This is a genomic window from Methylocaldum sp. MU1018, assembly GCF_053646775.1.
This window is the reverse complement of the sequence record NZ_CM132195.1, coordinates 2,159,046-2,389,731: the sequence shown is the minus strand read 5'-3', so window position 1 is coordinate 2,389,731 and position 230,686 is coordinate 2,159,046. Positions and strand designations below refer to the sequence as shown.

Here is a 230,686-nt window from a genome sequence, read left to right as displayed (position 1 = left end):
GCGCGTTGTTGATGTTGAGCCGCACGCCATCGACGTCGGACTTATGGGTGATGTCCGGCGACAGAATCTTCAACACGACCGGAAAACCCAGGCATTCGGCTGCCGATAAGGCTTCGTTGGGCGAGTGGGCATTCATCGCGGGGAGCACGGGGATGTCGAAAGCGCGCAACACGGCGCGGGTTTCGAGCGAGGACAAGAGCGTCCGCCGTTCCGCCAGAGCGCCCTCGATGATGAGGCGGGCGCCGGTGAGGTCGGGCGGCTGGTGCGAGGCCAACGGTCCCGGAGCCTGCATCAGCATTTGCTGGCTGCGGTGATATTCCGCCAGATAGCCGAATGCCTCGAGGGCGCTTTCGGGATTCGAGAAGGTGGGGATCTGATGCTTGGTCAACAGATCGCGCCCTTCTTGCACGTGGGTTTTGCCCAGCCAGCAGGTGAGAACCGGTTTGTCGCCGGATTCGGCGGCGCGGACGACCGCCTCGGCGGCGGCGGTGGGGTCGGTCATGGCCTGCGGGGTGAGCAGCACCAGCGCGCCGTCCACGTTCGCGTCCTTCAGACAGCGCTCGACGGCCGCCCGATACCGTTCGGGCGCGGCGTCGCCCAGAATGTCGACGGGATTGTTGTGCGACCAGGCTTTGGGCAGAGTTTCGTTCAGCTCGTCGAACGTCGTCTCGCTCAATTCGGCGAGCCGTACGCCTTGTTCGACGGCCCGGTCGGCCGCCATCACGCCGGGTCCGCCCGCGTTGGTAACGATGACGAGGCGATCGCCTTTGACGCGATGCTGGGTCGCCAGAAGCTGGGCGGCGGCGAAAAGCTGCTCGATGGTGGTTGCCCGGACCGCGCCGGCTCTTTGCAGCGCGGCCTCGAACACATCGTCGGAACCGACCAGAGCGCCGGTGTGGGACAGTGCCGCGCGAGAGCCTTCGGCGTGGCGTCCGGCCTTGATCACGATCACCGGTTTCATGCGCGCGGCGGCCCTAAGGCCGCTCATGAACCGCCTGGCGTTGCGCACGCCTTCCACGTACATCAGGATGCTGCGGGTTTCCGGGTCGAGCGCGAGGTAGTCGAGGATGTCTCCGAAACCGACGTCGGCGCCGGCGCCCAGGGACACCATGGTCGAAAATCCGATGCGGCGCGCGTCGGCCCAGTCGAGGATCGCCGTGCACAGTGCGCCCGATTGGGAGACCAGCGCGAGCGAGCCGGGCTGCGCGACATTGTTGCTGAAGGTGGCGTTGAGGCCGACCGAAGGCCGCATGAGCCCCAGGCAGTTGGGGCCGAGCACCCGAAGTCCGTAATGCCTTGCCTCGTCGAGCAAGGCCCGCTCCAGTTGCCGGCCGGCGCCTTCCTGTTCCCCGAAGCCCGCCGATACCACGACGGCGGCTTTGACGCCCTGTTGGCCGCAGGCGCGGATGATGAGAGGAACGGTTGCGGCCGGCGTGGCGACGACCGCCAAATCGATGTGGCTCTTCACGTCTTCGATCGAGGCGAAACAGACCTGGTCCCGAATCCGCTGGTACTTGGGATTGATCGGATAAATCGGTCCCCGGAAGCCGCCTTCGAGGAGATTTTGGTAGATGCGGGCGCCGACCGAATCGGGCCGTTCGCTGGCCCCGAACACGGCGATGGATTTCGGGCTGAACAGATGTTCGAGATAATGGTGCGCCATATCGGCTTTAGATTCTGGCAAGCAGGATTTCTCCGATTTCGCCGTCGCTCAGTACGACGGGATTGGTCTGCATGCTGGCGCCGCGGGCATTGGCGACGATTTTGGCGATGTGCGCCGACTCTACGCCGAAATGGCCGAGACGGTTCAGGCCGAGCCGTTCGGTCCAATCGCGCAGCCGTTCGACCAGGGCGCCGCAAGCGTCGGCTTCGGTCTCGAAACGGCGCCCGGTCAGGCATTCGGCAACGCCGGCGTACTTCTTCAATGCGGGATTTTCCGGGGCTCTTTCCCGTAAGGCGCGGATATTCACGGCCGTGGCTTCGGCGAGCAGGGTGCCGCAGGCGAGTCCGTGGGGGATCGGATAGAAGGCGCCCAGCGGCGCGGCCAGCCCGTGTACAGAGCCGAGCCCCGCCTGCGCCAGGGTGATGCCCGACATGAGCGAGGCATAGGCGATGGCGCTGCGCCCGGCTCGGGCGGCATCGTCGTCGCCTTCATGGGCCGCGAAGAAGCCGTCGCGAAACGCCTCCATGCCGCTTTTCGCGAGAGCGTCGGTCATCGGATTGGCGCGCGCGGACACGTAGGATTCCAATAGCTGGGTGAAGGCGTCCATGCCGTCGGCGGCGATGAGATCTGGCGGGCAGGTGTCCAGCAGATCGGGATCGACGACCGCGTATTCCGGAACCAAGGCATCGTGCCGGAACGATTTTTTGAAACCGTTCTCGCCGCGTACGCTCAACACGGCGTTCTTGGTCGCCTCGCTGCCGGTGCCGGCGGTGGTGGGCACGGCGATGAAAGGCGTGGCCGGTCCCGCGTACGGAATGTTGCGGCCGACGCCTTCGAGATGATCCATGACCGAATTGCCGTGAGGCAACAATCCGGCGACGGCCTTGGCGGCGTCCAGCACGCTGCCGCCGCCGATCGCGATCACCAGGTCGATGCGCCGGCCGTGAAAGGCGGCTACGGCGTCGTCCACCCGCTGCGGCGTAGGCTCGCCGCTCACGGTCATGTGCTCCAGGCTCATGCCCTGGTCGGCCAGGCGATTGGTCAGCCAGTTCCAGCGCGGCGAGGCGCGGAACGAGCGCGCTCCGGTGACGAGCAGCGCCTTTTGGCCGTAAGCGCTGGCCAGCTTCGGCAGCTCCGCGAATTGGCCGGAACCGAAAAGGATGCGGGGAAGGCGAGAACAGGAAAAGGCGGGAATGTTCATGGTCATGCTCGGCTTCGGGCCTTCCGCCGCTGGATCGCGGCATAAATCCCGATCAGCAGAATGCTGAAGATGGCCACGTCGATGACGGCGTGATGGGAGTAGCGCACGATCAATTCTCGGTTCTCGCCGATAAAGTAGCCGATCCAGGTCAGCACCGACACCCAGGTCGCCGCCCCGAGCAGCGTATATAAGGTGAACTTGAGATGATTCATGTTCGCAAGGCCCGCCGGCAGCGAGATCAGATGCCGCGCTACCGGCAGCAGGCGGCCGACGAAGGTGGATATTTCGCCGTGCGACAGGAAAAATTTCTCCACCCGGTTGAAATGCTCCTCGGTAATCCAGACGTATTTGCCGTATTTGATCAGGAGCGGCCGGCCCAGCCAGCGTGCAACGAAATAGTTGGCGTAAGCCCCGACCAGGCTTCCCAGCGTTCCGCTGAGGATCACCAGTGCCATGTCCATCTTGCCCTGTTGAACCAGATATCCCGCCGGCGGCATGACGATTTCGCTGGGAATGGGAAATACCGAGCTTTCCAGGGCCATCAGCAGAAAAATTCCGGTATAACCCATCGCGCCGATGGTCGCCACCAGCCAATCGATCAATTCATGCATTGGAAAACCCTTAACGTTGTGGATGACCGGTTTTAGAGCAATCCGCCTTGCAGCGGTACGAAGCTGACGGGCTCGACGATTTCCACTTGAAATCCGACTTCCGTGCGCGTGACCCGTTGCAGAAACTGTTCGCGTCCGTCGCCGATGGGTATCACCATGACGCCGCCCCGCGCCATCTGATCCAGCAGCGGCTGGGGCAGCTCCGGCGGTGCGGCGGTCACGATGATGCCGTCGTAGGGCGCATAATCCTCCCAGCCCCAGCCGCCGTCGCTGTGCTTCAGGCGCACGTTGCGCAGGTGCAGGTCTTGAAGACAGCGGCGGGCGCGCTGCTGAAGGGGATAAATGCGCTCCACCGAATGAACCCGCTTCACCAGTTGAGCCAATATGGCGGTCTGATAGCCTGAACCGGTGCCGACTTCGAGCACCTTGTCCAACGGGCCTTTTTCCAGCAGCAGCTCGGTCATGCGAGCCACGATGTAAGGCTGGGAAATCGTCTGGTTGAATCCGATCGGGAGCGCCGTATCCTCGTAGGCGCGGCTGGCGAAAGCCTCTTCGACGAAGATGTGGCGGGGCGTTTCCAGCATGACCGCGAGCACGGCCGGGTTGCCGATTCCTTGTTCCTTCAAACGGCTGACCATGCGTTCCCGTGTTCTGCGGGAGGTCATGCCGATGCCCTGGAGACGGCGGTTCATGGAACGATAACCTCGTGCGGAAGCCAGTCGGCCAATCGCTGAAGACTTTCGTAACGGGTCAAATCGATTTGTAAGGGGGTAACGGACACGTAATTGTTGCGTATGGCGTAAAAATCGGTGCCGGGTCCGGCATCCTGTTCCGGGCCGGCGGCGCCGATCCAGTAGATCTCGCGTCCGCGCGGGTCGATCGTCCGGATCACCGGTTCGGCCTTGTGCCGTTGACCCAGTCGGGTGGATTGGAAGCCGCGGAGTTCGCTCAGCGGAACATCGGGCACGTTGACGTTGAGTATAGTATCGGCCGGCAGCGGATGCTGCTGGATCTGTTGGAGCAACGTGACGGCAACCTGGGCGGCGGTCTCGAAGTATCGGGGATTACTCGACGCCAGAGAGACCGCGACCGCCGGGAGCCCCAAAAAGCGCCCTTCGGTGGCGGCCGCCACGGTGCCGGAGTAGATGACGTCGTCTCCCAGGTTGGAACCGTGGTTGATGCCGGCGAACACCATGTCCGGTTCTTCGTGCAGCAACCCGGTGATGGCTAGATGCACGCAGTCGGTGGGCGTGCCGTCGACCTTGATGAAGCCGCTCTCCGACGGGCTGACGCGCAGAGGTCTGTCCAAGGTCAGCGAATTGCTCGCGCCGCTGCGGTTTCTTTCGGGGGCGACGACCGTCAGTCGCGCCCGCGGCCTCAGCGCGTTTGCCAAGGCGATCAGTCCCTGAGCGGAATAACCGTCGTCGTTGCTCAACAAAATATGCATCAGGCAGGATCTCCCTTTTCCCGATTATTTTACACAAGAACCGCATCCATCGGGGCATTGGCCGATGCTCCGGCGGGTGGGGCGGGACTCCCGATTTCGATGCGTAGCAGGACCTGCCCGAATCCGCCTTGACGGTGGCCGACGAATCTTCGACTATTGCATGATCTTTCGCGTCGTCCAAAGGTCTATCATTCGGCGCCCGTTATATTCGCCCGAACTTACCGCACGAAGGATTCCGCCCGATGAACTCGCAAGATTTGAATAGTCTGGCAGAGAAGCTCCGCGGCAGCGCGCTCTATCAGCGGTACGTTCGCCTGCCGCCGCTGGCCCAGAAGTTGATCCCGGTCAGTTCGATCACCTTTCTGACGACCTCGTTTCTGGTCATCATTTATTTCTTTGTCGATCCGCTCATCGCCAAAGGGGTGCTCGCCAGCATTCTGGCGGGATTGGCCACGGGGGTCGGCGCTTTGCCCGCTTTGCTGTTCAAGGACGTATCCCAAAGAACCTTGTATTTGATGCTGGGCGGGGCTGCCGGCGTGATGTTGTCGGCCACGGCGTTCTCGCTCATCGTGCCGGGCATTCAATACGGCAATCAGCTCTGGCCGGGGTTCGGGGTTTACGTCGTCGCGGCGGGGGTTTTGATCGGCGCGGTTTTTCTCGTGCTGGCGGATAGCTGGCTGCCGTATGAGCGATTTCTCGGCGAGAGCGGAGAAACTTTCGATTCGTTGCGGAAGATCTGGCTCTTTATCGCCGCGATCGTCATGCACAATCTTCCGGAAGGCATGGCCGTGGGCGTCAGCTTCGGTTCCGGCGACTGGCGCAACGGCGCCGCCTTGGCGGTCGCCGTCGGCTTGCAGAACCTCCCGGAAGGTCTGGCGGTGGCGATGCCGCTGGTGGCCTTGGGATACCGGCGGCGGCAGGCGGTCTTTATCGCCACCTTGACGGGCCTGATCGAGCCGGTCGGCGGCTTTCTCGGCGTCGCCGCGGTGACGATGTTTTTGCCGTTGCTGCCGATCGGCATGGCCTTCGCCGCCGGCGCCATGCTGTTCGTCATCAGCGACGACATCATTCCCGAGACCCAATCCCAGGGCAAGGCGCGTTACGCGACCTTCGCGCTGATGTTCGGCTTCATCATCATGATGATTTTGGACAATCTCATTACAAGTTGAGCGTTCGATCCGGTGGCTTGCAATCTGATTAATGACGTAGGCGTGTGGCTGGATCGAAGCCTGCCGGCGATCGACTGGGCGCGGTGGTGGGCATCTTCCGGTACGGCGTTTGCGCTGGTCGCGGCGGCCGAGTTCGGCGACAAAAGCCAATTGGTCTGCATGGCTCTGGCGGCGCGGCACCGGCATTGGCCCATCCTGCTCGGCGCCGTGCTTGCGTTTGCCGTCTTGAATCTGATCGCCGTGTCGTTCGGGGCGGCGGCGGCCCGCTGGCTGCCCGAATCCCTGGTATCGCTGGCGGTGGCCGTCCTGTTTGCGGTCTTCGGCATAAAAGCCCTGCTCTTTAAGGAAGAAGAAGGCGAGGCGATCGAGGAAGAAAGTGGTCGCGGGATCTTTTTGACGACCTTCCTGATGATTTTTTTCGCCGAATTCGGCGATAAAACTCAGTTAGCCGTCGCCGGTTTGGGCGCGGCCGCGCCGCCCGTACCGATCTGGCTCGGCGCGACCGTGGCTTTGGGTGCGACGTCGGCCTTGGGTATTTGGGCAGGCGCCACGTTGCTTAGGAAGATTCCTCCGCGGGCTCTGCATATTGTCAGCGGTTTATTGTTTCTGGGATTCGCGGCTTATGCGGCATCCACGATAGCGCCTTCGGATCTGTGGAACTGGTTTCAAGGCGTTATTTATCGAACGATCTCAGCGGTTCGAGAACCTCTTTCCTAGCAGTCGTGGGATGCGTATCGCATACCTGACTTCTTTTCTTGCATCCGTTTTAGGGTAGCCGGCTTTCTTAAGCCAGAACTGTGGGTTGTAGGGTACGGTGAAGGACGGGTCGCACCGATCGCGAGCGATGCGGTTCCCTTCGGTCACCGCATCCTACCCTTTGTCGGTCACACCGGAGTCGTAGGGTGCGGTGAGGTACGAACCGCACCGATCGCGAATGATCAGGCTTCTTCCGTTCAAAGCGTTTATTAACCCGGCCCCAAAATAACGTTCGCCCTGAGCTACGTCGAAGGACTCAGCCCGAGCGGAATCGATATGAATAGCGGGCAGGGATTCCACCGCAGTCGCATGGGTGTCCGGAATGGACAATTGCAGATAACCGGCGCTTTCGAAAAGCTCGCGCGGCACGAGCGCCGGATACGGGCATATCGCCGCGTCCGAGTTGATGTTTGATGGCGATTTCCCGGAGAGAAGCCACGCCGATATGTATTTCACGGTTTGGAACCAAAATCAGGCGGCGCGCTTTTTCGGTCAGGCGGGGATCATCCGTTATTAATCAGACCCGTAAATACCTTCCTGATATTTACGGGCCTCCGCCCAGGCCGGTACACGCCCGGCCTGGGCTCACGCGACTTGTCGCCGCGTCGGGGCATCCCTGCCCCGGATTAACCCGGCCTCTATTTATAGGCCGGGTTAATAATGCTCGCAGCGCTACCTGGGTATCAAGCAGGAGGCGCATCGTCGGATATCTCGCCGTTGAACAACCGAGCGATCACTTGGTTGCTTTGATCGATGTCCTCGGGGATGGTGAATTCGCCTTTGGCAATTCCAATCCGGCGCGAGGTTTCCACCTCGGCGCCTGTAATACTTCCTGGTAGATCAGGCTTACACAGTCCGTACGACACGCCGCCATCCGGTATTCGGCGGAACCGTTCCGCAGCGCGATGTCCGTTTTGCCGTAGAAAATCGATCCATACCGAAGTATCCACCAAATACGGGCTTAGTTCTGCTCGGCGCGCAGTGTTTTGCAATGGTAGTTCGGGTTGATTTCCACCGTACCGATCAAGTTCCGAACGTCCTTCCGTTTTCGATTGGCCACGAACTCTTGGAGTGCCCGCTCGACCAGTTCCAAGCTTGGTCTTGGAATGCTTGAACGCCTCTCTGACCAGTTCGTCGTCAAGAACGATCGTGTGCATATCGATACACCTCCTGATGTGTATTTTGGCGCCGTGTCGGAGGCGGCAACAAGACAAGGCCGCATATCTCGGCAATGTCAAAGGCTGACAGAAAAACCTTTAAAGTTTCCGCCGCGACGTCCGATAACGTTTCTGAGAGTTGAATGCACAGCGCTGATGCTTCTTGAGCTCGTCGATTTGAAAAATCCTAAAAGTTGAAGGAGACGATCATGTCCCAAGTGATTAACACCAATATTGCCTCGCTTAACGCTCAGCGCCAGTTGCTGAAGTCATCCAACGCGATGCAGACGGCGATGCAGCGCTTGTCGTCCGGTTTGCGCATCAACAGTGCAAAAGACGACGCAGCCGGCCTTGCCATATCTGATCGGATGACCTCCCAGATCAGAGGGTTGAATCAGGCTGTGCGTAATGCAAATGACGGTATTTCTCTAGCTCAGGTTGCGGAAGGTGCGCTATCAGAGTCTACTAATATTCTTCAGCGTATGCGTGAATTGGCTGTCCAGTCAGCCAACGACACGAATAGCGCAGGGGATAGGGCGAGTTTGCAGAAAGAAGTAAACCAACTACAGCAGGAATTGCAGCGTATTGCGACGACGACTCAGTTCAATGGAAAAAATGTACTAGACGGTACGATGTCTGGTGCGCTGTTCCAAATCGGGGCCAATGCCAACCAGAATATCGCTGTCACCGTCGGTAATGCTCAGACCAACGCGATAGGTGTTAACCAAGTGTTGTCAACCAACGCGGCAGGCGGAATTGCCGATGCCGTTACGACTGCGGCTAACGGATACGCCGGCGATACCATTACCATTTCTGGTTCGTCTGGAACTAAAGCGGTCACTCTCGCAGCCGGTGCGAGTGCAAAGAGTATTGCTGCGTCTGTCAATGGTATTGCGGATAGCACGGGAGTTTCTGCTACCGCCGTTACCTACGCTCAGTTAACCGGAGCAGCAGGTAGTGGCAATATCAGCCTCCAGATTACGGGTTCAAGCACAGCCACCGTATCCGCAGCTATTACATCGGGTAATACCAAAGCCTTGGCTGATGCTATCAACTCGGCAGCTGGGCAAACGGGTGTCACTGCAGCGTACGACTCCGCCACACAAAAGATCACCTTGACCAGTTCTACCGGCGAGGATATTTCCATTAAAACGACGGCCATTGATGCCACGGTTACCGCGCTTAACATGGTCGGTCTTCAGGAAGACGGCGTTACGGCGAATGGGGGGAGCGCATCTTTAGCTACGCTGAATAATATCGGAACCGTCGGGGGGCACGTCAGTTTCACTTCCGAAAAATCTTTTTCAATTACAGGTGCGACCGCAGGAGAATTACTTACTAGCGCCGCCAACGCATCGTCGCTAAGTGCCGTATCCGGAGTAAACATTTCCACTCAGATTGGAGCCAACGCTGCGCTAAAAGTTATTGACGGCGCGTTGGCAAGTATATCCAGCAACAGAGCTGATCTTGGAGCTGTGCAGAACCGCTTTTCTTCGACCATCGCTAATCTCCAAAGCGTTTCGGAAAACCTTAGCGCAGCGCGTTCCCGCGTCGTAGATGCGGACTTCGCCGCAGAAACATCGGAGCTCAGCCGGGCACAAATCCTTCAGCAGGCCGGCACGGCCATGTTGGCGCAGGCGAATGCCTCAACCCAAAACGTGCTCTCGCTGCTTCGGGGTTAATTTCCAACTTAGCTAAACCGGAAGGCGGGGACATTAAAGCGTTCCCGCTTTCCTTTTCGAGCAATAGGAGATCGATATGGAAGCCCCGACAGCTCTAAGCAATGTAACGGCTCTGAAGCCGAACATGGTGCGCCGTCCGACGCTGGAAGAGGCAGGTGCCGAATCCCTCCTTGCATCGGGAAGCGACGGGGCGGCAGAGCAGGGTTCTCCCGTCAGGGCGGTTCCCCCGCCTTTGGCCGCAGAGGCGTTTGCCTCCTCGGGAAAGGAAGGAGAGGAGCAAAGGGACGAAATCGCTCATGCCGTGCGCAATTTCAACGAATTTTTTCAAATGGTGCGGCGGACGGTCCAGTTTTCCATTGATGAAGACTCGGGACGGACGATCGTGCAGGTTAAGGACGCCGAGACCGATGAACTCATTCGCCAAATCCCTTCGGAAGAGATCTTGAGACTCGCAAAACAGTTAGATGAGTTCAAAGACGGATTTAAAGGGATGTTGCTGAAGGAAAAAGTCTAGACCCGGATGGTTTGGCAGTTCGCATGATGAGCGGGCCCGGCCGGTATCAATCAGCGTGAAGGCGCACGGATACGCACTTTCGGAAAGGTCGGCAACAAGTAAGGCGGAGGATTTGATGGCAGGTATCACATCGACGGGTATCGGGTCCGGTCTCGATATAACCAGTATGGTCAGCCAGTTGGTACAGGCGGAAAGAGCGCCGGTTTCCGCTCGTCTGGATCGACAAGAGGCCGAGATTCAATCCAGGATTTCCTCGTTCGGAAATTTCAAGAGCGCTTTATCGGCGTTTCGCGATAGCCTCTCGGGGCTGAAAAACCTCAGTCAATTCCAGAAGATCAGCGCGACGTCCAGCGACAGCAGTGCCGTCAGCGCCTCGGCGGAAAGCAACGCCGATCTCGGCAATTACAAGATCGAGGTCAAGCAGCTCGCGCAGAGCCATGCCCTCGCGACCGGTTATTTCGCATCGGCCGATGCCGTGGTCGGGGCCGGGACTTTGACGCTGAAGTTCGGCACCACCGACTATACGCCGCCGGCGGGTGCCGTCCCGGGCAGCTACAACGGATTCATCCAAAATCCGGACAAAGGCACGCTCACCCTCCAGATCGATTCGAGCAATAACACCCTGAGCGGGGTTCGAGACGCCATCAATAACGCCAAGGCCGGGGTGACTGCGGTCATTGTCAATGATAGCGGCGGTTCTCGTCTGGTGCTGAATTCGAGTGACACCGGCGCCGAGAACAGCTTGCAAATCAGCGTCGCCGACGACGATGGAAATTCGACCGACACGACCGGCCTATCGGTTCTGTCTTTTAATGCGACGGCCGCCAATATGCAGCAGACTCAGGCGGCGTTGGACGCGAAAATCGCTATCAACGGGCTCGAGGTTGCCGATGCGAGCAATACCATCAAAGATGCCCTCAAAGGGGTGACGCTGAATCTTCAATCGGCTCAAGCCGGGAAGATCGTCAATGTGTCGATCAGCCAGAGCAACGACGACATCAAAAAGCTTATCGAAGGGTTCGTCAAAAGTTTTAATGAATTGGCAAAGACGGACAAAGCCTTAACCGGCTATGACGCAAACCAGAAAGCGGGTGGGATTTTGCAGGGCGATCCCACGGTTCGCGGCGGTATGGTGCAACTTCGCTCCGAGTTGGGGAGATTCATCCAGGGGCTCGATGGTTCGACGAAGACCTTGGCCGATATCGGAATTCGTACGCAAAGAGATGGGACCCTCAGTCTGGACAGCGCCAAATTAAACGAGGCGTTGAATGCGGACCGGAGCAGCGTAGCCGCTTTGTTCGCGCCTATCGGCCGTCCTACGGATTCCGGAATCGTGTATTCCGGCAGTACCGCCGATACCAAGCCGGGAGCTTACGCCATCAATATCACCCAGACGGCGACGCAAGGCTTTCTGAATGGCAGTACCGTCAATTCGTTGGTAGTGGATGCCGATAACGACACATTCAAGATCAAAGTCGACGGGGTTTTATCGGCAGACATTACCCTGACGCAAGCGACCTACAGCAATCATGCGGCTCTGGCCGCGGAAATTCAGTCTCGCATCAATGGCGATAGCGCGCTAAAGGCGAAAGGGGTTTTGGTCGGCGTGAGTTATGACAATGCCAATAATCGGTTTGTCATTCAATCCAAGAGTTACGGGTCGGACTCTCAAGTCGAGATCACTCAGGCCGATAACAATAGTGAGGCGACCTTGGGACTGAAGCTTGGATCTAGCCTAGCGGACGGCACCGGAGGAAAAGATGTGGCCGGGAGCATCGGAGGTTCGGACGCGACGGGTAAGGGGCAGGAGCTGACTGCGACATCGGGGGATGCGCAGGGGCTGAAGCTTCTTGTTGCGGATGCCAAAGCCGGCGACCGTGGGGTGGTCAGTTTCTCCCGCGGACTGATAGAGAGGCTGGACAAGGTGCTTTCCGGATTGCTGGACAGCAACGGAGCTATAAAGGCGCGTACCGACGGCCTGGAAAAAAGTCTCGAGAAAATTCAGGACAGCCGAGAGCTTTTGGAGAGCCGAATGAGCGATCTCCAAAAACGTCTCTTGGATCGATTCAACAGAATGGATGCGCTCTTGGGTCAGTTTCAGGCGATCAGCAGCTATTTGAGTCAACAGTTGGCCACTTTGCCGCTGGCTAACCAGAATAAGAAATAAGAAGAGAGGTAATATGTCATGAGACCCGCTCGATTTGCATTGAATCAATATCGGCAGACGACGGTGCAGGCGAGTGTCGAATATGCCGATCCGCATACTCTGGTACTTATGCTCTTTAATGGACTGAACGAAAAAATTGCCGTGGCCAAGGGGGCGATGCAAAGGGGGGCTCTCGCCGAAAAAGGCCAGGCCATAGGCCGCGCGATTGAGGTCGTCGGCTATTTGCAAGCCTGTCTGGACTTGGAAAAAGGCGGTGAAATCGCGGTAAATCTGGATCGGCTTTATACCTATATTACGGAGCGCCTGTTTCACGCCAGCGCGAAAAACGATCAGAGTGCGCTGGACGAAGTCGGCGGTTTGATCAAGGAGATCAAGAGCGCATGGGAAGCGATACGAGAGCCGGTTCCGCCGCAGTCCGTCGAAAATCGGTTGGCCGTGGCGAGCCTTTAAGGAAGCTCTAAATCTCCAATTCGGCGGAGCGGCCTGGGCCGCGGATTGATCTAACAGCCCCTCACCCACCCCACTCCCAGAGGGAGAGGACTTTTTCAGAGCTTCCTTAACGTGTGTATTGCGATGGCGGATCTGACGCTTGAAACCGAGAACCTCCTTGCCATTTGCCGTTCCATCCTCTCGGCGGCGGAGGGCATGGAATGGGAGAGGGTAGAGCGGCTGGAGAGGGAACGGATGCCCCTGATGGAGAAGCTCTTTTCTTCAGCCAATCTTGAGAGAGGCGACGCCGGGTTTTGGGCTCGCGTGATCGGGGAGGTGCAGGCCATCGACGGTCTCGTTATGTCTTTGATCGAGGCAGAAAGAAATCAAGCCGCTCAAGAACTTCGCATGCTCAGAAGTTCCCGGCAACGCGAGCATGCCTACCGATCGGCAGAAAATGAGTAAGTACAAAGAGTCGCATTTTCTGCCGAACAGATCAAAGCGGTGGCCGAGATAGCGTTGTCTCGACATAGCGCCCTCACGGAAATTTGTCAAACTGCGGGTAGGAGGTTTGATAATGACGTCAATCACGTTCGACACGCACAAGTTTGTTCGTCGCCTGAAAGAGTCCGGATTTACCGAGGAACAGGCCGAAGCAGTGGCTGATGCCTTCAAGGAGACCCGGGGCGAAGCGGAATTGGCTACTAAGCAGGATCTAAGAGAGCTTGAGTATCGCCTGATTATCAAGCTGGGCGGAATGATGGTTGTCGCGGCGGGCATCGTGGCGACTCTGGACAAAATTTTGTAAATCCGTGCCGGAACCAGCGCCTGCAACGTCAAGCCTGATTCAATATCCATTCCAGCACCATCTTGCTGCCGAAATAGGCCAGCATCAGCGATAGAAACCCTCCCAGCGTCCAACGGATGGCCGTAGTGCCTCGCCAGCCGTAACGAGCTCGTCCGATCAGCAGCACGCCGAACAAGATCCAGGCCAGTATCGACAGTACCGTTTTATGAGCGAGATGCTGCGCGAACATGTCTTCCAGAAAAATGAATCCTGTGAGCAGGGACGCGCTGAGGAGCGCGAATCCGGCTGCGATCAGTTGAAACAGCAGGGATTCCATCGTTTGTAGAGGCGGTAGGGAACGCACCAGGAGATCGGTGTGATGGCTGCGTAGCCGCCAGTCTTGAATCGCCAGCAACGCTGCTTGAATGGCGGCGATATTGAGAAAACTGTAGGCGAGCATGGAGACCACGATATGAACGGTCATCGGCCAGGATTGGTGTTTAACCGTATGAACGCTTTCCGGTACGCTGAGTTGGAGCAGAAGAACCAGCGCGGCCATCGGGAAAACGACCATCCCGAGCTTGTCCACGGGTTTCGTGAGCGCGGTCAAAAGCAGTACGGCTACGATCACCCAGGCCACCAGCGACATTGCGCTTAGAAAACTGAGGTTGAGCGCCTCGACGGTTTCGAACTCGCTGGTGAGCGTAATCGCGTGCAGAGCGGCGGCGAGCCAGCCGAGCGCCAAGGGTTTCATCCGCCGTATCAAGGACGCCTCGCCGGGCGAATAATCGGTCTCTCGCAGCGAACGAATCAGGATCAGAGCGGCGGCGACATAGGTGGCGATCGCCATGGCGCCAAACAGCGTCGAATTCATTGAAATCATGTCCTCCTGGGCTCTCTAGTCTGGCATAATGGCCGATCAAGATGAAGTTAATCTGGGTATTTCCGTAGCCCGCAGGATTTAGAGCCATGTTTGACAACCTTACCGAACGTTTAACCCATTCGCTCAAGAAGATTCGCGGTCAGGGCCGATTGACCGAGAACAATATTCAGGACACCTTGCGAGAGGTGCGCATGGCCCTTTTGGAGGCCGATGTGGCTCTGCCGGTCGTCAAGGATTTCATCGAGCACGTGAAGACGCGGGCCTTGGGGCAGGAAGTTCAGTCCAGCCTGACGCCGGGCCAGGCGCTGGTGAAAATCGTCAATGAAGAATTGATCGCCATCATGGGCAGCGCCCACGAGCGGCTCAGCCTGGCGACCCAGCCTCCGGCGGCGATTCTGATGGCGGGCCTCCAGGGTGCCGGTAAAACCACCACCGTCGCCAAGCTGGCCCGCTGGCTCAAGGAGAACGAGCGCAAGTCCGTGGTGGTCGCCAGCGCCGACGTTTATCGTCCGGCCGCCATCGAGCAGCTGAAAACGCTCGCCGCCGAAGTGGGAGCCGATTTTTTCCCGAGCGATCCCTCGCAGAATCCGGTGGATATCGCTCGAAATGCCGTCGAGTATGCCCGGAAGAAATATAAGGACGTCGTCATCATCGACACCGCCGGTCGTCTCCATATCGACGACGAGATGATGGACGAGATCAAGCAGATTCATTCCGCCATCGATCCGATCGAAACGCTGTTCGTGGTCGACTCGATGACCGGTCAGGACGCCGCCAATACGGCGAAGGCGTTCGGCGACGCGCTGACCCTGACCGGCGTGGTCCTGACCAAAACCGACGGCGATGCCAGAGGCGGCGCCGCGCTGTCGGTTCGCCATATCACCGGCAAGCCCATCAAGTTTTTGGGCGTGGGCGAAAAGACCGCGGCCTTGGAGCGGTTTCACCCCGACCGGATCGCGTCCCGAATCTTGGGTATGGGCGATGTCCTGAGCCTGATCGAGGAAGCCGAACGCAAGATCGATAAGACGAAGGCCGAGAAACTGGTCAAGAAGATTCAGAAAGGCAAGTCCTTCGATTTGAACGATTATCGGGACCAGTTGTTGCAACTGAAGAATCTGGGCGGCATCGGCGCGATGCTCGACAAGCTTCCCGGTATGGCCAACGTGCCGCAGCACGTGAAGGAAAAGGTGAACGACAAGGAGATGGTCCAGCAACTCGCCATCATCAACTCGATGACCAATCAAGAGCGGACCTTTCCGGATGTGATCAACAATTCGCGAAAACAGCGTATTGCCAGAGGCTCGGGTACGGATATGCAGGACATCAACCGTTTGCTCAAACAATACGATCAGATGCAGAAGATGATGAAGAAATTCAAGAAGGGCAATCTGGTGAATATGCTGCGCGGCATGAAAGGCAATTTAGGGCGCGGGATGCCGTTTTAACGCTTCATCCGCACGGGAACCCGTTCCTCTCGAAGAAGGGCCGGGTTCCCGTCGATCATCTCGGCGCGACGAGCGCGCTCGGATGTTTGACCAGGATCGAATAATCGCCGCGGCGGCGCGACACCCAGCCTCTCACCTCGATACGCCGGTGTAGATAGCTCTCCAAGGGAGGGAACAGGTCGAGGTTCTCTCTCGCGATACGGGCTTCGAACCGATCGGAAAACTTCAAACGCAAATAGCGCTTGCTTGCGATGACGGCGGACGGCACGCCCGCCAGCCGCTGCCAGCCGCGCAACGTCGGTTGCGCGATCAGCGCCTCCATCGGTTTCGGCCGGTAATCCTCCATTCCCCAAATGCCGCACTCGGCTTGCTCCGCACGGCTTTCGGCCAGGGCCAGGGCTTGGGCGTATTTGAGATTGGGTGGATGAATGTCGACAAAAGCCAGGCCGGCTTCGACCAAGGCCAGGTTGATATGTTCGCCGCTGTCGGTAAATACGTGGGCCAACAGCCGCTGGTACTTGTCGCGGAGTTCTTCGTCTCGTTCCAGGCGTACCGTCCGTCCTGTCAAGCGCCGCTTGAGCCAAAGCTTCGCCTGTTCGCCGCCCGGCTCGCCGATCTTCCTGGGGCTGTCGATCTCGGGCGTGTTGATCCCGAGCAAGCGGACTTTTTCGCCGTTATCGAGCAAGACGGTGTCTCCGTCGAATACCGTTTTCACGATGTGGACCGTCGGCGCCGTGTCGATGCGAATCCGTTCGGCGCCGTCGACCGGATGGTCGGAATAGTAAGTGCGCCCGTTATCGTCTTTCCAGCGATAGACGTCGCCGCCTTGGGCCGAATCGTAGGGGGTCGCCAGAAAAGCCGTGGCAATGAGGAAGAGGGAGCGAAGGCAACTTGAAAGGGGTTTCTGCATCGGCGCGGCAAATGGGTTCAAGGCTGCGTTTTATTAAAAAGTCGGCTCTGTTCGTTTGTATCTACCGCCGGAGCGGGGATATTCTCCCTGTTGCGCCCGCAAACGGCGGTCGCCATGCCTCGGGAAACGGTCCAAGGGAGAAACGCTATTATGACGATGCAGCGGCTATTTTCCGATCTCAAGAGCAAGACTTTCGACGTGTTGGTTGTCGGCGGCGGCATTTACGGCGCCTGGACCGCGTATGATGCCGCTCTGCGCGGATTTTCGACGGCCTTGATGGACCAGGGCGATTGGGCCGGAGCCACTTCGTCGGCCTCCACCAAGCTGATTCACGGCGGATTGCGTTATCTCGCGCAGGGCCGGTTCGGATTGGTCCGAAAATCCTTGGTCGAGCGGCAACGGCTGATGCGGCTTTGCCCCCATCGGATCGAAGCCCTGCGATTCGGGATTCCGGTCTATCGCGGAAGCCGCCTGGCGTCGTGGCAGCTTCGCCTGGGCCTCTGGATCTACGACTTGCTGGGCAACAATCTCGGTTCCGAGGCGCGGCATGCGCATTTGAGGGCGAAAGCGTTCACGCGGCGTTTTCCATGGGTCCGCTCCGCGGAGCTGGATGACGGATGGATTTACGGCGACGCGCAGACGGACGATGTCCGGTTCGTGTTGGAACTGGTGGATGGAGCGGCGGCTGCCGGCGCCGTGGCAGTCAATTACTGTAAGGCGGTCGCTTACGAGGAACGGCACGGGCGAGCGGTGGGCGTTATCGCCAAGGATTTGGTGACCGGAGAACAGACGCCGGTCCGTGCCCGCTGCATCGTCAATGCCACTGGCGTTTGGGTGAAAGATATGCCGAGTTCCTCAAGCAAAACTTGCCGGCTCTCCAAGGGCGTTCATCTCGTTTTGCCTCCTTTGCCCGGCAAGGATGCGTTATTGCTTTTTTCCGAAACAGACGGGCGAGTCATCTTTTTTGTGCCGTGGTACGGGTTCACGTTGCTGGGAACCACCGACACGGATTATGTCGGCGATCCCGCCGATGTCGCCGTGGAACAGGACGATGTCGATTATCTGCTGCATGCGGCAAATCGCGTGCTCGGCACGGTGCAATGGCATGAGAAAGACATTCTCGGCGGTTTCGCAGGGCTCCGAGCGCTAAAGGGAAATAGCGGCGGTGCGCCGTCCTCTCTGAGCCGCGAGTGGATATTGGAAGAATCGACAAACGGGGTATGGGTTTCGGTCGGCGGCAAGCTGACCTCGGCGCGGCAGGATGCTGCGGCGATCGTCGATCGAGCGTGCCGAAGGCTGGGAATCCGACGGCCCTGCATGACGTCGGATTTGGCGTTTCCCTGGGCTCCCGGCCGGGATTATTCGGGATGGCTCCGGGACGAGACGGCGCGAGGCCGGCGTTTGGGGCTTGCGGACGAAGAGATTCGCTGGCTGGCATTCCGCCACGGCAGGCGGATCGACGAGATTTTCCAATGCATAGAGCGGGATGGCGCTCTCGCTTCGCGTATTCTGCCAGACGTGCCTTTCATCGCCGCCGATCTTTTTCATTGCGCGCGAACTGAAATGATCGTTCATCTGGACGATCTGCTGCGGCGCCGTCTGCCGCTGCTGCTCCTGCATCGCTTTTCCGTCGGCGAACTGGAAGCCGTTGCGGCCGAGGTCGCGCCCGTGTTCGGATGGGACGAGGCGCGCCAAAGACTCGAGATCGATAGATGTCTGGCGGCTTACCCTAAGTTTCGGGGGCGGGCGTAATCCTTCTCTTTTCGATTGTGCCGATTCGCGCGGGTGCTTACCCTCTCCGTCGAAGCCGGCCCAAGGATTGTCCCATGCGGACGATGCTGTCGGCGGTCAACGATTCTTCCCATTCGACCACGTTATTGCCGAACAGGACGATCACAGTGGACCCCATATTGAAGCGCCCCATTTCCTCGCCGCGGGAAAGTACGGGCGGATTTTCCGGATAGTGCCAGGTGCGTACGGACGTGTCGGTCGGCGGGGTGACGATGCCATGCCAGACCGTTTCGATGCTGGCGACGAAGATCGCTCCGACGAGAATCAGAGCCATAGGCCCGACTTCGGTGTCGAACAGCGCGATGACCCGCTCGTTGCGCGCGAACAGGTTCGGGACGTTGGCGGTGGTCGCCGCATTGACGCTGAACAGCTTGCCGGGGACATGGGTCATCTCCCTGAGTGTTCCGCCGAGAGGCATGTGCAGGCGATGATAGTCTCGCGGCGAGAGATAGATCGTCGCGAATCGGCCGTTGGCGAACGGCTTGGCATTTTCCGCGTGCCCGCCGAGCAGCTCGACGACGCTGAAATCTTTTCCCTTGGCCTGGATGATCCGACCCTCGGCAATCGTTCCGATTCGGCTGACCGCGCCGTCTGCCGGACAGACCACGGCGTCGGGCTCGGGAGCGATCGGGTGGGCCTCCGGTTTGAGCGCGCGAGTAAAAAATTCGTTGAAACATCCGTAAGCCGCGGGCTCCGGATTGAGGGCCTGCCCCATGTCGACGCCGTACAGCCTGATGAACGAGCGGATCATCGCATCTTTAAAGACCGCGTTCCGGCAACGGGTTACGGAACCCATCAATCGCGACAGCGCGTGCTGGGGCAGCACGTACTGGCCGAGTGCGAAGAGTTTTTCCGGCGTCGACATATTCGGTTTGCCTGGTTGCTTGCGGAGAAAGAATCAATAACCCCGGTCGGCCAAAACCTTTTGAGCGGCGCTCACGGCCGCTCCGGTCGCGATCGAGGCTTTGGTTTCGGCGAGCACGGCTTCGAGCGCGCTCAAGCATACCAGGACATTCTTCGAGGACGCGCTATATCCCATGAGCCCGATACGCCAGATTTTGCCGGCCAGCGCTCCAAGTCCCGCTCCGATTTCGAGGCCGTAACGGTTGAGCAGAGTCGAGCGGACATAAGCATCGTCCGCGCCCTCCGGAATCGCGACCGCGTTGAGCTGCGGCAAGCGGGCCGCTTCCGGCACGATGAAGCGCAGCCCCATCGCTTCGAGTCCGGCCTTCAGCGCGGTATGCATGTCCTGATGCCGTTGCCAGGCATTCTCCAGACCTTCTTCCTGCAGCAGCACCAGAGCCTCGTGCAGGCCGTACAGCGCATTGATCGGCGCCGTGTGATGATAGGCGCGTTTCGTACCGCCGCCCCAGTAATTCATCACCAGGCTGAGATCCAGGAACCAGCTTTGCACTTTGGTCTTGCGGCCCTTGATGGCATCGACCGCGCGCTGGTTGAAGCTGACCGGCGAAAGACCCGGCGTGCAGGAAAGGCACTTCTGCGAGCCGGAGTAGATGGCATCGACGTTCCATTCGTCCACCTTGAGCGGAGAACCGCCCAGGGACGTCACGGCGTCCACGATCACCAGGCAGCCGTGCTCGTGGGCGAGGCGGGCGAGCGTTTCCACATCCGAGCAGGCGCCAGTGGAGGTTTCGGCCTGAACGAAGGCGACGACCTTGGCTTCGGGGTGCGACTTGAGGGCGTCGGCGACTTTGTTCGGATCGACGGGCATGCCCCATTCGTCTTCCACCAGGACGGCCTTGCCGCCGCAACGTTCTACGTTTTCCTTCATCCGGCCGCCGAAAACGCCGTTCTGGCAGACGATCACCGTGTCGCCCGGTTCCACGAGATTGACGAAGCAGGTTTCCATGCCGGCGGAACCTGGGGCGGAAACCGGCAGAGTCAATTCGTTGCCGGTTTTGAAGGCATAGTGCAGCAACGCCTTCATTTCATCCATCATGCCGACGAAGCGGGGGTCCAGGTGGCCGATCGTCGGCCGCGCCATGGCTTCCAGAATTCTCGGATGGACATCGGACGGGCCTGGACCCATCAAAGTGCGAACAGGGGGATGGAAAGAGCGAATGTTCATGTTGTTTTATTTTATGTGTACCTGAGTGAAGTGATGATGCTCGTCGAGATAAAGCGTGAGATCGGCGCGGCCCGGCATTTCGTCCAGCGTATGCCGGGTCAGGCGTTCGTAATGCATGATGAAGCGACGCAGCGCGGCGGCATCCATCAGGCGGTGCCGGTCGTCCGGAGCGGTCTTTTCGGCCAGTTTCCGCTCTTGCAGGCCGCGCCATTCGAACACGCTGTCCATTCCGGGGACTCTGAGCATGATCAGCCTGTCCAGTTCCCCGAAAAGCACGGCGTAATCGCCTTTGAGACGGTCGTTGACGTAGCGGCGCCAAGCGCCGTCCGGGTCTTCGTTTTTTTCCAGCTCGTTGATCGGCACGTCGAGCGCGTCGTCCGGTTGCGGCTGCGCGCCGACGCACCAGCCTTCGAAAATGACGATATCGGGGCGACCCCGGATTACCGGCCATTCCGCCGCCGGCTTGCGGTCGTCGCGAGCCTTGTCGAAAGCGGGCAGGGGCGTCAGTGTATCCGCTCCGGCCGTTTTCAGGGCGCGGAGAGTGTCGAGTCCCAAATCGGCGTCATGCGTGCCGGGCACGCCGCGGGTCAGCAGGAGCGGGTGAACCTCACGCGCCAGGCGTTCCCGCTCGGCCCGCGTTTTATAGATATCGTCTATGGAAAATCCGGCGACATGAAAACCGTACGTTTCGCTCAGGATCAGCCGGAGAAAGTCGCACAGCGTGGATTTTCCCGAACCCTGGGCGCCGTTGACGCCCAGTATCAGCGTATCGGCCGATTTCTGCCGGCGTATCCAGGCGGCAAGCGGTAGATAAACCGCCGCGAGCGACGCCGTCAGACTTTCGTCGATGCGGTGAGCGCGCATCTGCTCGGTAAAAGCCGGCCGGATGCGCCGCCAAAGCTCGTCGTATTCGACGGGCGCGAGTATCCCGGCGGGCCAGAGCGAGCGCGGTTCGGCGTTGGGCACGGCGTTCAGACCACTGGGTCCCGCGGCGTCTGTCCGGCAAAGAAGGCCATGACGTTTTCGATGACCCGCATGCCCATGGCCTCGCGGGTTTCCAGCGTGGCGCTGCCCAGGTGCGGCAACAGCGCGACGTTGTCCAGTTCGAGAAATCCCTTGTTCAGGTTCGGCTCGCCCTCGAACACGTCGAGGCCGGCGCCCTTGATAGTCTTTTTCTTCAAGGCGTCGATCAAGGCCGCATTGTCGACCACGTCGCCGCGAGCGGTGTTGATGAGATATGCCGTCGGCTTCATCAGCGCGAGGCGTTCGGCGTTGATGAGATGGCGATTTTCCTTGCTGCCGGGACAGTGCAGGGCCACGAAATCGGCGCGGCGCAACACGTCCTCGACGCTGCTGCATGGCTCGGCGCCAAAGGATTTGACGACTTCAGAGGCGGGCGGATACGGATCGAAGAAGATGATCGGCATATCGAAGCCGAAATGTGCCTTTTTCGCCATCGCCCGGGCAATGCGGCCAAAACCGATCAGTCCGAGAGTTTTGCCGGTGACTTTGGTGCCCATCATGTGCGTGGGGTGCCAACCGGCCCATTCGCCGCTGCGAACATGGCGCTCGCCTTCGCCGCCGCGGCGGGCGGTCATCAGCATCAGCAACATGGCGATGTCGGCGGTGCAGTCGGTGAGGACGTCCGGGGTGTTGGTGACGGTAATGCCGCGCGCCTTGGCTGCCTCGATATCGATATGGTTGAAACCTACGCCGAAGTTGCCGAGGATCTTGCAGCGCAAAGGTTCGACGCTCAGCACCTCGGCCGTGATGGGGTCCGTCACCGTCGGCATGACCGCGTCGTAATTGCGGAGAGCGTCTTTCAGCTCCTCTGCGCTCATCGGGTGGTTGTCGGCGTTGAAGGTAACGTCGAACAGCTCCTGAAGCTTGGCTTCGCAGGCCTCGGGCCAGCGGCGCGTGACTAAGGCTTTGGGTTTGCTCATGTTGCAGGTTCCAAATTACATAAGATGGGCGTGGTCCACCTTACTCGGATTTCGTGCCTCTCTCCCGGCGAGCGAGGCGAAGGCCGGTCAGCGCGGTTTGATGGCCGGCGCCGTTTCGCGCCAGTACTCGCAGGCCGCCGCGATGCCGCTGCCCGGCGCGATCTGGATGCCGGTGTCGCGCATGGCCATCTCGGCGCCGGCGATCGCGCTGCACAGCATCAGCTCGTTGAGATCGCCCAGGTGTCCGATGCGGAACACTTTGCCCATGACCTCGCTCAAACCGGCGCCCAGCGAGAGATTGTAGCGGTGATAGGCATAGTGCATCACGTCGCGGGCGTCGTAGCCTTGCGGGACGACGATGGCGGAAACGGTGTTGGAATACCATTTCGGATCACGGGCGCACAATTCCAGTCCCCAGGCCTTGACCGCTCGGCGCACGCCCTCGGCGAGGCGGTAATGGCGGGCGAATACGTTCTGGAGCCCTTCTTCGAGCAGCAAGTCGATGGACTTGCGCAGGCCGTAGAGCAGCGGAATCGACGGCGTATACGGAAAATAACCGCCGGCGTTGTGGGTCATCTGATCTTGAATGTCCAGGAAGCAGCGGCGGCTCTTGGCGGTCTTGCGGGCATCCAGTGCCTTCGGGCTGAAGCAGAGCAGGGCGAGGCCCGCAGGTAGCATGAAGCCTTTTTGCGAACCGGCGAGACCGATGTCGATACCCCATTCGTCCATGCGGAAGTCGATGCTGGCGATCGAACTGACACCGTCCACGTAAAACAGCGCGGGGTGGTCGGCGGCATCCAGGGCCTTGCGTACGCCCGCCAGGTCGTTGGTGACGCCGGTGGCGGTTTCATTGTGACAAATCAGGATGGCCTTGATTTCCTGGTTAGTATCGGCTTTGAGCCGCGCTTCCAGCTGATCGGGCGGTATGCCTTCGCCCCAGGGAATTTCGACATGCTCCACGTCGAAGCCGAGACGGCGCGCCATATCGATCCACAAATGGCTGAACTGGCCGAAGCGATAAGCCAGGACTTTGTCGCCGGGAGACAAGGTGTTGGCCAGGGCGATTTCCCAGCCGGCCGTGCCAGTGGCAGGAAAAATGAAGCATTGCCCGGTTTCGGTCTGGAAGATTTTCTTGAGGTCTTCCAATAACGGTTTGACCAGGTCCGGGAAATCGGGGCGTCGATGATCTTCCATCGGCACGTGCATGGCGCTCAGAATGGAGTCCGGAACGTTGGTAGGGCCGGGTACGTAGAGATGAGTGCGACCTGCCATTGATTTCACCTTGGGCAACGTGTTGCGTTTGAACGGCACGAAAAAGCGCTGGAGCTCATGAGGCCGGTACTGACCGCCGAAACTGCGCCAAAAACAGCCCGTTATCATGCCATAGGGGAGAAGCCGTCTTCAAGTTGAGCCGCATTTTGCCGGGTTCTTTGAACGCCCGTCCGGCGTCCTCCCCCATCGAGCCGGCGATTCGTCATTCGTCCGAAAACCCGCCATGCGCCGCCTCGTTCCACCGATTTTCTTTCGGCGCAAAAGCCGGGCCTCGAAGCTTTTGCAACCGTGGTCGATTTCATCGCGGCATGGCGATTCAGCCGGCGAGCACGGACCAGCCGTAGGCCAGCGCCAGCCCGAGGTAGATCACAAAACTCAACCCCAGCAGCCAGCGTCCGGCATCGGGCGGCCTGGCCCATTGGGGGAGTTGCGGCGAGAGGCGGCGGTAATTGAGCAGGTACAAAGCGATCGGGAACGTGACGGTTCCGGCGAAGCCGATGACGGCGCTGGTGAGGATCAGCGTGCCCGGCGTGTCGAGCAGCATGGTAAACGAGGTGATCAGGGTCAGCAGCGCCAGAAAGATGTAATACCAGGTACGCAGCGCCATCCGTCGGCTTTTCGGGAAAAGCACGTGAACGATGTCCGCCTGCATGCGGCTGACGGCGTCCGCCGTCGCCAGCCAGGTATCGGCCAGGAAAGCGGCGGCCACCACCAGAAACAACAGCCGCCCGATTTCGCCCCAGCCCACTTCGAAAAAGCGGCTCTGCACCACCGCGAGCTCGTAGTCCTGCGGTAACAAGCCTTTGGGAAACAGGAGCGCATAGGCCAAAAGACAGGTCATGAGCGTCGTCAGCAGATTGCCGACGATACCGACCAGCACGTCGGCGCGCAGGAATCGCTGCCATTTTTTCCAATGGCGCTCGTTTTCCGGCAGATCGTCCGGAAGAAAGCCGTCGCTGGTGATGACTTCGGGCTTGCCGGCGATCGGCCCCGTGATTTTGCCCATGTGTGCCGCCATGCCGACCCCCTTGTCGCGCAACCAGTATGAATAGAACAGGATCCAAAAACCTCCGAGTCCGGCGAAAGCGATGGCGGTGAGCAGTTTGGTGGCATCCTGGGGATCCCAGGGGCGGGGTAGCGGCGCAGCGGGGCCCAGCAGACCCCGGAGAAAGCTCGGCACCGCGCCGATGACATCGGTCTGGAGGCAAGCCCAGAGCAGGCCGGCAACGGTGGTGACCGCCACCATTTTCATGAAACGCTCGACCAGAACGTAAACTACTTTGCTGAGCACTATGGCCGTCAGGAATACGGCGATCGAGCAATAGCCCCAAAAAAGCGACTGGCTGCGGGCATCCCAGCCGTCGGGGAAGTGGGTCAACGCGGCCAGCGCCGTACCGCCGGCGGAGGCGAACGCACCGAACCAGAGGAAAGAAACCGACATCAATATCCAGAGCAGAATGCCGAATCCGCGATTGAGCCGGATGAAACCGTGAAAAATGCTCTCGCCGGTCAACAAGGTGTAGCGGCCGATTTCGACGTTGATCGGATACTGAAGCAGACAGGCCGGAATCAAGAGGAAGAGGAACGTCAGACCGTATTTTGCAAGCAGATAAGGCCACCAGATCAGCTCGCCGCTGCCTTGCGCCAGGGCCATCCATACGATCCCGGGGCCGAGCGCGGCCCGCCAGCCGGGGAAGGCGGGCAGCGGTTTTCGGGCGAGATCGGATAGCGCGGAGTTGCAAGACGTCGGGCGATTCATGGCGTTATGGTTATCGGCGATTCGAGCGGCGGAACTAAAAAGCGGATTAGCTTAGCGTTTTGGCGGCCACTCGCAAAATATCGAGAAGATCGAAAACGCGGGCCGCGTAATGATCGCGGACTCGATAATCCGAGCGCTCTTTTCCGCGAAGTTCGTCGCCTATCGCATCGATAAACCGGTTGAGGCGTTTCTCGTGCATGCCGGTCTTGGCCAGCAGAGGATCGACGACGACCCAGGACAGGGCCGCGATCGCGCTGACCGCGGCCATCATCGTGCCGGTGGTCGCGACGATCAATCCGGTCGAAGCGGATGCGGGAAAGAGGCCGTAATACCAGGCTCCGATCGCAGGACCCAGCCAGAAGTTGGCGATCGCCGTGTGCTGGGCGATGGCGGCGGCGGCGGCCATGCCTGTAGAGAGTGCGCCGGGCAGGGCTTTGTTGAAAGCCGCATAGCTGGCGGCGAGCGAAATCAGGCTGCCGGCGAGTTCGGTCACGGCCATGCGGGTTTTGCCATACTCGGCCAGATTGCTTTCCAGTTTTTGACGGAATTCGGGGTTATCGGCCTGGTTTCGAATTTGCGCAAGAAATTGTTCACACAGCCCGGAAATTTCCGAAGTATCGAGAATGGCTTCCATGAGGGCATCCCGGCGGGATGTCCGTTCTCCCTGGACGTACGGCAGTTCCAGCAGTTCGGTATGGATCAGCCACTGCAACTCCCGCTGTAAAGCGGTCGGTATGCCGGCCGGCATCTTATCGAGGACCCGGCTTAATTTGTGCGCGCCCGTTTTTTGAAACAGCGCCGCGGCGCCGCGAACGATGAAGCTGGGCAAACCCCACAGCATGTTCAGCGGGTGTTTGTAGAAATCTTTGCCGAAAGTCTTCTTGTGGAGCGCCAACGCACCGCTAAAAGAGAAATGTTGCTCGATGAATGCGGGAACTTTGGCTTTGCGGGAATCCAAATAGGCTTCAATCCCTTGTGTCACGGCGCGTTCGATCGTCGAGTTCAGGTCGGTGTCCATGGCGGATTGCTCGAGTTGGGAGAATCGTCGGCGCTCGCGAAAATTCGCGCGCCGGGAGCGATGAGCTTTTCGCGGCCGGCGATGCGGAGTTCCTGAAAATGTCGGTCGGGACGGACTCTTTGAGAGTCTGGTAACTGGCGCATTTCGTGCTCATAATAGGCGCCCTTTAAGTTTTGCTTAGAGACAACTATCCATTAGGCACGACTATGAAAAAACTGATGATTGCTTTCTTGGCCACTTTTCTGTTGATCGGCTGTGCGAGCAAGGAGAAGACCACTCTCAGAGAGGCCTTGCTCGCCAAATTCAAAGACGATTCCGATTTGAAAGATTATAAGCTCGATCCCGAGACCATAGCCGACTGTGTGGTGGGGGAGATCAGTAACACTTTGCCGGGTTTCGCAGGCGATCCGCGCCGCGAGCGTTTCTTCGAAGCCTATACCCGTTTCGCGAATGCCAAATCGCCCGGCGATGCGGAAAAAGCCGTCTCGGACTACCAGCAGCTCTTTGGTTCGGTCAAAGAGGCCAGGCATGCCGCGTTGAGCATTACCGACCATGTCATGACCTGCATGGGCAAGGCGGTCGCGACGGCGGGAGGCGATACTTCGGGTGAGTAAACGGCTGCGATCCGCGCCGTCAGCGCCCGGAGCATGTTAGACAACGCTTGATCCGCTTCGCGATCGGCTCGGCCTTTTTTCGATGACGCCGCCATCGATAAAGCCGTGCCGTCCCTGTTTTGGATTGTCACGCTGCCACGCCCCGGCCCGACGTTCGATTTCGGTACCCGTCCGTTCGCCGGCTTTTTCCGTTGCCTGGGCGAAAAAACATGCCTTTAATAACGAATGATTCGAGCGACGTTGGGACGGTTCTACGACTCGATCCGGGAGTGTTTTGCTATTTTTTACCCTTGATGTCGGGTAGTGCGGGTTATGTGATACGGCATTTCGGCGGGTGTCCGGAGACGCCTCGGCCCGGCGCTTTGGCGATTCCCGCTAAAGCGCCGGGTTCTGCAAGTCGAAAGGGTAGTTCGAAGTCGAGGCAAGGCGTGCCGGTTATCGAGGGCAGCCTTCCAGTTTAAAGATAGCGTAGCCGAGGGTTTCGATTTCTTTCTGCATGTCGGCAGGCGCATGCGGCTCGCTATGGCAATAGGCGCAATTCTCGGCATTGACGACGGCATCCTCTTCGCCGATCGACTTGAGCCAATCTCGGGCACATTGCAGTGCTTTAGCCGGATCGTTTTCCGGAAGCACTACATCGAAGTGCATGATTTTTCCGCTTGCGCTTCGTGCATAAGTATCAAAAACATGAATTTGACTCATGGGTTTCTCTCGTTGTTGCAGGGCTTGGGTAAATCGATCGGGCCGCGCACGGATGAGCCGGCCGGCGGCATCGTAGCGTTGCGCTCCGCCGTTATCAGGTTAGCGCACAATTCGGGTCGTGCCTCGGGTTTACATATCAGAACGCATTTTTTAGGGCCGAGAAAGCTTGGGACGGCAGGATGTCCATGGACAGATCACCCGAATGGGCGATCAAACCGATAATCAACAATATTCTATTGATCATGCAAGCGTCCGTATGAAACGGGCAAACCTTGAAAAAGATGGAGTGCGGTTACCATCATCGACAAAAGAGAAGGAAAAAAGATGCTGATCCGCACTCCACGATCAGAGGATCCGTCAGTTCTGATTGATGCCAATAGGTGTTGTGTCGATACTAACTCTAGCGGCATCGCAAAGGTTTTGTCAATATGATGTTGATACGATACTATTAGCCGTATGAATACCGAATCGATTTACGATTATCTGGAGCGTATCGCCAATCTCATCCGGACGGATGTCCGAAAGATGGGAGTTGCGAAAGGGTTGCAGCCGATCCAGTTGGAGGCGCTTCACTATCTGAGTCGGTGCAACCGATACAGCAATACGCCCGTTGCGGTGGCCGATTATTTGGGATTGACCAAGGGCACGGTCTCGCAGACTCTGGGAGTATTGGAGGCCGGCGGCTTCATTGAAAAGCAGGCCGATCTTAATGATCGCCGGGTAGTTCATCTGGCTCTGACAGATGAGGGGGTCCGGATGGTTTCGGAGGCCGTACCGCCCAATATCCTGAAATCCACGGTGAACGGGCTGTCCGAGAACATCCGCGGCGAGATTAAAGCTACATTGAACCGCATTCTGATGGAATTGCAGGCGGCAAACAAATTGAAGACGTTTGGATCCTGCAAAACTTGCAAGCACCATTTGGTTCAGGAAAATGGAAAGCGCCAGTGCGGGCTGACAATGGAGTGGTTAACGGAAGCCGATGCGGAGAAAATATGCCGGGAGCATCAACTGCCCGCTAATGACAGCTAGTGCGGCAGCCCGCGCCGCTCTGACGGACCTAATGGAATCTGCGCCAGACAAGGCCTGACGTGTGCCCCAAATCCCGCGAACTTTGTCCGACCATGATGGGCGACAGTGCACGAGTTCCGGGAAGCAAATAACAGGACGGGCGCAGGTGCCCGTCCCAAAAGATGGAATTAAATCGCCTGCTCGCCGGTTTCGCCGGTCCGAATGCGGATCGCTTGCTCGAGATTGGTGACAAATATTTTTCCATCGCCGATTTTGCCCGTATTGGCGGCTTTAATGATGGAATCAACGGCTTGATCGACCATGCCGTCGGTTACTGCGACTTCGAGTTTCACCTTGGGTAGAAAATCAACGACGTACTCGGCGCCGCGATAGAGTTCCGTATGTCCTTTTTGGCGCCCGAAACCTTTTACTTCCGTAACCGTAATCCCGCTAATGCCTATTTCGGACAACGCTTCTCGAACGTCGTCCAATTTGAAGGGCTTAATTATGGCGGTGATGAGTTTCATGCTTCTCTCCGGTGATGTGAAATGTTTCTAGCCTCGATTGGTCCGGTGTCGGATGATCTCCTCTACTACACCGGGATCCGCCAAGGTGGAAATATCGCCTAGATCGCGGACATCGTCGGCTGCGATTTTCCGAAGCAGGCGCCGGATGATTTTGCCGGATCGGGTTTTGGGCAATGCCGGAGTCCATTGAATGACGTCCGGCACGGCGATCGCTCCGATTTCCTTGCGGACCAGTTGCAGTAATTCCTGCTCGAGCTCGCTGCTGGGCGAAATTCCGGTCACTAAAGTGACATAAGCGTAGATTCCCTGTCCCTTGATATTGTGCGGGTAGCCGACCACGGCGGCTTCGGCCACGCTGTCATGCAGAACCAAGGCGCTTTCGATTTCGGCGGTACCTAGACGATGGCCGGATACGTTGAGTACGTCATCGACCCGTCCGGTGATCCAGTAGTATCCGTCGGCATCGCGTTTAGCGCCGTCTCCGGTGAAATACTTGCCGGGATAAGTTGAAAAATAAGTATCGAAAAAACGTTGGTGGCTGCCGAATACCGTTCGAGCCTGACCAGGCCAGGATCGGGCAATCGTCAGTATGCCCTCGCAAGATCCTTCCAGGATGGTGCCTTGGGGATCGACGATCGCCGGCAAGATACCAAAAAACGGCCGTGCCGCAGATCCTGGTTTAAGGCGGGTGGCGCCGATCAAAGGCGTGATGAGAATTCCACCGGTTTCCGTCTGCCACCAGGTGTCGGCAATAGGGCAGCGCGCGCGGCCTACCACACGGTAATACCATTCCCAGGCTTCCGGATTGATGGGTTCGCCCACCGAGCCCAAAACTCGCAAACTGTCCCGGCGGGTATTATTGACCCAATCATCGCCTTGCGCCATCAAGGCTCGGACGACGGTGGGCGCCGTATAGAAAATGTTGACCCGATGCTTGTCGATCGCTCTCCAAAAACGGTCGGGAGCCGGATAGGTCGGAACGCCTTCGAACATGAGCGTGGTTGCGCCATTGCATAGAGGGCCGTAAACCGCATATGAATGGCCGGTAATCCATCCGATATCGGCGGTACACCAATAGATTTCGCCCGGACGATAATCGAACGCATATTGATGGGTCATCGCCGCATAGACCAAATAGCCTCCGGTCGTATGAAGCACTCCCTTCGGTTTCCCGGTAGATCCCGAGGTGTAGAGGATGAACAGCGGGTCTTCCGCATCCATGGATTCGGGCGGGCAGTCGGGCGAGGCTGCCGACACTGCATCGTGATACCAGACATTACGGCTATCCCAGTCGACAGCCCCGCCGGTATTCCGAACGACAAAAACCGTTTTTACATTCGGACACGCTTGTAGCGCGGCATCCACATTGGCTTTCAGCGGCACTGTTCTTCCGCCCCGCCTTCCTTCATCCGCGCAGATAACGTATTGGCAATCGGCATCGAGGATACGGTCCCTTAATGCGTCGGCGGAGAAGCCGCCGAACACGATCGAGTGGACGGCCCCGATTCGTGTGCAGGCCAGCATGGCTATTGCCGCCTCGGGAATCATCGGAAGATAGATGCAAACCCGATCGCCTTTCCGAACGCCATGCTTTTTGAGGGCGTTACCAAATCGGCAGACTTGCTCGTACAACTCGCGATAGGTCAGTTTCTTGTCGATGTCCGGGGTGTCTCCCTCCCAGATGATCGCGACCCGATCACATTTTTCGGCTAAATGCCGATCGAGGCAGTTGTAGCTGACATTCAGCTTCCCGCCTTTAAACCAGCGGATACGAGCGGTACCGAAGTCGCAATCCTGGACTTTATCCCAAGGCTTGAACCAGTCGACGAAGTGTTCCGCCTGTTGAGCCCAAAAGTTATCCGGATCATTGATGGAGAATTCATACATTTCCCGATAGACGGCTTCGGTGATCTGGGCTCGAGCCGCTATCTCCGGCGGCACATCATAGACTTTTTCAAAAGACATTGGTTTTCCGGTGGTCTTCGATATGGGGGTATGAACGCCCTGACAAGCGCCGATTCTACCGAATTTTCAGACGAGTTTGATCCTGCTTGGCAAGTTTGGCGAATAGCAAGCAAGAATTCGGCTTTTAAGATCAGATCATCACTCGATGGCAACCTGATCGGATCCGATGCCTGAAAGCCGAGTCGTGACGCAAATGGTAAGGGCGTTCTCGCTCCGGGTCCGCTTGGTTTGTAACGTTTGCCTCGAGATCCTATCAAAGGTCGGGCATTTTCGACTTTGTCGAATCGGCTTACGAGTTGCGACGAAGGGGGCGCTATCAGGTCCGAAAATCGTCGGGTATCGAGCGTTCGGGATATCCCGGATTGTCATGCCAGGCGGCCAAGCGGCGGGCGACCGGATGCGCTCCGAGCCGGCCAGACTCAGGCCGTCCGGCTCGAAAGCAGCATCGGCTATGTGAATTGCATATCGGTCGTTTTTCGATATTTCGGCCCCAGGGTTGCTCGATAGTGTTTTAAGATCGAACGGGCATTAGTGAAAGATCGTCTCTGCGGTGTAACCGTCGGTTTCCAGTATGCCGCGGAGGCGGTTGAGGGCTTCCATCTGAATCTGCCGCACTCTTTCCCGGGTAACGCCCATTACTGCTGCAACTTCTTCCAGGGTGGAATGATCATAGCCGCGGAGCCCATATCTGCGGGAAATGACTTCCCGCTGCTTATCCGTGAGCTGATCCAGCCATTCGGAAAGATTGGTGGAAATTTTTTCGTTCTGAAGCGTTTCCGGAAGAGGGAGTTTGTCCTCCTCTGAAATGCATTCCACCAAGGACTTTTCCGAATCTTTTTTGAAAGGGACATCGATCGATACGACCCGCTCATTCAGTTTGAGCATCTTTTCGACCGTCTTGACCGGTTTGTTCATGTATTTTGCCACGTCTTCCGCCCGCGGATCGTGGTGCAGCGTAACCGCCAACTGACGGTAAGCTTTCAGGTAGACATTCATTTCTTTGACCACGTGAATCGGAAGACGGATCGTTCGGGTCTGATTCATCAGGGCCCGTTCGATTGTCTGCCGTATCCACCACGTGGCGTAAGTCGAAAAGCGGAACCCCCGATCGGCTTCGAATTTTTCAACGGCTCTGATCAGCCCGAGATTTCCTTCCTCAATCAAATCCAAGAGCGGCAACCCGCGGTTTAAGTAACGACGGGAAATTTTGACGACCAACCGCAAATTGCTTTCAATCATTTTTTTGCGCGCCGCTTGGTCGCCCTTTTGAGCCAGACGGCCGTAGTATTTTTCTTCGTCTGCGGTTAGGAGCTGGGAGTTTCCCAGTTCCTTGAGATATAAGCGTGTTGCGTCATATTGGTGTTCCGATTCAGAGGTTTCGAATTCCGCCTCGTTCCAGACTGGCGCATCCTCTCCGAGATCTTCGCCCGATTCGAAATCTTCGACGAAGGTGGCCGCATCGTCGTATAACTCCGACTCTCTAAAGGTTTTCAATTCTTCCACGATCTGCTCAGACATACCAATGTCCCCCACGCAATTGATTTATTGTTGATACCTTGAGGTATAAAACAGAACTTCTGCCATCGATAACTTGATCGATCGGAGCCGATATGCCCGTATGAAACCACTTATCGTGCCAATGCTATCCAGAGCCTCCGATTGCTTTGATTTTGTGGATCGCTCGGTATCCCGCTCCGTATTTGATCGCTAGGCGCATCGGAAAAATGACGCTTAACCGCGTATCAAGGAGCAAACGACGGGTTTTTGACGGTTATCTTTTATATCGGCCCATTAAATCTTTTCTTTAGCGGCTTTTTGCGGGGTTTTGTGATCCAGTTCACAAGTTTTAACCAAGATTATTTTTGCAGCTACGCTACGGAAATAGCTTTCGATCCCCGGATGGCCGCAGTCGGAGTTTCCGTCGAGGCTTCGCGCGGGTGACGAGGTCGTCGGCGACCGGAGCCTGGAGCGGCTCGAAGTGCCGACAGCCGGGTTGATGCATTCAGCGCGGCGGCGGATCTCCGTCGACCGCTTTGACGTAATCGTTACCGAGCTTCGGTTCCGGCGTTCTCGGGCAGAGGCGATTCGCCGGTGCGCTGCTCAATCCGGTTGCGCCGGCGCGTAGTTTGGGCTGATGCCCCTTGCGTCTAACCAGAAGACGGCTCCCTGTGGCGATTGAAGATGGCGGGCATCGAAGTCGCTGAGCCGCCCGGATTTCGTGATCATTGCCGCGCCCGCGATCAAAATCTGCCCAGCGGGAGACGTTTCTCGGCAGAGAGGGTGCGAAGCGACTCCGCCCACGACCGCCACGATGTCGACGCAGGAGCAGACTTGTAAACAGGCCTTGTTTTACCCGAGTAGCGATGAACTTCAGCCAAGCGAATTCGCCACTCGGGTCGAGGCCGAGCGAACGCGGCGGCGCGCGCCAGCCGCTGAAGCAGGGTTTTGAGATTGAAACGCCGATTGAATCGGTATTGGAACTCGGCCAAATACCGCTGGGCGTATTTCTCGAATTTGAACGCGTGATAGGCGCCGGAAATGGCGGTCTTCAGGTTGCTCAACATCGTATTTACCCAATGAAATTCCGGATGTTGCGCCGCCTGCGCAGGCTCCGAAACCCGCTCTGGCCATCGGTGAGCGCATAGGTCGACGGGGCCAAGGCGCGGGCCCAGTCTCCTCGATCGCTTTTTGCGTGAACGGCAGGGAATCGACGCGCAGAAGCAGAGGATGCCCATCCATCGTCGCTCGTTTGCACCGCCATCACGAAGGCCAGCTTGTTTTCGGAGCAGCCGCCCCCCGGTTTTTCCCGGGCAGATCATCAACGGCCCCGGGAGACCTATGGGCCGGAGCGATTACAGTCGGATCTGGTCGAGCGCGGGGTTCCAAGTGGGCGTACACCGGATCAAGCGCATCCGGAAGAAGCCGGAGTCCGGTGTAAGCAGAAGCGGATGTTCCAAGCGACCACGGATTTCCAGCCTGGCCTATCGGTGGCCGAGAAAAGGATTGCCGACCTTAATATCTCGATTCCGCGTTCCACAAGAGGCAGAATCTCCGGCTGATCGCCGGACCCAAGACGCTGGGCAAGACGTTGCCGAAGTCATTTCGCCGAGCGGAAAACCGCTTCCGATTCCGCCTTGCGCTCCGGCTGGAGCCGCCGGGTTTTCTTGAGGAAGCGAACCGATACGTAAAACAGAGTTAACGGTATGAATCCGGCGCACAGAAGCCGGATCGCGGTCCGATGGGCTTCGAAGCCGTACACGTAAGCGATTTTCCAGTCCAAAAGCGCCAGGAGGCTGGCCAGGGTGAAAACGAGCGTGTTGTATTCCTTGACCAGCGCCCGCCGCCAGTCGTAGCGGAATTCGGTCAAAGAGCCGCGGATGCCGCACAAGTCGGGCCAAAAGCGGTTGACCTTCGCGGCGTACGCCTCGTAAACCGCCCCGAATTTATCCCGCAGATAAGCTTCCTCGGCCGTGACGATGGCGAGATAGACCCAGGCGAAGAAGGGTATCGCCACGGCGTAGACCCAGGGAGAACCGTAGAGCAGGCTGAGGCCGGCGATGATCAGGAAGTTGCCGACATACATGGGATTCCGGGTATGGGCGTAAAAGCCGCGTGTCACCAGTTCGTTGGCGAAGACTTCCCGGTTTTTGCCGCCGCGTTTGACATAGGCGTATCCGATGACCAGCATGCGGAATGCCTGCCCGGCAAAGGCCATGAGTATTCCGGCCGCCGTCACCCAGGCGTCCAGCTTTGCATGGCCCAGAAACGCGGCCGGTCTGACCAAAAGCAGAAACAGCAGGAAAATCACCGGGAACAGGGCGTTGCGCACGCGGAAGAAGAAGCGTCCGGAAAGCAACAGCGATCGTTGAATCGGGGAATCGGCGTTCATTTCAATGCCACCATGCCGCAGAAGTTGTACCAGCGGAAAAAAACGTCGCAGGCCTTGAAGCCGTTGCGCAGCAACAGTTCTCGGTTTTCTTCGAAATGATAGGGAATCAGGACGTTCTCCAACGCTTCCCGTTTTTGGGAAATTTCGATTTCGCTATAGCCGTTGCGCTTCTTGAAATCGTAATAATGCTTGATGAACAGCCGGTTGATGGTCGAATCTTGGCTGAGCACCTTTTCCACCAGAATGAGACAGCCACCGTCGTTCAATCCGTGGGCGATGCCCGAGATCACGCGGTCGCGGTTGAGCGGGCGGATGAATTGCAGGGTCAAGTTCATGATCGCCACGGAGGCGTTCACGATGGGAACGCCGTCATCCAGATTGAGGCAGATAAGCTCATGAGGGCGCGAAAAGCCGCAGTCGTCCAGCTTTTTCCGAGCCTTTTCCAGCATCTCCGGCGAGGAGTCCACGCCGATGAAGGTCACATCGGCCGGAACGGCCGGATCGAGCCCGACGAACGTCGTTCCGGTCGAGCAGCCCAGATCGTAAAGATTGGTGCCCGGGACGGCGAAGTCTCCCGCAATCTCGCCCATCATGCGCTGAATCTCCGCGTAGAAAGGGACGGAGCGATCCAGCATGTCGTCGAAAACCTCGGCGGTGTCCTTGCCGAAATCGAAATCCATCACGACGGGACGTTTGTCTTTGAATAACTGATCTTTAATCATGGTTTTCAAATGATTTTTTTTGCAGATTCCGCGAATTGATCGGTTCGGTTGCGCAAGGCAGGCGAAATGTTCCGGTTTTTTCGATGTCCTCGAACGCCCTTGAGAGCGATTTGCGCGAAACGTTCCGGCGATAACGAACGATGGGGCGGATGGCCCGGAGGCGCCGACGAGAGTCTTGATAAGGGCAATCGTGGCGTGCAGATGAGTACAAGCTTCATGCCAGCGGTATGTCGCTCGTGGTTACGACGTGTACTCGATGTTTCCATGATCGTTTTTCCTTGTCCTGCTTGGGGCGCTTTCGGCTTTCGGATGCGCGGGACGCGCCCTGTCCCGGCGCCGACTCTGAAACCGCTCGAAAAAAGTGGTGGATTTCAACCGCCGACTGGTGCTTTTGCACCGCGATGGTGGCCGGACGGTGCGACGGACCGGAGGGATCTGCCGGGGTGTCGACGATGATGCGGGATTGCGACGGACAATCCATCCGCTACGGCAAATCCATTCGGCGAACCGTGGCGATTATAGGGTATGGAGTAGGGCGATTGCGTTTGACTTTTGCAATTATCGAAAAATTAACTGTTTACACAATTATCGATAAGCATTCTCAATAACTTTCAGTGTCTATCCATTTGATTAACTATAACTTTTCCACATAGCGCGATTGCCCTGGGGTATGGAGGCTCGCTTGACGACGAAAGCGGATGATGAGCAGCAGAATCAGAACGCTCATCCAGGCCGCCGTGAGGTAACCGATCATCCCGTCGTAAGAGCCTGCCAGAAACGACCAGTACCCGCCTGCGACCCCGTCGGTCGCCGCTTTGGTGGTTTTGATGATGCAAACCCATCCGGCATGTATGCCGATGCAATAGCCCAGGCCCGCCGGAAACGCCGCCCGAATCCAGGCGAGAAACGCTCCCGCGAGGAACAGCGCGAGGAAAGAGGAGGGATCCGGAGCCGAAAGATGGCTCAGGGCGTCGCCCACGATCCGGAAACCCGTATTCCATTCGACTTCGGCCGCTGCGGGTTTCAAGTCGCTATGCAGGAAGTGGAGCAGGGCAAAATAAAAGGAACTGATGACGGCGGCCGCTGCGGTTCCCGCGGTTTTGCGGAGCGCGGCGAACAGGACGCCGCGAAAAACCGTTTCCTCGATGATCGCCACGAGCAATCCGATGCCGAGCGATTTCAAGGCAATCGATCCCAGGCGATGGACATTCGACAGGGCCTCCGCATCGATCTCGCGGACTCCCAGGGCGATCAGCGCCAAGGCGTGAAGGGCGAGCATGGCGGCGCCCAGCGGAATGCCGGCCGCAGCCTGGCGGAACAGTTCCGATGCGCTTCCCGCCCCGATATCCCGGCGGCGCAGGTCGAAGAACTTCGCTGCCGCAAGCGCGCCGAGAAGGAGCAGCAAATGCCCGCTGCGGTTTACCAGCGTATGAAACCCGATGGCGCCGCCCGCGACCCAAAAGACCGGATGGGCCAAAAGCGCTGCGAGCGTGGCGCAAAGAAGCACGACGAGCAAAGGCGTCAGCGCCGCCAAAACAGAGTTTTTCGGAAAAAACATGACCGGGGGCTCGGAAAGTTGATACGCTGAAGTCGACGGCGCGCCGCCGAAAATAACCGAAGTCTATCTCATAAAGGCGCGCAGCGGGTTAAACAGAGGTCATTGAGGGACATGAATGGAGCAGAATAATCATCGGCACGGCACCGTGTTCGTCCTGTTCGGATTTGCCGGCGATCTCGCCTGGCGCCTGATTCTCCCGGCGCTTTATCGGCTTTACTTGAATCAGAGTCTGCCGGAGCGGTTTCTTCTGGTCGGCATCGACAGGGTGGAACTGTCGGACGATGAATTGACCGAGCGCTTCAAAAAATCTCAAGGAAGCGGACGCTTCGCGGACAAATGGCCGGAGTTCGTCCGCTGCATCCGTTATCTGCGCGGCGATCTCGCCGATCCCGCCGTATACGAGAAACTCCAGGAGTCGATCAAGGCTCAGGAGCGCGCGTGGAAGGAGCCGTCCCAGCGGATTTATTACATGGCCACGCCGCCCTTCCTGTTCAGCGTGATCGCCGGAGCGCTGGGCGCGGCCGGCCTGCACCGCTATCCGGAGCGGTCGCGGATCGTCGTCGAAAAACCGATGGGTCGCGACATCGATACGTACCGCGCCATCAATCAGGCGCTTCGGGCGCATTTTCAGGAGAACCAGATATTTCGAATCGATCACTTCCTGGGCAAGGAAACGGTTCAGAACATCCTCGCGCTCCGCTTCGCCAATCCCATTTTCGAACCGATTTGGGACCGGCGCTATATCGATCACGTAGCGATCACGGTGGCCGAAACGCTCGGCGTCGAGCAGCGCGCGGGCTACTACGAGCGCGCCGGGGCGCTGCGCGACATGGTGCAAAACCATCTGATGCAACTGTTCTGCCTGGTGGCCATGGAACCGCCCGCGGCGTACGACGCCGACGATATCCGCAGCCGGAAAATGGACGTGATGCACGCGCTGCGCCCGATTTCCCCGGACCAGGTGTTTCAGCGCGCGATCCGGGGGCAGTACGGACCGGGCTGGATCAAGGGACGCGAAGTCAAGGGCTATCGGGAAGAACCCGGAATCGCGCCGGATTCCAATACCGAGACCTTCGCGGCCTTGAAATTGTACGTGGATAACTGGCGCTGGCAGGACGTGCCGTTTTATCTGCGAACCGGCAAGCGCATGGCGGCGGACGTGTCGGAGATTTCCATACGGTTCCGGCCGGTTCCGCACCGGGCTTTTCCAGCCTCCGCCAGCGAGGATTCGATTCCCGTGAGCCTGGTCTTGCGGCTACAGCCCGAAGAGGAGATCGGCCTGAATTTTTATGTCAAGGAGCCCGGTTCCAGGCGGCGTCTGCGCCCGGTCCGGATGACGTTCAATTATTACGAAACCTTCGAGGTCGCGACCCCGCCGGCCTATGAAACCTTGTTGCGGGACGTGATGGCCGGAGATCCCAGCTTGTTCATGCGCGCCGATCAGGTCGAGGCGTCCTGGCGCTTGCTGATGCCGGTGCTGGATGTCTGGACCGAAAATCGGTCGGCCAATTTCCCGAATTATGCGGCCGGCTCGGCCGGCCCCGAATCCGCCGACACCCTGACGGCGGTGGACGGCCATAGCTGGCTGACGCCGCTCCTCGGCGGGGCGGGCACGGTCTCCGAGCGGCCCGAAATCAAAGGAAGCCCCGAATGAGCCGATTCCGTTCATCCTGAATCCGGCTGTTGGAAACCATCTGAAAAGCCCTAAGCCTAAGCCCTCATCCCCGGTTCTTCTTCCAGAGGGATAAGGATTGGGGAGAGGGCATGCGGCGGCTGACGTGGCCTTGTGGTCATTTCGGAGATTCAACCGCGGTTTTAGGTTTATGGCTTTGGTCCGGGTTCGGTTCGGGAGAGCGCCCGGCACGTTCGCCGCGAACGGAATCCATGCCTGACCGCTGACTCGCCCCCGTCGCGGGCGCTTTTTCTGGAGCGGTGAGTGCGCTTTGCCGCCGGGCGGCGGCACGATTCGGGTGGCGAGAGGCCGACCCGAATCCGGTCGAGGGAAGATCGGAGCGCCTTTGTTCGAACGCGGCGGCGCATCCGCGCGGCCGCAACGCCGGCTATTTGGAGGGATCGGAATGCAAGGAGCGGATCATGTCCGGCGTCGGCCGTACTTCGGTTTGATTCGGCGGTGTCGATGCTGGCTGCCGACCGCCCGCGGCTGGATGGCCCTTTTGCTCGCCTCCACGGGATTGGCGATCATGGCCGGTCGATGGGTTCATCCCTTTCTGTCGCCCAGCGATCCCGTTTTCGGAGGCGATCTCGTCGCGGAAGGATGGATGCCGGATTATGCGATGGCGCAAGTGGTTTCCGAATTCAAACGGAACCGATACGGCAAGCTGTACGTCACCGGTGGTCCGATCGAAAGGGGAACCCTGCTCCAGGCGTACGGGACCTCGGCCGAATCCGGGGCGGCCGTGCTGATCCGGCTGGGATTGGATGCGGATGCGGTGCGGGCGGTTCCGGCGCCGCGGGCCAGCGCGGACCGGACCTACGTCTCGGCGCTGGCTTTGAAGAGCCTGCTTCTCCGGCAACGGGTAACCGCGCCCAAGCTGACCGTCATGTCGCTCGGAGTGCATGCCCGCCGAACCCGCGCCCTGTTCCAGGCGGCGATGGGGCCGTTTACGCGCGTCGGCGTCATTGCCGTCGAGGATCGAAGCTATGATCCCGCGCGCTGGTGGGAATCCAGCGAGGGGTTTCGAACCGTGGTCGACGAGGTGATCGCTTATGCGTACGCGACGCTGCTTTTCGCTCCGGAAAAAGAGATGCTCGGAGCGCGCGGAGTCTTCGCGTTCGAGGGATTCCGCAATCTTGTCGACGACGGCTTGCAGTAGGCGCCGCCGTTCGCGCCCGTTGCGGAAGGATACGGCCGGTTTGGAACAAACTTGACGAGGGAGTGCTATGAACAGAGGGAAGGTTTTTTGGTGCTGTCTGATCGGCAGCATTATGGGCGCGTGCTGCGGCTGCTCTTGGGTCGGAGCCGATGCGCCGCGGCCGGCGAAGCGTCCGGCGGCTCCGCTCTCCGGCGGACCGCGAGGAACCGATTCGTCACCTTTCGATACGCGCTACGTCCGCCCGTTCGGCGCGAACGCGCCGTGGAACAAGCCGGTCGCCGGGCTGCCGCGCCATCCCCAGTCCGCCGCCCTGGCCGATTGTTTGTGGACCCGCGGCACCAAACGGCCAGGCAATTTCAATCTGTCGTTCGACGGTTACACCTACCCGGTGTATCTGGCCACCGACGCCCAGGGTTCCTATCCGGTCCGGGGGCCGTCCTGGAATAAGCTCAACGGTACCAAGATCCCTTGGAATCCGAACTGGAAACCGGCCACCGGCTCCGACGGCCAGGTGATCATCCTCGACCCCGCCAGCGGGCGCGAATGGGATCTCTGGCAGGCGAGCGTCAACGGCTCCGCCATCCGCATCTCGAACGGCAATCTGGTGCCGGGCTCCTACTGGACCAAGGAAGACGGCTTCAAAGGCTCGCGCGGCTGCGGCATTCCCTATCTCGCCATGCTGGTTCGCCCCGAGGAAATCGCCCAGGGCAAGATCGAGCATGCCTTGTCGATGCCGAGCCGGAATACCGCCAGGACGTTCGTCGCTCCCGCCATCAAATCGGACGGCCGCGTGACCCAGAACGGCATACCGATGGGCACCCGGTTTGCGCTGAACATCACCGATGCGGAAATCGACGCCTGGGTGCAATCGCTGCCGAGCCAACTGTCCGACCAGACCCGGCGGGCGGCCCGGATCATCGCCGTGGCGATGCGGGATTACGGCTGGTTCGTCACCGATACGAGCGGCGGCGCCCACTTCCAGTTCGAGGATAACGCCACCGCGCAAAGTAAATGGGCGGCCGTGGGCTTGGCGCCTCGCTCCATTGGCTGGAAAAACTATCCCACCGACCTGCTGGACGGCTTGATCACCAAAGAGCGCATCTACGCGATCGCGCCGGGCGATTAGAGCGTTTTCAACACGGAGGCAGGGACGATGATGTAGGGGCGCGCAGGGGCGACTTCAGTCGCCCGCCCTCCCACGACATGAGACCACACGCGTTGCTCGGTATCGAGCACTCCGCTGATCGGGCTTGCTCGCGTAAGTAGGCTTTCTTAGGTAGTTCTTCGAGTTTTATGCCCGCGGCTTAGCCCGGACAATGCACCGTAGGTATTAGCTTGCGCCGGGGAGGAAACGGTCGAAAAAGCATACGCGCTCATGGCGAACGACCGGATGGCGTGCGCGATGGTTCTTCGCCCCACGGCCGATGCGAAGATGCGCGTCGCAAGCCGGTAAAGCCGAACGAGTCTTTGCCGGAAAAATAAGAAGCGCCGGGCAAATGCCGGAATTGTCCTATGTGGAAAGCCCAAGAACACTAACAGGAGCTAATGGCATGGCACAACTTTATTCGGCTTTGAAAGCGGCTTCGTTATGGGCGATGAGCTATGCGTCCGGAAAATATACGGAATACACGCGATTTGCGCTGATCGGGCATGCGCGTACGGGTTCGAACCTGTTGATGAGCGCATTCAAATCGAGCCCTGAAGTCGAGATGTTCCATGAAATATTCAGCAGCGATAACCGCATTATCGGGCAAGGTTTTAATGAAGGAATATCTCGTTTTTACAATGAATATGCCCGTTGCATTCGTGCCGTCGGGTGCAAGATTTTTTATAACCATTTGACGAATCAGGAATGGTCCGAATTCGCGCGAATGAAGGAATTCAAGATCATCCATTTGATGCGCCGAAATCGTCTGAGGACGCTGGTTTCTCTGGCTATTGCATTCAAGACCGACGTTTGGCTGAAAACCTATTCATGGAAAAGGATTCCGCTGGACCGGAAGAGAATCTATCTCGCGCCTGAAAGCCTCATCGGGCAAATCAATCAAATCGAAATCTGGGAGTTGCAAACCCGCGAGAGATTCTCGGATCGGGACAGGCTGGATATCTATTATGAAGATCTGGTCGAAAACTTCGATGCCATAGTCTCTGAAGCCATAACCTTCGTGGGTGCCAAGCGATGGGACCCAAACAGGATCGCATACAGGAAACAGAATCCCGAGGCGCTCGATCAGCTTATCGGCAACTTCGACGAAGTGAGCCGGGCGTTAAAGAATACGCCGTGGGAAAAATACCTCGAATAGCGTTATTCAATGATGGCGCAAAAAGACAACGGTCTGCCGATGAAAGCTTTCTAAGAGGTTGCCGGCCGGGGCCATGATGAGATTCGATGCGGACCGGAATGAAGGCATCTGCGTCGATCATGGATCGGAGAGCTTTTCGGGCTAATCGCTAACCATTTTTTTGAAGGTCATGCTTCAAAACGATCCGATTTTGATTGTCGATCTGGCGAAATTCTACGGTGGTGTCGACGTACGTGTTACGGCGCTGGCGCGAAGGCTTCACGGAGAGCATCCCTATGCCGTTGCGACTTTGAAAGACTCGATGCTGCACCGGCGGCTCGAATCCAGCGAGTTGGTTTTCTTGCCCGTGCCGTTTTCGCGCGGCGACCCGCGCATCCTGCTTTATTTGTACCGCCTGATTCGAAAAGGCGGCTACAAGGTCGTCGACGCCCATAATCCGCAATCCCAATTTTGGGGCGGATTGGCTGCGATCTGTGCCGGCGCGAGGAGAAAAATCAGCACGGTTCACAGCGCTTACGGGCCCGAGTACGGACATACTCTGAAGGGGCGGCTCTACGAACTGGTTTTGCATTTCAATTATTGGCTTGGATCTCACTTCATTGCAGTATCGGAGTCGGTATACGAATACCTCGGCGAATTGGGTATTCCGGCCACGCGAATTTCGTTGATTCACAACGCGATCGAATATATCGACGAACCGTTACCAAGACGAAATGCACCATTCTTCAAGACGTTGGGATGGGATTCCGAGGCGTTCGTACTGACGGTAGTCGGCCGGCTCGAATCCGTCAAAGGACACGGGTTCCTGTTCGATGCGCTGGGACGTATCGCGAAAGCAAGGCCGCAGCTGCGTTGCCTCGTCGTCGGGGACGGCGGTCTGCGCGCCGAATACGAAGAGCGCGTGAAGAGGGCGGGGCTAGGGCATGTCGTCCATTTCGCCGGTTTCCGTAACGACATTTCCGATTTATTGAGCGGTAGCGACGCCTTTTGCCTGCCGTCGCTCTCCGAAGGGCTGCCTTACGCCGTTCTCGAAGCCTGCAACCATCGTCTCCCCCTGCTTTTGAGCGAAGTGGGCGGTCTCGCCAAACTATTCGAACACGGCGCAACGGCCTTTTTCGTTCCGCCTGCGGACGCGGGTGCGCTGGAGGCCGGGATCTGCTGGCTGATGGATCATCCGGCCGATCGCGCCGCGCTGGGGGAAGCCGCCTTTCGACTCGTGAAGCAAAAATCCGCCGCGGGCGATATGTGCGCGAAGACGCTGGAAATTTACCGATCCGGTATTTGTTCCTGAATAATGGCTATCTTTTATAAGCCGAAAGACCGCCTTTCGACCGTTCTTCGATATCGCCTCTTTCTCCTGCCTGCCCACGGAATGGGTATCCGAAAACGAAAACTGCAAACGCAAAGGATTGAAGGATATGCAGCATGTCGAAAAAAGTGACGATTGAAACGCATCGGGGACTGTCCGGCCTCGAAGAGATTGCCTCGGCATGGAACTTCATCAACAAGGCAATGGAAGCCAAGCGGTTCTTCCATCTCGCGGACTGGTACCGTTGCTATCTTGGCTCCCTGGAAGACAAACCCGACGACATGCTGTTCACGGTGGTCTATCTGGACAACGCCCCGGAAGCCGTTTTCCCGTTAAAGATATCCTCTCGGGGAATACCCCCATTCAGAATGAGAAGCTTGCAGCTTCCAAGCCATCCGCACATGTGCCTCAACGATTTCGTGGTCGCAAACCCCGAACGCGCAAAATCTTATATGCTTCTGGTATTGAAGCACCTAGCCGAACTACCCGGCGTGTCGTGGGATTATATTTATCTGCCGCGCGTCCTCGAAGAATCATCCGCCAGGACCGCGCTAGCCGGACAGCCCGACATTCTGAGCGTCAGGAGACCCTGCGGCGGATGCGATTATCTCACTGTGCGCCCGTATGATCTGATGTTCAGGGGATTCACGACGACCTTCAGAAATAATCTCAGGCGAGCCAGAAAGCGTGCCGACAATTTGGGACGAATAACCTTTACGTCCGTGTCTAAGCGCCCCGATCTCGATAGGGCTTACGAGATTTTTTTGAATGTCGAAGCCTCCGGCTGGAAAGGGCAAAAAGGACTCGGTACGGCCATAACGCTGGACAAAAATCTGGAATCTTTTTATAGACTTTTGATGGAGAACTACTCGGAATCCGGAGGGTGCGATATTCATATCATGTGGCACGACGATAACCCTATAGCAGTGGAGTTCAGCTTGATTACTGACGATACTCTATATACCCTTAAAATAGGCTATGACGAAAGCTATTCGTCCTGTAGTCCGGGCCATCTTCTCCGGGAATATATCGTGAAGTATTGCGAGGAACGTGGCATCAGGACAAATAATTTGATTACCGACGCTCCCTGGCATATTCAATGGAAGCCGCAATCTTACGGAGTATCTCATCAATATTTTTGCAGAAAAACGGTGCGGGGGCGGCTTTTCTATCTGTGGCAACGTTCTCTGCTTCAAGTTCGTCCGTTGTGGGATGTGCTGAAGCCGAGGCTGAAGAGCCTGAATATCATATCGGGGCGTCCTGTTCGCGTGTGAGCGGCGAGCGACGGAGTTGCAGCCGCCGATTTGATTCGGCTAACTGGACAACCCTAAATCAATTGACCAAAAAGTTTTTAAAATTCTTTAACATGGACGATATGAGGGAGTCATACGGTCTTTGATAACGTTTCTTTAAATACCATTGGACAAGGTATCAGGGAATGATGATGTTATCGATATTTTGGTTATGTCTAGGCCTGATTTTCTATGTCTATCTTGGATATCCCATCTTAATTACCGGTCTTGCCTTGATCCGGCGGCGCTGCATCGATGTGGCACCGATTTATCCGGCGGTCAGCTTGATCGTCAGCGCTTATAACGAAGAAGATATCATCGCCAAAAAGATCGAAAATTGCCTGTCTCTGAATTACCCCGAAAACCTTCTGGAGATTATCGTTGTCGATGACGGATCGACGGATGGAACACTGTCCGCGATCCGCGAATATGCGAATCAGCATCGCGTCAAAGTGCTTCATTCTCCTCTGCGGGAGGGGAAAGCCGCCGCCATGAATCGTGCGGCGGCTTCGGCTCGCGGGGAAATCCTGGTTTTTTCGGATGCGCGCGCCATTTATAAATCCGACAGTCTGAAAATACTGGTTCGAAATTTCAACGATGCCGAAGTCGGATGCGTCAACGGCAATAGAACCCTGCACAAGAACAAGTCGCCGATCTTCGGAGCCGAAAATTCCTATTGGAGTTATGAGGCTTATATCAAGATGAAGGAAACCCGGTGCGGATCGACGGTAAGCGTGAGCGGGGCGATGCTCGCGATACGCGCGTCATTGTTCGAACCTATCCCCATCGATACGATTCTGGATGACGCATATCTTGCCATGCGGGTATTGCGTCAAGGGTTCCGTGTCGTCTACGAGCCCGAAGCGATCTGTTTTCAAAGCTCGGCGATGTCGACCCGCGATGAAGTCAAGCGACGGCAGCGCATTACGGCCGGGCGCTTTCAGATGGTTTTCGATGCCGCAAGATTGTGGCCGTGGAATGACAAACTGGTTATTTTTGAGCTGGTATCCCACAAGATCATGCGCCTTTTTCTGCCTTTCTTCAGTGCGGGAATTTTCGTTTCGAGTGCCGGGCTGATGCTGTATTCGGATACTCCGTATATAGTCGAAATATTATTCTCGACCCAGCTCGTATTTTTCTTGTTTGCCCTCGCCGGATGGATTTCCGAGAAATATGGATTTCATATCGGTATGTTAGGCATTTGGTATTACATAGCTAGCGGGAACCTCGCTTCCTTTCGCGGGCTCATAAGATATTCAAAAGGTATGCAGACAGTGCTTTGGGAGAAAGCCCGCCGAACCGAATAAAACCCGGAACGTCTCCGGAAAGGCGCCCGCTTCGAGGAATCGATTATTGTTCCGGCCATTGAAGCCGAAAATCGTTTTTTAACGGCCGGAACAATAACCCGGTTCAAGATTATTCATAAGATCGCAAATATCCTCCCGGTATTTCGGGGCGACGCAAGGTCGATACACGTCCGGCTTGGCTGACTCGGCTTGTCGCTGCACTGTGGCATTCTCGCCTAGAATTATATTTATAGACCAGGCTAATGACGTTCGCCCCGAGTCAAGTCGAAGGGCTCAGTCCGAACGGAATCTGTAGGGTATTCGAGGGCCGAATTGATAGGATGCTCGAATGGGATTAAAAAGTATAGCGTCCACTCTCGTAGGCGCTATGTCAGATCAGAAAATGCGCTAAGAAAAGGGCGCATCGAAAAACCTACCCCGTTCAGGCTTCGACCCGCTCGGCACGAAGTGCGCGGTTTTTCGAGGCGCCCCCTAGAGCATTTTCATCTCGCGTCAGTTAACGGTATTCCGTGCGGAACATTTGTGTCGTATGGTCGTGGGGGGCGACCGAAGCCGCCCCTGTGTCACTTCTCTAAGGCGCCGGAATGCGCGCCAAAACCGGCACGCCGAGTTCTTGTTCGGCACCTTCCGGCGTGGACGAGCGTCGCCGTCTGAGTTCCGCTAAATAGGCCACGCCAACCCCTGCGAAAAGGCCGAAAAGGGCACCAACCGTTATCTTGATCAACTTCGATGCATTCAATTGCTTGGGCGAAATCGTGGGTTCCTGGAAGACGCGGACATTGGTCACTTTCTTGAGATCGAGTTCTTCGGAAATTTTGGTTTCCTCGAGTTTGCTCAGGTAATCCTTATACAGGTTTTCCTTGACCGACAAGCGGGTCTCCAGATCGAGCAGTTCACCTTTATGCATGTTAATCAACGACAATTGGTCATTAATCTGCCTCAAGGTTTGCTCGGCATCTTTTATAGCCGCCTGAGTGCTTGCCAGTTCGGGCTCAAGGTGTGTCGTTTCTAATTCCAACTCCCAGTATTCTGGATTCGGCATGCGACCCAACCGGCCCGATGTTTGTTTTTCGTCCTTGCGCATGATTTCGTTGATGCTGGCGATATCTTTCCGGACCTCGGTCACGGTTCTGCTGTTTTCGTTATATTTTCGCAAGAGATCCTGCTCTTTCAGTTGAAGTTCGAGAAGCTTCTGCTGAGCGAACTCGTTATGTTTCGGCATTTTATTTTTCAAGCTTTGAAGAGAAGCCAGTTTATAAGTCAGTTCTTTCTCCTTGGATTTTGAAAACCGCAAGATTTCATCCACGGCCGCTTGTTTCTGAAGCAGCAACCGTATCTGTTCGTCCGCGTTGATGATACCGTATTGCTGCTTGAAGTCTTGCAGTGAATGCGTGGCTTCGTTCAATCCTGCAGCGTATTCGGAAAGTTTCTGCTCAAAAAACGGAGTACGAGAATCCCCGTAAAGTCTTACGTGTTTATCGATAAAATTGTTCACCATCAGATCGACGACACGTTTTGCGACGGCTGGATCGTTATGCGCGAAATAGACATGGATGACGCCCGAATTCTTGACGCTCTTAACGACGAGGTCTTTGTTGAAATTCAGCAGGGCTTGATCCATTGCGGCCTGATTCTGCGAATCGGCATTTTTCAATCCGGGGTATAAGGTTTTTATGCCAATCGCCGTGATGACTTTCTGGCGCAGATCGGTACTATTCAAAAGTTCAGTTTCGGTATTGATCATCTCCTCCATTCTGAATTCGCGTCTCGAACTGTTATAGGGGCCGCTGAATTCGGGGATGTAAGTATACTCTCGGCCGAGGTTGAACAATAGTGCAGCGTGCCCTTCGTAAACGGGTTTTTCAAGTAGCGCGACAATCGTTCCGGCCGATAAAGAGATCAAGAAAGCAGCTAAAGCCTTATATTTTTGCCTGAGCAGCAGGGTTGTCAGGCCTGAATCTGAAATTTGATGATTAGCGCGTGTCACGGTTATGTCCTTATAACGAGTTATTTAAAGAAAAATTACAACGATAACGAACGTCCGCCGCGTCGAGCGATTTCCCCCTGGGCGGCTTGAGGGAAAGAAAGGGCGATACCCATGAGAAGCCAGAAGTATTTTGGATAAGATTCGTGCAGAAACAGGCTACTGGCCAGGAATCCGAAAAAACCGATGCCGAAGGCCGTTACCAGAGCTCCGTAGTCGTAAAGCTTGGCTTCTTGAAACATATGTCTGGATGATCTCAGGCTTCGGATCATAAACCACAACAGAACGCCGAAAGCCGCCAGACCGACGAGCCCCCGTTCGGCTGCTATCTGAAGATAGAGGCTATGCGCGTTTCGATCCTCGCCGCGATTGATGAGATGCAGGTCCTGGCTATAACGCTGGAAGTTGAAGATATAGTTACCCGCTCCCACGCCAAACAACGGATTATCCGAAAACATACGCAAAGCAACCTGCATTTCGGCCTTGCGTCCGTCCACCGACACATCCGCTGCGCTGGAGTCCGAAGGGTCTTTTTCGCCTGAAAGAGTACCAATCAGATCGTTTACGCGCGTCATATACGCATCGGGAATGAGGGGCAGTGCGCAAAGTATTACCGCCAGCGCCACTCCCCAGGCTTTTGGCGAAACGCGAGCGCGCACCCGTACCAGCGCCAGTCCAAGCATCGCGGCAATTCCGACGAGTGCGCCGCGAGAATAGGTGAGACTGATGGCTAAAAGTACCAACACGAAAGTGACCGCGGCTGCCGGGCGCAGAAAACGTAAAGGCTCGTTGATCAGGCGCTCGATGCATAATGGCAAAACCGGTAGAAGGATAAGAGCGTAAAAGTTCGGATCGGCCAATGGGCCGGATATTCGATAATCGCCCAAATCTTTAGCCAGCATGTCGTATTCGGCATTTGCGAATCCCACAAAATTGAACCAGTAGGCGCCGGTTATAAACTGAAGAAAATTCATGGATACCAGAAGCAATGCCGCAAACATCAATGACCAGATGACGACCCTCAACGTGACGCCGGTTCTTAGTATCAGGAGTATGATGATGCAAATCATGCCTTCCCTGATGTAATTGAAAACGAAATCGCTCGCGTCCCGGTAATAGTCCGAATAGGATAGGGAGGCAAGAATCAGCAGCATGTATCCCAATGTCAGGAAAATCGGTTTTCCGATTCCAACGGGTTTGTCGCCGCGTATCATGCGAAGGATTGCCGCCAATAATACCGTTGCACCATAAAATTTGGTCGGCGAAGGCGCTCCATGCTCGATGGCGATGTCCGAGGCATTTGTATAGATGACGAACGTCAATGCCGCCAGGCCCCAATCGATGCGGAGAAAGGTGAGTACGGCCAGCGGGAGTCCGACAAAGACGATGGCAAACATCAGGGCCAGTTGGAGAGCATCCAACTGGGATACCATCAGGATAGGCACTATTGCGCTCGTGCCCAGGGCCAAAATATCCCATTTTTGTACGGCAATCCATCGTCCAAAATTGGGCGGTTCGGACAGCCAGATCCTTGCTTTAGATAACACCTTTTTCTCCTTGTGCCCGACAAAATTAAACGGGTTTCAATTTTCCTAATAATCGGATATGTATCGTTATGTTTAGCCCGGATTCGGGCGGTTAACAACCAAGTGCCCGCCGCGCCAGAAGTACCCTAAAAGTGCGCAAAAGTATTTCTACATCGAGTCGGAGGCAGGCTCGTTGAATATAGGCGATATCGAGTTGCGACCGCTCGTCGAATTCCGTCGTATTTCTACCTTGAATCTGCCATAAACCCGTTATTCCGGGCATGGCGTCGAGACGCTCGGTTTGCCATAGCCGGTATGTCTCGGGACGGAACGAAGTCGGACGCGGACCTACGAGCGTCATTTGGCCGAACAAAAGATTGAAAATCTGGGGCAGTTCGTCCAGGCTCGTTTTTCGCAATATTTTGCCTACGCGGGTTATCCGCGGATCGTTCTTGATTTTGAAGTCGGGCCATTGCAGCTCATTCAGATGCATGAGTTCGTATTTGAGCGCCTCGGCATTTGGAACCATGGTCCTGAATTTATAGATGCGAAATCGTTGACCGTTCCGCCCGGTTCTTTCCTGCAGGAAGAAAATGGAATCTCTCGGCGATTCCAATTTTATCAGCAACGAAATTATCGAAATCAGAGATAGCCATATCGGCGTCGAAAGTACGACAAAAAGTATGTCGAGAAGCCGCTTGGTCATTAAATAGCCGCGATCGGTCGGTACCGACGGCCTCGACTTGAATCGGCTCAGCCAATCAAGCTCTTTTCCATATCGTTCCTGAAGCGTTGGACTGATCATGCGGCTTTCTCCTCGGTTTCTTCTTCGATGGGCAAAATATTTTTGCCATCGACGCGGTGGGTTTCGGCTGCTTTGATCAAGGCTTCGAGGGTAAATCCGTCGCTCGGGAATGAAGCGGATCCGATCGATACGGGGAGGTCGAATCCCCGAGTGGCGCTGGCTCGAATCCGCCGAATGACCGTATTGCATTCCTCCAGGCTCGTCGACGGGCACATGATCAGCAAGCGCGATTCATATTCCGCACACATCGCGATCATGTCGCTGCGCCTAAAGCCGGCGGCGATGCGGTTTATCAGCCGGGTTTTGAGAAAACGCTTTAGATAGCGTTCGGCGAGATCGCGCAATATGGATTCTTGGTAAACGGAAAGATCGTCCGTGTTCGGAGACTCTTTCATATCCAACAAGATAACGCTAAGAGGATGGCCTGACCGTCGACTCTGATAAAGGTATTTATTGACGTCGTCCAACGAATCGGTGAGCTTGGCGATGGGTTTGCCGACGTCTTTCAGAAGTATGCTTTCCAGTTCCTCCGACACGTAGGAGAACCATCGCGATACCGCATGGGAAAAATAAACCAAAGAGCCGAGTAAAGTGATGGCCAGAATCTCTGAGAGATAGTCGGCAGAGGGTTTCGTATAGAGAATCTCTATTACAAAGCCGGAGCCGGTAACCAGCAAGAGAGGGAGGAATACGGAGTGCCCGGCCCAGAATCTCCAGCCGGCCACGATAATCAATACCGATGCGATGGCCAAAATTTTCGCGGGCGGAGAGATGCCGGAGATCAAGCCGATTTCCGGAGTGGCGATGTCAAGACCGAAAAATACGAAGATGCTTGTCAGCAGGCCAAGCAAGTCCTTTAAAATGGCTTTCATTTGCAAATACTCCTTTCTTGCAAACTACGTTCTCTTCGTCCTTAACAGTCTGGTGAAAAAGTCGACTGCGATACGGTCGGCGGCAGATCCGTTTTGGGGTTGCATACCGCTGACTATAGGTAAATCGCGTTTTTCACGATTCTGCTAACGGGGATACGCTCGCTGCATTGAATCCTTTTGCTGCGATCTGCCGTTATGCTTTCAATACTTCTCGATACCTCCGTTGATGTCAGGTTTCAGGTTTGTCGGTCCGATTTTATCGTTTTTCGATTCGCGCGCACTTTCCGCCGCACTCGGATAGGGTCTGGACGGTGTCGAGAAGGGGACGTCGAAATGCTGCCCCGGCCGGTGGGTGGGCGGATCCCGAACGGGAGCCCGGGTTTGAATGAAACGGAAACGGTGCGCGATCCATCGGCGAACTCCATAGCTCGATCAGCCTCCCTGCCTCGGCCTGAACCCCGGACGGTCCGGCCGGCGCCATCCACTATAGCAAACCCCCGCGCGATCGGGGAAGACAAAATATCAACAATCGCGCCTGCTTTTCGATGCAGGTTCGTTCACAAACGTTTTCAGTTTGCCGGTCCATCGGGCTGCCGTAAAGAGGTTGTGCGGACGATCGGGCCTTTCGGACGGCGCGTGAACGGCCGCCTCGCCCTGCGGAAGAGTTCATCGCATCTCTTGGCGTATCGGCAAGACTTGTATTAGAGTAAGGAGCGCCAGTCGCTTATTAATATCGCGCAAGGACAAGGAGGGGCGGGGCCATAAGGTCCTGCCGGGACGACGCAGCGCTCAGTTCCGGGATCGATGCCGCAACATCGTGGTTTCGGGCTGCAAACGAATCGGAACAAGGGATTGAACCATGAAACATGCTGGCAAAAAGACCGTACATGCCGTGGCGTGGAACTATGCGTCGTTTGCGCTGAGCAAGGGCGTTACGTTGATCACGATGGCGGTGCTTACGCGACTGCTTCCGCCCGAAACCTTCGGGTTGGTGGGCCTTGCGACGGTCGTCATTTCTTATTTTTCCCTGCTTCAAGACCTGGGCCTGGGAAGCGCCCTCATACAGCAGCGCAGCGACGTACAGGAAGCGGCGAACACCGTGTATGCCGCGAATCTCCTCATCGGAATAGCGTTTTTCCTGATCGCTTTCGGCATTGCTCCCGCGGTGGCGATTTTTTTCCGCGAGCCCGCCGTAGATCTGATGTTGCGGATACTCGCTTTGACCTTCGTCATCGATCCGTTCGGGTCGGTGCACACGGCGCTTCTTCAGCGGGACTTGGCGTTTCGCAAGAAACTCATACCGGATCTTGGCCGTTTGATCGTCAAAGCGGCCGTTACCATAGTGCTCGCCGTTAAAGGCTACGGGGCATGGTCGCTGATCATCGGGCAGTTGACCAGTTCGGTTTCCGGCGTGGTATTGGCGCGCATCGCATTGCGGCAGAAACTTCGAATGCGAATCGACAGAGCGCAATTAGACCGTCTCTTGAGGTTCAGCGTGCCCTTCATGGGATTCAACCTGGTCAACGCTTTTATCTCGAATCTCGAATTCATCGTCATCGGGCGGACCCTCGGCGATGCGGCTCTCGGTGTATATGGAATCACTTACCGCATCCTCGACCTCCTGATCATGAATGTGTGGGTGGTCTTGGCGGGGGCCATGTTTCCGGCCCTGGCGACGATGCAACACCAGCCTCAACTGCTGAGGCGAACGTTTCTGTCGGTAACCCGATACGTGCAGGTTTTCATCGTTCCGATATCTCTGGGCCTGATGATAACGGCAGAGCCCATAGTTCTCGTCTTGCTCGGTTCTCAGTGGCTGGATGCGATTCCCATTCTCAGACTGCTGCCGATATCGTTTCTCATCTTGTCGATCGGAACGACCGCGGGCGACGTATATAAAGCGATCGGACGGCCGGAACTGTTGTTGAAAATGGGGATACTGCATACCGCAGTGCTGATTCCGTCTCTTTTGATAGGCGTTCAATATCGGCTCGTCGGCGTGGCGCTCGGACTGATCGTGACCGCATTCGTGGTCAAAATCATCCATTTGTTCGTGGTCATTCGGGTCATAGGCGTCACCGTATTGGAATTGATGCTCGCACTCAGGCCGGCATTCGTCGGAGGGACGGCGCTTACGGCGGTTACCGCTCCATTGGTTTATGGCATCAGCGATTCGCCTCCCCTGATACAACTTCTGATTGCCGGAGCAACGGGAGCCGCGACATATATCGGAACATTATGGCTGTTGGAAAAGGAGGTCGTGATCAAAGGAGCAAATACCATACTCGAAGCCGTTAAGCGTTGAGGCAAGCTTGGCGGCGCAAACACCGAACTCGGGCAAACCCCGGAATGGGCACCTCGAAAAAGCTACCCGTTCAGGCTTCGACCGGCTCGGCACGAACGGAATCGATCGATCCGATGGGAACCGTTCGCACCGAACGGGTCGAAGTGCACGGTTTTTCGAGACGCCCGAATGGCGGCGCCGAGTCGGTTTTTACCGAAAGGGACATGTTCGGCGAATGTCCCGTCGATAAGAGATCGCCGGTGTCGCCGCAGATATCTGCGGCCAATCGATGAGGTGTCCGATCATGGACTGTTTTTTGTAAAACATGGACTTACTTAACGGGCAGGATGTTATGAACGTAGTCAGCAATATTGCGCGACGGCGCAAAGCAATCTCCAGTCGGTTCGCATGGCTCGCCGTGCTGTTAGCGATTGTCGGCAGCCAGGGGTGTGCTGTTAACCGGACCATCGATCCCGGTATCGCACTGGCCGAGGCGGAAAACAGCCAGCAAATTCCGTCCAATTACATCATTCAACCCGGCGATCAACTGGACGTGAAATTTTTTTATACCCCTGAATTCAACGAGTCGGTAGTGGTCCGGCCTGACGGCAAGGTTTCTCTCCAGCTCGTCGATGATGTGCAAGCGGCCGGGCAAACTCCGGCCCAGCTCGACGAGGTTCTGACGAAAGCCTATGCCGGCGAGCTTAAAGATCCGGCTGTCACGGTGCTCGTTCGGACGATTACGGAGCCGAAAGTCTATTTGGCGGGAGATGTCGCAAAACCGGGATTCATTCCCATAAGAACCCAAATCGGGGTCCTTCAGGCCATCGACGAGGCCGGGGGATACCTGGCGTCCGCCGATCTCAGCGACGTCAGCGTCATCCGAAAAGGGCCGAACAACCAACCGATTACGCATCAAGTCGACGTGGAGGACATTCTTGACGGCTCGTTGAGCGATTCGGAATTTCTGCTTCAGCCTACCGATGTGGTTTATGTGCCCAAGCGAGGTGTGGCCGAGGCTGCGAATTTCATGGATGACATTCGAAAGATACTGATGATCAACGGTCTTTTTATTCCGTTATTTTGAGATTCGAGAAGCGCGCCCAGCATCGGGGGCGATCTCGGACAATTCGCATTCACGATCGAACACCATTTTCGTCTCGCGCTGTAGGAATAGGCTCGTGGCGAAATCGTGAAAAAATCGTTTTTCACGCTTCACGCCGATGTGCGGAATATATCCTCGGACCTGAATCGGGTTCGAGGATATATCTATCGAATTCGGCCCTCCGATTTTTTCGGTTCGTCCAAGATCATGGCGGCTCGCGTCGCGCGCTTTACGGGATAGGGTAAAGCTATTACAAGGGATTGAAATCTCGGTTTTAGTGGCGGAGGCATCCGTAATCGTACGGGTTTTGTGGAGCCGGATTACGTCTGCATAATATTGGTTAGCTTGATGTGAAACTTGGGCGATTGAATCGAATTTTCAGTATTCATTGGCCAGCCGATATTCGGTCGGAGTCGACTCGTTTTGTGCGCCGAATCCTTGGCAAGGGCGGCGTGTTTTGGGATGTTCAACAATCTTGGAATTCATATGGATAATATTTCAAGCAAGGCAAACATATCCCGATACGACGTCGAAAAAAAGAAATGGGATGAAAAAGCGGTTCAGACGCTGCAATCTCAGCAGGATTGGCGGCTTGACGGAACGTATGACGAGGTTTTTTCGAAAAACGGAATTCTCAAGCCGGTTCATTCGTTTTTCAGCGGAATCGGCAAGCCTGGAGTCAAGGTTTTGGATTGCGGTTGCGGAAACGGATGGACCGCCTTGTTGTTGGCAACGAAGGCCGAAAGCGTCAGCGCTTTCGACATATCGGAAGGGCGGATTGCCGTTGCCCGGCAGTATATCCATCACAATCGAATCGGCAATCTCACGTGCAGGGTTGCCGATTTTGAGAATCTGCCCTACGAAAGCGAAACGTTCGATTACATATTCGGTAACGCAATCATTCATCACGTAAGATTGGACGAAAGCCTCTCCGAGGTCGCTCGTGTTTTAAAGAAAGGAGGGCGGGCGGCATTCTGCGAGCCTATGGCTCATAACCCGATCATTAATCTATATCGCTACATCAAGCACAATTATATTGAAAAAGAAGTCGGTACCGACAGGCCGTTGACTTATTCGGATATCCGTACGTTCGAAAAGTACTTCTCTCATGTCGAATTCAGGGAAAGCAGTTTTCTGGGAGATAGGTATTCGTGGCTGATACCGCTGGAGCAAATGCTCCTGAAATTCAAATTCCTCAGGCGATATGTGTGCTATGTGACGATTTTGCTGGAAAAGTGAATGCTTTTGGGCATCTCGAAAAACCGTGCACTTCGACCCGCCCGGTGCGAACGGTTCCCACCGGATCGATCGATTTCGTTTGTGCCGAGCCGGCTCGAATCGGCGATCATCCGTGCCGTGAAAACGCCGGCGCCTGAAATAATGTCGAGCTTCGGGGCGAGAAGTGCTGAGCCCGGGTGGTATCGATATTCGCCTCTCGCAAGAGGGTCTTGAAAGAGGCGAAATCTCTCAATGGGCTCGGAACCGTTTCGATGAGGTGAAGCAGACGAGCGGCTTCACCCCGTGAAGCGGAAGCTCAAAGCTTTCTGTGCCCGTTAGTATTGATCGCTGGGCGCGATCGCGTAGATGCGCTCTTTGGTGATCAAGCCGTCCAGCAGGTCGGTGGGATAGTTTTTGTAGTTGATGAATTGGGTTCCCAGGCCGAGCGCTCGCCATTTGCTTTGCGCGGTGGCGTTATCCTCGAACTGGAAGTGGGCGCCGCCGGCCGTATCGGTGACGAACCAGCCGTAATCCCGCATCGCCACGGCGATGACTCGGGCCGCCCGCCGGGTCTGGTCGGACAGTTGGCTCGGCAGCGATTGCACCCAGGCGTCGATTTCCGCGTCGGTGATGTTCAGCGCAAACCGGGTGCCCATCGGCATGCCGTTCTGGGTCACGCGGCCGTCCGATTTGATGGCGGGAGCGACGAATGTCTTGGCGGTATTCCGGCTCGGCATCGACAAGGCATGCTCGATCTTGCCCTGGGCGATTTCCTCGGGGCGAACCAGCATGGCCTGATATTGAATGCCGCAGCCGCGCGAGCCTTTGAAGCCGTCTTCCTTGGTCCAGTAGGAGCCCGGCACCAGATTGCCGTTCGAGATGCGGATGGCGGAGCCGTTGACGCTGACCTGCCAGAGATTCCATTCGCGCCCGCTGGCGGGGTCGAGGATGATCACCTGGCCGTCGGAGCCGGTGGCCGGTTTCCAGTTCGGATTCCAGGGGATCTTGGTGCCGTTGAGGTTACCCATCGAGGCTTGGACGGTGTAAGAACCCTGGGCGTCGGTGGCCAGATACACCGGGTAGGTGTAACCGCTGAAGGACAGGTTGAAGTTGCCCTCTCGAGCCGGCGAATATTTCCAGAGCCGGTCGGACAACACGGCGGACTGGGGATGGCGCGGCAGCCCGGCGACCGGCTTGTTCCACGGCGCGTTCGCGCCGAACGGGCGGACATAGTCGGCTGCTCCGGCTGACTGGCTCATGGCCACGGTGGCCGCTAACGACAGGCCGTAAGCGGCTGTGCGGAGCATTTTGCGGCCGCGGCTGTCGGTGTTTCGGTTTTCGGCGTACTTGGCTGAAGGAAGGTAAGAGTTTACGGATTTCATGTTTTCTCCCGTGGGATTTTTCACGCTATTAATTTCGAGGTCTGGCGGATTTCGGCCGCCAGACCAGGTTATGGAAGCCTTGGCGTCGACGGCTTTTCGAAAGATCCGCCGCCGACTCCCGGCTTTAGCGTCCCTGGGACCAACTCCATCGTTCCTGACAGGTTCAGCGTTGGTCGAACTACCGGCTGTTCAAGCAGTTCCATTTGTTTTCCAAAAGTACGAGCGTCCCCGATGTTGTCGGCTATGGCTGAACCCCTTGTGTCCAGGTACGGCGATTCGAATGGCCCGGTGATGAAAACGGCATCGGCCGCGTTCGATGAAAGGCGAACGTCGATGATATTCATGACTGGGTCGATCGAATGGATCCGAACGCGCCGCTCTATTGGCGGAGCAGTGCTCCGCTCGCGGGCTCGGATATCCGAGATCGCCGATTGTTTAGGGCGCACAAAGGCAAGCATGTTTAACGTTTCAATCTTTCAAGCTAAGGTGAACAAATCGCTTGAAATGAAATCAATTTTGTTGTAGGGCATCGCTCGTCACTTGTGCTGCCGATGTAAGCATATGTCGTGCCAACATCTGCCAAACCTAGAGCCTGCACTGGTATATCGATTTTTGGAGGCTCCTGGGTAGGTAGAATTACGTATTATTCGACGCCGATCTGCGACAGAGGCCCGGTCCTGTACCGAGATCGGCTCTAACCGAAATGACAGCCGTCCGGAGCGAAATCGGGGACACTGGAGGGAGCGGAACGGCGCCGAAAACGCCCCGGAAGAACCATTGAATCGTCGGGTCGCCTGAGAGCGACGAATCAATCCGTGCGCCTTGCACTAGAGGGCGGCGACACAAGAGGTCGGGACAAGTCGTTTTTGAGCGGATTGCGGCTATAAGGGAATCGCCGAACACCCATTCATAAACGGGCAGGGAAGACACATGAGGATATTCGTGGTCGAGCCTACGGGCCAGGGAGGGCTGGTGCATTATGCCTATGAGCTATGCACCGGGCTTGCGAATGCGGGAGCGGACGTCACGTTAGTGACCACGAGCGACTATGAACTCGGCGGCTATCCGCATAATTTCCGTATCCAAAAGAAAATGCGCCTGTGGAAAGGCGTCGGCTCGCGCGGCGTGCCGGAGCCGTCGCCCGGCGGGGCGGCGAAAGCCTGGCGCCGGCTTTCGTGGACCGGCCGAAGAGTGTTGCGGTTTGTCCGGTTGCTGCGTCAGTGGGGGCGCCTGACGAACGAGCTTATCGTCGAAAATCCCGACGTCATTCTTCTCGGAAGGTTTTATTTTCCGGGAGTATCGCTTTTTCTTCGGCGACTCGAGCGTCGCGGACTGGTCCTGGCGGATGTGTGCCATGAATATGAATTTCGCGATCCGAGTTTGTCCCGGCTCAATGCCCTGATCGATCGGGTGACGGATTTTTTCGAAAAGAGGGTATATAAAGCGTTCTCCGCCGTGTTCATTCACGGCGAAATCAACCGGAACCGCTTCCTGGCCGAGCTCAAGATTCCTCCCGAGCGCGTTCATATCATCCGGCACGGGGTTTCCAGCCTGTTCTTCAGCCAGGCGCGGCAGACCGGCGCGGCCGAGCGCTACGGCATCGAGGCTTCCGACCGGGTGGTCCTGTTCTTCGGCAATCTCAGAGTGAGCAAGGGCGTTCCCGATCTGCTCCGCGCCTTTGCCCTGGTCGATGAAAACGACGAGTATCGGGCCAAGCTGGTGATCGCAGGCTATCCCACGCAATCGGTCGACGTGTCCGAATTACGGAGGCTCGCCGTCGACCTCGGCATAGCGCCGCGCGTGATTTTCGACATTCGCTACATTCCCATCCAAGAGGTGAGCGAGCTGATGCGCCTCGCCACGGTTGTGGTCTTTCCTTATCTGAGCGCCACCCAGAGCGGACCACTGATGATTGCCCACGCTTTCGGCCGGCCGATCGTCGCGACCTCGGTCGGCAATTTCCCGGAGGTGGTAAAGGAAGGGGAAACGGGCTTTCTCGTGCCGCCCGCTTCGCCACCGGCGCTGGCGGAAGCCATCGGCAAGATTTTGGCGAACCCGGATCTTGCCGGAGCGATGGGCGACAATGCCAAGGCGATCGCCGAAAAGCTGTACGACTGGAATGCCATAGCCGGGGAAATGCTGACGGTGCTCGAGAAAATCGCCTCGGGGCCGGCCGCGCGCGAAAAACCGGCTTCGCCGGCGGCCAAAGTCGGGACGGCGCTGCGATGATGAATATCGAGATCGTTCGATCCGAAGAGGGGTTTCTTGCGCTGGCGCCGGAGTGGAATGCCCTGCTCGAAGCCTCCGGGCTGGAAAACGTATTTCTCACCTGGGAGTGGATATCGGCATGGTGGGCCCACTTTGGCCGAAGCCGTTTCAAGCCCTGGGTGATGACGGCCCGCAGGGGGAGCGACGGCCGGCTCGTCGGATTGTTGCCGCTGGCCTCGCGCACGCTCAATCTCTACGGCCTGCGCGCGCGGCAATTATCGTTCATGGCGAGCGACCGGGTCATCGATCATCTCGACGCGATCATAGCGCCGGACTGCAACGATACCGTCGTTCCGCGGTTCGTCGACGGCCTGATCGGGATGCCGGCCCGGCACGATTTCGTTCGGCTCGACGCCATGAGCTCGAACTCGGCCTTCATCGAGGCCTTGCTCGGCGAGATCGGGCAACGCTCCGACGCCAGCCACATGGCGGTCGATTCGGTCTGCCCTTATCTTGCTCTCCCCGCGACGTGGGACGGTTATTGGACCTCGATCGGCAAACAAAGCCGATACAATTTCAACCGCAAGGCCAAGCGGCTCCAGGCCCGCGCCAAGGCGCCGGTTGGCTATCGGGCCATCCGGAGCAAGACCGAACTTCCGCATGCCCTGGGCGAACTCGTGCGTCTGCACCAGTCCAGACAACGACAGAAAGGCAATGCCGGTGCTTTCGCGCAAAAACAGGCCGTCGGCTTTCACGCCGAAGTTGCCGAGCGCTTGCTGGAAAAAGGCTGGCTTCGCCTGTATCTGTTGACCGTCGGCGAGCAGACGATTGCCGCCATCTATTGCTACAGGTTCGGCGGCATATTCAGCTTTTACCAGTCGGGCTACGATCCCGCCTGGAGCGATTGCAGCCCGGGCGCCTTGATCATGCTGCACGCGGTGCGGGAGGCGATCGCCGAAGGCGCTCGCGAATTCGACTTTCTTCGCGGCGAGGAATCCTACAAGTCGTTATGGACCTCCACGGCGAGAACGGATCGGCGCTTGTGGATCGCGTCGAGTCTGCTGGGCCGCACGGTGCTCCGGGGGTACGGGCTGGCCCGCAAGGGACGCCGCGCCCTGAAAGCCAATTTGAGCTGGGGAAACGGCCATGCCAAATCCGCATCCTGACCGCGTGTTGTTTCTGATCGATTCTCTCGGCATGGGCGGGGCCGAGAGGATGTTGGTCAATTATCTGCAACATCTCGATCCGAACCGATATGAGCCTCGCGTTTGCGTTTTACGGGTGCGAGACGGAAATCCCATTGCCGCCGAGATCGAGCGGCTGGGTATACCGGTGGATCTGATACCGGCTCCGCGCATCCGCGATGTCGTGGGCATCCTGTCGCTCGTGCGCTATCTGCGACGGCACCGGATCGACCTGGTGCACACGCAACTGGAAACGGTCGCGGTACACGGCGGCATCGCCGCCAGAGTCGTCGGCATCCCGGCGGTGCATACCCTGCATACCTTCGCCTACGCCAACGCCAGTATCCGGGAAGCCCGCAGAGGCCGACTCGTGTGGTTTTCGCTGAGACACTTTCACGACAAGGTCATCGCCGTCTCCGAGGCCGTCGGCAACCATGCCGCGTCGGAGGGGCGCTTGCCTTCGGAAAGGATTTCGATACTTTACAACGGCGTCGATACCCGATCCTTTTGTCCGAGCGACGGCAGCGGCCGGCTTTCCGTGCGCAACAGCCTCGGAATGCCGGACAAAGCGGCCGTGGTCGCGACGGTTGCTGTGCTGCGCCGGGAAAAGGGCATTCAGTACCTGATCGAAGCCTGGCCCGATGTCCTGAAAGCCGTGCCGAACGCCTATTATCTGGTCGTCGGCGCCGGACCCTATGAAAGCGCATTGAAATCGCTCGCCGCCGCCTGCAATGTCGCGGACCGGGTGATCTTTGCCGGCGCCCGCAAAGACATTCCGGAGTTGTTGGGAAGCAGCGATCTTTTCGCGCTTCCGACGCTTGGCGATGTGCTTCCGACGGTGTTGGCGGAAGCGATGGCGAGCGGGTTGCCCATCGTTGCGAGCGACGTCGGCGGAGTTCCCGAAATGATAGAACCCGGCAAGAACGGCTTGCTGGTTCCTCCCGCCGACGCACCCGGCCTGGCCGACGCCTGTATCCGCCTGCTGCGCGATTCCGGTGAAGCTCGGAAATTGGCCCGGGGCGGGCGCAACATCGTTGAGGCGCGTTTCAACGTTCGGAACCAGGTTCGGAAGCTGGAAACTCTTTATGGAGAACTTTTGAGAAAGCCCCATGCCGCAATATCCGGTGCATGACCGGATCGGGGCGCGGCATCGAAAAACGCTTCGATGGCTAGAGCGTTTTCATCGCTACTTATTTCGCATTTTACGGTCGAAAAGGAAGCCGCCTTAGGCGGCGGGTAGTTTGAAGCGGGGTGCGCCCCGCAGGCGAATCAGCTACCGCTCGCTCTGCGGGTGGCCGCTGATTGAATGCGCGGAGTCCCTTGTCGCCGCTTTCGGCTAGCCCGCATCCCCGATTTGCGCTCAGATGCGGGATGATGAAATATGCGGGTAGGGCGCCGCTGCCCGCGCCGACAGCGCCGCTCACTCCGGCAGCCGGAGCGATTGCCCGGCGAATTTTTCCTTGAGGAATCGCCCGTGCACCAATAAACCCTGAGCGTCTTTTTCGAAGAGGCTCTTCGCGAGGTCGTGCAAGGCGCGATCGAGCAGGTTCAATTGATCGTTCAGCGCTTCTTCGGCGGTCTTGCCGCCGCTCAACCGTTGCGAGCGGACCAAGGCCGGCGGCAGTTGCAGATATTGGTTGACGGTATCGGGCAGATAATCGAAGGCGATCTTGCGCACTTCGAAAGGTGTCAGGTCGAACAGGTCGTTGCCGCCGTCGGTCCGCTCCATGAGAAACGTCAGTTTTTCCTCGATATGCTGCAATGTGAGCAACGTGTTTTCGTCAACCCGTTCGCGCAAAGTCTCTCTCAAGGGAGCGAGCCGTTCTTTCCATAACTTGACCTGCGGCGAAACCCTGTCGGCATCGCCCGCGGTCCGGCGTATTTCCTGATCGATCAATTCGTTCGCGGCGCGTTGCAACTCACCTTTGAGTTCAGCCAACTCGATTTCGGCGCGTTTGAACGGAGGCAGGTTTACGGGGAAAGACAGCATTTGTTTCAGGATGGACGGAAACCGCAGCAAGGCCCGTTCCCTCAGCGAATCGATCGTTCTCGGCGCGAGACCGATACCCTCGAAATGGGGTGCAATGATCTTGATGACGTCAAAGGTTTCCTGAATCTGGTCCGCGATCGGCGCCGGCAACCGGCGATGGGCTTTGCGGACCAGCTTTTCGGTCCGCCTGAGTTCTCGCGACAGGCGCCAGGAGACCTCCGGCATCGGCGTTTCGGTTCCGGCCGGCAGCAAAGCCCAAAGCGCCAGATAAATCCACATCGTCAGGCTGAACGAAAAGAACACCGACAAGACGAACAGAAAGCGCACCAGGGTGACGTCGACGCCGAGATAATCCGCGATTCCCGCGCAGACGCCGCCCAGCCGGCGCCGCTGGCGGTTGCGTTGGAGTTTGGGGCTGGAACTCATTTTCTGGAGCGGTCGGAACGGATTAGCGGTATTCGGATAGTCCATATTCGGCATGAGGTCAGATTCTAAACGAGAAGTCGACACTTCGAGCGAAAACCGGCCGGAAAGTTTCGAATCCCGAAACGCCGGCCGGCGAAGCGGATGGATAGACCTGGGCATTCGGCGCGATGACGCGGTTCGATTCGGGTAAGATAGCGCGTCATGAGCCGGAGCGCGAAGTGCGGAAATACCGGCGATGAGCGATATGGACACAGGAAGGAATCCGATCGGCCTCGCCGAACCGGTCTCCGAGATGGCGAGCGTCGATTGGCAGACTTTGGTCGATCACAGAGTTTGCGTTCAGCACGATGAGCCTTTGGCCAGCGTGTACGAGAAGTTTCGGCAGGCCGATGTCGCTTTCATGGCGGTATTGGACAAGAAACGGATAATCGGTTTGTGCGCGCGCTACGAGATCGGCATGCGGCTAGGCTCGCAGTACGGATACTCGCTGTTCGCAAAGGCGCCGGTCCGCGATCATCTGGTCGCGCAACCTTTACTGATCGATACCGGGCAACTCTGGGTCGACGTGCTTCGGCGCGTGTTTTCGCGGACCGGAACAAGCTTCAATCAGGACGTGCTGCTGGCGGACGATAGGGGCACGTTTCTGGGGCTCATTTCGGTACAGACGCTGGTCCGCCTGCAAACCCGGCTGCTGACGGAGAGCATCATGCAATTGGAGCGGAAGCAGGCCGAAATCAGCCGGCGCAATCAGCAATTGACGGAAGACCTGCGCATGGCCCGCGAGGTGCAATCGGCCATGTTGCCGCGAGCCATGCCGACCATTCCTCCCGGCGTCGCGCCGGAGGCCAGTATCGTGCGCGTGTCCAGCCGCTATGCGCCTCTCGGTTTGGTGAGCGGCGACTTTTTCGAGGTTTTTCCGGTTTCCGACAGCGCCATCGCCATTCTGATCGCCGACGTCATGGGACACGGCGTGCAGGCCGCTTTGGTGATGGCCATGATGCGGGCGCTGATTCAAGATCATAGCGATGCGGCCAGCGATCCGGGGCGGTTCCTCACGGCGCTGAACCAAAGTTTCTGCGGGATATTGAAAGGCAGCAGCCTTTCCACGTTTGCGTCCGCTTTTTCGCTGGTGATCGATGTCGGAGCCGGCGAGCTTCGTTACGCCAATGCCGGACACCCTTGTCCCATCCACCTGTCCCGGAGAGCCGGACGCGCCGTATACCTGGACTGTGTGCAGTCGAGCAACGGCGGCGTACTGGGCGTGAAATCCGACGTGACCTATCGCACCGGAAGCGCCCCGTCGAAGGCGCAAGACGCGGTCTTGCTGTTTACCGATGGGCTGTTCGAAGTCCGGGGAAAGGAGGATGATATTCTGGGTCGGGAGCGCCTGCTCGCGTTGGCGGCGGCAAGCACGCAACAATCGGGCGAGGGTTTGGTTCAGGCGCTGATCGACGGCGTTCGCGACTTTTCGTCCAGGGGACAATTCGAAGACGATGTCTGTTTGGTGGCCGTGGAAATCGGCGATATCCTGCCCGGCAAACCCGAGCGACGCCCTTGAGCGGGCCGGACGGCGCATGTTCGAAAACGATCCTGTGGTTTGGATATGGCCTATGTTGCTTTCTGCTTATGACCGGCTGCGCGCGTCATTCTAGATTCTCCACGTTGACCGGGGAGCCGCCGGTCGTCATCGCCCACCGCGGGGCTAGCGGCTATTTGCCCGAACACACCTTGGCCGCCTATAAACTCGCGATCGAGCAGGGAGCGGATTTCGTCGAACCCGATCTGGTCTCCACCAAGGACGGCGTGCTGATCGCGCGTCACGAGCTGAACATCACCGAAACCACGAACGTCTCCGAGCACCCGGAGTTCGCCGCCCGCCGCACGATCAAGGTCGTCGATGGCGCAAGCGCGGAGGGCTGGTTTGCCGATGACTTCACCCTTGCCGAGATAAAGACCTTGCGCGCGAAGCAACGTCTTCCGTTTCGCCCGCAGCAGTTCGACGGCCTATTCGAAATCCCGACGCTTCAGGAAATAATCGAGCTGGCGAAGCGCGAAAGCGGGCGGAGCGGGCGCGTCATCGGCATTTATCCGGAAACCAAACATCCCACTTATCACAGATCGGTCGGTCTGCCGCTGGAGGAAACGCTGGTTGAGACGCTGAAGCGGCACGGATTGAACGGCAGAACGGCGCCGGTGGTGATCCAATCCTTCGAGACGGCCAATTTGAAGGCCTTGAGGAAAATGACCGAGGTTCGGCTCGTGCAGCTCATCGAGGGCATCGGCCTTGCGCCGGACGGCGGCGTGATAGCGGGCAAGCCGTACGATTTTGCGGTCAGCGGCGATCCCCGCACCTATGCGGATCTTCTGACCGAGGACGGATTGGCCGAGATTGGAACGTATGCCGACGGCATCGGGCCGTGGAAGCGCTATCTCGTCGGTATCGCCGGAACCGGCGGCATTGACGCACAGGCGGACGACGCTCATAAAAAACTCGGACCTCCGACCTCCGTAATCCGGGATGCGCACCGCGCCGGCCTGTTCGTTCACGCCTGGACGTTTCGCAACGAACCCCGCTATCTCGCGAGCGACTATGGCGGCGATCCGCTGGAAGAGTATCGGCAATTTTACGACTTGGGCGTCGACGGTGTTTTTTCGGATTTTCCGGATACGGCGATCGCCGCTCGTGCAGCCGACGAAAAACAGCCGGATCAAGTTCCGCGATAGATTTCAAAATGACCGTTGATCAGATGGCGGACGAAGTCAGTCCAGGACATCCGTTGCGTGGGTTCAGCGCCTGGCATCCAGGCATTGGGAGCGTACCGTATCGTCACCGTGTTTGCCGTCGAATCCAGGTCGACGATCTGGAAACGATTGCCGGAAAGATGGTCATGCCCCAGGTGTTTGCTCATGCGCTGAGTCTCCTGACTTAAGTAGTCTCAGATGAAAGTCGGACGAGGAAACTCAATATTGTAATCCAATACTTACAATCTGTAGGCATTTTGACCTTTTGACAAGGTTTTGGCGGACGAGATCGCATGGCGCGTGCTTGCGTTTCACGAAGCCCGTTGCGTCACGAGCTTGTCAAATTGTCCGGGTAAGCTCGTCAACCGAAAAGGTAGAAGGAACGCTCCATATGCAAAACGAGTTTATAAAAATGATCGGGCGCCGGCCCGTTTATCCGGCCCGAAAGGACTGGAATGAGTTTTCCGGGAGCCCTCGGCCGGAAGCGGGCCGGCGTGAGCGGGAGCGCCGGAAAGACGAAGTGCCGCGAGACGAGGCGGTCCGTCAAGCGAGCCGAGCGGATCGGGATTGACCATCGGTTTGCAAGAAGCCGCGGGAATACGGGCGGATTGAGGCGCTTCCCCGCCGGCTGCGGCGAAGAAGCGCTTTATGAGCCCGATTGAGCCGGCTCGCGAGGTCGCTACAACGATTTCAGATATTCGACCACGTCGCGTTTTTCCTGGTCGCTCAGACCCAAGCGGAAACGCTCGTCGTAACTGTTCACCACGTCCAGCAAGGTTTTGAAGCGGCCATCGTGGTAAAAGCGCCCTTTGTTCTCCGGACGCATGAACAGACCGCGTTCGCGCACGAAGATACCGGCCAGGTTCGTCGTCTTGTAAGCGTCGCCGGGCGCCCGATTCGCCTGGAAACCGTCGATCTTCATCTCGTCGGGCGTGTGCAGGTTCCAGCCCGGCTCGGTCCACAGCGGTTCGACGTGGCAACTGCCGCACTTGGCTTTGCCGCCGAACAGTTCATCTCCCCGTTCGGCCGCTTCCGCATCGAAGTCCACGCCGGCTTTCGGCTTGGGCGCGGGCAGGGCCAGTTGATAGACGTGGAGCGCCGGCAGCTTGGGCGTGACTTTGTCTTCGTCCGGATCGACGGAGATGTGACCGAACCCTTTCGCCGCGGCTATCGGAAACTTGTCGGCGTTATCCAGCCTGGGATCGAAGAACGTGCCGACCCCACGCAGTTCCAATACGGCCACGAACGCATTCCAGTAAGGCACGGTTCCCCAATCGCCGGTCCAGGTATGCTGATTGAAGCCGGCGAGTCCAAAGGCATCGGGAATCAGCGTGGCAGCCGGCTTGCCTTCCGGGGTGAACGCCTTGCCGTCGAGCAGGAGTTCCGCATCGAACTTGCCGGGCCCCCAGCTCTTCAGCACGTCGCGCACCTTGGAATCGGTCATGTCGGGGTGAACGACTTTCAGCAAATCGATGATCGGTTGCAGGTTGGGCGCGAGGGCGATGATGGCCCCGACGTTGAGATCGCGATTCGCCCATCCGTCCAGGCGCTCGCCGATGCCCGGGACGAGCGAATCGTTCACCGTGGAGTGGCAGAGGGCGCAGGTGAGGCCGACGGATTTGAGCGAGCCATCGGGGTTGAACGTGCCCTTGACGCCCAACACGGCGTCCTGCTTGATCAGGGTCAGGGTAACCGTCGCATCGTTCAGATCGACGGCGCCTTGCTTGAGTTGTTGAACGACCGCTGTCGGCAGCGCCTTTACGTCCACCTTCAGACCCAGATCCAAGGCTTGTTGCGGTGTCAATCCGTTGCCGACTCCGCCGAAACGCTCGCCTTCGATGGCCTTGTGCAACTGAAGCGCGTCGCTCCAGAATTGCTCGTCGCCAAAACTATCGAAGCGGAAAATCTCCCGCCCCTGGCTGACCATTCGGGCCGCATTCCGGACAACGGGATCTCGTCTCGACAAGGAAGCCGTGTTGGTCCCGGCTTCGATCGATTTGCCGGACTGATGAGAATCGCCGGCAAACGCTGCCAGGCTGAACACCAGCCCTGCGACTGACAGACATATCGGAGCAAGTCTCCGGGCGATATGGTCGACTCCATCCATAAGTCTTTCCTCGTGATTCCGATATGGTTTTCCGAGCGGGTTCAAGCCGCTCTCCTCCTTGAAATATTCAACAATCCGGACGGCGAAAACACCCGTAGAATTACTGTGCGCAAAGAAAACAAAACCCCATTCGAACCGCCCTTATCCCGGCCGTCTTCCGACGGAAGAGAGCGCTTTTACGACACTCTCCAGGGGACGAGAGATTTTTGCGACGCTTTTCGGAGGCGGCAGGGGCTTTCGCGAATTTGTTTTTTGGGCTGTCAGTCGTTTCTGAAATCACGACGAGGCGGGCAGGTTTATTGGCCGGGCCGTCAAGCGCTTCTACTATGGGGTATCTCGAAAAACCGTGCACTTCGACCCGCCCGGTGCGAACGGTTCCGCTCGTGCCGAGCCTGTCGAAGCCTGAACGGGGCAGGTTTTTCGAGGTGCCCTATGGGTTTCGTATGACTCGAGAAAGCCTGTTTCCGGTGCGGAAGGACCGTAATTGCGGCGTCGGCCGTCGCTTGCCGGGACGCCGCTGAAGGCCATGCCCCGGCGTCGCACGGCCCGCGTGGAGTGCAGCGAGCGGCGGGCGCCGGATCGGTGCGATTCGCCGCCTTGCGTTCCGAGTCCGCGCTTCTGCCGCCGGGTTCGCTTTGAGGGAACTCTGATTAAGTCCTTCGGCAGGCCTGTCCTGAGCCGAGTCGAAGGACATGAACGGAATCAACTCGTTCAGATCTTCTTTAAAGGCGAATCTCGTCCGATCCGCCCAGTTCGAATTCTTTTATGGCTTCGGCCTGTTGCTCGCCGCGGACCCGGTCGAGATAGGTCTTGGCCTTGTCGACCTCGTGCGACAGAAGCTCCACGGTCTGTTTCATGTTGCCGAGCGCTTGGGTCTTGTAAGTCGCTATGGCGTCCATGGTTTCGTAGATGTTCTCGAACGCCTGTTTCAGTTGATCTAGGGATACGGCCGAGCTGGCGGCCTGTTCGTGAGTGCGCGCCGCTTGCTGTTTCAGGAGGCGGGACGTGGAGGCGATGAGATTGCCGGTGGTGGTGTTCAAGGCGGAAATCTGATCCAGCACCAGCTTTTGATCGGTGAGGGCCTGTGCCACGATGACCGCGGTTCGGAGCGCCGATACGGTCGTCGATGTGGCACGGTCGACGCCTTTGATCAGCTCCAGGTTGTTCTTGCGGATCATGTCCATCGACAAATAGCCCTGGATGGTCACGGCCATCTGGGTCAACAGATCCTGAACTTTCTGGCGGGTGTAAAAAAGCATCTCCTCCCGGACGACACGCGCTTTCTCGGGATCTTGCGCCTCGATTTCCGGCAGGCGGCGCTCGATGGCCTCGTCGAGTTTCTTGCCGACGTATATATACTGTTCGAGCCGTTGCATGACCTCCCAGGCGTGAACTTTCTCCTGCTCCAAGGCGGCATTGTCCTTGCGGAGTTCGTCCTGGCCGTTGTACAGCGCCTGGATGATGGCGTTCAGATGCGTTTGCGCGGACTGATAACTCTCGAAGTAATTTTTCAGCTTGCTGCCGAGCGGAATGATGCCGAGCAGTTTGCGCGGCGCCAGGAGATCGCCTTGCCGTGAAGGGTCGAGTTGCTCGACGGTTGCGCGCAGCTCCTGAAGCGATTTCGAGATGTTCGAAGACTCGTCGTACACCCCGGAGTTCATGGCCCGTATCGGACGTTCCAGGAGCCGGTTCGAAACCGTCGCGGCGGTCCTGATCTCGCGATTGCCCATGTTGTGCACGCCGGACAGCCGTTCCCGGAATTCGGTGTCGTTGACATCGGCAGCCAGAACGGCCTGCAGGAATTCCGCGATTTTCTCGTCCAACTTGGAGATGGTTTTTTGGTCCAGCTTGACCATGCTGGTCGCTTGTTCCTCGTCGATCTCGGGGACCGGCTGGGGCGGAGTCAAATTTAAAGTGTCGTTCGAAGGGGCTTCGGCCATGGTTTTCTCCGGATTGAACTACGGTCAGTGAGAACTCGCACTCCATTAGATCGAATTCGAGAGAATTTATCGAATCCTTCGTTGCGGATCACGGTTAGCCGATATTCCTAATCACGATCGCGGCGCCGCCGAGCGGGCTTCGCTCGATCGCGAGCCGGCCGAGATAGGTCCGCACGATGGAATCCACGATGGCGAGACCGAGGCCGTGTCCGGGTACCGACGAATCGGTGCGCTCGCCGCGGCGGGTAACGCGCTCGGCCACATACGCCGCGATGCCGGGGCCGTCGTCGTCGACCCGCAATTCGAGGCGTGAACTCGTTCCCAAGGGTTCCAAGACCGTCCGGGCGCTCAGCTCGACCCGGCTTCGGCACCACTTGAAGGCATTGTCGAGGAGGTTTCCCAGGATTTCGAGCAAATCGCCCTCGTCTCCGTGAAAGACGACGTCATCGTCGACCATGATTCGGCAGTCGACCCGTTTTTCGGCATAGACTTTGGCCAATGCCGCGGCGACCTGCCGGGATTTTTCCGCGACGCCGACCGGCGGGGTCAGATGGGTGCGGCCGGAGGCGGCGGCTCGCTTGAGTTGGTACTCGATGATGCGAGTCATGCGATCGATCTGTTCCTGTGCCACCGCGCCGATTTCGGCATCGGCGTCCGAATCTTGCTTCTCCACGGCGCCGCGCAACACGGCCAGCGGCGTTTTCAGGCTATGCGCGAGATCGCCCAGCGCATCCCGGTAGCGCGCGAGGTGCGATTCGGCATTGACGAGCAGCGCATTGAGATTATCGGTCAGGCCGCGCAGTTCGTCGGGATAGTTGCCGGTCAGCTGGTTCGTTCGCCCGGCTTCGATGGCCGAAAGATCGGCCGCCACTCGGCGCAGCGGCGAGAACGCCCAGCGCAGAATGGCGCCTTGCACCAGCAGCAGCACCAGCGCGGCGGCGCCGAGCCAGGTCCACAGGCTGCGCCGGAATTGATTGACCTGTGCATAGAATCCATCCAGGGTTTCGGCTACGCGAAACACGCAGCGCACCGCCTTTCTGCGCTCTTCTTCCCAGAGCACGCCGAAACTGAGCACATAGACCGGCGTGCCGTCTTCCAGCACGGCGTTGCTGAACTTGGCGGCGCCGGTTTCGGGTGCCGGCGTGGAAGGGATTTCGATGCCGGTTGCGGACAGGGATCGCCAGTCCGGTTTGCGATTGCCGCGCCGAATATCGGCGTAAAGCCCGGATCCGGTTTGGTTGAAGCGGGGTTCGTGCAGGTTTTCGGGGCCTTTCATCACGCCGCGGGCGTCCAGCTCCGAGCCGGCCAGGAGGGTATAGACGAATCCTTGCAGTCTGTCGCGCATGGCGGCTTTGGCGCTATCGCGAAAGGCTTTGTCGAGGACCAGGCCGGTGGCGCTGAGAAAGGCGATCAGTACCACGCTGGCGACGAGCAGTCCTCGCGTCTGAAGGGAATAGGTCATCCGGGCGCGCGTTCCAGGGTAAACCGGTAGCCGCGGCCGCGAAGCGTCTCGATGGGGCGGTGAACGTTCCGGGGATCGAGTTTCCGGCGCAGCCGGGCGATGAATACCTCGATCACGTTGCTGTCCAGATCGAATTCCTGATCGTAGATGTGTTCGGTCAGCGCCGTCTTGGAGATGACCTTGCCGGTATTCAGCATCAGATATTCGAGGACCTTGTATTCCTGGGCGGTCAACTCCACCGGCCGGCCGTCGACGCGCACGCTCTGGGCTCCGGTGTCGAGCGCGATCGGGCCGCATTGCAGCACGGATTGAGCGATGCCGGCGGACCGCCTCAACAGCGCCTTGGTCCGGGCGAGCAGTTCTTCGAAGTGGAAAGGTTTGCTCAGATAATCGTCCGCTCCGGCGTCCAATCCCTCTACCTTGTCTTGCCAGCGGTCGCGAGCGGTGAGGATCAGAATCGGAAAATTGAGGCCGGCGGCGCGCCAGCGCCGGATGACGTCGATGCCGGATATCAGCGGCAGTCCCAGGTCGATTATGGCTAGATCGAACGGGTATTCGCTTCCCAGAAAGGCCGCTTCCTTGCCGTCGGCGGCAGTGTCGACGGCGTAGCCGAGGGCCTGCAAGCGCGATTTGAGCTGGGCGCGCAGTTCGGTTTCATCTTCGACGATCAGAAGGCGCATGAGGATTGCTTCGTCTTGGCTGGATTCACGGGCTTGGCCGGCGAGATGCGCGAAAACGGATTTCGGAACGAGGCTTCCGACGGCTCATCCTTGGGCATCGACATAGAAGACCCGCACCCGGCCGTCCGGCATCAGCACCTTGATGCGGTAAGTGACGCCGCCGCCGTTTCTGACGGTATCGGCCGCCAGGATGCGGCCGCCGGTTTCGCGCCGGATACGCTGGATGGCTTCGTCCAGGCTTATGCCGGGCCGGAGCTGAGGCTGGCGCGCGATGAACGGCGCGACCAGGCCTTCCGGACCGAATGGCGGCTGCGGGTAGGCCGGAAATGCCGTCGACAGCAGACAGCCGAGAATGATGGGCAAAAGGCGTTTGTTTATCACGCGGTTCGGTGCGACCACGGTATTTGCGGAGAACGCGCCGGGCCGCAAAGAGCCGCCCGGCGCCGCGATAGGCGAAGCATAACACTGTCGTTTCCGGGGCGACAGCGGGCTCTGTCGAGCCAGGGAGATCGGATGTCGCTTGTCTGCCGGCGTCAATGGCCGATTTCGTGTCCCAATACGGCTCCGGCGACCGAGCCGGCGATGATGGCACCGTGATTGCCGTAGCCCGCCTGTTCCCCGACCATGCCGCCGAGGACGCCGCCCGCAACGATCGGCAACGCCCCCGACAAGCCGCCATGCCGGCGGTAGACGGGGTATTCATCGCGATAAATCACCCGAGGCGCCTGGTAGTAGTGGCGGTGTACCACGCGCGGCTGCCGATAATAGTAGGGCGCGGGTTCGTAGTAATGCTCGATCACTCTCGGGGCGTAATGGTCGTGGTGATGATGGCCGTGATGATGGTGGCCGTGGCGATGACCGTGGCCCCAGGAGTCGGCGCGGACGCCTGATCCGAAAGCGAGTAGGACGATTGCGCTTAGGGCTATGATTTGATTCAGCGGTTTCATGACTTGATCCCCGTTCAAAAATTCGAAACTGGCGCCGGACCGTAATCTGTAGCATTTTTTCCGGCAGGGTGAAGATAGTCTTTCTTTCCTGAACGGAAGCTGAACGGGCGCGTGCCGTTTCAAACGGGACGGCTTTCCTGTCGGGATTCGGCCGAATCAGGCAATCAGCTTCAGGCCGGGCGGCAACGCCTCGCCGAAGATGCGCTTTTCGTCCGCTTCGGTGAGATCTTTCACTTCGGACACCATGCCGATCCAGGATTCCGGCGCTTTGCCGGCCTTCAGCCGCTCGACCACACGCTGCCCGAGCGCCGGATCGATGTCGCGCTCCCGATCGCCGCTGAGCCTCGCGATGAGCGCGGCGGCGAAGCCGGCATGCGGCTCTTTCCTGAAGTCACGGCTCAGGATTCGGTCCAGCCATTCCTCGGCGGTGACGCGGGAAACCACGTTGTGCACGCTGCCGTGGAACGGCACGCGGGCGCCCACTCGTCCCAGCGCCCACCAGCTTTCGGCGGGTTCGCTGGGCTTGGCCAGGCGCTGGAGCAGCCAGTTTCCGAGTTCGGTCTTTTGGGATGCCGGGAGGCGTTCCAGCACGGCCGCAAGCCTCACCATGTCTTCATAGCTGCGCTTTTTGGCGAGCGCGGGGAGATTGCCGCGCCGGGCGGTCTCGGGGTTGATGAAGTCGGCCAGATCCCCGAAGATCGAAAGCTGCGCCTCCTCGCTCAAGCCTCCGGCCAGGCGGCGCCAGAAGGTCCACCATTCGGTCCAGTTCTGGACTTCGTTGACGAATTGCAGTCCTTGCCCGTAGATGGCAAAGACCTGTTCGACCCGCCAATCGTCCAGCGGATAGCCGAATCCGGGACGAAGGCAGTATCCGGTCAGGCTGAACCACAAGCGCTCGTGCTCGGCCGACCGCCGCCGGTGAGGCAGGCCTTCCAGCAAGGCGCCGAACAGATCGCGCAATAACGCGGTATCCCAAGCGGCTCTGTGGCCCAGAATCCTTTCGAGTTCGCCGCGCAATCCCTTGACAGGCTTGGCGTCGGCCGCTTTTGCTTTTTTGCCGAAAACCAGCCGAATTTTCTCCTCGGCCTGATCGAGCCGGGGATGCCGGCGGGTTTCGGGCAATGCCGTCTGCGGAGCCGCTTGCCGCAACTGAAATTCGATCTTCCAGCGCCGCTCGGCATCGTCGGCCGCCACGCAGTGCAGGTCGAGGGTCCCGACCTCGGTCAGGGAGGCCGCGACCCGCACGGCTTGCTCGGTCCGTCCTTGCGCGCTTTCCCGGTCCAAGACGACGGCGAGGGGCGGCAAGTGAACGAAGCGATCCTCGTCGATGTCGGCCAGGTCTCCCGCCTGGAAGCGCCGGTCCTCGCTGGACGAGGCCAGGTTGAAACGCACCGGTTGTCCGAGCCTGAGCAGGAAGGTGCGGTCGGTCAATACGATTTCCCGGTCTTCCTCGGTTCCCCTCGGCAGAATGCAGATACCCTTGGGCGCCTCGTCCCGGCCGGTTTCCACCACCAGAAAATAACTGCGCGCCGAGCCGCCGCCGATGCGCTGAACGGCATGACCGCGCCTTGCGAGGCCGTAGGCCACGGCGCCGTAGGCTACGGCCAGGTCGGGGCGGTCGTTTCCGAGCAGGACGGGGCAGTGTTTTCCCCAGGAGGTCACGAGTTCCACCAGGCGCCGGGCTATGACCGAACTGCGAAACATGCCGCCGTTGAGCAGCACGGCGTCGGGGACGGGTTCGGCGGAATCCGAGCGGAGCGCCTCGCGAGCGGTTTCGAAGTGTTGCGTCAGAAAAGCGGCGAGATGTTTGCTGATCGCGGGATCGGCGACGTAGGGCAGACCGAATTCGACCACGCCGCTGCGCTTCCGGTCGGGATGGTCGGCGAGGCTCACCCGCGGAAAGAAACCGTCGAGCGCGATACCGCGGACCTCGTCCCGGGTCAGTTCGACCGAACGCGCGCCGCCGATGAGTCGGGCTCCGGCGCCGAGCAGCGTCACGCTTGCCGACTCGGGCGCGTCGGGGGCCAGCAGCCGCTCCTTGGCCAGCCGGCATTGTTCGACCAACTGGGACAACTCGGCCGCGGACAGTTTTCGGTCTTCGCCCATCAGCCGGCGTTCGGCGAGATGCGCTAGGGTGAGGTCGATGTTGTCTCCGCCCAGCATCAGATGATTGCCGACCGCGATGCGGGTGAGCCTGGGTTCGTCCTCGGCCGGCTCGACCTTGATCAAGGTCAGGTCCGTGGTGCCGCCGCCGACGTCGCAAACCAGCAGCAAGCGCACGTTATCGAGTTGCTTGCGCAAGGATTTGCGATGATTCCAGAGCCAGTCGTAACAGACCGCCTGCGGCTCCTCGAGCAGGCGCACGTTCCGAAGCCCGGCCAGGCGGGCCGCTTCCAGCGTCAAAGTGCGCGCAGCCTCGTCGAAGGAGGCCGGCACGGTGACCACGATTTCCTGATCTTCCAGCGGCGCCTCGGAGTGATGGTAATTCCAGGCCGAACGCAGGTGGCGGAGGTAGCTTGCGCTGGCTTCGACTGGGGAGATTTTCGGAATCTCCTCCGGCGCGCCCCAGGGGAGAATGGCGGCGGTCCGGTCCGCGCTCGCATGGGACAGCCAGCTCTTGGCGCTGGTCACGAAACGTCCCTGGCTTTTCGAGCCCAAGACCCGCGCCAGCTTGCCGATGACAGGACGATAAGTCGGTTCCGGTTCCGGTTCCGAAGAGGGCCAGGGCAGCCGTGTATCCGCTTCGGTCAATTCGTCCGGCGATGCGTGATAGCGGGCGGAAGGCAGCAGCGGCTCCGCGGCGATTTCGCCCGGTGCAACCAGTTGGTCGATGTGAAAAAGCCGGATTTCGGCTCGTGCGGCTTTAGCGAGATCGGCATAAGCGGCCACGGTGTGGGTCGTGCCGAGGTCGATGCCGACGAGGTAGCAGGGAGACTGGGTTGATGATTCGGGCATGTGTTAGAGCGTTTTCGGATTTGGTACAGCGTTCGCGGTAGCGGGCGCTGCACGCCTTTCGTCCCGTTCGAGCGCTCCCGAGCATTGCAGCCCGGCACCGGAAAAGCCCAGAGGGGCACGCGAGGAATCGCGTGCGGCGACCGAGGTCCAGGGATGGGCCTTGGGTCGCCCCTGGTGCCGGGCGAAACGCGCAGGATCAGGGCGCTCGCCGGGGGTCCTTTCTTTTGGTTCCTTTTCTTTGGACAAGCAAAGAAGAGGAACCCGCATGCGGGGCGGCTCCCCGCTTTAAAATGAGCGCCGCGTTCAGCGGCACCTTAAGTAGAGTTTTCGAACATTTATTAATCAGACCCGTAAATACCCTCCTGGTATTTACGGGCCGCCGCCCAGTCCGGTACACGCCCGGCCTGGGCTCACGCGACTTGTCGCCGCGTCGGGTCATCCCTGCCCCGGATTAGCCCGGCCTCTATTTATAGGCCGGGCTAATAACCGGCGATACGGAAAAAAAGCCTAGGGTATCCGCAGGGACGTTACCCCTGCGGTTTATCGATTATTTATTAAAAGGCCAAAAGCTTTTTTTGGCCGAAGCATCGTCGCTAGGCGTTTCCGAAGCCGTTTCGTCGGATGTCGTCTCCGCTGCGGCTTCGGCTGCTTGCTCGGAAAGGTTTCCCAGGATCGGTTCCTCCGGCGCGGCATTTTCATCCGACGGCAAGGGCTTCTCGCCGGCCCGGACGTCGAACTCGACGTTCCAGCGCTTGTCGCCGTCCTTCGCTACCGCTTCCAGTTGCAGCGTGCCGACTTCGGTCACCCTGGCCGCCAGATGGACCGGGACGACGTCGCCCGCCTGGTATTCTTCGGCCGGCAGGGTGACTTCGATCTCGTCCAGCTCTTCCAGTTCGTCTTCCGACCAGTAGTCGAGGCGCGCGCCGACCATGTCGTCGCGGCGGACGTTGGAGGCGAAGAAACGAAAGCGCACGGGCTCGCCGACGACCAGGCCGAATTCGTAGGGCGGCAGATCCGCCTCGGTGCCTTCTTCCATGCCGAAAGGCGCGATGCACAGGGCCTCAATCGGCGGAGCGAAGCCCGGCACGGCTGGCATGGCGCTCTCGACGCCCACGTAATAGGCGGCGCCGGTGCCGCCGCGAATGCGGACGCCGCGACCCTTGCGGACATAGCCGTAATAGGCGGCGCCGCGAGACACGGCCAGATCCAGGTCGGCGCCGTGCAGCAGCCGGGCATGCGGCGCGCCGTCGGCTTCGAGCCAGCTATTCAGCACTTCCAGCAGCCGGTTTTCGAGCGACTCGGATTTGAACACGCCGCCGTTGAGGAGCAGCGCGGTCGGATGCAGGAATCGGGCATCCGCCGGGAGGTCGAATCCCTGCAACTCTCCGGTCGCGCCGATCTGGCGGCTCAGGAAAGCGGCGAGATGGCAGGTGATCCGCGCATCCTTGGCATAGTGAAGGCCGAGGGTGGTCAAGCCGGTGCGGGCTTGAGCGGCCGGGCGGTCGGTGATTTGCACCCGCGGGAAGAAGCCTTCGACCAGCGTCCGCCCGACTTCGTCGCGGGTCAGGCTGGTGCGCAGCGTGCCGCCGATCAGCGACGAACCGCGGCTGGGCACGACCACGGCGACTTCGTCGGTATCGGATTCGGACAGCAAGGATTCCTTGGCATCCCGGCAGCCGTGCATGAGCGCCTGAATCTGCCACGGTTCCAGCCGTTTGCCTTCGGCTTCGAGCTTGGCTTTCAGGACATAAGCCAGGGCCAGATCCATGTTGTCTCCGCCGAGGAGAATGTGATCGCCGATGGCGACGCGGTTGAGGATCAGATTGCCTTCCTCCTCGGTCACCGCGATCAAGGACAAGTCGGTGGTGCCGCCGCCGACATCCACGACGAGAATGATGTCGCCCGGTTTGACCTGTTCGCGCCATTTCCCCTCGCTGGCCTGGATCCAGCTGTACAGCGCCGACTGCGGTTCCTCGAGCAGAATCGCCTGACGCAGTCCGACGGCATGGGCGGCTTCCACGGTGAGTTCCCGTGCCGCGGGATCGAACGACGCGGGCACGGTGATCACCAGATCCTGCTCGCTCAAGGGCGCGTCGGGATAGCGGGCGTTCCAGGTGTCGCGCATGTGGCGGAGGTATTCGATGGACGCTTGCAGCGGCGAAACCCGCTTCACTTCTTCCGGCGACTGGACCGGCAGGATCGGCGCGCGGCAGTCGACGCTGCTGTGAGACAGCCAGCTCTTGGCGCTCGCCACCAGGCGTATCGGCGTCTTGCTGCCGAGTTGTCTGGCCAGATCGCCGACGATGGCTTCCGGATGCTCGTTCCAGGGCAATACGATATCGCCGGGCGCAAGCTCGGCCTCGTGGGCTTGATAAAGGAAGGACGGCAACTGCTTTTTGTCGCCGACCGTGCCGGGCGACGTCAGTTGCGGAATGTCCAGGACTTCGAGCGGCGCTTTTTCGCCGTCGCACTGGTCGAGATCGACAAAGGACACGACGCTGTTGGTCGTGCCGAGGTCGATGCCGACGGAATATCGGGTTTCGCTCACAATTCCACCTCTGCTTGGGCGATGATGCGCACGTCGTGTCCTTCGGCGATTTTGGGCAGCTTGATTCCGGCGGCGCGCCAGCCGCGATGGATCAAGGTGCCGGTGAACGGCGGATCGCCGACGATGTTGCCGGTGGGCCTTACGCTCGCGGCGTCGAAGCCTTTGGGCAAGGTGACGCGGGAATTCTCCTGTTCTTTGCGCACCGGTTCGAGTTCGAAATGCTGGTTCAATACTTTGCGGCACCCTTCATGCACGACCCGGGCCGCCGCGCCGATCTCGGCGTCGGAATAGGCGCCGACGTTTTCCTGAACGAAGTCGACGAAACGGGCTTCCTTCTGCAAAAGTCCGAGGAGCTGCAAGGCCGCATCCGGCGTGGCTTCTTTGACAACCACGGGCTCCGGCCGTTCCGGCTTGACGATTTCCGGAGGCTTGGGGGCTTCCCGGACCGGAGCCGGAGCCGCTTCGGCGCGAACCGGCGCGGCGGCGGGTTCGGCGATCGGCTTTCTGCGACGCAGCAGGGCGATGACGGCCACGGACAGCAGGATGACTTGCAGAATCAGCAGAATGACCACGAGGACGGCAAGTCCGATGTGGACGGCGTCGAACGTGGTCGGAATGAGAGTCGGGTCGAATTGCATTCGGATCCTCTATGCGTTGAGTGATGTCCAGTGATGCAGGCGCGGCACGACCGGCCGGGAACCGGACGCAGGACAGTCCCGTTACGGCTGGCCGCTTGCGGCTTGAGCCGCCTGGGCGCTCATGAAGGTGCGCAGGACCTGACGTGCGGCTTGGGTGCGGCGGCTGCGCATGTATCGCTCGGCGATCGTGCCGGGTACTTTTTCGCTGTCGAACGCCGCCTTTGCCTTCGACAGCTTTTCCTCGCACGCTTTCAAAACCTGGTCGGTAAGCGCGCGCGAATCCGCCTGGTCGTTAATGCGGGCACGCGCTTCCTGGTTGACGCATCCTTGGTAAACGACCAAAGCCATGTTGACCTTCTCCAGGGTCTGGTCGGAAAGGGTGGTGCCGCGCCATTCGTCGTCGCCGAAAGCCGGCGGCAAGGCCGAAATAAGGATTCCGGCGATCAGTGCGCGTGAGAAAAGTCTCATGGGCAATACCTCTTGAGTATTCGTCGAGTGGGTTTTATCCGATCGATTTTACGCGATGTTGCGGGCGGGCGGAACGCTAAATCCCGAAGCAGGGACCGAGAGAACTCCGCAACCAGGGAGCTTCGGTTCGATGCGGCGTTTTTTTGGCGCGATATCGCGGTGTGCTAACCTTCAATGGCGCGAGGTTCGAACCGGGCTTTCGGCGCGGGATGACAATCAATAAAAAATATCCGGAGAAGAATAATGAAACTAAAGTTCTGGTTAGTGGGGGCTGCGGTTCCTGTGCTTGCGAGTTGCGCGGCGACCGTAGACAAATCGTCGGTTCAGGCCACGAATCTGGCGCCGGTCTCCACGCAGGTGGAGGTGGTGCGGATTCCGTTCGACGGCGCCCAACCCATGTACGTCGTCACGGTTGAGCCGTTGAGCGTGGGGACTGGGTCGGGCGGCGGCGCGACGCAGGCTTCTTCCGGAGGACATTACGGTTGGGGACCTTTCGGCTGGGGTATCCTGGGAGGAACCGCGCCAACGGCGCCGGGGGCCTACACGCCCGATCATCAAGGCATGGGCGAGCGCGTCGGACAAGGCGTCGCCGCGCAATTGATCAGCGCTCTCGGCAATGTCGGGAATATCGTGGTCATCGATTACGAACATTACCGCAAGAATGAAAACAATCCCGCAAAGCTGCTGCACCCCGGCGAGGTCGGGCCGTTCGTGATCAAGGGCACGATCACCGAATTCAACGAGGTCGCCGAAGCCAACGACGAGCGCAAGGGCGGCTCTCTCGGCTGGGCCGGGGCGGTTCTCGGCGTCGCGGGCGCCATTTCCGGCACGCCCGCCGCCGGCATCGCCGGAGCGGCCGTGGCGGCCGCCAATCCCACCTGGGAAAAAACCAAGGCCCGGCGGACCGGCTCGGTCGGCATGGATCTGCAAGTGGTCGAGCCGAGCAGCGGCCGCATGGTGGGGACGATCACTTCCCACGGTACCTTCTCCTCCGAATCCGCCACCAGCGGTTTTTCGCTGTTCGGAATCGGCGGAGGGGAATCCGCATTTGCCGCAAGCGCCCTGGGTCAGGCGACCCGCGCGGCCCTCAACGACACGTTGAAGCAATTGTCCGATCAGCTCCGCGTCAAGGGCGGCGCCTTCGCCAAGGCGCCGGCCGCCGCGCCTTCATCCAAACCCGCCAAAAAATCCCGGCGCTGAGATAATAAGCGGCTCAGGATGCGCCGTACGGCTCGCGCTCATCATGTGCGGTGCCGTACGAGCGCCCAACGCGCGTGCTCCCGAATCAGCGGCGAAGGGTCGTCGATCCGGGCCCGCAGGGCTTCGACCACATCCGGGCGGGTTTCCGAATTGCCCAACGCCACCGCGATATTCCTGATCCAGCACTCGTAACCGATGCGACGAATGGCGGAGCCCTCGGTTTTTTGCAGAAACGTCGCCTCGTCCCAGCGGAAAAGTTCGATCAACCCGGCGGCGTCGAGGCCGTGACGCGGCATGAAATCCGCTTCTTCGGTGAGTTGCGCGTAGCGATTCCACGGGCAGACGAGCTGGCAATCGTCGCAGCCGTAGATGCGGTTGCCGATGGCGGCGCGGAATTCTTCCGGGATCGGTCCGCGCAGCTCGATCGTCAGATAGGAGATGCAACGCCGAGCATCGAGGCGGTACGGCGCGACGATGGCCCGAGTGGGGCAGGCGTCGATGCAGGCCGCGCAGCTTCCGCAGTGATCGCTCGTTTCGGAATCGGTGGGCAGGGGAAGGTCGGTGTAAATCTCCCCGAGAAAGAACATCGAACCCGCTTTCCGGTTGATGAGATTGGTGTGTTTGCCGACCCAGCCGAGCCCCGCTTTGGCGGCGAGCGCTTTTTCCAGCACCGGCGCGCTGTCGACGAATACTCGATGGCCGAAGAGCCCGACTTCCTCTGCTATGCGCTCGGCCAATTGCTGCAAGCGCTTGCGGAGCACTTTGTGATAATCGCGGCCGAGGGCGTAGCGGGAGATGAACGCGGCGGCGGGATCCTCCAGCCGCTCCCGGATCGCGGTTCGATCCTCCGGCAGATAATCCATGCGCGCGCTGATCGCGCGCAGCGTGCCGGGGACGAGCTCGTCGGGACGGCTGCGCTTGGTGCCGTGACGCGCCATATAGCCCATTTCGCCGTGAAACCCGGCGTCGAGCCAGTTTTGGAGATGCCTTTCGGCTGCGGAAAGATCCGTGTCGGCGATGCCGACTTGCTGAAAGCCGAGTTCGCGGCCCCAGGTTTTGATTTTGGCGGCCAGTGCGGAGTAATCGAGAGCGGATGAAGTCACAGAAGTGTGGAGGCAGCGCGGCGTTTAAGCCAGAATAGGTCGAAATTGAGCGGAGTTCGGATACAGCTTACTGCGTTATGAGTGAACGATACAGCCGAAGTTTACCGAAGGATCTCTATCGCGCCGGGGACGTGCGCGCCATGGACCGTTACGCCATCGAAACGGCGGGCATTTCCGGCATCGAATTGATGCGCCGCGCCGGCGATGCGGCTTTTGCGGCTTTGCGCGAACGCCGGCCGGGGGCGCGCACGCTTTCGGCGATTTGCGGCGGCGGCAACAACGGCGGCGACGCCTATGTGGTCGCCCGTCTGGCCCATCAGGCGGGGATGGACGTGCGAGTCTATCCGGTTGCGCCGCCCAAGCGTCTTGAAGGCGATGCTCTGACCGCTTTTCAGGATTATCGGGCGGCGGGCGGCGAGGTGCTGGATTTCATCCCCGCCAATTTCGAAGGCGCGGAAGTGCTGGTCGACGGACTCTTGGGCACCGGTTTGGATCGGGAGGTCAGCGGCCTTTATGCCGACGTGATCGGCGCCGTCAACCGGTTCTCCGGCCACGTGACGGCGCTGGATATTCCGTCGGGACTCGATGCCGATACCGGTTGCGCTTTGGGCATGGTGGTCAAAGCCGATCTGACGGTGACCTTCATCGGGCTCAAGCAGGGGCTCTTCACCGGCGAAGGACCCGAATACGCCGGCGAGATCGTTTTTGCCGACCTCGGCGCGCCGCCGGAAGTGCGGCATTCGGTCAAGCCCTCGGCCAGGCTGCTGCCGCAATGGACGCGCGGTCTGCCGGCGCGTCCGCGATATGCCCATAAGGGCCATTTCGGCCACGTACTGGTGGTCGGGGGCGAGCGCGGCTACAGCGGCGCCGCGCGCATGTCCGCCGAGGCCGCGGCGCGGGTCGGCGCGGGGCTGGTCAGCGTCGCCACGCGGAAGTCCCATGCCGATTTGCTCAATCTGACCCGGCCCGAGCTGATGTGTCACGGCGTCGAAACCGCCGAGGAACTTCGGCCCCTGCTGGAACGGGCCACGGTGATCGCCGTGGGGCCCGGACTGGGCCGTTCGGAATGGGCGAAGGAACTGCTCGGCGCGGTATTGGACACCGATTTGCCGATCGTGGCGGACGCCGACGCGCTCAATCTTCTCGCGGCAAATCCCCGCAAACGGGACGACTGGATCATCACGCCCCATCCGGGGGAAGCGGCGCGGCTGCTCGGCAACTCCTCCGCGGAAATCCAGAAAGATCGATTCGGCGCCGTTCGGCGACTGCAGGCGCGATTCGGCGGCGTGGCGGTGCTGAAGGGTTCCGGCAGTCTGATCTGCGGCCCGCATGGGCTGCCCCATGTCTGCACCGCCGGCAATCCCGGCATGGCCAGCGGCGGCACGGGCGACGTGCTGACCGGCGTTATCGCGGGACTCCTGGCGCAACGCTTGGATCTTTTCGATGCGGCCGCCTTGGGCGCGCGGCTGCACGGCGCGGCCGGGGACGAGGCGGCGAAAGCCGGCGAAAGAGGGCTTTTGGCCAGCGATTTGATGGAGCCTTTGCGCCGGCTCGCCAATTAATGAAAGCGACTCTTAGAGACGAAGCCGAAACGCTCGCCTTGGCCGAGCGCCTCTACCGAGCCATGCCGTCCGGGTGCCTCGTCTTCCTGCATGGAAACCTCGGCGCCGGGAAAACCACGTTCGTGCGCGGCTGGCTCCGGGCGGCCGGCTTTGCGGGGCCGGTGAAAAGTCCGACCTTCACGCTGGTCGAAGAATATGCTCTGGATGACCGGATCGTTTACCATTTCGACCTGTACCGGCTGAACGACCCGGAAGAGCTGGAATGGATGGGCATCAGAGACTATCTCCGGCCGAATGCCGTTTGTTTCGTCGAATGGCCGGAACGCGGCGCGGGGCTGTTGCCCCCGGCCGATCTCGAGATCAGTCTTCACATCGCCGGCGCGGGCCGCATCGCGGATATCGCGGGCGGAACCGCTCACGGCCAAAAGGTATTGGCCCGCCTGCAAGCCGAGTAGCCGCTTCCTTGCGGTTTCCCGCGTCTCGGTCTATGTTTTGGCGGAAGTTCAAGCACGGCGGCCTCCTTCACATGGAAAAAAAAAACTGCATCACATGGTTTGTGCTCACGTTGTGGGGCTACGCACCGTTGCTGTTCGGCGCGCCCGTACAGATGACGTCGGTAAAATTCGAGACCGCCGCGCAGGGGGCGCGCCTGATCTTCGATTGCTCGGCGCCGCCCAAATACCGTATTTCCCGCGGAAGCAACCCGAATCGGCTGCAGATCGACTTTGACGGAGTGTCCTTGTCCGGGGCGCTCGGACAGCCGCCCGCTTCTCATCCATTGATCGCCAGACTCGTACCGGTTTCGGGCAAGACCGGGGAGAGCCCGCGGATTCTGGTCAATCTCAAAGGCCCGGCCACGCACAAGGCTCATGTGACCAACCTCAAGGGACGGTCGCGCCTGGTGCTCGAATTGGCGAGCCCGGCTTCGCCGGTCCGGCCCGGAAGCAAGCCGCCGGTCAAAACGGCCGGGCCGTCCCGTGTCGCGGAATCAGGCAAAGCGTCCGTCAAAACCGGAAGCGCGGCGGGCAATGTCAGGCCGGTACGCGCCTTGAAGCCCGGGCTCGCCAGGGAACGGGTGATCGTCATCGATGCCGGTCACGGCGGCAAAGATACCGGAGCGATCGGCCCGAACGGAACCTACGAAAAAGACGTGGTGCTGGCGATCGCCCGCAAGCTCGAACGGATGATCCGCGCCGAACCGGACATGCGGGCGGTGATGGTGCGCAAGGGCGATCAGTTCGTCGACCTGCGCGAACGGGCCGAGCTCGCGCGCAAGGCGAAAGCCGATTTATTCATTTCCTTGCACGCGGATGCCTATGTGAGCAACGACGTAAAGGGTTCTTCCGTATTCACCCTGTCGGACCACGGCGCTTCCAGCGAAGCGGCTCGCTGGCTGGCGGATCGGGAAAACGCCGCTCTGGTGGGTGGCGTGCAGCTCAAGGGAAAGGACAAGCTGCTGGCTTCGGTGCTGCTCGATCTGTCGCAAACGGCCACGCTCGAGGCCAGCAACCGCGCTGCCTCAAAGGTGCTGGGAGCGCTCAAGAAAGATTTCCATCTCCATCATCGCGACGTGCAAAAAGCCGGTTTCGTGGTGCTCAAGTCGCCGGACGTTCCTTCGATGCTGGTGGAGACGGCGTTCATATCCAATCCCGACGAGGAGCGGAATCTTCGCAATCCCAAGCATCAGGAACAGGTGGCCCGCGCCATATTCGACGGCATCCGCAATTATTTCGCCGAACGCCGGCCGGTGGTTCCGGTCGATTTGCGCGTGGCCGACGCGCTGGACAGCGTGACCGGGTCAGGCGATAAGAAACCGGTTGTTCAAAAATAAAAAGCGCGGCTGAGCCGTCGCCGTCTTTCATAAATCCCGCATTTTTCCGAGAATAACGGGGCGTGAAGCTCGCCTTGGAGCCGCGTCGGAATTTCTTCACGAGCTCGTCCGGGTTGAGTTTTTGCTCTTTCGGTTCTATCCGACGCCGGACCGTTTTCCCGATATTCGATGCTTTTCCATGCCTATCCGTATTCTTCCCCCGCAATTGATCAATCAAATCGCCGCCGGCGAAGTGGTCGAACGTCCCGCCTCGGTGGTGAAAGAACTGGTCGAAAACGCCTTCGACGCCGCCGCCCGATCGGTGGAGATCGACGTGGAGCAGGGCGGCTTGCGCCTGATGCGCATCCGTGACGACGGTTGCGGCATCGACCGGGAGGAACTGCCGCTCGCCCTGTCTCGCCACGCCACCAGCAAAATCGCCAGTCTCGGCGACTTGGAGCGGGTCGCCAGCATGGGATTCCGCGGCGAAGCCTTGCCCAGCATCAGTTCGGTGGCCCGTTTGACCCTGACCTCGCGGACACGGGGCGAGCGTTGCGCGTGGCGGGTCACGGCGGACGGAACGGAAACCGGTTTCGACGTGGAGCCGGCGGCCCATCCCGAAGGCACGACGGTGGAAGTGCGCGATCTTTTCTACAACACGCCGGCGCGGCGGAAGTTTCTCCGCTCGGAGAAGACCGAATTCTCCCACATCGAAACGCTGATTAAGCGCATGGCCCTGAGCCGGTTCGACGTCGGATTTGCCTTGAAACACGATGAGCGGGCGGTATTGAGCTTGCGGCCGGCGGAAAGCCAGGCCGAAATCGAACGGCGCCTGGGCCTGGTGCTCGGCGAGGCGTTTTTGGAAAACGCGCTGGCGGTGGAGTTTTCGGCGGCGGGTCTCCGACTTTCCGGCTGGGTGGGGCTTCCGACGTTCTCCCGCAGCCAGGCCGACATGCAGTTTTTCTACGTCAACGGCCGGCTGGTGCGGGACAAGCTGGTGAGCTACGCCGTGAAACAAGCCTATCAGGACGTGCTTTACCACGGTCGCCAGCCGGTCTACGTGCTGTATCTGGAGTTGGACCCGGCGCTGGTCGACGTCAACGCGCATCCCGCCAAGCTCGAAGTGCGTTTTCGCGACTCCCGGATGATTCACGATTTCCTGTTCCGGGCTTTGCACCGGGCTTTGGCGGAAGCCAAGCCGCGGCCGGAGCAAATGCCGGCGCCCGCGGTCTCGCCGCCCAAGTTCTCGAAACCCTACAGCCAAGCCGCGTTGCCTTTGCAAGTGGCCGAGGCGATTCAAAGTTACGCCGGTCTTTATTCCGCCCCGGTCCCGAAGACGGAAACGCCGCGCCAGCCGGAACCCGATGAGCGAACCATGCCGCCCCTCGGCTTCGCCGTCACGCATCTGCATGGCGCTTTCATTCTGGCCGAAAGCCGTAACGGGCTGATCGTGGTGGATGCTCACGCCGCCCACGAGCGCATCACTTACGAAAAGCTGAAGGAGCAAAGCGGAGCCGGATCGGTTCCGATGCAGCCCTTGCTGCTGCCGATTCGGGTGCAGGTGACCGCAGCGGAAGCCGATGCCGCGGAAGAGGCGGCCGAAGTGCTCGAACATCTCGGCATCGAACTCCGTCGAACCGGTCCCGAGGCGCTCATGGTGCGGGCATTGCCCGCCTTGCTGGTGGACGCGGACGGCGAGCGACTGGTGCGCGACGTGCTGTCCGACCTCAATCAGCACGGACGGAGTCTCCGAATCGAACAGTCCTTGAACGAGGTGCTGGCGACCATGGCCTGCCACGGCTCGGTGAGAGCCAACCGCAAGCTGACCGTGCCGGAAATGAATACGCTCCTGCGCGAAATGGAAGCGACCGAGCGGAGCGGGCAGTGCAACCACGGCCGTCCGACCTGGGTCGAATTGAGCGTGAAGGATTTGAACCGCTTGTTCATGCGCGGCCAGTGATCGAATACCCGCTACCTCCTGCCGTCGCTCTGATGGGCCCGACCGCCTCGGGCAAAACACGGCTGGCCATCGAACTGGCCGAGGCGCTGGACGGCGAAATCGTCAGTGTCGATTCTGCGCTGGTTTATCGGGGCATGGACATCGGCACCGCCAAGCCGAGCCTGGAGGAAAGGGAGGGCATTCCGCACCATCTGATCGACATTCTCGATCCGGCCGAATCCTACTCCACCGGCCGCTTTCGAAACGATGCGCTGGCGGCGATGCGGGACATCTCGGGCCGCGGCAAGCTGCCGATTCTGGCGGGGGGCACGATGCTGTATTTCAATGCCTTGCTATACGGCCTTTCGAGCCTGCCCGCCGCCGATCCCGAGATCCGGCGGCGGATCGACGAGGAAGCGGCGAGCGTCGGCTGGGCCAAGCTGCATGAGGAACTCGGCCGGATCGATCCCGAGGCGGCGGCGCGCATTCATCCCAACGATCCGCAGCGCATCCAGCGCGCCCTGGAGGTCTACCGTATGACCGGGGTCCCGCTGTCCGTATTGTGCGCCGAAACCCGGTCGCCGCCTTTGCCGTTTTATCCGATCAAGCTCGTCGTCGCGCCGGCCAACCGCGAAGCCCTGCACGAACGGATTCGCCAGCGCTTTTTGACGATGATCGAACGCGGATTCATCGACGAAGTTCGCGCCTTGTACGAGCGGGGCGACCTGCATGCCGACCTGCCGTCCATCCGTGCCGTCGGGTATCGGCAGGTCTGGGCGTATCTCGAAGGCGAGTACGATCGCGACGCGATGATCGAGCGCGGCATCATCGCCACCCGCCAATTCGCCAAGCGACAATTCACCTGGCTCAGACGCGAAGAGGGCGCGTCATGGCATGTCAGCGAGGATGAAAGTCTGGTAGAGGCCGTGTTGCGGGATGTGACAGCTCGGCTGAAGTCGTCCGGGCCGAATCTTTAGTGCAGAGATAAGCCCCGCCAACGGCTTCCCCGTTGAAGGCGCCGATCGGCTTGAAGTCTTTCCAAACGATATGGGTCGCGCCGATTGCGCCGGCTTTTTTTAAAGCATTGGCCTTGGCGAACGATTTCCAGCCGATTTTTTTTCCATAGCCGGACGAACCTATGACCTGGCTTAGAAGCATACAGCCCTGAACGTCGGAATCCGATACCTCGCGAGGTTTGGCGCACGCCGCACGGACAGGCAGCCCGGCGAACAGCGTCATGGCAACGAGAAACGCGAGCTTCATCACGGTATCCCTCTTATAGAAACGTATGGCTTACGGCGACTTATAATGGTGCACGAGCGCACCATTACAGAACACAATCCTACAGCGTTTCGTATCGAAATCAATAAATCGAAGGCATGGAATCGATCGTCAAGAGCCGGCCATGCGCAAATGATCGGCAAACGAGTTCGATTATCGGTTGAAAAACGCCGATAATCGATCAAATGTCGGAATTTGTCCGCGCAATCGCCTGCTAGAGCCTGTTGCATCGAGATCGGGCGCCGAATGCACCACGACGGATCAAGTTCCGAATGGATGCGGCTGCGAAGCGGGCGCGCCTGCCCGGAACTCGCGAGGCTTCCCTCCCGCTCGCTATCCGTCGTCGAACCGGCGGACGCTCTTCGAACCGTCCGTTTGAGCCTGAATCGCAACGGCTGCCGGAAAGAATCGTTTATGAACGGGCGGAACAGGGGCGGGAGTTCTGTCTAATGCGAAAAGAGACTTTCGATTCGTAGCAAGAGAGACCCGGCACTTCTGCCGGGCCTCTTGCCGCATGCACTGTTGTTGGAGGCACAGTCATACGCGGCGATCGCAGCGTAGCGCATCAGGCGAACTTTAGGCAAGCCGGGCGAATGCCGCGGGAATCGAAGGTCTCTTTGCCGTCGAGAGATCCGGTTCGGAGCACGTGACGAAAATCAAGAACGAGCGGCAAAAACGGCCGATCTTCCCCATCCTGCCCGATGTTCGGGAATTCGCCGAGTCCGTTTTAGCCGTTTTGATGTGTCAGTTTTTTTTACGCTTTTTTTAACTCGCGGACGCTGCCGTTCGCGACTCGTCCGATCCGCGAACTAATCGCGATTCAAAAGCGCCTGACACGCTTTGGGCAGTGGCGGTTTGGGCGGTTCCGGCTTGACCGGCCCCGGCGGGTGTTTTTCAAACCACCAGGAAAGGCTGGCGTCGCAACCGTCGCCGGCCGGTACCGGCTCCTGTCGGATACAATCGGGGCTGTCGGCGGGACAACCGAGACGGAGGTGAAAATGGTCGTGGTGCCCGTACCAGGGACGGATTTTCCGTAACCAGCCGCGATTGCTACGGACCGTTCGACAGAGTTCGCGCTTGATGTGAGCGTTGACGAAGATGCGATCGACTTCGGGAATGGTGGCCGTCAGTTTCAGAAGTTGTGCGTGCCGTTGACTCCATAGCCGGCGGTCCAGGCCGTCTCCGGCCCGGTTCAACAGGCTCGGAGCGGGGATATTGGCGCGCCATCCGTCCGCGTTCGAATAGAGGCTCGGATTGAGATTGAACCAGACATCGGCGTCGAGGCCGGTTTGGTGGCTGCGGTGGCCGAATGGCATGGGGCCGCCGCGGGCTTGGCCGAGGTCGCCGACCTGGATCACACCGACCGTGTTGTGGGCTCGTTTGCCGATGGTCTGAATGGTCCGGACCAGCGAGGGATGGCCGAAGTAGCGTTTCCGCTCCAGGTGCATGACGAGATAACCTTCGCCTTCCGTCGGCAAGGCGGCCGCTCCGCCGATGCAGCCGTTGTTGGTCTCGCCGATCGCGCGCGGCGCGCCTTCGGTCGGGCCGGGCACCGCCGCCCAGGGATTCGCGAGAAGAACGCCCGGAAAACCCAGAAGAATCGCGGTTCGGCGGATCGATCGCATGATCATTGGCATCGTGCAGGGAAGGTACGGAAGAAAGGGCTCAATCCTTGTCTGGACTCTGCGAGATGTCGGCATCCTGCTGCGGATTCAGCGCCTTGGGATTGTCGCCCAAGGGAAATCGGCGCTTGGCATTGATGATCCAGCCCTTGGCTTTGGCGACCTTGACGTCGCGTATTTCTTCTTCCAGGAGCAGGCGCTGGCGCTCCATAGCGAGCAATTCGATTTCCCGCTTGAGCTGATTCTCGATGTCGTCCAGGGCTCCGGCGCGGCGGTGTTTTTCGGCCAGATCGGCCTCCAGTTCCATTTGCTTCAAACGGGTTTCGTGGCGGATTCGTTCCTCACGGAGGCGCACTTCGCTGTCATATTGCTCCGCGGCGCGAAGCTCTTCGGCCGTCAATTCGGCGCGGGCGTGTTCGGTCTCGTGATCCCGTTGGGCCTTGCGCAATTCCGCTTCGCGCCGCATCAGTTCGAGCATTCGCTCTTCGTGCTCCAGCTTGAGCTTGCGTTCGTTCGCTTCGCGCTCGAAGTGCTCGCGGGCCAGCCGTTCGCTGACGTGCCGGCGGCGCCGGATCAATTCGAGATAGATGCCGTTGTGCTTCTCGTCTATGGTTTCGGCATGCTCGTCGAGCGTTTCCAGGTCGGCGAAAACGGTTTGGATCGTGCAGCGCGTACGGCATTGGATATCGCGCATCGCCAAAAGCTCGTTGACGACGTCTTCGATATGGCGTTCCATGCGGGCATGCCTGTCTTCGAATCCCGTCGCCTGTTCCAGCCGTCTCAGCGCCTGTTCCGCCGCATCCTGCAACAGCGTCCGATAATGCGCCCTGATGTAGGCGCCGAGGTCGGCGATGTGGTCGAGGTTTTCCCGCGCGTATCGGACGGTTGGCTGAAAGCGGACCGACAGCGCCGCCTCGATGGTGCACAGCGCGCCCAACCGCAAGGGTTCCAGGGGGATTTGCCAGTCCTCGATTTTCAGTTCGTACACGCGGTGATAAAAACGCCGTACGAAGCGCTTGGGGCGAGGAAACAGGCGCCGGTAAGGGCCGAGAACGGAAACGACGACGCGCCGGTCGCCTTCGAAACCCGCTTCCCAATGCGCGCCGGAATCGGCCGGGCCGTCCTCAAACATAACCTTTTCTCTTCAGGATGTCTTCGAGTTCGCTTTCGTTGGCCGCCCCGCCCAAGGTTTCGCCCGCTTGCCGCGCATTGATGCGCTCGGCGATGATCGGGTAGAGGTTGGGGGCGAACTCCACCGACTTGTCGCTGATCTTGCGAAGATAGCCCCGATTCAGCAGAAAGGCCACGGAAAACATCCGGGTCCAGTCGGAATAACGGCGGGCCCGCTCCAACTCGGTTTTTTCGATGACGAACTCCAATTCGTCGTTTTTGTTGATGGTGAATTGGCTGAACTGCCGGATTCCGAGGTAAGCCAGACTTTTCTCGTCTTCGGTGAGCGGGCCGGGCGCGGTGGATTCCAGCCGATAGGACAGGAACAGGATGAAGAAGTCCACCATGGCGGCGCAGGCCAGGGTGAACCAGGACATGTTCTCCCACATGGCGAAGGACGGCGTGAGGCCGCGGGAAAATTCGGCGTAGGAGCCGAATCGGGGCGCTTCGATGGGCGAGGCGCCATAAGTTGCGGCCAGGATTTCCGCTTCCCCTTGGAGCTTCTGGAAAGCCAGGATCAGCCGCTCGTAAATCGCGGAATCGTTGATCCGGAGAGAAAATTCCTGAAGCGAGGTCCTGACTTCGGACAATCGCTGTTCCAGCTCCTTGGATAGGGCATCCAGCCGTTTCAGTTTGGCCTGCTCGTCTTGCAGGATCTCGTTGTAGTAACTCCAGACCTTGCCTTTGCCGATCTGTCCCTGCATTCCCGGATGGGTGCCGAGGTAAGCCCGCGTGGCCTCGTCCGAGGCCTGTTCGACGCGGGTCTGCTGGGCCGCGGTGAGCCGGCTATCGAGGCCGACCACGTCCTCGATATAGCCGTTCGCGTCGCGAATCACGGCAGTCTGCCGATCGAGCAGGATGGCATCCCGCTGGGAAAATTCGTAAAACCTGAAGTAGGCGAACGACACCGATATGGTCAGTGCCACCAACAGGGACAACACCACGCTGGCGTAACGCAGGGGGTTGGCGCGCCAGTGCATGCCGGCCAGCTCCAAAGTGCAGATTACGATCATGGATTGCACGGCGACGGTCATGATCAGCGCGATCCAGGGCGTGATGAAATAGCTGAGGCCGTAACAGGTGTTGTAGCCCTCGGCAATGCTGAGCAGCAGGACGATAGGTACGGACCAGACCCGCAGCAGGCCGACGAAGGTGCTCTGAACGGCATTCAAAAATTGGCCGATGCGCCAGGCCGGCGCGCTCACGAAGCGGAACCTTCGCGGCCGGAGCTTCGCCGCCTGAGCTTTGCTGGGCGCTGATTGTCGAGCAATTGTTCTGGCATCGGAGTCGAAGCGGTAAGAATCCTCGGGAGCAGGTGTATTTTCGGCTTATCCTAGAGCCTTAATCATGCGTTTGTGAAGATGTGATCGCCATGGGAATGTTTTGGATTGCAATAGTGCTGGTCGTCGCCGTTGTTCTCGGTAATCTGATGGTTCTGCTTCGAACCGCGAAAAAGCCCAAGATCCCCGATTCGGTCAAGCCGAAACCCTATAAGGACGACGACGAGACCTGGTGACCGCGCTGAAAGCTGCCGCGCGCCTTCCGCACGGGCGCGACCGGCGCTTGTCGGCCGAGTTCCGCTTCCACCGTCATCGGCGGCTTATTCGCCGATGATTTTCACCAAAACCCGTTTCTTGCGGCGGCCGTCGAATTCGCCATAAAAAATTTGTTCCCACGGTCCGAAATCGAGCTGTCCGTCGCTAATCGCCACGACCACTTCCCGGCCCATGACCTGCCGCTTCAAGTGCGCGTCGCCATTGTCTTCGCCGGTGCGGTTGTGGAGGTAGCGGCTGATCGGTTCGTGCGGCGCCAGGTTTTCGAGCCAGGTCTCGAAATCGCGATGCAGTCCGGGTTCGTCGTCGTTGATGAAGACCGATGCGGTAATGTGCATGGCGTTGACCAAAACGAGACCTTCGCGTACTCCGCTCTCTCTCAGGCACGCCTCCACCTGAGGCGTGATGTTTATGAAGGCGATCCGGCTTGGCGCATTGAACCAAAGCTCTTTGCGATAGCTTTTCATGTCGGGTGTTCTCCTGTCGTTTGAGTGTTCTTTCCGCCGTAATCGCAAATGGTGCGACAGATCGGTGCCGTTCTCAAGCCGAGATTTCGTACCCGCGGCGGCATCTTTACAACGCCGTCGAACCGATAACCGGAAAAAGCCGGCAAAGCCGCCGTGTCAGAAAATTTTACATTTTATGAATCGGACGGCAGCGTTATGTTGGTGATTTGAGATGTTTTATATATCAACGACTTATTAATAATACGATCGGCCTTCGGCAAGGCTAGACCATCGAGGCGCAAAAGAAACCAGGCTTCGATGAAGATCCCGGGGAATCCGGATGTTCCATTGTATTTACAAAAACGACCCCATTCATGTCTTAAAAAACTGTTTAAAAACAGTTATATGAAAACATGGCACGGATGTTGATGGGAATATGGCAGCGTTCGGAAGGACGCTCTGGGTTGGAACTTGGAGTTCAATCCGGTCCCCATTCATTCAAGGAGATAGACGATGACGAACTTCAGGAAGACTTTATTGGCAGCCGGTATCGGCCTGGCACTGGGCGTTTCTGCGGAGGCATGGGCTGAACAGACGACCGCCGACGGCAACGCGGGTAGCAGTACGAACGTGGCGGTCGACGCCAGCTCCGCGGCGGCTACCAATGGTTTCACGAATTCTGCGGCAAACAACCACAGCACATCGACCGCGACGGACAACTCCGACAACAGCGCCAACGCCGGAGGTTATACGACGGCCAACGCGAACAACGGAGGCACGGCGAACGCGACGGACAGCTCCGACAACAGCTCCGTGAGCGCTTTCGGCGCGCAAGCGGCGGCCGCGAACCGGGGAAGCACGGCGAACGCGACGGATAATTCGGACAACTCGTATTATTCCCACAACACCGATAACTCCGACAACAGCTATGCTACCGCCGATTCCGGCGGCGCCGCCGCGAACAACGGGAGCACCGCGACCACCGACAATTCGGATCGCTCCGACAACAGCTATGCTACCGCCGGGGCCGGCGGCGCCGCCGCGAACAACGGGGGCACGGCTTCGATCGACAACAGCGATCACAGCTCGGCGACTGGCGGCGGGGATGCCGCATACGCCAACAACGGGGGCTCGGCGACGATCGACAAGAGCGCGAACGAGTTCAGCGCCCAGCTCGCCATCGGCGACCACAACGTGGCCAACCACGACGGTACCGTCAATTTCAACAACACCGAAGTCAACCTCAGCGCCGCGGTGACGGGTGTGACCGTAACCCAGACCGGCGTCGCCATCCTCGGAACGCCCGGATTCGATGAATCCAACAGCATCAATAATGCCGTCAACGGCGCCGCCGGCATCACTCAGCTGGTGCAAAACCAGGGCGCCGGCGCTCTGGTTCAGCAGAATGTCGACGTGTTCGGCACTGTGAACGTCAGCCGGTGAGATTGACGAAGAGACAGCCGGTTGATCGGAAACCTTCTGGGTTGAAACTTGGAATTCAACCCAGCTCTCATTCATTCAAGGAGATAGACGATGACGAACTTCAGGAAGACTTTACTGGCTGCCGGTATCGGCCTGGCATTGGGCGTGTCGGCGGAGGCATGGGCTGAACCGACGACCGCCAACGACAACTCGGATGGCAGCACGAACGTGGCGGTCGACGCCAGCTCCGCGACGGCCTCGCAGGGCCTGACGAACGCCGCGGCGAACAACCACAGCGAATCGACTGCGACGGACAATTCCGACAACAGCGCCAACGCCTATGGCGGCACAGTCGCCAATGCGAACCACGACAGCACGTCGACGGCGACGAATAGCTCCGACAACAGCTACGTTTCCGCGGGGGGCAATCAGGCGGCGGCCGCAAACCGGGGAAGCACGGCGACCGCGACGGATAACTCCGATAGGTCATCCAACTCCCATAACATCGATAACTCCGACAACAGCTCCGCCTACGCCGAACCCTACGGCGCCGCCGCGAACAACGGGAGCACCGCGACCACCGACAATTCGGATCGCTCCGACAACAGCTCCGCCTACGCCGAGTCCTACGGCGCCGCCGCGAACAACGGGGGCACGGCTTCGATCGACAACAGCGATCACAGCTCGGCGACCGGCGGCGGGGATGTCGCATACGCCAATAACTACGGCGATGCGACGATCGACAAGAGCGTAAACGAGGTCAGCGCCCAGGTTGCCTACGGCGACCACGACGTGGCCAACCACGACGGTACCGTCAATTTCAGCAACACCGAAGTCAACCTCAGCGCCGAGGTTTCGACTGTGACCGTAACCCAGACCGGCGTCGCCCTCGCCGGAACGCCCGGATTCGATGAATCCAACAGCATCAATAATGCCGTCAACGGCGCCGCTGGCATCACTCAGCTGGTGCAAAACCAGGGTGCCGGCGCTCTGGTTCAGCAAAGTGCCAACGTGTTCGGCACTGTGAACGTCACTCGGTGAGATTGACGGGATAGCAGTCGATTGGAAGTACCGGTGAGCGCCGAAACGCTCGCCGGTCCCCTCTCCGCTGAAGCCTTAAGAGGGAAATGAGGTGTGAGCGATGAAAAAAGGATGGACCGGAGCCCTGTGTTTTCTCATGAGTTGTTTCTGGTTGACCGGCCACGCGAGCGATCTCGACGAAGAAGTCGAATTTGCCTCCGAATCGCACGCGGCGGTCGCGAACGGCGATTTGGGCGAGGAGAGAGCCCGCGAGGGCGTGGACGATTTGGCGTTCGTCCACGGCGCGCTCAAGGCGACACTTGCCGATAATCAGGCGATTAGCAACGGCATTACTACATATAACGCCATCGAAAGCGGCGCCTTCGCCGGGGCCAGCGGCGTCGTATCGGTCATTCAGAACACCGGTAACAACGTCATCATTCAAGATTACACAAGCATAAACGTCACCATAATGCCATGAACGGAAGCAACGATTTTTTTCGTTCAAATTTCTTGCTTGCCCTGTGCCTTATGAGCGCAGCGCCGGACGGCAATGCCGGCGCCGTACAGTTTTCCGACGGAATAGCGGGACCGGGGTTTTATAACATCGGCATAACGAGTTACGCGGAAAGACGGTTCAAGACCATTCTCAAGCAACAGTACGACTTTAGCTGCGGTTCTGCGGCGCTGGCGAGCTTGTTGTCGTTTCATTACGAAGATACCGTCGGCGAACTGGAAGTGTTCGCCGACATGTGGAAGCACGGAGATCAGCAAAGAATACAAAAGCAAGGTTTTTCCTTGCTGGACATGAAGCTTTATCTCGAACGCCGAGGGTACAAGGCCGACGGCTTCAAAATCGGCCTGGAGGAATTGGTGCGGGCCGACGTACCGGCGATCACCATCATCAATAATCATGGATATCTGCATTTCGTCATCATAAAGGGGGCCGATCAATCCACGGTGTTGCTCGGCGATCCGGCCGTAGGTTTGAAAAGGGTCGATCTCCCGACGTTTATAGAACTTTGGGAGAATCGCATTCTGTTTGTCATCCGAAACAAAAAGAATATTGCAGGGCAATATTTCAACAACGAAGACGAATGGCTCCTGAGCCCGAAAGCGCCATTGGGCATAGCGCTTGATAACGGCAGCCTCGCTTCCTTCAATTTATTGCAACCGGGGCGATATGACTTTTAGAAACAAGGGGTAATATTATGGTTTCGGGCAAGGATGTTCGAAGAGCTAAAAAAGCTGGCATTAAACGGGCGGTTCTGAGTATCATCTTTTTCGCTTTGGCCCTTCAAGCAGCAAGACTTTATGCTGCCGACGATCGGAGCGCCACAGATTCGGGCACGGACTGGACAGCGGCTAAGGATGCCGAACTCGATGAATTACGCGGCGGATTCGTCTTGGACAATGGAATGGTGATCGATTTCTCCCTCGCCACATCGGTATTCGTTAACGGGCAAGAGCGGTTTTCGGACCGTTTCGAGCTAGCCAACAATTTGACCCTCGACCAGTTGCGCGGGGCGATCGTCAATAACGGCCCTAGCAATTTCGCGATGACGGATGCCGCCATGAACAACATCGCCGTCATTGGAAATACTCTGGATAATCAGGCGATAAGCCTGCTGCGATCTGTCGACATAACCCTTTCGAATATCAAGAACATGAGCGGTTTTGGACAGTCGAGCCACGGGTTTGCGCCGTGATTTCATAATCGGACGACATCGCTTGATAGGAGAAATAATCGGAATAGGTCGATCGACATTGCGGTTTCGGTGATCAGGAAGACGTAAACGGCTCGTCTAATCAAAAGGATGGGAAAGCAGATGGAACTAATAGCTGGGATTTCTCGGATCGAGAGAGCGTTTCCGGTCAATCAGGCTTGGGGAGATGTCAGGGACCTGATTTTGCTTCAGCCAGGCTGGGCCGATTCGCTCGGCCTGGCGAAGAGCCTTGCCGAAAAGGGCTGGAAAGCCCATATTTCGATGGATGCTCGAGAAGCGATCAGATGCCTCGCATCAGGCAAAATCCATGTCGGCATCGTCCTGCTCGATGCCAGCTTCAGCGAGGAAATGCAGAGCGAATTGCTCACGGTCATCAACGAAAGCTCATCCACGGAGTGGATTGCGATCGTCGATCCGGGGAGCATGAATTCCATGGAACATGCTTCTTTCCTGAGTTCTTTCTTTTTCGATTTTCACACGACTCCCGTGGACATCCGCAGGCTGGCATACTCGCTGGGACATGCCTACGGAGCCGCAAAACTCGGCGAGGCCGGTCGCGGGGAGTTGCGCCTGGCGATCAATCAGAGATTTGGATTGATCGGATCGAGCAAGGCCATGTCCTTGGTCTATGACAATATCGAGAAAATCAGCCGAAGCAATGAGCCGGTAATCATTGCCGGGGAAACCGGAGTGGGCAAGGAACTCATCGCGCGGGCGATTCACGGCTTGTCGTCCCGAGCGGAAAAACCGTTCATTGCCGTGAACTGCGGAGCGATTCCCGAAACGCTGGTGCAAAGCGAGTTTTTCGGGCACAGCAAGGGAGCGTTTACCGGCGCGGTGGAAGAACGGGTGGGGCATTTCGAAGCCGCAGGGGAAGGTACCGTGTTTTTGGACGAAATCGAGAATCTCTCCCCCTTGGGACAGGTTTCGCTGCTGCGATTCTTGCAGGAAAAGGAATTGACGCCCCTGGGCTCGAAAGAATCGCGTCCGGTCGATGTGCGGATTATCGTCTCGGCAAGCCCGAAATTGCGAGAGGCGGTGACCAGCGGCGCCATCCGGGAAGACCTATTTTACCGGCTTAATGTGTTGCAGATCGAGGTGCCCCCTCTAAGACAGCGGGATACCGACGCGGCCGAAATCGCGGAGTATTTCGTCGACAGATTCAATCGGGGAAAAAGGCGCAATGCGAAGCGGCTATCCAAGAAAGCGATTGCGGCAATCCTGGATTATCCGTGGCCGGGCAATGTACGGGAGTTGATGGGTTGCGTGAATCGGGCCGCCGTTCTTTCGACAGGCCGCCTCATTACCGAAGCCGATCTGGGCCTGCCGCGTTCCACCAGGCTTAGCGGGCGAACGCTTAAAGAGATAAAGGCTCAAGCGGTCGAGCAAGCCGTGATGTCGGCTTTGGCGGAGTCCAAGAGCGTTACCAGCGCGGCGCGCCGGCTCGGAGTTTCGCGCGTGACGCTCTATCGCTTGATGGAAAAACATTCGATTACGGCCACGCCGCCCGGAGTCGAACACCTTGATTAATCAGCCGGGCAACGCTCGTGCGGTATTTTTTGAGGAATATCCGATAATGGATTGATAATAAATAGATAAAAATAATAAATACATCATGATAACCATCGATATATCGGTCACATATTATCGGCCGATACTAGATTGTTGATGTTGTTTAAAATAGATGACCTAAGCCAAAGTAGAGATTTTTTCGTGGTAAAAATATTCTTTGCAATCGACTGCTTGTAGAGGGTTTAAGAATTAAATTTAAAAGCGAAATCTTAAATAAATTCTGATAATTTCTGGTCTACGCAAATCCTTCCTATACCCGCTTGCCAAAACAGTAAAATTAAAGTACGTTCTGTTACGTCACAAAAATAGGACAAGGACCCAGGGAGGGTACGTCGTTGCGTTTACACGTTATTTCCTCGATCTTTGGGATGTCTCTGGGATCTCTCTGCTTCGGAGTGGAAATTACCGATGTAGAGTATAAGGAGTCGGCCGATGCGCTCAGGCTGGAGATATCGGCTTCGGATGACATTTCGGTGCAAGCTTCCCTTTCGGATAGTCCGAATCGCCTGATTATCAATTTTCCCGACAGCCGAATCGGCGGAGTACTTCCCCAACCGCCCCGAAATCATTCTTTGTTTTCTCGCGTGACGGGAGATTCGAAAGCCAATGGCGATTTACGCCTGATCATCGATCTGAAACGGCCCGCGACTTTTACCCAAATGTGGGAGCCGACTCTGCAGGGAGGGGCGTCCAAGCTTCTGGTCGATTTTCCTAAAACGGCATTGGCGGCGCGGGCCGGTCAGGGCGTTGGCGCTGCCGGAGTCGGAAAAACCAGGGCCGTTCTCGTTTCTCGAGGACAGAAGGTTGCCGATGACGCGGCGAATATCAGCGAGCTTGACAAGTTGCGGCGCGCATTGGCCGAGCAGCAGCGGATCCTGGAAAATCAGAGAAAAGCTTTCGAGGAACAACAGCAAAAGCTGCTGGCGCTGCAAAATCAGGTCGAGCGCTTGGCCGGAGGCATGCCCGGCAGGCCAGCCGCCGCGAATCCGGGGGCGGCGCAGGCGAAACGGGCTGAAAATCGGCCCGGAGGCGGCATCAAGGTTGCCGATAATAAGCAGCCGCCGATGCCTAAGGGACCTGTCGGGCAATCTCTGGAACCGGCGGAGAAGGCCAAGCCGCCGGAACTGCCGAGAATTTCCGAAACCGTAGGCGGCGTGTTGACGCCTAAGAACATGCTGATCGTAGAGCCATCGCTGGAATACGACTACGCGAGCAATAATCGGGTTTTTCTCGATGCGTTCACGTTCATTCCGGCCATCGCCATCGGTTTGATCGACCTCCGAGAAATCGACCGGCACACCTTTATCGGGGCGATTACCGGTCGCTACGGCGTTACCGACCGGCTCGAGATCAGCGGCCGCGTTCCTTTCATTTACAGGGAAGATACGCAGCGGTCGAGAGCCGTCTCGATCGGCGCCGGCGTAGATGAAACCTTCAATGCCGATGGAGCCGATTTGGGCGATCTGGAGTTTACGGCGCGTTACCAGTTCAATAGCGGAGCCGGCGGCTGGCCGATATTCGTGGGAAATCTCGCGGGCACGATTCCTACCGGAAAAAGCCCCTTCGATATCAAATATGCCCTGGCTCAAGGCGTGCCGGGAGCGCAGTTTCCGACCGAACTCCCGACCGGCACGGGTTACTTCAGCGTTCAGCCGAGCGTCACGGCGTTATATCCGACCGATCCGGCCGTGTTTTACGCAAATCTGAATTATGGATATAACGCCGAGACCGACCAGAATATCGGAAAGGTCGATCCCGGCGACTCGATAGGCGCAAGCTTCGGGCTGGGGTTCAGCATCAACGAGCGCTCATCCTTCAGCATCGGATACTCGCACAGGCACGTATTCGATACCACGGTGGACGGAGACACCGTCCCGGGATCGAATCTGGATATCGGGGAGTTTCTATTGGGTTATTCTTTCAAGCTCACAAGAGACACCAGCCTGAATCTCTCGGTGAGCATCGGAGCCACGGAGGACGCACAGGATGCCAAGTTGACTCTGAGACTGCCGATGCTCTTTTCGCCGTTTAATTGATTCCCGCGAAACGGCTTTCGGGCTTTTTTCACCGCATTCCCGCCGGCGAAGAAACCGGCCGGAGCAAACCTGCTGCGCTTCATTACGGACCTTTGTAGAATTGCCGCTTATCTTGATATCCGCGCGTTGATATGAACAAAAACGAGCCTTATATCGGAATCCATAACGATCTCTACGGCGGCATGACGGACATCGGCCGCATCGTCCGGGACGCCTGGGCTTTCCAATTGATTCCCGAATCCGAGACGTGCGCCGGATGGCAAGCGGTAGGCATCGAAAATTTGTGGGAGAAGGTCCAGGAAAACTGGGCCCGCCATGGCTTTTCGGTGCGCAATTTTCCCGAGGAGCTTCGCCAACGATACCTGCGCATTCAGGCAGAGGCGGTGGCTCGAGCGAAAGCCCAGGGCTGGAATCCGGATCGCGATCTGGAAGACGAATAGCGGGAACGATTTCGGAGCAAAGACATGCATATCGTCTGTCCTTTCTGTATGACGGTAAACCGCGTTCCCCCGGAGCGGGTGAAAGACAAGCCGAAATGTGGAGATTGCCGGCAAGATCTCGTGAGCGGGCGGCCGGTAAATCTGACCCGAGGAAATTTCGACGCCTATATCGGGAAAGGCGATTTGCCCGTCGTGGTCGACTTTTGGGCGAATTGGTGCGGGCCGTGCAAAATGGTGGCGCCGGTGATCGAACAATTGGCGAGCGAACTGGCCGGGCGGACGTGTTTCGCCAAAGTCGATGTCGATGCGGAAAACGGTCTCGCCGGGCGTTTCGATATTCGCAGCATTCCCACCTTGGTGCTGTTCAAGGCCGGAAGAGAAGTCGATCGGGTGACGGGGGCCGTGAGCACGGCAGATCTCCGCCGCTGGATTTTGTCCCGCTGACCGGACGCGCCGTAAAAAAGGCGCCCGAAGGGCGCCCGTCACAGATATGACAAGAAGAGCACCCGAGGGAATCAGAGATGGTAGGCGGTTTCGCCGTGCTCGCTGGTATCGAGCCCTTGACGTTCGGTTTCTTCGGTAACCCGAAGCCCGATCAGCCTGTCCACGATCTTGTAGGCGATGAAAGACACCGCCCCTGACCAGACGATGGCGGTTCCCACGCCCCAGATCTGGCTAATCACTTGTGCCGTCATGTCGTACTCGCCGACCGCATCGGCCACGTAATCGTACACGCCGGCTCCTCCGAGCGCAGGAGAAGCGAATATGCCGGTACCCAATGCGCCGATGATGCCGCCGATGCCGTGAACTCCGAACACATCGAGCGAGTCGTCATAGCCCAAAATGTTTTTCAAGCTGGTGACCGCCCAGAAGCAGACGGCGCCGGCCATCAGGCCGAGAACGATGCTACCCGTGGGGCCGACGAAGCCGCAGGCCGGCGTGATGGCGACGAGACCGGCGATTGCTCCCGATGCGGCGCCCAGCATGCTCGGTTTGCCCCGGGCGAGCCACTCGGCCGACATCCAGGCCAGGGTCGCTGCGGCGGTTGCGAGCAAGGTATTGGCGAAAACCAGGGCGGCGACGCCGTTGGCTTCCAGATTCGATCCGACGTTGAAGCCGAACCAGCCCACCCAGAGCAGCGATGCGCCGATCATGGTCATCGTCACGCTGTGGGGCGCGATGAATTCCTTTTTGTAGCCGATGCGCTTGCCGATCAAGAGGCAGCCGACCAGCCCCGCGATGCCGGCGTTGATATGCACCACGGTGCCGCCGGCGAAATCCAGAGCGCCCTTCTGGAAAAGAAAACCGGCCGTCTTGGCGGCGGCTTCGGCGGCCGCGGCATCCGTGTACGCATCCGGACCCGCCCAGAACCAGACCATGTGAGCCATCGGCAGATAGGCGAAGGTGAACCACAGCACCATGAACATCAGCACCGCGGAGAATTTCACCCGTTCGGCGAACGCGCCGATGATCAGGGCCGGGGTGATGGCCGCGAAGGTCGCCTGAAATACGACGTAGACATATTCCGGAACATAGACCCCTTTGCTGAACGTAGCGGCAAGCGATTCCGGCGTGACGCCTTTCAGAAATGCTTTACCGAACCCGCCGAAAAAGGCGTTTCCCTCGGTAAACGCGATGCTGTAGCCGTATATCGCCCATAGCAGCACCATCAACGAGAAAATCACGAACACCTGCATGAGGACGGACAGCATGTTCTTGGCGCGCACCATGCCGCCGTAGAACAGCGCAAGTCCGGGAACGGTCATCAATATGACCAACACGGTAGCCGCGATCATCCAGGCGACGTCCCCTTTGTCGGGAACCGGAGCGGGCGTCGCAGCAGGAGCGGCCGAATCGATCGCCGGTTCGCCTGGCGGAAAAGCGGGCTCTTCGGCGAATGCGAATCCCGTCAAGCCCAGCGATATGGACAAGACGAAAACGGTCAGGATTTTTTTCATGCGGCTTTACTCCTTAAAGCGCCTCTGCCCCGGTCTCGCCGGTGCGGATACGAATCACTTGTTCGAGGTCGAGCACGAAAATCTTGCCGTCGCCGATTTTTCCGGTATTCGCGGTCTTCGAGATGGCATCGATCGCGGCGTCCAATTGCTCATCGGCTACCGCGACTTCGAGTTTGACCTTGGGCAGAAAATCGACGACGTATTCGGCGCCCCGGTATAACTCGGTATGTCCCTTCTGCCGGCCGAATCCTTTCACTTCGGTAACGGTAATGCCGGAAATGCCGGCATCGGACAGTGCCTCCCGGACATCGTCCAACTTGAAAGGCTTTAGAATCGCGGTCACAAATTTCATGTAAGGGTTCTCCTATGGGATCGTTGATTCGGTACCGGACGGCGGAGCCTTGCTCGGCATCGAGGCGCGCATCAACCTGGAAGCAGAACCTGTGCCAAGCGTTTATCACGCCATTACCCCAGCAAACAATGCGATTGCCAGGCCGGCCGGCCGTCAAAATGCACCATCGCGGGGCGCCCGATTCGGCCTGCACCCGGACGGTGCGCGCGGCGGAAAGGCGTTTCACTGGACGCTCGTGGGTTCACTCGGCTATTCTTTTTCCACTATGTTCGATAAAACCACCTTAAACGATCTGGCCAGGCGTCTTGCCGAGGCCGTGCCGTCCGACTTCCTCAGGGTGCAGGACGATTTGGAAAAGAACTTCCGCGCAATTCTCCAGGCCTCCGCCGCGAAGATGAATCTGGTCAGCCGGGAAGAGTTCGAAGTGCAAACCGCCGTCCTTGCGAGAACGCGCGAGCAGCTGGAGCGGCTGGAAACGCGAGTCGCCGAGCTGGAAAAGCAGATCCTCGATCGATAAACCGGACGGGCGAGGAATTCATGTCCCTGGCCGTCGTGTACACTCGAGGCAGGCAAGGCATCGCGGCTCCCTTGGTTACCGTCGAGGTGCACATCTCCAACGGACTGCCGAGCCTTTCCATCGTCGGCCTCCCGGAAACTGCGGTAAAGGAAAGCAAGGATCGCGTGAGAGGCGCGCTTCTGAACTGTCGGTTCGAGTTCCCGCTTCAGCGAATCACCGTGAACATGGCGCCCGCCGACATTCCCAAGGAAGGCGGCCGCTTCGATCTGGCCATCGCGCTGGGCATCCTGGCCGCATCGGGACAAATCAGGAGCGAGCGTCTGCCGGAAATCGAATGCGTGGGCGAACTTTCTCTGGGCGGCGAATTGCGTCCGGTGAGCGGCGTGCTGCCGGTCGCGATTCAGGCGAAGCAGGCGGGACGCGCATTGATCGCTCCCAAAGAGAATGCGGGCGAAGCGGCTCTGGCCGAGGGCGCTAAAATTCTTGCGGCACGCCATCTCCTCGAAGTCTGCGCCCACTTGAACGGCCAACAGCCGATTCCGTTCGAGGCATCCGAGGGAACCGCTGCCGCCCTGGAATATCTCCCCGACTTCGCGGACGTGCACGGACACTTTCACGCCAAGCGGGCATTGGAAGTCGCCGCCGTCGGACGCCACAATCTCCTGATGCTCGGACCGCCGGGAACCGGCAAATCCATGCTGGCGGTGCGGCTCCCGGGCATTCTTCCGCCGTTGACCGACGAAGAAGCCCTGGAAAGCGCTGCCATCGCATCGGTCAGCGATCTGCCTTTCGATCCGCGGCGCTGGCGCGTTCCGCCGTTCCGCTCGCCGCACCATACCGCCTCGGCGCCCGCCTTGGTGGGCGGTGGCGGCAATCCCAAGCCGGGAGAAGTGTCCCTGGCGCATAACGGCGTCCTTTTTCTCGACGAATTGCCCGAATTCGACCGCAAGGTACTGGAAGTTTTGAGAGAGCCGTTGGAAACCGGTTGCATCACGATTTCCCGCGCCGCGCGGCAGGTGGATTTCCCGGCCCGGTTCCAGCTCATCGCCGCGATGAACCCGTGCCCGTGCGGCTATTTGGGCGATGCGTCGGGGCGCTGCCGCTGTACTTCGGAACAGGTTCAGCGTTATCGTGCGCGGATTTCGGGGCCCTTGCTCGACCGCATCGACATGCACATCGAAGTGCCGCGCGTCTCTCAAGACATGCTGCGCCAAGGCGCGCCCGGCGGAGAGCAAAAAAGCGCCGATATCCGCCGGCGCGTGATAGCGGCGCGGGATATCGCCTTGCAGCGGACCGGGAAGCCGAATGCTTCGATGACGCCGCAGGAAATCAAGCGGTATTGCCAGTTGACCGACGAAGGGCACCGGCTACTGGAGCAGGCCGCCGAGAAGCTCGGATTGTCGCACCGCGCCTATCACCGCATCCTGAAACTCGCCCGCACCATCGCCGATCTCGCCGGTGCGGAAAAGATCACCGTTCCACATCTCGGCGAAGCCATCGCTTTCCGGCGGCTCGACCGCACATCTTCGGTCGCTTGATGGTCTCTCAACTGAATCCGCAGCAGCTTGCTGCCGTCACCACTTTGGATTGCCCGCTTCTGGTTCTCGCCGGAGCGGGCAGCGGCAAAACCCGGGTGATCACCGAAAAGATCGCCCATCTGGTCAAGCACGGTACCCCGGCGAGGCACATCGCCGCCGTAACCTTCACCAACAAGGCGGCGCGCGAAATGAAGAGCCGCGTCGGCAAGCTTCTTTCCGACAAGGATCTGCGCGGCTTGACGGTATCCACTTTCCATTCGCTGGGCCTCGAAATCTTGCGCGAGGAGCACGGTGCGCTCGGTTTCAAGAAAAATATCTCCATTTTCGACGAGCACGACCGTCTGGCGCTGACCAAGGAGCTCATCAAGCACGGCTCGGAAAACTGGGATATCGACGAGGCGGAAAGCTATATCTGGCGCATCGGCCGGTGGAAGAATCTGTTCGTGACACCGGAGCGCGCCATCGCGGAAGGGCAGGGCGACGGATATCCCGCCGCGCGGCTCTATGCCGAATATGTCCGCCACATGAAGTCCTACAATGCGGTGGACTTCGACGATCTGATCCTGCTCCCGGTTCTGCTGTTTCACGAACACGCGGAGATCCTCGATAAATGGCGCAACCGGATACGCTATTTATTGGTGGACGAATACCAGGACACCAACCTGACCCAATACGAACTGGTCAAGCTGCTGACCGGGAAGCTCGGCCGTTTTACCGTGGTCGGCGACGACGATCAGTCGATTTACGCCTGGCGCGGCGCGCAGCCGGAAAACCTCGCCCAGTTGCAGCGCGATTACCCGCGGCTCAAGGTGATCAAACTGGAGCAGAACTACCGATCGACCGGCCGGATTCTGAGGGTCGCCAACAAGCTCATCGCCAATAACCCTCACGTGTTCGAAAAGCGTTTGTGGAGCGCGCTCGGATACGGCGATCCGCTGCGTGTGCTCACCCATAAGGAAGAAGTCGCCGAAGCGCGGCAAGTCGCATCCGACTTGCTGCATCACAAATTCCGCCACGGCACCCGATTTCAGGATTACGCCATTCTGTATCGCAGCAACCATCAATCGCGGCTTTTCGAGCGGGCTTTGCGGGAGCACGCCATCCCTTATTTCATCAGCGGCGGAATGTCCTTCTTCGGCTACGCCGAGATCAAGGACATCATGGCCTATCTGCGGCTACTGGTGAATCCGGACGACGATGCCGCCTTTCTCCGCGTCGTCAACGTTCCGCGCCGGGAGATCGGACCGACCACCTTGGAAAAGCTCGGCGCTTATGCCAACCGGCGGCATATCAGCCTGTTTGCCGCCTGCTTCGAATTGGGGCTTCAACAGTCTCTCGGCGAAACGGCCATAAATCGCCTGCGCCACTTCGCCGAATGGATCACCGACGTCGCGGATCGCGCCCAGCGCGGCGACACCTTCGCCGTGATCGACGATTTCATCGCCAAGATCGGATATGAAAACTGGCTGAGAGAGACCAGCAACAGCGAAGACATCGCCCGGCGCAAGATGGGGCAAGTCCGCGAATTGACCGATTGGCTCAAGCGTATCGCCAAAGAGGACGAAAAAGAAAAGAGCCTCGCGGAAGTCGTCTCCCGGATCATGTTGCTCGATATCCTGGAACGCAACCAGGAAGAAAATGCCGGCGACCGGGTCAATCTGATGACGCTGCACGCTGCCAAAGGATTGGAGTTCCCGTATGTCTACCTGGTCGGCATGGAGGAAAACCTGCTGCCGCACCAGACCAGCATCGAAGAAAACACGATCGAGGAAGAACGCCGATTGGCCTATGTAGGCATCACCCGCGCGCAGAAACTTCTGACCTTGAGCTACTGCACGCACCGAAAGCGCCACGGCGAAATCATGGACTGCGAACCGAGCCGTTTTCTGAGCGAACTGCCGGAAGAAGAACTCGAATGGCCGGAACGACGGGCGCTCGATCCCGAACAAAAAAAAGAACGCGCCATGGACAGTTTCGCCGCCGTCCGGAGTCTATTAAACCGATCCTAAATCCTGTAGAATGCGCGGCATGCGCCCGTAGCTCAGTTGGATAGAGCGTTGGCCTCCGGAGCCAAAGGTCGGACGTTCGAGTCGTCTCGGGCGCGCCAAATTACAGCCAAAGCGCCTTGTGTCACAAGGCTTTACAAAACAACCGTAAAATCTACGGTCTCCGAGCAGTAAGGGTTTTGTCACTCTAGGGAACCTCTGAATAAAGCCCACATTGGTCCAGTAGAATCCGGCTTGTCTGAAAAAACCCACGCAAGCATGCGATAAATCCGATTTTTCCGCTGTTTTCTCCGATCCTTCCGGCCGGATTCGCCCGGTTGGGCGAACCGCGGGCAGACTTCGCCCGTCAACTCATCAACGCATGCCTCTTCAAATACAGGTTGGTCAGCCCCATCAGCGTGAAGACTTGGGCGGCGTTCTTCGCGATTCCCCGATAACGCGTCTTGAGGTAGCCAAACTGGCACTTGACCACCCGGAAAATGTGTTCCACCCGGCTGCGCACCGAAGCCATTTTGCGGTTACGCCGTTTCTGTCCGCTTGTCAGCGTGCGTTTGGGACGCGCCTTCAGCGCCACGCCCCAGAACACGCCGGCTCGGCGGGCCGCCCGCTTGAAGGTGTTATTGACATAACCGGCATCACCCAGCACCGCCCGGTCGTCTTCCCGCAGTAACTCGGGCAGTTGGCTGATATCCGAGACATTGGCCGGCGTCACCGACACCGTATGCACCAGCCCGCTGTGGATATCCGCTCCCACATGCACCTTCATGCCGAAGTACCACTGATGGCCCTTCTTGGTCTGGCGCATCTCCGGGTCGCGCGACTTGGTCTTGTTCTTGGTCGATGGCGCTGCATGAATGATGGTCGCGTCCACCATCGTGCCCCCCCCTGAGCAGCAGACCCTTCTGTTCCAATACATCGTTGATGGTGTTCATCAGCTTTGCGGTTAACGCGTGCTGCTCCAGCAAGCGCCGGAAGTTGAGGATGGTCGTTTCATCCGGGAGCGCATCTTCCACCAGTTCCAGCCCGGCGAACCGTCGCATCGACTCGATCTCGTACAAGGCGTCTTCCATGTCCGGATCGGACAGCGCATACCACTGTTGCATGAAGTAGATCCGCAACATCGTCGCCAGCGGCATCGGCTGACGTCCCCGGCGACCGGCCTTGGGATAGTAGGGCTCAATCACCGCCAACAGCGCCTCCCAGGGCATCACCTGGTCCATTTCGGCCAGGAATTTCTCCCGCCGGGTCTGTTTCTTCTTGGCGTCAAAAGTCAGGGAGGCAAAGCTGGCTTGTTTCATCGCGTCACCACTCCAGTAAGATGAAGCAAGCTTAACATGGCCATTTATTCAGAGGTTCCCTAACAAAACAATAAACGGCGGACTCAGTGTCGGGATATATTCAGCAAACGGCTTGGGTCATCAACGGGGTCAGACCTTGTAATTTAAGTGGACCCCTGGTCAAGACAAATTCGAACCGAATTTAAGAGGGTGCCGGATCACTCGCCGCGGAACGGCGCGGCCCCGATTTGGTTTGGTTTGATTTTTCGGCGGTTTCCCCGCCGGTGAAGTTGTCCACGATCCTGGCGCCACCGCCGATGGCGGTCCGGTAGACTTGGTCCGGCGTGAGGTAGCCCAGCGACTGATGTTTCCTCTCCGTGTTGTAGAACTCGAAGTAGCATGTCAGCCCCACCAGCAATTCCGGCAGGCCCGCATAACCCCTCAAATACACGTCCTCGTGCTTGACGCTCCGCCAGAGGCGCTCGACGAAGATGTTGTCCAAGGCCCGCCCGCGCCCGTCCATGCTGATGGCGATCCCGTACTCCGTTAACTTCCCCGTGAAAGCTTCCGCGGTAAACTGGCAGCCCTGGTCGCTGTTGAAGATCTCGGGGGCGCCATAAACCCGGAGCGCCTGTTCCAGGCCGTCCACGCAGAAGCCGCTGTCCAGCGTGTTCGAGACCCGCCAGGCCAGCACCTTGCGCGAGTACCAGTCGATCACCGCCACCAGATACACGAACCCACGGGGAAGGCGCACGTACGTGATGTCCGCGCTCCAGACCTGGTCCGGACGGTCGATCTCCACGCCCCGCAACAGGTAGGGATACACCGGGTGTCGGGGATGCGGACGGCTGCTATTGGGCCCGGGCGCCATCCCCGCCAGCCCCAACGTCCTCATCAGCCGCTGGACGCGCTTGCGGTTGACCCGGTATCCCAGATCACGCAGGTAGATCGTCATCCGGCGGCTGCCGTAGAAGGGATGCCGGGTGTATTCCGCGTCGATCAGCGCCAGCAGTTCCAGGTCCTCCGAATCGGGCTCCACCTCGCGGCGGGGCGCATAAAGGATCGAGCGGGAGACGCCCGCCAGGGCGCACTGGCGGCTCGGCGCCAAGGGTCCCTCCCGGTCGATCCAGCCCTCGCGCTCCCTTATTACGACGAGCAATACAACTACGGGAACACCTGATGGCTGACCTAATCGAAACCCCGCAATGGGAGCCGGGGATCTACCAACTCGAAACATCCGATCCGGTGCTGGGCGGGCCGGGTGGAATTTCCAACCGGCAGGCCGAGCAGCTCGCCAACCGGACCCAGTTCCTGAAGGGACTGGCCGAAACGCTGAACGACGGCAAGCAGACGGCGGACGCCCTGCTAGACGCCCTGGCCGCGCTCGCGACAGCGGCCGATCAAATGTTCTACTGCACCGGCCCGGATACGGTCGCGCTCACCTCGTTGACCGCCTTCGCCCGCGCTCTGCTGGGCGCCGTGGATGCAACCACGGCGCGGGGGACATTAGGGGCCGCGCCGCTGGCGAGTCCCGCGTTCACCGGTTCGCCGACCGCTCCGACGCAGGCAGAGGGGGACAACTCGACGAAGGTGGCGACGACCGCCTTCGTTCAGACTGCCGTCGCGCCGAAGGCGCCGCTGGCGAGTCCCGCGTTCACCGGTTCGCCGACCGCTCCGACGCAGGCAGGGGGGGACAACTCGACGAAGGTGGCGACGACCGCCTTCGTTCAGACTGCCGTCGCGCCGAAGGCGCCGCTGGCGAGTCCCGCGTTCACCGGTTCGCCGACCGCTCCGACGCAGGCAGGGGGGGACAACTCGACGAAGCTGGCGACGACCGCCTTCGTTCAGACTGCCGTCGCGCCGAAGGCGCCGCTGGCGAGTCCCGCGTTCACCGGTTCGCCGACCGCTCCGACGCCGGCTCAGTTCGACAACAGTACCAAGATCGCCAATACCGCCTTCGTGCGATCACGCGGCATGTCGTTCAGTGGCTGCACACAAGTCACGAGCGAAACGACGCTGACCCCGGACTATGCCGGAAAATGCATATTTTTATTTGGTACGAGCTACATTGTTGCGTTGCCCGACGCCGGCGACGTCCCGCCAGGATCGATGCTGTCCTTCTACAACACTAGCGGATCCATCGAGATCGTTGCTCAGGCGGGTGACGCCATTCTTGTCAATAATAAATCTGTCACTGATCTGACATTGCTTCCGGGCGACACGATGTCCATGGTATCGGATGGCGACAACGTATGGATTGTTGTATCCGGCCACGTCCAAGTGAGGAATGGCGAAACATTTAAAGCCGGGCGTTCTGCATGGACGTATAAGGACATTGTTCCGAGCGCGGCGGACCAGACCTACACCAACATACTGACGTTCACCTCTCCATGCAGCGGAAGGATCCACGCGTGGGCCGTGGCGAACAGTAGCGCACCGCAACCTGTCAGCCATTATCACGAGGTGACCATCAATGGCTCTACCTATATGACCGACGGCACGCAGTTGGGCATGACGGAGATGGGCGCTGCCAGCGTATTGGGCGGCGTGCCGTGCACTGTCACCCAGAAAATCGTCACGGGAGGGGCCGGTAATTCAATCCGGATGGGCCTGATGTACCTATTCGTTCCGGCTTAGTAAGGAGGAGGAGGATGTTCTACGCCTTGGATTTCGACCAAGCAGGCAACGTGATCGCCCGTTGCGTGTATTCCGAAGAACCCGACACGTTGGCCAAGGATCAAATTGCCTGCACCGAGCAGCAATACCGCAGCTGGCAAGAGTGGCGGGTGCAAAACGATGCGCTCGTGCCGCTAGGGGCGAACGATCTGGCGGCACGAGCGAAATCGGCGCAATGGACGGCCATCAAAGCCGAGCGTGACAGGCGCAGGACCGGCGGAATCAAAGTCGGAACGTTATGGTTCCACAGCGATGCCGACAGCCGCATCCAGTACCTCGGCTTGAAGGACAGGGCGCGCGACCTGCTCACTGCCGGCGGGGGCATGACGGACGATATCGTCATCCTGGGCCAGCCGGTGCGCTGGAAAACGATGAATGGCTCATTTGCCAACATCACGGCCCAACTCGCCATCGATATCGTGGCCGCCGCTGGTGATTTGGACGCACGGCTGTTTGCCGTGGCAGAGATGCATCGAGCGGCAATGGAGGTAGCAGACGACCCGGCTGCGTATGACTTTTCCTCCGGCTGGCCGGAAACCTTCGGGGGCTAAGCCCATGTCAACGGTAAATTTTTCCTTTTATTCGATCATAGGAGGCATCCATGCCCGCTGAATACCATCATGGGGTCCGCGTCATCGAGCTGGCCAATGGCGCTCGCCCGATTCGAACCGTCAATACCGGCATCATCGGCCTGGTGGCCACCGCCGACGATGCCGACGCCGCGGCCTTCCCGCTCGACACGCCTGTGCTGATTGCCGGCAATCAGGCCCTGATCGGCAAGGCCGGCACCACCGGCACGCTGAAGCGCACGCTGGAGGCGATTTTCAAGCAGATCGCGCCGGTCATCGTCGTGGTCCGCGTAGCGGAAGAGGAGATCGAGGACGATCAGAATACCGCGGTGATCGGGACGGTGACGGCGCAGGGCCAGTACACCGGGCTCAAGGCCCTCCTGGCGGCCAAGGCGCAGCTGGGCGTGACGCCGCGCATCATCGGCGCGCCGGGCCTCGATACCCAGGCGGTGGCGACGGAGATCGGATCCGTGTGCGACCGGTTGCGGGCCTTCGGCTACGTGGCGGGTCAGGGGGATACCGTCAGCGCCGCGATCCTGTACCGGTCCAATTTCGGGTCCAAACGCCTGATGACGATTTGGCCCAAGTTCAAAGGCTGGGACGGCCAATCGCTGGAAGCCACGGCCGTGGCCCTGGGGCTAAGGGCCCGGATCGACAACGATATCGGCTGGCACAAAACCATTTCCAACGTGGCGGTTAACGGCGTGGTCGGATTGACCAAGGATGTGTACTTCGATTTGCAGAGCACGGCGACCGATGCGGATCTCTTGAACGCCGACGAGGTGACGACGCTGATCCGCCAGGACGGGTTCCGACTGTGGGGCTCCCGCACCTGCAGTGACGATCCGGTGTACGCCTTCGAATCGGCCGTCCGTACCGGCGACGCCCTGGCCGATACCATCGCCGAGGCGCATTTATGGGCGATCGACAAGCCCATGAGCAAGACCTTGATCCATGACATCATCGAGGGGATCAACGCCAAGATGCGGCACTTGAAGTCGCTGGGCTATATCGTCGATGCCGAGGCCTGGCTGGATCCGGCCAAAAACGAGGTGACGACCCTCCAAGCCGGCGAGCTGCATATCGATTACGAATTCACGCCGGTACCGCCGCTGGAAAACCTGATGTTCTACCAGAGCATCACCAATGAGTATCTGATTCAACTGGTTCAATAAGGGGGTCGCATGCTGCCCAGAAAACTGAAGAACTTCAATTTGTTCATCGATGGCGTGGGGTTCGCCGGCCGCGTGCCGGAAATCACTCTGCCGAAGCTGACTCGCAAGATGGATGATTACCGGGGCGGGGGGATGAATGCGCCGGTCTCGATCGATATGGGCATGGACAAGCTCGAGGCGGAATTCTCCCTAGCCGAGTACAACCCTGTGGTGCTGCGTCAATTCGGCATGGCCGACAGCCAGGCCATCGTGTTGCGATTCAAGGGCGCGGCGCTGGCTGACGACGCCGGCGGACAGTCGGACGCCATCGAGGTGGTGATGCGCGGGCGCTGGCAGGAAATCGAGCGTGGCGCGGCGAAGCCTGGCGACAACTCGGACATGAAGGTGAAGGTGGCGATCGCGTATTACAAGGAATTGTTGAACGGCGAAGCGCTGATCGAGATCGACGTGATCGGTATGAAGGAGATCGTCGGCGGCGTCGATCGGCTGGCCCAGCAGCGCGCGGCGCTCGGCATATAGTTCCCCATCGATGGGCACGGCCTGACGGCCGTTGCCTATCCTACGATTGACTTTGAGAGATTCGAAACATGAAAAACACGTCGAACACCGTGAAACTGTCGACCCCGATCAAGAGGGGCGACAAGGAGATCACTGAGATTACCCTGCGCGAGCCGTCTGCCGGCGAACTACGCGGCGTGAGCCTCGCAAACCTTTTGCAGATGGAGGTCGGCACCGTGAGCAAGGTGCTGGAACGGGTGAGTGAGCCTACGCTGGACGCGGCGGCGCTAGCGGACCTCCCGGCCCGCGACCTGACCAGCCTATCCCTGGAGTTGGTGAATTTTTTCGTGGATACGACGGAGGCCTCCCCGAGCGCGTAGAGTCGGCGATGGCGGACGTGGCCGTAGTGTTCCACTGGCCATTGTCCGATCTGTGCGGGCTGTCCGTGGCTGAGTTGATGGCCTGGCGAGAGGAGGCGGCGCTACGGACTCAGACTGATGAGCGGTGACGTTTGCAGGCGTCCGCGATCAGGTTGCCGATCGTCAGCGGAAGACCCAGCATGGCGGCGAAGGCGGCGATCAGGAGGAACAGAACGAACCCGATGCCGAAATGTCCGCTGTCCCACCACGCGTAAAGCCCCAAGGCCATGGCGGCGAGATAAACCAGCAGTACGAGCATCGAGTAAATCAGCATGAATGGAACCCTGGCGTTGGGTCTGGTATTGAGCCTATCGGATCGGATATCGCGCCCGTTGACGGGCGTCATCAACAGAGTGAGATCGATGTCTACAGAGACGAACAGTCTACAGGATAGGCTGTCGACGCTGAATCGGCAACAGCGGCAACTGGCGGCATTCAAAAACCTGGAAGTGTCGATGAATGCCAAATCGCGGGCCTTGCGGGAGGCTCGTGACAGGGCGGACGCATTGCGCCGCGCCTTGGCGTCCACTGCCGCGCCTACGAATGCCCAAACGCGGGCGATGCAGCGGGCTGAGGCGCAGGTGCGCCGATTGGCTCAGCAGCATAACGCGTTGCGCATGCGCTATCTGGAGCAGCGGCCGGTGATGGAGCGGATGGGCATCGATACCGGAAACCTGTCGGGCGCCGAATCGCGGCTGCGCGAGCGCATCGCCGCCACCAATGCCGAGCTGAATCGGCGTCATGAGATTCTGCGCCGGGGCGAGAGCATCAGGGCGTCCGGCGCAGCCATGGCTCGAGCCGGCACGGCGGCGACGGCCTTGGGGATGGGTTCCAGGGCAGCGTTGACGCCGGCGGTGGCGGCATTTTCCGATCAGGAGGATGCCGCTACTCAGCTCAAGGTATCCATGATGCGCGACGGGGGCGCCGTCAGCGCCAACTTCGAGCAGATCAACGCTCTGGCCGAACGGCTGGGCACCCGGCTGCCGGGCACGACGTCGCAGCTTCAGGCGATGATGACCACCCTGATTCAACAGGGCGCATCGGAAAAGGCGATTCTGGGCGGGCTGGGCGAGGCCTCTGCCAATATCGGCGTGTTGCTCAAGAAACCATTCCAGGAGGCGGCCGAGTTCGCGTCCAAGCTGCAGGATGCTACAGGGACGACGGAAGATCAGATGATGGGTCTGATGGATACGATCCAGCGGACGTTCTTCTTGGGAGTCGATTCTGAGAATATGCTGGCCGGCATGACCAAGCTGTCGCCAGCTATGGATATTTTGAAGAAAAAGGGTTTAGAGGCCGCACAGGCCTTCGCGCCGCTGCTGATTATGGCGGACCAGGCCGGGATGCAGGGAGAGGCGGCGGGCAATGCCTACCGAAAAATATTCCAGGCCGCCATGAATGCCGACGGGAAGGTGTCCAAGGTCAACAAAGCCCTGCGCGAGGAGGGCTTCAGCGTCAGGCTGGATTTCACCAACGGCAAGGGCGAATTCGGCGGCATCGACAAGCTGTTCGTCGAGCTGGGCAAGCTTCGGCGCCTGGATACGCAAACCCGGCTGGGGGCCCTCAAGGGGATTTTCGGGGACGATGCGGAAACCCTGCAGGCGGTGACTCTGCTGATCGAGAAAGGTCAGGCTGGATACGCGAATGTGCAGGCCAAGATGTCGGCACAAGCCTCGATCCAGGAGCGGGTGAATGCGCAGCTGGGCACGCTGACTAATCTCTGGGAAGCGGCGACAGGCACCTTCACCAGTCTGACGGCCGGATTCGTGGCGCCGATCGCGAACGAGCTGAAGGCTTTGACCGATTGGCTGACCGAGGCTCAGGAACGATTCGGCGCGTGGATGAAGGATCATCCGGGCATCGCCCGCGCTTTGGCGATTACGGTGTTCGGTTTTGCGGCGCTCACGACGGTGCTAGGCGGTCTGCTCATAGGGTTGGCGACGGTGACGACGGCATTCGGTTTTCTGTATGCCAAGCTGGCATGGCTCGGGCCGGTGTTGGGCATTATTCGCACTGCGGCGGTGGCCGCGTTACCGGCGCTGATGGGTGTATTGGCGGGACTGAAAACCGCCGTCATGGGCGCTGCGGCGTTTCTGATGGCAAATCCCATCGTGGCTGTCATCGGGGCGATTGTGGCAGCCGTGGCCGGGTTGGCCTATCTGATTTATCGGAATTGGGACTGGCTGAGCACGAAATTCGGCGAGATCTGGGCCAAAATCGCTCAGGCCTGTTCCTCCGGGTGGGCAAATCTCGCGCAGTGGTGGAACGGTGTAGTGGCCGGCTTTGCTGATATCGGCACGCGTCTGGTGGACGGTCTGATCGGCGGGATCCGCAGCCGCTGGGAAGGCCTGAAAGCGGCCGTGGCTGATTTGGCCCGTGCGCTGCCTGATCCGGTGCGCAAGGTGCTGGACATCCATTCGCCGTCGCGGGTGTTCGCGGAGCTCGGCCGCCAAATGGTCGGCGGTTTGGCGCTCGGCGTGAGCGTGGCGGCGCCGGAGGCCTTGGCGGCCGTCGCAGCGGTCGGGGCGCGCTTGCCGGCAGAGGTTCCGGCGATTCATGCGGCAGTTGCGTTGTCGGATTTGCCCCGGGCGATGCCGTCGGGATCGTCGAATGGATTGGCGTCGGCCGGGGCAGGCGGGGCGCATAGAGCGGCGGCGATACACACTGACAGCAATATCATGATCAACGTCTATCCGTCCCCGGGGATGGATGAACAAGCGCTGGCGGAGCTGGTGGCGAAGCAGCTGCGCGATCACGAGCGCCGCGCCGCGAGCGCCGCGCGGGCCCGTTTGTACGATCGGGATTGAACATGGCGTTATTGATGTTGGGCGATTTCATCTTCGAGCTACGCACGGCGCCGTTCCAGCAGCGCCAGCGTTCGACCCAGCAGCGCTGGGCGGCCAATAACCGGGTGGGATTGCCGCCGGCGCATCAGTACGTGGGGCCCGGGGACGATACGCTGACGCTGTCCGGTGTGCTCTATCACGAGGTGACCGGGCATGCACCGGACGTGGAGGCGCTGCGCGTGTTGGCAGCCAAGGGCGAACCGCAGCTGATGGTGGACGATGGCGGTTATCTGCGCGGCTGGTGGATCGTCGAGGGGGTGGACGAGACCGGGTCGGAGTTTTTCGCGGATGGAACACCGCGAAAGCTCGAGTTCACTGTGCATCTGAAGCGGACCGACCGGCCGATTGTCGGACAGCCGAGGATGTGACGGTGCGCCCATATTTTAGGATTACGGTCAACGGGCGAGATATTTCAAGCCGCGTGGCTGGACGGCTGAAGGCGCTGACCATCACCGACAAGCGCGGCATGGAGGCAGACCAGTTGACTCTGGAGATCGACGATCACGACGGATTGATGGCGCTGCCGCCTCTGGGCGCGCTGGTGACCGCATCCATAGGCTGGAGCCCGGATGGACTGGTGGATAAGGGGCGCTACATCGCCGACGAGATCGGTCATCAGGGACCAGCGGACGTGCTCAGCATTAACGCGCGGGCGGCGAACCTGCGGCACGGGTTCAAGTCGCAAAGGTCGCGCAGCCATCATCGGATGAAACTGGGGCAGATTCTCGGCGAGGTTGCCGGCGGCAATGGGCTGGAGTTGGTGATACCCGGCGATCTGGCTACATTTGAAATCCCGCACGTGGATCAGACCAACGAGTCGGACGCACATTTCATCACGCGCCTGGCCCAGCGGTACGATGCCGTGGCGACGATCAAAGAGGGCAAGCTGCTCTTTCTGCCGGCCGGATCCGGGAAAACCGCCAGCGGCAAGCGGCTGCCGACTATTGTGGTGCCCCGCAGCGCGGGCGATCGGCACCATTACCAGGTAAACGACCGGGACAAGTATACCGGGGTGAAGGCGATCTGGTACGACGCCTCGACGGCCACGGAGCACAGCGTTCTGGCTGGCGAGGCGGACACGACCAAGACGCTGCGGCAGCAGTATTCGTCCGAGCAGGAGGCCATGAAGGCCGCCGTGGCGGCCTTGGGCCGGTTGACGCGCGGCCGGGCGACGTTTTCCGCCACCCTTGCAGTAGGCCGGCCGGAGATCATCACCGAGTCCCCCGTGCAGCTGATGGGCTACAAGCCGGAGATTGATCGTCAGCGCTGGATCGTCAGCCAGGCGACGCACACCCTGAACGATTCTGGACTGACCACCCAGTTGGAGTTGGAGAGCTTTGATTGAGATTCGTTGTGGCGAGACCATTTTGTTGCCATCGCCAAAATGGTGCTCGTTGGAGTTGGAGAGCTTTGATTGAGATTCGTTGCGGCGGCTGCGGGCGGAAGGTGGCGGAAGGGGCGTTTTCATTCCTCCGCTTCAAGTGGCCGCGCTGCAAAATCATGAATTACCTGAGAACCGGGAGTTCCCAACCCGAACGCCCTGAGCGTCTTACCGGAGACGCTCATGACCCACCCCCGCATCGATCTGCGCCATGCTGATTGCCTGGAACTGCTGGCCACCCTCCCCGATGACTCGATCGATCTGATCGCGACCGATCCGCCGTATTACCGTTTGACATCCTCCCCGGCCTGGTTCGCTGCGGCGAGAGCGAGGCTGCGGCAAAGCTGACCAGGGCTGCCCCAAAGCCTGCCCGACCGCCCCCCGCACCCTAGCCGCGCACTCCTCCCCGCCTGCGCGGTTTGGGTGCAAACAATCGTGACTGAAAAACTTTTTGCGATTGACGTCTGGGCAGAAGCGCAGAGATTAAGGCGATCATGCCCATCAATAGCGCTGGCCGGCATGAAAGAAAATGACGATTGTGGCAAAGCAGGAGCGCCACTTTGCCGCCAATTTAATCCGGGGTTATTTGAAAACTTTCCTGTTTTCAATGCTTTAGATGGTGGAGGCGGCGGGAATTGAACCCGCGTCCGCGAATCCTCCGCCTTTGGCTCTACATGCTTATCCGACTCTATTGATTTAACCGGCCGCTACCCGAGTGGCAGGGAAGACGGCCGGCGGTTCCGTTAGGTTTTAGCGAATCGGCCCCGGACAGACCTCATCGCGAGCTTACAATTGGGTTACCCCCGAAAACCGACGCCTATAAGCGGGCTTCGGATCGGAGGCTGGCCGGATTAAGCGGCCAGAGCGTAGTTGTCGTCGTTGGCAACTATATTGGTTGCAGATGGATTTACGAGGTTATCTGCACCTCGGCATGCACCTCGGGTTTTGCGATCCTCGTCGAAGCCAAGTCGCCCCCAAATCAAAAGGTAGACAGTATAGCGGTAAAAAAGTTTCAAGCAACCGCACTTGGGTTGGGCGTTATCGTGGCGCACAACGGTTTTCCCTAAGGCCGGAATGGGATTCCGGCCTCAAGTGCGGAACATCCACGAAAAGGACGGGATTCGGCCTTTTAGAGATCGTCCATCCATTCGGCATCGCGGATAAAGCGATGCTTTTCCTGTTCTTCCATTTCCGCGAGATTCGCGAAGACTTCTCTGGCGTGCGGATCGTCGACTATGAGCGCCGCCCCTTTATAGAGTTCGATCATGGCATCGTCGAAGGCCATGGCGATTTTTATGACGTCGTCGACGGACATATCGGCCCTGACGGCGTAATCCCTCAGCAGTTGTTCGACGTTGGAGCCGGGGGAGTACTGGAGCCAGAAATTGAGAATGCTCTTGCGCGATCCGTCTTCGAACCGCTGCATCGCCTGTTCTCGATTTTTCTCGTGGCGGCTCAGGTAATCCAGAAGCATTTTTACCCGGGTCTGATCGTTTTGACGGTTCAGCGACGCGTAAAGCTCCGTTAGTTCGCTGTGTAGTTTTATGCCGTAGTCGAGCACGTCTTTGACTTGCTCGAAGTTGTGCATCTGCTGGTTCATAGGGTTCTCCGAAAGTGTTATTCGGCGAATTTCCGACAATTCGAAGCATCCCTCTTTTGGCATTGCAAGGCAAGAGCGGAGTGATTTTGTTCCGTCGTCGCGCTCGGATTAGCTCATGGCGATAGAATTCGTGTCGTCTTCCGGCGGTCGATTTTTCATCGAGCGTTAACGATTGGAGGCGTTGCGACTCGCCTGTCGCTCCTGGCGCGTGACGGTATAGCTGGCCATCATGCCCGCGTCGATGTGGTCGTTGACATGGCAGTGATACATCCAGACGCCGGGATTATCGGGTTTCATGTCGACGGTGACATGGGTTCCCGGGAGCAGATTTACGACGTCGACGCGGCGGCCTGTTTCGGTCAATGTGTTTCCGTGCCAATGCGGCGTGTGGATGTCGACCTCGGTCCCCAGAGCTAATTGGTACCAGCGCACCGTTTCGCCTTCTTTCATGGTCAATCCCGGCACGTTGTGATAGACGTAGCCGTTCATGCTGTGCATCAGGTTGCTTTCGGCGAAGTTTTCGTCGTCTTTTTTACTTGCGGCGGCTGGCGCGAAGGTGCCGATGTTTTTGTCCAGAAAAAAGCTTTTGTTTTCGTCGAATACGGTGAAGAGCACGACGAATTCGCGGTCTATGCCTTTCAGTTTTCCGTTGCGCTGTAAAACGCCTCGGCGGGAAATGATGATGGGCCCGACGAGGCCGGTGTTTGTGTCGACGACTTCATTCACATGGGAGTGGTAAAGCCATACGATCGAGTTCGGATCGCCGGGGCCGGGACCCGAACGTTCGGGCACTTCCCAGGTGTAGGTATGGGTTTCGCCCGGCTCGACGATATCGTCCTTCTTGTCGCCCCCGGATGTGCCGTCCTCGTAATGGGTGCCTTCGCTGTCCTTTCGGTATAGCACGCCGTGCGGATGGAGCGAGATCGGCATGTCCGCCATTTTATTTTTCAGTACCACTTTGATGGTGTCGCCGACGTCAGCACGGATGACCGGTCCCAGTATCCCCAAGTGCCGCCACTCGGGCGGACGCTCCTTGGCCTTGGTGAAGCTGGCGTCGGTGTACTCGACGTAATGCGCTTTGTAGTACTGCCGGCCGATTCGATCGGCATTATTGCCTTCGACGAAGACTTTCTCGTCGTCGTTGAATTCGGCGCCATGCATGGGATTGACGGGATAGGAGGGCGCGTAATCCCACAATATTGCCTCGGCGGCAATGTAGTAGGTGCGTGTTGTATTGGCCGCCACGACTTCGGAAAGCGATAGTAAAACGGCCAACGGTAAAAGAAGGATTCGGTTTTGGAGCACGGTGATGAATCTGGCGCGGTAAACAGTTCGAAGACACGTAAATAAATGATAATCACTATCATTCAACTATGCCAGCGTTTGTTCCGCCGAGTGGCCGGCAGCTTTTGTGATAGTATTGAGGCCCGGTCAATAATGGGCTAAATCTCTTTCCGGGTTTCGGTACTCACACTCTTTTCCATGAACCAACATAAACTTACCCATCTCAAGCAGCTGGAAGCCGAAAGTATCCACATCATCCGCGAAGTGGCCGCCGAATTCGAGCGTCCCGTGATGCTCTATTCCATCGGCAAGGATTCCGCGGTCATGCTGCACCTTGCAATGAAGGCGTTCTTTCCCGGCAAGCCGCCTTTTCCGCTTATGCATGTCGACACGACCTGGAAATTCCGGGAGATGATCGAGTTTCGCGATCGCCGCGTCCGGGATTTGGGGCTGGAACTCATCGTGCACATCAATGAGGAGGGGGTGGCGCAGGGCATCGGCCCGTTCACCCACGGCAGCAAGAAGCACACGGACATCATGAAAACCGAGTCGCTCAAGCAGGCCCTGAACAAATATCGGTTCGATGCGGCATTCGGCGGGGCGCGCCGGGATGAGGAAAAATCGAGGGCGAAAGAGCGCGTTTATTCCTTCCGCGACCGAAACCATCGCTGGGATCCGAAGAACCAGCGGCCGGAGCTGTGGAATCTCTACAACGGCAGGATCAACAAAGGCGAAAGCATCCGAGTGTTTCCGCTTTCGAACTGGACCGAGCTGGATGTTTGGCAGTACATCTACCTGGAGAACATTCCGATCGTTCCGTTGTATTACGCCAAAGAGCGCCCGGTGGTCGAGCGCGACGGGATCTGGATCATGGTGGACGACGATCGCATGCCGCTGGCGCCCGGCGAAAAGCCGATCATGAAGAAGGTCCGCTTCCGTACCTTGGGTTGCTATCCCTTGACCGGCGCCGTCGAATCGAGCGCGGCCACCTTGCCCGACATCATCCAGGAGATGCTGCTGACCAAGACGTCGGAGCGTCAGGGGCGCGTCATCGATCACGATCAGGCCGGCTCGATGGAAGAGAAGAAAAAAGAGGGCTATTTCTGATTTCTTCCATGGAAAGTGCCGAGCGTACATTCAACGTTGGCGTCTGCGTCCGATTCATTCATCCAGTGAATTAGTCTATGTCTCATCAGTCCGAGCTCATCAGTTCCGATATCCATGCCTATCTCGCCCAGCACGAGCGAAAGGAGTTATTGCGCTTCCTGACCTGCGGCAATGTCGACGACGGTAAGAGCACCCTGATCGGGCGCCTTTTGCACGATTCGAAAATGATCTATGAAGACCAGTTGGCCGCGATCAAGAAGGACAGCGTCAAATCGGGCACCACCGGCGGCGATATCGACCTGGCGTTGCTGGTCGACGGGCTTCAGGCCGAACGGGAGCAGGGCATCACCATCGATGTGGCCTACCGGTATTTCTCGACGGCCAAGCGGAAATACATCATCGCCGACACGCCGGGGCACGAGCAGTACACCCGGAACATGGCGACCGGCGCGTCCACCTGCGATTTGGCCATCATTCTGGTCGACGCCCGCTACGGGGTCATGACGCAGACCAAGCGGCACAGTTTCATCGTATCCTTGCTCGGCATCAGGCACGTGGTCGTCGCGATCAACAAAATGGATCTGGTCGGTTACAGCCGCGACGTATTCGAGCGGATACGGAGCGATTATCTGGCGTTCGTCGAGAAGCTGGATATCCACGATATTCGTTTCATCCCGCTATCGGCCTTGAAGGGAGACAACGTCGTCAGCCGCAGCGGCGAAATGCCCTGGTATCAGGGGCAGGCGCTGATGGAGCTTCTGGATGGCATCGAGATCGCCAAGGACCAGAATTTCACGAATCCGCGCTTCCCGGTGCAGTACGTCAACCGGCCGAACCTGGATTTCCGCGGCTACAGCGGCACGGTGGCGGCGGGCGTCTTGCGCAAGGGCGAGCCGGTCACGGTGCTGCCGTCCAAAAAGACCAGCCGCATCAAATCCATCGTGACCTACGACGGCGAACTGGAAGAGGCTTTCCCGCCACAAGCGGTCACGATCACGCTGGACGACGAAATCGACGTGAGTCGCGGCGACATACTGGTCCGTTCCGGTGATTTGCCGATGTTCGGTGCGCGCTTCAAGGCCCATGTCGTCTGGATGACCGAGGCGCCAATGGTGCCGGGACGCCAGTATGACCTGAAGCAAACGACCAGAATCGTGAGCGGTTCGGTTTCTCAGATCCGCCACCGCATCGATATCAATACCTTGGAACAGCTTCCGGCGGATCAGCTCAAGCTGAACGAAATCGGATCGTGCGAGCTTGCCTTGAGTGCGCCGATCGCCTTCGATCCTTACAAGCTTTGCAAGGGAACCGGCTCGTTCATCGTCATCGACCGCTTGACCAACGTCACCGTCGGCGCCGGCATGATCGTCGGACTGGCGGACGGCGAATCCGGTTTTCAGCGCGTGACGCCCGAAGAGCGAAGCGCGCGTTTCGGGCAAAAGGCCGTGACGGTATGGATCACCGGCGGGCGCCGGCACGACGTGGCCTATGAGCTGGAACGAAAGCTCTTCGACGTCGGACACGTCAGCACCGTGCTGGATAACGAAGCGCTGGGCGAGCAGGTTCGGGTTATCGCAGAGCAGATCAACCACGCCGGATTGATCTGCATATGCCCCTGCGCAACGGCTCCCGGCGACGAGGGCTCGACGGCGCTGCGCGCATCGGCCGATCAAATGAATGCGGACGATCTGCTGGCATGGCTGAGGGAGACTCAGCGCCTGGCATTCTGATGCGTTATCGTCCCGCGGCTTTTCGTTTCGGCCCATTCCGCTGTCGCCGCGGGATGGGCATTCCAATACCTGCCGTTTTCCATACGGTAACTTTCCGGTTTCAGATTGCCTTGCCGGTCGCCGACGGAGACGGTAAGCGCGCCCGTCTCGGCGGTGTTGAGAACCGGTATGTTCATATTCCCGTAGCGTTGCAGCACAGCCCGATGAGGAAAACGATAACGATTCAGATAGCCCGCGGGGATGAGAGCATAGCGAGGGTTGACGGCGGCTATGAAATCGCGGCTTGAGGATGTGTTGCTGCCATGATGGGGGACGACCAGGATATCGCTCGCCAAATACCGCCCGTAACGGTCGACCAGCAGGCGCTCGCCGGTTTTTTCGATATCGCCGGTCAATAGCGCGCTTCCTCCGGGAGCGACGACTTTCAGGACACAGGAATTGTCATTCTCATGCTCGCTTTTCTCGATGGGCGCGAGCATCTCGAATTTAACCCCGTCCCATTCCCAAAACTGTCCCGCCTCGCAATTTTCGGCCGGAAATTCCGGTAGTTTCTCCGGCACGCTGGTATAGACGCGTCTGACCGGAAACCGCTTGAGCAATGAATGCGCGCCGCCGATGTGATCGTTGTCGCCGTGGCTCACGATCAGGGCATCGATGCTATCCGTCGTTCGATGACGGAGATAAGGTTCGATGACGGCGGAGCCGATGTCGAATCGGCTTCCGAACCGGGCGCCGGTGTCGAAGACCAGGCTATGGCGGCGGGTCTCGACCACGGCGGCGAGTCCTTGGCCGACATCGAGCAGCGCGAGACGGAAACCGGCTCGAGGCGGCCGCTCCGGCTGCGCGGCCAGCGCCGGAACGGCCAGAATCAGGCCGAGCCAGCGCGCCGGAATGCCCTTGGGAGACAGCAGCAGCACGAAACCGCCCAATGCCAGCGGGACGGTCCAGAATGGCGGCTCGGCATGAGTCCATTGCGCCATCGGCAATTCGGACAGCCATCGAAGTAACGGCCAAATCCATTCGAGCAAGCGCGACGCCAGCGTCAACAATCCTTCGCCGGCCACCGGCAGGATCGGCAGCAGCAGCGCACCGGTCAGGCAAACCGGCGTCAGCAGAAAGCCGATCGTGGGTACGGCAAATAAGTTGGCGATCGGGGAAATCAGCGAAACCTGCTGAAAAAACAACAGCAGCAAGGGGGCGAGGCCCAGCGAGGTGACCCAATTCACCCGTACCAGCGCCCGCCAACCGCCGATTTCGCCTCTTCTGTACGAAACGGCGAACAGGATGAGAGCCACGGCGATAAAAGAAAGCCAGAATCCCGCTGAAAGGACGGCCAGCGGATCGTAAAGCACAACCGCCAGCATGGCCGCCACAAGAACGCGAAAGCTGCCGAGATGGCGTTGCCGGACGACGGCGCCCATGACGATGCCGATCATGATCACGGCGCGTTGAGTGGGGATCGCGAAATCCGCCAGGGCCGAGTAGAAGAGGGCGGCGGCAAAAGCGGCGGCGGCCGCAAGACTCGCGGGCGACCAGCGCATGACACCCAGTCCCGCCGAGATCCCGCGTACGAGGAAAAACACACATCCCGAGACGAGACTGATATGAGAGCCGGATATCGCAATCAGGTGTGCCGTGCCCGTGCGCCGAAGCACGTCCCATTGATCGGGGGCGATCTCGTCGTCGGTGCCCATGATCAGGGCCTTGATGATCCCGGTCAAGGGGCTGTCGTTCAGCGTGGCCGAGAGCCGGTCGTAAAGCGCTTGTCTCCAGGCTTTGAATGAATAGAGGGCGTCCGTCGCATCGAGCCGCCGATTATCCGGCGATTCGGCGACATAACCGACGGCGCGGATTCCCTGGGCGAACAGCCATTGCTCGTAGTCGAAGCTTCCCGGATTCAGCATGCCACGGGGCGGCTTGAGCTTTACTCTGAGCCGCCAGCGCTCGCCCGCTTTCAGCGAAATTTTCCGGTTATACCAGCTCAGCCGGACGTGTGACGGTAAAACCAGATTGGCGGGTTCGATGGTCTTTTGAATATCGAAGTCGAAGCGGAAGCCGTGGTCTCCGGGCTGGGGAATGGTCTGCACCACGCCTTCGACGACGGCCGCTAGTCTCTCGGTCGCCATCGGAAGGCTTTGATCGAGACGGATTCCGGCAAAGGCGAGCGCCCAAAAAATGCCGAATGCAAATGCGGCCGAAAAACGCCGCTTGAAATAAGCGAGCAGGCCAAAAGCGAGAATCGAGAGAAGGACGGCCCAGGCGCCGGGCAAGGACGAAAATCGTTGAACCGCGCTCACACCGGCGACAAAGCCGATGACGAGCGGGAGAGTCATCGGACCGCGGGGGCGGAGATGGAGAATTTCATTCAACTTTGAATTTCAAGTTCGTACAATAGCGTGTTTTTGACATAAAAAAATAGTTCACAATCATCCCAGTTGAGGGCCATGCCTAAAAAATTTTTCAAACGCTATCTGCCGGATCCGACAAAAATAAAGGAAATCAAATCGCTGGAGTTTTTGGGGGATAAGCTCCACTCGCCGAATTTATGGCACTTGAACCGTCGGTCGGTATCCCGGGCTTTCGCCATAGGACTATGGGCCATGTATACGCCGCCATTGCCGTGGCAACAGATCATCGCCGCAGTCCTGGCAATTTATTTCAATGCCAATTTGCCCATCGCCGTGGCGCTGGTGTGGATCACCAATCCGCTGACCTGGGGGCCGATGTATTACTTCGCCTATAAGATCGGCGCGCTGGTCATGGGGCAGGCGGCTTTCGACTTCGATCAGTTCTCCGAACTGTTCACCGTGGAAAAGGCTTTGGAGCTGGGAGCGCCTTTGCTGATCGGCTGCGCCATTCTGATGCACGTCGGCGCGGTATTGGGCTATTTCGGCATTCTTTTCGCGTGGCGACGGTCCGTGATTCATCAGTTGGAACTGAGGAAATTCCGCAATGCGAAATTGAACACGGCCGTTATGGTTCGGGAAAGCTACGCATCGTACAAAAAGTTCTTGGAGCATCGGCACAAGCATCGGGAAGATCGCTTGACCGAGGCCGGGAAGTTAGCCGCGAAGAAATCCGGTTAATCGTGGCGCTGCTTCAGGCGGACGGGGTCGAGCGTGCTTTCTGGCGCGACGATCCGTCCGTCTTCCAGGTGCAATATCGTGTCCATCCGTTGCGCCAAAGACGGATCGTGAGTGACGACCAGGAAGCTCACCCCGTTTTCCTGGTTTAATTCCAGCATGAGCTGATACACCTGTTCCGCGGTTTTTCTATCCAGATTCCCCGTCGGTTCGTCGGCCAGGACGCATTTCGGTTTGGTAACCAGCGCCCGTGCGACTGCCGCGCGCTGGCGTTCGCCTCCCGACAGTTCTCCGGGCTTGTGTTCCAGGCGTTTGCCCAACCCAACCCGCTCCAGCATCGAGGCCGCGCGCCTTTTTGCCTCGGGTACCGGCAGGTTCGCGATCAGAAGCGGCATGGCGACGTTTTCCAGCACGCTGAATTCGCCCAGCAGATGGTGAAACTGGTACACGAATCCCAGTACCCGGTTTCGCAGTTCGGCGAGCTTGCGTTCGTTCAATGTGGCCAGATCGACGCCGTCCAGTTCGATGCGGCCCTGGGTCGGTGCGTCGAGACCTCCGAGCAAATGCAAAAGCGTGCTTTTGCCCGACCCGGAGGCGCCCATGATGGCGACCTGCTGTCCCGGTTGGACGGACAGCGTTACGCCCTGCAACACGTCGACGCTCAGATTGCCCTGGGCGTAACGCTTGTACAGGTTGCGGCACTGCAAAACCGGTTTATTCATAACGGAGTTCCTCGGCGGGCCTGATGCGGGATGCCTGCCAGGCCGGATATATCGTGGCCAGGACGGAAAGCAGGAAGGCCATGCCGGTAATCCGGTAGACGTCCGACCAGATCAGCTTCGACGGCAGTTCGCTGATATAGTAAACGTCGGCGGACAGGAAATGGACGCCGAACAAGCGCTCGATGGCCGGCACGATGGTTTCCACGTTCCACGCCAACAAGACGCCGCCGACACCGCCCAGCAGGGTGCCGAACGCGCCGATGACCGTGCCCAGCACGATGAAAATGCCCATGACGCCGAGCGGTGTCATGCCCTGAGTTCGAAGGATCGCGATATCCGAGCGCTTGTCGGTAACCACCATGACCAGCGTGGAAACGATGTTAAAGGCGGCCACCGCAACGATGAGCAGCAGGATGATGAACATGACCCGCTTTTCGGTTTGTATCGCTTTGAAGAAATTGCTGTGCGACTGGGTCCAGTCGGCGATTTGATAGCGCCCGTCGAGTTTGGGTCCGAGGTCTCGCGCCACGTGCTGGGCATTGAACACGTCGTCCAGCTTGAGCCTGAGCCCCGATACCGCGTCGTCGAGACGAAACAGCTTGGCGGCGTCTTCCAATTGAATTAGCGCCAGGTTTCTATCGTATTCGTACATGCCCACCTGGAACACTCCGACCACCGTGAAGCGCTTGAGGCGCGGCAGGATGCCGGCGGGCGTAGCCGTGAGTTGCGGTGTGATGACGGTAATCTTGTCGCCGGTGACGGCGCCCAGATAATCGGCCAGTTCCGCGCCGAGAACGATGCCGAATTCGCCGGGCCTGAGCGCTTCGAGACGTCCTTCCACGATCCGGTTCGCGACCTCGGATACGCGCGGCTCGTAGCCGGTCATGATGCCGCGCAGCATCACGCCGCTCACCCGGCGGTCCGAGTTGATCATGGCTTGCCCTTCGATATAGGGCGCCCAGCCGAGAATGTGGGGATCCTCTTTGAGGGTGTTCTCGAGCGAACGCCAGTTCCTGAGTCGACCGTCCAGGCCGGAGATGGATGCGTGCGACGTCATGCCCAGGATGCGCTCGCGGAGTTCCGCTTCGAATCCGTTCATCACCGACAGCACCGTAATCAAGGCGGTAACGCCCAAGGCGATGCCCAAAACCGACGTGAAAGTGATGAACGAAATGAAGCGCGTGCGCCGTTTGGCCCGCGTGTAGCGGAGGCCTATGAAAAGGATGAGTGGCTTAAACATGCGCCGAAATCGAGCGGGCTCCGCGAAAGGTGAGCGTCATGGGAGGGGAGTGGATGAAGATTGATCGGGAATTCAGAGCGTCGACTGAGCCTTTTGGCAGTCCATGCAGATGCCGTAGAGGCACAGCGAGTGGTCGGTCAGTTTGAAATGCTTTTCTTGCGCGATTTCTTTTTGGCGTCGCTCGATGAAATCGTCGCTGAATTCTTCGACTCGCCCGCACTTGACGCAGACGATGTGATCATGGTGTTCGCCGCGGTTCAGTTCGAAGATCGAATTGCCGCCCTCGAAATGGTGGCGTTTGACCAGGCCGGCCGCTTCGAATTGAGTCAGGACCCGGTAAACCGTGGCCAAGCCGATTTCTTCGCCCTCGCTGAGCAGCGATTTATAAACTTCTTCCGCCGTCAGGTGCCGATCCGATCCGCTGCGGTTCTCCAGCATTTCCAGAATCTTGACGCGGGGGAGCGTCACTTTGAGTCCGGCGTTTCGTATGTCTTGACTTTCCAAAGCGGCAACCTGCGCAGTGTTTTAGGTCTGTCGATCGAGTATTATTGGACGCTGGGTCCGAATCTCTGCAATCATATCATGCCCAAGCGCCTCATCGTAATAACCTACTGCCTGACTCTGTTTTTAGCCGGTTGTTCCGTCAGCAAACTCAAGGAATTTTTGCCCGGCGTATACCGGCTCGACATTCATCAGGGCAACATCGTTTCCCAGGAAATGGTAGACCAGCTTCGGCCCGGCATGACCAAGCGGCAAGTGGCTTTCGTCATGGGGGCGCCGCTGATTGTCGACCCCTTTCACGACGACCGCTGGGATTATGTCTATTCCAACGAGCCCGGTGGCGAGCCGCGGATGCAAAGGCGGATTACCCTGGTTTTCGACAAGGATGAATTGATGGGGCTTCAGGGCGATTTTCGGCCGGGCAATCTTCCCGAAATCGAGCCCGGCAAGGATGTCATGATCAACATTCCCAAAATCGAGCGAGAAAAGAGTCTTTGGGAGAAGATCTCCGGCTTGTTCGGGAAAGACGATTAGTGTCCGGGCGGAGCCCGCCTCCCCGTCTCTACTTTTTCGCTGCCCGCGCGCGCCTCGCTTCTTTGGGATCGGCGATCAAGGGCCGGTAGATCTCCACGCGGTCGCCCGGTTTTATCGGGTGCCCGGCGGGGCAGACCTTGCCGAAGATACCGATCTTGTTCTTGGCCAGATCGATTTCGGGGAAACGCTCCAGGAGGCCCGATGCGGCGATGGCCGCTTCCGCGGTCGCATTGTCCGGAACATCCACCGCGATGATGATCTGTGTGTCCGGTTTCGCGTAAGCGACTTCGACCTTCATTGTTTTGCGAGTGTCCGGGTTTTCGCAAATCAGATTGCGCCGACGGCGCTCAGGGTGACGAGCAGGACGGCCAGGGGAGAAAGATAGCGGATCGCAAGCCGCCAATAGCCATAGGCGGGTCCCATTTCGAGCTCCGCTTCGGTCGTTTCGCGTTTCATGACCCAGCCGGCGAACAGGGCAACCAGGATGCCGCCGACCGGCAGCATGATATTGGCGGTGAGAAAATCCACCAGTTCGAAGAAATTCTTTCCGAACCACGCATTTTCGGACCACAGATTGAATGAAAATACCGTTCCGAGCCCCAGCAGCCAGCAGCCCAACCCGCTCCAGAGGCACGCCGTTTTGCGGCTCATCGCCCGATTTTCCGAAAGCCAGGCCACCGTGGGCTCGATCAGGGCGATCGCCGAGGTAATCGCCGCGAAGAATACGAGCACGAAAAACAGCAAGCCGAACAGCGAGCCACCGGGCATTTGGCCGAAAGCGATCGGCAGCGTTTGGAAGATCAGGCCGGGGCCCATGGTCGGCTCCAGGTGATTGGCGAATACGATCGGAAAAATGGCGATGCCGGCCAGCAAGGCCACCAGCGTATCCGCGGAGGCGACGAACACCGTGGACCGCGAAATCGAAACGTGATCGGGCAGGTAAGAACCGTAGATCATGATGGAGCCCATGCCCAACCCGAGCGAGAAGAACGCTTGCCCCATCGCGACCAGCACGCTCTCGCCGCTGATGCGGCTGAAGTCCGGCTTGAACAGGAACGATATCCCCTGGGCGAATCCGTCGGAATTCATGGCATAACCGTCCAGAAGGATGAGCATGATGAACAGGCCCGGCATCATGAATCGCGTCGCGCGCTCCAGTCCGCCGCTGACGCCGCGGCTGACGATGATCATCGTTGCCGCCATGAACACGGTATGCCAGATGAACTGGATTTCAGGAGAGGACTTGAGATCGTTGAATACCCGGCCGGCGTTCTCGGGGCTGACCTGGTGCAGGTAGCCGCTGCTCATCTTGAAGATGTAGACCATTGACCAGCCGGCGATAACCGAGTAATAGGACAGAATCAGGAAACCCGACAGCATGCCGAGCCAACCGGCATAGTGCCACGCGGGGCTGGTTTTAGCTTCTTGCGCCAGCGTCAGCATGGTGTTGATGGGGCTTTGCCGGCCGCGGCGTCCCAGCATGGTTTCCGCGATCATGATGGGAATGCCTATGGCGATGACGCACAGCAGATAAACCGCGACGAAAGCGCCGCCTCCGTTTTCGCCGGCCAGGTAAGGAAACTTCCAGATATTCCCCAGGCCTATGGCCGATCCGCTGGCGGCCAGAACGAATGCCAAGCGCGACGACCATTGGTTGTGCAGAAAACGCTGATCGGTCATGTATTCTCCGAGTTATTGTGCTGAGCCAATCGAAGGTTCGGGCAACCCCAAGGATGCGTTAAAATAGCAAGATTTTTTTATCGAGTCAGGCAATTTAGTTCTAAGTACATGGCCGCAAAGAAAAACAAGGATACGACCGGGAGTGGCACCATCGCCCTCAACCGGCAAGCTACCCACGACTATTTCATCGAGGAACGCTTCGAGGCGGGGCTGGTCTTGCAGGGATGGGAGGTGAAAAGCTTGCGGGCTGGAAGAGCCCAGCTGAAGGAGAGTTATGTCACGCTGAAGAACGGCGAAGCTTGGCTGCTCGGAGCGCATATCTCCCCGTTGACTTCCGCCTCCACCCATATCGTCCCCGATCCCATCCGGACCCGAAAGTTACTTTTGCATCGTCGAGAATTGAGCAAGCTCATCGGTCATGTCGAGCGCAAAGGCTATACTCTGATCCCGCTCGCGCTGTACTGGAAAAGCGGGCGCGCCAAACTGGAAATCGGTTTGGCGAGAGGTAAAAAGCAGCACGACAAGCGCGCCAGCGAAAAGGAAAGGGACTGGCAACGCGAAAAGCAGCGCATCATGAAGCAGCGCTGAGGCCGAGTCTGCCTGGATCGGCCGTTTGGCCGCCGGGCGCGCGAGCGGGTTTGTGATTTTTGAGTGCCTTCCTGTGCGGGTTGGCGATAATTTGCGCATTCTGGAGAATCGGCAATAACGATGCGTCTGGCTGAATACAATCACCTTCTGGTTTTGACCGTATTGGTGTCGGCGGCTGTCTTGTTCTTCTCTCACCGGGCCGCGGCCGGCCCGTATGCGGCCCTGGTGGCGGAAATCGAGACCGAGCGTCCGCTGTTCGAGCGAAATACCGACGAATTGAGGCACCCGGCATCGCTGACCAAGATGATGACGCTGTATTTGGTCTTTGAGGCTTTGGCCGGCGGGCGTATTTCCACCGATACCGTATTTCGGGCTTCCCGGTTCGCCGTGCTGCGTCCTCCCTCCAAGTTGGGACTGAATGCGGGCGACGGGATTACGGTCGAGCAGGGCATCCTGGCTCTGGTGACCCGGTCGGCGAACGATGCGGCGGCGGTAATCGCCGAGGGAATGGCCGGCTCGGAATCCGCGTTCGCGCAATTGATGACCGAGAAGGCGCGCCAACTGGGCATGAGCCGCACCGTCTACCGCAACGCGTCCGGCTTGCCCGACCCCAATCAGGTCACCACGGCCTGGGACATGTTCCGGCTCGGGAAATCCTTGTACAAGCATTTTCCGCAATACTATCCCTACTTCTCTACGACCCAGTTCTATTTCGATGGTCGCAGCTTTCACAACCACAATCATCTCCTGAAAAGCTATCCGGGCGCGGACGGCATTAAAACCGGCTTCGTCAATGCGTCCGGTTTCAACCTGGTCGCGTCGGCGAAGCGCGGCGGCCATCGATTGATCGGCGTGGTTTTCGGCGGGACCAGCGCTGCAGCCAGGGATGCTCACATGCGGGACATACTTGACGACGGGTTCGCTCAGATGCAGGGCTTGGAGCCCAAGATCCATACGGCGACGTTCGATCAGCCGGAGCTGCCGACTTTGCTTGCGCGGCCGAGGTTGTCCGAACATTCGGCCGAACGGCGGGCCGGGCGAGAGAGCGTCAAATCGGCTAACCGGAGCAGTCGTTCCCCGGAGCAAGGGGATGGGCAGGAGAAAACGGCCGCCAACCGCGGAAAGGAGGCCTGGCAAGTTCGCGTCGGCTCGTTTTCCAGCGGAAAAGCCGCGGAGCAGCGACTGGCGCAGGCATTGAAGTTCGCTCCGCATCCGCTCCGGCATGCGCGCGCGACGGTTACCGCACGCACGCAGGGCGGGAAAAAGCGCTATCTGGCCGTTTTCAACGGAATGACGCAAAAGGATGCCGCCGCGGCCTGTCAGGCGCTCAAGCGTAAACGCATGGAATGCGCTTCGGGGCGCTCATCGAAATAAATCGATGCCGGCGCTTGCCGTATTTGCGAGACGTTGATAGAGGGGCGATGGTCGATTTGAACAAATGCATGGCGGTAGCCGGTATTCTTGGTGCCGGCTGGCTGATTTATTTATTGGCTCCGATTTTGACGCCTTTTGTCGCCGGCGCGCTGATCGCTTATCTGAGCGATCCCCTGGCCGACCGCTTGGAGTCGCTCGGGTTGAAACGCCAGAATGCCGTAATCGTCGTCTTTACGGCCATCATTTTCGCCATCGCCCTGGTGCTTCTGCTGATCCTCCCGATGCTGGAGGAGCAGGTCAGCCGCTTCATCGATCATCTTCCGGCCTATTCCCATTGGTTTAAAACGACGGCGATCCCCTGGCTGCAAAAACATCTGGGAGTACGCATCAAGTTCGTCGATCCGGAACAGATCGCCGGAATTTTGAGCGGGCATTGGCAGCAGGCGGGAGGCGCGGCGGCCACGGTTCTCTCTTCGCTATCGCGTTCCGGCGCGTTGGTCGCTTCCTGGCTGATGAACCTGCTGCTGATTCCGGTGGTTATCTTTTATCTGCTGAGGGACTGGGATGCGATAGTCGCCCGCGTCCACGAGCTTTTGCCCCGTCGCTGGACGCCCGTCGCCGCCAAGCTGGCGGCAGAAGCGGATGAGGTTTTGAGCGCCGTCTTTCGAGGACAGCTTGCGGTAATGGCCGCGCTCGGCACGATCTACAGCGTAGGGCTATGGCTGGCCGGATTGGATTTGGCGCTCCTTATCGGCATGTTTTCCGGGCTGATCAGCTTCATACCCTATGCAGGCTCCATCTCCGGCGTGCTCGCCGCGTCGATAGCCGCGCTGTCCCAATTCGGCGATTTGTGGTCGGTCGTTCCGGTTCTGGCCGTGTTCGGCGTAGGACAAATGCTCGAAGGGATGTGGCTAACCCCCTGGCTGATCGGCGACAAGATAGGCCTGCATCCGGTCGCAGTCATTTTCGCCGTTCTGGCGGGCGGGCAATTGTTCGGGTTTTTGGGGGTGCTGCTCGCGTTGCCGGTCGCTTCGGTGATCATGGTGCTGGTGCGGCATGCTCACGGTCTTTATAAAACGAGCGATCTTTATGGCGGCGACGTTTCCGACGAAGATTCAGGAAAGGTAAGCTGACGAATCCCGGGGATGCGGTTGCGGATTTGGGAAGCCCCAATATCGTTCATAGCTAATCAGGTCGAATTGATGTATTATCGCGCGCAGCGGTGTGCGGGGAATATATCGGATCAATTCAGGGAAAGGGGTTCGACCAGACAAGGGTTTGTTGCCCGATTTGCCTGGCATCCGTGATAACGAAAAACAGTAGTGTTGGAGGTTATGTAATGATTTTTGCTAAGAAAGCGATGCTTGCTGTGGCAGGTGCGGCGATGCTGGCATCGGCCGCCGTTAATGCGGATACCATCGAGGTCAAAGGCCAAGGCGTGAAATTCGCGCCCGAATTTATTCATGCCAAAGTTGGCGACGTTATTTCGTTCCGCAATATGGCTACCCATTTCGTGGAAAGCGTTGAAGGCATGTGGCCGGAAGGGGCGCCGAAAATGCTGTCCGCCATGGGCGCCGATTATGACTATGCGGTCGAGAAAGAAGGCGTGTATGTCTTCAAATGCCCGCCGCACTGGGGCGCTCGCATGGGAGCCGTCATGGTAGTGGGCCAGCCGGCCGACCTGGACGCTACGGTGGAAAAATACATTCAGGTTGCCGATACCGTTAAAGAAGCCAAGCCTGCGAAAGGTCTTCTGACCAAATTCCAACAAGCCGAAAAGAAATAATCGTTTTTGTCGGCTTAGATTAATGGCGCGCCAGGTTTTACCCGGCGCGCTTTTTTTGTGCGTTTATTATCGCGAAACGGCTCTTTGAATCCGGATCGCCAGGAAATATTCCCTTTCGTTCGCGAAGTTCCTTTTCTTCAAGAATATCATTTCGGTCGCGCTTTTTCCGAGTTTATCGGGAAGCTGCTCGGATCGGGAATCAGCGGCAGGCGTATGTGTCTCTCAATGTTTTCAGGTCCAGTATCCGAATGTGTTTGTGATGGACCGTAATCAGGCCGGCATCTTCGAGATTTCGCAAAGTGCGGCTGACCGTTTCAAGGGCTAATCCGAGAAAATTGCCGATTTCCTGGCGAGTCAGGGTGAGATTGAAGTCTACCGGCGAAAACCCGCGTTTTTTGAGGCGATCCGAAAGATTCAGGATAAACATGGCGACCCGCTCTTCCGCCGCCCGTTTGTTAATGATCACCTGGTCCGTTTCTTCGTCCAATTTGGCGCTGGCGTGACGAAACAATTCTCGCAGCAAATTCGGGACTTCCTGGCATAACTGATCGAGTTGATCGGCCGAAAGCTCGCAATAGCTTAAAGTTTCCAGGGCGATCGTAGAGCATTTATGGTGATTGGTGGCCAGGGCGTCGAAACCCAGCAACTCGCCCGGCAGCAAAAAGCCGGTAATATATTCGCCGCCGTGCGAATCGTGAATGACGGTTTTGGCCGTTCCTCCCTTGATCGCTATGATGCCGCGAAACTTGTCGCCTTCACGAAAAAGGTGCTCTCCTTTCTGCAGGGTTTTCTTGCGGCCGACGATTCGGCTGATGCGTTCGATGTCCTCTTGGGCCAATCCCCGAGGGATGCATAGCGACGTCAGGCTGCAATTCTGGCAGGTTACTTGCAATTTCTTTTTGATGTCGAGCGAGGGCGATGTGGTCACGAGCACGATGGGAAGGATATAAAACCAAAAGAACGATCGATCCGAATTAATGCCGGATCGGAGACAGATGTTAATTGATGGCTATTCGGCTTGATCGGAGACATGATCAGGCGCCCATAATCGCGAGGCTGCGGCCTTGCGTCAAGTCATCATGCGATAACGCAGCCAATTTCTCGATGCGCGGGCGATTCGCTTGCCGTATTTATATTATTAACTCGGATAGTCCGTCGGGTGTTTTTCGGGATCTCGGGGCCCGTGATTCCCGGACCGCAAGCGGTTGACGGACGCGCCGGGTTTTCGAAGGGGCTTTCAGCGGTTTTCATGGATCGGGCGCTCGGCATTGGGCGCCCAATCGATATGTTTTGCCCGGAGTCATCATGCAAATAGCAATCATCGGAATCGGCGGGGTGGGCGGATATTACGGCGGCAAGCTGGCTCGGCGTTATGCTGCGGGCAGCGATCCCCGAATCGTGTTCGTCGCCAGGGGTGAAAATTTGAGAGCGATCCGGGCTCACGGTCTTCATCAGATCGCCGAGGATGGGGGCTTTATTGTGCGGCCTCATGTGGCCACCGACGATCCGTCCGGGCTCGGGGTGTTCGATGTGGTCCTGCTTTGCGTCAAGTCCTACGACCTCGAATCCGGCGCTCGCGCCCTCAAAGGCAACGTCGACGAACGAACCGTCGTCATCAGCCTGCTCAACGGCGTCGACAACGCCGAACGCCTGAAGGCGGTTTTACCCGAAGCGCGCATTTGCAACGGCTGCGTGTACATCGGCGCCCGCCGTGCCGCCCCCGGCGTCGTGCGCCAGGCGGGAGGATCGTGCAAACTGTTTTTCGGCCCGGAGCGCGAAACGGCCGGAGATTTCGAAGCGATAGAAACGCTTCTGCGAAGCGCGGACATCGAGGCCGAGTACCGGGAAGACATCGACGCCGTGGTCTGGGAGAAATACCTGTTCGTTTCGCCTTTTGCGAGCGCGACGGCCTATTTCGACAAAACCTTCGGCGAACTCATGGACGGCGATGAAAGCAAGGCGGTCCTGATCGGACTGTACGAGGAACTCGAGCGTGTCGCACGGGCGAAAGGCATTCGACTTCCGCCGAATATCCGGGCGCTTTCGCTGGGCAAAGCCGCATCGTTTCCTCACGATGCGAAATCATCCATGCACATGGATTTCGAAAAAGGCGGGCGGACCGAGTTGGAAACGATGACGGGAGCGGTGGTCGGGATGGCGCGCCGGCACGATATTCCCGTGCCGCTCCACGAGCAGGTCTACCGGGCCTTGTCGATGCGCGCCGACACAGGCCGCCTCTTTTCGACGGAGAGAGGAAATGGCATTTCAACTTGACCGGATCGTACCCTGGGGACGTTCGTTCGACGAATACGTCGCCATGTTCGCCCTGGAAACGCAGGATTTCGGCAGGAGAATTCTCGGCTGCGGAGACGGCCCCGCCGGTTTCAACGCAGAGTTGTCGTCCCGGGGCGGCTCGGTGGTCTCGGTCGATCCCCTGTACCGGTTTTCGGCAGACGAGATTGCGTCCCGCATCGACCGGACATATGACATCGTGCTGGAGCAAACCCGGCAGAATGCCGGCGAGTTCGTCTGGTCACATATCGGCTCGGTCGAAGAACTGGGCCGAATCCGCCTGAGCGCCATGCGGACATTCCTGGCGGATTACCCCGAGGGAAAGCGGGAGCGCCGCTATCTCGATGCCGAACTGCCGAAACTTCCCTTTTCCGACGGGGCGTTCGATCTGACCCTTTGTTCGCACTTTCTGTTTCTCTACAGCGCACAGCTCGGCCTGGATTTTCACCTGCGATCCTTGCGCGAATTGTGCCGCGTGGCGGGCGAAGCCAGGGTTTTTCCGCTGTTGGAGCTCGGCGCGGTGCGGTCCCGTCACCTCGACGGCGCAGTGTCGCAACTGGCGACGGAAGGGTATCGGACAGAAATCGTAAAGGTGCCCTACGAGTTTCAGAAAGGCGGCCATGACATGCTGATCGTGCGGCCGCCAAATCCAAGAAAGCCGCTCGGGAGCGACGCCGCCGTTCCGCCGCAGAAAAACGATGCCGCTCGATGAGGAGATTGTCCATGACATTCATCGCTTACTGTGTCTTCGACACTCCGCTCGGCCCGTGCGGAATCGCCTGGCGCGATGGCGGGACTGACGATGCCCCGCCGGCCGTGACCTGTTTTCAGCTTCCCGAAGCCAGCGCGCAGGAGACCGAAGCGAGGATCGCGCGGGAATCCGGCGGGCGTCCGTCGAGCGCGCCGCCACCCGCGATCGCTGCCCTCGTCGAGAGGATTCGCAGGCATTTCGAGGGACATCCCGACGATTTTCGGGACGTCGAGGTCGACCTCGGCGGTGCGGGGCCGTTCGCGCGGCAAGTGTACGCCGCCGCTCGCGCCATCCCGTCAGGGCGAACCATGACTTACGGCGAGATTGCCGAAGTCTTGGCCCGGCCCGGCGCGGCAAGGGCGGTCGGCCGGGCCCTGGGAAAAAACCCGATTCCCCTCATTATCCCTTGCCACCGGGTTCTGGCGGCCGGCGGCAAGCCCGGCGGATTCTCGGCGGCAGGCGGCCTGACGACCAAAGCCCGAATGCTGGCCGTCGAAGGGGTGAGAATCCTGAACGGCCTGTTCGCCGATCGGGGCTGACCGCCTTGGAGCGTCCGAATTCCGGATGCACGGAATTCGGCCCTTCCGGGCAAAGCCCGCCACCGCTCCGCTACGGTCGGAGGACGTCGGAAAATTTTTTGGTCCGATTTCGGGACGAGGTGTCGAATCGGCGCACCTTCGTACGACTATCCAGTGCCTACAGATTTTCGTCACGTTCCGGAGAAAGCCATGAAATATCTCTGCCTGGTCTACAGCGAAGAAGAAAAGCTGCACAGCCTGCCCGAAAGTCCCGAGGATGCCGAATGCCTGGCCTATGCCGACTCGCTCCGCGAGAGCGGGCGTCTGGTGACGGGAGAAGCCCTGGAATCGGTACAGACCGCCACCACCGTGCGGGTCCGCGGCGGCAAGGTGTCCGTCACCGATGGTCCCTTCGCCGAGACGAAAGAGCAACTGGCCGGGTTTTATCTGATCGATGCTCGGGATCTCAACGAAGCCGTCCAGATCGCCGCGAAAATCCCGCCGGCGCGCGTGGGCAGCATCGAGGTGCGGCCGGTAAGGCAATTAAACCCCCGCAGCCATGACGAAACCTGAGTCATCCTCCATTTTTTGAGAGAAAAAACCATGACAACCGAAACCATCCAGGCCTATGACGAAGCCCGGATTCGACAGATCATCGCCGATCATATGAGCGCCATCTGCTCCAAAGACGTGAACCGAATCATGTCTTATTACGCTCCAGATGTCGTTTTCTTCGATTGCAAACCGCCGTTTCAAACCATAGGCGCAGAGGCTTATCGCCGCATCTGGGAAGAGTGCTTGCCCTGCTTCCCGGCTTCCTTCGCCATCGAAACGCGGGATCTCGGCGTTTTCGTGAGCGGCGACCTGGCGCTCGCCCACCGGCTCTTCCGCCTCGCCGGGGAGGAAAAGGATCATCCGGCGATGCGGACCTGGATACGGGCTACAGCCGGCTATCAGCGGAAGCAGGGAAATTGGCGGATCGTGCATGAACATTGCTCTCTTCCCTTCGATCCGCCCACCGGCAAAGCCGTCTTTGCGCTCGATCTTTAGCCCGGCTCCGATTCGACGATAGATAGCTGCAATCAAAAAGGAAACGCGCCATGAAAATTACCGTTGAAACCACCGTGGCTGCACCCATCGAGGAAGTCTGGCGTGCATATACGATGCCTGAGGATATCAAACAGTGGAATGCCGCGTCCGATGACTGGCACACAACCGCTGCCGCGGTGGATCTGCGCGTTGGCGGCACCTTCTCTTTACGAATGGAGGCAAAAGACGGCAGCATGGGGTTTGATTTCGCTGGCACTTATACGAATGTCGTGAAGCACAAATTGATCGAGTATTCCTTCGGCGACCGCGTAGCGCGCGTCGAGTTCGCTAATAGTCCGAAAGGCATCAAAGTACGCGTAACCTTCGATAGTGAGCCAACTCATTCCATCGAGCAACAGCGCGAAGGCTGGCAGGCCATTCTTAACAACTTCACCCGCCATGTCGAGGCAAGCGAGTAGTGGCAATAGCAGCTAACAACGCGCTCAACACCGACTCGCAAAAGCGGCAAGCCGCGCCACCTTTGCCCGCGAGTTAACGCGAACGATAGGCGAAGCTGGCCGCACAGGCTTCGCTTCTTATAACCCCAACCCAGACAAGGAGACATCATGCAAGTCCAACCCTATTTGTTCTTCGAAGGCCGCTGCGAGGAAGCGATCGAGTTTTACCGCCGCGCGCTCGGCGCCGAGGTCATGATGCTGATGCGCTACAAGGAAAGCCCCGAATCCCCTCAGTGTCCGCTGCCGCCCGGAGCCGAGGATAAGGTCATGCATTCGAGCTTCCGCATCGGCGAGACCACGGTGATGGCGTCCGACGGTCTGTGCCGGGGGCAGCCGAGCTTTCAGGGCTTTGCGCTGTCGCTCTCGGCTCCGAACGAAGCGGAGGCGGATCGCCTGTTCGCGTCGCTGGCCGAAGGCGGGCAGGTGCAGATGCCTTTAGCCAAGACCTTCTTTTCGCCGCGCTTCGGCATGGTCACGGACCGCTTCGGCGTGTTGTGGATGATCGTCGTGCCGGCTTGAAGGTCGTTGCTGAAGTAAGCGGCGGATAGCAGCGATGAGAGAGGATGCCGCCGACCGGGGGCGCGAGACGGTGGACGCCCTCTACCGTTCCGATTCGCGCCGCGTGTTCGCTACCTTGATCCGTTTGCTCGGCGACTTCGACCTCGCCGAGGAAGCGTTGCACGATGCCTTCCGGGCGGCGCTGGAGCAATGGCCGCAAGCAGGCGTGCCGGCCAATCCGCGGGCCTGGCTGGTTTCCGCCGGCCGTTTCAAGGCCGTCGACGCCATGCGCCGGCGCGCCCGGTTCGTCGACCTGCCGACGGATGTCGCCGAGCGAGCCGACGCCGATGATTCGGCCGGATGTGACGACGCGGGCAGCGAGCACGGCGAGGCGCCGCTGACCGAACTCGCCGAGCAAGTCGCGGGCGGTCTCGGCGATCCCGCCGCATTGGACGATGAGAGCGTCGAAGACGACCGGCTGCGGCTGATTTTCACCTGCTGTCATCCGGCCCTGTCGTCCGACGCGCAGGTCGCGCTCACCCTGCGCGAGGTGTGCGGCCTCACCACCGAAGAAATCGCTCGCGCTTTCCTCATCGCACCGTCCGCGCTGGCTCAGCGCATCGTGCGCGCCAAGGCGAAGATCCGCGACGCCCGCATTCCCTATCAGGTGCCGACCCGAGAGGACTTGCCGGAGCGCCTGGACGCCGTGCTGCGCGTGATCTACCTGGTATTCAACGAGGGTTACTCCGCTTCGCTGGGCGGGTCGCTGACGCGGCGCGATCTCTCCGAGGAAGCGATCCGTCTGGGCCGCTTGCTGACCGAACTGCTGCCGGAGCCCGAAGCGCAGGGCCTCCTGGCCTTGATGCTGCTGCACGAAGCGCGTCGCGCCGCACGCACCACGCCGAGCGGCGAACTGATATTGCTGGACGAGCAGGATCGCACGATCTGGAATCGGGACCAGATTGCGGAAGGGGCGGCGCTGGTAGAGCGGGCGCTGTCGTCGCGCCGCTTCGGTCCGTACACGCTACAGGCCGCGGTCGCGGCGGTGCATGCTGAAGCGCCGACTGCCGCCACGACCGATTGGGCGCAGATCGCTGGCCTGTACGACGTGCTGCTACGGGTGGAGCCGTCGCCCGTGGTAGAACTGAACCGCGCCGTGGCGGTAGCGATGCGCGACGGTCCCGCGGCGGGCCTGGCCCTCGTCGACGGCATTCTGGCCCGAGGCGATTTGGAGGATTACCACCTGGCGCACGCGGCGCGCGCCGACCTGTGCCGCCGCTTGGGAAGAGCGGCGGAGGCCCGAGCCGCCTACGAACGCGCGCTCGGCCTGACGCGGCAGGAGCCCGAGCGGCGGTTTCTCGAACGGCGGCTGGACACGCTGCCGGATTGAAACGGGCATGCGCGGTTTTCTCGTACCGGCCGTCGAAGGCGCCGCAGCCGCCGGCGTCTGCGACTCGAAAGCATCGCGCAGATGAACGTCTTCGCTCATGGGGCGCAAGGCGTTCTGCCGGTTTATTCCGGGGCCGGGCCGCGAACCGAGTTGGCGCGGATTGTCGGTTCCCGAACCCAAACTTCAGGAGGCTTATGGACGCAGAAAACACGCATCGGGTTTTCGAATGGCTGTGGTGCTCCGGCCAGCTTTCCGAGCGCGACATTCTTCGGCTGCCGGGCTTGGGTATCGAAGCCGTGGTCAATCTTGCGCTGCCCACCTCGTCCGGCGCCTTGCCCGGAGAAGCGGAATTAGTCGCCCGCCAAGGCTTGGCTTACGTCCAAATCCCGGTCGTGTGGGAGCGGCCCGAGCCCGTGCAATTCGCGCAGTTCGTCGGCGTGCTGAATGCCTTCGCCGGGCGCAGGATTTGGGTGCATTGCGCCAAAAACATGCGGGCGTCGGCTTTCGTTTATCTCTATCGCAAGTTCGTTCTCTCCGAGAGCGAGGATCAGGCCTCCTTCCCGATGCGCGAGGTCTGGCGTCCCGACGAGGTTTGGCAAGCCTTCATCGGCCGGGTTTCCGAAGCGTACCTCAATGACTCGTGTGCGGATTCATCGTCCGGGATAAGCGGTTGACCATTACCGTCGGCGTAAAAAAGCGCACGCGGATGGATCGACGAAGCGAACGAGCCCGGCCGGCAACACCCTGACGCCCGGTCCGAACGTTTTCCGCCTCGGAAAGCTCTGATGAAGTCCTTCGACAGGCCTGTCCTGAGCCGGGTCGAAGGGCTCAGGACGAACGGAATCGATTTGTTCAGAGCTTCCCTAAACTCCCCTCCCGCCGGCGACTCGGTAAATCCACAATCATTTCAGGGTTATGTGACCCGGCTCCCGTTTCCGAATCCGGATTTCATTTAAATTCGATTCACAGGATGCGCTTTTTCCGCTTGAAGCCGGCTTCGGCTTCGATAAAACCCGCGATACGCGGAATGAGCGCCATATCGCCATAACCACGATTCGGCATCTACGTCATAAGGGAGGATTATGGACGACATGTCCGCGCGCTTCGGTGCGCCGAAGCGCGGCCCGCGCCGGCCGTGTGCAGGTCATCGCCGCCATCGCGGCGCCTTCCCGACCGCGGTTTCCGCGCCCCTTCCGTGCCGCCGCTCCGGCTCCTCCGAGCGCTTTCCTCTGTCGCCCGGGATGCGACGGGCCCTGGCTCGAGGACAATCCGCGCCGTGATGGCGCCGGCTCGAAGAACGAATAACAAGGCAGTATTTAGGGACCGTTCGGCATGATCAAGCAAGGGTTTAAAACGTGGATGGCGGCACTGCTGCTGGCCTGTCTCGCGGTGCGAGGCGTGGCTCAGGCGGCGCCGGAGATTCAAAGCGGCCTGGCCTGGCTGGAAAGCCGGATCGCCAGTACCGGGGAGGTGCTGGACGCGTCCTCGTCCATCGCGACGCCTTTGCAGATCCAAGGCGAGATCGTCGATACGCTCATGCTGTTGTCCCGCACGCCGGCCGCGGGCCTGGTGGATGCCTTAGGCGCCGAAGCGGGCGGCACGACGGAATATCTCGCCCGCCAGATACGCGCCTATGCCCCGGCCGGGCGCAGCACCACGCCTTTCCTGACGGCGTTGCTGGCCAATCAGAATGCCGACGGCGGATTCGGCGGTTCCCCCGGTTACCGCAGCAATCCCCTGGACACCGCGTTCGCCCTGATCGCTTTGAAGTCGGTCGACTATGTCGGCGCCGACGTGCTTTCGGGAGCGCTCGGCTATCTCTCCTCGGCTGCGAACCCGGACGGCGGTTACGGCTTGCCGAATAGCGCTTCGGCGAGCCAAGTCTATGTCACCGCCTATGCGCTCAACGCCATGCAGGCGTTCAGTCAAAGCTACGCGCTGACGGCCCCGATCTCGGCCGCGCGGCAATGGCTGCTGGCGCGGCAATCCGGCGGCGCTTACGGCGAAACGGTGTCGAATGCGGTCGCGGCACTGGCATTGACGGCCGGCACCACCGATACGACGGCGTTCGCAGGACTGATCGATGCGATCAAGGCGGCACAGCAGGGCGACGGCAGCTGGGGCGCGGACCCGTACGTCACCGCGCTGGCCCTGCGTGCACTGCATCTCGCCGACCATTGGACGCCCCCGCCGACAACGGGTGCGGTCACCGGTCTGGTCCTGGAGCAAGGCAGCTACGTCCCGATGGCCGGAGCCGCCGTTCGCCTGCTTGGGTCCTCGCCGGCCGAAGGCGCGACCGGCGCCGACGGACGCTTCACCCTGAGCGGCGTGACGCCCGGCACTTACACCGTGGAAATCGGCCTGTCCGGCTATGCGACGGTCAGCGTCGCCAACGTTGCCGTTAGCGCGGGAAATACCGCTAATCTCGGCAACATCATTCTCGGGGTCGATGCCACGGCCGCCGTCCTGCGCGGCAAGATCACCGACGGCAACACCGGCGCGCCCCTGTCGGGCGCCACCGTTACGCTGTCCGGCGCCGCCACCGGCTCCGCCGTGTCCGATGCCGAGGGCGGCTTCCAATTGGTTGGACTGCCGGCCGGCGCCGTCACGATCGATGTCGGCAAGCCGGGTTACGGCTCCGTCACCGCCGCGGCGATCCTGGCGGCCAATACTGTGACGCTGTTCTCCCCCAGCCTGTATCCCGAGGGAACGACGCCCGCCACGGCCAGTCTGCAGGGGCAGGTGACCGACGCCGCTACCGGCCAGGCGATCGGCGGCGCTACGGTGACGGCGGCGGGACGCACGGCCACCACCGACGCCTCGGGCAAGTTCTCTCTGACGGGCCTCGCCGCCGGTTCGATTTCGGCGAGTGTGAACGCCGCCGGATACGCCGGTGCGACGCTGACCGGCACGCTGGTCAACGGCGTGAACGATGCCGGCGTTATACGCCTGGCCAAGCTCGGCGCGTCCGCCACGACGGTTTCCGGTACGGTGCGCGACGCCGCGACGGGAGAGCCGATTGCGGGAGCTACCGTGCGTGTGCAGGACGGGGCAGCCGCGGCGGTAACGGGAGCCGACGGCCGCTATCGGTTGGCCGGCATCACCTCGGACGCGTTCACCTTGAACGCCGGCGCCGCCGGTTACCTGAGCCGGAGCGCGAGCGTCACCGCCAACCTGGGCGACCATGTTGTGGCGGACTTCGCCCTGGACCGGAGCCAATCTTCCAGCGGCATACGCATCGAGAGCGTTTCCACCGATCAGCCGGCCTACGATCCTTACGGCGAGATCGAGATCGGCGCGGAAGTCACCAACGCCTCCGATCAGCCTGCCGATTTGATTTTCAGCGCGACGATCCTGGACGACAGTCGGAACGTCGTGGCCGAAGTGCCGGCGATCCAGTTGGTGCTCGGCCAATCGCCGACCGACGCCGTGCAGCGGGTGCCGGCAAACGGAAATCTGAGTATCGATATCGACTGGTACAACAGGAATGTCGCGCCGGGTTTCTACTCCGTCGTGGTCCGAGCCGTGACGATCGGCGGTTCGGTGGTCGCCGAGGGCGGCACCGCCTTCAGTATCAACCCAATGCAGCGACTGGGCGGCGGCATCCGTCTGAGCCCGCCGATTACGCAGGCGGACAGCAACCAGCCCATCGCCATCGACGCGAATGTCGTCAACCACGGCAATGTTCCGATTCCCGCCGGCCCCGCGGAACTGACGGTTACCCTGGTCAATCCGGACGACGTGCCTCCGCCGCCGCCCGCGGCCAGCGTGAAAACGTTCGTCAGCGGCGCTCCCCTGAGTTCGCCGCGCGGCGGGGTGTTCGACGAAGCCGGCAATTACTATGTGGTCAATAATGCCGACCGCCGCGTCGTCAAGATCGCGGCGACCGGCCAGGCGGAAGTTCTCGCTACGTTGCCTTCCACTTTTGCCAACACAGCGATTAATCCGGTGGACCTGACACGGGATCGGGTCGGCGCTCTGTGGATTCTGAATTCATCCAGCTTGGTGCTGAAACTGGACCCGGACGGCAGTCTGTCCAGCCGGACGACGGGCCTCACGACGCAGTACGGGATCGACTTGGACGCCGCCGGCAATTTCTATATCACCGGCAGCAACGGCTCCGACCGGGTGTTGGCAAAACTCGACCCGGCCGGACAGACGACGATCCTGGTCGCCAACGGTCTGAGCGGACCGAGCGGCATCGTCGCCGCCGGCGGTGGCGACTGGTTCGTCTGTAACTACAACGACAATACCGTTGCCAGAATCGATGCTGCCGGCCGCATCACCACCTTCGCCGAGGGCCTGAACCGGCCCCAAGGCCTCACGAGGGACGCCCAGGGCAATCTTTACGTGGCCAACAGCGGCGCCGACACCATCGTCAGGATCGCGCCGGACGGCACGCCATCGATTTATGCGACGGGGCTGAAGAGTCCCGCGGACCTGCGCTTCGACAGCGCCGGCAACCTGTTCGTCAGCAACCCGGGCGACAATACCATCGCCAAGGTGCTGCCCGACGGCAGCGTGCAGACCTTCGCCCGCGGCATCGCGGTGAATCCGGAAGGGATGCGCTACGACGGCGCCGGCAATCTCTATATCGCCAACGGCAACGGCACGGTGAGCCGCCTCGGCGCCGACGGCGACTATGGCGTCGTCGCGACTGGCCTGAATGCGCCCAAAGACATCGAAATCGGCGCCGACGGCGAGATCTATGTCGCCGGCTACGGCAACGGCCGCATCACCAGGATCAGCGGAAACACCGTGTCCGCCTGGGCTTCGGGCTTGCAGTCTCCCTATGGTTTGGCGTTCGATGGCGACGGCATACTGCACGTGACGGAATCCTCCGCCAACCGCATCTCCACCCTGGACGGCGTCGGCCAGCGGACGACCGTTCTGGAATCCCTGATCAACTCGCCCGAGGATGTTCTCGAAGGTCCCGACGGTCGGGTCTATGTCCTGAATCGCGGATTCATCGCCGCGATCGGCGCCGACGGCCAGGGTGGTGTGGTGGCGAGGGGATTCTCCAATGCGACGGGATTCACCCTGGCACCCGATGGCGGCTTCTACGTCGTGGACAACTCGTCTACCGTAAAGCGCGTCGATTCGGCGGGCGCCGTATCCACGGTCAAGACCGGCTTGCCCTACAACCCGGGCGGTATTGCTGCAGACGCCGACGGCAACGTCTATGTGGCCGATTACCACGGCCGTCAAATCCTGAAAATAGATGTTTCCGGCACTGTTTCCGCTTTTGCACCCCTAGGCGTCTACCCCACCCGCTTAATCGCCAACGGTTACGGCGGATTCTATGCGCTGTCGACCAACGGGGATATCCGTGCGATCACCTCCGGCGGAACGGCTGCTTACTTCGTCAACGTGAGCGGTGCGCGTCATCTGGCGCTCGCCGCCGACGGGCGGCTGTTCGTCGCCACCCCCCAGGGTGTGACGGCCGTATCGTCGACCGGCCTCAAGACCACCCTGGCCAGCGGGCTGAGCGACGTCTCGGCCGCCGTGCCTCTGGCGAACGGGCAATGGGCGGCGGTCGAACGGAGCCTCGGGCAATTGACGACGTACGACGAGCAAGGCGCTCGGATCGACCGTATGAACGGCTTTTCTTCGCCGCGCGACATCGTCTGGACCGGCGGCGAGTTCGTCTTCGCGGACGGTTCCGGCAATCTGCTGTCCTGGGCGCCGGGGCAGCATCCCCGCCGCGTCGGCTCGGGGCGCCAAGCCAAATACCTGACCTGGCACGGCGGCGTTCTTTATCTGTCCGACAACAGCGGCGTGGCCACGCTCGCGGACGACGGATCGCTGCCGTCCCACTACACGCTCGCGGGACTCGGCAATGTGTCGGGTCTCGCGTTCAGGGCGGACGGCGCGCTCACCCTGGCCGGTAATTCCGACAGCCGCGTGCTGACCGTGAACGCCGCCAAACAGATCGTCGCGTCCTATGCCGGCCTGTCCAATCCCGGCGCGCTGACCGTGGACGACGCGAACAACGTCTTCGTCGCCAGCGCCGGAACCCGGCAAATCGTGAGGATCGATGCTTCCGGCCGGCGTTCCGACGTGTTCGCGGTCAATTCTTCCATGAACGGCCTGGCGTTCGACGGCGGCGGCCAATTGCACGGCGTCAGCGGCAACGCCGTCCATCGCTTCGATGCGGCGGGCAATAAAACGACAGTCGCGTCCGATCCGTCCGCCAACCTCAGCCGCCTGGCCTTCGACGGCCCGTCGATCGTCGCCACCAGTTCCAACAATGGTTTCGCCTATCGGATCGACGGCAACGGGTTGACGCCCTTCGCGGCCGGCATGGCGGACGCCTACGGCGTACGCGTGGGGCCGAACGGCGCGGTATACGTGGCAGGCACCTCCAATGGCACGGTGACCCGGTACGGCGACGGCGGCCTGTCGGTCCATGCTGTCGGCCTGCCCAGCCCGCGGCAGCTCGCCTTCGGACCCTCGGGAACGCTCTACGTGGGCGGCAACAACGGCAGCGTCATGGCCGTCGCCGGCAATGGCGCCAAGACTGATCTGAAAGTCGAACCGACGCTGGGCACATCGGCGTTCGACGGCATCGCGGTAGACGGCCAGGGGAGGGTGATGCTGACCCGTTCCGGCCGAAACGATATCCACGTCTTTAGCGAACCGGTGGCACCTGCGATCCCGCCGGCCGGAACCGTGGTTCACGCGGCAGCCCTAAACCTGGCCGAACTGCCGGTGGACGGCGACGCCCTAGCCGTGGCCTTGGGCAGATGGACGCCGCGGTTCAGTGGCGATTACGAAGTCCGTCTGCGCTCGACACAGGAAGGCGTCGAGGGCGCGCTGGTCAATGTCCTGCATGTCGGCCCGCATGCCGACGCCCGGATGAGTACCGACCGGACTGCCGTGTCCCCGACCGAGGACACCGTCGGCGTGAGCATTACCGTGGAGGGCGCGGACTTCACCTCGCTCGCCAAGGTGGACAAGTCGAATCTGGTGCGCTCGGTCTCCAGCGGGGCCTATCCTTCCGCCATGGGCGCCGACGCGGCCGGCAATATCTATTTCACCAGCGGCGGCGCCGTCAACAAGGTCGACAAGGCGGGCACGGTCACCACCTTCTTCGCCGGAGCGACGTCCATCCGCGGCCAGATACCGGTAGATTCCGCCCAAAACCTCTACATCGGCGACGGTATCAACAGCAACAAGCTGCTGCGCATCGCGCCGGACGGGAGCGCCATCCTGATGGCCGCGCTGCCCGCCGCCATCGTCAGCCTGGCGATCGACGAGCAGGACAACCTTTTCGCCCTGACCGCCAATCAGATCGTCAAGCTTCGGCCCGACGGCAGCCAAAGCGTAGTTACGTCGGCCGGCATTAACTCGCCCTTCTCCCTGACCATCGACGGCAAGGGCAACCTGTACGTGCAGAACAGCGGCAACGTCATCAACCGCATCGCGCCGGATGGCAGCGTATCCACGCTGTTGACCGAGGCAAAGTTCGAATACGAAGGCCACAACATCGCCGGCGATTGCGCCGACAACCTGTTCCTCACGCCTATCGAGTGGGCCAAGGTCGGACAGTCCGGCGAGGAACACATCCTTGCCCAACTGATCGGTCGTACTGGCCAGGTGGCGTCGATCCTGGACGGCCGCACCGTCAACCGCGATCTGGAGGACATGGATTTCATCGTCTACGACCGCTTCGGCGGCAACCTGCTGATCTGGACCGATTACAATAACGGCCGCATTTACAAGCTGCCCGTCACCTGCGGCGCCATCAATACCGAATTGCATGTGGTGCTGCCCCAGGGCCAGTCGGCCGCGGGCCTGAATCCGGCGCCGACCGGCGCTTTGGCCTTGCCCGACGGCGCCACGGAGTACGTGTGGAACCTCAAGGACGTCACCGCGCTGGGCCGGACGGTACGGTTCGATACCACCCTGAGCGGTCTCGTCCTCGGCGAGGAGCGCTTCGTCGCCCGGGATGCCTTCCTGGTGTTCCAGAACAGCTTCGTGGCCGGCGACGTGCGGGTGCCCATCGAGATTCCCAAGGTCAGGGTCGAAAATCGGGTGCATCTCGGCGTGGCCACCGACAAGCCGGTCTACCCGGCGTCCGCCGATGCTTTGATCAGCGTCGAACTCTGGAACGACAACCTGCATCCCGTCGGCGGCCAGGCCGTGGTGGAGATCCGCGACGCCCTCGGCGTACGGGTGGCCGGCTTGCTCGCCGAACCCGCGCTGATCGAGGCGAACGGCCGGTTGGATCTGACACCGGTGTTCAATACCGGCGCCACCTTGGCCGGCGAATACACGGTGCAAGCCGCCTTGCTGGACGAGCAGGGCGCCGTGCTCGCGTCGGGGGCGGCCGCTTTCCGCATCGCGGCGGGCGACGGCTCCGGCGCGACCCTGAGCGGTTCCGTTACCACCGACAAGGTGACCTATCAGCCTTACGACACGGTCGTCATCAACGGCCGGGTCAGGAATCTCGCCGCCAATCTGATTCTCACCGACCTCACGGTGGGCGAGACGGTGACGAACCCGTCCGGCCAGGTCGTGTTCACCGCCAGCAAAACCATCCCGCAACTGATCGGAGGGAGCCTGGAGGATCTGCCGTTCACCCTGCGTTTGACCGCGGCGCCGCCGGGTGTTTACACGGTAACCCAGCAAGTGACGGACCTGACCGGCGCCGTGTTGGATACCCGCAGCACGACCTTTACCGTCCATTCCACGGCCGAGACCGGCAGCGGCTTGACGGGCACGATCTCGGCCGCACCCACCCAAGCGCAACACGGCGATCCGGTGACTCTGAGCTATGCCGTCGGCAACCTCGGCAATGCCGATGTGACCGGCTTGCCGATACTCGTGCGCCTGGTCGATCCCGCTACTAACACGCTGATCCAGACCTGGCAGGAAACCGTCGATCTGCCGCAACTGGGCCGCCACGACGGCAGCCATGTCCATCCCGGCACCGGCCTGACGGTGGAGCACACCTATGCGGCGGTGCTGTCCGTTCTGATCAATGGTGACGAACGGGTTCTGGCCCAAGCCACCTTCCGGGTGATCAAGCCGCCGGTCAAACTGGACGTGACGATGCACGCGGCCACCGGCCGGGTGCTCGCCCTGGTGAGCTGCGGCGCTGAGGACGATGACGACCGTGATCACAAGGATCGCGATGACGACCATCATCACTTCGTTCGCGGTCACGATCAGCACAACAAGCATGGCCGCCATCATCATCGCGACCACGACAGCTACCATCACAGGGACGATCACAAGAAGAGCAAAGGCGATCATGACGGCCATACGCCCGCCTGCCTCGCTCACCGTAAGGCCCTGCTGGATCGGACGCTGACCGAACTCGGCATCCGCCACCGCATCGTGACCGATCCGGACGCCTTCCGTCGGGCGTTCCGTTCCGGCGTCTACGACACCTACTGGCTGTCGGGCGGTCGGGTCAAGCTCGGCGGTACGCTCGCCCGTGAACTCCGCGAAGCGGTGTACCGGGGCGACGGTCTTCTCCTCGATGGTCAGCACGACGAGCGCAACAAGGTGCTCGACGCCGCGGGCGGCTTCCTCTACCGAGGCAAGCTGGGCAAGCTCGACCAATCCGTCGTCTTCACCGAAGCGCCGTTCGAGATCCAGACCCTCACCAGCCGGGGCCGTGGCCTCAAGCTCGAACTGGCCGGCGGCCAGGCTGTCGCCCACTTCCCGGCAGGCTCGCCCGCCGTGGTGCGGCATGTTTACGGCGCAGGCCGAAGCCTGAGCCTCGCGTTCGATCTGCCCGCGGCCTTGGCGGACCAGGTCTCCTACGCCGCATGGCGCGACGTGCTCGGCCAGGCTTTGGCCGATCTCAAACCGACCGCGACGGATACCTATACCGGCGGGGCTTATGTCCAGGAGCGGATGGGCGTGCGCAATCTCGCCGAGGCGGTGACCGGACGCTTCCTGTTCCGGCTACCCGACGGCGCCGCGTTGATCGAGGCCGACCCGGCGCTGACGGCGGAATCGGACGGCGGCTGGCTGTGGCGCTTCGACCTGCCCGCGGCGGAAACCCGCACCCTCGATCTCGGCCTGCGCCTGCCGGACGCCGACGGCGAATACGGGTTCACCGGCCGCCTCGACGTCGCGCGCGACGGCGTGTTCCGCCACTACGGCGATTACGCCTGGAGCTACACCGTCGCCAGCGCGCAAACCGACGCGGTCCTGCTGCGGGCGGCGCTGAGGGATTACCGCCCGCCGAAGCGCCGGGATCAGCACATCCGCGACCGCGCTATCGAGGCCCTCGACCAGGCCTTGGATCGGGCCGCCGCCGGCCGTTGGGACGCGGCGATCGAGCCGCTCCTGGATGCCGGCGAATTCGTTGCGGCGCTACCGTCACCCGACGCCCCGGCCTGGCGCGCCCGACTCGCGCGGCTGCTGCAGGAATACGCCTGGCAAGCCTACCGGGCGGAAACGGCCCCGCCCGAGCCTTGAGTTCGGTGATGGCTTGGCCTTCCCCCTTCCGTCCGGGACGGCAGGGGGACGTCGCCGTAAATCGTTCCTAGCGATTTAAGTTCAATACGCAAATTTCCTCTATGAACAATGCTCCGAAGGAGTGCAACTTCCATGCGAACTTCTGCCATCGGTACCCTCCGCCAACGGACCGGCATCATGCGTGGTATTTCGGCCACGGTACTGGTCGCCTTCACCCTGCTGATTCTTTTGCCTACCGCCCAAGCGGCCCAGCAACCGGCAGTCAAACCCGCGAGCATACCCATGTCGGCATCCGGCCCACAGTCGGTTACGGATGAGGATCGGCTGAGCCGCGCGCTGCAGAATATGGAGGAAGCTCTGGCGCGCCTGGAAGACAAAATTCAACTTGGCAACGAGCCAAACGTGGAAGTGGAGCGTTTGGCGGCGTTAGAGTCGGACATCCGCCGGCTGGATCGAGCGGTTCAGCAGAATTTCAAGCTGATCGAACGTCACATTCGCGACCGTCATCTGCCGGCGGTTATCCTCGAACGCCATCAGGCGATGGTGGCTGACTATCGCCAGGGCATGGCAGCATTCATCGCGACGCTCCAAGGGACGCTCAAGGCGCCGAAAGGGAAAGCCCTGGCCCGAGTACAAAAGGTCCGGAAATACCTGAAGGACCACAAGGTACGCCGCCGCCATCACGCCGACGATCCCCACGATCTGCCCAATCGCAGTCTTCGGCCCGATCCCGAGCGCAAACCGCGCGAATCGGAGCGGGCTTTCAAGCAAGCGGGCATCGAAAGCAACCCCAAGGTACATCTGGCCGCCCTGGGCGACTTCACCTTCGATCGCCTGCCCGGCGCCAGCGATCCTGCTTATCTTGCCGAAACCCCCGAAATCCAGCTGACCCAACCCATCAAGGACAAAGCGGCGGAACTTGGTCACGACCCGGTAACGATCTACCATTGGGCGCGCAACCACATCCAATGGCAGCCCACCTGGGGCGCCGGGCAGGACGCCGCCCTCACCCTGAGCGCCCGACGCGGCAACGCCTTCGACATCGCGGGGCTCGTCATCGCCCTCCTGCGCGCCTCCGGCATCCCGGCCCGCTACGTCCACGGCACGGTCGAGGTATCGGCCGAGCGGTTCAAGAACTGGGCGGGCGGCTTCGAGGACATCCAGGGCGCCGTCAGTTTCGCCTCGGCCGGGGGCATTCCGATCACCTCGGTCCTCGGCGGCGGCCGGATCGTGTCCGTCCGCCTGGAGCACATCTGGGTGGAAGCCGCCATCGACTACGTGCCCTCGCGCGGCGCCAAGAACCGCGAGGCCGACACCTGGGTGGCATTGGACCCGAGCTACAAGCAGTACCAGATCCTCAAAGGACTCGATGCCGCCGCGATCGCCGGGATCGACCTCAACGCCGTGGCGCAGACCACCCTCGACAGCGCCACCGTCAATACCGCCGAAGGCTGGCTGTCCGGGCTGGACCCCACCGCTCTCCAGGCCGCCCAGACCCAGATGCAGACGGCGCTGAAGGACTACATCGCCCAGCATTACCCCAATCCCACCGTGGGCGATATCCTCGGCGGCTACCAGACCATCGTCGAAGCCTTCCCGAGCCTGCCCGGTGCCTTGCCGCACCGCATCGTCGCCGTCGGCGCCCGCTACGGCCAGGTGCCCAAGGCCCTGCAAAACACCTTCACCTATGCCTTTGGCCGAGATGTTCTCGGCGATCTGATCGATCCCCTCACGCTGCCGCTGGCGACACTCAACAACCAGCGCCTGACCCTCTCGTTCAGGCCGGCGACGGCGGATGACGAAGAGGCCCTGCAATCGCTGCTGCCCCAAGGCGAGATCACCGACATCAGCCAACTGCCGAGCGCCATCCCCGCCTACCTCATCCAGGTCGTGCCGGAGCTCAAGCTCAACGGCGAGGTGCTCAAGACCGGCGGTCCGATGCGGCTCGGCGAAGAACTGAGTTTCTTCACCCAAGTCAGCCACGCCGGCCGCAGCTTCCCGGCCAAAGCCTACGACGTCATCGCCGGCTCCTATCTGGCGGTGGCGGCGGCCAGCGGCACTATTGCGCCGGCCCAGCTCGAGGCCGTCCAGGCTCGGCTCAGCCATACCAAGACCACCCTGGAGAGCGGCGACACCGGCCTCATCGCCAGCCTGAGCCGCGAAGCCCTCTTGGGCGACCTGTTCCACGCCGGGCTCCTCGGCTACTATGCCCAGCTCATCGGCCTGGCCCATGTCCTGGGCCTCCAGCAGCACGGCCACTACACGCTCGCGGCCGGCACCGGCACCTTTGGCTACGAACCCAACGTCAGCTATCTATTCGGCATCCCCCGCACGATCACGCCGGGTGGCGTGGTGATGAACGTTCCGATCGTCCACATCACTGGCGAGGATACGAACGACGGGGCGAAGAAGCGCGACTATCTGTTCCAGGTGGGGCTGATCTCCTCGGCCCTCGAACACGCCGTGCCGGAGCAGATGTTCGTCAATGACGAAAACCCCGGCGAAGCCATCTCCGCCGTGAAGGCCCTGCAGAAAGCCAATGCCCAGGGGCAGCGGATTTACCATATCACCCCGGCCAACCAGGCCAGCACGCTGCCGAATATCCACCATAATTCCCTGGTCATGGAGGAAATCCGCAATGCGCTGAATGCCGGGAAGGAGGTGATTACCCACACCGACCCGGTGAGCGTGCCGGGGTGGACGGGCGCCGGGTATATCCTGTTCGATCCCCAGACCGGGGATGGGGCGTTCAAGATCGGCGGGGGGCAGAATGGGGGAATATTGTTTATTCTTGCCAATATTTTTGCTGTGCTGACCTTAATACTCATGGTTTTCGCTAGTCTACCCGGCATTGGTATTCTTGCAGCAGCGTCTCTTTACGCGATGGTAGCGCTTAGTTTTATGGAATTCTTGGGCGTCGTGGCTCTTCTATTTATTCATGACAGTGATACCACATTTGATAAGACTGCGTTTATTGATTGGGGAGCACTTGCGCTTGCTATTCTTGGTGTCTCTTCAGCAATTGGAACTGCCGGGCTAGGGCCCGCTGTACTCGGCTTAGCATATTCAATCGGCGCAGTTATCAATGATTTTCCTTGGCCATAAGAAATTATTCATAAGGTATGCTTTATATAACCTATCATGTGGTATTGATTATATTGGTTATGGTATCTATTTTGTGGTCAACTGTTAGAGTGGCTACATTGTTGCGCACGGGCAATAGTAATGTGAAAGCGGCGAGTATTGCAATACTAACAAGCATTTGGATTGGTGGGGGAAGAATAATTTTCATATTGGCATCTCGAATATGGCATTAGTTGTCATCCCAATCATCTTATTTTTTAGTTGTTTAACAAATAAACGAAATACTTTAACTAGTGCTTAATTGCGCTAATCAGTAAACACAAAAAAACAGGACAATCAATTTGTTATATGGGATTTTTGCATCGTTTACTTTTGCAATTAAGCACTAGGATTTAGTAAATACTTATGGGAACCCTGATGATCGCAAGGGCAGCCCAATTGGCCGGTTTGGTAACCAATGGTGCTAGTTTCTGAGCTATAGGCTGAATTCGGCGATGGACAGGGGGACGAATCCACTCTCATCCGCTTGCCAGCCCTGCCATTGGATCAGCAGGTTGAACAGCGCCACAGTAAACGCCAAACGCGCTTGACAAGTAGTCTGCCACGCGATGCATCACCTTTTTGAAATGGCACACTTGGGTCAACATCGACAGGACGGTCTCAATCAGCATCCGATCGTTCCACTCGCCGCGGCGGCACAGCTTCAAGTTGGGTGGATCGCCGGTTTCGGCATGGAAGCCGGTATCCCCCAAGATCACACTGTGATGCCAAAAGCGGTCAATCACGGGATGAAACCAGGTGTCGTGGGCATTCGCCGGTGCCCAAACTCAGCCGATGATGCCCCCGACGTGGTTAATGGTTAGGCACAGCTTACCGCCGACGATCCAGCGGTGATTCGAGACGCCTTTGCGGCCGATCTGTTGGGGACTTCGCCCCTCCCGGATGGGATGAATCAGCTCAATGCCGAAACTGTCAACGATCCCAAGCCGCGTGGGCTTCGCCAGAAAGTGAAAGGTCCAAGTCTGATGAGTTTTGAACAGCCGAAACAGGCGGGTGCGCTCCGGCAGGTGGGGGAACAATGCCCGGCAGTCGTGCATCAGCCAGCGGTAGAAGGCTCGATTGCCGACCCCCTTCAAGGCGTGCAACAGACCCAACGTGACGATTTCGCTCGGCCACAACAGCGCTTGGGGATGTTTTCGACTGTCGGTCATGGCCTCGTCTACCCGGCAAAACAGCTCGGTGATAAAGTCCATCGTGGTCATGTGGGTTAGCCTCCGACCTAAGATGGTTGTGGTAAACCTCAAGGGCTTGGAGTGCCTACATGGCCGCCTCATTCACGGCTAGGTTTGAACTAGCACCATTGGTTTATACTTTTTCCCCCTTGTAATATCTTACATCTATTTTTGGGCTTTGCTCTCGCTAGTTAATAACTATGCCGAATTTGCTACGGGTGCCGGAGTGGGATTGCCATATTTTACATGGCAAGTATTTCTTTCAAAAGCTGCAATTGCAGATGCGATAGGATTAATATTTGGAATATTGTCAATGGTTTTGTAGGGATTCAGGTATGGCTCTGGCAAAAATTATAATAATATTTCCGCATCATTCTATTGCTATTTTTTTTATGTTGGCATTTTCATGTTTCCTGAGCGCCCTACGCACGGGAAGCCATTTTTCTTTATTTTATGGAATCGCAAGTACAATTTTTGGTATTGTAGATTTAATTGTAATAAAGGCTGCAGAGATGGGGTTGAGATTGGCTAATGACAAAGACAAATATGTTATGCTATTGCTATGTTTAATTATTATTGCTTTTTATTTTACTTTGTGTGCGTTATTGAGAAGGAGGTTAAATGCAGACGATATTAAAAGCATAGGGAAATTTAGAGGTGTGGTTTATTTTTTGAGGTTTGGGTGGTTTTTTTGCGGATCTGCCTTGGCATTAATGATTTATGGAAAGTTAGAGTAATCAAACGCAGTGAAGGCCGAGAGGATCGGAGATACTATTGTTCCAAATTCTGTAATCCTCGATTTGGCCGTTGTCGGAAATCGTGATTTCGGTTGGCTTGCATTCGGCGGGGGCAGAATGGGGGTAATTATGCCGCAGAATCTGTAGGTTTACTTGCCATTGCATTCTTATCCGTATTTGCGACTGGGGGGCTTTTTACCTTATCAGTTGTAGGTGCTTTAGCTGCTTATTTGACAATAGTTGCTTATTTGGTTGGTACAATCCTGCTTGTTTACGAAATAATTTCGGATCCCAATCAGTTTTGGGAAGAAAAAGGCCAAATAACATTCATTATCGCTGCAATGTTAGGACCGATTTCGGCTCCGTTACAGGGTGCCGAGGCCGGTACGGCATCTCAACAACTGTGGACAGCTATTGCGTGGATTGTTAGTGTTGTACTAGGAGTTATTGGCGCCATATAAGCAGGAGTTCTTATGAAGGTTATTAGAATCTATCCTTCGTTTGGGCCAATGATCTATATTTATACGGTGTGGGTGCTTTTTTTTGTAAGCTTATTAATGCAGGAAGATGGATCACAAAAACATATGTTATTACTGTTATGTTGGATATTGTTCTTAGTTATATTAGTTATCAAGGATTTGCTTGATTGGTTAGTTTGGAAAAAATACTTGCCGATTATGTGTTTCAGGGACAATGAAATCGATGTACAGCGTAGAGAAAAGGTTGATGCCTACGATAGAATACCATTTGATCAGATTAAAAAAATAAGCTTTGATAGGCAGTCGGCAAAATTATCAATTTATCTTATAAATGGAAGATCATTATCTGTTGACTTATATAGGCTTAGGAGAAGCAAACAAAAGGAGGTGCTCGAATATATTGAGCAACGTATGCCTTTACAATAAATCCAAGAAAAAGCAAAACGGGTTAGCTCGTATAGGAGGCGGTGAACGAAAGAAACCGCATTATTTACGGTCGATCTGTTCCAGGTGGGGCTGATCTCCTCGGCCCTCGAACACGCCGTGCCGGAGCAGATGTTCGTCAATGACCAGAATCCCGGCGAGGGAATTTCGGCGGTCAAGGCCCTGCAGAAAGCCAATGCCCAGGGGCAGCGGATTTACCACCTCACCCCGGCGAACCAGGCGATGACGTTGCCCGCCATTCACCAGAATTCCCTGGTGATGCAAGAAATCCGGGCGGCCCTGAACGCGGGCAAGGAAGTGATTACCCACACCGACCCGGTGAGCGTGCCGGGGTGGACGGGCGCCGGGTATATCCTGTTCGATCCCCAGACCGGAGATGGGGCGTTTAAGATTGGGGGTGGAGCGAATGGGAGTGGTACCTTTATTGTTGGAGAAATATTTGGCTATGTTATAGGGTATACCGTACTTATCGAAGGGGTTGCTTTAACAGAAAAAGCTTATTCATACGCGTTAGGAACAATGGCGATCTTACTTGAGATGATAGCAATAGCTTATGCAGCTTATATTTATTACGGAGCCATATATAATGTCCTGGCCCAGCAGTGTTTTTTAACCGGATTAGGGTGGGGATTTTCAGCTGCTGGGCTAACCGCAGAAATACTTAATCGATTTGCTGCATCGCCGGTTAGTGGCGGCATACCAACAGCATTGCTAGGATTCATATTCAGCATAGTCACGACAATGAATGATAGTGGAGCCCCAGCCAGAGAATGCACTAAATGATTATCGAAATACCAATATTAATGTTAGTCTGCATGTGGCTTTGGAAACGCGCTCGTTTCAAAGGTGATTTACCAAAGGCAACATCGTCAGCGTTTTCCGCTAATGTTATTATGGCACATGCAATAAATTTAATATGGCTTGCCTTTGTTTATCCACAAATAAATATTGCTATTGATTGTTATTTTATTTTATTTATGTGCTGTTTGTTTTTTTGACATTCAGACGATGTGAAATAAAGATATTTTACTACTTTCTTTTGTCATCATCATCATATGTATTATTCAGAGTATTTTTTTTGGCTAAAAGCAAACATGAATATGTGACATACATTGTAGCTCTTGAAATTAGTATCCCTTTGTTTTGGTTGTTGATGTTTCGATGGTGCGGCATGTTGAAAAATTTCAATAACGGGAGCGATAAACCTGCCTAGGAAGTGCTGACGCGCACAGGCGCACCTTTGCGAATCTAACGTTAACTATTTCTTCGGTATTCCCCGTGCCGGAGCCGATGTTCGTCAACGCGCAGAATCCGGCGAAGCCATATCCGCCGTGAAGGCCCTGCAGAAAGCCAATGCCCAGGGTCAGCGGATCTACCACCTCACCCCGGCGAACCAGGCCACCACCTTGCCGAATATCCACCAGAACAGCCTGGTGATGGCGGAAATCCGGGACGCCCTGAACGCGGGCAAGGAAGTGATCACCCATACCGACCCGGTGAGCGTGCCGGGGTGGAGCGGGGCGGGGTACATCCTGTTCGATCCCGAGACCGGGGATGGGGCGTTCAAGATCGGCGGGGGGCAGAATGGGGGATACTATGTAATACAAGGTATAAATCTTGCTGCTATTGGGGCTATTGCATTGATAGGGTCATCAATAACTGGGGGTATTGTTTTGGCTCCATTTACAATAATGTTGTCGGCAATCGCGATTTCGGTTGGCTTGCATATAGCAGTTCTTGAGCTCATGTTTAATCCAGAAGCTAAATGGGATGATGTCAAAGGGAATGTGCTTTTGGCTATAACGGGTGTGCTTGGCGTTTACGGCCTCGCGAGTGAGCTTGCTACTGTAATAGCATTCATACTTGGCTTTGTTTTGGGCTATGAGTCTAATCACTAGGGTGGGGCCGTCGTGGAATATGGAGTAAAGCTGTTTATTTGTTTAATAATATTCTCTTTGTACCCGCTTGTGGTTTCTTTAGTTAGATATAGAAAAATTGATACATCTTCATTGGCGGTTATAGCCGTATCTCTGCTTTTTATCTGCTTATTTAATTCTTTAAATGGTCAGATCGCGGGTAACTTGCTGGTTTTAGTGTTCATATTCTCAATATTGGCTTTCAATTACTATCGTAGGCTAAATAGAAATCGGTTTGAAGGAATGGAGAATGCATTTAAGATTAATAACTGGCTTGAGCTGAGCTTTGGGGTTGGTATTATTTGTTTGATGTTTTGGGTTATTTATGTTTTGTAAATGCGTGCGATAAAAAGGCAGACGAGGTCAGCTCTCACATTCCGCTATATTTGGAATGTGAGAGCTGACCACCCAAGTTCCGGATGAAACGGCGTAAGCCATTGTTTTCAGGTTAGTGGTATTTAAATTTTGCCACTACACGACGGTTTCGAGACGGGTTCGGGTCGGGGCTTGGACATTCAGAGCGGCAAAGAGCTCCTGTTGTTCGGGCGTCAGGGTCGAGACGCCGGTGAGGGTTTGCTGAGGGAGATGGACGCGGTGGTGCTGGATACGGCGGAGCGTCTCCAGGCAACGCATCGGCGAGATCCCGGTATGGCTGGCCTGAAGGCGCTGGCGCAGGATGCGGTGCAACACCAGGGCGATGAAGCAGATCGCCGCATGGGCGCGGATCCGCTGCGGCAGGCGCTGATACATCGGGGCGATGTCGAGTTCGCTCTTGAGAACCCGGAAGCCGCGTTCGATATCGGCCAAGGCTTTATAGCGGTCGATGACCTCGGCGGGAGGCAAATCCCGGACGTTGGTCACCAGGATCAGTTTGCCGTCAAAGAGCTCCGCGCACGCCTTGGCTTTGGTATCGACATCGTAAGCAAACCGGGGTGAGTCGAGGTCCAGGCGCACAATCCGGGACAGACCGGCGTCGACGACGGCGGTGTGGAATTGCAGGGCGGCGCCTTTATCGGTGAGCTTGCGGCCTTTGAACCGTTCCCCCTGGTCCTGAGCCTCGAGTTTTTGCGCCCAGGCCTCGCCCTGTGCGAGTACCTCGGCCAGGCGGGACGCACGTTCAGCCGTTTGGGTAGCGGCGGCGAGGGCATCGTGGGCGACGATCAGGCGCCGGTCTTGCCAGGTGGTCTCGCGCACCCGATCGCCGGCTTCAGGATCGGCCGGCGTCGGCGAGAAGTCCAACGCGGCTACGGGCTCGGCCAGTTCCGCATAGCGCCTTGCCGGCACCGCCAGAATGTACTCCAGGCGGGTGGTCCGAGGAACCGTCAAGGCTTCCAGCGCCGCCTCATTGTCCAGCGACAAGAGGCCTCGATCCGCGACCAGGATCACTCGTTGGATGGGATAGCGCGCCAATAACCGTTCCAAGAGGGGCAGGAGCGTCGGGACCTCGGCGGTATGGCCCGGAAACACCTGATGCGCGATAGGCAGTCCCTCCGCCGTCTGCACCACGCCCAAGAGCCATTGGCGCGCGATGCCACCGTCCTTGCTGCGACCGTAGCGACGCAGATCCGCGTCGGCGATGTCGCCCTCGGCACAGACGGAAACCGTGGTCAGGTCGTAGAACACGACCGAAAGTTCGGTATCGAGCAACGGCCGGATGAGCTCGGACAAGCAGACCTCGACGGCCTCGATCTCGTCCATCAAGGCATCCATGGCGGCCAGCAACCGGTCGTGGGTGATGGATTCCGTGGCGACGCCGGGAACAAGGGTGGTTTCCAGCCAACGCAGGAGCAGACGGGGTCAGTGACTGACCCCGCTATCAGTGAAGCCATCTCCGCCGTGAAGGCCCTGCAGAAAGCCAATGCCCAAGGTCAGCGGATCTACCACCTCACCCCGGCCAACCAGGCCACCACCTTGCCGAATATCCACCAGAACAGCCTGGTGATGGCGGAAATCCGGGACGCCCTGAACGCGGGCAAGGAAGTGATCACCCATACCGACCCGGTGAGCGTGCCGGGGTGGAGCGGGGCGGGGTACATCCTGTTCGATCCCGGGACCGGGGATGGGGCGTTCAAGATCGGCGCAGATGAGAGGTCAGATCTTGCATTCCGGCATTTCCGCAGCGGGAACATGCCCTCTCCTGGCCTGATCATTTGGCGTCATGGTGCCGCAAATTGAGGAGGAGGCACGGGTCGCGGAAATCGGCTATACGTGGTGCTGGAATGCAAGACCTGACCCTACCCACACCGGCCGAAGCCTGAGCCTCGCGTTCGATCTGCCCGCGGCCTTGGCGGACCAGGTCTCCTACGCCGCATGGCGCGACGTGCTCGGCCAGGCTTTGGCCGATCTCAAACCGACCGCGACGGATACCTATACCGGCGGGGCTTATGTCCAGGAGCGGATGGGCGTGCGCAATCTCGCCGAGGCGGTGACCGGACGCTTCCTGTTCCGGCTACCCGACGGCGCCGCGTTGATCGAGGCCGACCCGGCGCTGACGGCGGAATCGGACGGCGGCTGGCTGTGGCGCTTCGACCTGCCCGCGGCGGAAACCCGCACCCTCGATCTCGGCCTGCGCCTGCCGGACGCCGACGGCGAATACGGGTTCACCGGCCGCCTCGACGTCGCGCGCGACGGCGTGTTCCGCCACTACGGCGATTACGCCTGGAGCTACACCGTCGCCAGCGCGCAAACCGACGCGGTCCTGCTGCGGGCGGCGCTGAGGGATTACCGCCCGCCGAAGCGCCGGGATCAGCACATCCGCGACCGCGCTATCGAGGCCCTCGACCAGGCCTTGGATCGGGCCGCCGCCGGCCGTTGGGACGCGGCGATCGAGCCGCTCCTGGATGCCGGCGAATTCGTTGCGGCGCTACCGTCACCCGACGCCCCGGCCTGGCGTGCACGACTCGCGCGGCTGCTGCACGAATACGCCTGGCAAGCCTACCGGGCGGAAACGGCCCCGCCCGAGCCTTGAGTTCGGTGATGGCTTGGCCTTCCCCCTTCCGTCCGGGACGGCAGGGGGCGAATCAAGCTTGATCGTTCGCGTTTATCGCAGGAATCGACGCCGCCCGAGCGGCACACCAGTACTTTGGGGAGACATGCATGTTGTTTGGTCATCACGGCATCCGCGCCACTGCCCGGATTACCCTGTTCTTCTTCACCTGGATGACCCTGTATCCGACCCTGGCCGCCGCCCAGCCTCCGGTCCCGTCGGGCGCGCGGCGGGCCCCATCCGCGCCGGAACGGAACCTCCTCGACGAGCTCCGCGCCACCGCTCTTCGCGCGAAGGCCAAGGCCGAGCGCGGCGAGGCGCACGAGGACGAGGAGCACCGCCTGCTCCAGCGCGCTGGCGAACTCGACGACGACGCGCGGGAGGCCGAGGCCGAGTTCGCCGCGGTCGAACAGCATCTCGAGGCCCATGGCCTCCCCGAAGAGATCCGAGAGCGCCACCGGCAGGCGGTCGCCGACTACCGCGCCAAGCTCCGGGAGCTCAAGACCCGCCTCGGCGAATTCCGCAACGCCCGCAGCCGGAAAGACCGGAACCGCGCCCGGCGCGCCCTGAACGACGTGGCCGAGTTCCTACAGAAAGAGCAGAAAGCCCGACCCCGGCAGCCCTTCGATCCCAAGCACCTGCCGTTCCGCACGCCCGACGACAAGGTCCGCCCGCCCAAGGCAAAAAAAGAGGAGCTGGACCGGATCATCCGCCCCCAAAAGCCGATGAAGGTCGCCGCCGCCGAACTCACGCCGGGTCTGCTTGCCCAGGCCGAGTCCGATCCGAGCGCCGTGCCCACCCCCGAAGACCTGGCCGAGACCGAGGACGTTCAGCTCACCCCCGCCATCCGCGCCCAGGCCGAGGCCCTGCACCACAATCCGGTGGAAATCTATAACTGGGTGAGGAATACCATCGAGTTCCTGCCCACCTACGGCTCCATCCAGGGCGCCGACCTGACCCTGCAAACCCGGCGCGGCAACGCCTTCGACACGGCCAGCCTCCTCATCGCCCTGCTTCGGGCCTCGGACATCCCGGCCCGCTACGTCTACGGCACGATCCAGGTCCCGGCCACAGAGGTCATGAACTGGGTGGGCGGCGTGAAGACCCCGGAAGCCGCGCAAAGCCTTCTGGGCCAGGGCGGCATTCCCAACGTCGCGCTGGTGGCGGGCGGCAAGATCGCCGCCTTCAAGCTAGAACACGTGTGGGTGGAGGCCTTCGTCAACTACGTTCCCTCGCGCGGGGCCAAGCACCATCAGGGCGACACCTGGGTGCCGCTGGATGCGAGTTTCAAGCAATACACCTACACCGAGGGCCTGGATCTCAAGAGCGCCGTGCCCTTCGACGCGCAAGGTCTGATCGATCGAGTCCAGGCCGGCGCCACGATCAACGAAGCGGACGGTTGGGGGCAGAACCTCGACGGCGCGGCGCTGCAAGCCGCATTGACCGATTACCAGGTGCGGATCAAAACCTATATCGACAGCCAGAACCCCGAGGCGACCGTCGGCGACGTGCTCGGCACCAAACGGATCATTGCGCAGAACCTGCCGATTCTCGCCGGCAGCCTGCCGTACCGGACGATCACGATCGCTCGCCAGAGCGCGGCGCTGCCGGATAGCTTGCGCGCGAAATACCGCTTCACCCTCTATACCGGCGTCGACTACAACCCCCTGGGCGGCGGCGATGTCCGGCGCGGCAGCGAGGTCTTCACCTACACGGCCAGCCTGCCGAGACTCGCGGGCGGCAAGCTTACCCTGTCCTTCGTCCCGGCGACCCAGGCCGACACCGACCTCATCAGCAGCTATCTGCCGAAGCCGCATCCGGACGGCACTCCGATCCAGCCGAGCGAACTGCCGAGTTCGCTACCGGGTTATCTCATCCACCTCAAGGCCGAATACCGGCTCGACGGCCAGCTCGTCGCCAGCGGCGGGAATTTCGTGATGGGCAGCTCGTACCTCGGCTCCAGCGCCCTCTACAGCCCGGACCGTGGGGTCTGGGAAGAAGCTTCCGACAACGTGCAGACGGCGGGGGAATATTGGGCCACCTATGCTGGTGCCAATGTCTCCCAGACTCGGCTCACAGCCGTCAAGGCCAAACTGGAAGCCACCAAGGCCAAGCTGGAGCAATTCCAGGCCGATCCCAGCAACACCGCGCCGGTGGCCGATCTGACCAAGGAAGACCTCACCGGCGACCTGCTCCACAGCACGATTCTCGGCTACTTCGCCGCCAACGAGGCGAGCCAAAGAATCGAGCAGCGCACGGCCGGCGCCGTGGCCTACCGCAAGCCAAGTTTCGGCCATTTTGGCGTCAGCGCGAAGGTGGTCTACTGGTACGGCATTCCGCGCCAGGTATCCTTCCCCGGACTTACGATGGACGTGGACTATTGGCGCGATACCGCGGTGATGCAGGACAACGACAAGGCCCAGCAGATCGTCTTCGTTCGCCAGATGGGTACGCGGCTGTCGGCCTACGAGCACCGGGTGCCGGAGAAATTCTGGACGAATGAACAGCATCCGGACGAAGGGGTATCGGCGGTGAAAGCGCTTGCCAAGGCCGCGGCCGAGGGCCAGAAGATCTATACCCTCAGCGGCGCCCATCCGTCCGCCGTCTACCCACTTCAGATCGACGAACATGCCCGCTCGGAGATTCAAAATGCCCTGAATGCCGGCCAAACGGTGACGGTACATGAACGGCCGATCACCGTGTCGGGTTGGACCGGCAGCGGCTACATCATCAGCGATCCCGCGACCGGCGCGGGAGCGTATAAGATTTCGGGCGGGGCGAATGGGGGTGCTTTGGTTTTTCCAGGCATGATGTTGGCATTCTTAAATGTTCTCACAGTGCTTTTTATTAGTACTCCATGGTTAGCACTCATAGCTGGCATAGCAGGGTTTATAGCAAACGCATTGCTGACGAAGGCGTTAGGAGATGATCTTATTATTAAGGCTGATTACCTCGCAGCAAGGTTTATTACCATAGTGGGAACCTTTGCATTGTTCGTTATTCTTGACCAGATAGCGTTCATATCTCTTTCACCTATTTTTGCTGCTGGAGTCTTATGGTTGGCTTTGTCATTTGTTACGACATTTGTCATGATATTGATTGATACACTTGCTGAAAATACCCATGGATTTAGAAGAAAAGCGATCATTGTTTGATAGTTTAAAGAAACCAAACTTGGCTCAAAAGATAAGTATATTGTCATTTATTGTGACAGATATTTATCTTTTACTAGACTTGCTATGGTCTGTATGGAAACACATGGGTAAATAGCTCTTTTCAAGCTCACTTGGCTTTTACCGTGGCGTTGCTTAAATTGCTGGTTAAAATGGCAGGCTTGGCAAGCAGATCAGGATGGATTTGTTTTCCTATCCATAACTGAGTTCACCCTTCCATAACTGAGTTCACCCTTATAGCCCAGAAGCTAGCGCTATTGATTTCTATGGTCCATTGAGTTTTTTATCGGGATTTATAACTTCATCATACTCTTAGAGGGTTTTATTTACGCGATTGTAAGAAATGAGCGCAATCATGAAAGTTATGTTGCTTAGCGGTGGCCTTGCGACAATTTGTTATTGGCTTTTACAAAGGTTTGGCGGAAATACAAGATTACGCAAAACCATTAATTTACGAGAAAGCATTCCGGTCAGAAAGCTTGCTGAACCGCTTGCAAATCAGCTTGGCTACGAATTAGACGATATAGCGGAGATATGGGTGGCCGTGAGTGCAGTTCTACGAATAGACCCTGAAAAGCTGCGAACCGAAGACAGCCTTGCAGAGCTTCTCAGCTTAGACCCCTGGAAAGGAGATTTAACCCTCGAATTAGAAGCAGCTCTCTCCGAATCCAATATTTCAGTAGAGCCCGGTCAGACTTGTTTCGGGGAGTTTATAAGTATTATATGTTCCAGCAATTTGGCCCGAGCGAAACTAAAGAAGTTTCGTTTGCTGAAATAATGACGGCCAGCAAGATAGTACCCATGGAACATAGATGGGGTCAGGTCTTGCCTTTTGTTCCTACCTGGATGTGGTAGTCGCCGGACCGCAAGGCCCACGCCGCTTGTCCTACTCGCGCATCGCCGGGGATGAAATGGTGGTTGGCGTCGACCCCGCCGGCATCGGCTTCGACCAGGTCCGGCAGCGCTTCCAGACGACGCCGGCGGACACGGCGGCCGAGAATCTCCATCAGTTGGCGCTGCACTACTGGGCGGAAAGCGATCACTTCAACCGGCTGAGCCAGACCGCCTATGACGCTACCCTCGTTCGCCTGCCTTCGGTCGGCGTCTTTTCCTCGCCGCTCTCGGTCCTCTACAACTTCGGTCTGCCGCGCACCGGCTACTACCTCAAGCGCAACATCGACATCAAACTCAGCCAGCATGCCGTGGCCGCGCCGGATCCCAAGAAGCGGCTCGACTACATTGCCCAGATCGGCGTGATCGGCTCCTACCTGGAAAGTTCCATCCAGGAACAACTGTTCCGCAACTGGCAGGGCACGGGCTTGTCGACCATGCAGGTGTTCCTCGATGCCAACGCCCAGCGGATTCCCATCTCTACCCTCACGGCCGCGAACGCGCCGTCCCTGCTGGGCCGCCTTCAGATCCCGGCCGACGCTTTGGCCGATATTCAAGCGGCCCTTGCCGCCGGCTACGAAGTCAGGGTCCCGGAACGGACACCGACCAAAACGGTGGGCGTTTCCGGGATCGGCTACGAGATTCGCGATCCTCAAACCGGATCGGCCTCGTACCGGATATGGGGCGGAACGAATGGGGGCGACGGCGAAACCCCTTGCGCCGAGCGGCAGCGCCGTCCCTTGGCCGAGGTGGTCCGGGATGTCGTACTGACCGTCATCGCGCTGGAAATGCTCGTCCTGGCGGGCTGGTATCTGCCCGTTCTCATCAGCGGCTTGGCTGGGGTGGCGGGAGAAGCCGCGCCGGCGCTCGCGGCCATCATGGCCAGTGTGGGACTTTCGACACTCGACTTTCCGGCAACGACGGGAACTGATCTTTGTCAAGCTATTCCAATTCCTCGTAAAGGTGGCTCGGACGGATATCAGTCTGGGCTTTGTGCCGATAGCCTGGGGAATGTCTACACAGGTCAGGATGTTTGCGTCAAAGGTGTCGCATTTGACGCACTTAGCGTTGCGAAAACCTTGTGGGAAGTTAAAGTGATAAATTTTAGTAATACTCCAGATTTTATTGTCGATTCTCAGATCAAAACCAAGGATATACCGCAGCTGAGAAGACAGCAGAATGCTATAGCTGAGTGCCCACAATATCAACTCGGATGGGCAGTTGCTGACCTTTGGCATTTTCTATTACAAAAAAATCCGTATAACTGGGATTCCGAAGTGAACTTGCATTGGCAGGTTCCCCAGTGCTTTGATCTTCCGATGTCACCGTCTGAGCCATAAGCTTATGAGCGCACCTGGTTATTCGATTATTCGCCCAAAGCGGAATGTTACAAATGTTAACCAAATTGATAATGACTCGAAGCTATGCCCAATAGGTGATGCGGAAAGTATATGCAAAAAAATATCCGCTATTTACGAAAATATATCGTGGCACGAAGAGATTTGCGCAACTGGAAAGCGAATGATTGGAAAAATTGAGACCACGGAAAACAGATTTATAGTAAGTTTCGAAGTGGAAGCGATATATGTTGGTGAAATCAAACCAAAATGGATTAACGTTGATGCAGAAGGGGCGTTAGATGTGGCAAAGGAGGTTAAACAATTAGCGGAGGCATTGGGATGTGTTGGATTGAGCTGGAGAACACTGACATTTTTATAGCGTGAACGGGGGCAGGTCTTGTAATCACGCGTGATTGGTCGGGTAAGCCGACCAGTTACCCGGTCGGCTCCCCACAGATCCGGACGTGCGCGATTAACGCATCCGGCTCTTCGATTTACCAAACCCTCGAAAGCTATCTTCCCACGCCCGAAGCGGACGGCTCGATCGATCCGGCTTCGCTTCCTACAACATTGCCGGGTTATTTGATTCGCGTTAAACCCCGGCTGCGGCTTGACGATCAGGAAGTTGCTTCCGGCGCAGCATTCGTTTTGGGCGACGAATTTTACGGCACCTATTCGATGAGTCGGCTTTCGGGCGGGTGGTTCGATTCGAACAACACCCTGGTCGCCGGAGCGGCCCGTCTGTTTGGCCTGGACCTGCAGGGAATAAGTCAAGCGGAACTCACAAAGGAGTCCGAGCGCACCGGCACCAGCGTGCTCCATGAAGCGGCCATGGCCTATTTCGCCGAGCACGATGCCTACCTCGATGCCCTGAACGATCTCGGTCTGGCGTATACCTATCGACACCCCTCGTTCGGCACCTTCTCGACCGTCGTCACCCCGGCTTATCGTTACGGAATCCTTCATCGGGTTACCTTCAGCGGCGTACAGCTGGACCTCGACATGGTGATGCAGACGGTAGTACCCGCCGATCCGAACCGAAGGGTCGAAATCAACCGATCGATCGGTCTCAAATTGTCGGCTCTGGAGCACGAAATCCCCGAAAGCTACCTGGCCGATGCGACGGGCAACGCCCAAGGCGTATCCGCCGTTAAGGCTCTGGCCTTGGCCGTCGCGGCGGGCCAGCGCCTTTACACCGTTACCGCGGAAAATGTCGCTGCAGTCCTGGGCCAATTGCAACAGAGTGACCGCGTTGAGCAAGATGTTCAAAACGCGGCGAATGCCGGCAAAACCGTTCTGATTTCGCAAAGCCCGGTGATCGTGGGAGGCTGGCGGGGTGCCGGTTACATCGTCGAAGACCCGCAGACCGGCAACGGCGCCTACCTGCTTAGCGGCGGCGCCAATGGCGGTGAGTTGTATGACGGTCAGAGTGAAGTGGCTCGCGCCTTGGCGTGGGCGGGTATCCCCATCGCGAACGCCGCCATACCGCCGGCCAAGGCCGATGACGAGCCCTGCGAACAGCAGCGGGTACGGGTTCCCTTGGCGGACAAGATCGCGTATGCGGCGTTGCTGACGGTGTTGGCCGCCTTGATTGCGGCGCAGCCGGAAACCGCGCCGGTCGCGGGAACCCGCACGGGGGTGCTGATCGGCTATTTCGTCAATGTGAACCGGGCAAGTCAACGGACCTGCGAAATTCCGATTTTGATTGTGGGTTCTACGGTGAATTCCGGTACCGAGATCACGGAAGTGCGCGACCATATCGCGGGTGCGCTCGGCGGCAAGTCGCCGAAGTTCTTGACGTACATGGGGCGGGGAATCACTCATTCAAGACGATGGCTGCAAAGCGCAAGTACCACGGAGTGTAACTCTGACGCACGAGAGGCGTACACGGCTACTCACGGCATGGCCATTCCCGATTGTGATGAGTACCCGTTCAGCTCGGTCTACCAAGGCGGGCAATACAATTATCTTCCGCCCAATCGTTGGGTCTCGCTTCAACTGGTGCGGGCAACCCATAATCGAGCCCACGGCCGGGCGTTACAATGGTTTTACGAACGTTGCCGTGTTCCGAAAAACGGTGATTTCGAGGTCAGGACCGACAGCGGCGTCACACGGGGTGTGGACAGTCAGGGGGCGCAATGTTACCCATAATGCGCCTTGAGCCGGGTTGAAAACGAGATCACATGAAGAGACGGGTTTTTATGCGCCTCTTGTTGGGAGGCGGTGCGGCGACGGTAGCCGGACTACTGGGACTTCGGAGGTGTGCGATGACGGAGAACAAGCCGATGCGGGCTTTCGAGAGCTTTTTCCCGGAACCGCTTCATGTGGATGAAGTCGGTTGGGAGCGATTTTTGAACCAGTGGAACAGCGAGGCACTGGAGCTGATTAAACAAAAGCTACTTGCCTTGGGTATCGGATTAGGCCCGAATGTAAACGAGAGCTTACGCAAAAAGTTGGAAAGCCATCATGTATTTTTACCTTCCGAGATTTTTTTAGGAGGGCTTTCTTATCCGGTACAAAGCGATGCGAGCTTGTCGGAGGTCGAGCGACGGTTGCAATTATTAATCGATTGCGTCGCCATTTTTTGCGAAACCAGAGGTGGCCCCGGTTTTTTGGACAGAATTTTCCCGAGCTTAAGTGGGCTTCTGCGGTTTAGGCTGCCTGTTGAATGGACAGCGGATCGAAGTACACGCTATCGGGGGTTTTGCCGTCAAGCGATGAATGGGGTCGACGTTCGTTGTAGAACGTGAAATACCGCTGCAAGCCTTCGCGTGCCTGGGAAACCGTATCATAGGCATGCAGGTAGACCTCCTCATATTTCACGCTTTTCCACAGCCTTTCGACGAACACGTTGTCGACCCAGCGGCCTTTGCCATCCATGCTGACCCGGATGCCGTGGCCTTGGATCAGATCGATGAACTCGATGCTGGTGAACTGACTGCCCTGATCCGTATTGAAGATCTCCGGCGTGCCATGGCGCTGAATAGCTTCCTCGACGGCCTCGATGCAGAAATCCGGGGTCAGGCTGTTGGACAGCCGCCAGGACAGCACCCGCCGGGTCGCCCAATCGAGCACCGCGGCCAGGTAGACAAAGCCTTTGCGCATGGGGATGTAGGTGATGTCCATGGCCCAAACGTGGTTCGCTTCGGTAATATCTAAGCCGCGCAGCAAGTACGGGAAGATCGGGTTCGGCGGGTGCTTGCGGCTGGTGTTCGGTCGCCGATAGAGCGCCTCGATGCCCGTCTTCTTCATCAGCGTGGACACGTGGCGGCGACCGACCTGAATGCCTTCCAAGCGCAACAGGTCACGCAGCATTCGTGATCCTGCAAACGGATGGTTGAGGTGCAGTTCATCGATTCGCCGCATGAGCGCCAGATCGCTCTCTGAGACCGGCTGCGGCGTGTAATAGACCGAGGGCCGGGATAGGTTCAACAACGCGCACTGGCGCGCCACGGGAAGCTTGTCGGAGCGGTCAATCATCGTTTTGCGCTCGGATCGCCCACGCGACCGAGCGCGGCGACTAAAAAATCATTCTCCATCGCCAATTGGCCGATCTTGGCGTGCAACTCCTTCACATCCGGCCCGGTGGATTCGGTCCGCTCCGCCGCCGTGGCGAACACATTGCTCGCCCGCTCCTGCAATGGGCTCTTCCACGGCGTGATCTGGTTGACATGAACTTCAAACTGTTCCGCTAACTCCGCCAGCGTCTTGTCGCCCTTGAGCGCGGCCAGGGCCACCTTGGCCTTGAAGGCCGCCGAGTGATTTCTTCTCTTCCGTCGTTTCATCTTCCGTTCTCCGGTTTTCGCCCCTCGCGGGGGCGGTGATTAGAACAGAAACTTCACTTAAGCGGGTGTCTGATTTTCCGAGGCCGGTTCTTGATCTCCTGGGGCGAAGTTACGAGGCGCTGAAACAATCAGTGTATCAAGGTTTGGCCTTGCAGACCTGGCTCAAGCCCTATCTCGATGCAATCAGTTTCACGTTTACCGGAACCGGATTGACCCTGGACTTCAGCGGTCTGAGTGCCCGGCTCGACACGCTCTATCAAACCGATGCCGGTAACGCCCTCACCGATCTGATCGGACTCAACCGCTACGCCGGCGACGGCTTAAGGAATTCGGGCTGGACCGGGCTCGAAACGCTGCGGACCTGGGTCGACGGTGCGGTCGGCAATGCGGGGCTTGAAGCCATACTCCAGGACCTTCATGTGGCCCGGGGCAGTGGCAACTTCGCCGGCACGGCCACGGGCGATATCCTGTTCGGTGGGAGCACAAATGATGTGCTGGATGGGCAAGCCGGCGACGATATTCTTGAAGGAGGTGGCGGCACCGACACCCTGCTGGGCGGCGAGGGCAACGATTATCTCTATGGCGACGCCGGGGATGACGTCCTGGAGGGCGGCGCGGGCACCGACTACCTCTCGGGCGGGGTGGGCAGCGACACCTACCGCTTCGGCCGGGGCGATGGCCAGGATACGATCAGCGATTACGAATCCTCGGCTAATGCGGATCAACTGCTGTTTGGCGCGGACATCGCCGTCGACCAACTCTGGTTCCGCCACGTAGGATCCAATCTCGAAGTCAGCGTGATCGGCACCAACGACAAGGCCACGATTTCCAATTGGTATTCCGGAACGGCCTATCATATCGAGCAGTTCCAAACGGCGGACGGCAGAACCTTGCTGGACAGCCAGGTGGAAAATCTGGTGTCTGCCATGGCGGCCTTTGCCCCGCCTTCGGCGGGACAGACCACGCTACCGCAGAACTATCAGGACGCCCTCAATTCGGTCATTGCCGCCAACTGGCAGTAAGTCAAAAAGGAGCCCATGGCCTTCGCCGTCTGGTGGTGAAGGCCATTCTTTCGAGTGACTTAGAGCCTATCCGGGTAGGTCCCAAAAACCCTTCGACAGGCTCAGGGCGAACGGCCTACTGGGATAGGCTCTTAGTGACTATTGAATACGGCTAAAGCACTCTGTCTTACCAGTATTCAATTACGCGAATATAGCTATCCTTAATTTTTGAACTTCGGTGTTATTTGCGGAAACGCTAGAAAATCGATATGGCTCCCTTTGAGCCCAAACATGCAAAAAGAAGAAGAAAAATCCACGCCAAAGGGCCGGACACGGGTCTGGCCTGTCTTGTGATGTTGGCCCGTTTTCACGGGATCGGAGCCGATCCGGAACAATTGCGGCATCGGTTCGGGGAAGGCAGTCGTCCATTCGGGATCACCGAACTTTTGCTCGCCGCCCAGAACCTGGGGCTCAAAGCCAAGCGCGTGACGACGGATGCCGCGTGCTTGGTTACCACGCCGCTGCCGGCGCTCGCGATCGGGCAAGATGGTGAATTCTTCATTCTCGCACGGAGCGACAACGAGAAAGTCCTGATCCACGATCCCTTGGCCGAACGGCCGGAGGTCATTGTCCGAGACGACCTGGAATCGCGCTGGACGGGGGATTTGATCCTGTTCATCTCGAGGGCTTCCCTGGCCGGCGAACTGGTCAAGTTCGACTTCACCTGGTTCATCCCGGCGGTGGTCAAATACCGGAAGCTGCTCGGTGAAGTTCTGCTGGTGTCGTTCGTCCTGCAACTGTTCGCCCTGGTGACACCGCTCTTTTTTCAGGTGGTCATGGACAAGGTGCTGGTGCACCGGGGTCTGACGACCCTGGACGTAATCGTCGTCGGTCTTCTGATCGTTTCGGTTTTCGAGGTGGTCCTAAGCGGGCTGCGCAGCTATGTGTTCGCACACACCACGAGCCGCATCGACGTCGAACTCGGGGCGCGGCTTTTCCGGCACCTTTTGAGCCTGCCGCTCGGTTATTTTCAGGCTCGGCGGGTCGGGGATTCGGTCGCGCGGGTGTGGGAGCTCGAACAGATCCGCTCCTTCCTGACCGGCAACGCCGTGACCCTCATACTGGGCCTGTTTTTCGCGGTGGTGTTCATCGCGGTCATGCTGTGCTACAGCGGCTGGCCGACCCTGGTCGTGGTGGCTTCCTTGCCGCTCTACGGCCTTCTTTCGCTGTCGGTCACGCCGCTGCTTCGGGCGCGGCTTCACGAGAAGTTCAATCGCGGCGCGGAAAATCAGGCGCTGCTGGTGGAAGCGATCGCCGAGATCGACACGGTGAAGGCGATGGCGGTGGAACCGCAGGTGACCCGCCGCTGGGACCGCCAACTCGCGGCGTACGTGGCGGCCAGCTTCAGGACCGCGACTCTGGCCACGGTCGCTCACGATGGGGTTGCGTTAATCGGGAAGCTGGTGACGGCCGCCACGCTGTGGCTGGGCGCCCGGCTGGTCATCGAGGGTGAGTTGACCGTCGGCCAGCTCGTCGCCTTCAACATGCTGGCCGGACGGGTGTCGCAGCCCATCATGCGGCTGGCCTAATTGTGGATGGATTTCCAGCAAACCGGCATCTCGGTCCAGTGGCTGGGCGATATCCTCAATACCCGTACCGAACCGTCCTCCGGCAACGGCTCGACCTTGCCGCCGTTACAGGGACGGATCGAGTTCGACCGGGTGAGCTTCCGCTATCGGCCCGACGGTCCGGAAGTGCTGCGGGAGGTGGGCCTTTCGATTCTGCCAGGGCAAGTCATCGGCATTGTCGGCCGCTCCGGGTCCGGCAAGAGCACCTTGACCAAGCTCGTCCAGCGCCTTTACGTGCCCGAACGCGGTCGTATCCTCATCGACGGCATGGACCTGGCGCTGGCCGATCCCTCGTCCTTGCGCCGCCAGATCGGAGTGGTCTTGCAGGAGAACGTCCTTTTCAATGCCACGATTCGGGAGAACATCGCCCTGGCCGACCCCGGAATGCCCATGGAAGCGGTGATCGGAGCGGCGAAACTGGCGGGCGCTCACGACTTTATCCTGGAATTGCCCGAAGGCTACGATACGGTCGTGGGGGAGCACGGGGCGACCCTGTCTGGCGGTCAGCGCCAACGGATCGCCATCGCCCGCGCCTTGATCGCGAATCCCCGCATCCTCATTTTCGACGAGGCCACCAGCGCACTGGATTACGAATCGGAGCGGATCATCCAGAACAACATGAAGGCGATTTGTAAGGGACGAACCGTCATCATCATCGCCCATCGGCTATCCGCCGTGCGTCAGGCCCACCGCATCCTGGTCCTCGACCGAGGACAGCTCGTGGAAGAGGGCACCCATGACGAACTGCTGACCCATCAGGCCGGGCATTACGCCCGGCTGTATCGCCTGCAACAGGCTTGACCGGCGACGCGGCTACACGCCATGTCGGATCTGATCCGGCGCTACGGACAGGTGTTCCGCCAAGCCTGGGCGGAGCGCAAGCGGCTCGATCCGCCGCGGCTTCCTCACGAGGCCGAATTCTTGCCCGCGGCCCTTGCCCTGCAAGAAACGCCGGTGTCTCCGGCGCCTCGTGTTTTCATGTGGCTGATCATGACTTTTGCTGCGACCGCGTTGTCGTGGTCCATCGTTGGACAGGTCGATGTCGTGGCAAGCGCGGAGGGCAAGATCATCCCCGATGACCGAACCAAGATCGTTCAGCCGATGGAGACGGCGAAGGTGACGGCCATCCATGTCAGGGACGGCCAGAGCGTCGAGGCCGGCGAAGTGTTGATCGAACTGGATCCCACCATGGCGCAAGCCGACGCCGACCGCATCGCCAACGACCTGCTGACGGCACGGCTGGACGCGACCCGAGCCAAAGCCCTGCTGGAGGCCATAGAAAGCAAAAGGCCGACATCGATCAGGATCGAAGGCCTCGATGAAAGCCGGCTGGCGGCCGAGCGGCGTCTTCTGGAAGGGCAGTACCTCGAATACCGCGCGAAGCTCAAGCAATTGGAAGCCGAGATCGTCCGGCGAACGGCCGAGGAACGCGCCACCCGGGAACTCCTGCGGAAACTGGAACAAACCCTGCCGATCACGCGGGAGCAGGCGGAAGATTACCGGGGACTGCGGGAGAGGAATTTCGTCTCCAAGCATGCTTATCTCGAATTGGAACAGGCCCGTATCGAGCAAGAGCGGGACTTGGCCGCGCAGCAAGCCAAACTGGCGGAAATTCAGGCCGCTCTCGCGGAAAGCCGGCAGCAGCGGGAAGCGCTCATCGCCGAAACGCGCCGCGTGGCTCTGGACAAGCTCCACGAGGCGGAGCAGCGAGTGACCGATCTGACCCAGGAACTCATCAAGGCCGAAACCCGCGGGCGCTTCATGACCCTCACGGCTCCCGTCGACGGTGTGGTGCAGCAACTGTCGGTGCACACGGTGGGCGGCGTTGTCACGCCGGCCCAGCCGCTTCTCGTTATCGTACCCCGCGACAATCCGCTGGAAGTGGAAGCGTTCATCCAAAACAAGGACATCGGCTTCGTCAACGCCGGGCAGGAAGCCGAAGTCAAGGTCGAGACCTTCCCGTTCACCAAGTACGGTACAATCCCGGCGAAGGTTATACAGGTATCCAACGATGCCGTCCAAGACGAGAAGCGCGGGCTGATCTATGCCGCACGAGTGGCCTTGTCGTGCGCCACGATGTCGGTGGAAGACAAGACGGTGAACCTGACCCCCGGTATGGCGGTGACCGTGGAGATCAAGACGGGTAAGCGGTGCTTGATCGAGTATTTCCTGAGTCCCTTGTTGCAGTACAAGGACGAGAGTCTGAGGGAACGATAGGGTTTCATGATAGGATCGAATGAATGCCGTCCGGCGCGGCTTGACGGGATATATGAATCCGAGTACCGTTATCGGCTATTTTCATTTTATTGTCTCGACTGAAGCGGGCGTTTTCGAAACGCCTGATTCTTTTTTAGGGGTGTTGAAACCGTGGATCTCAGCGGCGCGGAAATCCTGGTCCAAAGTCTTAAAGACGAAGGGGTTGAATATATTTTCGGTTACCCCGGCGGGGCCGTATTGCATATTTACGATGCTCTGTTCAAGCAGGACGACGTGAAGCACATCCTGGTGCGGCACGAGCAGGGCGCGACCCATGCCGCGGACGGCTACGCACGTTCGACCGGCAAGCCCGGCGTAGTGCTGGTAACCTCCGGGCCCGGCGCCACCAATGCGGTCACCGGGATCGCGACGGCCTATATGGATTCGATTCCGATGGTAGTCATCACCGGCCAGGTGCCCCTGCCGGTCATCGGCAGCGACGCTTTCCAGGAGTGCGACACCATAGGCATCACTCGGCCTTGCGTAAAGCACAACTTCCTGGTGAAGGACGTGCACAAGCTGGCGGAGACGATCAAGAAAGCGTTCTACATCGCCACCACCGGCCGGCCCGGTCCCGTCGTGGTCGACGTTCCGAAGGACGTGACCGACCCGAATATCAAGATTCCCTACGAGTACCCGAGCTCGGTCTCGATCCGCTCCTATAACCCGAACGTCAAGGGGCACCGCTGGCAGATCAAGAAGGCAGTCGATCTCTTGCTTTCGGCGAAGCGGCCGATGATTTATTCGGGGGGGGGTGTCATTCTGGGCAATGCCTCCGAACAGTTGACGGAAATCACCCGTATGCTCGGTTTTCCCATCACGAATACCTTGATGGGGCTGGGAGCCTATCCGGCCAGCGACCGGCAATTTCTGGGCATGCTGGGCATGCACGGAACTTACGAGGCGAATATGGCGATGCACGAGTGCGACGTGCTGTTCGCCGTCGGAGCGCGGTTTGACGATCGGGTTACCGGCAAGCTCGCTCAGTTTTGCCCGCAGGCAAAGATCATTCACATCGATATCGATCCGGCGTCTATTTCCAAGACGGTACGCGTCGACGTTCCCATCGTCGGTGAAGTCGCCCCGGTTCTCGACGACATGATCGAGATGCTGAGGAGCAGCGACAAACGCTCCGATCCGGCGGCCCTTGCCTCGTGGTGGGAGCAGATCGCGCGCTGGCAATCCCTGGACTGCTTGCGTTACGACCGGAACAGTCCGCTGATCAAGCCGCAATACGTCATCGAGCAATTGTACGAAGTCACCAGCGGCGATGCGTTTGTCACCTCCGACGTCGGACAGCACCAGATGTGGACGGCCCAGTTCTACAAATTCGACAAGCCACGGCGCTGGATCAATTCGGGCGGGCTCGGCACCATGGGGTTCGGTCTGCCGGCGGCGATCGGCGTCAAACTGGCGCACCCCGATGCGGACGTGGCCTGCGTGACCGGGGAAGCGAGCATTCAGATGTGCATTCAGGAGCTGGCGACGGCTCTGCAATACCGGACGCCCATCAAAATCGTCAATCTCAACAACGGTTACATGGGTATGGTTCGCCAATGGCAGGAATTCACCTACGAAAGCCGCTACTCCCATTCCTATCTCGAGACCATTCCCGATTTCGTCAAGCTGGCCGAGGCTTACGGCCATGTCGGCATGCGCATCGAAAACCCGGCTGACGTGCGTCCGGCCCTGGAGGAGGCATTCAAGCTGAAAGACCGAACCGTATTCTTGAATTTCATGACCGATCCGACCGAGAACGTTTATCCCATGATCGAGGCCGGAAAGGCTCACCATGAAATGCGCCTCGCTCCCGGTATGGCCGCGGAAAGGGAGCTTGCCTGATGCGCCATATCATTTCCATCCTGATGGAGAACGAATCGGGGGCGCTGTCGCGGGTGGCAGGGCTCTTTTCCGCGCGCGGATACAACATCGAGTCGTTGACCGTGGCGCCCACGGAGGATGCCTCGTTGTCGCGGATGACGCTGGTTACGACGGGCAGCGACGAGATCATCGAACAGATCACCAAGCAGCTCAACAAACTGGTCGACGTGGTCAAGCTCATCGATATTTCCGAATCCTCCCATATCGAGCGCGAATTGATGATGGTCAAAGTGCGCGCCGTCGACAGCGCTCGGGAAGAAATCATTCGCCTGACCGACATCTTTCGCGGAAAAATCATCGACGTTACGCCGATGAGCTATGTCGTCGAAGTGACCGGCGAAAAATCCAAGCTGGACGCCTTTCTGCAAACGCTCGATCAGGAATCGATCATCGAAGTCGTGCGCTCCGGCACCACGGGCATTCTGCGCGGCGACCGTGGACTTCACGTCTAGCCCCATTGTCGATTGACGAATTAATCAGCCAAAACGATAAATCACGAGGATCATTCATGCAGGTTTATTACGATAAAGATGCCGATCTTTCCATCATTCGGAACAAAAAGGTCGCCATTATCGGCTACGGCTCGCAAGGCCACGCCCACGCCAACAATCTGAAGGATTCCGGGGTTTCGGTCATCGTCGCCCTGCGCCCGGGTTCGGCTTCCGCGGTGAAGGCCGAGAACGCCGGTCTCACCGTCATGTCGGTGGAAGAGGCCGTGAAGCAGGCGGACGTCATCATGGTGTTGGCTCCGGACGAGCACCAGGCGAAACTCTATTCCGAGCAGATCGAGCCGAACATCAAGCAAGGCGCGGCTTTGGCGTTTGCCCACGGATTCAATATCCACTTCGAGCAGATTCAGCCGCGCGCCGATCTGGATGTGATCATGATCGCCCCGAAAGGCCCCGGCCATCTGGTGCGCTCGACCTATACCCAGGGCGGCGGCGTGCCGTCTCTGATCGCGGTCTATCAGAACGCTTCGGGACAGGCCAAGGAAATCGCCTTGTCCTACGCCTCGGCCAACGGCGGCGGGCGCGCCGGCATCATCGAAACCACGTTCCGCGAAGAGACCGAAACCGATCTGTTCGGCGAGCAGGCCGTACTGTGCGGCGGCGCGACGGCGCTCGTGCAGGCCGGATTCGAAACCTTGGTGGAAGCCGGCTACGCGCCCGAGATGGCGTACTTCGAGTGCTTGCACGAACTGAAACTGATCGTCGATCTGATGTACGAAGGCGGCATCGCCAACATGCGCTATTCCATCTCCAATACCGCCGAATACGGCGACCTGACCCGCGGTCCGCGTGTCGTCACCGAGGAGACGAAAAAGGAGATGAAGAAGATTCTCGGCGAAATTCAGCGCGGCGAATTCGCCCGCGAGTTCATTCTGGAAAATCAGGCCGGCTGCGCCACGCTGAAGGCCAAGCGGCGCCTGGGGCGCGAGCACCAGATCGAGCAGGTCGGCGCGAAGCTGCGCGACATGATGCCCTGGATCAAAGCCAACAAAATCGTCGACAAGAGCAAGAACTGAGTTTTGCTTCCGACCGGGCGCAAGCCGACCGGCTTGCGCCCGATACGCCGAATTGTCGATGGGCTATGCTAAGCTAGCCCGCATCATCGGTTGATTCAACTTCAAGCGGGACTATGGAAGAACAAATCCCCCCTGCGAGACGGCGGCGCGGCATTTATCTTTTGCCGAACTTGTTCACGACTGCGGCGCTTTTCGCCGGCTTTTACGCCATTACCGCCGCGTTCAACGCGCGCTTCGAAGTGGCCGCCGTGGCGATTTTCATCGCCATGATTCTGGACGGTCTCGACGGACGCGTGGCGCGTCTCACAAATACACAAAGCGCTTTCGGGGCCGAATACGACAGCATGGCGGACATGATTTCGTTCGGCGCCGCTCCTGCCCTGGTGGCCTACATCTGGTCGCTGATGACGCTGGGCAAGATCGGTTGGGTCGCCGCTTTCGTGCACGCCGCCGGCGCGGCTCTCCGTCTGGCCCGCTTCAATACCCAGATCGCGACCGCCGACAAGCGGTACTTTCAAGGCTTGCCGAGTCCGTCCGCGGCCGCGATTTTGGCCGGCTTCATCTGGTTCAGCGAAACCTACGGCTTGACCGGCGAATCCATGCGTTATGTCTCGCTCGGATTGGCCTTGATGACGGGGCTCCTGATGGTCAGCAACTTCCGTTACTACAGCTTCAAGGACGTGGATCTCCGCGGACGGGTGCCGTTCATGTGGGCCATCCTCGTGATGCTGGTGTTCGCCTTCATTTTTACCAATCCGCCCTTGATGCTGTTCGTCATATTTACAGGTTATGCGATTTCAGGGCCGGTGCTGACCCTCGCTGGCCGGCGCAAAATGCGGGGTGAGCGCCGAATCTGAGATAAGATCGGGGGAGCCTGCCGACGACGATTCCAGGGCTTCGCCGAATGAGGCGAAAGGCTTCCCGGTTAAGGCTATGGCGCTTGTGCGATGCCCGGATGAGTAATATAGTTGCTCGAAAGGCAGTTAAAACCCATGCAGCCAATCGTCATCCCTCAGCAGCGTCAGCCTGGTCGAATCGTCGGCCGCGTCGGTGTTGTTTGCCGCTCTGAATTTCTCAGTCTTCCGAATCTTCGTCTCCTGCCCTGAGGGGCAGGAGATTTGACGCATTCCAAAATCTTAGACGCGAATAGACAAGCAGACCCTCCGAGCGAGGGCATGAGAAATAAACGGGGTTTTTATCATGAGCGACAAACTCATCATTTTCGATACGACATTGCGGGACGGCGAGCAAAGTCCCGGCGCTTCCATGACGCGGGACGAGAAAGTGCGCATTGCGAAGGCGCTGGAGCGTCTGCGCGTGGATGTGATCGAGGCCGGTTTTCCGGCGGCGAGCCCGGGCGATTTCGAGTCGGTGCAAGCCGTGGCCCGGGCAGTGAAAGAAAGTACCGTATGCGGCTTGGCGCGGGCTCTGGATAAAGACATCGACCGCGCCGGCGAGGCGCTCAAGGAAACCAATCGGGCACGCATCCATACGTTCATCGCGACTTCGCCTATCCATATGCAGAGAAAGCTACGCATGGAGCCGGATCAGGTGATCGAGTACGCGGTCAAGGCCGTGAAAAGGGCGCGGCAGTATACCGACGACGTCGAGTTTTCGCCGGAAGACGCCGGGCGCTCGGAGGAAGATTTTCTGTGCCGGATACTCGAGGCGGTGATCGCTGCGGGCGCGACGACCTTGAATATTCCCGATACCGTCGGTTACAGCATGCCGGAGCAATTCGGCCGCACCATCCGACGCTTGCGGGAGCGGATTCCCAATTCCGACAAAGCCGTCTTTTCGGTGCACTGCCACAACGATCTGGGGCTGGCGGTGGCCAATTCGTTGTCAGCCGTGATGAACGGCGCGCGGCAGGTCGAATGCACCATCAACGGCTTGGGCGAGCGAGCCGGCAATGCGGCATTGGAGGAGATCGTGATGGCGGTCAAGACCCGCAAGGACGTGTTTCCGTGCCGGGTCGACATCGACACCCGCGAGATCGTGGCGTGCTCCAAGCTCGTTTCGAATATCACCGGCTTTCCGGTACAGCCCAACAAGGCCATCGTCGGCGCCAATGCCTTCGCGCACGAATCCGGCATTCATCAGGACGGCGTCTTGAAGAGTCGCGAGACCTACGAAATCATGAGCGCGGAGGACGTCGGCTGGACCGCCAACCGGATGGTGCTGGGCAAGCATTCCGGCCGCAACGCGTTCCGCACGCGTATGCAGGAACTGGGCATCGAGTTCGGGTCCGAGGCGGAATTGAACGACGCATTCCAGCGTTTCAAGGATCTGGCGGACAAAAAGCACGACATTTTCGACGAAGACCTCCAGGCCTTGATTACCGAAGCGGGCGTCGAGGCCGAGGACGAGCGCGTCAAACTGGTTGCGCTCAGAGTGTGCTCGGAAACGGGCGAGATTCCGTGCGCCCGAGTAACCCTTAAAGTCGAAAACGAGGAAATGATCGGCACCGCCCAGGGCGGCGGTGCGGTCGACGCCAGCCTCAAGGCCATCGAATCCCTGATTCACACCGAGTCCACCTTGTTATTGTATTCGGTCAACAACATCACCACCGGGACCGATGCTCAGGGCGAAGTGACGGTCCGCCTCGAAAAAGCCGGACGTATCGTCAACGGCCAGGGCGCGGACACCGATATCGTGATCGCCTCGGCCAAGGCCTACGTCAATGCGGTCAACAAGCTGCTGGCGCCTCGGCAGCGCATGCATCCTCAAGTGGCGGGGGATGTCTGAAAGTGCCAGGGTTCGACAAAGGTACGGCTTGAGACCATACCGCTTCATGCCTCTCGACGAACGACAACGGGACTATCTCCGCGCGATGGGGATCCAGGTCTGGGTGCCCCGGCGGCCGGTTCCGTTCGCGACTGCCGAAAGTCCGGAGCAGACCGCCGCCATGCCGGATGACCGGCATGAACCTGTAGCTGCCGCGGAGGCGCCGGCTACCGCCGCCGTTCCGGCTTGCGCGGCCAATTGGCAGGATTTGGAAACTCGGGTGGCGGGATGTACCGCTTGCCCGTTACATCAGGGGCGCACCCAAACCGTTTTCGGGGTCGGCAATCGCGAAGCCGAATGGATGGTGATCGGCGAAGCGCCGGGGGAACAGGAAGACCTTCAGGGCGAACCGTTCGTGGGGCGGGCCGGACAATTGCTCAACGAGATGATTCGGGCCGTTGGCCTTGAACGGGAAGCCGTATACATCGCCAACGTGATCAAATGCCGTCCGCCCAGGAATCGCGATCCGGCCCCGGAAGAAACCGCGGCCTGCGAAGCGTATCTGAAAGGGCAGGTAGCCTTGGTGAAGCCCAAGATCATTTTGGCCGTCGGGCGCATCGCCGCGCAAAATCTGTTAAAAACCGCGACGCCCATCGGTAAACTACGCGGCCAGGTTCATGATTACGAGGACATTCCGCTGGTGGTGACGTATCATCCTGCCTACCTGCTGCGCTCGCAACTGGAAAAGCGCCGGGCGTGGGAAGATCTCAAACTGGCCATGCGGATCTTTCGCCAACAAAACAGTTAAAAAAAATGATGGCCGCCATATCCGAGTTGTTCGAGCGGATCAAGAAGTTCATTAGGTACGATGCCGAAACCGAGTTTTATTACCGACACTTCCCCAGCCTCGTGGAGAACGCCGAACTGATCATCCGTCCCATGCGACGGTCCGACCTGAAAGTCGTGGCCGCCATCGAGCAAAGCGCGTACGAATTTCCGTGGGAGCCGAACACTTTCCGGGATTGCTACACCGTGGGTTATTGCTGTTGGGTGGGCGAAAGGGCCGGTCAGGTCGTAAGCTACGGAATCGCCTCGGTCGGCGCGGGGGAATCCCACGTGCTCAATCTCTGCGTTTCACCGCAGAACCAAGGCCAAGGCTATGGACGGCTCATGCTGGAAAAACTCATGGCGGTCGCCAAAGAATACAAGGCCGAAACGATTTTTCTCGAAGTGCGTCCGTCCAACAAACCCGCCATCAAGCTCTATCATCAGTTGGGATTCAACGAGATCGGCACCCGCAAAGGCTATTATCCGGCCCGGAACGGTCGGGAAGATGCCCTGGTCATGGCTCGCGTGCTGTAACCGCCCGCTCGGGGAACGTCATTTTCGCGCCGCGGAACGGACGGCTACTCCGGCTCGCCGGCCGCTTCGAATCGGCCGAACTTGAGCAGCATCGCCGGCAACAACACCAGATTGAGTATCGTGGAGGAAACCAGGCCGCCGATGATGATTGCGGCCATGGGGCCCATGATTTCGCGCCCCGGATTGTCGCTGTCGACGGCGACGGGCAGCATGGCAAGAGCCGTGACGAGAGCCGTCATCAAGATCGAAGGAAGCCGTTCTTGCGCCCCTCGAATGGCCGTTTCCAGATCCCAGGGCCGGTTTTCCCGCTCCACCAGATGCCGGTAATGGGAAATCAGCATGATCGAGTTGCGCACCGTGATTCCGAACAGGGTGACGAAGCCTACCATCGACCCGAGCGATAGCGTGCTGCCTGTCAGGAGCGCCGCGGCGACGCCTCCGGTTAACGAAAAAGGAAGATTGATCAGGGCCAAGAGCGCGTGTCGGATGCTGCCCATGGCTAAGAAGATCAGCAGCAAAACGCCGATGCCCGACAGCAGGGCATGGGTCGCCAGTTCCCAGCGCGCTTCGCCTTGCTCCACCGCGGCTCCGGTAAATTCGGGATAGATTTCCGCCGGAAAGTCGATATCGCTGAACGTGCTCTGGCGAAGTTCTTCCATAAATGAATCCAGATCCCGTCCGGCCACGTCGGCCGTAACCGTCTGCACGCGCTGCCCGCCGCGATGAAGAATGTTGTAGCGTCCTCCGACCTGCTGGATATCCGCGATTTCTCCCAATTCCACGGCGAGTCCGTCCGGAGTACGCAGCGGTATGCGCGCTACGGTTTCCGGACGGCGCCGTAATTCCGGTGGTAGAACCACAACCATGTCATAGGCCCGGTTGTTCAGATAATAGGTGCCGGCTACCTGGCCTTGCAAAGCTATTTGCAGGACGCCGGCCACCTCCAGCGGACGCAATCCGTAGCTGGCCAAAGAATCGAGTTTCAGTCGAATTTGCAGGACGGGCGTGCCGGGAGGCGATCGCAATTGCACGTCGACGGCTCCGGGAATGTTTCGAATCAGATCGGCGACCTGGCGCGCCTTCTGATCGAGCCGGTCGAGATCCGTGCCGTAGAGGTTGACCACGACGGGGGCCGTATAACCGGAGATGGTTTCTTCGACCCGCTCGGTCAAAAAGGTGTTCGCTTCGAACAAGATGCCGGGAAAATCATCCAAGATTCGCCTGACACGCTCCAGTACCGACTGTTGTCCTTCGCCGGAAAGCGGCTTTAGCCGGACTTCGTACTCGCTGTAATGGCTGCCGTAGGTATCGGCTCCGCGCTCGGCGCGGCCGGCCCATTGAGAGACCGATTCGATTTCCGGCATCTCCAGGAATCGGCGGGCCAGCAGGCTGCCGATTCTGAGCGATTCGGCCAACGACGTGCCGGGGATGCTGGTCGTGTGGACGATGTAATGGCCCTCCCGAAGCTCGGGCAAGAATTCCCCGCCGAGGTTCGGCAAGGCCGCCAACCCCAGGCCGCAGACCGCCGCGCTGGTCCACATCGCCGCTTTCGGTCTTTTTGCGACGGATCTCAGTAGGGCGGCGTATTTGGGCTGAAGCAACCGGATGAGTGGGGGAATTTTATGGGTCTTGCCTTTGGCCAAGAGCACGTGACAGAGTGCGGGCGTGACCGTCAGCGCCACGAGGAGCGACATGAGAGTCGCGAGGATATAGGCGTAACCGACCGGGGCGAACAAGCGTCCGGCAATGCCGCCGACGGTTAATAGAGGCAAAAACACCAGCGCGACGATGAAGCTGGCGTAGACCACGGAACTGCGCACCTCCATGGAAGCTTCATAGACGACGCGGAGGGTCGGTCGCGGTTTCGGGCTCAGCCGGTTTTCCCGAAGACGGCGGAAAATGTTTTCGGTGTCGATGATGGCGTCGTCCACCACCTCGCCCAAGGCGATGGCGAGCCCGCCCAGAATCATGATGTTGAGATTGACGCCCAAATTCAGCAGCGTCGCCACGGCCGCCAGCAGCGAGAGGGGAATGGCGACGGCGGGGATGAATGCGCTGCGGAAGTCGAACAGAAAGGCATAGAGCACCAGGACCACCAGGAAACCGCCCGCCAGCAAATGCCAGGCCAGATTCTGCAAGGATCGCTCGATGTAATCCGCCGGCCGGAATAGATGGGGGTAGAAATCGATAGACTGTTTGGCGAAAAGCCGCTCGAAACCTTTAAGCACGCTTTCGACATTTCGCGAGACGCTCAGCGTATTGGCGCCGTACTGGCCGATCACCATCATGACGATCGCGGGTTTGCCGCCGACGGCGGCGGCCCCGATAGGCGGGCCGGGCGCGGTGACGACGGTCGCCACATCCGCCAGCGTGATATTCGCGCCGTCCTTGCGCAGCAGCACGACTTGTTTCAACGACTCCTCGGCCGCCGGAAAACCTACGATATTCAGGTGGATTCGCTGGTTGGCGTTTTCCACGAAGCCGACCCCCGGCATGCCGGTCGCCAGGCGGGCCGCGTACACGACGTCTTCGGCGGCCAGGCCGTAGCGGCGCAGTCGGTCCGGGTCGACCTGAATCTGAAGCTGCCGGATTTCGCCGCCGAATACGTTGACATCGGCAACGCCCGGCACGGCAAGAAGACGCGGCACGATGGTCCAGTCCACCAGATCGCGAAGTTCCATGAGGCTGCGGGAAGGCGAGCCGAGACCGATGGTGAGAACCGTCGCGGAAGACGAGGACAGCGGCACGATCACGGGCGGGCCGGCGCTTGCGGGCAGCACGCCGGCGAGCAGGTTCAGACGTTCGCCCACCAGTTGGCGGTCGCGGTAAACGTCGGTGTCGTCCTTGAAAACGGCCGTCACCACAGAGAGACCCTGGATCGACTCGGATCGGATACTGTCCAGCCCGATCAGCCCCGCCAGGTGCTTTTCGATGCGCGATGTGACGAGGGTTTCCGTCTGTTCGGCCGTAAGCCCGGGCGCTTCGGTCTGGACCACGACGCGGGGGGCGGAAAACTCGGGAAAGATGTCCAGGCTCGCCTGGCCGAGGCGAAGCGCGCCGTAAACCGTCAGCAGCAGGGCGAGCGCAATGATCACTCCGCATTGCCGCACGGAGAAGCGGACGATGACGGACAGCATCAGTCGCCGTCCTCGTCCGGAATATCTCCCCGGAATTCTTCCGAGAGCAACGTCTGTCCGCCAGTTACGACGATCCTGTCGCCGGCGGCAAAACCTTGATCGACGAACCAGAAATGGCCCTGTTCGCGATAGGCGGTGATTTCGGTGCGGGTGAAGGTTCGCTCATCCGATTGGCGATAAATCCAGGGCTTTCCGGCATGCCAGACGATGGCCGACGGCGGGATGGCGACGCCGGCAAGCGGTTCGCCGGAAACCGGCAGCCACGCGTTGACTCGCATTCCGGCGCGCAGCCGATCGCTTGGGGCGTGAAAGAAAAAAGTTTCGCCCTGTACGAGATCGTCGGTTTTGGGGGCGGGAGAAATGAATTCGACTCGCCGCGCGGCGCTTCGGTCGCTTTCCCGGGCCACGAACAGGACCTGCTTGTCGGACGGTATCGACCGGCCGCCGGGCACGGCGATCAGAAGCAATACCCGGTTGCGGCTCAACAGATCCCGGAACAGTCGCGATTCGCCGTCGAAGGCGATGTGGGTCAACTGATCTCCCCAGGCTTGCCGGGCTTCGTGTCGAATTTCCCGCATCAGCCGCCGGGCGGCTTCGAGCTTGGCGCGGTCGGACCGATATTGCGCCTCGGCCTGCGCCAAGTCGCGGCCGGCCACGATATTCTCGCGGTGCAGGGCCATCAGCCGATTGCGATTCTTTTGCGCCAGCTCGACGGCGGCGTTTGCGATTTCGGCATCCGTGCCGGCCGCTTGATAGCGAACGTACAGGGCCAATAGCGGCTGGATGTCGACTACCTTGCCGTAAGCCGTGATTTCCGGCTGAAACGTCAACGCGTTCAGCGTTTCGATCGTCAAGCCGGCGGCTTTTTGTTGCTCGTCGGTGAGACGAACGGTCGCGATTGGTCGGGCGTTCGCCGGGCTTTTTTCGGTCGGCGACGATTCGCGGGCGAGTTCTTCCGGTTCCCCGCCGTCGTCATCGGAGAATGCGGGAAAGGCGGAGACGGTAAAAATCAGCGCCGCCAGGAAGGTCGGACAGAAGGTCGACTTCATTGAAAGAGAAGTAACTGCGCGGGACTAAAGCAAAAAAGCATGTTTTCGGAGCCGGCAGACTATAACCCAGCAGGTTTGAGAAACACAAACGACGAAGCCGGATGAGGCGCCGGGCACTTTTATCGAAAACGATTTGACAAGGTATCGACTGAAAACCACAATTCGGCCCGGGCGCTTTCTCCCATATCCGGAAAGCCGTCCCGCGGGACGAGGCGTGCAGCAGCGCATGCGTTGTCCGGTGCTTAAATCCCATATGTTTACCAAAAGAGGAAAATCTACGTGAAATTGAAATACTCGCTGTCTGCTCTGGTACTGGCTGCTGCGGCCGGTGCTGCGATTGCTGAAGAAGACGCGGCCGTCGCGCGTACGGTCGACCAGGTCAAAATGCTCGATGCGCTTTATAAAACCGCTATTGTGCTGATCACCGAGCACTATGTGGAAAATCCTTCATCCGTTTCGGCGGCCACGGCATCGAAGCTGTTGTTCGCGGATATGAAAAAGAACGGGTTTCACGAGGTCCGCCTTCTGGGATTTACGGATCAACTGACCAACCCCGAAGAAAATACGCCGAAGGGTGATTTTGAAGAAACGGCCAAGCAAAAGCTTTTGTCCGGTGAAGAGTCCTACAAGCGAGTAATCAAGGAAGGCGACAAACGTTATCTTTACATGGCGACCGCGGTTCCGGTCGTGATGGAAAAGTGCGTGATGTGCCACGCTCATTTCAAGGACAAGACCGGCCCCATCGGCGCGCTGTCCTATAAAGTTCCGGTGATCGAATAAGTTTTCACCGACTTTCCATAGCGGAGAAACACGGCCTCGGGCCGTGTTTCTTTTTGGGCCTTTCGGGAGTCCCGGCCTTGGCTCGGCAAGCTTTGCGGGCTGTTGCGGCGCTTCCCGCGGATCATTTATCCTGCAACCCACTGCCGAGGAGTCCGCCGATGTTCGATCCAGCACAATACGGTTCGGCTTTCGCTTCGTTGCTCGCCGAAGAACGGTTGAATCCGCTCGGTCCGGGGACGCCCAACGACAAGGCGTTTCCTCTGCTTCGGAAACTGTCGGCCGAGCAAGCGTTTCTACCCCGCCCGATAAAAGATGCGGGCATGGCGAAATGCTGTCTCGCCGGGTTGTGGCTGTACCACGACTATCTCGACGAGAGCCATCGCATCAGCCAATCCGTCTCGACGTCTACGGGCAGTTATTGGCACGGCATCATGCACCGCCGCGAGCCGGATAGCTGGAACAGCAAATACTGGTTCGACCGGGTAGGCCGGCATCCGATTTTTCCGGCTTTGTGCGAGGCCGCGAAGCGTTTGGCCGAGCAGGATTCACCGCTCCCCGAGACGCGCTTCCTGGTGGAACAGCGGCAATGGGACCCGCATCGATTCGTCGATCTTTGCGAGGATTGCCGGACGGGGAAAAGCCGAGCCGAAAACCTGTGCCGAAGGATTCAACTGCGGGAATGGCAGTTGTTGTTCGATTATTGCTACGGGCAGGCCGCCGGCGCGTGAGGCGCCTCACGCCAGCCGCAGCACTTTCGCTCCCCGAATGCGGCGCATTTTGAGGTCGAGCAGAGCGCAATTGGCGTCTTCCAGCGCGTATTCTTCGACTTCGGGGCGAATGGGAATTTCGGCCGCCAGGGCGAGAAAATCGCCGACGTCGCTTCGGGCGACGTTCGCCACGCTCTTGATTTCCTTTTCCATCCACAGATGACTCGGATAATTCAGCCGCAGCAGACAGTCCTTGTCGGCGTCTTCCTTGCGAATCGCATTGATGACTAGCCTTCCGCCCGGAGCGAGGCGTTCGAGGGCTTCGACCACCGGTTTCCATGCCGGCGTGGTATCGATGACGGCGTTCAGTTTCGCCGGAGCTTCGTCGCCGGTATCGCCGGCCCAGGCCGCGCCCAGATCCAGCGCAAAAGCCCGTTCCTCGGGGTTTCTAGCGAACACGAATACCCGCGCGTTCGGGTAGCGCCGGCGGACCATCATCAAAACCAGGTGGGCCGATGCGCCGAAGCCGGTCAGTCCTAGATTCTCGCCGTCTCGAAGCTGCGTCAATCCGAGCGAGCGGTAGCCGATCGCGCCGGCACACAGCAAAGGCGCGGCTTCGACATCGGAGAACGTGGCGGGAATGGGAAATGCGAACGCCGCCGGCGCCGTCATGTATTCGGCGTAGCCGCCGTGGGCATCACGCCCGGTCGCCTTGAATCGCTCGCACAGATTCTCGTTTCCCGCTCGGCAACGGAGGCAGATTCCGCAGGCCGAATGAATCCAGGCGACGCCGACGCGATCGCCGACGGAAAAACCCGAGGCCGAACTGCCGAGTTCGCGTACCCGGCCAACCACCTGATGCCCCGGTATTATCGGAAGCTGCGGCGGCGGCATGCGGCCTTCGATCTCGTCCAGCTCGGTATGGCAGACGCCGCAGGCGGAGACCTCGATCAACAACTCATCGGAACGCGGAACGGGCGTAGGCCATTCCGCCGGGACCAGCGGCGCCGGATTTTCGGTCAGCTTGGAAATCCGCTCCAGGATCATCGCTTTCATGACATTGCCCCTTGTGAGAAAGTCCTGCCGGCATCATCGGCGCGGATCGTGTTCGTCGAGCGAGCTCGCAATGGCGCAAGACACCGGCCAGAACAAGGTTTCGATCGCGACATCGAAAGGCAGTACTGCTCCCGCCACCAGACGTTCGCCGAAGGTCGGATCGGTGTGCATGTCGAAATCCTTTCCGAGCGTCTCCCGATCGTCCGTCAAAAGAGCATATTGCAGACGGGTATCGTGGAACGCCAGGGGCCGGCCGGTTCCGGCCGCGTCTAACGCGGCGCAGCCCGCGAAAACCGGCATCGCTATCGAAACGAGCAAGGCCCGGTTAAAAAGCGCGTTCATTTTGCCTCCGGTGTTGAGATTCGCCAGCCGGACGAATTCTCCCGGTCCTGGGCATGAAGATCAAAAAATCGTGCGCCGGGGCCGGTTTCCGATGCTCAGGTGCGATGGCCGCTCTCGCCCCGCGAGATGCCGCCGGCGATGAGATGGGCGGTACGCAGAGGCTCCGGCAGGCGGCCATGAACGGCGTGCTTTCGAATGAGTGCCTCGGTTTCTCCGGCCGTCAAGCCGGCGCGCTGAACGTAGACGCCGGCGATCGGCTCCATCGGTCCGGCTCGTTCGATGAGCCGCCATTTCTGCTGGCCGCCGGGAACGCGATCGAGCAACGCGTCGCGGATTTTTTCGAGATCCGGACGATGGCGGGCGACGACCACCACCGGCCGAGCCAGCGTCTCGTGCAGCTGGCGGATGTCGACGACGTTGAATCCGGCAAACGCGATTCCTTGCAGCAAAACGGCCTGGAGGTGCGGATAAAAGCGGGAACGGCCGACGAGCCGCGCCAGCACCCGGGTCGAGTTCGCCCCGTCCCGGCGCACTTTTCCGGAGATGATCCCGTCGAGGCGATGGCCGGCATAAAAGGCGCCGACGACCATGACATCGCCCCGATGACTTCGCTCGAAAGGCGCATCGTCGAATCCGATGACATGGGAAAAACGGAAGGATGCCATTGAGCCTCCAGCCGGGCGAAAAAACGGATGCCGGCGGCCGACGGTCAACGCGCGCTCGGCCGCGGGCGGCGGAGACCGGTCTCCGCTCGGACGCTCAGGCCAGATCGGTCTCGTTGACGACCAAGTTGCGTCCGCTGTCTTTCGCCTTGCGGAGGCAGCGCTCCGCTCGCTGCATCAGATCGGACAGGGTGTCGCTCGGATGCATTTCCGCTACGCCGGCGCTGATTCGCACCGGGATGGCGTCGCCGTCGTAGCGCAACGGAATCCGGTCGAGCAAGGTGCGGAGGCGGTCGAGGGCGAATGTCGCTCCCGACGCGTTGCTGCCCGGAAAGATGACGACGAATGCGTCTTCGTCCAGGCGCGCGAAAATGTCTTGCGACCTCAGCAGTCCGCGGGATGCCATGACCAAATGGAGCAACGCCTGGTCGCCGGCCTCGGAGCCGTGGGTGTCGTTGATGTGCCCGAGCCGATCGATGTCGATCATGCCGACCGAAATCCGGTCTTTCTGGCGCCGGCTTCGAGTGAATTCGCGAGTCAGGACGATGTCCAGCCCTCGTCGGCTCAGCACGCCGGAGAGCGGATCGATCCGGGAGAGAGTTCGGCTTTCCTTGAATTCATCCTGCATGCGTTGGAGCAGTTGCTGGGTTTCTCGTAATTCGATCTGGGAATCGGCGACACTTTGCCTGAGCAGGAAAAGAGTTTTCATGATTTCGCCGAGCGCCTGCTCCGCCGAAAAATTCGGCGCATCCGCACTGTTTTCGTTGAGAAGCTTCTGAAAGCGGCCGTCGAACGTCCCGAGTTCAGCCGCAAGACCGAATGTCGTATCGGTGAGCATTTGCAGCACCGCATCCACCGCGGCGACGACATCGGACTCGGGCGTCGAAGCCGGAGGCTGCGGTTCCGGCTTCCGTCCGGCAAGCTCGCCGGCGATCAGATAGTAGTGCTCCGCATAATGATCCGGGGTCGGAGGCAAGCCGGATTCCGTCAGGCGCCGTAAAGCTTGTCGCGCTACCGCGACGGGTTGGGGAGGAACGGTCTCGGCTGTCATTTTGGGCACTTCGTTAACATCGGCGCGGGTTTTAGAGCAAAAAATAGCCCAGATTCTCCGGTTTGGTAAGCTTCGCGCGGAAGAAGCCCGGCGCAAGATCCTTTACGGCGGGCGGAAATCCGTGACATTCAGGCATCCGCCATGCGCGGTGTTTCCGGATAGTGGCGGCTCGCGATGGCGAACAAGATCGCGGTGGCAAGCATCAGCGCGGAGAAAAACCAGAAATAATCGGCGCCGGCCAATTTCGAAGTGCCGTCGGGATTTTGAATGAAAAAATTGACGGCGCTGGTGAAAAGATTTCCGGCGGCCACCGAAACCATGAAGAAGGACATCACGAACGATTTCATGGTGGGCGGCGCCTGGGTATAGGAGAATTCCAGGCAGGTGATCGACACCATGACTTCGGAAGCGGTCAGGACGACATAATCGAGCAACTGCCAGCCGATCGACGGCGTGGCTCCGGCGTCCAGAGCGCGCTGAATCCACGCCGCCAACGCAAACGAAAACGCGGCCAGAAACATTCCGGCGCCGATTTTCCTGAGCGCCGTGAGGCGAATGCGGCGCTCGATCCAAGGATAAATCCCGTAATAGAAAAGCGGCGTCAGGATCATGATGAGCAGCGGATTGGCCGCCTGAATCTGCGACGGCAGAATCCGGTAGCCCAGGAGCGTCTGATCCATCTTTTGGGCCTGAAGCACCCAAGACGAACCGGTTTGGTCGAACAGTGCCCAAAACATCGCCACGAACGCGTAGATGCCTCCCAGCCTGGCGAGGCTCCGCAGTCCCTTGCCGCTCAAGGCATCGCGAAGGAACGCGACGCCTCCCGCAGGGATGTGAGCGAACCGGTAACGGCCCGACCAAAAGATCAGGGTCGCCATGAGCATCAGGATTCCAGGTACGGCGAACGCCGCCGAAGGGCCGTGGCGCTCCAGCAGCCAGGGTGTGACGAGCATGGAGGTGAACGCTCCCAAATTGAGGGCGAAATAGAACCAGCTATAGATTCGGCTGAGCAAATGGCGGTTGGTTTCCGCGAATTGATCGCCAACATGGGCGGAAACGCAGGGCTTGATGCCGCCCGCGCCCAGGGCGATCAGGCTTTGTCCGATCAGCAATCCGGTGCGGGTGTCGTCCAGCGCGAGCGCCAGATGTCCCAGGCAATAAACCAGCGACAACAGGATGATGGTGCGGTATTTCCCCAGCCAGCCGTCGGCCAGGAGCGCGCCCAGAATCGGCGTGAAATAAGTGGCCGAGACGAATAAATGAAAATAGCCCTTGGCTTCGTCTTCGCTCATCGGATCGGGATGACCTGCGGAATTCATGAGATATTGGCTCATGAACACCACCAGGACCGCGCGCATGCCGTAGTAGCTGAAACGCTCGGCCGCTTCGTTGCCGACGATGTAAGGAATGCCGGGCGGGAGTCCTTTGATCGGAAGGGGTTCGGTGCGGTACGGCGTCACGCTTGCAGCCTCGTTTTTCCGGAGTTGGCCGGGCTTCCGGTACGTGAAGAAACGGCATGGCGCAGATTTGAAATGCGATGAATCGTTGCCGATGCCGCTGTTTCTTGATTTAGATCAATAAGCGCCGAATAAGCTTTGGTTATCGTATACCCGCGCACCAATCCGGGTGTAGCCATGAAAACAACTATCCTTCTGACCGAGGAGGCCGAAATGGAAAAAGAGAAAGATTACTTCTGGTTGTACATTGGCGCTGTCATCGTCGCGGTTGCGGCCACCTTGATGGTAGTCAAAGGAAGCGAGCACGAAAAATACGCGACCAGCGCGAAGGCCATAGCCGAAGACGCCACCAATTCGTCTTACCGGTAAAGTACGGGACTAGCGGCTTTACGGGTTTCGACCGTATCGCCAAAGGTGCGGGGGGCAGATGCAACGCAGGTCGGCGACTCTCGACGCCGATCCCGCGTTGCTCATTTTGGGACGGGCGCGGCGCAAGCCGCGTCACCCGCGCGCAACGCGCCCGCCGCTGCGCCTTTCCGCGGCGTCCTGTCGGCGGAATCCCGCTCACGACAAACTCTTCATCGCCACTTCGTAGACGTCTTTCGAAATGTTCTCGGTCCCGGCAATCCGCTGCAGTTGCCGGCGCATCAGTTTTTGCCGTTCCAAATCGTAACGCCGCCACGGCGTCAAGGCCGTCAGCATCCGCGCGGCCACCTGGGGATTCAAAGCGTTCAAGGCGATGACGCGGTCGGCCAGGAACTCGTAGCCCGAGCCGTCGCGAACGTGGAAATTGACCGGATTGGCTTGAGAGAAGGCGCCGATCAGCGAGCGCACCCGGTTGGGCGTCCTCAGATCGAAAGCCGAATGTGCCAGCAGTTCTTTCACCCGGTTCAAGGTTCCGGGCAAATGGCAGGTGGCTTGCAAGGTAAACCATTTGTCGATCACCAGGTCTTCTTTTTGCCAACGATCGTAGAACTCGGCCAGGCAATCGGCTTTCTCCGGATTATGGCCGTTGACGATGACCGACAGCGCCGAGATCTGGTCGGTCATCGTGCGCGCCTCGCGGAACTGCTTGACGCCGAGCCGATGCGCCGCATCCGTCTCCAGTTCGCCGAGATAGGCGAGGCAAACGTTTTTCAGCCGGCGGCGGCCGACCGCTTCGGCATCGAAGCAGCCTGACTGGTCGACGTGATGGGTCTCGTAGAGACGGCGGAACTCGGTTTCCAAAGCGCCGGCCAGTTCTCGCTTCACGGTCTGCCGGGCGCGGTGGACGGCGTCCGGGTCGACGATCTTCATTGAGGCGCTGATATATTCCTCGGAAGGCAGGGTCAACAGCAGTGCCAGGTAGGATAAATCGGGCCACTCATCGGAAATCACCCGCCGATACGCCTCGGTGAGATGGCTGTCGACGGTTTCCGGCGTCTCTCCTTTGGCGAATCGGCCGGCCAGATCGAGGATGACCTGGGTGGCCAGTTGCTGGCCGGCGTCCCAGCGGTTGAAGGAATCGGGATCGTGGGAGAAGACGAAGGCCAATTCCCGGTAGTCGCGGTCCAGATGCAGGCGGACCGGCGCGGAGAATCCGCGCAATGCGGAGATGACGGGTTTATCGGGCAAACCGATGAAGCGAAAGCGCTGTTCGGGCTCTTGGATATCCAGGATGCGGGTTTTTTGCGCGTGGGGTTCGGTTTCGCCCTCGAGCCGCAAGGGCAATTCCGTGCCGTCCGGCGCCAGCAATCCGAGAGCCAGGGGGATGTGGAACGGGGCCTTGGACGGTTGGCCCGGCGTGGGCGGGCAGCTTTGCCGGACGGTAAGGTTCAGTGCGCGGTTTGCCGCGTCGTAGTCGGCGGCGATATGCAGTTCGGGCGTTCCGGCCTGGCTGTACCAGCGGCGGAATCGCGCGAGGTCGACGCCGTTGGCATCCTCCATGCATTTGACGAAATCATCGCAGGTCACGGCTTGCCCGTCGTGGCGCTGAAAGTAAAGGTCGGTGCCTTTGCGGAAGCCGTTCTTGCCGAGCAGGGTCTGTATCATGCGGACCACCTCGGCGCCTTTTTCGTAAACCGTCAGCGTATAGAAGTTATTGATCTCGATATACGACTCAGGGCGTACGGGATGGGCGAGGGGGCCCGCGTCCTCCGCGAATTGCTTGGTGCGCAGCATGTTGACTTCGTCGATGCGCTTGACGGCGCGCGACGTCCGGTCGGCGCTGAACTCCTGATCGCGGAACACGGTCAGGCCTTCCTTGAGGCTGAGCTGGAACCAGTCCCGGCAGGTGATCCGGTTGCCGGTCCAGTTGTGGAAATACTCGTGGCCGATGACGCCCTCGATATGCTCGTAATCGGCGTCCGTGGCGGTGTCCGGCCGCGCTAGGACGTACTTGGTGTTGAAGACGTTGAGCCCTTTATTCTCCATGGCTCCCATGTTGAAGTGGCCGACCGCCACGATCATGTAGAGATCCAGATCGTATTCCCGGCCGTAATTCTCCTCGTCCCAGCGCATGGCGTTCTTGAGGGACTGCATGGCGTGATCGCATTTATCGAGGTCGTGCCGCTCGACGAAGATCTGCAAGGCGACTTCCTTGCCGGAGCCCGTCACATAGCGGTCTTCCAGACACTCCAGCCGTCCCGCGATCAGCGCGAACAGATAGGAGGGCTTCTTGAACGGGTCTTCCCATTTCACCCAGTGGCGGCCGTTCTTCAGCTCGCCGGCGGCGATCCGGTTGCCGTTGGACAGCAGCACGGGGTAACGCGCTTTGTCCGCGACCAGGGTCGTCGTGTATTTGGCCATGACGTCCGGGCGGTCGGCGAAATAGGTGATCTTGCGGAAGCCTTGCGCCTCGCATTGGGTGCACAGCATGTCCTTGGAGAGATACAGCCCTTCCAGTGCGGTGTTCGCCTTGGGGTTGATGCGGGTGACGATTTCGAGTTCGAACGGGCGGTCGGGAACGCTGGGCAGGACCAGGGATTCCCCGCTCAGACGGTATTCGGGGGCGTTCAAACTACGGCCGTTCAGCCGGATCGATTCCAGCACGAGGTCCTCGCCGTTCAGTTCGAGCTCCCGGTATTCCCGCGGCGATTCCGGATTCCGCCGCACCCGAAGCCTGGAGGTGACGCGGGTATTCTCCTCGTCCAGTTCGAAAAAAAGATCGACGGTCTCGATGAGATAATCCGGCGGCGTGTAGTCTTCGAGGTAAACGGTGTTGGGGGTGTGTTCGCGCATGGTTGCCTGAGCCTCTTATCGATGATGGCGGAATGATAAGGCTTAGACCGGGGAAACGGGAGTGTTGCGGGCTTTCGATTCGGTTTTCGATCTTGCTCGATGGCTGAATCTCGCCCAAAGCGGTTAACATGGGCGAATGACGCGTTCTATTCACAAGGCTTCAGTCATGGCGGCGGCGCTGCTGCTTCTCGGTTGCGGACCGAACGAGCCGAATCGCCGCGTGGTCGGCATTCTCGAATGGGATCGCGCGGAGCTGATTGCGGAGGCTTCCGAGCCGATCGTCGAAATCCCGGCGCAAGAAGGCGACTGGGTCGAACCGGGGCAAGTCCTGGTGCGGCTCGATCCGGCCCGGCTACAAGCCCGGCTGAACGACGCGGCGGCCGTGCGGGACCAGGCCGCCGCCCGGCTTCAGGAACTGGAGCGGGGGCCTCGGATCGAGCGCCTCGAGGACGCGGAGGCTCGGTTCAAGGGTGCCAATCAGGTTCTTGAGGTACGCCAGCGCGAATTCGAACGCGTCAGTCAGTTGTTGGCCCGGAAATTCGCCACTCCGGATCAGGTGGATTCGGCGAGAGCGGCGCTCAAAGCAGCGCGCGCCGACCGCGATTCGGCTTTGGCCACGCTCGATGAGCTCAAAGCCGGCACCCGGTTCGAAGAAGTGGAGCAAGCGCGGCAGGCGCTGGCGGCCGCCGAGGCGGCCGTACAAGTCGCCGACACCAATCTGCAACGCTTGACCGTGCGGGCTCCGGTGGCGGGGCGGCTCGACAGCCTGCCGCTCAAGCTCGGAAATCAGCCGCAAGTCGGGGCGGTGCTGGCCGTGCTGTTGTCCGGCGCCGCGCCCTATGCCCGCGTCTATATTCCCGAACCGATTCGCGTTTCCGTCATGCCCGGAATCGCGGCGCGGATTTGGCTGGACGGCGTCGCCGAGCCGTATGAAGGCACCGTCCGGACGGTGAGTTCGGACCCGGTGTTTACGCCGTTCTTCGCCTTGACCGAGCGCGACCGGCGGCGCCTCAGCTATGTCGCGAAAATCTATCTGAGCGAGACGGTCCGCAACGTGCCGGCCGGACTTCCGGTCGAGGCCGAACTGCTAAGCCTCTCGTATCCCAAAAAACCATGACCGACTATGCGATCACAGCGCGCGGCCTGACCCGCCGTTTCGGTGCGCTCACCGCCGTCGATCATGTCGATCTCGCCATTTCCCGCGCCACGATCTACGGCTTTCTCGGTCCCAACGGTTCCGGCAAATCGACCACGATCCGCATGCTGTGCGGCTTGCTGGACCCGACGGAAGGCGAGGCGACGGTCTTGGGATACCGGATTCCCGGCGAGGCCGAGGCGATCAAGCGGAAAATCGGCTACATGACCCAGCGTTTCTCCCTGTACGAGGATTTGACCGTTCGCGAAAACCTGGAATTCATGGCCGACATCTACAGCCTGCCGCGCGGGTCGGTCCGCCGGCGCATCGATGAATTGCTGGAGAAATACAATCTCGCGGATCGCCAGCGGCAGTGGGCCGGGACGCTGAGCGGCGGGCAAAAGCAACGCTTGGCGCTCGCGGCGGTGACGATACACGATCCGGAACTGCTGTTCCTGGACGAACCGACCAGCGCGGTCGATCCTCAGAGCCGGCGCGATTTCTGGGAAACCCTGTTCGATCTTTGCGAAAAGGAGACGACCATTCTGGTGTCCACCCATTACATGGACGAAGCGGAGCGCTGCCACGGCCTGGCGATTCTGGACCGCGGTCGGGTGGCCGCGGACGGCGCGCCGCAGGAATTGGAACAGCGCATCGACGCCACCGTCGTGGAGATGGAAACCGACGATTCGAGAACCGCGCGTCGGCTGCTGACGGACTTGCCCGGCGTGCTCAGCATAACCCAGCTCGGCATGCGCCTGCGCGTGCTGCTCGACCGATCGGTTTCCGACCCGCTGGGCGAGATCCGCGCGGGTTTGACTGATCGAGGGCTCCGATTCGACGCCCGCCTGACCCACCCGAACCTCGAAGACGTTTTCGTCGCCGCCACCCAGGGCCGCTATCTCAAGGCGCGGACGTGAAAAGCCTGCTGCGCCTTTTCGCCATCTTGCGGAAGGAGGTTCGCCAGCTGATGCGTGATCGTCTGACCTTCGGGATGATCGTCGGCATTCCGCTTTTGCAGATCACTTTGTTCGGTTACGCCATCAATACCGATGTGCGCCATTTGAGCGCCGGAGTGGCCGATCAGGCGAACATCCAGCTCTCGCGCATTCTGGCCGCCGATGCGCAGGCGTCCCAAGTCATCGACATTACCCGGCGGGCAGACACCCCGGAGCAGTTGGAGGCTCTGCTGAGGCGGGGCGAAATCTCGGTCGGGATCTTCATTCCGGCGGATTTCGCACAGCGTCTGGCGATGCGCGACAGAGCGGCCGCCCAGCTCATGATCGACGGGTCCGATCCCTTGATTCTGGCCGCCGCGCGCCAGCTCGCCGGCATGACCTTGCGCTACGACACGGCGCCGAGGCAAACCGCCGACGCGCCCTTGTTCGAAATCCGCAATTACTACAATCCGGAGCGGCGCTCGGCCGTCAATATCGTGCCCGGGCTGATGGGAGTCATCCTGACCATGACCATGGTGCTGTTCACCGCGGTGGCGATCGTGCGCGAGCGCGAGCGGGGCAACCTCGAATTGCTCATCAACACGCCGGTCAGAAATCTGGAACTGATGATGGGGAAGATCATTCCCTACATCGTCATCGGGTTGATCCAGGTGAGCCTGATTCTTCTGCTCGGCACTTTTCTGTTTCACGTCCCGATTTATGGCCGGATCGGCGACGTCTATCTGGCCGCGCTGGTGTTCATCGCCGCCAACCTGACGATGGGGCTGGTGATTTCGACGCTCGCCAAAACCCAGTTTCAGGCGATGCAGACGACTTTTTTCTTTTTTTTGCCCTCCATACTCCTTTCCGGATTCATGTTTCCCTTCGACGGCATGCCGAGGGTTGCGCAACATATCGCCGAGCTGTTGCCGCTGACCCATTTCGTGCGTCTGATCCGGGGCATCATGCTGCGCGGCGCGGGGCTGTCGGAGCTGCTGTCCGAAATCTGGGCCTTGACGGCATTCATGTTCATTACCCTGAGCGTCGCCCTGCTGCGATTCAAGAAGCGCCTGGATTGATCGCGCGACGCCGGATCGGCGCTCGGGCAAGCGTCAGGACTGAACGGACCGGAAATCCCGGCCGAAGGGAAACAGCGACAACGGAATCAGCTTGATATGCTGCAAGGCGAAAGGAATGCCGATGATCGTGATCGCCAATAGGGCCGCGCCGGTCAGATGGGCCAGCGCAATCTCCCAGCCGAAGAGCAGCAGCCAGATCACGTTGAAGACGATCCGAAGAGGACTGTTGGCGTGATCGAGCTCCACCACTTCTTTGCCGAAAGGGGCGAACACGGCAAACCCGAGCTTGATCGATTGAAGCCCGAAGGGTATGCCGATCACGGTCAGACAGAGTCCGATCCCGCCGACGATATACCCCAGACCGGCGATCAAGCCGCCGAAGATCAGCCAGATGATATTGCCCAGTAAACTCATGACGGCAGCCGCATGATTCGGAATCCTTCTTGTTCGAGTCGTTATCTATGCGTTCGGTTCGCTTCCGAACCCAGAACCAAGGATAACAAACCGCGCAGCAAGTCGAGCGGAGCCGGCGGACATCCGGGAATCGCGAGATCGACCGGGATCACGTTCGAAACCGCTCCGCAACTGGCGTAGGACACGCCGAATTCGCCGCCGCAAACCCCGCAGTCGCCCACGGCGATCACCCATTTGGGATCGGCCGCCGCCTGATAGGTTCGTTTCAGGGCCGCTTCCATGTGGCGCGAGACCGGTCCCGTCACCATCAGGATATCGGCATGTCGCGGCGAGGCGACGAAATGCACGCCGAACCGCTCGACGTCGTAATAGACGTTGTTGAGGGCGTGGATTTCCAGCTCGCAGCCGTTGCAGGAACCGGCATCCACCTGGCGGATGGCGAGGCTCCCGCGGAAGCGCTTATCGATCGCCGCCTTGAGCCTGGCGCCCGCGCGCTCGATGATTTCGTCTTTTGGCGCGGGCGGAATGCGCTCCGTTAGCACGCCGGTGCGAAAAATCTTGCCGTACAGTCGAAGCATCGGAACCTCGTTATAGATCGTGACCGGAATAGGACCCGTTGACCGATTTATTGCACACCGGAAAATCGGGCACGATATTGCCCAGCACCAGCTTTTCCAGGGCCGGCCAGTTGATGACGCTGGGATCGCGCGGGTAATAGCGGCTCAGGCGTCCGTCCGCGCCGAAACGCACGTAGCAGAGGATTTCGCCGCGCCAGCCCTCCGCCGCGGCGAAACCCTCGGTTCCCTCGCGGGGACTCCGCCATGCGGCGGCGATGTCTCCGGACGGGAGGCCGGCCAGCATTTGCTCGATCAAGCGCAGAGCCGCGCGCAGTTCCTTGTAGCGGACCCAGAACCTCGATGCGACGTCGCCCTGGCTCTCCACCGGCACGCGTACGTTCAGATCATCGTAAGGCGGGTAGGGCGCATCGCGGCGCACGTCGAAATTCAGGCCGCTCGCCCGGCCCACATAGCCCAGAGCGCCCAGGGCAAGAGCCAGTTCGGAGGACAATACGCCGGTGGTCAGGAAGCGGTCTTCGAGCGACGAGTTGGCGTCGAGCAGGGTGAGCAGTTCGTCCAGTTCCCGGCGCAGCGAGGCGACCGAATTCCGCATGCGAACGTCCGCTTCCGGCGGGACATCCACGGACACGCCGCCCGGAACCAGGGCGTCCATCATCAGGCGGTGGCTGAACAGCGCCCGGTTTTCCCTGAGCCACAGCTCGCGCAAGCGGCCGAACTGATAATGGCCGAAGGCGAATCCCACATCGTTGCACAGGGCGCCCAAATCCCACAGATGATTGATGACCCGCTCGCGCTCCGCCAGGAGGCCGCGGATATAGGCCGCCCGCGGAGGAATCTCGACGCCGGCCGCGCGCTCCATCGCCATGCAGGCGGCCCAGGCGTGGCCGACCGTCGTGTCGCCGGAGACCCGTCCGGCCAGCCTGGCGAGTCCGGTCGGGTCGCGCCCCTCGGCGATCTTTTCGATGCCCTTGTGTACGTAGCCGAGCCGTTCCTCCAGGTGCAGGACGGTTTCTCCCACCGCCTGGAAGCGGAAATGACCGGGTTCGATGATGCCCGCGTGGACCGGCCCGACCGGAATCTCGTAGACGCTCGCGCCCTGAGCCTTGAGGAAAGGGTAATCGTTGTCCGGCGGAGTTTCGCCGGAAGGGACGGTTCCCGCGGGAAAGCTTTTCCGTAACGGGTAAGCGGTTTCCTCCCAGGCTTTGTGGCGAGTCCAGCGCTTGGGGTCGGGATGGTCGGCGAAACGAATGCCGAACAGATCCCGGATATGCCGTTCCACCCGGTCCGCCGCCCAGTAATACGGCGCGTGCGAGGGAAGGCCGGGATCGTCGGGCGGCAGCTCGGTTCGCAGGATCAGGTAGCGCCCTTGCTTTTCGAGGCAAGCATTCATCGTCAGCGCGGAGCCACGGTCTTCCGCCCAGGCTCCGGCCCAGCGCCAGCGCTGCGCGCTCGCTTGCCGGGCGGCTTTGCCCCAGTCGCCGCTCTCCACTTCGACCAGATCGGCCGGCGGTAAGGGGCTGGGCACGACCGGCCGGGCTTTGACGCCTTCCGAAACCAGCGCGGTATGGAGTGCCCGGCCGGCGTCGATGCTTTCCGCGACGGTTGCGTTTTGGGAAGCCTCTTTCAAAGCGGAGACGCTCCGGAAATCAATTGAGTGGCCTGGCTGAACCAGTTGCCCAAGAAACCCGGAATGGACAGCCCGAGCCAGAGCACCAGCGCCAGGTGGATCATCACCGGCAACAAATTCGCCGGGATGGGTTTTTGGCCTTCAGGGGCGTCCCCGTAGACCATGAGCTGCAAGTGCCGGAACAGGCCGGCGAAGGCGACGCCGATGCCGATCAAAAGCAGCGGCGTCAGCCAGGGGTAATCGCGCATGGTGGCGATGAGCACCAGGAATTCGCTGGCGAATACGCCGAACGGCGGAAACCCGGCGATGGCCACGGTGCCGATCAGAAGGCCCCAGCCGATGGCGGGCTGGGTCAGGATCAGGCCGCGAATCTTGTCCATGCGCTGGGTGCCAGCGAGCTGGGCGGCGTGTCCCACGGTGACGAAGATCGCCGATTTGGTCAGCGAGTGGGTGGTCATGTGGAACAGGGCGGCGAAAGTGGCCCACGGGCTGCCAACGCCGAAGGCGAAGGTCATGAGCCCCATGTGCTCGATCGACGAATAGCTGAACAGCCGCTTGATGTCGGTTTGACGGTGCAGGAACAGGGCCGCCACCAGGAAGGACAGGAGGCCGAAGCCCATCATCAGATAGCCCGCCATCTGGGTGTCGAGGGAGCCGTCCACCAGCATTTTGCAGCGCACCACGGCATACAAGGCATCGTTGAGCAGGAGCCCCGAAAGGATGGCCGACATCGGGGTCGGACCCTCGGAATGGGCGTCCGGCAGCCAGTTGTGCAGAGGCACGAGGCCGATCTTGGTGCCGTAGCCCACCAGCAGGAACACGAAGGCCAGTCTCATGATGGTGGGTTCGAGGAGACCAGCGTTCTCGTGCAGCACCGTCCATAACAGCGCATTGCCGCCTATGCCCAGTTTCTGTTCGGCGGCGAAATAGAGCAGCACCGTGCCGAACAAGGCCAGGGCGATGCCGACGCCGCACAGGATGAAATACTTCCAGGCGGCCTCCACCGACTCGGGTGTGCGGTACAGGCTGACCAGCAGCACCGTAGCCAGTGTCGCGCCCTCCATCGCCACCCACAAAACGCCCATGTTGTTGGTGGTCAACACCAGGTACATGGCGAGCATGAAGCCCTGATACATGGCGTAGTAAAGCCTGAGGCGCCTCGGGTTGACGCGCCCTGTTTCCAGTTCGTGCGCCATGTAGGGGCCGGAGAAGATGGCCGTGGTCAATCCGACGAACGCGGTCAGAACCACCAGGTAAACATTGAAGGAGTCGATGTAGAGAAGTTGACCCGAAGACAATCGGGGTCCGTGAACCAGCACGTCGACGGCGAGCCAGAGCGATGCCGCCAAGGCCAAGGCATTGCAGTTTACGTTGATGCGTCCCGCCCGCCGGCTGTCGGCCACGAGACCCAAAATCGCCATGCCGGCCAGGGGAATCAGCAGGATGAGGTAGGCCGCGATCATGTTTTGTCCGCCTCGCTCAGCTTGCTGAGCCGATCCACGTCCAAAGAATCGATGCTCTCGCGGATCTGGAAAAAGAACACGCCGAAAACGACGGCGGCGACCAGGACGTCGGCCGCGACGCCCAGTTCCACCACCATCGGCATGCCGTAGGTCGAGACCACCGCCGCGAAGAACAAGCCGTTCTCGATCGACATGAAACCCACCACGTGGGCCACCGCCTGCCGCCGGGTGATCATCAGCAGCATGCCCAAGAGGACCACGGCCAGGCTGACGGCGATGGCGTTGAGCGTCACCAGCGGCGAATGGGCGACGACCGGAAGGCTCACGTAATAACTGAACACCATCAGGAACGCCCCCCCCATCATCACCCGAGCCGGGTGCTCGATCGTGTCCATCTCGCGGTGCAGCCCCAGGCGATGGATCAGCCGGTACAACATGATCGGGATGAGAATGCCCTTGAGCAGAAAGCTCAGGCCCGCCGAGATATAGAGATGGGGAAAATGCAGGACGCCGGCGACCATCGCCGTGGTCGCCGCGAGCAGGAGGCCCTGGGCGGCGAATACTAGGACCAGCCTGACCAGCCGGGACTGGCCGAGCATCAGGAAAGAGGTCAGGGCGATGAGCCCGGCCAGCAGCAGGACCGCTTGGCTGTACAGATCGAGTCCGGCGAAATCCATCAGCGCGCCGCCTCCAGAATGATATGGCTCAGCATGCCGAGGACGCTGAGAAGATAGGCGAAGCTCAGATATTCCTGCACCCGGAAAATGCGCATCTTGGCGAACAGCGCTTCGGAAAGGGCCAGCACGACCGCCAGCACGGCGAGCTTGAGTGCGATCATTCCGAGACCCATGCCGAGCGCGTTCAGGGTAAAGGTCTGGGCGATTCCCCACGGAAAGAATATGTTGGCGATGAGAACGCCGTAGAGCATGAGCTTGATCTGGCTGGCCCATTCGATCAGCGCCAGCCAGCGTCCGCTGTATTCCAGAATCATGGCCTCGTGGATCATGGTCAGTTCCAGATGGGTGGCCGGGTTGTCCACGGGAATGCGTCCGGTTTCGGCGATCGCCACCAATATCAGCCCTCCGAGGGCGAACACGAAGGACGGGCGCAGGACCAGACCGCTATCGAGCGCGAAATTCACGGCCTGGGACAGATTGGTGGTGTGCGCGCTCATGGCCAGGGTGAACACCGCCATGAGCATGGCCGGCTCGGCCAGCGAGGAGATGGTCATCTCGCGCGACGATCCCATGCCGCCGAAGGCGGTGCCGATGTCCATGCCGGCCAGCACCAGGAAGGTCCGGCCGAGAGCGAAGAAGCCCACCAGTACGATGACGTCGGCGATGCGCGCCGTGGGCAGATGGATCGCCACCAGGGGCACGGTGGCGGCCGCCAGTACGGTGGACGCGAAGACGATGTAGGGCGCGGCGCGGAAGATCCAGGAGGCGGGATGCGGCACGATGGGTCGTTTCCGGTAGAGCTTCCGGAGATCCCGGTAAGGCTGGAACAGGGACGGGGCCTTCCGGTTTTGCAGCCGGCACTTGACCCGCTTGATCCAGCCGGACAGCAAGGGCGCCAGGCCGATGAACAGCAGGGTTTGGAATATCGCCATCAACCAGGCCATCAGCTCACCACCCAGAGCAGAACGATCAGGGTGAAGAACGAATAGCCGAGATAGGTGCGGATATTACCGGTCTGCACGCGGCCGACCCAGCGCGCCAGGCGTGTGACAGCCCGCCCCGACGGCTCGTATAAAACCGCCCAGGCGCGGTCCAGGACCTGGAACTGGTAGCGGAGCTTCGTCACGCGCGTATCGGCAGGCCCTTCCGTTTGTTCTTCTACTGTCTCGCGGGTCTCGAACACCGGCTCGAAAATGCGGCGGATCGGCATGCTGAAAGCGCCGGAGGTGTACTGGGTGCGGGGCGTCAAACCGCCGAAACCGCAGTCCCAGGGTTCGGCTCGGCGCGGTTCGAGACCGGTGCGGCGGTACAGGAGGTAGTAGCACAGCCAGCCCACCGCCACGGTGCCGAGCAGCACCAGCGCCGGCGAGTAGGCCGCCACCTCCGGCGATACCGGCGTCAGCCAGAGCCAGCCGAGAACCGAGATGTTCGGCAGAACGAATCCGGTCAGGGGCCGGGTCAACGATCCCAAGGCGTTGATGAGCGGCGTCGGCAAAACGCCGAACAGCACACAGCAGGCGGCGAGCAAGGCCGGCCCTGTCAGCATCCCGGGATGGCGGGCTTCGCGCGCATGAGCGATGTGGCGGGAGCGCGGAAGCCCCAGGAAAGCCACACCGTACACCTTGACGAAACAGGTGGCTGCGAGCGCCGAAGTCAGGGCCAATACCGCGCTGGCGGTGGGAATCAGGCTGCGGAGAATGCCGCTCTGGATGCCGCCGGCCTGCAATGCCGTCTGGAAGATCAGCCACTCCGAAACGAAGCCGTTGAAGGGCGGCAACGCGGCGATGCTCAGCGTGCCGACCAGAAACAGGGCCGCCAGCTTGGGCATGCGGTGGACGAGGCCGCCCATGTTTTCCAGGCTGTGTTCATGGGTTTGGTGCAGAATCGCCCCGGCGCCGAGGAACAGGAGGCTCTTGAACAAGGCGTGATTGAGTGCGTGCAGCAGCGCCGCTACCAGCCCCAGCGTTCCCAGTTGGGACTGTCCGCTGCTCTGGAAAATCAGCGCTAAACCTAAGGCGGTGAAAATGATGCCGACGTTTTCCACCGACGAATAGGCGAGAAGCCGCTTCAGATTTTGCTGCTGTAGCGCATAAAGAATGCCGAGCACGGCGGACGCCGAGCCGATCAGAAGGACCAGCACGCCCCATTGCCAGAAGAGCGAGGGCAGCAAGTCGAAGGCGAAGCGGATGAACCCGTAGACCGCCACTTTCAGCATGACTCCGCTCATCAGCGCGGAAATGTGGGACGGCGCGGCCGGATGGGCTTCCGGCAGCCAGGCATGGAGGGGAACCAGTCCCGCCTTCATGCCGAAACCGGTCAATGCCAGAAGAAAGGCGATGCTCGCCCACAACGGGCTCAACGTCGCACTGCGCAGCGCCTCGAACGTCAATCCTCCGGCAAATCCAGCGAGGACGCCGAACGCCAGAATGATCGCGATCGCGCCGATTTCGGCCATCAACAAATACAAAAAGGCGGCGCGGCGATGGGTCGCGTGCTCGTGCTGATAGGCGACCAGGAAATAACTGGCGACCGACATCACTTCCCAGGCGATCATGAACAGGAACGCATCGTCGGCGAGCAATACCAATTCCATGCCGGCGACGAAGAGACCGGTGAAAAGACCCAGGACCGAGAGCGGGTGTTTGCCGCGTTCGAACTCCCGAACGTAACCGGGACCGAACAAGCTCACGGCGATCAGGGGAATGCCGAGCACGCAAAAGAAGAAGCCGGCGAGCGGATCGAGCGCCAAGTGCCAGTTCAGCCAAGGCAGGCCGAAAGGCAAGGTTGCCGTACGAGCGCCGCCGCCCAGGAGCGCGGCCACTCCGGCCAATACGGCGAAGCCGCCCGATAGCCCTAATAGAACGAAGGGCGCCGTTTTCGCCGGACGAGAGAGAGGGCTGGACGTTGGCGGTTCATGCCTCCGCGACGGCGATTCCGGCGCGATCCGGAGCGGGATTTTCGCCATCCATCCTAAAATCCCGCGCCGCAACGAGTCGTCCGGCCCGGCAGCCAGCGCTACGAGGCCGGACAGCAACGCCGTTAGAACCGAAATGCCGGCGAATAACAGAGACATGATGCTGGGATGTCCATAAAGCGCGCAGCCTATGTTTGAATGAGTTACATGGTATCAGTACTATATGACTTGTAAATGTTAAAAAAATTAACATCCGATGTGTATATGAAGATTCTCGAAAACCGAACCGCGCGCTTGACCCTGCTCATCGATCCCGACAAAAAAGCCGCGTTCGAGCGTTTGTGCGCGAACGAAGACGTCACGCCTTCGCAAATGGTCCGCAAACTGATCCGGGATTACATCGAACAGCGCATGGGGCCGGATTGGAAAGAACACGTGTTCAAGGATAGGCATACCGAATCCTGAAAATGCGGTTTTCGCCGAAACCGAGACCGTCCGTCGCCGGCGCCGCGGCCATGACAAGGCGGGGCGGGTTTGACGAGAGAAACGGGCCGCCTTCGATCTCGATATTGGGGTCTTGCGGAATGATGTGGCATGATTTCACGCGCCGCGATGGCCGAGGGTGACCGGAAACCATCCAAGGCGAAGCATGCCGCCGCCATTCGCCCGGAAAAACCCGGGCGTCGCGTCCGCGGAGCGCGAAAACGATGCGGCAGGCGGCTGGGGGGCTCCCGGAGCGTCGAAATCCGTGTCATGGACAGACCGATAACCCGTCGACTTGCAGGGTATCGGTTTTTGAGCATTCGGAGAAAGCGATGGACACTCTTCTGCTAATAAAGTTAAACCGCTAAAACGCGCTACCCGACCTCTCTTCCCAGAATAAGAACAATAGGTGTTGCTTGAGGATAATGTCTAAATCTGCCGGTATTTTGTACCGCTCGATCAGGTACTGGTGGGTTGGCTTTCTCCTGTTTCTCGCATTCACCGGCGATATCGTATGCGGCAATAAAGCCGCCATGGCCGCCGGGCCGGCCCCGAAGGTCTATGCCGCGAATGCCCGCGCCGATTCGCTTTCCGCCGACACCTTGCGAGAAATTTTCTTTATGCGGCTGACGATCTGGCCCGATGGCACTCCCATCCGTGTTTTCGTACTGCCGGATAAGCACCCTCTCCATATCCGTTTTTCCAAGGAAATCCTGGGCGTTTATCCCTTTCAACTGCGGGCGGCATGGGATCGGCTGGTTTTTTCGGGAACGGGTTTGACGCCGCACGTAGTCGAGACGGTACAAGAAATGCAGGAGCAGATTCGGGCGACGCCAGGGGGGATCGGGTATGTTGAAAAATAGAAATTTTCTAGGGATGACCTTGGTCGTGATGAGGAGCATTAAATCTCGAACGAGCGTGCGCCCAGCCGCCGTGAGCGTCTGCTTGCTGCTGTCCGAGAGCGCATCGGCGCTGGATCTCGGTACCGTCGATTGGCAATTGCACGGCTTTGCCAGTCAAGGCTTTACCTATACCACGAGCAATCAGGTGTTCGGCGCGAGCCGCGGCGGCAGCCTCGATTTTACCGAGATGGGCATCAATGGCTCGGTGCGGCCGCTGCCCAATCTCTTGCTTTCGGTTCAAGGGCTTTATCGGAATGCCGGCGGGTCCGATCGGGAGGATTTTCGGCTCGATTTCGCCCAGGTCGACTATAACGTTCCGTTGCTCGATTCGTCTTTGACGCTGGGGGTGCGGGCAGGCCGCGTCAAGATACCGTTCGGCTTGTATAACGATACCCGGGACGTGGTCTGGACCCGGCCTTCGGTGATTCTGCCCCAGTCGATTTACTTCGATACGCTGGGGCTTCGCCAGGCGATGATCTCAGCTGATGGCGGCGTGCTGTACAGTCGCCATAACTGGGGAGATCATCGGTTCAACCTGGAATTCATGATAGCGGACCCGCAGGACGACACCGGAGATGCCGCCGAGTTTCTCACCGGCATCCTCGATGCGCCCGGCACGATGGAAGGGCGTCCCTTATTTCTCGGACGAGCCGTCTACGAGTGGATGGGCGGACGGGCGCGCGCCATGTTCAGCGTGGTCGACCTGGACCGTGATTTCAGGTCGGGTGCGGCGGCGGTTCCGTCCGGTCGTGTCGAGGCTTTATATCCTTTGTTTTCTCTGCAATACAACGAAGAGCGCTGGTCCTTGACCGCCGAGTACGGCTGGGTCGATTCGCGGCGCGGCGGTTTTACGCCAGCTCCTTTGGAGAGCACTTCGGAAGGGTTTTACGTCCAGGGCGAGTACCGGTTGAGCGATGACTGGTCGGCCGTACTTCGTTACGATGTTTTTCACGCCGATCGCGACGACCGAAGCGGGCATTCGTTGGCCAGGCAGACCGGCCAGGCGCGCCACCGATTTTATGCCCGCGATCTCGCCGTCGGCGTCCGCTGGGAATTTGTGCGAAATTGGCTGATCGCCGCGGAATACCATAACGTGGATGGCACGGCCTGGCTTTCGCCGCACGACAATTCCGACTTGTTGAAAGGCGGCGGCGATCCGCACTGGGATCTCTTTGCCCTGATGCTTTCGTTCCGCTTCTGAAGTCTTTTGCTGAGGAAGGCGAATGACGAACGACACGAACCACTTCTGGTCACTGCGCCGAAAAGGGTTCGTGTTCCTGAGTCTGCTTTTGATGATGCTGGGCATCGCTTTCGGCGCCCTGAACCACTGGAATTTAAGAACGCAGTTCAATGACCAGCAGGCGGTCCGCAACGCCGCCCTTCGGACCGAGTTCAAAGATCTGATCGAACGCTCGGCCGACCGCTTGCAACGCCTCGGTGTCGTGCTCGCTTCGCTCGGCAAGTTGGATCGGCTCATTACCGCGCAGCGCAAGGATCAAAAGGCGGCCAGGCTGCAGGGACTCTTTTCCAGCGTGCGTTACGAACTGGATGTGGAGCGGATCGAACTTTTCAGCGTCGAAGGCCGCTCGTTGCTCCGCTGGTCGTCTTCAACGGCGGTGGCGGTTCCGCAAGAGCAGTTGCCGGAAGTCTTGAGCCGGGTCCTGGAAACGGAACAGCCGTTGACGGTCTTGACCTGTCAACCCGGTTGCAGCCTTCATTCGTTCGTGCCGTTGCTTTCCGACGGACGCAGCGTGGGCGTCCTTTCGCTCAGCCAGATGATCACCGATCTGGTATTGGATTTTTCCGCGGGTGCCGGAACGGATGTCGCTATCCTCGTGGACGCCTCGGAAACCGACGAAAAAATGCTGGGGTCTTGGCGGCTGCGCGTTGCCGCGCTATCCAATCCCCAGAAACTGGAACCCTTTTTAAGGAATCTTTCCGGGCGCTATTCCGGGCCGGATGCGATCAGAGCCGAAAAGGGAGCGGAGTGGAACAGGAAAAGATTCACGGTTTATGCCTCGCCTTTGAGCGACATCCTCGACAGCGGCGAGACCGGCCATATCCTGTTTATCGCCGATGTTAGCGCCTCGGCCGCGGCCCTCGACCAGGCCAACCGGGATGCATTGCTCGTGATCGGGATATCCCTGGCCGTAGCCGAAGTGCTGCTGCTCATCCTGCTGCATGCGCCGTTGCGGCGCATTCAACATCTCGCATCGACATTGCCCTTGCTCGCTTACGGAAACTACGACAAGGTCAACGAGCGGCTCAAGCGGCACAGCCGCCTGGTCGAATGGAAAGACGAAATCGACATTCTTTATGCCACGTCCGTCCGATTGGCTCATCAAATCGAAGAGCACCAGAACGCCTTGGCGGCGGAAAGAGACTTCATTCAAGGTCTGTTGGACAACGCCCAAGTTTTGATCTTGACTCAAACCCAGGACGGCCGGATCCGTACCGCCAACGAACTGACGTGCCAAATTCTGGGACGTTCCAGCGAGACGCTGGTGGATGCCCGTTTCGTCGATTTAATCGAAATCGACGACGAAAAAGCGGACATCGGCCGGAATCTCGAAAAACTCTTCTCCAGTCTGCTGCATCGCTTGGAACACGAGGCCGTCCTGATCTGCCGCAACGGCGCCAGGCGGCATATCGTCTGGGTACATACCCGCCTGGGGCTGGAGCATGAAAACGGCATCGCCGTGCTGTCCATCGGACTGGACGCCACCGATAGGATTCAGGCCGAATCGCGCATCCGCTGGCTCGCCAACCACGATTCGTTGACCGGTCTCCACAATCGGCATTGGTTCAAGGACGAACTGGAGCGGAGCTTTGCCGAGGCGGAGCGGAGCAGCGTTCAGGCCGCCTTGCTTTTATTCGACCTGGACCATTTCAAAGACGTCAACGACAGCAGCGGGCACGCCGCCGGCGATGCACTGCTTTGCCTGCTGTCCGGCGAACTCAGGGCGCGCGCGCGGAAGTCGGACGTGCTGGCTCGACTGGGCGGAGACGAATTCGCCGTTCTGATGACCGCTACCGACCGGGCAGGAGCGGAATACTTTGCCCAGGATCTGAATCAGCGCTTGACCGAAAAACCGTTTCGCTTCGGCGATCGAAGCTATCGCATTTCCGCCAGCATAGGCATCGCGTTGATACCGGAGCACGGCAAAAACGTGGAGGAACTCATGGCGAATGCGGATGCGGCCATGTATCAGGCCAAAAAGTCGGGGCGCGGGCGATGGCACTTGTTCTCCCACTCGGGAGAGGAGCGGGCCCAGATCAGTCATCGGGCGTATTGGCGCAACGTCATCGCCCAATCCCTGGATCAACGGCGCTTGTTTTTCTACTATCAGCCGGTGGTCGACATGGCGACGGGACAGATCGCTTACCACGAGGCGCTGCTTCGATTGACGCTGGAGGACGGGCGGCTCGTCCTGCCGGGCGAGTACATGGACGTCATCGTGAGTTCGGACCTGATGAATGCCATCGATTCGTATGTCACCCGCGAGGCGATCGAGATTCTTGACAAGGACCGATCCGCACGCCTGTCGATCAATCTGTCCGCTTCCGCGCTCACCGATCCGGGATGGGCCGAACCGCTCAAGCAAGCATCTCGAGACGGCCGCTTGGCTCCCGAGCGGTTGCTGCTCGAAATTACGGAGACGGCCGCTATCGCCGATCTGGACGCCGCCAAGCGGATCATGGATGAACTCACCAAGATCGGTTTCGGATTTGCGATGGATGATTTTGGCGCAGGATTTGCCTCGTTCCATTATCTCAGGCACTTGCCGATAAAGCATGTGAAGATCGACCGCTCGTTTATCAGCCGCCTGGCCTATGACGAAGACGACAATGTGTTCGTCAGCGCCCTGACCACGCTCGCGCACGGCTACCGGCAAAAGATCGTCGCCGAAGGAGTTGAAAATGCAGAGACACTGATGCGACTTCGCGAATTGGGAGTCGACCTGGTGCAAGGCTTTTTCATAGGCCGCCCCGATCGACATTTGAAACCGGCAAACACGCCGGCGATCGACTCGCCCGGAATGGGAGCGCGAGGGTCATCCGGCTGCATTTTTTGAACTATTATTTTTTGATATGGACATGATCACACCGCCCGAATTTTACTGCCCCTTTCCCTCGCGGCTCAATCCGCATGCCGATGCGGCCAATCGCCATACTCTGGCGTGGGTAAGGCAATTCAACCTCGTTTCCGGCGATCGTGAATGGCGGCGGCTGGAGGCGTCCAGGTTCAGTTGGCTGGCCGCCCGTGCGTATCCCGACGCGCCCCTCGACGGGCTCGATATCGTCTCGGACTGGAACACCTGGCTGTTCATCCGCGACGATCAATGCGACGAATCCGGCTTCGGGCGGAATCCTGACGACCTCGCCCGTTTTCATGAGCGTCTGACGGAGATTCTGACCGGGCGCGAACCCGGCGAAGCCGATCTCCCGCTCGCCCACGCGCTGCACGAACTTTGCTCCAGACTGCGGCAAACGGCGAGCAATGCCTGGATGTGCCGGTTCATTCTCAGCGTCATCGAATACTTCGAGTCCTCGGAGTGGGAGGCTCGAAACCGTGCAGCCGCCGTTACGCCCGACCCGGAAACATATATCGCGATGCGCCCGTTTACCGGAGGACTCTATACCGATATCGAGTTGATCGATGTCGTGGAAAACATCGACCTGCCGCTTCACGTGCGCAAGCACGAGACTTTGCAGAGTCTGATCCGAATGGCGAACAACGTCGTCTGCTGGTCCAATGACATCATCTCGTTCGCCAAAGAAGTGCAACACAACGACGTCCACAACCTGGTGGTGACGTTTCAGCACCATCACCGCTTGTCCCTTCAAGAAGCCGTTCGGCAAACCGCGGAACTGACGAATCAGGAAGTGCGCAATTTCGTTGCCCTGCAAGAACGATTGCCCGCGTTCGGCTCCGGGATCGACGCCGACGTTCAGCGTTTTGTTTCCGTTCTATGTTCGTGGATGCGCGGCAATCTCGACTGGTCCTATACTTCGGGGCGATATGCGGTGCCGGCCGCCGCAGACTTTTCAGAATGTTGAGCGGAGAATCGGGCGTTTTCCGCGGTATTCGGATTCCAGCCCGGAATCAAAACGATCAGTAGCCGAAGCCGCTCGAACCCGTCCGGAAACCATCGTCCAGACTCGAACATTCGACCGCGACGGATCTGGCGAGGCGCCTTTACGATGCGTCGGCGCACACGGCCGACCTTGAACGGGCGGCGTTCGCAAGCGGACCGAACGCCGCCCGGCAAAGCTGAGTGAGCCGATGGCGACGCCGTGAGTATCGAGTACGGATGTTTTCAAACGCCGGGCAAATGAATATCCCCGTTCGAGATCCCTGATCGGAAAGAGAAGCGACGAACCGCCGGCGGCCACGGTTATCGGTGACCGCGGCAAATCATGCAAACGATGCGGTTCCTGCGGCGGCCGATTTTCGGGATCGCGCGAAAATCCCTATGACTGACAAGGACCTGCCCTCGAGGCATATTCCGCGTCACGGTGTTTCCGTCCTGCCGAGAGCGTTCCGCTCCCGCAAGCGGCGATCCTTCATGGCCCGCTTGATCTTCCAGGGCGGACCGGATTCGGGGGTGTCGCCTTCCTTCACCTTCGCCAGGCGGCGACGAGTTTGCGGCAAGGATGGCGCCACGGGCAGTCCTGATCGGGGCAGAAGAAACGCTCGTCGCTGCGGTAGCAGGGCGATTGGCCCTGGGCGCGCTGCACCGCCCGTACCCATGCGGTCGGCGGTGTCCCGTCGGGATCGTCGAAAACCGGATCGCCTGTTGCCTGAAACCGTGGGGCCGCATTCCGCATAGCCGTCTCCTTCGAAAAACGGGCGCCGCCGGCGGCGCCGATAACCCAGTGAGGCGATTGCGCGCGTCCGGACGGCCGGCGTCGAGGAAGAGGGGGATCGGCACTCGGGCGTCCGTTCGTGCGCTCGAATTCGATGCAATAGAAATGCCAGGCTGGGAGAGCCGTGTACCCGGCGCCGGGGCCGCCCGGCGGTCCGGCGCTGCGGGAAAACGCTGAGTGCGATGGGGCGTTTCGCCCGGCTCGGCGTTGCAGCCGGTAATCGAACGGAATGGCACCGACACCTGGGCCCAGCCGAGGCGCCGCGCTCGGATAATGCCGCTGCTGCCGGAGCTTGTGTAACGACGTCATGAGGCGGGCTCGGCGCGCTTGACTTCCAGGCTGACGTAAGGGAAGCCGAGACTCTTGATCGCGTCCACCACCTTGACGAAGGACGCCGGCGCGGTCGGCGCGCAGGACGATCAGCCGCTCCCAGGGATAAGGATTCAATGCCTCGGCCAGATCCACCGGCACCGGGCCGGTGACGATGAAGGTGGCGGTGGTCAGGATGATCACCAAGAGCACCGGCATCACATCGACCGGGGGAATCACATTGATCTGGTCGATATCACGATCCAAGGCGTACCTCGTAAGCCGTGACCAGTTCCTTGATACGGCGCCGGAGCACGTTGTTCGGCACCACGCAGGGAATCGTCGCCACCAGCCCCATGGCGGTCGCCTTCAAGGCCATGCTGAGGCCGATCATGATGCTGTGCACGTCCATGCTCTTGTCCGTTCCCATCTTGTGGAAAGTCAGCATGATCCCCATCGCTAGCCGAGGAGTCCGATGTAGGGGGCATTGGCCGCCACTGTGCCGATCACCGTCAGATGTCGGGTCAGTTCGGTCTCCAGAGCCTAGCTGCTGGGATATTGGGCGAGATCGACGCGGCGGTAGAAGAGCCGGCGCTCGAAGGCGATGGCCGCCGCCCAGACGCTGGCCAGCAGCAACAGACCGATCACCCCGTAATCGACCCGATGGGACAACGCGGTGCTATTGAAAGACGTCATTGTTGTTTTTCCCTCACAGATTCCAGGCAACCCCATGCGGCTGCACAATCGGCGCCGGCCGTGGCATATCGCGCAGCCGGGTGTGGCATATTACGCAGTTCTTGTCCCGGTATGCCGGCGGCCGAAATCCGAGCACCTCGCCGCACGTAGTTCCGAACCCGGGAATTCTTTGCGAAACTTGTATCGCAGGAGGGTGACTAACAGAACGTCTCGGATCGTTCGCTATCGAACCCACTTGACCTTCAACTACACATTCGGGAACGACCATGTTCAATTTTCCAGATCCGGATTCGATCGGACACTTCATACGGCCCTTGGTTCATGGCGGCGGCGACGGAGGGGCCGGCGGCGGTTTGCTGTTGGTTGTCGAAAAATCGCTGGACACCGTATCTCGATCGCTCGAGTCGGGCGTTTCGATGAACCCGTTCACTGGTATCGAGGCGCTGGGCGCCAATTTGCACCCGTTGATCGTTCATTTTCCGATCGCTTTCCTCACGGGTTTTTTTCTCCTGGAGCTCATGGGCGCGGCACTGAAACGTCCAGGATTGCGGCACGCCGCCAGCTGGATGCTTTATTTTGGCGCTTTGGGAGCCATTGCGGCGGCCGCTGCCGGATTGGTCGCGGAGGATACCGTTCCTCACGGCAGTGCGGTGCACGAAGTCATGGAATGGCATGAGCGGCTGGGATTGACGATCGCCGGATTATCCGCGGCGCTGGCCGTTTGGCGGCTTTTGGCCCGGGAGCGGTTTTCCGGCATGGCTGGGGCCTTGCACCTCTTGATCGGCGCGATCGTTCTGACCAGTATCGTATTTGCCGCCGATTTGGGCGGATTGATGGTCTATCAGCACGGTGTCGGCGTAAAAAACCTGCAACTGGCGGACGATCACCATCATCATGAGGAGCACGAGCATCATCGGGCGGATTCCGGCGACGAGACGGACGCGGATGTGGATGCTCATGTTCACGCTCACGACCATGCGGATCTTTCGCCATGATTTCGAGCGCCGCGACGGTCCTCCGGCCGCCTTGCGGGGATAATCTCGGCGCCGGAAGTCTGCCGACAGACGCGGAGACCGCCGGCGCGCCGGATCGAATTCGGCCGCGCTGGCGCCGCAGCGAGTAGCGCCCGCTACATCCGATGAAAAAATGCTCCGGCTCCGAGGATGTCCGGCAGGAATCCGTATTTCATGAACCGATTCGCGCCCGCCGCGATACGTCCTACGGCGAAAGAGTGCTCTGCAAGCCGGCGCTAAGGCTGCGGACCTAAAACGCTTCTTCCCACGGCTTGGACAAAACCATGGCCGAATGAATGATTCCGACCATGGAGTAGGTCTGCGGAAAATTGCCCCACATTTCGCCGGTCCGCGGGTCGGTGTCTTCGGACAGGAGCCCCAAATGGTTCCGGCAATGAAGCATTTCCTCGAACATGGCGCGGGCGTCGTCTTTTCGGCCGATGGCCGCCAACGCGCCGATCATCCAGAAAGTGCAGATGTTGAAGGCGTTTTTCGGTGCGCCGAAATCGTCCGGTTCGGCATACCGCATCATATGGTTGCCGCGCCGCAATTCCTTTTCCACCGCCTCCACGGTGCCGATGAAGCGCGGGTCGTCGGCCGCCAGAAACTGTAGGTCGCGCAGCAGCAAAAGGCTCGCGTCGAGTTCGGAGCCGCCGAAGCTTCCGACGAAGGTATTTCGTCCGGGATCGTAGGCGCGTTCCATGATTTCCGTCCGAATCCGCTCCGCCTGGGCGCGCCAGTAATCGGCGCGGTCATGCAGTTCCAGGTGATCGGCGATGCGCGCCAGGCGGTCGCAGCCGGCCCAGCACATGACCGCGGAAAAGGTGTGAACGCGAGCGAACCCGCGGAACTCCCATAGGCTGGCGTCCGGTTGGTTATACAGCTTGGCGCATTGATAGCCGAGATTTTCCAGGCGTTCGAAAAGACGCCGATCGCCCGGATGGGCGAGGCGGCGGTCGAAATACGCCTGAGTGGCGGCCATGATCACGCTGCCGTAGATGTCGTTCTGGATGTGCTCGTAGGCCTGATTCCCGACACGCACCGGCCTGTGATTGCGATAACCCCGGAGCGAGCCGATCCGGCATTCGATCAATTTCTCCTCCAGGGCGATGCCGTAAACCGGCTGAAGCAGGCTGTCCCCGGCTCCGGCCGCGATGTTCGATATGTAGTCGAGATATTCTTCCATCGTTCCGGTCGCGCTCAGGCGGTTCAGCGCGTTCACCACGAAATAGGCGTCGCGCAGCCAGCAATAGCGATAATCCCAGTTGCGTTCCGTGCCGGCCGCTTCGGGAATGGACGTGGTCATGGCGGCGATCACGGCGCCGGTTTCCTCGAAACAGCAAAGTTTGAGGGTGATCGCGGCGCGGATCACCGCGCTTTGCCATTCGAAAGGAATGGACAGCGACCGGGTCCATTCGCGCCAATAAAGCAGGGTTTGCTCGTAGCTCTCGCGGATCGCTTCGGCAAGGGAATAGCGCAGCGGTTCGTCGGGCCCGAAGGTGATCGCCGAGGCTTCTTCCAGCAAAAAAGGCGTCTCGTCCAGGATATAGGAAACTGGCATGTCCGTGGTCATGCGGAAACACGTGCCGGGCGCGACATACTGGATATAGTTGGAGCCCTGGATCGTTTGCATCGGCTTGGCGCCGTAATCGAAGGTCGGACGCACTCGCACCGAAATCCGCGGCGTGCCGTTGATCGGCTGAAGTTTTCTGATCAGCCGTTGCGAACGGTGCATGCGGTCGAAGCGTCTGAAGCGCGGCGCGAAATCGGTAATTTGCACCGCTGCGCCGTGATGATCGTAAAGGGTGGTCACCAAAATGGCCGTATTGTGCTCGTAGTGCTGCTCGCTATGGGCGAAATCGTCGATCACGATCTCGAAGAATCCTTCTTGAACTTCGTCCTCTTCGCCGTTGATCAGGCTGCAAAAGATCGGATCGCCGTCGAAACGGGGCAGGCAGCACCAGACGACGCGCCCTTTGCGGTCGACCAGAGCGCTGTACATACAATTGCCGATGATTCCGAGTTCGAGATTGCTCATGACGGTTCCCTGGATGTTTTGATCATTGCAACGCGCCTTTTCGCTCGACGGGAAGGCCGGATACGGCCCGATCGACCGGCATCGGTTTCAATGGTTCCGCAAAAAACTTTCGCCGGTATCGACGTCGAACAGTTGAATCTTGCTCGCGTCGAAAGCCAATTCGATTCTGTCGCCGCGTTCGAACCGAAGATCGGGAGGGGCGCGGACGATCAAAGGCGTTTCTGGCCGACGGACTTCCGAGTTCTCCCGCGCTGCCGGGGGCAACGGGGCCGGCCGGACATGGAGGTAAAGATCGGCGCCCAGCCATTCGACCAGAACGATTTCGGCGCTAAAGACAAGGCCGGCCCGATCCAGCAATCCCGGCAGAAAAAAATGCTCGGGGCGGATGCCGACGACGAGGCTGAGGTTGCCCAGGCGGTCGAAAGGAAAAGAAGGCGGCAGAGGACATGGGCCTATGGGCGACAGCACATGGGCGCCGCTGATTTCGGCGTTGAGGAAATTCATCGAAGGCGAACCGATGAAGCCCGCCACGAATTGGTTGCGTGGCGTCCGGTACAACGCTTTCGGAGTTCCGATCTGCTGGATCTCGCCTTTTCGCAGGATCGCCACGCGGTCGCCCAGCATCATGGCTTCGGCTTGATCGTGCGTCACGTAGAGGGTGGTGATGCCCAGCCGTTCCTGGAGGGCGGCAATCTCGGCGCGCATTTGAACGCGCAGCCGGGCGTCGAGATTGGATAAGGGTTCATCCAGCAGGAATGCCCGGGGTCTTCGCACGATCGCCCGGCCCATGGCCACCCGCTGGCGCTGTCCGCCCGACAGTTCCGAAGGTTTACGATCGAGCAGCGGGCCCAGTTCGAGGACGGCCGCGACCTGATCCACCCGCCTTCTGATTTCGTCCCGCGCGAGCCTGGCCAATTTGAGCGGAAAAGCGATGTTCTCCCTGACGGTCATGTGCGGGTAGAGCGCATAGCTTTGAAACACCAAGGCCATGTTGCGATCCTTAGGGTCGAGTTCGTTGATCCTTTCGCCGTCGATCCGGATTTCGCCTTCGGTGACGTCCTCCAAACCGGCGATCATATGAAGCAGGGTGGATTTGCCGCAGCCGGACGGGCCCACCAGAATGAAAAACTCGCCGTCTTTCACGGTGAAACTCGCCTTTCGGACCGCCCAAGTCCCGCCGGAAAAACGTTTGCTGACATGGTCAAGGACGATTTCGACCATTTCCGTTCGTTCCCTCATCCCTTCACGGCGCCGGCGGTGAGTCCGGCGATGATGCGGCGCTGGAAAACCAGAACCAGGGCGATGACCGGTAGCGTGACCACCACGGAAGCGGCGGCGACCGAACCGGTGGGCAGCTCGAATTGGGAGCTTCCGGTGAAGAACGCGATGGCGACCGGCGCGGTGCGAGCGCGGTCCGTAGAAGTAAGAGACGCGGCGAACAAAAAATCGTTCCACGCGAAAATGAAGACCAGAATGGCCGAGGCGAAGATTCCCGGCGCCGCCAGCGGCAAGATGATCAATCGGAAGGCTTGCGCCGGCGTGGCGCCGTCGATCCGGGCGGCTTGCTCCAGTTCCCAGGGGACTTCGCGGAAGAAGGCGGTCAGGGTCCAAAGGGCGAGGGGCAGGGTGAAGCTCATATAGGGAAGAATCAAGCCCGGCCAGGTATCGAACAGGCGCAGCGTGCGCCAAAGATCGAACAGGGGGCCGACCGCGGATATCGGCGGAAACATGGCGACTGCGAGCGCGCCGTAAAAAATCCAGCGCTTGCCGCGAAAATCGAGCCGGACGATGGCATAGGCGGCAAAGGCGGCGATCAGGATCGACAGCCCGGTCGCGATCGAGGCGATGCCCATCGAATTCAGGAGCGCGGCCGGAAATTGGGGGTCGTTGAAGACCGTCCGATAATGTTCGAAACTGATGGTTTTCGGGAAAAAACGCGCGTCGTTGAGTTCCCGCGCCGGCTTGAGCGACAGCGATACGATCCAGGCCACGGGCAATAAGGCGTAAGTCACGGCGAGGATGCTTCCCAAGGCGCCGAAATATCTTTCTATCCGGGCAAACCGGAGGTTCACGTCACCGTCCCGCGCGGAGCAAGGGCGTTCCCAAGCCCTTGACGAAGATCAGCGCGATGCCGAGCGCGCACAGAAAAATCAGCACCGACACCGCCGATCCCAAACCCAGGTCGAGGCGGGCGATCAAGGTGTTGTACCCGATCACGGATACCGATTCGGTGCCGTGCGCGCCGCGAGTCAACATGTAGATCGCATCGAAAATGCGAAATGCATCCAAAGTCCGGAACAACAGCGCCACCAGAATGGACGGCTTCATCAAGGGCAGGACGATGAGTCGAAAGCGCTGCACGGCGGATGCTCCGTCGACCCTGGCGGCCTTGAGCGCGTCGTCGGGAACGAGGCTCAAGCCGGCCAGCAGCAAGAGCGCCATGAAAGGCGTGGTTTTCCAGATCTCGCTGAAGATGATGACGGCGAACGCCGACCCGCGTTGGTCGAGCCAGGCTTTATCAATGCCGAGCCAACCGTCGACGAAACCCGTGGCCGGATCGAACGCGAACTTCCAGGCGAGAGCGGCGACCACCGTGATGATGGCGTAAGGCACGAGAACCGTCGAGCGCACCATGCGCCGACCGAAAACGGCCTTGTGCATGAGCAGCGCGAAGGCGAATCCGAGCAGCAGTTCGAAAGCGACCGAAATGATCGTGATCAGGCACGTATTCCAGAGCGCCTGCCACCAGATTTCCGAACCGAGTACGCCGAAATAATTGCCGAGACCTATGAAAACGGGGGGAGCGGCGTAGCGAAGGTCATAGCGGTAAAGCGAGAGCCGGATGGCGTACAGAATCGGATAGGCCGCGACCAAGGCCATGACGGCCAGGGCAGGGGCGCACAGCAGCCAGCCGCGCAAATTTCGGACTTGCTTCATAGCAAATCTTCCGAACTCAAGGCGCGCTGCACCGCCGCCCGCAAACGCTCGACGTCGCGCTCCGGGTCGATGTCGCGCATGGGATGGAGAATGCGCCCGATGGCCAGCGATACGTCGGTGTACGACGGCGTTTGCGGGCGCTGCGCCGCGTCCTCCAGAGTCGCCCGCAGCACGTCCGCGAACGGCAACCGGCGGCGCACCGCGGGATCGTCGTAGAGGGCGGACAGGGTGGGCGGAAGTCCGCCGCGTTCCGCCGCGATTCGCTGATTATCCGCGCCGGCCAGGCATTCGGCCGCGCGAAAGGCCGGTTCGGGATAGCGGGAATAAGCGCTGACGGCGAGACCGATACCGCCGACCGTCACTCGGCTGGGGCGGTCTGGCAGCACCGCGGGCCAACGCGCCCAGCCCATGTGCGCCGCCACGTCGGGCGCGTTCCGCCGGGCGCTGGGCCAGACGAAGGCGTAATTCAGCATGAAGGCCGAATGGCCCGCTTCGAAGGCCAGTCGCGCCTGGTCTTCCCGGCTGGTGGACAATCCCGGATCGGCGGCGGGAGAGATCGCCAATCGCTTCATCAGGCTCAGGGTTTTCCGGGTGGGCCCAGGTTCCAGGGAGACCTGATCTCCCTTTGCGTTCAGGATCGCGCCGCCGGCCGAGGCGAGCAGGGAGGCGAACAGCACGGTCAAGCCTTCGTAGCGTTCGCCCTGAACTTGAATCCGGCCGTTCCTGCCCAGCCGCTCGGCCGCGTCGAGCATCTCGTCCCAGGTGTCCGGCGGCGTCCGGACCCGGTCGGTCCGGTACCAAAGCAACTGGACGTTGGTGGTGAAAGGCATCGCCCAAAACGTATTCTTATAAATAGCGCTTCGAACGGTTATCGGGAATCGGCCGGCAATGGCCGCTTGCGCCGGCTCTGAAAGCCACGGCCGTATCCAGCCAGCCTCCGCGAATTCGGCGGTCCAGATCACATCCATGCCGATGATGTCGATGGCCTCGTCGCGCGCGGCCAGGCGGCGCGTCAACTGTTCCCGCTGCTGATCGGCATCGCTGGGGAGAGGAACGAGATCGATGCGATAGCGGTTTTCCGCGGACTCGGCGCAACGCCGGGCCGCTTCCCGAAACGCACCGGAAGGCTCGTCGAACACGTACCAGGCCAGGTGAGGCGGTCCCGCCGGCTCCTGCTGGCGGCAGGACGATATCAGCAAACCGAGCGACAGAAGACCCATCCGGCCGGAGAACGCGAAGAAGCGCCGAGCCGCGAAACGGATCGGGGATTCGCTCGGGAAAAAACGTTCTGCTCTCGGGCGGCAGACATCCATGGGAGAGGTCCGTTCTGCTTGGAGTTCAAACGTGCTTCGAGTGGAACACCTGCGCGGGTTTCGTGTCAAGTGCGGCAGGCCGGCGGGAAAAGAAGACGATGCGCGGGTTCGCCGAACGTTATGGCCGGCGATTGTTTCTAAATCATTGGAGCGACGATACAGAGGAGCGAGTCTGCTTCGCATACGGGGCAATGCGCATGGCCCGATGAGCGTTTCGAAACCGTTTTGTTACATGCTCGATACAGTTCGCATTGGCATAAAGTTTTTCTCGGGTGCCGCACAGCCGAGGAACCGAAATATGTTAGGCTACGTCTTAGCGGTAAGAGCCGCGAGCGCCGCACCACCGAGTGCGGATGGATTAGAAAGCCACGTTCGCTATGATAGGGACTGTTAATACGATCGTTGTCTGATCCAGCAGCAAGATATCGAACGAGGCAGCTTGCGGTCCTCTCGCCGGAGACTAAAGACTTTTTGAGCATCTGCCGAAAGCAGAGGAGACCTCGCATCTATGGGTATCTTCGATCACTACCAATCCCGCTATGAAAAAACCCGCGAAGAAGAGTATTCGCTTCAGGAATATCTAGAAATCTGCCGTAAGGATCCGACGGCCTATGCAAGCCCCGCCGAGCGCATGCTGATCGCCATCGGCGAACCCGAGTTGGTGGACACTCGGCTCGACCCGCGCCTTTCGCGGATTTTTGCCAATAAAGTCATCAAACGCTATCCGGCTTTTGCCGATTTTTACGGCATGGAAGAGACCATCGAGCAGATCGTGGCATTTTTCCGCCACGCCGCTCAGGGTTTGGAGGAGCGCAAGCAGATCCTGTACTTGCTGGGGCCCGTGGGAGGCGGCAAATCCTCGCTGGCCGAGAAGCTGAAACATCTCATGGAGCAGGTGCCGTTTTACGCCATCAAGGATTCGCCCATCAACGAATCGCCGCTCGGCCTGTTCGACCCGGAGGAGGACGGTCCGATTCTGGAAAATGAATACGGCATTCCGCGCCGTTATTTCAACACGATCATGTCGCCTTGGGCGGTGAAGCGCCTGCACGAATACAACGGCGACATCACCAAATTCCGCGTCGTCAAGGTGCGCCCGTCCATGCTGGACCAACGGGCGGTGTCGAAGACCGAACCGGGCGACGAGAACAATCAGGACATCTCCTCCCTGGTCGGCAAGGTCGACATCCGAAAGCTCGAGCGCTTCAGCCAGGACGATCCCGATGCCTACAGCTTCTCGGGCGGTCTCTGCCTCGGCAACCGGGGCATCATGGAATTCGTCGAGATGTTCAAGGCACCGATCAAGGTGCTGCACCCTCTCCTGACCGCGACCCAGGAAGGAAACTACAAGGGTACCGAAGGGCTTTCGGCCATCCCGTTCGAGGGCATCATCATGGCGCATTCGAACGAGTCGGAATGGCTGCAATTCAAGAACAATAAGAACAACGAGGCCTTTCTCGACCGCGTCTACGTGGTCAAGGTGCCTTATTGCCTGAGAGTGTCGGAAGAAATCAAGATTTACGAGAAGCTCCTGATTCACAGCTCGCTGTCGGATGCGCCGTGCGCGCCGCACACGCTGAAGATGCTGGCGCAGTTCGCGGCGCTGTCGCGGCTGAAAGAGCCGGAAAATTCCAACATCTACTCGAAGATGCGGGTCTACGACGGCGAGAATCTGAAGGACACCGATCCCAAGGCGAAGTCGTACCAGGAATACCGGGATTTCGCCGGCGTCGACGAAGGCATGACCGGACTGTCCACGCGCTTTGCCTTCAAGATTCTGTCGAAAGTGTTCAACTTCGACCATTCCGAAGTCGCGGCAAACCCCGTTCACTTGTTGTACACGCTCGAGCAACAGATCCCGCAGGAGCAGTTTCCGCCCGAGGTCCAGGAGCGTTATCTGCGCTTCATCAAGGAATTCCTGGTGCCGCGCTATATCGATTTCATCGGCAAGGAAATCCAGACCGCTTACCTGGAGTCGTATTCCGAGTACGGACAGAACATCTTCGACCGCTACGTCACCTATGCCGATTTCTGGATTCAGGATCAGGAGTACCGGGATCCCGATACCGGCGAGAGTTTCGACCGCAGGGCGCTCAACGAGGAGCTCGAAAAGATCGAAAAACCGGCCGGTATCAGCAATCCCAAGGATTTCCGCAACGAAGTGGTGAACTTCGTGCTGCGCGCCCGCGCCAAGAACGCCGGCAAGAACCCGGCCTGGACCAGCTACGAAAAGCTGCGTGCGGTGATCGAGAAGAAGATGTTCGCCAACACGGAGGAATTGCTGCCGGTGATTTCCTTCAACGCCAAGGCATCGGCGGACGACCAGAAGAAACATGAAGAATTCGTGAACCGCATGGTTCACAAAGGGTACACGCCCAAACAGGTGCGGCTGTTGTGCGAATGGTATCTCAGGGTGCGCAAGTCCTCTTAACCGGACGATAGGTATTGAAGCCCATGAGTCAATTCATAGACCGTCGCTTGAACCCCAAGAACAAAAGCGCTGTCAATCGGCAGCGCTTTCTCCAGCGTTTTCGCGGGCAGATTCGCAAGGCCGTTGCCGATGCCGTCGCCAAACGGTCGGTAACGGACGTCGACCGTGGCGAGAAGATCCAGATTCCGGCAAGAGATATTTCGGAACCGATGTTTCGGCACGGCCCAGGCGGGCGACGGGAAATCGTGCAACCCGGCAACAAGGAGTTCATCGCCGGCGACAAAGTGCCGCGCCCGGAAGACGGAGACGGCGGTTCCGGCAATCGGGCCAGCGACAGCGGCGACGGCATGGACGAATTCGTCTTCGAGTTGTCGCGCGCAGAATTTCTGGAGTTCATCTTCGAGGATCTCGAGCTGCCGAACATGGTGAAGCGGCAACTGGCGAGGGAGGCCGCTTTCAAGAGCCAGCGGGCGGGTTTCACCAGCGACGGATCGCCTTCGAACCTGCACGTCGTCCGCTCGATGCGGGAGGCCTTGGCTCGCCGCACGGCACTGCGGGCGCCGTCGGCGGACCGGAAACGGAGGCTGGAAGCCGAGCTGGCCGAATTGCTTCGCAGCAATGAGCCGGACCGGGAGCGTATCGCCGCATTGGACGAGGAGATCGCCCTGCTGGAGCAAAAGATCCGGGCGGTGCCGTTTCTCGACACGCTCGATCTGCGCTACCGGAATCGGATTCAGGTTCCGAAGCCCAGCACCCAGGCCGTGATGTTCTGTCTCATGGACGTTTCCGGCTCCATGGACGAAGTCAAAAAGAATCTCGCGAAACGCTTTTTTCTATTGCTCTATCTCTTTCTTACGCGAAATTACGAAAAGACGGACGTGGTCTTCATCCGGCATCATACGGTGGCGCTGGAGGTGGACGAGCAGGATTTCTTCTACTCCCGGGAAACCGGCGGAACCGTGGTATCGAGCGCGCTCGAACTGATGAGAGGCATCATTCGCGACCGGTATCCTTCGGGCGACTGGAACATCTACGGTGCCCAGGCGTCGGACGGCGACAACTGGCCCGAGGACTCGACCAATTGTTCGCGCTTGCTGATCGAGGACATCATGCCGAGCGTGCAGTATTACGCCTACATCGAGATCAACAACCACGAACCGCACAGTTTATGGATGGAATACGAAAAGGTGGCGGATCTTTGGCCGAATTTCGCCATGCAGCCGATTTACAGCGCCGCGGACATTTATCCGGTCTTTAGAGAACTTTTCAAGAAGCAGCAGGCATGAGCCGCAAACCTCTTTCAGAAGGCTCCGAATGGACGTTCGAGCTCCTTCAGATCTACGACGCCGAGATCGGCCGGATCGCGGCCGATCTCGGACTGGACACTTACCCCAACCAAATCGAGGTCATCACCTCGGAACAGATGATGGACTGCTATTCGAGCACGGGCATGCCGGTGTTTTACCCGCATTGGTCCTTCGGCAAGCAGTTTCTGACCGTCGAAAAAAGCTACCGACGCGGATACATGGGGCTGGCTTACGAACTGGTCATCAATTCCAATCCGTGCATCGCCTATCTCATGGAAGAGAACAGCATGACCATGCAAGCGCTGGTCATCGCCCACGCCTGTTACGGACATAACTCGTTCTTCAAGAACAATTACCTGTTCAAGACCTGGACCAATGCCGACGCCATCGTCGATTACCTGGTGTTCGCCCGCAATTACATCGCCGAATGCGAGGAACGTTACGGCGTCGCCGCGGTGGAGGAACTCTTGGACTCCTGCCATGCCCTGATGAACTACGGCGTGGACCGCTATCGCCGGCCTCCCGCGCTTTCGATGCTCGAGGAAAAGCTCAGGCAGAAGGAACGGGAGGAATATCTTCAGTCGCAGATCAACGATCTGTGGCTACGCACGGTTCCGAAAAAGGAAAAATACTTTCAGGAGCAAGCCCAGCATTTTCCGGCCGAGCCCGAAGAAAAC

At 59.4% G+C, this 230,686-nt stretch carries 205 protein-coding genes, 1 tRNA gene, 1 other RNA gene and 3 pseudogenes (2 of these 210 only partly in view); 117 read left to right on the top strand and 93 right to left on the bottom strand.

All coding sequences use genetic code 11. The annotated features are described in order from the left end of the window. The 5 genes in view from ACWJKU_RS10995 to surE are tightly spaced (at most 32 nt apart) and all read right to left on the bottom strand, a layout consistent with a single transcriptional unit that may run on beyond the window. A protein-coding gene (locus ACWJKU_RS10995; protein WP_454142346.1) for a bifunctional acetate--CoA ligase family protein/GNAT family N-acetyltransferase crosses the window boundary here: on the bottom strand, positions 1-1,684 show its 5' portion. The gene continues 1,016 nt to the left of window position 1, outside the view; only the first 1,684 of its 2,700 coding nucleotides appear in the window; the start codon lies at positions 1,682-1,684; its stop codon lies beyond the left edge, outside the window. After that, positions 1,671-2,870 (bottom strand): iron-containing alcohol dehydrogenase, encoded by a 1,200-nt coding sequence (locus tag ACWJKU_RS10990; RefSeq protein ID WP_454142345.1) that lies wholly within the window; start codon positions 2,868-2,870, stop codon positions 1,671-1,673. Before ACWJKU_RS10990 ends, ACWJKU_RS10995 begins: the two co-directional genes overlap by 14 nt. Continuing rightward, a complete protein-coding gene (locus ACWJKU_RS10985) occupies positions 2,867-3,475 on the bottom strand; it encodes a DedA family protein (protein WP_454142344.1) in 609 nt (202 codons plus the stop codon). Before ACWJKU_RS10985 ends, ACWJKU_RS10990 begins: the two co-directional genes overlap by 4 nt. Before the next feature lie 32 nt (positions 3,476-3,507). After that, positions 3,508-4,167, bottom strand: a complete 660-nt coding sequence (locus ACWJKU_RS10980; protein WP_454142343.1) for a protein-L-isoaspartate(D-aspartate) O-methyltransferase — start codon at positions 4,165-4,167, stop codon at positions 3,508-3,510. Beyond that, entirely contained in the window at positions 4,164-4,922 is a 759-nt protein-coding gene (surE, locus tag ACWJKU_RS10975; RefSeq protein ID WP_454142342.1) for a 5'/3'-nucleotidase SurE, read from the bottom strand. Before surE ends, ACWJKU_RS10980 begins: the two co-directional genes overlap by 4 nt. Positions 4,923-5,164: 242 nt before the next feature. On the opposite strand from surE, the gene ACWJKU_RS10970 reads away from it, so the two are divergent. Together ACWJKU_RS10970 and ACWJKU_RS10965 are read left to right on the top strand one after the other, a co-directional pair. After that, positions 5,165-6,091 (top strand): ZIP family metal transporter, encoded by a 927-nt coding sequence (locus ACWJKU_RS10970; RefSeq protein WP_454142341.1) that lies wholly within the window; start codon positions 5,165-5,167, stop codon positions 6,089-6,091. A gap of 12 nt (positions 6,092-6,103) precedes the next feature. After that, positions 6,104-6,808, top strand: coding sequence for a TMEM165/GDT1 family protein (locus ACWJKU_RS10965; RefSeq protein WP_454142340.1), 705 nt, complete (start codon positions 6,104-6,106; stop codon positions 6,806-6,808). A gap of 722 nt (positions 6,809-7,530) precedes the next feature. Here ACWJKU_RS10965 and ACWJKU_RS10960 read toward each other — a convergent pair. Beyond that, a complete protein-coding gene (locus tag ACWJKU_RS10960) occupies positions 7,531-8,004 on the bottom strand; it encodes a hypothetical protein (protein ID WP_454142339.1) in 474 nt (157 codons plus the stop codon). A gap of 209 nt (positions 8,005-8,213) precedes the next feature. Between ACWJKU_RS10960 and ACWJKU_RS10955 the strand changes: the two genes are divergently transcribed. The 6 genes from ACWJKU_RS10955 to ACWJKU_RS10930 all read left to right on the top strand — a co-directional run bounded on the left by ACWJKU_RS10955 (position 8,214) and on the right by ACWJKU_RS10930 (position 13,604). Beyond that, a complete protein-coding gene (locus ACWJKU_RS10955; protein WP_454142338.1) occupies positions 8,214-9,686 on the top strand; it encodes a flagellin N-terminal helical domain-containing protein in 1,473 nt (490 codons plus the stop codon). Positions 9,687-9,762: 76 nt separating this feature from the next. After that, positions 9,763-10,200 carry a flagellar protein FlaG gene (locus tag ACWJKU_RS10950; RefSeq protein ID WP_454142337.1) on the top strand — a complete coding sequence of 146 codons (438 nt, stop codon included), beginning with the start codon at positions 9,763-9,765 and terminating at the stop codon, positions 10,198-10,200. 115 nt (positions 10,201-10,315) lie between these two features. After that, the gene (fliD, locus tag ACWJKU_RS10945) at positions 10,316-12,367 is read left to right on the top strand and encodes a flagellar filament capping protein FliD (RefSeq protein ID WP_454142336.1); all 2,052 of its coding nucleotides are present in this window, start codon (positions 10,316-10,318) and stop codon (positions 12,365-12,367) included. Positions 12,368-12,385: 18 nt separating this feature from the next. Beyond that, positions 12,386-12,817, top strand: a complete 432-nt coding sequence (gene fliS, locus ACWJKU_RS10940; RefSeq protein WP_454142335.1) for a flagellar export chaperone FliS — start codon at positions 12,386-12,388, stop codon at positions 12,815-12,817. Between the two features lie 123 nt (positions 12,818-12,940). Beyond that, the gene (gene fliT, locus ACWJKU_RS10935) at positions 12,941-13,261 is read left to right on the top strand and encodes a flagellar protein FliT (RefSeq protein ID WP_454142334.1); all 321 of its coding nucleotides are present in this window, start codon (positions 12,941-12,943) and stop codon (positions 13,259-13,261) included. 112 nt (positions 13,262-13,373) lie between these two features. Beyond that, positions 13,374-13,604: a DUF1640 domain-containing protein gene (locus ACWJKU_RS10930; RefSeq protein WP_454142333.1), complete on the top strand. Its 231-nt coding sequence runs from the start codon at positions 13,374-13,376 to the stop codon at positions 13,602-13,604. A 28-nt stretch (positions 13,605-13,632) separates the two neighbouring features. Here ACWJKU_RS10930 and ACWJKU_RS10925 read toward each other — a convergent pair whose 3' ends face one another. Then, positions 13,633-14,457, bottom strand: a complete 825-nt coding sequence (locus tag ACWJKU_RS10925; protein WP_454142332.1) for a cytochrome C assembly family protein — start codon at positions 14,455-14,457, stop codon at positions 13,633-13,635. Between the two features lie 95 nt (positions 14,458-14,552). Here ACWJKU_RS10925 and ffh point away from each other — a divergent pair, with 95 nt between their 5' ends. Beyond that, positions 14,553-15,911, top strand: coding sequence for a signal recognition particle protein (ffh, locus tag ACWJKU_RS10920; RefSeq protein WP_454142331.1), 1,359 nt, complete (start codon positions 14,553-14,555; stop codon positions 15,909-15,911). A 55-nt stretch (positions 15,912-15,966) separates the two neighbouring features. Here the strand turns inward: ffh and ACWJKU_RS10915 are convergent, their stop codons facing one another. Continuing rightward, positions 15,967-16,842: a thermonuclease family protein gene (locus tag ACWJKU_RS10915; RefSeq protein WP_454142330.1), complete on the bottom strand. Its 876-nt coding sequence runs from the start codon at positions 16,840-16,842 to the stop codon at positions 15,967-15,969. 129 nt (positions 16,843-16,971) lie between these two features. Between ACWJKU_RS10915 and ACWJKU_RS10910 the strand changes: the two genes are divergently transcribed. Further along, on the top strand, positions 16,972-18,573 hold the full coding sequence (locus ACWJKU_RS10910; RefSeq protein WP_454142329.1) for an FAD-dependent oxidoreductase: 1,602 nt from the start codon (positions 16,972-16,974) through the stop codon (positions 18,571-18,573). Positions 18,574-18,610: 37 nt separating this feature from the next. Here the strand turns inward: ACWJKU_RS10910 and asd are convergent, their stop codons facing one another. The 7 genes from asd to ACWJKU_RS10875 all read right to left on the bottom strand — a co-directional run bounded on the left by asd (position 18,611) and on the right by ACWJKU_RS10875 (position 26,693). After that, positions 18,611-19,477, bottom strand: coding sequence for an archaetidylserine decarboxylase (asd, locus tag ACWJKU_RS10905; protein ID WP_454142328.1), 867 nt, complete (start codon positions 19,475-19,477; stop codon positions 18,611-18,613). A gap of 33 nt (positions 19,478-19,510) precedes the next feature. Then, positions 19,511-20,701 (bottom strand): pyridoxal-phosphate-dependent aminotransferase family protein, encoded by a 1,191-nt coding sequence (locus ACWJKU_RS10900; protein ID WP_454142327.1) that lies wholly within the window; start codon positions 20,699-20,701, stop codon positions 19,511-19,513. 6 nt (positions 20,702-20,707) lie between these two features. Continuing rightward, positions 20,708-21,667 carry a hypothetical protein gene (locus ACWJKU_RS10895; protein ID WP_454142326.1) on the bottom strand — a complete coding sequence of 320 codons (960 nt, stop codon included), beginning with the start codon at positions 21,665-21,667 and terminating at the stop codon, positions 20,708-20,710. 5 nt (positions 21,668-21,672) lie between these two features. After that, positions 21,673-22,644, bottom strand: a complete 972-nt coding sequence (locus ACWJKU_RS10890; RefSeq protein ID WP_454142325.1) for a 2-hydroxyacid dehydrogenase — start codon at positions 22,642-22,644, stop codon at positions 21,673-21,675. Positions 22,645-22,731: 87 nt separating this feature from the next. Next, complete coding sequence (locus ACWJKU_RS10885) at positions 22,732-23,916, bottom strand: aminotransferase class V-fold PLP-dependent enzyme (RefSeq protein ID WP_454142324.1); 1,185 nt, start codon at positions 23,914-23,916, stop codon at positions 22,732-22,734. Between the two features lie 316 nt (positions 23,917-24,232). Then, entirely contained in the window at positions 24,233-25,675 is a 1,443-nt protein-coding gene (locus ACWJKU_RS10880) for an Nramp family divalent metal transporter (protein WP_454142323.1), read from the bottom strand. Positions 25,676-25,721: 46 nt separating this feature from the next. Then, positions 25,722-26,693: a DUF6635 family protein gene (locus ACWJKU_RS10875; RefSeq protein WP_454142322.1), complete on the bottom strand. Its 972-nt coding sequence runs from the start codon at positions 26,691-26,693 to the stop codon at positions 25,722-25,724. Between the two features lie 218 nt (positions 26,694-26,911). Between ACWJKU_RS10875 and ACWJKU_RS10870 the strand changes: the two genes are divergently transcribed. Then, the gene (locus ACWJKU_RS10870) at positions 26,912-27,307 is read left to right on the top strand and encodes a hypothetical protein (protein WP_454142321.1); all 396 of its coding nucleotides are present in this window, start codon (positions 26,912-26,914) and stop codon (positions 27,305-27,307) included. A 435-nt stretch (positions 27,308-27,742) separates the two neighbouring features. Here ACWJKU_RS10870 and ACWJKU_RS10865 read toward each other — a convergent pair whose 3' ends face one another. Next, positions 27,743-28,009 (bottom strand): DUF2024 family protein, encoded by a 267-nt coding sequence (locus ACWJKU_RS10865; RefSeq protein ID WP_454142320.1) that lies wholly within the window; start codon positions 28,007-28,009, stop codon positions 27,743-27,745. 456 nt (positions 28,010-28,465) lie between these two features. Between ACWJKU_RS10865 and ACWJKU_RS10860 the strand changes: the two genes are divergently transcribed. Next, positions 28,466-29,041, top strand: coding sequence for a MarR family winged helix-turn-helix transcriptional regulator (locus tag ACWJKU_RS10860; protein ID WP_454142319.1), 576 nt, complete (start codon positions 28,466-28,468; stop codon positions 29,039-29,041). Positions 29,042-29,208: 167 nt separating this feature from the next. Here ACWJKU_RS10860 and glnK (ACWJKU_RS10855) read toward each other — a convergent pair whose 3' ends face one another. The 7 genes and pseudogenes from glnK (ACWJKU_RS10855) to ACWJKU_RS10825 all read right to left on the bottom strand — a co-directional run bounded on the left by glnK (ACWJKU_RS10855) (position 29,209) and on the right by ACWJKU_RS10825 (position 37,681). Then, positions 29,209-29,547, bottom strand: a complete 339-nt coding sequence (glnK, locus tag ACWJKU_RS10855; RefSeq protein WP_454142318.1) for a P-II family nitrogen regulator — start codon at positions 29,545-29,547, stop codon at positions 29,209-29,211. A 27-nt stretch (positions 29,548-29,574) separates the two neighbouring features. Continuing rightward, positions 29,575-31,512 (bottom strand): acetate--CoA ligase, encoded by a 1,938-nt coding sequence (acs, locus tag ACWJKU_RS10850; protein WP_454142317.1) that lies wholly within the window; start codon positions 31,510-31,512, stop codon positions 29,575-29,577. 528 nt (positions 31,513-32,040) lie between these two features. Further along, positions 32,041-33,030 carry an RNA polymerase sigma factor RpoS gene (gene rpoS, locus ACWJKU_RS10845; RefSeq protein WP_454142316.1) on the bottom strand — a complete coding sequence of 330 codons (990 nt, stop codon included), beginning with the start codon at positions 33,028-33,030 and terminating at the stop codon, positions 32,041-32,043. An 842-nt stretch (positions 33,031-33,872) separates the two neighbouring features. Then, positions 33,873-34,315: pseudogene (locus ACWJKU_RS10840) on the bottom strand (transposase); the annotation flags it as partial. Between the two features lie 294 nt (positions 34,316-34,609). After that, entirely contained in the window at positions 34,610-35,401 is a 792-nt protein-coding gene (locus ACWJKU_RS10835; RefSeq protein WP_454142315.1) for a methyltransferase family protein, read from the bottom strand. Further along, positions 35,398-36,123, bottom strand: coding sequence for a carboxy-S-adenosyl-L-methionine synthase CmoA (cmoA, locus tag ACWJKU_RS10830; protein ID WP_454148112.1), 726 nt, complete (start codon positions 36,121-36,123; stop codon positions 35,398-35,400). The genes ACWJKU_RS10835 and cmoA overlap by 4 nt, the downstream gene beginning before the upstream one ends. 634 nt (positions 36,124-36,757) lie before the next feature. After that, a complete protein-coding gene (locus tag ACWJKU_RS10825; protein WP_454142314.1) occupies positions 36,758-37,681 on the bottom strand; it encodes a CPBP family intramembrane glutamic endopeptidase in 924 nt (307 codons plus the stop codon). A gap of 115 nt (positions 37,682-37,796) precedes the next feature. Between ACWJKU_RS10825 and zwf the strand changes: the two genes are divergently transcribed. The 7 genes from zwf to ACWJKU_RS10790 all read left to right on the top strand — a co-directional run bounded on the left by zwf (position 37,797) and on the right by ACWJKU_RS10790 (position 46,726). Continuing rightward, positions 37,797-39,335: a glucose-6-phosphate dehydrogenase gene (gene zwf, locus ACWJKU_RS10820; RefSeq protein ID WP_454142313.1), complete on the top strand. Its 1,539-nt coding sequence runs from the start codon at positions 37,797-37,799 to the stop codon at positions 39,333-39,335. A gap of 511 nt (positions 39,336-39,846) precedes the next feature. Continuing rightward, the gene (locus ACWJKU_RS10815; RefSeq protein WP_454142312.1) at positions 39,847-40,515 is read left to right on the top strand and encodes an ElyC/SanA/YdcF family protein; all 669 of its coding nucleotides are present in this window, start codon (positions 39,847-39,849) and stop codon (positions 40,513-40,515) included. Positions 40,516-40,582: 67 nt separating this feature from the next. Then, complete coding sequence (locus ACWJKU_RS10810; protein ID WP_454142311.1) at positions 40,583-41,641, top strand: hypothetical protein; 1,059 nt, start codon at positions 40,583-40,585, stop codon at positions 41,639-41,641. Positions 41,642-42,011: 370 nt separating this feature from the next. Next, positions 42,012-42,818, top strand: coding sequence for a hypothetical protein (locus ACWJKU_RS10805; protein WP_454142310.1), 807 nt, complete (start codon positions 42,012-42,014; stop codon positions 42,816-42,818). A gap of 190 nt (positions 42,819-43,008) precedes the next feature. Next, on the top strand, positions 43,009-44,109 hold the full coding sequence (locus ACWJKU_RS10800; protein WP_454142309.1) for a glycosyltransferase: 1,101 nt from the start codon (positions 43,009-43,011) through the stop codon (positions 44,107-44,109). A gap of 134 nt (positions 44,110-44,243) precedes the next feature. Then, complete coding sequence (locus ACWJKU_RS10795) at positions 44,244-45,401, top strand: GNAT family N-acetyltransferase (protein WP_454142308.1); 1,158 nt, start codon at positions 44,244-44,246, stop codon at positions 45,399-45,401. A 164-nt stretch (positions 45,402-45,565) separates the two neighbouring features. Then, positions 45,566-46,726 (top strand): glycosyltransferase family 2 protein, encoded by a 1,161-nt coding sequence (locus ACWJKU_RS10790; RefSeq protein ID WP_454142307.1) that lies wholly within the window; start codon positions 45,566-45,568, stop codon positions 46,724-46,726. A 571-nt stretch (positions 46,727-47,297) separates the two neighbouring features. On the opposite strand, the gene ACWJKU_RS10785 is transcribed toward ACWJKU_RS10790, so the two are convergent. From ACWJKU_RS10785 to ACWJKU_RS10770, 4 genes are all read right to left on the bottom strand, one after another. Continuing rightward, a complete protein-coding gene (locus tag ACWJKU_RS10785) occupies positions 47,298-48,713 on the bottom strand; it encodes a GumC family protein (RefSeq protein ID WP_454142306.1) in 1,416 nt (471 codons plus the stop codon). Between the two features lie 35 nt (positions 48,714-48,748). Beyond that, complete coding sequence (locus tag ACWJKU_RS10780) at positions 48,749-50,257, bottom strand: O-antigen ligase family protein (protein WP_454142305.1); 1,509 nt, start codon at positions 50,255-50,257, stop codon at positions 48,749-48,751. 91 nt (positions 50,258-50,348) lie between these two features. Further along, the gene (locus ACWJKU_RS10775) at positions 50,349-50,942 is read right to left on the bottom strand and encodes a sugar transferase (protein ID WP_454148110.1); all 594 of its coding nucleotides are present in this window, start codon (positions 50,940-50,942) and stop codon (positions 50,349-50,351) included. 95 nt (positions 50,943-51,037) lie between these two features. Continuing rightward, positions 51,038-51,913, bottom strand: a complete 876-nt coding sequence (locus ACWJKU_RS10770) for a GGDEF domain-containing protein (protein WP_454142304.1) — start codon at positions 51,911-51,913, stop codon at positions 51,038-51,040. Between the two features lie 859 nt (positions 51,914-52,772). On the opposite strand from ACWJKU_RS10770, the gene ACWJKU_RS10765 reads away from it, so the two are divergent. The 3 genes from ACWJKU_RS10765 (at position 52,773) to ACWJKU_RS10755 (ending at position 56,541) form a co-directional block, all read left to right on the top strand. Next, positions 52,773-54,218, top strand: coding sequence for a lipopolysaccharide biosynthesis protein (locus ACWJKU_RS10765; protein ID WP_454142303.1), 1,446 nt, complete (start codon positions 52,773-52,775; stop codon positions 54,216-54,218). A gap of 397 nt (positions 54,219-54,615) precedes the next feature. Next, positions 54,616-55,284 carry a polysaccharide biosynthesis/export family protein gene (locus ACWJKU_RS10760; protein ID WP_454142302.1) on the top strand — a complete coding sequence of 223 codons (669 nt, stop codon included), beginning with the start codon at positions 54,616-54,618 and terminating at the stop codon, positions 55,282-55,284. A gap of 456 nt (positions 55,285-55,740) precedes the next feature. Beyond that, positions 55,741-56,541 carry a class I SAM-dependent methyltransferase gene (locus tag ACWJKU_RS10755; protein WP_454142301.1) on the top strand — a complete coding sequence of 267 codons (801 nt, stop codon included), beginning with the start codon at positions 55,741-55,743 and terminating at the stop codon, positions 56,539-56,541. Between the two features lie 314 nt (positions 56,542-56,855). Here ACWJKU_RS10755 and ACWJKU_RS10750 read toward each other — a convergent pair whose 3' ends face one another. Further along, positions 56,856-57,902, bottom strand: a complete 1,047-nt coding sequence (locus ACWJKU_RS10750; RefSeq protein WP_454142300.1) for a hypothetical protein — start codon at positions 57,900-57,902, stop codon at positions 56,856-56,858. A 68-nt stretch (positions 57,903-57,970) separates the two neighbouring features. Then, on the bottom strand, positions 57,971-58,246 hold the full coding sequence (locus ACWJKU_RS10745) for a hypothetical protein (RefSeq protein WP_454142299.1): 276 nt from the start codon (positions 58,244-58,246) through the stop codon (positions 57,971-57,973). Between the two features lie 586 nt (positions 58,247-58,832). On the opposite strand from ACWJKU_RS10745, the gene ACWJKU_RS10740 reads away from it, so the two are divergent. From ACWJKU_RS10740 to ACWJKU_RS10730, 3 genes are read left to right on the top strand one after another with little or no spacing between them, the layout of a single operon-like run. Then, positions 58,833-60,131, top strand: a complete 1,299-nt coding sequence (locus ACWJKU_RS10740; RefSeq protein WP_454142298.1) for a glycosyltransferase family 4 protein — start codon at positions 58,833-58,835, stop codon at positions 60,129-60,131. Beyond that, on the top strand, positions 60,128-61,276 hold the full coding sequence (locus tag ACWJKU_RS10735; RefSeq protein ID WP_454142297.1) for a GNAT family N-acetyltransferase: 1,149 nt from the start codon (positions 60,128-60,130) through the stop codon (positions 61,274-61,276). The genes ACWJKU_RS10740 and ACWJKU_RS10735 overlap by 4 nt, the downstream gene beginning before the upstream one ends. Next, entirely contained in the window at positions 61,257-62,426 is a 1,170-nt protein-coding gene (locus tag ACWJKU_RS10730; protein ID WP_454142296.1) for a glycosyltransferase, read from the top strand. Before ACWJKU_RS10735 ends, ACWJKU_RS10730 begins: the two co-directional genes overlap by 20 nt. 288 nt (positions 62,427-62,714) lie before the next feature. Here ACWJKU_RS10730 and ACWJKU_RS10725 read toward each other — a convergent pair whose 3' ends face one another. Next, positions 62,715-63,764: a PspC domain-containing protein gene (locus ACWJKU_RS10725; RefSeq protein WP_454142295.1), complete on the bottom strand. Its 1,050-nt coding sequence runs from the start codon at positions 63,762-63,764 to the stop codon at positions 62,715-62,717. Between the two features lie 181 nt (positions 63,765-63,945). Here ACWJKU_RS10725 and ACWJKU_RS10720 point away from each other — a divergent pair, with 181 nt between their 5' ends. Both ACWJKU_RS10720 and ACWJKU_RS10715 read left to right on the top strand, forming a co-directional pair. Beyond that, entirely contained in the window at positions 63,946-65,268 is a 1,323-nt protein-coding gene (locus ACWJKU_RS10720) for a PP2C family protein-serine/threonine phosphatase (protein ID WP_454142294.1), read from the top strand. 104 nt (positions 65,269-65,372) lie between these two features. Continuing rightward, positions 65,373-66,434 (top strand): glycerophosphodiester phosphodiesterase, encoded by a 1,062-nt coding sequence (locus ACWJKU_RS10715; protein ID WP_454142293.1) that lies wholly within the window; start codon positions 65,373-65,375, stop codon positions 66,432-66,434. Here ACWJKU_RS10715 and ACWJKU_RS10710 read toward each other — a convergent pair. The 11 genes from ACWJKU_RS10710 to ACWJKU_RS10660 form a co-directional block, all read right to left on the bottom strand. Beyond that, positions 66,419-66,619 (bottom strand): hypothetical protein, encoded by a 201-nt coding sequence (locus tag ACWJKU_RS10710; RefSeq protein WP_454142292.1) that lies wholly within the window; start codon positions 66,617-66,619, stop codon positions 66,419-66,421. The genes ACWJKU_RS10715 and ACWJKU_RS10710 overlap by 16 nt on opposite strands. Positions 66,620-67,131: 512 nt before the next feature. Then, on the bottom strand, positions 67,132-68,559 hold the full coding sequence (locus tag ACWJKU_RS10705) for a hypothetical protein (RefSeq protein WP_454142291.1): 1,428 nt from the start codon (positions 68,557-68,559) through the stop codon (positions 67,132-67,134). Between the two features lie 722 nt (positions 68,560-69,281). Further along, positions 69,282-70,499, bottom strand: a complete 1,218-nt coding sequence (locus tag ACWJKU_RS10700; RefSeq protein ID WP_454142290.1) for a toxic anion resistance protein — start codon at positions 70,497-70,499, stop codon at positions 69,282-69,284. Between the two features lie 94 nt (positions 70,500-70,593). Beyond that, complete coding sequence (locus ACWJKU_RS10695) at positions 70,594-71,961, bottom strand: ATP-binding protein (protein ID WP_454142289.1); 1,368 nt, start codon at positions 71,959-71,961, stop codon at positions 70,594-70,596. Beyond that, complete coding sequence (locus tag ACWJKU_RS10690; RefSeq protein ID WP_454142288.1) at positions 71,958-72,641, bottom strand: response regulator transcription factor; 684 nt, start codon at positions 72,639-72,641, stop codon at positions 71,958-71,960. Before ACWJKU_RS10690 ends, ACWJKU_RS10695 begins: the two co-directional genes overlap by 4 nt. An 84-nt stretch (positions 72,642-72,725) precedes the next feature. Further along, on the bottom strand, positions 72,726-73,022 hold the full coding sequence (locus ACWJKU_RS10685) for a PepSY domain-containing protein (protein WP_454142287.1): 297 nt from the start codon (positions 73,020-73,022) through the stop codon (positions 72,726-72,728). A 152-nt stretch (positions 73,023-73,174) separates the two neighbouring features. Further along, complete coding sequence (locus ACWJKU_RS10680) at positions 73,175-73,588, bottom strand: hypothetical protein (RefSeq protein WP_454142286.1); 414 nt, start codon at positions 73,586-73,588, stop codon at positions 73,175-73,177. A gap of 156 nt (positions 73,589-73,744) precedes the next feature. Further along, on the bottom strand, positions 73,745-76,543 hold the full coding sequence (locus ACWJKU_RS10675) for an Hsp70 family protein (RefSeq protein WP_454142285.1): 2,799 nt from the start codon (positions 76,541-76,543) through the stop codon (positions 73,745-73,747). 547 nt (positions 76,544-77,090) lie between these two features. After that, positions 77,091-79,091 (bottom strand): Hsp70 family protein, encoded by a 2,001-nt coding sequence (locus ACWJKU_RS10670; RefSeq protein WP_454142284.1) that lies wholly within the window; start codon positions 79,089-79,091, stop codon positions 77,091-77,093. After that, complete coding sequence (locus ACWJKU_RS10665; protein ID WP_454142283.1) at positions 79,088-79,729, bottom strand: DUF2760 domain-containing protein; 642 nt, start codon at positions 79,727-79,729, stop codon at positions 79,088-79,090. Before ACWJKU_RS10665 ends, ACWJKU_RS10670 begins: the two co-directional genes overlap by 4 nt. Before the next feature lie 81 nt (positions 79,730-79,810). After that, positions 79,811-80,197, bottom strand: coding sequence for a hypothetical protein (locus ACWJKU_RS10660; RefSeq protein ID WP_454142282.1), 387 nt, complete (start codon positions 80,195-80,197; stop codon positions 79,811-79,813). A gap of 243 nt (positions 80,198-80,440) precedes the next feature. On the opposite strand from ACWJKU_RS10660, the gene ACWJKU_RS10655 reads away from it, so the two are divergent. Next, positions 80,441-81,397 (top strand): hypothetical protein, encoded by a 957-nt coding sequence (locus tag ACWJKU_RS10655; RefSeq protein WP_454142281.1) that lies wholly within the window; start codon positions 80,441-80,443, stop codon positions 81,395-81,397. Between the two features lie 41 nt (positions 81,398-81,438). Here the strand turns inward: ACWJKU_RS10655 and queG are convergent, their stop codons facing one another. After that, positions 81,439-82,500, bottom strand: a complete 1,062-nt coding sequence (gene queG, locus ACWJKU_RS10650; protein WP_454142280.1) for a tRNA epoxyqueuosine(34) reductase QueG — start codon at positions 82,498-82,500, stop codon at positions 81,439-81,441. Between the two features lie 77 nt (positions 82,501-82,577). On the opposite strand from queG, the gene ACWJKU_RS10645 reads away from it, so the two are divergent. The 5 genes from ACWJKU_RS10645 (at position 82,578) to miaA (ending at position 88,788) form a co-directional block, all read left to right on the top strand. Beyond that, positions 82,578-84,062, top strand: coding sequence for an NAD(P)H-hydrate dehydratase (locus ACWJKU_RS10645; RefSeq protein WP_454142279.1), 1,485 nt, complete (start codon positions 82,578-82,580; stop codon positions 84,060-84,062). Then, complete coding sequence (gene tsaE / locus ACWJKU_RS10640) at positions 84,062-84,517, top strand: tRNA (adenosine(37)-N6)-threonylcarbamoyltransferase complex ATPase subunit type 1 TsaE (protein WP_454142278.1); 456 nt, start codon at positions 84,062-84,064, stop codon at positions 84,515-84,517. The genes ACWJKU_RS10645 and tsaE overlap by 1 nt, the downstream gene beginning before the upstream one ends. Positions 84,518-84,588: 71 nt before the next feature. Beyond that, positions 84,589-85,893 (top strand): N-acetylmuramoyl-L-alanine amidase, encoded by a 1,305-nt coding sequence (locus tag ACWJKU_RS10635; protein ID WP_454142277.1) that lies wholly within the window; start codon positions 84,589-84,591, stop codon positions 85,891-85,893. 178 nt (positions 85,894-86,071) lie between these two features. Then, the gene (gene mutL, locus ACWJKU_RS10630; protein ID WP_454142276.1) at positions 86,072-87,832 is read left to right on the top strand and encodes a DNA mismatch repair endonuclease MutL; all 1,761 of its coding nucleotides are present in this window, start codon (positions 86,072-86,074) and stop codon (positions 87,830-87,832) included. A 32-nt stretch (positions 87,833-87,864) separates the two neighbouring features. Then, positions 87,865-88,788: a tRNA (adenosine(37)-N6)-dimethylallyltransferase MiaA gene (gene miaA, locus ACWJKU_RS10625; protein WP_454142275.1), complete on the top strand. Its 924-nt coding sequence runs from the start codon at positions 87,865-87,867 to the stop codon at positions 88,786-88,788. Here the strand turns inward: miaA and ACWJKU_RS10620 are convergent. The 4 genes from ACWJKU_RS10620 to ACWJKU_RS10605 form a co-directional block, all read right to left on the bottom strand. Then, on the bottom strand, positions 88,709-89,077 hold the full coding sequence (locus ACWJKU_RS10620) for a hypothetical protein (RefSeq protein ID WP_454142274.1): 369 nt from the start codon (positions 89,075-89,077) through the stop codon (positions 88,709-88,711). The genes miaA and ACWJKU_RS10620 overlap by 80 nt on opposite strands. Positions 89,078-89,901: 824 nt before the next feature. Continuing rightward, entirely contained in the window at positions 89,902-90,717 is an 816-nt protein-coding gene (gene mepA, locus ACWJKU_RS10615; protein ID WP_454142273.1) for a penicillin-insensitive murein endopeptidase, read from the bottom strand. A 40-nt stretch (positions 90,718-90,757) separates the two neighbouring features. Beyond that, positions 90,758-91,846 carry a hypothetical protein gene (locus ACWJKU_RS10610; protein ID WP_454142272.1) on the bottom strand — a complete coding sequence of 363 codons (1,089 nt, stop codon included), beginning with the start codon at positions 91,844-91,846 and terminating at the stop codon, positions 90,758-90,760. Further along, positions 91,839-93,089, bottom strand: coding sequence for a hypothetical protein (locus ACWJKU_RS10605; RefSeq protein WP_454142271.1), 1,251 nt, complete (start codon positions 93,087-93,089; stop codon positions 91,839-91,841). The genes ACWJKU_RS10610 and ACWJKU_RS10605 overlap by 8 nt, the downstream gene beginning before the upstream one ends. A gap of 173 nt (positions 93,090-93,262) precedes the next feature. Between ACWJKU_RS10605 and ACWJKU_RS10600 the strand changes: the two genes are divergently transcribed. Continuing rightward, entirely contained in the window at positions 93,263-93,400 is a 138-nt protein-coding gene (locus ACWJKU_RS10600; RefSeq protein WP_454142270.1) for a DUF2897 family protein, read from the top strand. A gap of 84 nt (positions 93,401-93,484) precedes the next feature. On the opposite strand, the gene ACWJKU_RS10595 is transcribed toward ACWJKU_RS10600, so the two are convergent. Further along, the gene (locus tag ACWJKU_RS10595) at positions 93,485-93,904 is read right to left on the bottom strand and encodes a secondary thiamine-phosphate synthase enzyme YjbQ (RefSeq protein ID WP_454142269.1); all 420 of its coding nucleotides are present in this window, start codon (positions 93,902-93,904) and stop codon (positions 93,485-93,487) included. Positions 93,905-94,420: 516 nt separating this feature from the next. Here ACWJKU_RS10595 and ACWJKU_RS10590 point away from each other — a divergent pair. The 7 genes and pseudogenes from ACWJKU_RS10590 to ACWJKU_RS10560 form a co-directional block, all read left to right on the top strand. Next, on the top strand, positions 94,421-95,326 hold the full coding sequence (locus tag ACWJKU_RS10590) for a hypothetical protein (protein ID WP_454142268.1): 906 nt from the start codon (positions 94,421-94,423) through the stop codon (positions 95,324-95,326). Between the two features lie 90 nt (positions 95,327-95,416). Further along, positions 95,417-96,346, top strand: a complete 930-nt coding sequence (locus ACWJKU_RS10585; RefSeq protein WP_454142267.1) for a hypothetical protein — start codon at positions 95,417-95,419, stop codon at positions 96,344-96,346. A gap of 100 nt (positions 96,347-96,446) precedes the next feature. Then, positions 96,447-96,806 (top strand): hypothetical protein, encoded by a 360-nt coding sequence (locus ACWJKU_RS10580; protein WP_454142266.1) that lies wholly within the window; start codon positions 96,447-96,449, stop codon positions 96,804-96,806. A 50-nt stretch (positions 96,807-96,856) separates the two neighbouring features. After that, complete coding sequence (locus ACWJKU_RS10575) at positions 96,857-97,519, top strand: C39 family peptidase (protein ID WP_454142265.1); 663 nt, start codon at positions 96,857-96,859, stop codon at positions 97,517-97,519. Positions 97,520-97,536: 17 nt separating this feature from the next. Further along, positions 97,537-98,034, top strand: coding sequence for a hypothetical protein (locus tag ACWJKU_RS10570; RefSeq protein ID WP_454142264.1), 498 nt, complete (start codon positions 97,537-97,539; stop codon positions 98,032-98,034). A 120-nt stretch (positions 98,035-98,154) separates the two neighbouring features. Continuing rightward, positions 98,155-99,582: a sigma 54-interacting transcriptional regulator gene (locus tag ACWJKU_RS10565; protein ID WP_454142263.1), complete on the top strand. Its 1,428-nt coding sequence runs from the start codon at positions 98,155-98,157 to the stop codon at positions 99,580-99,582. Between the two features lie 410 nt (positions 99,583-99,992). Then, a pseudogene (locus ACWJKU_RS10560) lies at positions 99,993-100,205 on the top strand (AMIN domain-containing protein); the annotation flags it as partial. A gap of 33 nt (positions 100,206-100,238) precedes the next feature. On the opposite strand, the gene ACWJKU_RS10555 reads toward ACWJKU_RS10560, so the two are convergent. Beyond that, positions 100,239-100,712 (bottom strand): hypothetical protein, encoded by a 474-nt coding sequence (locus ACWJKU_RS10555; RefSeq protein WP_454148204.1) that lies wholly within the window; start codon positions 100,710-100,712, stop codon positions 100,239-100,241. Here ACWJKU_RS10555 and ACWJKU_RS10550 point away from each other — a divergent pair. The 3 genes from ACWJKU_RS10550 to trxC all read left to right on the top strand — a co-directional run bounded on the left by ACWJKU_RS10550 (position 100,689) and on the right by trxC (position 102,544). After that, positions 100,689-101,660 carry a transporter gene (locus ACWJKU_RS10550; RefSeq protein ID WP_454148202.1) on the top strand — a complete coding sequence of 324 codons (972 nt, stop codon included), beginning with the start codon at positions 100,689-100,691 and terminating at the stop codon, positions 101,658-101,660. The genes ACWJKU_RS10555 and ACWJKU_RS10550 overlap by 24 nt on opposite strands. Positions 101,661-101,791: 131 nt before the next feature. Further along, positions 101,792-102,100 (top strand): hypothetical protein, encoded by a 309-nt coding sequence (locus ACWJKU_RS10545; protein ID WP_454142262.1) that lies wholly within the window; start codon positions 101,792-101,794, stop codon positions 102,098-102,100. A gap of 24 nt (positions 102,101-102,124) precedes the next feature. Beyond that, the gene (trxC, locus tag ACWJKU_RS10540; protein ID WP_454142261.1) at positions 102,125-102,544 is read left to right on the top strand and encodes a thioredoxin TrxC; all 420 of its coding nucleotides are present in this window, start codon (positions 102,125-102,127) and stop codon (positions 102,542-102,544) included. Positions 102,545-102,615: 71 nt separating this feature from the next. Here the strand turns inward: trxC and ACWJKU_RS10535 are convergent, their stop codons facing one another. Both ACWJKU_RS10535 and glnK (ACWJKU_RS10530) read right to left on the bottom strand, forming a co-directional pair. Continuing rightward, a complete protein-coding gene (locus tag ACWJKU_RS10535; RefSeq protein WP_454142260.1) occupies positions 102,616-104,058 on the bottom strand; it encodes an ammonium transporter in 1,443 nt (480 codons plus the stop codon). Positions 104,059-104,071: 13 nt separating this feature from the next. After that, positions 104,072-104,410, bottom strand: a complete 339-nt coding sequence (gene glnK, locus ACWJKU_RS10530; RefSeq protein ID WP_454142259.1) for a P-II family nitrogen regulator — start codon at positions 104,408-104,410, stop codon at positions 104,072-104,074. A gap of 49 nt (positions 104,411-104,459) precedes the next feature. On the opposite strand from glnK (ACWJKU_RS10530), the gene ACWJKU_RS10525 reads away from it, so the two are divergent. The 4 genes from ACWJKU_RS10525 to ACWJKU_RS10510 all read left to right on the top strand — a co-directional run bounded on the left by ACWJKU_RS10525 (position 104,460) and on the right by ACWJKU_RS10510 (position 108,572). Further along, on the top strand, positions 104,460-104,927 hold the full coding sequence (locus ACWJKU_RS10525; RefSeq protein ID WP_454142258.1) for an accessory factor UbiK family protein: 468 nt from the start codon (positions 104,460-104,462) through the stop codon (positions 104,925-104,927). Between the two features lie 20 nt (positions 104,928-104,947). After that, positions 104,948-106,465: a YifB family Mg chelatase-like AAA ATPase gene (locus ACWJKU_RS10520; RefSeq protein ID WP_454142257.1), complete on the top strand. Its 1,518-nt coding sequence runs from the start codon at positions 104,948-104,950 to the stop codon at positions 106,463-106,465. Next, positions 106,465-108,474, top strand: a complete 2,010-nt coding sequence (gene rep / locus ACWJKU_RS10515; protein WP_454142256.1) for a DNA helicase Rep — start codon at positions 106,465-106,467, stop codon at positions 108,472-108,474. The genes ACWJKU_RS10520 and rep overlap by 1 nt, the downstream gene beginning before the upstream one ends. Before the next feature lie 21 nt (positions 108,475-108,495). After that, positions 108,496-108,572 (top strand) — tRNA-Arg (locus ACWJKU_RS10510). Positions 108,573-108,817: 245 nt separating this feature from the next. Here the strand turns inward: ACWJKU_RS10510 and ACWJKU_RS10505 are convergent. Beyond that, positions 108,818-109,769, bottom strand: a protein-coding gene (locus ACWJKU_RS10505) for an IS5 family transposase (protein WP_454142255.1) whose coding sequence is annotated in 2 segments (ribosomal slippage) — positions 108,818-109,354 and positions 109,356-109,769 — 951 coding nt in all. Because the reading frame shifts where the segments join, the coding sequence is not laid out codon by codon here. Between the two features lie 181 nt (positions 109,770-109,950). After that, positions 109,951-110,901: pseudogene (locus tag ACWJKU_RS10500) on the bottom strand (IS3 family transposase); the annotation flags it as partial. A gap of 26 nt (positions 110,902-110,927) precedes the next feature. Here ACWJKU_RS10500 and ACWJKU_RS10495 point away from each other — a divergent pair. The 6 genes from ACWJKU_RS10495 to ACWJKU_RS10470 all read left to right on the top strand — a co-directional run bounded on the left by ACWJKU_RS10495 (position 110,928) and on the right by ACWJKU_RS10470 (position 115,174). Then, entirely contained in the window at positions 110,928-112,385 is a 1,458-nt protein-coding gene (locus tag ACWJKU_RS10495) for a hypothetical protein (RefSeq protein ID WP_454142254.1), read from the top strand. A 14-nt stretch (positions 112,386-112,399) separates the two neighbouring features. Continuing rightward, complete coding sequence (locus ACWJKU_RS10490) at positions 112,400-112,975, top strand: DUF4376 domain-containing protein (RefSeq protein WP_454142253.1); 576 nt, start codon at positions 112,400-112,402, stop codon at positions 112,973-112,975. Positions 112,976-113,025: 50 nt separating this feature from the next. Then, positions 113,026-114,168: a phage tail sheath protein gene (locus tag ACWJKU_RS10485; RefSeq protein ID WP_454142252.1), complete on the top strand. Its 1,143-nt coding sequence runs from the start codon at positions 113,026-113,028 to the stop codon at positions 114,166-114,168. 9 nt (positions 114,169-114,177) lie between these two features. Then, a complete protein-coding gene (locus tag ACWJKU_RS10480; protein WP_454142251.1) occupies positions 114,178-114,687 on the top strand; it encodes a phage major tail tube protein in 510 nt (169 codons plus the stop codon). Between the two features lie 68 nt (positions 114,688-114,755). After that, complete coding sequence (locus ACWJKU_RS10475; protein WP_454142250.1) at positions 114,756-115,046, top strand: phage tail assembly protein; 291 nt, start codon at positions 114,756-114,758, stop codon at positions 115,044-115,046. Positions 115,047-115,054: 8 nt separating this feature from the next. Beyond that, on the top strand, positions 115,055-115,174 hold the full coding sequence (locus tag ACWJKU_RS10470) for a GpE family phage tail protein (protein ID WP_454142249.1): 120 nt from the start codon (positions 115,055-115,057) through the stop codon (positions 115,172-115,174). On the opposite strand, the gene ACWJKU_RS10465 is transcribed toward ACWJKU_RS10470, so the two are convergent. Continuing rightward, entirely contained in the window at positions 115,156-115,359 is a 204-nt protein-coding gene (locus ACWJKU_RS10465) for a hypothetical protein (RefSeq protein ID WP_454142248.1), read from the bottom strand. The two genes, ACWJKU_RS10470 and ACWJKU_RS10465, sit on opposite strands and share 19 nt — an antisense overlap. Positions 115,360-115,447: 88 nt before the next feature. On the opposite strand from ACWJKU_RS10465, the gene ACWJKU_RS10460 reads away from it, so the two are divergent. The 6 genes from ACWJKU_RS10460 (at position 115,448) to ACWJKU_RS10435 (ending at position 119,951) form a co-directional block, all read left to right on the top strand. Continuing rightward, positions 115,448-117,892 carry a phage tail tape measure protein gene (locus ACWJKU_RS10460; RefSeq protein ID WP_454142247.1) on the top strand — a complete coding sequence of 815 codons (2,445 nt, stop codon included), beginning with the start codon at positions 115,448-115,450 and terminating at the stop codon, positions 117,890-117,892. Positions 117,893-117,894: 2 nt separating this feature from the next. Next, on the top strand, positions 117,895-118,299 hold the full coding sequence (locus ACWJKU_RS10455) for a phage tail protein (protein WP_454142246.1): 405 nt from the start codon (positions 117,895-117,897) through the stop codon (positions 118,297-118,299). Positions 118,300-118,301: 2 nt separating this feature from the next. Next, positions 118,302-119,276, top strand: a complete 975-nt coding sequence (locus ACWJKU_RS10450) for a phage late control D family protein (protein WP_454142245.1) — start codon at positions 118,302-118,304, stop codon at positions 119,274-119,276. 8 nt (positions 119,277-119,284) lie between these two features. Beyond that, the gene (locus ACWJKU_RS10445; RefSeq protein WP_454148108.1) at positions 119,285-119,530 is read left to right on the top strand and encodes a Com family DNA-binding transcriptional regulator; all 246 of its coding nucleotides are present in this window, start codon (positions 119,285-119,287) and stop codon (positions 119,528-119,530) included. Next, on the top strand, positions 119,496-119,660 hold the full coding sequence (locus ACWJKU_RS10440) for a hypothetical protein (RefSeq protein ID WP_454142244.1): 165 nt from the start codon (positions 119,496-119,498) through the stop codon (positions 119,658-119,660). Before ACWJKU_RS10445 ends, ACWJKU_RS10440 begins: the two co-directional genes overlap by 35 nt. Positions 119,661-119,747: 87 nt before the next feature. Continuing rightward, positions 119,748-119,951, top strand: coding sequence for a hypothetical protein (locus ACWJKU_RS10435; protein ID WP_454142243.1), 204 nt, complete (start codon positions 119,748-119,750; stop codon positions 119,949-119,951). Here ACWJKU_RS10435 and ssrA read toward each other — a convergent pair. The 3 genes from ssrA to ACWJKU_RS10420 all read right to left on the bottom strand — a co-directional run bounded on the left by ssrA (position 119,930) and on the right by ACWJKU_RS10420 (position 122,187). Further along, positions 119,930-120,288, bottom strand: a transfer-messenger RNA (tmRNA) gene (gene ssrA / locus ACWJKU_RS10430). The two genes, ACWJKU_RS10435 and ssrA, sit on opposite strands and share 22 nt — an antisense overlap. A 153-nt stretch (positions 120,289-120,441) precedes the next feature. Beyond that, positions 120,442-120,912, bottom strand: a complete 471-nt coding sequence (locus tag ACWJKU_RS10425; RefSeq protein ID WP_454142242.1) for a hypothetical protein — start codon at positions 120,910-120,912, stop codon at positions 120,442-120,444. 165 nt (positions 120,913-121,077) lie between these two features. Next, positions 121,078-122,187, bottom strand: coding sequence for a multicopper oxidase domain-containing protein (locus ACWJKU_RS10420; RefSeq protein WP_454142241.1), 1,110 nt, complete (start codon positions 122,185-122,187; stop codon positions 121,078-121,080). A 207-nt stretch (positions 122,188-122,394) separates the two neighbouring features. Here ACWJKU_RS10420 and cysD point away from each other — a divergent pair, with 207 nt between their 5' ends. Together cysD and cysN are read left to right on the top strand one after the other, a co-directional pair. Next, entirely contained in the window at positions 122,395-123,303 is a 909-nt protein-coding gene (cysD, locus tag ACWJKU_RS10415) for a sulfate adenylyltransferase subunit CysD (protein WP_454142240.1), read from the top strand. 77 nt (positions 123,304-123,380) lie between these two features. Beyond that, positions 123,381-125,033: a sulfate adenylyltransferase subunit CysN gene (cysN, locus tag ACWJKU_RS10410; RefSeq protein ID WP_454142239.1), complete on the top strand. Its 1,653-nt coding sequence runs from the start codon at positions 123,381-123,383 to the stop codon at positions 125,031-125,033. Here cysN and ACWJKU_RS10405 read toward each other — a convergent pair. Continuing rightward, positions 125,015-127,366 carry a DNA internalization-related competence protein ComEC/Rec2 gene (locus tag ACWJKU_RS10405; RefSeq protein WP_454142238.1) on the bottom strand — a complete coding sequence of 784 codons (2,352 nt, stop codon included), beginning with the start codon at positions 127,364-127,366 and terminating at the stop codon, positions 125,015-125,017. The genes cysN and ACWJKU_RS10405 overlap by 19 nt on opposite strands. Before the next feature lie 111 nt (positions 127,367-127,477). Here ACWJKU_RS10405 and ACWJKU_RS10400 point away from each other — a divergent pair, with 111 nt between their 5' ends. Beyond that, the gene (locus ACWJKU_RS10400) at positions 127,478-128,119 is read left to right on the top strand and encodes a DUF2062 domain-containing protein (RefSeq protein WP_454142237.1); all 642 of its coding nucleotides are present in this window, start codon (positions 127,478-127,480) and stop codon (positions 128,117-128,119) included. Here the strand turns inward: ACWJKU_RS10400 and lolD are convergent. From lolD to fur, 3 genes are all read right to left on the bottom strand, one after another. Continuing rightward, on the bottom strand, positions 128,116-128,838 hold the full coding sequence (lolD, locus tag ACWJKU_RS10395) for a lipoprotein-releasing ABC transporter ATP-binding protein LolD (RefSeq protein ID WP_454142236.1): 723 nt from the start codon (positions 128,836-128,838) through the stop codon (positions 128,116-128,118). The two genes, ACWJKU_RS10400 and lolD, sit on opposite strands and share 4 nt — an antisense overlap. Continuing rightward, the gene (locus ACWJKU_RS10390) at positions 128,831-130,078 is read right to left on the bottom strand and encodes a lipoprotein-releasing ABC transporter permease subunit (protein WP_454142235.1); all 1,248 of its coding nucleotides are present in this window, start codon (positions 130,076-130,078) and stop codon (positions 128,831-128,833) included. Before ACWJKU_RS10390 ends, lolD begins: the two co-directional genes overlap by 8 nt. 72 nt (positions 130,079-130,150) lie before the next feature. After that, positions 130,151-130,582: a ferric iron uptake transcriptional regulator gene (fur, locus tag ACWJKU_RS10385; protein WP_454142234.1), complete on the bottom strand. Its 432-nt coding sequence runs from the start codon at positions 130,580-130,582 to the stop codon at positions 130,151-130,153. Here fur and ACWJKU_RS10380 point away from each other — a divergent pair. Then, entirely contained in the window at positions 130,571-131,113 is a 543-nt protein-coding gene (locus ACWJKU_RS10380) for an outer membrane protein assembly factor BamE (RefSeq protein ID WP_454142233.1), read from the top strand. The genes fur and ACWJKU_RS10380 overlap by 12 nt on opposite strands. A 28-nt stretch (positions 131,114-131,141) precedes the next feature. Here ACWJKU_RS10380 and ACWJKU_RS10375 read toward each other — a convergent pair whose 3' ends face one another. Further along, positions 131,142-131,411, bottom strand: coding sequence for an RnfH family protein (locus ACWJKU_RS10375; RefSeq protein ID WP_454142232.1), 270 nt, complete (start codon positions 131,409-131,411; stop codon positions 131,142-131,144). 29 nt (positions 131,412-131,440) lie between these two features. After that, the gene (locus tag ACWJKU_RS10370) at positions 131,441-132,793 is read right to left on the bottom strand and encodes a sodium-dependent transporter (protein ID WP_454142231.1); all 1,353 of its coding nucleotides are present in this window, start codon (positions 132,791-132,793) and stop codon (positions 131,441-131,443) included. A gap of 108 nt (positions 132,794-132,901) precedes the next feature. Between ACWJKU_RS10370 and smpB the strand changes: the two genes are divergently transcribed. From smpB to ACWJKU_RS10350, 4 genes are all read left to right on the top strand, one after another. Continuing rightward, complete coding sequence (gene smpB, locus ACWJKU_RS10365) at positions 132,902-133,381, top strand: SsrA-binding protein SmpB (protein ID WP_454142230.1); 480 nt, start codon at positions 132,902-132,904, stop codon at positions 133,379-133,381. Between the two features lie 120 nt (positions 133,382-133,501). Continuing rightward, positions 133,502-134,755 (top strand): D-alanyl-D-alanine carboxypeptidase family protein, encoded by a 1,254-nt coding sequence (locus ACWJKU_RS10360; protein WP_454142229.1) that lies wholly within the window; start codon positions 133,502-133,504, stop codon positions 134,753-134,755. 47 nt (positions 134,756-134,802) lie between these two features. Continuing rightward, entirely contained in the window at positions 134,803-135,888 is a 1,086-nt protein-coding gene (locus ACWJKU_RS10355; RefSeq protein WP_454142228.1) for an AI-2E family transporter, read from the top strand. A gap of 206 nt (positions 135,889-136,094) precedes the next feature. Next, positions 136,095-136,541, top strand: a complete 447-nt coding sequence (locus tag ACWJKU_RS10350; RefSeq protein WP_454142227.1) for a plastocyanin/azurin family copper-binding protein — start codon at positions 136,095-136,097, stop codon at positions 136,539-136,541. A 199-nt stretch (positions 136,542-136,740) separates the two neighbouring features. On the opposite strand, the gene ACWJKU_RS10345 is transcribed toward ACWJKU_RS10350, so the two are convergent. Next, on the bottom strand, positions 136,741-137,469 hold the full coding sequence (locus tag ACWJKU_RS10345) for a helix-turn-helix domain-containing protein (RefSeq protein ID WP_454142226.1): 729 nt from the start codon (positions 137,467-137,469) through the stop codon (positions 136,741-136,743). A 377-nt stretch (positions 137,470-137,846) separates the two neighbouring features. Here ACWJKU_RS10345 and ACWJKU_RS10340 point away from each other — a divergent pair, with 377 nt between their 5' ends. The 11 genes from ACWJKU_RS10340 to ACWJKU_RS10290 all read left to right on the top strand — a co-directional run bounded on the left by ACWJKU_RS10340 (position 137,847) and on the right by ACWJKU_RS10290 (position 157,082). Beyond that, entirely contained in the window at positions 137,847-138,815 is a 969-nt protein-coding gene (locus ACWJKU_RS10340; RefSeq protein WP_454142225.1) for a ketopantoate reductase family protein, read from the top strand. Continuing rightward, the gene (locus ACWJKU_RS10335) at positions 138,799-139,545 is read left to right on the top strand and encodes an SAM-dependent methyltransferase (protein ID WP_454142224.1); all 747 of its coding nucleotides are present in this window, start codon (positions 138,799-138,801) and stop codon (positions 139,543-139,545) included. The genes ACWJKU_RS10340 and ACWJKU_RS10335 overlap by 17 nt, the downstream gene beginning before the upstream one ends. An 11-nt stretch (positions 139,546-139,556) precedes the next feature. Beyond that, a complete protein-coding gene (locus tag ACWJKU_RS10330) occupies positions 139,557-140,123 on the top strand; it encodes a methylated-DNA--[protein]-cysteine S-methyltransferase (protein ID WP_454142223.1) in 567 nt (188 codons plus the stop codon). A 189-nt stretch (positions 140,124-140,312) separates the two neighbouring features. After that, complete coding sequence (locus ACWJKU_RS10325; RefSeq protein WP_454142222.1) at positions 140,313-140,675, top strand: YciI family protein; 363 nt, start codon at positions 140,313-140,315, stop codon at positions 140,673-140,675. A 30-nt stretch (positions 140,676-140,705) separates the two neighbouring features. Next, on the top strand, positions 140,706-141,152 hold the full coding sequence (locus ACWJKU_RS10320) for a YybH family protein (RefSeq protein WP_454142221.1): 447 nt from the start codon (positions 140,706-140,708) through the stop codon (positions 141,150-141,152). Positions 141,153-141,202: 50 nt separating this feature from the next. Next, positions 141,203-141,610 carry an SRPBCC family protein gene (locus ACWJKU_RS10315; protein WP_454142220.1) on the top strand — a complete coding sequence of 136 codons (408 nt, stop codon included), beginning with the start codon at positions 141,203-141,205 and terminating at the stop codon, positions 141,608-141,610. 147 nt (positions 141,611-141,757) lie between these two features. After that, positions 141,758-142,168: a VOC family protein gene (locus ACWJKU_RS10310; protein ID WP_454142219.1), complete on the top strand. Its 411-nt coding sequence runs from the start codon at positions 141,758-141,760 to the stop codon at positions 142,166-142,168. Between the two features lie 34 nt (positions 142,169-142,202). Continuing rightward, entirely contained in the window at positions 142,203-143,537 is a 1,335-nt protein-coding gene (locus ACWJKU_RS10305; protein ID WP_454142218.1) for an RNA polymerase sigma factor, read from the top strand. Between the two features lie 194 nt (positions 143,538-143,731). After that, entirely contained in the window at positions 143,732-144,211 is a 480-nt protein-coding gene (locus ACWJKU_RS10300; protein ID WP_454142217.1) for a protein tyrosine phosphatase family protein, read from the top strand. A gap of 658 nt (positions 144,212-144,869) precedes the next feature. Beyond that, positions 144,870-153,977, top strand: a complete 9,108-nt coding sequence (locus ACWJKU_RS10295) for a carboxypeptidase regulatory-like domain-containing protein (protein WP_454142216.1) — start codon at positions 144,870-144,872, stop codon at positions 153,975-153,977. Positions 153,978-154,109: 132 nt separating this feature from the next. Then, positions 154,110-157,082: a transglutaminase-like domain-containing protein gene (locus ACWJKU_RS10290; protein ID WP_454142215.1), complete on the top strand. Its 2,973-nt coding sequence runs from the start codon at positions 154,110-154,112 to the stop codon at positions 157,080-157,082. 497 nt (positions 157,083-157,579) lie between these two features. On the opposite strand, the gene ACWJKU_RS10285 is transcribed toward ACWJKU_RS10290, so the two are convergent. Continuing rightward, a complete protein-coding gene (locus ACWJKU_RS10285; RefSeq protein ID WP_454142214.1) occupies positions 157,580-157,846 on the bottom strand; it encodes a hypothetical protein in 267 nt (88 codons plus the stop codon). A gap of 42 nt (positions 157,847-157,888) precedes the next feature. Then, the gene (locus tag ACWJKU_RS10280; protein WP_454142213.1) at positions 157,889-158,323 is read right to left on the bottom strand and encodes a hypothetical protein; all 435 of its coding nucleotides are present in this window, start codon (positions 158,321-158,323) and stop codon (positions 157,889-157,891) included. Between the two features lie 305 nt (positions 158,324-158,628). On the opposite strand from ACWJKU_RS10280, the gene ACWJKU_RS10275 reads away from it, so the two are divergent. From ACWJKU_RS10275 to ACWJKU_RS10250, 6 genes are all read left to right on the top strand, one after another. After that, positions 158,629-159,030 (top strand): hypothetical protein, encoded by a 402-nt coding sequence (locus ACWJKU_RS10275; RefSeq protein WP_454142212.1) that lies wholly within the window; start codon positions 158,629-158,631, stop codon positions 159,028-159,030. Positions 159,031-159,122: 92 nt separating this feature from the next. Then, the gene (locus ACWJKU_RS10270) at positions 159,123-159,491 is read left to right on the top strand and encodes a hypothetical protein (RefSeq protein WP_454142211.1); all 369 of its coding nucleotides are present in this window, start codon (positions 159,123-159,125) and stop codon (positions 159,489-159,491) included. 12 nt (positions 159,492-159,503) lie between these two features. Further along, positions 159,504-159,935, top strand: coding sequence for a hypothetical protein (locus ACWJKU_RS10265; protein ID WP_454142210.1), 432 nt, complete (start codon positions 159,504-159,506; stop codon positions 159,933-159,935). 84 nt (positions 159,936-160,019) lie between these two features. After that, positions 160,020-160,736, top strand: coding sequence for a hypothetical protein (locus tag ACWJKU_RS10260; protein WP_454142209.1), 717 nt, complete (start codon positions 160,020-160,022; stop codon positions 160,734-160,736). Continuing rightward, on the top strand, positions 160,733-160,951 hold the full coding sequence (locus ACWJKU_RS10255) for a hypothetical protein (RefSeq protein WP_454142208.1): 219 nt from the start codon (positions 160,733-160,735) through the stop codon (positions 160,949-160,951). The genes ACWJKU_RS10260 and ACWJKU_RS10255 overlap by 4 nt, the downstream gene beginning before the upstream one ends. 333 nt (positions 160,952-161,284) lie before the next feature. After that, the gene (locus ACWJKU_RS10250; protein ID WP_454142207.1) at positions 161,285-161,851 is read left to right on the top strand and encodes a hypothetical protein; all 567 of its coding nucleotides are present in this window, start codon (positions 161,285-161,287) and stop codon (positions 161,849-161,851) included. Between the two features lie 489 nt (positions 161,852-162,340). Here the strand turns inward: ACWJKU_RS10250 and ACWJKU_RS10245 are convergent, their stop codons facing one another. Beyond that, positions 162,341-163,645 carry an IS1634 family transposase gene (locus ACWJKU_RS10245; protein WP_454148106.1) on the bottom strand — a complete coding sequence of 435 codons (1,305 nt, stop codon included), beginning with the start codon at positions 163,643-163,645 and terminating at the stop codon, positions 162,341-162,343. Between the two features lie 24 nt (positions 163,646-163,669). Between ACWJKU_RS10245 and ACWJKU_RS10240 the strand changes: the two genes are divergently transcribed. The 7 genes from ACWJKU_RS10240 to ACWJKU_RS10210 all read left to right on the top strand — a co-directional run bounded on the left by ACWJKU_RS10240 (position 163,670) and on the right by ACWJKU_RS10210 (position 172,410). Beyond that, positions 163,670-164,044 carry a hypothetical protein gene (locus ACWJKU_RS10240; protein WP_454142206.1) on the top strand — a complete coding sequence of 125 codons (375 nt, stop codon included), beginning with the start codon at positions 163,670-163,672 and terminating at the stop codon, positions 164,042-164,044. After that, positions 164,028-164,837: a hypothetical protein gene (locus ACWJKU_RS10235; RefSeq protein ID WP_454142205.1), complete on the top strand. Its 810-nt coding sequence runs from the start codon at positions 164,028-164,030 to the stop codon at positions 164,835-164,837. The genes ACWJKU_RS10240 and ACWJKU_RS10235 overlap by 17 nt, the downstream gene beginning before the upstream one ends. A 128-nt stretch (positions 164,838-164,965) precedes the next feature. Next, entirely contained in the window at positions 164,966-168,010 is a 3,045-nt protein-coding gene (locus ACWJKU_RS10230; RefSeq protein WP_454142204.1) for a transglutaminase domain-containing protein, read from the top strand. A gap of 373 nt (positions 168,011-168,383) precedes the next feature. Continuing rightward, positions 168,384-168,806 (top strand): hypothetical protein, encoded by a 423-nt coding sequence (locus ACWJKU_RS10225; RefSeq protein WP_454142203.1) that lies wholly within the window; start codon positions 168,384-168,386, stop codon positions 168,804-168,806. 34 nt (positions 168,807-168,840) lie between these two features. Next, on the top strand, positions 168,841-170,259 hold the full coding sequence (locus ACWJKU_RS10220; protein WP_454142202.1) for a DUF6310 domain-containing protein: 1,419 nt from the start codon (positions 168,841-168,843) through the stop codon (positions 170,257-170,259). Between the two features lie 181 nt (positions 170,260-170,440). Next, positions 170,441-170,638, top strand: a complete 198-nt coding sequence (locus ACWJKU_RS10215; RefSeq protein WP_454142201.1) for a hypothetical protein — start codon at positions 170,441-170,443, stop codon at positions 170,636-170,638. Positions 170,639-170,907: 269 nt separating this feature from the next. Continuing rightward, positions 170,908-172,410 (top strand): NucA/NucB deoxyribonuclease domain-containing protein, encoded by a 1,503-nt coding sequence (locus ACWJKU_RS10210; RefSeq protein ID WP_454142200.1) that lies wholly within the window; start codon positions 170,908-170,910, stop codon positions 172,408-172,410. A gap of 501 nt (positions 172,411-172,911) precedes the next feature. Here ACWJKU_RS10210 and ACWJKU_RS10205 read toward each other — a convergent pair. Beyond that, a protein-coding gene (locus tag ACWJKU_RS10205; protein WP_454142199.1) for an IS3 family transposase occupies positions 172,912-174,044 on the bottom strand; the annotation gives its coding sequence in 2 pieces (ribosomal slippage) (positions 172,912-173,780 and positions 173,780-174,044; 1,134 coding nt in all). A gap of 131 nt (positions 174,045-174,175) precedes the next feature. On the opposite strand from ACWJKU_RS10205, the gene ACWJKU_RS10200 reads away from it, so the two are divergent. The 11 genes from ACWJKU_RS10200 to rimI all read left to right on the top strand — a co-directional run bounded on the left by ACWJKU_RS10200 (position 174,176) and on the right by rimI (position 186,424). After that, entirely contained in the window at positions 174,176-175,066 is an 891-nt protein-coding gene (locus ACWJKU_RS10200) for a calcium-binding protein (protein ID WP_454142198.1), read from the top strand. A gap of 248 nt (positions 175,067-175,314) precedes the next feature. Continuing rightward, positions 175,315-176,634, top strand: coding sequence for an ABC transporter transmembrane domain-containing protein (locus tag ACWJKU_RS10195; protein WP_454142197.1), 1,320 nt, complete (start codon positions 175,315-175,317; stop codon positions 176,632-176,634). A 6-nt stretch (positions 176,635-176,640) separates the two neighbouring features. Continuing rightward, complete coding sequence (locus ACWJKU_RS10190; RefSeq protein WP_454142196.1) at positions 176,641-177,474, top strand: ATP-binding cassette domain-containing protein; 834 nt, start codon at positions 176,641-176,643, stop codon at positions 177,472-177,474. 21 nt (positions 177,475-177,495) lie between these two features. After that, positions 177,496-178,890, top strand: a complete 1,395-nt coding sequence (locus ACWJKU_RS10185; RefSeq protein ID WP_454142195.1) for an HlyD family type I secretion periplasmic adaptor subunit — start codon at positions 177,496-177,498, stop codon at positions 178,888-178,890. A 150-nt stretch (positions 178,891-179,040) separates the two neighbouring features. Then, the gene (locus ACWJKU_RS10180) at positions 179,041-180,771 is read left to right on the top strand and encodes an acetolactate synthase 3 large subunit (protein WP_454142194.1); all 1,731 of its coding nucleotides are present in this window, start codon (positions 179,041-179,043) and stop codon (positions 180,769-180,771) included. Continuing rightward, positions 180,771-181,262, top strand: coding sequence for an acetolactate synthase small subunit (ilvN, locus tag ACWJKU_RS10175; protein WP_454142193.1), 492 nt, complete (start codon positions 180,771-180,773; stop codon positions 181,260-181,262). The genes ACWJKU_RS10180 and ilvN overlap by 1 nt, the downstream gene beginning before the upstream one ends. A gap of 56 nt (positions 181,263-181,318) precedes the next feature. Further along, positions 181,319-182,335, top strand: a complete 1,017-nt coding sequence (gene ilvC, locus ACWJKU_RS10170) for a ketol-acid reductoisomerase (protein WP_086134371.1) — start codon at positions 181,319-181,321, stop codon at positions 182,333-182,335. A gap of 113 nt (positions 182,336-182,448) precedes the next feature. Then, positions 182,449-183,192, top strand: coding sequence for a CDP-diacylglycerol--serine O-phosphatidyltransferase (pssA, locus tag ACWJKU_RS10165; RefSeq protein WP_454142192.1), 744 nt, complete (start codon positions 182,449-182,451; stop codon positions 183,190-183,192). Between the two features lie 343 nt (positions 183,193-183,535). Beyond that, complete coding sequence (locus ACWJKU_RS10160) at positions 183,536-185,083, top strand: 2-isopropylmalate synthase (RefSeq protein WP_454142191.1); 1,548 nt, start codon at positions 183,536-183,538, stop codon at positions 185,081-185,083. Between the two features lie 46 nt (positions 185,084-185,129). After that, entirely contained in the window at positions 185,130-185,870 is a 741-nt protein-coding gene (locus ACWJKU_RS10155; protein ID WP_454148104.1) for a uracil-DNA glycosylase, read from the top strand. 5 nt (positions 185,871-185,875) lie between these two features. Next, the gene (gene rimI, locus ACWJKU_RS10150) at positions 185,876-186,424 is read left to right on the top strand and encodes a ribosomal protein S18-alanine N-acetyltransferase (protein ID WP_454142190.1); all 549 of its coding nucleotides are present in this window, start codon (positions 185,876-185,878) and stop codon (positions 186,422-186,424) included. 44 nt (positions 186,425-186,468) lie between these two features. Here rimI and ACWJKU_RS10145 read toward each other — a convergent pair whose 3' ends face one another. Continuing rightward, on the bottom strand, positions 186,469-189,561 hold the full coding sequence (locus tag ACWJKU_RS10145) for an efflux RND transporter permease subunit (RefSeq protein WP_454142189.1): 3,093 nt from the start codon (positions 189,559-189,561) through the stop codon (positions 186,469-186,471). After that, complete coding sequence (locus ACWJKU_RS10140) at positions 189,561-190,610, bottom strand: efflux RND transporter periplasmic adaptor subunit (RefSeq protein ID WP_454142188.1); 1,050 nt, start codon at positions 190,608-190,610, stop codon at positions 189,561-189,563. Before ACWJKU_RS10140 ends, ACWJKU_RS10145 begins: the two co-directional genes overlap by 1 nt. 279 nt (positions 190,611-190,889) lie before the next feature. Here ACWJKU_RS10140 and ACWJKU_RS10135 point away from each other — a divergent pair, with 279 nt between their 5' ends. Both ACWJKU_RS10135 and ACWJKU_RS10130 read left to right on the top strand, forming a co-directional pair. Next, on the top strand, positions 190,890-191,390 hold the full coding sequence (locus tag ACWJKU_RS10135; RefSeq protein WP_454142187.1) for a c-type heme family protein: 501 nt from the start codon (positions 190,890-190,892) through the stop codon (positions 191,388-191,390). A gap of 158 nt (positions 191,391-191,548) precedes the next feature. Beyond that, on the top strand, positions 191,549-192,118 hold the full coding sequence (locus ACWJKU_RS10130) for a hypothetical protein (protein ID WP_454142186.1): 570 nt from the start codon (positions 191,549-191,551) through the stop codon (positions 192,116-192,118). Between the two features lie 6 nt (positions 192,119-192,124). Here the strand turns inward: ACWJKU_RS10130 and ACWJKU_RS10125 are convergent, their stop codons facing one another. The 6 genes from ACWJKU_RS10125 to ACWJKU_RS10100 form a co-directional block, all read right to left on the bottom strand. Beyond that, positions 192,125-193,153 carry a zinc-dependent alcohol dehydrogenase family protein gene (locus ACWJKU_RS10125; protein ID WP_454142185.1) on the bottom strand — a complete coding sequence of 343 codons (1,029 nt, stop codon included), beginning with the start codon at positions 193,151-193,153 and terminating at the stop codon, positions 192,125-192,127. Positions 193,154-193,186: 33 nt separating this feature from the next. Next, positions 193,187-193,495, bottom strand: a complete 309-nt coding sequence (locus ACWJKU_RS10120; protein ID WP_454142184.1) for a hypothetical protein — start codon at positions 193,493-193,495, stop codon at positions 193,187-193,189. A gap of 95 nt (positions 193,496-193,590) precedes the next feature. Then, positions 193,591-194,160 (bottom strand): endonuclease dU, encoded by a 570-nt coding sequence (locus tag ACWJKU_RS10115; RefSeq protein ID WP_454142183.1) that lies wholly within the window; start codon positions 194,158-194,160, stop codon positions 193,591-193,593. 94 nt (positions 194,161-194,254) lie between these two features. Beyond that, complete coding sequence (locus ACWJKU_RS10110; protein WP_454142182.1) at positions 194,255-195,208, bottom strand: GGDEF domain-containing protein; 954 nt, start codon at positions 195,206-195,208, stop codon at positions 194,255-194,257. Between the two features lie 128 nt (positions 195,209-195,336). Beyond that, complete coding sequence (locus ACWJKU_RS10105; protein ID WP_454142181.1) at positions 195,337-196,668, bottom strand: POT family MFS transporter; 1,332 nt, start codon at positions 196,666-196,668, stop codon at positions 195,337-195,339. After that, a complete protein-coding gene (locus ACWJKU_RS10100) occupies positions 196,665-196,844 on the bottom strand; it encodes a hypothetical protein (RefSeq protein ID WP_454142180.1) in 180 nt (59 codons plus the stop codon). Before ACWJKU_RS10100 ends, ACWJKU_RS10105 begins: the two co-directional genes overlap by 4 nt. Here ACWJKU_RS10100 and ACWJKU_RS10095 point away from each other — a divergent pair. After that, a complete protein-coding gene (locus ACWJKU_RS10095; protein ID WP_454142179.1) occupies positions 196,843-197,034 on the top strand; it encodes a hypothetical protein in 192 nt (63 codons plus the stop codon). The two genes, ACWJKU_RS10100 and ACWJKU_RS10095, sit on opposite strands and share 2 nt — an antisense overlap. Before the next feature lie 195 nt (positions 197,035-197,229). On the opposite strand, the gene pepN is transcribed toward ACWJKU_RS10095, so the two are convergent. Beyond that, complete coding sequence (pepN, locus tag ACWJKU_RS10090) at positions 197,230-199,884, bottom strand: aminopeptidase N (protein ID WP_454142178.1); 2,655 nt, start codon at positions 199,882-199,884, stop codon at positions 197,230-197,232. Positions 199,885-200,020: 136 nt separating this feature from the next. On the opposite strand from pepN, the gene ACWJKU_RS10085 reads away from it, so the two are divergent. The 3 genes from ACWJKU_RS10085 to ACWJKU_RS10075 are packed head-to-tail and all read left to right on the top strand — an operon-like array spanning position 200,021 to position 203,036. Beyond that, positions 200,021-201,001 (top strand): HlyD family secretion protein, encoded by a 981-nt coding sequence (locus ACWJKU_RS10085; RefSeq protein WP_454142177.1) that lies wholly within the window; start codon positions 200,021-200,023, stop codon positions 200,999-201,001. Continuing rightward, positions 200,998-201,939, top strand: coding sequence for an ABC transporter ATP-binding protein (locus ACWJKU_RS10080; protein ID WP_454142176.1), 942 nt, complete (start codon positions 200,998-201,000; stop codon positions 201,937-201,939). Before ACWJKU_RS10085 ends, ACWJKU_RS10080 begins: the two co-directional genes overlap by 4 nt. Beyond that, positions 201,936-203,036: an ABC transporter permease gene (locus ACWJKU_RS10075; protein WP_454142175.1), complete on the top strand. Its 1,101-nt coding sequence runs from the start codon at positions 201,936-201,938 to the stop codon at positions 203,034-203,036. The genes ACWJKU_RS10080 and ACWJKU_RS10075 overlap by 4 nt, the downstream gene beginning before the upstream one ends. A gap of 33 nt (positions 203,037-203,069) precedes the next feature. Here the strand turns inward: ACWJKU_RS10075 and ACWJKU_RS10070 are convergent, their stop codons facing one another. The 7 genes from ACWJKU_RS10070 to hyfB are packed head-to-tail and all read right to left on the bottom strand — an operon-like array spanning position 203,070 to position 210,868. Beyond that, the gene (locus ACWJKU_RS10070; protein ID WP_454142174.1) at positions 203,070-203,450 is read right to left on the bottom strand and encodes a YccF domain-containing protein; all 381 of its coding nucleotides are present in this window, start codon (positions 203,448-203,450) and stop codon (positions 203,070-203,072) included. Positions 203,451-203,491: 41 nt separating this feature from the next. Next, on the bottom strand, positions 203,492-204,028 hold the full coding sequence (locus ACWJKU_RS10065) for an NADH-quinone oxidoreductase subunit B family protein (RefSeq protein ID WP_454142173.1): 537 nt from the start codon (positions 204,026-204,028) through the stop codon (positions 203,492-203,494). Positions 204,029-204,038: 10 nt separating this feature from the next. After that, positions 204,039-205,655, bottom strand: coding sequence for a hydrogenase large subunit (locus tag ACWJKU_RS10060; RefSeq protein ID WP_454142172.1), 1,617 nt, complete (start codon positions 205,653-205,655; stop codon positions 204,039-204,041). Next, positions 205,652-207,118, bottom strand: coding sequence for a hydrogenase 4 subunit F (locus tag ACWJKU_RS10055; protein ID WP_454142171.1), 1,467 nt, complete (start codon positions 207,116-207,118; stop codon positions 205,652-205,654). The genes ACWJKU_RS10060 and ACWJKU_RS10055 overlap by 4 nt, the downstream gene beginning before the upstream one ends. Then, positions 207,115-207,795 (bottom strand): formate hydrogenlyase, encoded by a 681-nt coding sequence (locus ACWJKU_RS10050; RefSeq protein WP_454142170.1) that lies wholly within the window; start codon positions 207,793-207,795, stop codon positions 207,115-207,117. Before ACWJKU_RS10050 ends, ACWJKU_RS10055 begins: the two co-directional genes overlap by 4 nt. Continuing rightward, positions 207,795-208,739 carry a respiratory chain complex I subunit 1 family protein gene (locus tag ACWJKU_RS10045; protein WP_454142169.1) on the bottom strand — a complete coding sequence of 315 codons (945 nt, stop codon included), beginning with the start codon at positions 208,737-208,739 and terminating at the stop codon, positions 207,795-207,797. Before ACWJKU_RS10045 ends, ACWJKU_RS10050 begins: the two co-directional genes overlap by 1 nt. Continuing rightward, on the bottom strand, positions 208,739-210,868 hold the full coding sequence (gene hyfB, locus ACWJKU_RS10040) for a hydrogenase 4 subunit B (RefSeq protein WP_454142168.1): 2,130 nt from the start codon (positions 210,866-210,868) through the stop codon (positions 208,739-208,741). Before hyfB ends, ACWJKU_RS10045 begins: the two co-directional genes overlap by 1 nt. 105 nt (positions 210,869-210,973) lie before the next feature. Between hyfB and ACWJKU_RS10035 the strand changes: the two genes are divergently transcribed. Further along, entirely contained in the window at positions 210,974-211,174 is a 201-nt protein-coding gene (locus tag ACWJKU_RS10035; RefSeq protein ID WP_454142167.1) for a hypothetical protein, read from the top strand. 392 nt (positions 211,175-211,566) lie between these two features. Here ACWJKU_RS10035 and ACWJKU_RS10030 read toward each other — a convergent pair whose 3' ends face one another. Further along, the gene (locus tag ACWJKU_RS10030) at positions 211,567-212,094 is read right to left on the bottom strand and encodes a hypothetical protein (RefSeq protein ID WP_454142166.1); all 528 of its coding nucleotides are present in this window, start codon (positions 212,092-212,094) and stop codon (positions 211,567-211,569) included. A gap of 16 nt (positions 212,095-212,110) precedes the next feature. Between ACWJKU_RS10030 and ACWJKU_RS10025 the strand changes: the two genes are divergently transcribed. Genes ACWJKU_RS10025 through ACWJKU_RS10015 form a run of 3 tightly spaced genes read left to right on the top strand, consistent with a single transcriptional unit; the run spans position 212,111 to position 217,155 of the window. Beyond that, positions 212,111-213,295, top strand: a complete 1,185-nt coding sequence (locus ACWJKU_RS10025; protein ID WP_454142165.1) for a hypothetical protein — start codon at positions 212,111-212,113, stop codon at positions 213,293-213,295. A gap of 22 nt (positions 213,296-213,317) precedes the next feature. Then, positions 213,318-216,170: an EAL domain-containing protein gene (locus ACWJKU_RS10020; protein WP_454142164.1), complete on the top strand. Its 2,853-nt coding sequence runs from the start codon at positions 213,318-213,320 to the stop codon at positions 216,168-216,170. A 22-nt stretch (positions 216,171-216,192) separates the two neighbouring features. Next, positions 216,193-217,155, top strand: coding sequence for a terpene synthase family protein (locus ACWJKU_RS10015; RefSeq protein ID WP_454142163.1), 963 nt, complete (start codon positions 216,193-216,195; stop codon positions 217,153-217,155). 561 nt (positions 217,156-217,716) lie between these two features. On the opposite strand, the gene ACWJKU_RS10010 is transcribed toward ACWJKU_RS10015, so the two are convergent. Genes ACWJKU_RS10010 through ACWJKU_RS09995 form a run of 4 tightly spaced genes read right to left on the bottom strand, consistent with a single transcriptional unit; the run spans position 217,717 to position 218,970 of the window. Beyond that, complete coding sequence (locus ACWJKU_RS10010; protein ID WP_454142162.1) at positions 217,717-218,541, bottom strand: hypothetical protein; 825 nt, start codon at positions 218,539-218,541, stop codon at positions 217,717-217,719. Continuing rightward, on the bottom strand, positions 218,531-218,722 hold the full coding sequence (locus ACWJKU_RS10005; RefSeq protein ID WP_454142161.1) for a MotA/TolQ/ExbB proton channel family protein: 192 nt from the start codon (positions 218,720-218,722) through the stop codon (positions 218,531-218,533). The genes ACWJKU_RS10010 and ACWJKU_RS10005 overlap by 11 nt, the downstream gene beginning before the upstream one ends. Before the next feature lie 11 nt (positions 218,723-218,733). Continuing rightward, the gene (locus tag ACWJKU_RS10000) at positions 218,734-218,802 is read right to left on the bottom strand and encodes a hypothetical protein (protein WP_454148102.1); all 69 of its coding nucleotides are present in this window, start codon (positions 218,800-218,802) and stop codon (positions 218,734-218,736) included. 15 nt (positions 218,803-218,817) lie between these two features. Then, positions 218,818-218,970 (bottom strand): hypothetical protein, encoded by a 153-nt coding sequence (locus ACWJKU_RS09995; RefSeq protein WP_454142160.1) that lies wholly within the window; start codon positions 218,968-218,970, stop codon positions 218,818-218,820. A gap of 266 nt (positions 218,971-219,236) precedes the next feature. Here ACWJKU_RS09995 and ACWJKU_RS09990 point away from each other — a divergent pair, with 266 nt between their 5' ends. Then, positions 219,237-219,965 carry a DUF2231 domain-containing protein gene (locus ACWJKU_RS09990; protein ID WP_454142159.1) on the top strand — a complete coding sequence of 243 codons (729 nt, stop codon included), beginning with the start codon at positions 219,237-219,239 and terminating at the stop codon, positions 219,963-219,965. A gap of 268 nt (positions 219,966-220,233) precedes the next feature. On the opposite strand, the gene ACWJKU_RS09985 is transcribed toward ACWJKU_RS09990, so the two are convergent. From ACWJKU_RS09985 to ACWJKU_RS09965, 5 genes are all read right to left on the bottom strand, one after another. Then, complete coding sequence (locus tag ACWJKU_RS09985; RefSeq protein ID WP_454142158.1) at positions 220,234-222,021, bottom strand: glycoside hydrolase family 15 protein; 1,788 nt, start codon at positions 222,019-222,021, stop codon at positions 220,234-220,236. Between the two features lie 87 nt (positions 222,022-222,108). After that, positions 222,109-223,242: an ABC transporter ATP-binding protein gene (locus ACWJKU_RS09980; protein ID WP_454142157.1), complete on the bottom strand. Its 1,134-nt coding sequence runs from the start codon at positions 223,240-223,242 to the stop codon at positions 222,109-222,111. A gap of 14 nt (positions 223,243-223,256) precedes the next feature. Next, the gene (locus ACWJKU_RS09975) at positions 223,257-224,093 is read right to left on the bottom strand and encodes a carbohydrate ABC transporter permease (protein WP_454142156.1); all 837 of its coding nucleotides are present in this window, start codon (positions 224,091-224,093) and stop codon (positions 223,257-223,259) included. 1 nt (position 224,094) lies between these two features. Further along, a complete protein-coding gene (locus ACWJKU_RS09970; RefSeq protein WP_454142155.1) occupies positions 224,095-224,958 on the bottom strand; it encodes a carbohydrate ABC transporter permease in 864 nt (287 codons plus the stop codon). Further along, a complete protein-coding gene (locus ACWJKU_RS09965) occupies positions 224,955-226,271 on the bottom strand; it encodes an ABC transporter substrate-binding protein (protein WP_454142154.1) in 1,317 nt (438 codons plus the stop codon). The genes ACWJKU_RS09970 and ACWJKU_RS09965 overlap by 4 nt, the downstream gene beginning before the upstream one ends. Before the next feature lie 508 nt (positions 226,272-226,779). On the opposite strand from ACWJKU_RS09965, the gene ACWJKU_RS09960 reads away from it, so the two are divergent. The 3 genes in view from ACWJKU_RS09960 to ACWJKU_RS09950 are tightly spaced (at most 23 nt apart) and all read left to right on the top strand, a layout consistent with a single transcriptional unit that may run on beyond the window. After that, entirely contained in the window at positions 226,780-228,702 is a 1,923-nt protein-coding gene (locus ACWJKU_RS09960) for a PrkA family serine protein kinase (protein ID WP_454142153.1), read from the top strand. Positions 228,703-228,725: 23 nt separating this feature from the next. Next, positions 228,726-229,988: a YeaH/YhbH family protein gene (locus ACWJKU_RS09955; protein ID WP_454142152.1), complete on the top strand. Its 1,263-nt coding sequence runs from the start codon at positions 228,726-228,728 to the stop codon at positions 229,986-229,988. Then, a protein-coding gene (locus ACWJKU_RS09950; protein WP_454142151.1) for a SpoVR family protein crosses the window boundary here: on the top strand, positions 229,985-230,686 show its 5' portion. It continues 789 nt past the right edge of the window; the window shows 702 of its 1,491 coding nt (coding positions 1-702); it begins with the start codon at positions 229,985-229,987; its stop codon lies off the right edge, out of view. Before ACWJKU_RS09955 ends, ACWJKU_RS09950 begins: the two co-directional genes overlap by 4 nt.

Bases quoted from the DNA above. Each gene is read 5' to 3' on its own strand.
- ACWJKU_RS10325 (WP_454142222.1), top strand. From the start codon at position 140,313: ATGAAATATCTCTGCCTGGTCTACAGCGAAGAAGAAAAGCTGCACAGC.
- ACWJKU_RS10185 (WP_454142195.1), top strand. From the start codon at position 177,496: ATGTCGGATCTGATCCGGCGCTACGGACAGGTGTTCCGCCAAGCCTGG.
- ACWJKU_RS10405 (WP_454142238.1), bottom strand. From the start codon at position 127,366: ATGACTCTCCCGCTCGTCATCGGCTTTGTCGCCGGTGTGAGCGCGGTT.
- ACWJKU_RS09970 (WP_454142155.1), bottom strand. From the start codon at position 224,958: ATGAAGCAAGTCCGAAATTTGCGCGGCTGGCTGCTGTGCGCCCCTGCC.
- ACWJKU_RS10695 (WP_454142289.1), bottom strand. From the start codon at position 71,961: ATGACCTATTCCCTTCAGACGCGAGGACTGCTCGTCGCCAGCGTGGTA.
- ACWJKU_RS10375 (WP_454142232.1), bottom strand. From the start codon at position 131,411: ATGAAGGTCGAAGTCGCTTACGCGAAACCGGACACACAGATCATCATC.
- ACWJKU_RS10035 (WP_454142167.1), top strand. From the start codon at position 210,974: ATGAAGATTCTCGAAAACCGAACCGCGCGCTTGACCCTGCTCATCGAT.
- ACWJKU_RS10130 (WP_454142186.1), top strand. From the start codon at position 191,549: ATGTTCGATCCAGCACAATACGGTTCGGCTTTCGCTTCGTTGCTCGCC.
- ACWJKU_RS10290 (WP_454142215.1), top strand. From the start codon at position 154,110: ATGCGAACTTCTGCCATCGGTACCCTCCGCCAACGGACCGGCATCATG.
- acs (WP_454142317.1), bottom strand. From the start codon at position 31,512: ATGTCTTTTGAAAAAGTCTATGATGTGCCGCCGGAGATAGCGGCTCGA.
- fliS (WP_454142335.1), top strand. From the start codon at position 12,386: ATGAGACCCGCTCGATTTGCATTGAATCAATATCGGCAGACGACGGTG.
- ACWJKU_RS10710 (WP_454142292.1), bottom strand. From the start codon at position 66,619: ATGAGCAAACACCTGGGGCATGACCATCTTTCCGGCAATCGTTTCCAG.
- ACWJKU_RS10300 (WP_454142217.1), top strand. From the start codon at position 143,732: ATGGACGCAGAAAACACGCATCGGGTTTTCGAATGGCTGTGGTGCTCC.
- ACWJKU_RS10690 (WP_454142288.1), bottom strand. From the start codon at position 72,641: ATGCGCCTTCTGATCGTCGAAGATGAAACCGAACTGCGCGCCCAGCTC.
- ACWJKU_RS10390 (WP_454142235.1), bottom strand. From the start codon at position 130,078: ATGTTTAAGCCACTCATCCTTTTCATAGGCCTCCGCTACACGCGGGCC.
- trxC (WP_454142261.1), top strand. From the start codon at position 102,125: ATGCATATCGTCTGTCCTTTCTGTATGACGGTAAACCGCGTTCCCCCG.
- ACWJKU_RS10890 (WP_454142325.1), bottom strand. From the start codon at position 22,644: ATGAGCAAACCCAAAGCCTTAGTCACGCGCCGCTGGCCCGAGGCCTGC.
- ACWJKU_RS10720 (WP_454142294.1), top strand. From the start codon at position 63,946: ATGAGCGATATGGACACAGGAAGGAATCCGATCGGCCTCGCCGAACCG.
- ACWJKU_RS10055 (WP_454142171.1), bottom strand. From the start codon at position 207,118: ATGATCGCGGCCTACCTCATCCTGCTGATTCCCCTGGCCGGCATGGCG.
- lolD (WP_454142236.1), bottom strand. From the start codon at position 128,838: ATGAATAAACCGGTTTTGCAGTGCCGCAACCTGTACAAGCGTTACGCC.
- ACWJKU_RS10295 (WP_454142216.1), top strand. From the start codon at position 144,870: ATGATCAAGCAAGGGTTTAAAACGTGGATGGCGGCACTGCTGCTGGCC.
- ACWJKU_RS09960 (WP_454142153.1), top strand. From the start codon at position 226,780: ATGGGTATCTTCGATCACTACCAATCCCGCTATGAAAAAACCCGCGAA.
- ACWJKU_RS10120 (WP_454142184.1), bottom strand. From the start codon at position 193,495: ATGAACGCGCTTTTTAACCGGGCCTTGCTCGTTTCGATAGCGATGCCG.
- ACWJKU_RS10535 (WP_454142260.1), bottom strand. From the start codon at position 104,058: ATGAAAAAAATCCTGACCGTTTTCGTCTTGTCCATATCGCTGGGCTTG.
- ACWJKU_RS10585 (WP_454142267.1), top strand. From the start codon at position 95,417: ATGACGAACTTCAGGAAGACTTTACTGGCTGCCGGTATCGGCCTGGCA.
- asd (WP_454142328.1), bottom strand. From the start codon at position 19,477: ATGTCGACGCCGGAAAAACTCTTCGCACTCGGCCAGTACGTGCTGCCC.
- ACWJKU_RS10740 (WP_454142298.1), top strand. From the start codon at position 58,833: ATGAGGATATTCGTGGTCGAGCCTACGGGCCAGGGAGGGCTGGTGCAT.
- ACWJKU_RS10360 (WP_454142229.1), top strand. From the start codon at position 133,502: ATGCGTCTGGCTGAATACAATCACCTTCTGGTTTTGACCGTATTGGTG.
- miaA (WP_454142275.1), top strand. From the start codon at position 87,865: ATGGGCCCGACCGCCTCGGGCAAAACACGGCTGGCCATCGAACTGGCC.
- ACWJKU_RS10220 (WP_454142202.1), top strand. From the start codon at position 168,841: ATGGGGTCAGGTCTTGCCTTTTGTTCCTACCTGGATGTGGTAGTCGCC.
- ACWJKU_RS10470 (WP_454142249.1), top strand. From the start codon at position 115,055: ATGGCGGACGTGGCCGTAGTGTTCCACTGGCCATTGTCCGATCTGTGC.
- ACWJKU_RS10215 (WP_454142201.1), top strand. From the start codon at position 170,441: ATGATTGGAAAAATTGAGACCACGGAAAACAGATTTATAGTAAGTTTC.
- rimI (WP_454142190.1), top strand. From the start codon at position 185,876: ATGATGGCCGCCATATCCGAGTTGTTCGAGCGGATCAAGAAGTTCATT.
- ACWJKU_RS10675 (WP_454142285.1), bottom strand. From the start codon at position 76,543: ATGCCCGAATCATCAACCCAGTCTCCCTGCTACCTCGTCGGCATCGAC.
- ACWJKU_RS10465 (WP_454142248.1), bottom strand. From the start codon at position 115,359: ATGCTGATTTACTCGATGCTCGTACTGCTGGTTTATCTCGCCGCCATG.
- ACWJKU_RS10750 (WP_454142300.1), bottom strand. From the start codon at position 57,902: ATGAAATCCGTAAACTCTTACCTTCCTTCAGCCAAGTACGCCGAAAAC.
- mutL (WP_454142276.1), top strand. From the start codon at position 86,072: ATGCCTATCCGTATTCTTCCCCCGCAATTGATCAATCAAATCGCCGCC.
- ACWJKU_RS10730 (WP_454142296.1), top strand. From the start codon at position 61,257: ATGCCAAATCCGCATCCTGACCGCGTGTTGTTTCTGATCGATTCTCTC.
- ACWJKU_RS10340 (WP_454142225.1), top strand. From the start codon at position 137,847: ATGCAAATAGCAATCATCGGAATCGGCGGGGTGGGCGGATATTACGGC.
- ACWJKU_RS10350 (WP_454142227.1), top strand. From the start codon at position 136,095: ATGATTTTTGCTAAGAAAGCGATGCTTGCTGTGGCAGGTGCGGCGATG.
- ACWJKU_RS09985 (WP_454142158.1), bottom strand. From the start codon at position 222,021: ATGAGCAATCTCGAACTCGGAATCATCGGCAATTGTATGTACAGCGCT.
- ACWJKU_RS10225 (WP_454142203.1), top strand. From the start codon at position 168,384: ATGAAAGTTATGTTGCTTAGCGGTGGCCTTGCGACAATTTGTTATTGG.
- ACWJKU_RS10140 (WP_454142188.1), bottom strand. From the start codon at position 190,610: ATGAAGTCGACCTTCTGTCCGACCTTCCTGGCGGCGCTGATTTTTACC.
- ACWJKU_RS10985 (WP_454142344.1), bottom strand. From the start codon at position 3,475: ATGCATGAATTGATCGATTGGCTGGTGGCGACCATCGGCGCGATGGGT.
- ACWJKU_RS10680 (WP_454142286.1), bottom strand. From the start codon at position 73,588: ATGAAACCGCTGAATCAAATCATAGCCCTAAGCGCAATCGTCCTACTC.
- ACWJKU_RS10230 (WP_454142204.1), top strand. From the start codon at position 164,966: ATGTTGTTTGGTCATCACGGCATCCGCGCCACTGCCCGGATTACCCTG.
- ACWJKU_RS10080 (WP_454142176.1), top strand. From the start codon at position 200,998: ATGACCGACTATGCGATCACAGCGCGCGGCCTGACCCGCCGTTTCGGT.
- ACWJKU_RS10235 (WP_454142205.1), top strand. From the start codon at position 164,028: ATGGTGCCGCAAATTGAGGAGGAGGCACGGGTCGCGGAAATCGGCTAT.
- ACWJKU_RS10440 (WP_454142244.1), top strand. From the start codon at position 119,496: ATGACCCACCCCCGCATCGATCTGCGCCATGCTGATTGCCTGGAACTG.
- ACWJKU_RS10305 (WP_454142218.1), top strand. From the start codon at position 142,203: ATGAGAGAGGATGCCGCCGACCGGGGGCGCGAGACGGTGGACGCCCTC.
- ACWJKU_RS10335 (WP_454142224.1), top strand. From the start codon at position 138,799: ATGGCATTTCAACTTGACCGGATCGTACCCTGGGGACGTTCGTTCGAC.
- cysD (WP_454142240.1), top strand. From the start codon at position 122,395: ATGAACCAACATAAACTTACCCATCTCAAGCAGCTGGAAGCCGAAAGT.
- rpoS (WP_454142316.1), bottom strand. From the start codon at position 33,030: ATGTCTGAGCAGATCGTGGAAGAATTGAAAACCTTTAGAGAGTCGGAG.
- ACWJKU_RS10645 (WP_454142279.1), top strand. From the start codon at position 82,578: ATGAGTGAACGATACAGCCGAAGTTTACCGAAGGATCTCTATCGCGCC.
- ACWJKU_RS10005 (WP_454142161.1), bottom strand. From the start codon at position 218,722: ATGCTGACTTTCCACAAGATGGGAACGGACAAGAGCATGGACGTGCAC.
- ACWJKU_RS10635 (WP_454142277.1), top strand. From the start codon at position 84,589: ATGGAAAAAAAAAACTGCATCACATGGTTTGTGCTCACGTTGTGGGGC.
- ACWJKU_RS10795 (WP_454142308.1), top strand. From the start codon at position 44,244: ATGTCGAAAAAAGTGACGATTGAAACGCATCGGGGACTGTCCGGCCTC.
- ACWJKU_RS10885 (WP_454142324.1), bottom strand. From the start codon at position 23,916: ATGGCAGGTCGCACTCATCTCTACGTACCCGGCCCTACCAACGTTCCG.
- ACWJKU_RS10770 (WP_454142304.1), bottom strand. From the start codon at position 51,913: ATGAAAGCCATTTTAAAGGACTTGCTTGGCCTGCTGACAAGCATCTTC.
- ACWJKU_RS10810 (WP_454142311.1), top strand. From the start codon at position 40,583: ATGAACAGAGGGAAGGTTTTTTGGTGCTGTCTGATCGGCAGCATTATG.
- ACWJKU_RS10900 (WP_454142327.1), bottom strand. From the start codon at position 20,701: ATGAACATTCGCTCTTTCCATCCCCCTGTTCGCACTTTGATGGGTCCA.
- ACWJKU_RS10910 (WP_454142329.1), top strand. From the start codon at position 16,972: ATGACGATGCAGCGGCTATTTTCCGATCTCAAGAGCAAGACTTTCGAC.
- ACWJKU_RS10955 (WP_454142338.1), top strand. From the start codon at position 8,214: ATGTCCCAAGTGATTAACACCAATATTGCCTCGCTTAACGCTCAGCGC.
- ACWJKU_RS10970 (WP_454142341.1), top strand. From the start codon at position 5,165: ATGAACTCGCAAGATTTGAATAGTCTGGCAGAGAAGCTCCGCGGCAGC.
- ACWJKU_RS10030 (WP_454142166.1), bottom strand. From the start codon at position 212,094: ATGCTCCTCATCACGACCAAGGTCATCCCTAGAAAATTTCTATTTTTC.
- ACWJKU_RS10600 (WP_454142270.1), top strand. From the start codon at position 93,263: ATGTTTTGGATTGCAATAGTGCTGGTCGTCGCCGTTGTTCTCGGTAAT.
- ACWJKU_RS10705 (WP_454142291.1), bottom strand. From the start codon at position 68,559: ATGGATGGAGTCGACCATATCGCCCGGAGACTTGCTCCGATATGTCTG.
- ACWJKU_RS10455 (WP_454142246.1), top strand. From the start codon at position 117,895: ATGGCGTTATTGATGTTGGGCGATTTCATCTTCGAGCTACGCACGGCG.
- ACWJKU_RS10960 (WP_454142339.1), bottom strand. From the start codon at position 8,004: ATGCACACGATCGTTCTTGACGACGAACTGGTCAGAGAGGCGTTCAAG.
- ACWJKU_RS10745 (WP_454142299.1), bottom strand. From the start codon at position 58,246: ATGAATATCATCGACGTTCGCCTTTCATCGAACGCGGCCGATGCCGTT.
- glnK (WP_454142259.1), bottom strand. From the start codon at position 104,410: ATGAAATTTGTGACCGCGATTCTAAAGCCTTTCAAGTTGGACGATGTC.
- ACWJKU_RS10310 (WP_454142219.1), top strand. From the start codon at position 141,758: ATGCAAGTCCAACCCTATTTGTTCTTCGAAGGCCGCTGCGAGGAAGCG.
- ACWJKU_RS10320 (WP_454142221.1), top strand. From the start codon at position 140,706: ATGACAACCGAAACCATCCAGGCCTATGACGAAGCCCGGATTCGACAG.
- ACWJKU_RS10495 (WP_454142254.1), top strand. From the start codon at position 110,928: ATGGCTGACCTAATCGAAACCCCGCAATGGGAGCCGGGGATCTACCAA.
- ACWJKU_RS10485 (WP_454142252.1), top strand. From the start codon at position 113,026: ATGCCCGCTGAATACCATCATGGGGTCCGCGTCATCGAGCTGGCCAAT.
- ACWJKU_RS10815 (WP_454142312.1), top strand. From the start codon at position 39,847: ATGGCCCTTTTGCTCGCCTCCACGGGATTGGCGATCATGGCCGGTCGA.
- cysN (WP_454142239.1), top strand. From the start codon at position 123,381: ATGTCTCATCAGTCCGAGCTCATCAGTTCCGATATCCATGCCTATCTC.
- ACWJKU_RS10155 (WP_454148104.1), top strand. From the start codon at position 185,130: ATGCCTCTCGACGAACGACAACGGGACTATCTCCGCGCGATGGGGATC.
- ACWJKU_RS10790 (WP_454142307.1), top strand. From the start codon at position 45,566: ATGATGATGTTATCGATATTTTGGTTATGTCTAGGCCTGATTTTCTAT.
- ACWJKU_RS10580 (WP_454142266.1), top strand. From the start codon at position 96,447: ATGAAAAAAGGATGGACCGGAGCCCTGTGTTTTCTCATGAGTTGTTTC.
- ACWJKU_RS09995 (WP_454142160.1), bottom strand. From the start codon at position 218,970: ATGACGTCTTTCAATAGCACCGCGTTGTCCCATCGGGTCGATTACGGG.
- ACWJKU_RS10115 (WP_454142183.1), bottom strand. From the start codon at position 194,160: ATGGCATCCTTCCGTTTTTCCCATGTCATCGGATTCGACGATGCGCCT.
- ACWJKU_RS10070 (WP_454142174.1), bottom strand. From the start codon at position 203,450: ATGAGTTTACTGGGCAATATCATCTGGCTGATCTTCGGCGGCTTGATC.
- ACWJKU_RS10330 (WP_454142223.1), top strand. From the start codon at position 139,557: ATGACATTCATCGCTTACTGTGTCTTCGACACTCCGCTCGGCCCGTGC.
- hyfB (WP_454142168.1), bottom strand. From the start codon at position 210,868: ATGTCTCTGTTATTCGCCGGCATTTCGGTTCTAACGGCGTTGCTGTCC.
- ACWJKU_RS10195 (WP_454142197.1), top strand. From the start codon at position 175,315: ATGGCTCCCTTTGAGCCCAAACATGCAAAAAGAAGAAGAAAAATCCAC.
- surE (WP_454142342.1), bottom strand. From the start codon at position 4,922: ATGCATATTTTGTTGAGCAACGACGACGGTTATTCCGCTCAGGGACTG.
- ACWJKU_RS10930 (WP_454142333.1), top strand. From the start codon at position 13,374: ATGACGTCAATCACGTTCGACACGCACAAGTTTGTTCGTCGCCTGAAA.
- ACWJKU_RS10160 (WP_454142191.1), top strand. From the start codon at position 183,536: ATGAGCGACAAACTCATCATTTTCGATACGACATTGCGGGACGGCGAG.
- ACWJKU_RS10980 (WP_454142343.1), bottom strand. From the start codon at position 4,167: ATGAACCGCCGTCTCCAGGGCATCGGCATGACCTCCCGCAGAACACGG.
- ACWJKU_RS10595 (WP_454142269.1), bottom strand. From the start codon at position 93,904: ATGAAAAGCTATCGCAAAGAGCTTTGGTTCAATGCGCCAAGCCGGATC.
- ACWJKU_RS10660 (WP_454142282.1), bottom strand. From the start codon at position 80,197: ATGAGACTTTTCTCACGCGCACTGATCGCCGGAATCCTTATTTCGGCC.
- ACWJKU_RS10355 (WP_454142228.1), top strand. From the start codon at position 134,803: ATGGTCGATTTGAACAAATGCATGGCGGTAGCCGGTATTCTTGGTGCC.
- ffh (WP_454142331.1), top strand. From the start codon at position 14,553: ATGTTTGACAACCTTACCGAACGTTTAACCCATTCGCTCAAGAAGATT.
- ACWJKU_RS10550 (WP_454148202.1), top strand. From the start codon at position 100,689: ATGCCTAAGGGACCTGTCGGGCAATCTCTGGAACCGGCGGAGAAGGCC.
- ACWJKU_RS10480 (WP_454142251.1), top strand. From the start codon at position 114,178: ATGCTGCCCAGAAAACTGAAGAACTTCAATTTGTTCATCGATGGCGTG.
- ACWJKU_RS10050 (WP_454142170.1), bottom strand. From the start codon at position 207,795: ATGGATTTCGCCGGACTCGATCTGTACAGCCAAGCGGTCCTGCTGCTG.
- ACWJKU_RS10655 (WP_454142281.1), top strand. From the start codon at position 80,441: ATGAAACTAAAGTTCTGGTTAGTGGGGGCTGCGGTTCCTGTGCTTGCG.
- fliD (WP_454142336.1), top strand. From the start codon at position 10,316: ATGGCAGGTATCACATCGACGGGTATCGGGTCCGGTCTCGATATAACC.
- ACWJKU_RS10575 (WP_454142265.1), top strand. From the start codon at position 96,857: ATGAGCGCAGCGCCGGACGGCAATGCCGGCGCCGTACAGTTTTCCGAC.
- ACWJKU_RS10950 (WP_454142337.1), top strand. From the start codon at position 9,763: ATGGAAGCCCCGACAGCTCTAAGCAATGTAACGGCTCTGAAGCCGAAC.
- ACWJKU_RS10145 (WP_454142189.1), bottom strand. From the start codon at position 189,561: ATGCTGTCCGTCATCGTCCGCTTCTCCGTGCGGCAATGCGGAGTGATC.
- ACWJKU_RS10045 (WP_454142169.1), bottom strand. From the start codon at position 208,739: ATGGCCTGGTTGATGGCGATATTCCAAACCCTGCTGTTCATCGGCCTG.
- ACWJKU_RS10725 (WP_454142295.1), bottom strand. From the start codon at position 63,764: ATGCCGAATATGGACTATCCGAATACCGCTAATCCGTTCCGACCGCTC.
- ACWJKU_RS10570 (WP_454142264.1), top strand. From the start codon at position 97,537: ATGGTTTCGGGCAAGGATGTTCGAAGAGCTAAAAAAGCTGGCATTAAA.
- ACWJKU_RS10545 (WP_454142262.1), top strand. From the start codon at position 101,792: ATGAACAAAAACGAGCCTTATATCGGAATCCATAACGATCTCTACGGC.
- pssA (WP_454142192.1), top strand. From the start codon at position 182,449: ATGGAAGAACAAATCCCCCCTGCGAGACGGCGGCGCGGCATTTATCTT.
- rep (WP_454142256.1), top strand. From the start codon at position 106,465: ATGGTCTCTCAACTGAATCCGCAGCAGCTTGCTGCCGTCACCACTTTG.
- ACWJKU_RS10190 (WP_454142196.1), top strand. From the start codon at position 176,641: ATGGATTTCCAGCAAACCGGCATCTCGGTCCAGTGGCTGGGCGATATC.
- ACWJKU_RS10125 (WP_454142185.1), bottom strand. From the start codon at position 193,153: ATGAAAGCGATGATCCTGGAGCGGATTTCCAAGCTGACCGAAAATCCG.
- ACWJKU_RS10085 (WP_454142177.1), top strand. From the start codon at position 200,021: ATGACGCGTTCTATTCACAAGGCTTCAGTCATGGCGGCGGCGCTGCTG.
- ACWJKU_RS10265 (WP_454142210.1), top strand. From the start codon at position 159,504: ATGAAGGTTATTAGAATCTATCCTTCGTTTGGGCCAATGATCTATATT.
- zwf (WP_454142313.1), top strand. From the start codon at position 37,797: ATGGAGCAGAATAATCATCGGCACGGCACCGTGTTCGTCCTGTTCGGA.
- ACWJKU_RS10735 (WP_454142297.1), top strand. From the start codon at position 60,128: ATGATGAATATCGAGATCGTTCGATCCGAAGAGGGGTTTCTTGCGCTG.
- fliT (WP_454142334.1), top strand. From the start codon at position 12,941: ATGGCGGATCTGACGCTTGAAACCGAGAACCTCCTTGCCATTTGCCGT.
- ACWJKU_RS10370 (WP_454142231.1), bottom strand. From the start codon at position 132,793: ATGACCGATCAGCGTTTTCTGCACAACCAATGGTCGTCGCGCTTGGCA.
- ACWJKU_RS10835 (WP_454142315.1), bottom strand. From the start codon at position 35,401: ATGAACGCCGATTCCCCGATTCAACGATCGCTGTTGCTTTCCGGACGC.
- ACWJKU_RS09980 (WP_454142157.1), bottom strand. From the start codon at position 223,242: ATGGTCGAAATCGTCCTTGACCATGTCAGCAAACGTTTTTCCGGCGGG.
- ACWJKU_RS10065 (WP_454142173.1), bottom strand. From the start codon at position 204,028: ATGCTTCGACTGTACGGCAAGATTTTTCGCACCGGCGTGCTAACGGAG.
- ACWJKU_RS10015 (WP_454142163.1), top strand. From the start codon at position 216,193: ATGATCACACCGCCCGAATTTTACTGCCCCTTTCCCTCGCGGCTCAAT.
- ACWJKU_RS10400 (WP_454142237.1), top strand. From the start codon at position 127,478: ATGCCTAAAAAATTTTTCAAACGCTATCTGCCGGATCCGACAAAAATA.
- smpB (WP_454142230.1), top strand. From the start codon at position 132,902: ATGGCCGCAAAGAAAAACAAGGATACGACCGGGAGTGGCACCATCGCC.
- ACWJKU_RS10255 (WP_454142208.1), top strand. From the start codon at position 160,733: ATGATTATCGAAATACCAATATTAATGTTAGTCTGCATGTGGCTTTGG.
- ACWJKU_RS10315 (WP_454142220.1), top strand. From the start codon at position 141,203: ATGAAAATTACCGTTGAAACCACCGTGGCTGCACCCATCGAGGAAGTC.
- ACWJKU_RS10665 (WP_454142283.1), bottom strand. From the start codon at position 79,729: ATGCAATTCGACCCGACTCTCATTCCGACCACGTTCGACGCCGTCCAC.
- cmoA (WP_454148112.1), bottom strand. From the start codon at position 36,123: ATGATTAAAGATCAGTTATTCAAAGACAAACGTCCCGTCGTGATGGAT.
- ACWJKU_RS10825 (WP_454142314.1), bottom strand. From the start codon at position 37,681: ATGTTTTTTCCGAAAAACTCTGTTTTGGCGGCGCTGACGCCTTTGCTC.
- ACWJKU_RS10520 (WP_454142257.1), top strand. From the start codon at position 104,948: ATGTCCCTGGCCGTCGTGTACACTCGAGGCAGGCAAGGCATCGCGGCT.
- ACWJKU_RS09990 (WP_454142159.1), top strand. From the start codon at position 219,237: ATGTTCAATTTTCCAGATCCGGATTCGATCGGACACTTCATACGGCCC.
- ACWJKU_RS10775 (WP_454148110.1), bottom strand. From the start codon at position 50,942: ATGACCAAGCGGCTTCTCGACATACTTTTTGTCGTACTTTCGACGCCG.
- ACWJKU_RS10280 (WP_454142213.1), bottom strand. From the start codon at position 158,323: ATGACCACGATGGACTTTATCACCGAGCTGTTTTGCCGGGTAGACGAG.
- tsaE (WP_454142278.1), top strand. From the start codon at position 84,062: ATGAAAGCGACTCTTAGAGACGAAGCCGAAACGCTCGCCTTGGCCGAG.
- ACWJKU_RS10700 (WP_454142290.1), bottom strand. From the start codon at position 70,499: ATGGCCGAAGCCCCTTCGAACGACACTTTAAATTTGACTCCGCCCCAG.
- ACWJKU_RS10870 (WP_454142321.1), top strand. From the start codon at position 26,912: ATGATTGCTTTCTTGGCCACTTTTCTGTTGATCGGCTGTGCGAGCAAG.
- ACWJKU_RS10020 (WP_454142164.1), top strand. From the start codon at position 213,318: ATGACGAACGACACGAACCACTTCTGGTCACTGCGCCGAAAAGGGTTC.
- ACWJKU_RS10275 (WP_454142212.1), top strand. From the start codon at position 158,629: ATGGCTCTGGCAAAAATTATAATAATATTTCCGCATCATTCTATTGCT.
- ACWJKU_RS09955 (WP_454142152.1), top strand. From the start codon at position 228,726: ATGAGTCAATTCATAGACCGTCGCTTGAACCCCAAGAACAAAAGCGCT.
- ACWJKU_RS10425 (WP_454142242.1), bottom strand. From the start codon at position 120,912: ATGAACCAGCAGATGCACAACTTCGAGCAAGTCAAAGACGTGCTCGAC.
- pepN (WP_454142178.1), bottom strand. From the start codon at position 199,884: ATGCGCGAACACACCCCCAACACCGTTTACCTCGAAGACTACACGCCG.
- ACWJKU_RS10865 (WP_454142320.1), bottom strand. From the start codon at position 28,009: ATGAGTCAAATTCATGTTTTTGATACTTATGCACGAAGCGCAAGCGGA.
- ACWJKU_RS10475 (WP_454142250.1), top strand. From the start codon at position 114,756: ATGAAAAACACGTCGAACACCGTGAAACTGTCGACCCCGATCAAGAGG.
- ACWJKU_RS10860 (WP_454142319.1), top strand. From the start codon at position 28,466: ATGAATACCGAATCGATTTACGATTATCTGGAGCGTATCGCCAATCTC.
- ilvN (WP_454142193.1), top strand. From the start codon at position 180,771: ATGCGCCATATCATTTCCATCCTGATGGAGAACGAATCGGGGGCGCTG.
- ACWJKU_RS10460 (WP_454142247.1), top strand. From the start codon at position 115,448: ATGTCTACAGAGACGAACAGTCTACAGGATAGGCTGTCGACGCTGAAT.
- ACWJKU_RS10100 (WP_454142180.1), bottom strand. From the start codon at position 196,844: ATGGCTACACCCGGATTGGTGCGCGGGTATACGATAACCAAAGCTTAT.
- ACWJKU_RS10490 (WP_454142253.1), top strand. From the start codon at position 112,400: ATGTTCTACGCCTTGGATTTCGACCAAGCAGGCAACGTGATCGCCCGT.
- ACWJKU_RS10925 (WP_454142332.1), bottom strand. From the start codon at position 14,457: ATGAATTCGACGCTGTTTGGCGCCATGGCGATCGCCACCTATGTCGCC.
- mepA (WP_454142273.1), bottom strand. From the start codon at position 90,717: ATGCGATCGATCCGCCGAACCGCGATTCTTCTGGGTTTTCCGGGCGTT.
- ACWJKU_RS10880 (WP_454142323.1), bottom strand. From the start codon at position 25,675: ATGAATCGCCCGACGTCTTGCAACTCCGCGCTATCCGATCTCGCCCGA.
- ACWJKU_RS10990 (WP_454142345.1), bottom strand. From the start codon at position 2,870: ATGACCATGAACATTCCCGCCTTTTCCTGTTCTCGCCTTCCCCGCATC.
- ACWJKU_RS09965 (WP_454142154.1), bottom strand. From the start codon at position 226,271: ATGGATGTCTGCCGCCCGAGAGCAGAACGTTTTTTCCCGAGCGAATCC.
- ACWJKU_RS10110 (WP_454142182.1), bottom strand. From the start codon at position 195,208: ATGACAGCCGAGACCGTTCCTCCCCAACCCGTCGCGGTAGCGCGACAA.
- ilvC (WP_086134371.1), top strand. From the start codon at position 181,319: ATGCAGGTTTATTACGATAAAGATGCCGATCTTTCCATCATTCGGAAC.
- ACWJKU_RS10765 (WP_454142303.1), top strand. From the start codon at position 52,773: ATGAAACATGCTGGCAAAAAGACCGTACATGCCGTGGCGTGGAACTAT.
- ACWJKU_RS10875 (WP_454142322.1), bottom strand. From the start codon at position 26,693: ATGGACACCGACCTGAACTCGACGATCGAACGCGCCGTGACACAAGGG.
- ACWJKU_RS10565 (WP_454142263.1), top strand. From the start codon at position 98,155: ATGGAACTAATAGCTGGGATTTCTCGGATCGAGAGAGCGTTTCCGGTC.
- glnK (WP_454142318.1), bottom strand. From the start codon at position 29,547: ATGAAACTCATCACCGCCATAATTAAGCCCTTCAAATTGGACGACGTT.
- ACWJKU_RS10805 (WP_454142310.1), top strand. From the start codon at position 42,012: ATGCCGGAATTGTCCTATGTGGAAAGCCCAAGAACACTAACAGGAGCT.
- ACWJKU_RS10095 (WP_454142179.1), top strand. From the start codon at position 196,843: ATGAAAACAACTATCCTTCTGACCGAGGAGGCCGAAATGGAAAAAGAG.
- ACWJKU_RS10610 (WP_454142272.1), bottom strand. From the start codon at position 91,846: ATGTTTGAGGACGGCCCGGCCGATTCCGGCGCGCATTGGGAAGCGGGT.